Raw genomic sequence first — 227897 nt, 5'->3', positions numbered from 1 at the left:
GAAAAATTTAATAATCAGATTAAAAAAAGCATTTCAGAAGTTAACAGTAAAATTAATTTTCAAATAAATGATGTTAAATATTTATTAAATCTAAAAGATTTAAGTATAAATATTTCGACAAACAATTCCAAATTATCAATTGATGATAAACTGATTGATATAAAGAATGTTAAAACAAATATTTCAATAAAATCTTTTATCAACAATCAATATTTAATTAATGATTTAGAAATCTCAACTGCTGAAATAAAGATTAAAGACTTATTATTCTTTACTAGAGAAGTTCACAATTCTCCTCAATTATTTATTTTAAGTAAAATTATTAAGGATGGTTCAATTGAAGTTGATGCTAGTATAAACTTTGATACTAATGGTAAAATTAAAAATGACTATCAGATCAAAGGATCTATTAAAAATGCAAGATTGGATTTATTAAATCAGTCAACCATTAACGATTTAAACTTTTTATTTAATTTAAATAAAAATCAATATTCATTAAGTAAAATTAAAACTTCTTTTAATGAAATTAAATTTAATTCACCGCTGATTGAAATTAAAAAAAAAAAGATTTATATTTAATAGATGGAATATTTTTAACAAAAAATCAAAAATTAGATGGTGATGATTTAAATTTTATATCCAAAGGTTTAATTAATCTTAAAGATATAAATGAAATTGAATTTAGCTCTAACAACAAACTTTCATTTGAAATTAATAAGAAATTTAAGATTAATAAACTTGATATTGAAACTACACTTGACTTAGATAAGTTAATTTTTTCTAAAAAATTTATTGATTTAAGTGCGTATTTAAAAAACACAAAAGAAGAAATATTATTTGAAAAAAATAAAATTCAAATTAATTACAAAAAAGACAAACTGAAAGTGAAAGGAACTGGTAGTATTTTTTTTACTGATAAATCTGAACAAATAACTTATGAGATTATTAAGAATAATGATCAATTTTCATTTAATACTAAATTTAATATTAAAAATAATTCCTTCCAAATTGCTCCTCTAAATTATGAAAAAAAAGAAGATGTAAACTCTATAATTATAATAAATGGGGACTTCAAAAAAGGAAACTTACTTAAATTTAAAACTATCTCTTTAGAAGAAAACAAAAATAAAATTTTGATTAACAATTTAAAGCTAGATAAAAATTTTAAAGTTTTAGATATAGAAAAAGCTAATATCAATTATAAAAATAAAAATAAAATTCTTAATAAAATCAATTTAAGAAAAGATAGTTCCAATTTTATTGTTGAGGGAGATAACCTAGATTTATCAAAGCTAATTGATAATATCATGGACAGCGATGATGAAAATTCTTCTATTTTTGAAAATCTTAACAGTAGAGTCGATATAAATATTAAAAAAACTTATATTGATGAAATTAATCATCTCAATAATTTATCAGGATATGTAATTTTAAAAAATAATAAGATTAACAATCTAATACTTGATGCAGACTTTCCAAATGATAAAAAGATTTCACTTACAGTGTTAATTAATGATGCAAAGGAAACTACCACAAGTCTAATTACAGATTACCCAAAACCATTAATTAAGAGATATAAATTTATAAAAGGATTTGAAGAAGGAAATTTAAATTTTAAATCCATTAAAAAGGATGGTGTATCGAACTCAGTGTTAATTATTGATGACTTTAAAGTTCAAAAAGTTCCTATTTTTGCTAAACTTTTAAGCTTAGCTTCACTTCAGGGAATAGCAGATATTCTTACTGGTGAAGGAATAAGATTTACTGACCTCGAAATGAGATTTTCTAATAAAAAAGGCCTTACTAATATTGATGAAATGTATGCCATAGGGCCAGCTGTATCGATATTAATGGATGGTTATATAGAAAGTAAAAAATTAGTTAGTCTACGAGGAACGTTAGTGCCAGCAACAACAGTAAATAGATCCATTGCTTCGATACCATTTGTAGGTGATTTATTAATTGGAGATAAGGTTGGAGAGGGAGTATTTGGCGTTAGCTTTAAAATTAAAGGACCACCAGAAGACTTATCAACTACTGTTAATCCTGTTAAAACTTTAACACCAAGATTTATTACAAGAACTCTAGAAAAATTAAAAAAGAACTAAATTAATTCTACTTTTATATGTTTTTTTTTACCTAAAGAGAGCTTTATTAAATTATCCTTAAACAAAGTTTTAGAGATAAGCATTTTTTCATCAGAGATAGTTTGATTATTAATTTTAACGCCATTTCCTTTAATTAATCTTCTAATTTCACTTTTGGAATTCTCTAACTTCGACATAACTATTAGATCTATGATGTTAAGTTGATTGCCTAATTTTTTTTTCATAATTTGAATAGTTGGTAAATTGTCTCCCAGCACTCTACCCTCAAACGTTTGTTTTGCTGTTTCTTCAGATCTTTTTGCTTCTTCATCACCATGTAGCATAGCAGTAGTTTTATTTGCTAATAAAATTTTTAGTTCATTTATATTTTTATCTTTAACAGTTTCAATTTCTTCCAATGTAATATCTGTAAAAATTTTTAAAAACTTTAAAACATCACGATCATCAATATTTCTCCAAAATTGCCAATAATCATAACCAGAAAGAAATCTTTTATCTAACCAAACAGCACCAGATTCTGTTTTTCCCATCTTTGCTCCAGAGGCTAGAGTTATTAAAGGTGTAGTGAGGCCATAAACATGTTTATTTGAATATCGTTTAATTAATTCAACACCATTGACAATATTTCCCCATTGATCAGAACCACCAATTTGCAACATACAATTTTCTTTTTTATTTAGTTCAAGAAAATCATATGCTTGTAAAATCATATAATTAAATTCCATGTAACTCAAAGATTGCTCTCTTTCCAATCTAGTTTTAACACTATCAAAACTTAACATCTTATTTATTGTAAAATGTTTTCCAATATCTCTTAAAAAAGAAATGTAATTTAAGTTTTTTAGCCAAGAATAATTATTTACGAATATAGGTTTTGTTTTTGGGTTAGTATCAGTTAAAAAATTTTTTAATATTTTTTTAATATTCTTAATATTTTTTTCAATTTCTTCTTCTGATAAAATAGTTCTAGTTTTATCTTTTCCTGATGGATCTCCAATTCTAGTTGTCCCTCCACCCAGTAACACTATAGGTCGATGACCATGTTTTTGCAGCAATCTAAGACACATAATTTGAAGCAAGCTTCCAACATGAAGACTTTCAGCTGTACAATCAAAACCAATGTAAGCATTAATTTTTTCTTTATCAAGTAATTGAGATAGATTTTCTTCTCCGGTACATTGGTAAAAAAAACCTCTTTCTTTAAATTCTTTTAAAAAAATATTCATAAATATGCTATCAAGAATATACAATATTTATTTAAAAATTAAGAATGGAAAAATTTTACACCTCTTTAGGTTTAATGAGTGGAACTTCAATGGATGGGATTGATGCTTCAATTATTAGATCGGATGGGGAAAATGAATATGAGTCAACTTTTGATGAATTCTTTGAATATGATCAGGCTTTATATAAAGATTTAATAAATCTAAGAAACAAGATTAATTCTGCTGATGATATAATTGTTAATTCTGAATTAATAACTGAAATTGAGAGAAAAATCACTTTATATCATGCAGAAATTTGCAATAAGATTATTAATAAAAGTGATCATGAGGTGGATTTAATTGGTTTTCATGGTCAAACCATATTTCATGATGCAAGCCAAAAAATTTCAAAACAATTAGGTGATGGGTCATTATTATCTAATCTTTTAAAAAAAGATGTAATTTATAATTTTAGGGCTAATGATATAGCGAATGGCGGTCAAGGAGCCCCACTAGCACCAATTTTTCATAATTTAATAATAAATAAAAATAGAATTGAGTTACCAGTTTTTATTCTAAATATTGGAGGCATAGCAAATATTACTATCATAACATCAAATAAAAATGATGATCTGATAAGTTATGATATAGGGCCTGGTAATTGTTTATTAGATGAATGGGTTAGAAAGCATACTAGTTATAGATATGATTTAAATGGCAGGGTAGCAAGTATTGGAAAAATAGATGAAATCATCTTGAACCAAGCTACTGAAAATTTTGAAAATATAAACAAAAATAAAAATCTCTCATTTGATATAAAAGATTTTGATTTAAGTTTTGTTAGAGGTTTATCTTATGAAGATGGACTCTCAACCTTGACAAAATTTACCAGTGAAATTATTTGTGACTCAATAATTAAAAACGCAAAAAAAGATAAAACTAATAAGATTAATTTATTAGTTTGTGGTGGTGGAAGAAGAAACTTAACACTAATTGAAAATATCAGAAACAAACTACCAAATAATATTAATTTAGATTTAATTGACGATTATAATATTAATGGCGATTTTATAGAATCGCAGGCTTTTGCATATCTTGCAATAAGATCATTACTTAAAAAGGAAATTTCATTTGTTAAAACAACAAACGTTAAAAAATCTTGCACTGGTGGAATTTTAGTTAAGAATTATTAACTTTAAAATAAAGCAGACTCTTTTTTAATATATTTATCTAAATGTTTCATTAAAATATCTTCAGTCTTTGAAAAAAAATGATTAGCATCACTTATAACTTGAAAGTCAACTTTAATTCCTTTTTGAGCACTTAATCTTTTATCAAGTTCAGTAATATGTTCAACTGGAACTAGTTCATCTTTTTTTCCATAGATCATTAATCCAGAAGTTGGACAAGGAGATAAAAAAGAAAAATCATACACATTTGGCTGAGGAGATATTGCAATAAATCTATTTATTTCAGGTCTCCTCATTAATAATTGCATTGCAATTAATGAACCAAAAGAAAATCCAGAAATCCAACATTGAGAATTATCAAAGTTTTCTCTCTCAAGCCAATCTAGTGCGGCTGCTGCGTCAGCTAATTCTCCTTGGCCATTATCAAATTCACCATCACTTTTACCAACACCTCTAAAGTTAACTCTGCAAACTGAAAATTCATTTTCCATGAATGTATGAAATGTATCAACAACAACTTTATTGTTCATTGTTCCACCATATTGAGGATGTGGCTGAAGCACCAACGCTATTGGTGAAGTGCTTTTATTACTTTTATAATATTTTGCTTCTAATCTTCCAGCAGGCCCAGGTATGAAAACTTCTACTATTTTGTTATCCATAAATGATATTGATTATTATTCTCAAAAAAAAATACACTTATCATAACTAAGCGACAATATGTTATCTTTTTTTCATATTGGATACTTGACTAATTTGGTCAGGTTTATATAAAAAACCTTCTTAAATAAGGGTAAATATGAAATTAACATCGAAAGGTAGATATGCGGTAATGGCTTTAGCTGACCTTGCTAAGTTCAATAGCGTTAATCCAGTACCTTTGAGAGATATATCGTTAAGACAAGGAATTTCTTTGGATTTTTTAGAGCAAATTTTTTCTAAGTTAAAAAAATATAATATCGTAAAAAGCATTAGAGGGACTAATGGAGGTTATATCTTAAACAAAGAACCAGAAGAAATTAAATTAGCAAACATACTTAGTGCTGTAGATGAAGAAGTTAAAACTGTTCAATGCAAGAAGGAGTCTAAAAAGGGATGCAATAGTAAGACCACAAAATGCATCACTCATAATTTATGGGACGAACTTGAAATCCATATCAATCATTTTTTTGAACAAAAAAATTTAAAAGACCTTATAAGCAACTCATCAGAAAGTAGAAATTAAAATGGACGCTAGAGAAAAAGAAATAGAAAAATTAAAAGATTATAAATATGGATTTTCAACTGACATTGAAAGTATAACAGCGCCCAAAGGCTTAAATGAAGAAGTAATTAAATTTATTTCAAATATTAAAAAAGAACCTAAATGGATGCTTGATTTTAGATTAAAAGCATTTGAAAGATTTAAACAATTAAAAGAACCAGATTGGCAAAAACCCAAGTATCCAAAAATTGATTATCAAGATTTATATTATTATTCAGCACCAAAAAGTATGGATGATAAACCTAAAAGTTTAGACGAATTAGATCCAAAACTTTTAGAAACATATAAAAAACTTGGGATCCCACTTCAAGAACAGGCAAGATTAAATGGTATTGCAGTTGATGCAGTATTTGACTCGGTCTCAGTTGCCACAACTTTTAGAGAAGAACTGTCTAAGCTAGGAATTATATTTTGTCCTATATCGGAGGCTATTCAAAATCATCCTGAACTAGTTAAGAAATATCTAGGATCTGTAATTCCTACAACTGATCACTTTTTTGCAACTCTTAATTCTGCTGTTTTTACCGATGGTTCATTTGCATATATACCTGAAGGCGTAAGATGTCCGATGGAACTATCTACTTACTTTAGAATTAATGCCTCAAATACAGGTCAGTTTGAAAGAACCTTAATTGTTGCAGATAAAGGAAGTTATGTAAGTTATTTAGAAGGTTGCACAGCTCCTATGAGAGATGAAAATCAATTGCATGCTGCAAATGTAGAGTTGATAGCACTAGATGATGCTGAAATAAAATATTCTACAGTTCAAAACTGGTATCCTGGTGATAAAGATGGAAAAGGTGGAATATATAATTTTGTTACTAAACGAGGATTGTGCAAAGGTAAAAATTCTAAAATTTCATGGACACAAGTAGAAACAGGATCTGCTATTACCTGGAAATATCCAAGTTGTATTTTAAAAGGGGACAATTCAATTGGAGAGTTTTATTCAATTGCGATTACAAATAACCATCAAAAAGCTGACACGGGTACAAAAATGATCCATTTAGGTAAAAATACAAAGAGTAAAATTATTTCAAAAGGAATAAGCGCAGGATTTTCAGATATGACTTACAGAGGTCTAGTTGATATTTCCTCTAAAGCATCAAATTCTAGTAATTATACTCAATGTGACTCATTGTTAATGGGTAATAAGTGTGGAGCACATACAGTTCCGTATATCAAAAACAAAAACTCAGAATCAAATATTGCTCATGAGGCAACAACTTCAAAAATAAGTGAAGAACAACTTCATTATTGTCAGCAAAGAGGTTTGAGTCAAGAAGAAGCAATTGGATTAATAGTGAATGGATTTTGTAAAGAGGTATTGCAACAGTTACCGATGGAATTTGCTGTTGAAGCCCAAAAGTTAGTTGGCATTAGTTTGGAAGGAAGTGTTGGGTAATGTTAAAGATAAATAAATTAAATGCAAAGATAGATAGTAAAGAAATTTTAAAAGGACTTTCTCTTGAAATAAACCCAGGAGAAGTTCATGCTATAATGGGTCCAAATGGATCTGGAAAAAGTACATTATCAAATATTTTATCAGGTAAAAAGGGATATGAAGTTTCAGGAGAGGTTCTTTTTGAAAATAAAAATTTATTTGATTTAGAAACAGAGGAAAGAGCACACAAGGGTATCTTTTTAGCATTTCAGTATCCTTTAGAAATTCCTGGAGTTAATACAAATATATTTTTAAAAACTTCATTAAATGCAGTAAAAAAAGCAAGAGGTGAAAAGGAGCTTGATGCCATCGAGTTTTTAAAATTAGTAAAAGAAAAAGCAAAAGAACTTAAGTTTGATGAAGAAAAACTAAATAGACAATTAAATGTTGGTTTTTCTGGTGGAGAAAAAAAGAAAAATGAAATTTTGCAAATGTCATTGTTAGCACCAAAGTTATCAATCTTAGATGAAACCGACTCTGGATTAGATATTGATGCTTTAAAAATTGTTGCTGATGGGGTGAATACTTTAAGGGATAAGAAAAATTCTTTTCTAATAATTACCCATTACCAGAGGCTACTAGATTATATTAAACCTGATTTTGTGCATGTATTGAAAGATGGAAAGATTATTAAATCTGGTGGAGCAGAATTAGCTTTAGAACTAGAAAAAAAGGATATGAAAGTTTTTAATTTAATGAAAGAACAACTTCAAATAGATTTTGATAATATTATAAAAACTTCAAGTTTTACCAAAAGAGATATTGAACTTAAACAAAACTCTTTAAATGAATTTATAAAAACAGGTTTTCCAAATAGAAGAGATGAAAATTGGAAATTTTCTGATTTAAATCAAATAATTAAAAAAAATATTGGTGATCTAAGCTTTTATAATGATTATTCATTATCAAATAAGATTGATGCATCAGTATTTATTGATGGGCTAGAACATAACAAGATCGTTTTTGTAAATGGCAGAATTGAAAAAATTGATTTTGATTATGAAAAAAAAGATAAGATAAAAATAATTGATGAGCCAGAAATTGACAACAGGTCAAATAACTTTAACTCTTTAATTGATTTAAATAAGGCTTTTACCAATAAATCTTATAAAATCTTAATTAAAAAAGATTATCAACTAGAAAAACCTTTAATAATTTATCATTTAACGAATGATAAGATTAAGTCCAAAAACATAAATTTAAGCTTAGATTTTCAACTAGAAGAAAATAGCTCCTTGAGATTAATAGATTTATTTAATGATAATTCAGAAAAAAATTTTTTAAATATTTTTTATAATTTTGATTTAAAACAAAATGCAATTTTAAAAAATTATAAAATTGATAAAATAGAAAATACGAATGTAAAATATTCTTTTAATAATATTGAACAAGCTGCTAACAGTTTATCAGAAACGTTTATTTTATCATCTGGATCACATTTCTTTAAGAATGAGATTAATTGTAATTTAAATGGAAAATATTCATCAGCATTTATAAATGGTATTTTTTCACTTTCTAATAATAGACACCATGAAGTTAGAACTACCATAAATCACCTAACAGAAAATACTAAAAGCTATCAATTAATTAAAAGTGTCTTAAACGATAGTTCAAAAGCTGTATATCAGGGAAAAATATTTGTTAATTCAGAAGCACAAAAAACAGATGGATATCAACTAAGTAAAGCAATTTTATTAAATGAAGAATCTGAATTTAATGCAAAACCAGAATTAGAAATTTATGCAGATGATGTTAAATGTTCACATGGTTCAGCATCAGGTAGTTTAGATGAGGACTCTATATTTTATATAATGTCTAGGGGGTTAGATTATCAACAATCTAGAGAACTTTTAATTAATGGTTTTTTACTAGATGTAATAGAAAAAATAACTGACTCTGAAATAAAAAATTTAATAAAAAATATGATTGGACTTAAAGAATGAATATAGACAAGATAAAAAAAGAGTTTCCTATTTTTGATGAAAAAATTCAAAATAATGATTTAGTATATCTAGATAGTGCAAATTCTTCTCAAAAACCAAAAGTTGTAATAGATAGAATTAATGAATTTTATAGTAAAGAATTTTCTAATGTAGGCAGAAGTGTTCATTATCTTGCTGTTGCTGCCACTAATTTATATGAGAACACAAGAACTTCAGTTCAAAAGTTTATTAATGCTAAGGATAAAAATGAAATTGTTTTTACCAAAGGTGCAACAGAAGCACTTAATCTAGTTGCAAATATATTGGGTCAAAATTATTTACAAGATGGTGATGAAGTGCTTATCACTGAATTGGAGCACCATTCTAATTATGTACCTTGGCATTTTCTAAGAAAATCCAAAAATATAAAAATTAATTTTGCTGAAATTAATGATGATGGTGAAGTAACATTAGAAGAAATTGAAAAAAGAATTACTTCTAGAACAAAAGTAATTTCAATTACACATTTATCAAATGTTACAGGTGCTATTTTACCAATTAAAGAAATAACAGAGCTTGCTCATTCAAAAGGTATAATTGTTGTAGTTGATGGTTGTCAGGGTGCTCCTCATTTAAGATTAGATATGCAAGATCTTGATTGTGATTTTTATGCTATTTCTTGTCATAAAATGTATGGCCCTACTGGTTTAGGTGTTTTGTATGGTAAAAAAAAATGGTTAGAAGAATTGCCTCCATATCAAGGTGGTGGTGGAATGATCAATGAGGTTAAAAAAGATAGAATTTCTTATGGCGATCTTCCTAATAAATTTGAGGCAGGAACTATGGCTACAGCTCAAGTGATTGCATTTGATCAGTCTATTAAATTTTTAGAAAGAGTTGGTATAGATAATGTGGTGAAACATGAAGCTGACTTAGTTGAATATGGGCAGGAACTATTACAAAAAAATAATTCAGTTAGATTAATTGGTAATCCTAAAAATAAAGGTGGGGTTTTATCTTTTACTATTGAGGGTATTCACCCACATGATGTAGCAACTATCTTAGATGGAGATGGAGTTGCAATTCGAGCGGGTCATCATTGCTGTCAAATTCTACATGATAAATTAAATATACCTGCAAGTTCGCGAGCATCTGTTGGAATTTATAATACAAGAGAAGATTTAGATATACTTAATGATGCAATAAATAATTGTAAAAAAATATTTAACCAAAAATGAACTTAAAAGAATTATATCAAGAAATAATACTAGAGCATGGTAAAAATCCACGCAATCTTAGAAAAACTGAAAATTTTAATAAAGATGCTAAAGGACATAATCCTTTATGTGGTGATAATGTACATGTTTATTTAAAACTTAATGGACAAAAAATAGTAGAAGATATTTCTTTTGAAGGTAGTGGTTGTGCTATCTCAATGGCGTCAGCCTCAATTATGACAGACTTAATTAAAGGTAAGAATGAACATGAAGCTAAAGAAATTGTTGAAGATTTTTTAGGAATGATAAAAGAAAACCCTGAATTAAATTCAGAAAATTTAAAAGAGGATGAAAAAACCAAATTAATGTGCTTATCTGGAGTAAAAAAATATCCAATGAGAGTTAAATGTGCAACTTTATCATGGCATACTTTAGTTTCTGCAATTGACAATACTAAAGAAGAAATTAATACTGAAAGATTAGATTAAATTATGGACTTAAGAGAACAAGTAATAGCTGAAATTAGAAAAATATATGATCCTGAAATACCAGTTAATATTTATGAATTAGGTCTAATTTATGATGTTAAAGTAAAAGATGATAAGGCTAAAATTATAATGACATTGACCACTCCAAACTGTCCAGTTGCTGAAAGCTTACCTAAAGAAGTTAAAGACAGCGCTATGCAAGTAGAGGGTATAGAAGAAGTAGATCTTGATTTAGTGTTTGAGCCACCATGGGACAAATCAATGATGTCAGAAGCTGCTAAACTGGAGTTAAATTTATAATGAATCCTATAATTAGATTAAGCGATAATGCGGCTAATAGAATTAAAGAAATAATGTCAGATAAAGAATCAAATTCTATTGGTGTAAGAGTTGCAGTTAAATCTGGAGGTTGTGCTGGAATGTCTTATGTTATGGAGTATGCAAAAGAAATTAATCCTACAGACGAAATTATAGAAGATAAGGGTGTTAAAGTTTTTGTTGATGCGGCAGCTGTAATGTATTTATTGGGCACAGAAATGGACTATAAAAAGGAGGAATTTTCATCCTCTTTTGTCTTTAATAACCCCAATGAGTCTGAACGTTGTGGTTGTGGAGAGTCTTTTAAAATTTGATATTAATTATACGCATATCTGTATTGCAAATAACACATATCTAGTGTATTAATTGGATATGAATAAATTTGAATTTAAAAATCTTGTTAAATCACTGGAGAAGTCTTTAAAAGAAAGAACTTTTTTTAAAACTCTTAGAACAGAGGTAAATACTGGTGCTAATGGCACACAGGATTATGTTGTTAAAAAAGGAATTAACAAAGATACAATAGCAACAACTAGACAGTAATTATATTTAACTACTGTAATACATCTCAAACTCAACAGGATGAGGTGCATGTTCAAATTTATGTATCTCTTCAAATTTTAATGCAATGTAAGCATCAATTTGATCGTCAGTAAATACTCCACCTTCAGTTAAAAACTCTCTATCTTTATCTAGATTTTCCATTGCTTCTCTTAATGAACCACAAACAGTTGGAATATTTTTAACTTCTTCAGGAGGTAAATCATATAGATCTTGATCAAACGACTCACCTGGATGTATCTTATTTTTAATTCCATCAAGTCCAGCCATAAGCATTGCAGCAAAAGTAAGATAAGGATTACCTGAGGCATCAGGAAATCTTATTTCACATCTTGCTCCATTTTTGCTTAATGAAATTGGTATACGACAAGAAGCAGATCTGTTTCTTGCAGAATAAGCAAGTAGCACTGGAGCTTCAAAGCCAGGTATCAATCTTTTATAGCTATTAGTAGTAGAATTAGAAAATGCATTTATTGCTTTAGCATGTTTTAAAATTCCACCAATGTAATGAAGTGCAGTTTCTGATAATCCAGCGTATGCATCTCCAGAGAAAACTGGTTTATCATTTTTCCATATTGATTGGTGAATGTGCATTCCAGAACCGTTATCACCTGCAATTGGTTTTGGCATGAATGTTGCAGTTTTTCCAAAAGAATGAGTAACCATTTGAACTACATATTTATACAACTGAACATTATCAGCTTGATCAACCAGAGTACCAAAATACATTCCAAGTTCATGTTGACTTGGAGCTACTTCGTGGTGATGTTTTTCAACTTTAATCCCAACTTCTTTTAGACTTTTTAGATATTCGCTTCTCATATCTTGTTCACTATCTACTGGAGGAACAGGAAAGTAGCCACCTTTTACTGGAGGTCTATGTCCCATATTTCCATTTGCATATTCTGTCCCTGAATTATAAGGGCCTTCTTTACTGTCTATTTTAAAACCAGTATTGTTTGGATCATTGTTAATTCTTACATCATCAAAAACAAAAAATTCAGGCTCAGGACCAAAAAAAGCTTTATCACCAATACCAGATTTCTTTAAATACTCTTCAGCTTTTTTAGCTGTTCCTCTTGGATCTCTGTCATAAGGAGATCTCTTTACTGCATCGAGGATGTCACAAAAAAGTACTAACGTATTATGAGATGTAAATGGATCCATAATCATTCTTGAAGTATCAGGTTTTAAAATCATGTCTGACTCATTGATAGCTTTCCATCCGGCTATAGATGACCCATCAAAAAACACACCATCATTTAACATATCTTCATCTACAATTGTAGAATCCATAGTTAAATGTTGAAGTTTTCCTCTTGGATCAGTAAATCTTAAATCAACAAACTCTGCTTCTTTTTCTTTAATGAATTTTAGTACATTTTTGGCACTCATGATCTCTCCTTTTTAAATTTTGTTAAATTAAATTATCAAAAAATATCTTAATTATATTGCTTGATTAATTAATAACACCTATGCGTTTTTTACATATGAATTACATCATTATTTGTTAAATTATCAATCAATTGTTAGTTGAATTATGAGTTTATTAGACAAAGAGCCAGTTAAAAGAGCCGAGAAATCTCTGAAGAATTTTGATCAATCCTTAGAGGTTATTGTTTTAGATAAATCAGCAAGAACAGCTCAAGATGCGGCAACAGCATTAGGTTGTAATGTTGGAGCAATTGTTAAAAGTTTATTATTTAAAACAAATGATAGTTTTATACTTTGTTTGGTTGCAGGTGATAAGAGAGCCTCTTTGAATAAAATAAAAAAAATAATTAACAAAAAAGATGTTTCAATGGCAAATCCAGAGGACGTAAAATCTCAAACAGGATATACAATTGGTGGTGTATCACCCATTGGTCATTTAAAGCAAATCGAAATTATTATAGACAATTCCCTAGAAAGGTTTAAAGAGCTATTTGCAGCAGCAGGACATCCAAATTGTGTATTTAAAATAAATTTTACCAATATTCAAAAAATCACTAATGGAAAAGTTGAAAATATAATTGAATGAGACAACCTAAATTAATTGATTATATACTGTTAGTAATTCTAGCTTTAATTTGGGCTTCAGCTTTTTTTAATATTAAAATTGCAACAGAGTCTTTTGGCCCTGTTACAATTGCTTTTCTAAGAGTTTTTTTTGGATCTATTCCAGTACTATTGTTATGTTTTTACAAAAAGATAAGAGTGGAGGCATTCTCTAAAGATTGGTATTGGTTTGCTATAATAGGTTTTGTAAATTTAGTTTTACCTTTTTTTCTAATAGCTTACGGTGTTAAATCAGTACAAAGTAACTTGGCAGCAATATTAATGTCTACAACACCATTAAGCTCAACTGTATTAGGTCATTTTTACACAAAAAATGAAAAATTTAATGCACTTAAAACTTTTGGAATTTTAATTGGTTTCGCAGGAATTATTTATTTATTTTCTGACGACATACTGATTAATGATAACAATTTTATTTCTGCATTATTAATCTTACTTGGATCAACATGTTATGTTGTTGGCGGCGTTCTAACCCTTAAAATTAGTAAAAAGAAAAATGAAAACGTAACAGGATCTATATTAATTTGGGCTGTTTTAATTTTACTACCTTTAGTTTATTTTTTTGAAAAGCCTTGGAACTCAGTACCCAGTATAGAGTCCACAATATCAGTAGTTTATTTAGGAATGGTTTCAACAGGAGCTGCTTGGTTGTTAAGATTTAAAATTTTAAAAAATAATGGATTAATATTTCAATCCCAAGTCTCTTATTTGATACCTATTTTTGGAATTATTTTAAGCTACATATTTTTAGATGAATTAATTACCGATAAAGTTTTAGTATCATTATTTGCAGTACTAGTAGGACTTTATTTTGTAAAAAAAGCAGGATTAAATAAATCATGAATAAAGATGATAAAGGTAAAGTAGAAGAAGACTTTGAAGAAATTGATAATTTTTGTGAAGAATGTAAAAAAGAAGACGAAAGTGTTTCTCAAAATTTAATTTTAACAGGATTTAAAATTTGCAGTTCTTGTAAAACTTCTAAAACAATATTTCCAATTTAACTGATATTGCTTATAGGTAAACTATTCATTTTACTCATAACAAAAGATATTGAAAGAAAAGCAATTATTAAAAATGCTAAAAATACTATTCCAAATGATTTAAAATTGGACTTAAGATTTAAAACTTGTTTTGTTGAAATGATTAATCCTGCAAATATCCAAAACTGAGTTAGAAATATTATTGGGATCATTAAATCTGGAGTTACTGCAAAAAATCTTAAAAGCCCTGGTGCATGAGCATAGCCAACTGCTGTTAATACTTTTTTAAATGAAACTTTTGTCTCCTTATCTGGAAATAATTTTACACCGATCACATAAATAAATAATCCCCATACAAACCAAGTAAGAATGGCAGTTAAGCCAGACATTGCAACAGCAGTTTTAATAACAGTGTTTGCAGCAACTGCCCCAGCTAAACCATCCAATATCATGATAAGACCAGCAAAGTATACTGCTGCCTCACCAAAGTTTTTATTATCTTTGTAGAGAGATTTATCTAATTTAATAGACCTGACAACAATATTTAAAAATTGACCAAACATTATTTATTTTTTTTACTATTTTTCTGAGCTTTGTAAGAAACAAATAGTGGAAAGAGTATTAAAGCAATTACAATTATTATGCAAACTACGATTAGGAATGTTTTTGTCATTATTAGTGGGGGAGAATAAGTCTCCCCCAAATAATTAATTTAACCTTTAACGACTTCTCTAGTGTTTGCGTTATAAGATTCTGTAAATGGAATATCCACTACCACAGCATCAACTGGTGTTCCTGGTGCGTCAGAATATTTAGCAGGTAAATGAACTTTGTACTTAGTTCCAACTTTACCCTTAGGGAAACCATTAGCATTTAATGTTCCATCAAATGGCACATATCCCATTGCTATATTTTGACCTTTTTCAGGGTGATACCAAGGAGATGTGATAAATCCTACAGGATCTCCACCGCTTTCAGGTGACACTAACCAAAAGTCAGGAGCATATTCTTCAATTGGTTTTCCACCCAACTCAAGACCTACTAACTGAAGTTTGTAAGGTTTTTTACCAGCCTTAAGTTCTGCACCCATTTTCTCTAAAGCAGCTTTTCCAACATAGTCAGCTTTTTTATTCCACTCACCTTTACCTGAAAGTGACACTTGATAACCAAGGTTACACTGGTAAGGGTTATGTTGTTGATCCATATCTTGTCCCCAAGAAAGAATTCCAGCTTGAATTCTTCTGTGGTGAGCAGGAGCGATAACCATCAGGCTATGTTTTTTACCTGCAGCAAGAACAGCATTCCACATATCGTCAGCATATTTAGTGGCATCTCTTAAATAAATTTCATATCCAGCTTCACCTGAGAAACCAGATTGTGAAATTACACAACTTCTGCCACCAATTTTTGCTTCAGCTAAACCATAGAAAGGCATATTGTCAAAATCAACTTGATCTCCACAAAGGTCTTTCATTAAAGCTTTTGATTTAGGTCCTTGAATTTGTACCGGACAAACATCAATCTCATCAATAGTACAATTAAACCTTCCATCAGCATTGACACCTTGAAGATACATTCCAATATCAGAGTCTGATAATGAGAACCAAAATTCATCTTTAGAAATTCTAAGAAGAATAGGATCATTTAAAACACCACCATAAGCATTACATAAAATTACATATCTTGCTCTCATGGGTGAGATTTTAGTTGCATCTCTAGTTATAACGTAGTCAGTAAACTTTTCTGCATCTGGACCTTTAACTCTAATTTGTCTTTCAACAGCAACGTTCCACATTGTAACGTGATTTTTAATTGCTTCATATTCAACCATCGCTCCACCATCTTCAGGTTTTACATAACCTCTTGGGTGATAAATACGATTGTATACAGTTGCTCTCCAACAACCAGCTTGCATAGATAAATGCCAGTATGGAGATTTTCTTACTCTTGTTGAAATTAACATCTCAACTTTTGTAGGACCACTTTGTCTTAAGTTATATGGTACTTCACGATCTGATTGATCAACTGAAGTTACATGTTTTAGTTTAGTATAGTCAAATTCATTAGACATAACCATTCTCCTTCAACCACTTGTTAGTTTCCTTCAAGCCGCCGAATGTATAAATGTGGAAGTTACCTGTAAACTCTTTCACTTTCCCAATTAAATCATTAGGGTCTTTAGGTTTCAATAAATCTAATGCCTTACTAAAATTAGATCTAAGAAAATTTATGGAATTTTTCGCCCCAACTATATTAGCAAACTTAATTAAGCTGGATATTTTCATTGGCCCAGTAATTCCCACATGCACTGGTACTGACTGCTTAGAAATGAAATCTACAATGGGTTGACTATCTAGTAACCATTGAGTCACTATATAATCGGCGTAAGGTTTTTTATCCATCATAGCTTTTTCTAATTCTTTATCAGAAATATCAGGACTACCTTCCGGATGCCCTGCTATTCCTATTTTAATTCCTTCAAAAAATCCTGTTTCTAAAATTTGTATTGAACTATCAAATTTTCCAATTGGATCTCTACTACCACCTATTACTAAAGCTTGTTTTGTACCAACATCTTTACATCTTGTGATAAAATCTTTTAACTGCTGCTCATCTAAAATTGATCTTGCTGGAAAATGGGGAACTGGATTGAAACCTTTTTTAACTAAATCACCAGATTTTGCTGCGGTTTCTTTATAGTCTCCACCTGGTAGCATAGTCACATAAACATCTTTAACTGGTGGCAATGTTTCAAGATCAGTGTGAGGTCCAACCTCAAGAGAAAAATTCATTTTTTTTTGATCTTTATCTTTTTTGTAAAAGCTGTCAAAGAAATTCATCTTGTGGACAAAGATATTTGTTGCCAAAATAAATCTCAGTGATAATTTTTTTTATGTCCAAAAATACCAAATATTTTAAACTTTCAGAGATTTTAGATTTGGACAAAATCAGGGTTGTTGGAAACCCTATTGAAACAGCTCATGGCTTACCCAACGAGTGCTATATAAGTAAGGACTATTTATCATTTGAGAGAGAGGCTATTTTCATGAATAAATGGTCAGTAATTGGAGTGGCAAGCTCAGTACCCAATTCAGGAGATGCTCAACCCTATAGTTTGTTAGGCATTCCTCTTATTATTCTTAGAGATAAGGAAAAAAAAATAAGAGTATTTCATAATGTTTGTAGCCATAGAGGATTTAAGCTTATAGATGAGCCTTGTTCATTAAAAAATGTATTGAGATGCCCCTATCACTCATGGGCTTATGATTTTGATGGAAAATTAGTTGCAACACCTCATATTGGAGGTCTGGACATTCATGAAATAGAGAATTTTGACAAATCTTCTAGTAATTTAAAAGAAGTTAGAACTGAAGTATGGATGGATATAATTTTTGTTAATATAAATAATAATGAGCTAGAGTTTGAGGAATATATAAAGCCTCTTGAAGAAAGATGGTCAAAATTTATATCTAAAGAAGACCAAAATTTGATTAAATATTCGAAAGATCATGGGTATTTTAATCTTGATGTTAAATGTAATTGGAAATTCGCTATAGAAAACTACTGTGAAAGTTACCACTTGCCCTGGATACATCCAGAACTCAACAAAGTTTCAAATATAACTGATCATTACCACATACAAGGTCTACCCAATAGATTTGCTGGGCAAGGAACAAATAAATATGATCAACCGGTTAAAGGTGAAAAAAGTTTTAATAATTTTCCAAATTGGCCAGAAGATTTAAAAAAAAAAGCTGAATACATCGCTCTATTTCCTAATGTTATGATTGGTTTGCATATTGATCATTTTTATATTTTTTGGTTGGAGCCAAAATCTATTAGTGAAACAAGAGAGCACTTATTTATGTATTATATAGGTGATGAAAGTGCAAATGGAAGCAAATTAGCTGAAATGAGAAAAAAAAATTCTGAATTTTGGAAAGAAGTAATGAAAGAAGATATAAAAGCTATTGAAGGTATGCAAGAAGGAAGAAATTCTCCTACTTATAATGGTGGAAATTTTTCTCCAATAATGGATAATCCAACCCATCAATTTCATAAATGGGTAGCAGAAAATTTAATATAAAATGAAAATAATTTTAATAATGGGTCTACCGGGCTCAGGCAAGACAACTTTAGCAAATGAAATAGCACCAATGTTAAATGCTAAAAGATTGAATGCGGATGAGGTTAGAAAAGAAGCTAATGATTGGGATTTTTCAGAAGAAGGAAGAATAAGACAATCAAAGCGAATGGCAGATTTTGCAAAAAAATTGAAAGATGAGGGAAATTATGTTGTGGCAGATTTTGTTTGCCCAACTCCTGAGGCTAGAAACTTATTTCCAGCTGATTATATTATTTGGGTAAACACAATAAAAGAAGGACGTTTTGACGATACTAACAAAATGTTTGTAAAGCCTGAAAAATTTGATTGTCAGGTCACAACTCAAGATGCTAAATACTGGGCACCAATAATATTAAAGGAGATAAAATAGTGACTTACAAATGGGACAATAAAAAACCAACTGCACAAATGTTAGGAAGGTGGCAACCATTTCATGATGGTCATTATGCTTTATTTCAGGAAATTATTAAAAAAACTGGACAAGTTTGTATTCAAATTAGAGACGTTCAAGGAGTTGATGATAACCCATTTGATTTTGACACAGTGAAAAAGAATATTGAAGAAAGATTAAACCCAGAGTTTGAAGGTAGATTTAAGGTGATATTAGTGCCAAATATTACAAACATTTGTTACGGTAGAGGAGTTGGTTATAAAATTGAAGAAATAGTTTTGTCAGAGGAAATTCAACAAATATCGGCAACTAAAATTAGAGCTAAAATGAGAGAAGATGGCAAACTTAAGTAACATTAAAGTAAAATTTTCAAATAAAGATATTGCCTCAATCATCATTAATGAACCAAAAACATATAACGCACTTTCATTTAAAAATTTAAACGACCTAATCAAAGTTTTTAAAAGGTTAGATAATAATAACGATGTTAAAGTAATTATTATTGAAGGTGCTGGCAAAGGTTTTAGCGCAGGTCATAACTTAAAAGAAGTGAGTGGATTAAAAAAAAGAGAAAAGTATCAAAAACTTTTTAATCTTTGCTCAAAATTAATGCTTCAAATAGTTGAAGGAAAAAAACCAGTTATTGCAAAAGTTCATGGCGCAGCATTTGCAGCAGGTTGTCAGTTGGTTGCAAGCTGTGATCTTGCTTACAGTACTAATGATGCAATTTTTGCAACACCAGGAGTAAATATTGGTTTATTTTGTAGTACACCTATGGTTGCAGTTAGTAGAAAAGTTAATAGAAAAAAAATGATGCAAATGTTATTAACTGGTGAACCTATTAAAGCAAATTATGCAAAAGAAATTGGACTAATTAATAATCATTTTGCTAAAGCAAAATTAAATAATGAAGTATTAAAAATTGCAAAAACTATTGCTTCAAAATCAAGCCTTACAATTAAAATTGGAAAACAAACTTTTTATAATCAATTAGAAATGCCATTAAGAAAAGCTTATGCATATACGAGTAAAATGATGACTAAAAATATGATGGCAATGGATGCAAAAGAAGGGATCTCAGCATTTTTGCAAAAAAGAAAACCCAAGTGGAAACATAAGTAGTGAAAGACAAAATTAAAGAAATTCTTTCAAACTATAAAACTATAGCAATGGTGGGTGTCAGCAAAGATGAAAAGAAACCATCAACCATAGTGATGAAGTATATGCAAAAATATGGTTTTAAAGTTATTCCTGTTAACCCAAAAGCAAAAGATGAAAAAATTTTAGGGGAACAAGTTTATGGAAAACTTGAAGATATAAAAATACCTATAGAAATTGTTAATGTGTTTAGACCCTCAAAGGAAGCAATTAATTTTGCAAGAGATGCTGTGAAAATTGATGCAAAAGTTTTATGGTTACAATTGGGTATAAGATGTGAAGAAGCAAAAACTCTTGTTGAAAACAATCAAATCCAATATATTGAAAATCGTTGTACAAAAATGGAATACCAAAAAATTTTTCTAAATATTAATCCAGCATTTCCAGTGTTACAAAATTAAGTGAATATAATTAATTTTACTCCAATTTCTGCATTTCTGGGAGGATCTTTAATTGGTTTAGCAGTTATTATTTTTTTTGTATTTAATGGCCGATTAATTGGAATAAGTGGTATCGCTAGTAATTTTTTAACCTCCAAAGATAATAGGTTTGATAATCTTTTATTTTTAATTGGATTAATTATTGGACCTATTGTTTATAAAATATTTAGTCAGGAAGAGATTAATATTTCAATTTCAAACTCATTTTATTTGTTAGCATTTGCAGGTTTATTGGTTGGAGCTGGTACAAGAATAGGTGGTGGCTGCACTAGTGGACATGGCATCAGTGGCATTGGAAGATTTTCTTTAAGATCAATTGTAGCAACAGTAACGTTTATGATTGTTGGAATTTTAACAGTTTTAGTAAAAAATTTAATATGAATAAAATTATATCTTTAATTTGTGGAATGATATTTGGAATAGGTCTTACTGTTTCACAGATGATAAATCCTGAAAAAGTTTTAGGATTTTTAAATATTTTTGGAGACTGGGACCCATCATTAGCGTTTGTTATGATTGGAGCTTTAGTAATATCCTCACCTTTTTTTCATTTATTTAAGAATAATAAGAAACCAATTTTTGCTGAGAAATTTTCTTATTCAAATAATAAAGAGTTAAATAAAAAATTAATTATAGGTTCATCACTTTTTGGTGCGGGCTGGGGATTAGTAGGCTTATGTCCAGGACCTGCAATAGCATCATTAGCTCTACTAAACTTAAATTCTGTAAGTTTTGTAATCTTTATGTTTGCTGGGTTTTATTTGGTTAAATTATTAGATTTAACTACCCAAGCACGATGATAAAAATCATCTATATTTTTTTGAATTAAACTCTTGGCAAAATTATTTGCTTGGGTTTCTTCGAAGGGTCCAAATCTTTTCTCTGTTTCTTTAATGATTGTTTCAATTTTATTTGGGTCTTTATGGATACCAACAATAACGTAAAAATTTTTCATAGATTTTAAATTTTTCTGGTCTATACCATCTAAATTATGAAAAGAATATTTCTTTTATATGGTCATTACAATGAAAAGTCTTTTAATGCGGCTATTAGAGATACATTTATAGAAACTGCTGAAGCAAATGGTAATACAGTCGATTGTGTAGATTTGTACAAAGAAAAATTTAATCCAGTTTTTGCAGGTGAACAAGCAGGAGAGGATGTATTAGATCACAGAAGACGTATTGAAAAATGTGATACTATTGTTTTAATTGCTCCTATTTGGAATTTTAGAATGCCAGCTATTGTAGAAGGTTGGATAGATAAAGTTTTGTCACCACCATGGGCTTTCACATTTAAAAAATTAGTTGGAAATTACGGTTATCCAATGGGAAACTTAAAAGATAAAAAGGCTATAATCTTTTGTACTTATGGGTCTCCAAGATTAGCTATTACAACATTTTTTTTAAACCTGCCTATTAGAAGGTTAAAAAGAGGTGTGTTTCATATGTGTGGCATTTATAATATTGTATACAGAAGATATTTTGCAGTACCGTTTGTAACTGATGAAAAACGAAAAAAATTTCTTGAAGACGTTAAAAAGACGGCAAATAATATATAAGACCTTATTAATTTACTTTCTAAGTTTTACAATTTTACAAGCAGACTTAATAAAGCCCAATAGCAATATTGAGCCATACCAGGTTGTAGAAATTCAGTTAAAAAGTTTACAAAAAAACAATTCTCCGACTATAGATAATGGTATTGAACAAACATGGGAGTTTGCCCATCCTAGTAATAGAAAAAGCACAGGACCTTTGGATAGATTTAAGACCATGCTGAAAGGCAAATCATATAAAATATTATTAGATCATTTAGATCATGAAATTGTTCAAGAAAACCTTACCAATACAGTAGCTTTGTATGAAGTTAGTGTTCTTGGAAAAGACAAATCCTACTACAAATTTAAATGGCAGGTTGAAAAATATAAAAAAGATGGTCCCTTTAAAGACTGCTGGTTGACTACAATGGTGTCCGCTCCAATGCCCTTAGGATCTTCAATTTAATTTAGAGAGTAAACGAATTTTGTTTCGTTCGTAATGAAAATTTAGTAGGAATCGTTTTAATGAAATCTAAAGCTAAAGTTGTTGTAGTTGGTGGCGGCGTAGTAGGAGTTAGCGCCCTTTATCACCTTGCAAAAAAAGGTTGGTCGGATGTTGTTTTAATTGAGAGAAAAGAATTAACTTCTGGTTCCACTTGGCATGCTGCAGGATTACTACCTTTGTTTAATATGAGTTATTCAGTTGGTCAACTTCACAAATATGCTGTTAATCTTTATAAAAAATTAGAGGAAGAAACTGGAAAAAATGTAGGTTTTAGTGTTGTATCAAATATTCGTTTAGCAAGTACTAAAGATAGAATGGATGAGTATCATCAGTATGCAGGTGTTGCCCAAACAATTGGTGTTGACGTAAAATTTTTAACGCCCGATCAGGTAAAAGAAATTTGGCCTTTGTGTAATACAGAAGATTTAATTGGTGCAATCCAACACCCAGAAGATGGTTATATTCAGCCCGCTGACTTAACACAAGCAATGGCAACGGGGGCTAGAAATTTAGGTGCAGAAATTTATAGAAATACAGCTGTAGTTGGAATGAAACAAACTAAAGATGGCTGGATTGTTGAAACAGATAAAGGTGCAATAGAGTGTGAGCATGTAATTTCTTGCTCTGGAAATTTTGCAAGACAAACTGGAAAAATGGTTGGTTTAGATATTCCAGTAATACCAGTTGAACATCAATATATCGTAACAGAGCCTCATCCAGATATTGTAAAAAGAAAAAAAGATGGTTTACCTGAAATGGGAGTTTTAAGAGATAGTGATAGTAGATGGTATATGAGAGAGGAAGCAGGTGGATTAATATTAGGCCCATATGAAGATGGAGCACCGGCATGCTATGTAGATGGTCCATCAAAAGATTCTGAATATGAATTATTTCAAGAAGACTTAGATAGATTAGCACCACATATTGAAGGAGCTATTCACCGAGTACCTGCTTTTGGAGAAGTAGGAGTTAAGAAAGTTTATAATGGTGCAATTTGTTATACACCTGATGGAAACCCGATTGTTGGACCCGCATGGGGATTAAAGAATTTTTGGATTAACGAAGGACATAGTTTTGGAATAACGGCAGCAGGTGGAGCTGGATGGCAACTTGCAGAATGGATAGTTGATGGTGAACCAACAATAGATATGCTTGGTGTCGAACCAAGAAGGTTTGGTGATTATGTTTCAAAATCATATTTAAAAGAAAAAAATGAAGAAGCATACAATCATGTATTTAAAGTTCATTATCCTGACGAAGAAAGAGAGGCTGCTAGGGAATTAAGAACATCACCTTGTTATGATAGAATGAAAGCCCTTGGTGCAGTTTTTGGTCAAAAATTTGGATGGGAGAGACCTAATTTCTTTGCAGTTGATGGAATGGAACAAAAAGATGACTGGTCTTTTAGAAGATCTAAATGGTTTAAGGCGATAGAAAAAGAATGTAAAAATGTAAAAGAAAATGTTGGTCTTCTGGATATGACGGCATTTGCGAAATGTAGAATTAAAGGATCTGGTGCTGAAGAGTTTTTAGATTATTTAGTTGCAAACAAACTCCCAAAAAAAATTGGCAGAATTGGGCTGTGTCATGCTCTTAATACTAAGGGTGGAGTGCATTCTGAATTTACAATCATGAAAGAGGCAGAGGGAAGTTATTATTTAGTTTCTGCGGGAGCAAATCAAAGATTAGACCATGACTGGATTCAAAAATGGATGCCAACCGATGGTAGTGTTCAATTTGAAAACTTAACAAATAGTATTGGTGTTCTAGTTGTCTCTGGTCCTAAAGCTAGAGAGTTAATGACTAGAGTATCAAGAGATGATTTTTCAAATGAAAACTTTAAATGGTTAAGTGCAAAAACTGTTGATGTTGGAAATGCAGAGGTTAATGCTATGAGAGTAAACTTTGTAGGGGAACTAGGTTGGGAACTTCATCACCCAATTGAATACCAAAATCATATTTTCGATAAATTAATGGAAGCTGGAAAAGATTTAGGTCTTAAGCCTTACGGAATTAGAGCAATGAATAGTTTAAGACTTGAAAAATCTTATAAACTTGTTGGTACAGAATTATCAATCGAATACTCACCTTATGAATCTGGGTTAGATAGATTTATTCACCCAAATAAAGGAAAATTTATTGGATTAGAGGCTTTGAATAAATGGAGAGAAAAAGGATTTTCAAATCAATTGGTTACCTTAGAAGTTCACAACATAGAAGATGCAGATGTTTTAGGAAATAATCCAATTTATGATAATGGAAAAGTAATTGGACGTGCAACTGGTGGAGATTTTGGTTTTAGACTAGGTAAATCAATAGCATTAGGAATGGTTAAGCCAGAGATTGCGACACCAGGGCAAAAATTGAAAATTGATATTCTTGGTAAAATGTATGATTGTACAATTTTAGAGGAAAGTCCTTATGACCCAGAAAACAATTTACTAAGAGCATAATGAAAATATTAGTCGCCGTAAAAAGAGTTATTGATTACAACGTCCAAATAAGAGTTAAGGAGGATGGCACTGGTGTCGTCACAGACAACGTTAAAATGTCAACAAATCCACCTGATGATAATGCAATAGAAGAAGCTGTAAAAATTAAAGAAGCTGGAAAAGCCACGGAAATAGTAGCAGTAACTATTGGAGAAGAAAAGGCACAAGAAACAGTTCGCAAAGCATTAGCAGTTGGTGCAGACAGAGGAATTCATGTTAAAATAGATGGAATTGTTGAGCCTTTAGCTGTCGCTAAAATATTGCAAAAAATTGTAGATAAAGAAAAACCAGATTTAGTGTTTATGGGAAAACAAGCAATTGATGATGATTGTAATCAAACTGGGCAAATGCTTAGTGCATTATTAAACTGGCCTCAGGCAACTTTTGCATCAAAGATAGACATTAAAGATAATAAATTAGAAATCATAAGAGAAATTGATGAAGGTTTGGAGACAATTGAAGTTAATGTTCCAGCAGTGGTTACTTGTGATTTAAGATTAAATGAACCTCGATATGCTTCATTACCAAATATTATGAAAGCTAAAAAAAAACCAATCGATGAACTATCAGCAGCAGATTTAGGTGTTGATGCAGCACCAAGATTTCAACAAATTAAAGTTGAAGAGCCACCAAAAAGAAAAGCTGGAATAAAAGTGTCAAGTGTAGCTGAATTAGTACAAAAACTTAAAAATGAAGCGAAGGTTATATAATGTCTATTTTATTAATTGCTGAACATAATAATAAAGAATTAAGACCATTTACTCTTAATGCAATTACTGCAGCATCACAAATTGATAGTGATGTTCATGCATTATTAATAGGAAATAATTGCTCTGAAGTTGCAAAATCTTTATCAGAAATACCTTTGGTTAAAAAAGTAATACAAGCTGAAGCTTCTCATTATGAAAATTTTTTGCCTGAAAATTTTGCACCATTAGTTGTTAAGGCTTCTGAAAGTTATTCACATGTAGTTAGCTCTGCAAATACATTTGGTAAAAATTTAATGCCAAGAATAGCAGCGTTGCTAGATACTTCACAAGTAAGCGATATAATAAAAGTGATTTCTCCAGATACATTTATAAGACCTATTTATGCAGGCAATGCATTTGCAACTGTTAAAAGCAATGATACAAAAAAATGCATAACTATAAGACCAACCTCATTTGAACCATGTGAAACGTCAGGAGGATCTGCAACAGTTGAAAAAATGGATGCTGCAGATGAAGTTACTGTATCAAAATTTATTAAAAGAGAAGAAGTTAAATCAGACAGACCAGAGCTTGGAACTGCAAGAGTTGTGATTTCAGGTGGAAGAGGTATGCAAAGTGGAGATAATTTTAAATTGATTACAGATATAGCTGATAAATTAAATGCAGCAATAGGAGCCTCACGTGCAGCAGTGGATGCTGGGTATATAAGCAATGAACATCAAGTTGGTCAAACAGGTAAAGTTGTTGTACCAGATTTATATATTGCGGTTGGAATCTCTGGCGCAATTCAACATTTGGCTGGCATGAAAGAAAGTAAAATTATTGTTGCAATAAATAAAGATGGGGAAGCACCTATTTTTAGTGTTGCAGATTACGGTTTAGAAGCTGACTTGTTTGAAGCTCTTCCACAATTTCTAGAAGAATTGAATAAATTAAACACTATACAAAAATAGCAAATAATATAAAAAAATACCATATGCCTAGAGAAGCAATGGAATATGATGTGGTGATTGTTGGAGGTGGTCCCTCAGGATTATCAACTGCAATTAAATTAAAACAAATAAATCCAGAATTAAATGTTTGTCTATTAGAAAAAGCATCTGAGATCGGTGCTCATATTTTAAGTGGTAATGTTTTTGAAACCAGGGCCTTAGAGGAGTTATTGCCAAATTGGAAAGAACTAAATTCACCTATTAAAACCAAGGTTTCTAAGGAAAAATTTTTATTTTTAGGAAAATCCAAATCAATAAGTTGGCCTACTTGGTTGTTACCATCGGTTCAACAAAATCATAACAATTACATAATTAGTTTAGCTAATTTATGTAGATGGTTAGCAGAACAAGCGGAAGGTTTAGGAGTTGAAATATTTCCAGGCTTTCCAGCAAGTGAAATTTTATATAATGAAGATGGATCAGTCAAAGGAGTTGCAACTCAAGATATGGGAGTTGATAAAGAAGGAAACAAAAAAGATAGTTTTGAACCTGGCATAGAACTTTTAGGAAAAGTTACTGTTTTTGCTGAAGGATGTAGAGGACATCTTGGAAAACAATTAATTGAAAAATTTAATTTATCTGAAGGTAAAGACCCTCAACAATATGGAATTGGATTTAAAGAAATTTGGGAAATAACTGAAAAAAATCATCAAGAGGGAATGGTCATGCATACTGCGGGTTGGCCACTAGATAACAATACTTATGGTGGAAGCTTTATGTATCATGCAGAAAATAAACAAGTTTTTTTAGGTTATGTAATTGGTCTTGATTATAAAAACCCATATCTTTCCCCGTTTGATGAATTTCAAAGATTTAAAACTCATCCTGCAATTAAAAAAATAATTGAAGGTGGAAAACGTATTTCTTATGGTGCTCGTGCTTTAATTGAGGGTGGACTACAAAGTTTACCAAAAATGTTTATGCCAGGAGCTTTGCTTATTGGTTGTGATGCGGGAACTTTAAATATGCCAAAAATTAAAGGGTCACATACGGCAATGAAGAGTGGAATGATTGCAGCTGAAACTATCAATGAGCATTTAAAAGAAAATAAAGGTTTATCCATATATGAAGATAAGTTCAAAAAAAGCTGGGTCTATCAAGAATTACATGCGGCTCGTAATGTTAAACCAAGTTTTAGCTGGGGCTTAATTCTTGGAATAATATTCACTGGAATCGATCAAATATTGTTTAGAGGAAAATTACCTTTTACCTTAAAGCATAAACATGCTGACCACGAAACATTAAAGCCAGCAAATGAAATGCCAAAAATTGATTATCCAAAACCAGACAATGTAATTACTTTTGACAAAACAAGTTCTGTTTATTTAACAGGAACTAATCATGCTGACAATCAACCAGTGCACTTACAATTAAAAGATCCTAATTTACCAATAAATTATACTTTAGAAAAATTTGATGAACCTGCACAACGATATTGTCCAGCAGGTGTTTATGAAGTTCAAAATGAAAATGGGATAAATAAATTTGTGATAAATTCACAAAATTGTATTCATTGTAAAACCTGTGATATCAAAGAGCCTTCCCAAAATATTACTTGGGTGACGCCTGAAGGAAGTGGTGGTCCAAAGTATGGAAATATGTAATTAGAAAGATAAAATTAACCCAACAACAAAAACTAAACTAAGTCCAAGTCCGGCTAACACTAAGTTAGTTCTTGTTTCTTTTTCTTGAACTTTTCTTGCTCTATTTAAAAGTACATTTATATCAACTCGCTTCGATGAAACTTCCTCATTTTGAATAGGGGTCGTAAAATAAGGAAGTTCACTTTCCCCAGAGCTAATTTTTTTTTCAGAACTCATGACTTTAATAAATCATAGTTGGTAAATCTAAACAATTTTGCACTTGTTCATTTTGGGTTGACTTTAGAGTTAATTATGTTCATTTTGGGTTAAAATATAATTTATGTCTAAATTTTTACCTGAACTATCAAAACAAATTCATAGTGAGGTCATACGAGAAGTAATAGAAAAAAACTATGCTTCGATTATTCCTGTTTGGGCACCATTACAATTAACATGGGTTAATAGTGTTTATAGGACTTTTCATGATTATGAAAAATATATGATCGTCATGTATTTATTGAAGACCACATTTGAAACTCACGCCAAAAATCTTACGACGTTAAGTTATGTTGAGTATTTTAATCAATTTGAGTTTGAAATAGAAAAAATTAATGTAATGGAAATATCTAAATCCCTAAATATAGCAAAAGAAACAACTAGAAGAAAAATTAATGAATTAGAAAAAATGGGTGTAATAAAAAAAATAAATAAAAAGATTATAATTGACAGAAATACTTGGCCAAATATTAAACCTAATGATACGATAGAAAGAATAACAAGATTTTTATCCACTCTTTCAAAAATATGTGTTGCTGAAAAGAAAATATCTGAACCGTTCAGCAATGAAATTTTAACAAAAATATGTAAGGAATATTTTTCATTTGTTTGGATACTTTATTATGAAATGCAATTCCCTATGTTATTAGGTTCTAAAAAAGTTTTTGGTGACTTGGAAAGTTTTCATGTTAATGGCGTTTGTATAATCAATCAAGCTTTACACTCAAAAAAACATGATAATAGTGAAATGAGTAAAGAATTTTACTTAGAAAAGTATATGTGGGGTGACCAAAGAAGTGAAACAGGTGTTAACGCAATGTCTATTTCAGATATAACAGGGATACCAAGAGCTACAGTTATTAGAAAATTAAATAAACTACTAAAAGAAAAATTTTTAAAAGTTGATAACAAAAAACATTATAGTTCAACTGGTCATCATGCACAAAAATTATTAGAGGTACATAAAATAACCTTAGATCATTTATCTAAATTTACTGCACGTGTTTATAATTTATGCTTAACGAAAAATGATTAAATTTTAGCTGCTCTTTTTTACAATATAGACAAAAAACAAAGAAGTTGCCATCATCACTAATGCGTAAGCTGCTGTAGGTACGATATAAACCATCTCATCAAATAATTGGGTTGAAACAAATACAGCCAATGTTCCATTTTGTAAACCACACTCTAGAGATATACATCTTTGTTGCGCAACACCTGATGTAAAAAATTTTGCAACACAAAAACCTACAATCATCATTACAATATTAAGTATTAATGCAATCAAACCAGCCTGCTTTATAAAGCTTGCAATATTATCCCATTCTTCAATATAGATCGCGATAAATACCAAGACAAATAAAGCTATTGAAATTCTCTGAATTAATAAAACATTATTTAAAATTAAATTCTCAGCAAAATGACGAATAATCATTCCTATTAAAACTGGGATAGTAACAACAAAAAACATTTTTAAGGAAATACCAACCATAGAAAATTCTTTTGTAATATAATTGATATTTAATAAATCAATTGAAAGAAAAATAATAAAAGGAAAAGATATAATACTAACTAAGCTAATAATTGCTGTTAGCGTTATTGATAAAGCGACGTCTCCATCTGCAAATTTAGTGAGTACATTTGATGTTACACCCCCAGGAGCAGCTGCAATTATCATTACTCCCAATGCAAGCTCAAGCGGAGTGTTTAATAATTTAATAAGAGCGAATGCAATAATTGGAAGAACAAGCATCTGACAAATTAAACCAACTAAAAAATCTTTTGGAAACTTAACTACTCTTGTAAAATCCTTAATTGTTAGACTCATTCCAAGTCCCAACATTATTATAGCTAAACCTAACGGAGCAATTTTTGTGACAATTTCCATCTTTAAAACTTATTAGTTCAAAATGGGTTTAGCAAGTAAATGATTATAAATTTAAAATTTATTAAGATAAATCAATAGCATTCTTCTTTAAAGCTTCCATAGAAACAAGCTTTAAAGTTTTTTCATGTGTTCTTTTTAAATATACAGGACAACTTTTTCCAGCATCAACAGCTCTTGCATACCAACTGGCACAAACACACCAACCATCTCCATCTTTAAGTCCTGGAAAACCAAATTCAGGATGTGGTGTTATTAAATCATTACCAGCTTCTTTGCACCATTCTAAAAATTCAGTTGTAACTTTTGCACAAACAGTATGAACACCATGATCATTTTCATCAGTATTGCAGCAACCATCTCTATACCATCCTGTTAATGGGCTGTTAGAACATTCCTCTAGATCTTCACCTAGAACATTTTTTTGTTTGTCAGCCATTTAAATTTTTGTAGGGTTAGGTTGACCTTTATAGACAATCTCAGGGTCAAAAGATTTTTCTTTTTCTTCAAACTTCATCTCAATTTCTCTACCATTGTCGATCGGACCTAGTGGAATTGATCTATAAAAACATGATCTATAACCAACATGACAACTAGCACCATCACCAATATCAACTGTAATCCAAACTGAGTCTTGATCATCATCAATTCTGATTTCTGTTATTTTTTGGGTATACCCACTAGTTTTGCCTTTGTGCCAAATTTGCTGTCTTGATCTACTAAAATAATGAGCTTCTTTTGTTTCTATAGTCTTCTTTAAAGCTTCAACATTCATATATCCATGCATTAAGATATCTCTAGTTTTTGAACACATTGTAATAACTGGTATTAATCCATCATTATCGAACTTGGGAGATAGATATTTGCCTTCTTCAATTTCCAGGATATTTTCTCTTTTTTTAAACATAATTAGGTTATTATGTAGCATATTGCTCAATATATTAAATATTTTAAAAACAATGATTTACTGTATAAACTTGCGTTGTGAAATTAGTTGAAGACATAAATAATAAAGTTTTAGATACCAAGAAAGTTTCTGATAAGGAAGCTGAAGAAGCTTTTAAAACTATTTTAACTTGGATGGGTGAAGATCCTTCTAGAGAAGGTTTACTTGAAACACCCAAAAGAGTTGTTAAAGCATTTAAAGAATATTTTGGTGGATATGCCGAGGATGCAAATAAGATATTAGAAAAAACCTTTGGTGATGTTGAGGGTTATGACGACATGGTTGTTGAAAAAAATATTTCAGTAACTAGTCACTGTGAACATCATATGGCACCAATAGTTGGAACAGCACATGTTGCCTATATTCCAAATGAAAGAGTTGTAGGATTAAGTAAACTTGCAAGAGTTGTAGAAGTCTTTTCAAAAAGATTGCAAACTCAAGAGAGACTTACAATGCAAGTTGCACAAGCTTTAATGACTTCATTAGATGCAAAAGGAGTTGCAGTAACAATTGACGCTGCACATCAATGTATGACAATGAGGGGTATTAAAAAAGAAAATGCAACAACTGTTACAAATTATTTTTTAGGGGAATTTAAAAAAGATTTAAGTATTCAAAATAGATATCTAAGATTTATTAGTAAGTAACTTTCCCAAAGGAGGAAAAGTATGTCAGACAATTTCAAAGCATTAATTCTCAATCAAGAAGGTGAAAATTTAACTAGAGAAGTAAAGTCAATTGAGAAATCATTTTTAAAACACGGAGATGTACTTGTTCAAGTTGATTACTCAGATTTAAATTATAAAGATGCGCTTATTTTAAATAATGGTGCAAAATTAGTAAAAGAGTTTCCGCATATTCCCGGTATTGATTTTGCAGGTACTGTTATAGAAAGTGATAACTCAAAGTTTGTAAAAGGAGATGAGGTAATTCTAACAGGTTGGAGAGTAGGAGAAATTTATTTTGGTGGCTATTCTCAGCTTGCAAAAGTTAACGGTGATTATTTGGTTAAAAAACCAAAAGATGTAACATCTAAACAAGCAATGATTTTAGGCACAGCAGGTCTTACAGCTTTATTATGTTCTTTTGCAATCAAAGCTAGAGAAGAACTTTTATTGGGAGAAAAAGTGAAAGATGTTCTAGTAACTGGTGCATCTGGAGGCGTTGGAAGTATTGCGGTAATGATTTTAAATAAATTTGGTTATGATGTTACAGCTGTTACCGGAAAATCTGAAAATGAAGAATACTTAAGAACGTTAGGTGCAAAAAATATAATAAACAAAGCAGATCTAGATAAAGATCCAAGGCCATTAGACAAAGGTTTATGGGACGGTGTTGTTGATACCGTTGGTGGTAAAATACTTGCTAATGCATTAGCACAAACTAGAGATAATGGAATTGTTGCAGCTTGTGGAAATGCGTCTGATTATAAATTAAATACTACAGTTATGCCTTTTATTATAAGAGGCGTTAAACTTTGGGGAATAAACTCTGTTACAGCATCAATAAAGAGAAGAGAATTTGTTTGGAACGAAGTTAAAAATATTATTGATTTTAAACAATTAGAAAAATCAATAAAGACAATAAGTTTGGTGGATTTAATAGACATATATCCAAAAATGTTAAAAGGTGAAACATCCGGAAGATATATTGTTGATGTAAATAAATAATGGACTGGGATAAATTAAAAATTTTTCATGCAGTTGCAGAAGCTGGAAGCTTTACTAACGCAACAATAAACTTAAATCTTAGTCAGTCTGCAATAAGTAGACAAATTCAATCTTTAGAACAGGATCTAAAAGTACAGCTCTTTGAAAGACATGCAAGAGGATTAACTCTTACAGAAAATGGTGAGTATGTTTTTAAAACAGCTCATGATGTAATTAGTAAACTAAAAGAAGTTGAATCTACGTTAGGTGATCAAAAAAATAAACCAACTGGTAAACTAACAATTACAACTGTTAGAAGCTTCGGGACTCACTGGCTAACTCCAAGAATTCAAGAATTTATGACTTTAAATCCAGAAATTGAAATTGAATTAATCTTTGATGATAAGGAACTTGATCTAAGTACTAGACAAGCTGATATTGGAATTTTTATGAGAAGACCTAAGCAGCTTAATTATATTCAAAAAAAATTAGTTGATATTAAGTATTATATCTATGGTTCTTATAAATATTTAGAAAAACATGGGATGCCTAAAACAATTAATGATTTAAACAAACATAGATTTATTTCGTTTGGAAAAGGTGCTCCATCACCAGTATATAATCCTGATTGGGCATTAAAACTTGGTATTAAAGATGGAAAAAAAAGGAAATCTATAATGAAAGTAAATAGTGTTATGGGTCTATTACTTGCTGTCGAAACTGGAGTTGGACTAGCAGCTTTACCAGAATACTTAGTTACAAATTCGACAAATGTTATTAAAGTTCTTCCTAGCTCTGAAGGTCCAATTACCGAAGCACATTTTGTTTATCCGCAATCACTTAAAAATACAGCAAGAATTACAGCATTTAGAAATTTTCTGTTCAGTAAAATTGGTGATTGGAAGTCTTAATTAACTAGACTTATCGTTTACATATACAGAGACGCCTCTAGAATTAATATCTACATCAAATTTTTTATGTAACGGTGGAAAGGCTCTTTGTGAACAATCCAATCTATCACAAGTTCTGCAAGATACACCGATAGGAATTTCAGTAGTTTTATCACTAACATTAATATTTTCAGTGTACACAAAGTCTTTTGCATACTTTGCATCACAGCCAAGACCAATTGATAATATACTTTTTGATCGACCAAATCTTCCAACACCTTTTTCTACAGTTCTTGCGATACAAACATATTTTTCACCATTAGTCATTTTACTAACAGCTGCTTGAATTACACCAGGTCGAGTAAATGCAGAATAAACATTCCATCTAGGACATGCACCACCATATCTTGGTATATCAATTCCTGATAATGAAAATCTTTTTGAGATATTTCCTGCCATGTCAACTCTAAGCATGTGAAAAGGAATTCCAGGCAATTTTGGATCTTGTAAGCATGTTACACGGTGAGCAACTTGTTCAAAAGAAGTTGCAAATGTATTTTGTAATAGCTCTAAATCATATTTCAATTTTTTACATTCAGTATGAAAAGGTTTGTAAGGCATTAAAATTGCTGCACCACAATAATTTAATAAAGCAACTTTAGTCAATTCTTTTGATTCTTTTGAAGGAAAAGAAAATTTAGATAGATAATTATCAATATCTTTCATTGCACCTTCTTGCGCAATCTGAGCTGCTGCATGAAGTTTTTTTGTTTCCAAAGAACTATAATCACTTAATAAGAGTTCTTTTTTATTTTTATTATAAATTTTAGAAAAAGGCTTTCCCTCTTCTGGTAAAATATCTTTAACTGTAATTGAATATTCTTTATTTAAATATTCACATAAGGAAATATATCGAGTTCTGTTATTTTTTTGAATTTTATCAAAAACTTTATTTGCAAACTCTTCTAATTTTGGAAAATAGTTTTTATGTTCTTGAAGGAAATCAGATATTACCTCCCCTGGAAAAGAGTTTTTTCTATTATCAACTATCTTACCTGATATTTTTTCTATTTTATTAATTAGCTCATGATCTTTCTTTTTAAGAATATCTCCTAATCTCACAAGAGCTCTACCAATCTTAGGATTTGTTCCAACAAGGTCTTTAACTTCAGGACCAAGAATATCTAGGTCTTCAAACAATTTATCATCTAAAATTTCTGAAATAGTATTTTCTAAGTTAACATCTGATTTTGATGTTAAGTCTGAGAGCTGAATATTTAATTTTTCACAAACCTTAAGTAGCAAATCTCCATCTATTTTTCTTTTTCCACTTTCAATTAAATTTAAATAACTTGGAGAAATACCCAGATCTTCCGAAAGTTTATTAGCTTGTAGTCCTAACTGTCGTCTAAAAGCCTTTATTTTAGGACCAATTTTTAAATCAATTTGACTCATAATTTCTATTTGTAAATTTTGTAAATTTTAATTTACAATAAATTTCTTTGTTTTACAAGGTTTTTAACGATTTAATTAGATTTTGTAAATTTTGTAAATTATAAAGTTTACATGAACAATAAAAACACAAATAAAAAACAAGAAAATCAAAGAGAAATTAACGAAAACAACAATCAGAATCAGTTTAGTCAATCAGGTGTTTACCTAAGAGACGATCATTGTGATTGGGGTTCTAGTGGGATGAATGAATTCACTCAAGAATTTAGTGAAAAAAAGTAAATCCTATTACTGTTAATTTAGACACAATTTAATTTTCTTAATACATAATTTAGAAAGACTTACCTATGAGCTCAGAAGCTAAAGTTTCATACGATTTAAAAAGATTTTTAGGAATAAAAAGAGACTACACCCCAGAAGAAGTTGAGAGATTAAGAGGTTCAATTAAAATTGAATATTCTATGTGCAAACACCAATCTAAAAAATTATGGGATTTATTGAATTCAGAAAATTATATTAATACATTGGGTTCACTCTCTGGAAATCATGCTGTCCAACACGCTAAAGCTGGATTAAAAGCAATTTATTTAAGTGGATGGCAAGTAGCAGCTGATGCAAATACAGCTGGTGAAATGTATCCTGATCAGTCTTTATACCCATATGATAGTGCACCAAAATTAGTTGAGTCGATGAACAATGCTCTAATAAGAGCAGACCAAATTCAACATATGGAATTACAAGATGGTGACATGAAATCAAAAGATAGAACAGATTATATGCTACCAATTATTGCAGATGGTGAAGCAGGATTTGGTGGTCCATTAAATGTTTTTGAGTTAACAAAAAAATTCATTAAAGCAGGTGCAGCTGGTGTTCACTTTGAAGATCAATTAGCTAGTGAAAAAAAATGTGGCCATATGGGCGGAAAAGTTTTAGTTCCAACTGGTACTATGATTAAAAATTTAAAAGCTGCAAGACTAGCGGCGGATATTGCAGATGTACCATTAATAATTTTAGCAAGAACAGATGCAAATGCTGCAAAATTAATCACTAATGATTTTGATGAAAATGATAAACCATTTTTAACTGGTGAAAGGTCACCAGAAGGCTTTTATTATGTTAAACATGGAATTGATCAAGCAATCTCAAGGGGTTTAGCTTATGCTCCTTATTCAGATTTAATCTGGTGTGAAACTGCAACACCAAACTTAGAAGAAGCAAAAAAGTTTGCGGATGCAATTCATGAAAAGTTTCCTGGTAAATTGTTGGCTTACAACTGCTCTCCCTCGTTCAATTGGAAAAAACATTTATCAGATGCTGAGATTGCAACATTTCAGCAAAAAATTAGTGAGATGGGATATAAATTCCAGTTTATAACTCTTGCAGGATTTCATACTCAAAATATTGCAATTTTTGAACTTGCTGAAAAATATAAAACAGAAGGAATGACTGCTTATTCTAAAATCCAAGAGCTTGAATTTGCTAGAGAAAAAGATGGTTACACAAGTGTTAAACATCAAAGAGAAGTTGGAACATCTTATTTTGATGCAGTTTCAAATACTATAAGTAGTGGAAAAAGCTCTACAACAGCTATGGCAGGATCAACAGAATCTGAGCAATTTTAATTAGTCTTTAATAAGCTTTCTAAATATGATTATATATTTAGATGCTCATAAGTATTTTACTTTTAGTTATTCTTTATATTTCTCACAGATATATTGTTGCTTGGATAATATTCTACAATAGTACAGATGAACGTTTTGGTAGTTCTGTATGGCGTTGGTCATATGATTATCAGGTTATTGGAGAAAGAGATGTTTCTGATCTAGACGATAAACCATTTGTTAGAAAAAGAAGAATTAGAAATCGAATTGTATCAATTATGTATTTTAATTTTTTCCTTGGATTTTACGTATCAATGGCGTTTTTAAGCAACCTGCTTATCCTCATTTTAACTTAGAAAAGCATACAACTGTGACACTTATTGCGATTGATAATCATTCGCAATAGTGGTAATAATTCATTTATTCTCAACAAATTAATAAGGACAAATAAATAAAGCAATGAAGAAAATTATAATTATTGGATTTTTAATGACCTCACTTTTAAGTGCATGTTTTGCTAATGAGGTAAATGTATTTAGCTCAAGACACTATGAGTCTGACATTAAGTTATATAAAAAATTTACAGATCAAACTGGAATTAAAGTAAATGTTATCTCAGGAAAAGATGAGGCTTTACAAAAAAGAATATTAGAAGAAGGAAAATATTCTAAAGCTGATCTTTATATTACATCAGATGCTGGAAATATTGTCACTTTTGATAATAAAGGAATGTTTCAAAATTCTATGTCACCAATAATTGAAAAATTAGTACCTTCAAATTTTAGAGGCAAAAATTGGGTAAGTATAACTAAAAGGGCAAGAATATTATTTTATTCACCAGATAGGGTAACAAGAGATGATCTTATTAATTTAAGTTATGAAGATTTAGCAAATTCAAAATGGCAGGGTAGAATAGTTATAAGACAATCTAATAATATATATAATCAATCACTAGTTGCTTCCTTAATTTTTAATAATGGTGAAGAAGAAACAAGTAAATGGGCAAAAGGTGTTGTTAATAATATGTCTAGAGCACCCAAAGGAAACGATAGGGCTCAGATATTAGCAGTTGCAGCTGGGGAAGCTGATATAGCTATAGCTAATACATATTATTATGCGTTGATGCTTTCCGGTAATAAAGGCGCAGAACAAAAATTAGCAGCAAAAAAAGTTTTACCATTTTTTCCAAATCAAAATAATAGAGGAGCACATATGAATATAAGTGGTGGAGGAATATTAAAATATGCCCCTAATAAAGATAACGCCATTAAGTTAATAGAATTTTTATTAACAAAGGAAGCTCAACAACATTTAATTAACAACACATTTGAATATTCTATTATTGATGGTGTGGAACCTCATGAATTAATAAAAAATATGGGCTTAGATTTTAAGCAAGATTTAGAAACAGATATAGCAAGTTACGGTAAAAATCAAAGTGATGCATTAGAGATTATGTTGAATGCAAAATGGAAATAAGTGCTAATTCTTAACTTAAATAAAAATCAAATTAGAGATTAATAAAACTTATGGGAAATAAAATTAATTTTTGGTTTATCAGTTCATTATTAATATCAGTGCTAGTTGCTATCCCAATTATTACAGTACTTGGAAGTTTTTTTGAGCCAATTAGTGATTATTATAATATTTTAAAAAAAACTTTTTTAATTGATTATTTAACTAATTCTTTATTTCTATTAATAGGAGTGTTGTTTATAACGTTTGTTATAGGAGTTGGTTGTGCTTATTTAGTATCTTTTTATATTTTTCCTGCTGTTAACTTTTTTAAATGGGCTTTAATCCTATCTTTTGCAGTACCGGCTTATATTTATGCTTATTCACTAACAGCTTTTTTTGAAAACTATGGAACGGTTTTTGCAATATTAAACAATCTATTTGGAGAGGGTAATTACAACGTTTATATTCCTAAATTTGATGGACTTTTAGGTGCAATTATTGCTATTTCATTCTCTTTATTTGGATATGTTTATGTTTTAACCAGAGCATCATTTCATTATCAATCTCAAAATTTAGTAGAGCTTGGTAAAAATTTGGGCTTTTCTAAAAAAAAATCTTTTTTTAATATTATACTACCCTCTGCCAGACCAGCAATTGTTGCTGGATTATCATTAGTTGCAATGGAAACTTTATCAGATTTTGGTTCAGTTTCTTATTTTGGTGTCTCAACTTTAACGACTGGAATTTATAGCGCATGGATATCATTTGATGATTTAACTTTAGCAAATAGACTTTCGTCTTATTTGTTAATTTTTATTATTGGTTTATTTATTTTAGAAAATCTATCGAGAAAAAAAGCACAATTTCATACATCATCGAAAGGTGGCCATAGAACAAAAACATTAATAAAGCTTAATGGTTATAAATCCTTCTTGGCATTTATTTTTTGTTTTACTATTTTTTTAATCAGTTTTTTATTTCCAGTCACTCAAATGCTTTATTGGACAATTATTTTTCCACAACATCTTGAAAATCTAGATGTCTTTAAACTATTTTTAAACACTATTAATTTAGTAATTATATCTAGTTTTTTTTTAATTATACTAGCTTTTATATCTAACTATGGAAATAGAGTTTCTAAAAGTAAATTACTTCAAATTTTAAATACTATATCTATATCTGGATATGCAATCCCAGGAATTATACTGGCAGTAGCCTTTATCACTTTTATTTCATGGATGGATAACAACATTATTAATTATTTTGAAATGGGTTCAATTAAATCCTTTTTTATTGGATCTACTTTAGGATTAGTTTTAGTTTATTTTATTAGATTTTATTCTTTAGCAAATAATGGAATTAAATCTGGTTATGCTAAGATAAATTATTCTATTGATGAGGGAGCTTATTTATTAGGATATTCGAAATTTAAAACATTTAAAAATATTCATGTACCCTATTTAAAGAACTCAATTTTTTTGGTTTCAATTTTACTTACTATTGAAATTATTAAAGAATTACCAATTACACTTATTTTAAGACCATTTAACTTTGAAACTTTTGCAACTAAAGCCTATCTTTTTGCTTCCCAAGATTTATTGGAGGCTGCAGCTGCACCTTCTTTAATACTGATAATTATTGCAAGTTTTTTTATTTTAATTACATCTAGGTATATTCTTAAAGAATAAAAATATGAAAAAAAATTTTTTAGAAATTAATAATGTGACTTTTTCTGCAAGTTCTCAAAATAAAATTAATAATGTTTCGTTAACAATTGAAAATCAAGGAGACATTGTTTGTTTACTTGGTCCATCAGGTATTGGAAAAACAACAATACTTAGAACTATTGCAGGTCTTGAAAAAAATAATTCTGGCACAATTACTCTTAAGGACAGAATTCTTTCCTCGAAGGAAATCCAAGTTGAACCAGAAGATAGAAATATAGCAATGGCATTTCAGGATAATTCACTTTTTCCTCATTATAATGTTTTTGATAATATAAAATTTGGTGCAGAGAGAAATAAAAACAAGAAAAAAGGTTTAGAAATCAACGATATTATTAAGCTACTTCATATTGAAAATATAAAGGATAAGTATCCTCATCAAATTAGTTCTGGCGAAGCACAAAGAGCTTCGCTTGCTCGATCGTTATTGTCAAATCCCGACCTATTACTTCTAGATGAACCACTTTCAAATATCGATCAAAACTTTAAAGAAGAAATTCAAGTTAGGTTAAAACAAATTCTCACAGAACAAAAAATTACTACAATCATTGTAACACACGACTCTTACGAGGCTTTTTATTTGGGAAATAAGTGTGGAATTATATTAGATGGTCATTTAAAGCAATATGATGATCCTTATAATATTTACCATTTTCCCAATTCAATTGAAGTTGTTAATTTTTTAAATAGAGGAACTTTGATTGAAGCAAAAGTTACAGGAGAAAATAGTTTAGAAAGTAATGATTTAGGAAAAATTACTGGTGATTTTATAAAACATTATCCAAAAGGTTCTAATGTTAAACTTTTATTACAACCTGAGGATCTTGAGCACGATGACGCAAGTGATTTAAAATTAAAAGTTGTTGATAGAAAATTTAGAGGAACAAACTTTATTTACACACTTAAAACTAGCAGTGATAAGTTAATTTCTGTATTTGTTCATTCCCACCATATTCACCAACACGAAATTGAAGAAAAATTTGGTATTAAAAAACCTATACATATTGATCATATAGTCTGTTTCTAATACAAAATCCTAAATTAAAATGAATAATAGATTTAAAACATTATCTAAGGGGATTATCGATGTAAGTCCTTTAATGATACCCGTGGTTCCATTTGGAATTATATACGGTGTTATTGGTATGGAGTTGGGTTTGAGTGCGTATATGACATTCGGTATGTCTATTATAATTTTTGGTGGAGCTTCTCAAATTGTTTTATTACAATTATTTTCTGGCGGTGCATCATCATTCGTTACAATCACATCAGTTACTGCAGTAAACTCTAGACATTTACTATATGGTGCGGTTTTTTCTGAATACCTTTTTCACTTAAAACTTAGATGGAAAATTATACTATCCTATGTATTAATTGATCAAGCATTTGCTGTCTCAAACATTTATTTTAAAAAAAATAAAGAAAATAAATTTAAACACTACCATTTATTAGGAGCTGGTTTTACCTGTTGGACTATTTGGCAGATATCAACAATTTTAGGTATAGTTCTTGGATCAGTAGTACCTGAAGAGTTAGGTTTAAGTTTTACTATTTCTTTAACATTTTTGGCTTTGTTAATTAATGATTTTAGAAAGTATAAAAATATAATTGTAATGTTAGTGTCAGGAATTGTTGCAACTATTGGGTACAATACAATACCATTTCAAGCTTATATTATTGTAGCAACACTATCAGCCTTATCGGTTGCCACCATAATAACATTAATTGGACAGAAGAAAAAATAATGCATTGGACAACAATTATTTATTGTGGAATTTTGACTTACTTAACAAGATTTTCTATGATTTTTTTCTTAAAGAAAGACATCTTAAATGAAAAGACAAAAAAAGTTTTAACTTACGTTCCATCAGCCATTTTTCCAGCAATAATATTTCCTCCTATATTTCTTGATGCCACAGGATCTATAGATATTGATAGTAATCCTAAGATACTGGCAGCTATAATTGCGATAATTATTGGATATTTTAGTAAAAGTATTATTGCAACCATTCTAGTTGGGCTTGCCTTTTATTGGTTCTTGATTTTTGTTTATTACCAATAAAAAAGCATATAACTAGCGCTTAATGTTCTCAAAAATCAAAATGAATAATGAATTATTAGGCATATTTTATATGCTTTTATGCCAATTTTCTTTCGCAACTAATGATGCTTTTGTTAAGAATATTTATGAACACTACGATGAAATATTTGTTTTAAATCAAATTATTTTTATTAGGGGAATTTTTACATTGCTTTTTATTCTGTTATTTCTTTATTTAAAGAAGCAACTGAATTTAGGTCTAATTTTTAGCTCTAAAGAATTAACGATAAGAGGTTTACTAGAGGCCTTTGCAGCATTATTTTTTTTTATTGGAGTTGCTTTATTACCATTTGCTAAAGTTTATATTTTATTAAGTATGGCACCAATTTTACTTACAGCATTTGGTGCTATTTTTTTAAATGAAAGAGTTAGATGGAAGAGATGGAGTGCAGTCATCTTAGGTTTTATTGGCGTTGTTATTGTTATAAATCCTGGGAAATTAGAATTTGGATACTATTTTATTTTTCCAATACTAGCTGCAGTAATGCTTTCTATACGTGACATGTATACTAAACAATTTAAGAAAGATTATCATAGTCTACAAACTGCTTTCATGACTTGTTTTGTTGTTACAATTTTTTTTGGTCTTTTAAGTATTTATAAATTTTATGATTTTACTTTAAAAGATGTTTTTATATTATTTATTTCTGCTTTTTTTTTAGCAATGGGATATATTTTTTCAATAGCTACAATTAAAGTTGCACTTGTATCTGTTACATCAACTTTTAGATACTCAGTGATTATATGGGGCATAATTTATGGATATTTTTTATTTGATGAAATTCCATCTTCAAATAGCTATATTGGAGCATTCATAATAATAGTAAGTGGTTTAATTATAATTACTAGACAAAAACAAATTGGAGCTATTAAATAAAACAAATCTTGTTAATCAACTTTGCAAGATATATATTACAAATATGAAAAAAGTATTAATAATAATTTTTACCTTAATATCATTAAAAAGTTTTGCGGTTGATAACAACACAACATTTAACAATGATATTTTTCAAAAAGCACAATTGGAGGGAAAGATTGTAGTTGTTAATTCTTGGAATGAATTTTGTACTACTTGTAAAGCTCAAATAAAAATATTAGATGAAGCTGAAAAAGAATTTAAGAACATTATTTTTTTAAGTTTTGAGCAAGAAAAAGATAAAGCTATAGCTAAACAGCTTGGTATTGATTATTGGACTACAATTGTGATCTATCAAAACAACAAAGAAATCTACCGTAGCATCGGACAGACAAGCAAGGAAAAGATCTACCTTGCTATAAAATCTGCAAGCAACTCATAATAGCTTACAAAAAATACTCAATTTTTAATCATTTTATTATCTTGTAAATTCCTATTTTAGGAATAGATATGCGAACAATAGCCTGTGTTTAAGGTTAATTTACATTAAAAAATATGAAGAAAAAAACAACTAAGGATAATTATATCATTAGAACAAAGAAAAGAATTCTAAAGGATACTGCTGACTGTCAAAAAAAATATATTACAAATTTTAAAGATATTAGAAATTACTTTAAAATTTTCAATAAATCATTGTTCAAAAATGAATTAAACCCCTTTAATGATGTAAAGATTAAAAGAATAGTAAGAGGCTCAGGTCAATGTGTTGAATATATTTCATACAGAAAAGGGACAAATTTTTTTGTACTTGAGATGATGCCTAAGTATAAAAATAAAATGGAATTTCTAAATACTTTATCTCATGAAATGGTTCATTTGTGGCAACAAACGATAAAAAAAGATACTGGTAATCATAATAAATTATTTTTTAGTTTTCGAAATAAATTTAAAAGATTAAATTTGAAGTTGAGTTATTAATAATAATTTTATAATTCCAAACCCTCTTTTTTCCAATTTTTAAGCCCACCTATTAAGTGAAAGCAATTAGTAAATTGATAAGATTTAGATAGTTGAACAGCTAGTGTAGATCTGTGGCCATGAGCACAATAAAATAAAATTCTTTTATTCTTGAGTATATCTTTATTCTTATGAAGGTATTCATTTATTTCTGGAAAGCGAACTACTAAACTATTTTTAATCATACCTTCTTTATCAATTTCATTTTGCTCTCTAAGATCAATTAGAACGGACTGTTCATCTTTTTTTATTTCATTAAATTTTTCAGGTTCAATACCATTGTTTACTTTTTGTTTATTAAAATTTATTCCTAATTCTAAATTACTGGGAACTGCCACATCCATCATACTAGGATTAGGTAAATTTAAATTATTCATAATCTCAATATATTGATCAGCAGAACTTACTTGCAGTCTTGGATTGAACTTCTTTTCTTCGATTATAGTGCTGACCATTTCTCCTTTATAATCATGAGCTGGATAAACTAATGTTTCATCTGGAAGTTTTAAAAGCTTATTGAAAATTGAATTGTAAGAATCTCTTGGATTACCATTTTGAAAATCAGTTCTACCTGTGCCCCTAATTAATAAAGCATCACCAGTAAAGACTCTGTCATCCATTAAGAAGCTAAAACTTTCAATTGTGTGGCCAGGTGTGTAAATAGCTTGTAATTCCAAACCATCTATTTGAATTTTTTCTTCATCAGCTACCTGCATTGCAACAACATCAGCAGGAGTTTTGTCGCCCATTACGGTAACACAATTTGTTTTATCTCTTAGTTCTGCAATGCCTGAGATATGGTCAGCATGGATGTGGGTATCGATAACTTTTACTAACTTTAAATCGAGTTCATTAAGCAGTTTAATGTATTGTTCAACATTTTCTAGTACGGGATCAATAATAAGTGACTCTCTTCCTTTTGCAGAAGCTATCAGATACGTAAATGTGCTAGAGGCTTTATCAAATAGTTGTCTAAATAACATTGATTTATAATAGCATTTTATTGAAGCTAGTTGAATTTATTTCCCAGTACGAAATCTTAAATAAATTTTGTCTAGATAATAAAACAAAGATAAGGCCCTTAACACCATGAATAAACTTAAAGATATCCAGATACCGGTATTGCCCATTAACTTTGTTAAATATAAAGACATCAATAAATAAGAAAATACAGAGAAAATCATAGCATTTCTCAGCTCTTTTGTTTGTGAAGCACCAATAAATATTCCATCAAACTGATAACAAAATGAAGAAATTAAAGGCATAAGTATTAGCCATACAGCATAAGATGAACTTAGATTTCTAATACTTTCAATATCAGACATTAATGTAATGACATAATTGTTAATAAAAAAATAAATTATCGAAATAATTAATCCAGTAAGTGTACTTAAAATAAAAGAGTTTTTAACAATTTTTTTAAATAAGCTTATATCTTTTTTACCCAAAGAATATCCAACCATACCTTCAGTTGAAAATGCGTAAGCATCAAGAATGAAAGCAGACAAAAAGACTAGGTTAATCAAGATGGCATTTGCGGCAATATAGTCTTCACCAATTTGACTGCCAAGATAAGTGAACCAAAAAAATGAAAAGGTTAACAATATAGTTCTAATAAATATGTTTAGATTAATGTTAAAAATATTTTTAAGTTTATTAAGATCTATTAATTTATTAATGTTAACATTAATTTTAGACATTTTATTTAGATACCAAAATGTATAACCTAGAAAAGTTGTAGATATTAAAAGTGCTGAAAATAAAGTCCCATAAGCAACCCCTTTGATATTTAAATCAAATGCTGAAACTAAAATAATACTTAAAATTATATTTAGAATTGAAAAAAGACCAACAGCTAAACTCGAGGTTTTAGTCTTTTGTAATCCAACAAATAGACCAGTTATAATGTAAAGTGTTAATTCACCAGGTGCTGAATAAATTCTTATTTGAAAGTAATCCTGATAAAATTGTTTAGTAGTGTCTGATAAATTAAAAATACCTACACTTAGATTGAATATATAGCTTTGTAATAAAATTAAGATCAATGAAATAAGTAAAACAAAAACTAAATTTCGAACAACAATATTAAATATTTCTGAGTAATCTTCTTTACCATAAGCTTGTGAAACTAAACCAACAGTTCCCATTCTTAAAAAACCGAAGCTCCAAAAAATCATCGAAAATAAATTAGCAGCTACTGAAGTTGCTGATAAATATGACAAGTTACCAAGATTACCCATTAAACCAGTATCAATAATGCCAACAAGTGGAATAGCCAAGTTTGCAAAAAAAATTGGAATAGATAACTTTAAAATGTATTTAATTGAGGGGTTTTGCATCTAAGCAATAAATTTTAGTATAGATTTGACAGGATTTGTTTTTTTAATCCAATCTTGAGGAATACCTTTTAAGCCTTTGTAAGCTGCAAAATAAGCACCAACGAAATTGGCACGAGAACAATTACATCCACCAGCTTTAATTGTTTTTATCACTGCAGTTTTAAAATTTTTAGAAGTAATAATTGCATGTATTGAACCATTAAAAGTGCCTGGATAACTACATGCTTTACCAAATTTCTTTACAACAAAATTGTGCGGTTTTGACTTAATTCTTTTAACTTTTTTGATGTTTTCAATAACATTTTTAAAATATTTATTTTTTTTATTTTTTCTTAAAAAACTATTAACTGGATCCCTGTCTCCTTTATCAGCTAAATCAATAATCTTAAGTTTTGCTAAAGCAAATTGCTCACTGATTTTGCCATTAGCAACTGTTCTTATAATTTGTTTTGTTTTTTGGTCAGAATTGTTTGAAAAATAAAAGGGTAGACTTGCGCAATATCCATCTGACTCGTTAACTTTAGTCCCACCCGTGATTGTTTTTTTTAGTTTAATATTTTTGATAGTTTCTAAAATATTTTGATGGATCCATGGACCTTTCATGGCTGTTTTCCATTTAATCTTTTTATATTTTTTTCTTATGGATAAATTTTTCCAATATCTTGAGCCTGGCCCAAAATTTTTGACAATATTCTTCTTAAAAAGTTTAATGACCTCTTTGTGATTAGTAGTTTTTGTTAATGTTCTAAACATTACTTGACCTACATCGTTGTAACCAGAAACTTCTCCAGTTTTAATAGAATAGAATGGAGATCTATTTTGCTTAAAGAAGGCAATATTTTTTTTTCCTTTAATATAAGATTTCAGTTTTTTTTCATCATATACCCAATGCAAAGGTCGTGATGCTGCATCTGCGACAGTTGCGCCAAGAAATATATGTAACTTTTTAATCATCCGTAACTAATACTTTATTTAAATAAAAGTTAAAATGTTTTAAATTGAATGATGTTAAGGATTAAAAATTGGGACAACAAAACTTGGATTTCATCAGCTAAATATATTCAATCCTTTATTAATTTTTTATTAAAACAAAAGAAACTAACTAAACACTCAAAAATTCTAGATATTGGTTGTGGCCGGGGTAAGATAACGGGCTCATTGTCCTCTAAACTCAAATTAATAAACAAGCCCATTGGACTTGATATTGAAAATCACAAAGATTTTGACAAAAGAATTACTTTTAAAAAAACAAATGCAATTAAATACCTTAAAAATAGTAAAAAGAAATTTGATTTAATATTAATTAAACAAACTATTCATTTTTTTAATTTTAAGGATATTAAGAAAGTTTTAACTTACTCATACTCTAGTTTAAAAGTTGCAGGGATTATTGTGATTTTAACTTTAGATACAAAAAATAATGAAATACCTTCATTTTTTTTAATGAAACAAAAACTTAAGCAATCGTTTAAAAGAGATAATCTTATTTGGAAAAAACTACTTCAACTTGATATTAAAAAAAAGATCACCAAATTTAATTTTAAGGTTAATATTAAAAAAAGTATTTACTTAAAGATGATAAAACAACGTTATATATCAACTTTATTAAAGTTTAGCTCATTTCAAATTTCTAATGGCATTAAGGAAGTTGATCTTAAATATAAAAAAAATATTTCATTTAACGATAAACTCAAATGTATAATATTTTCAAAAGTTTAAAGAATTCTCTTTAAAATATTTTCTCTTAAAAAAAACTTATGAAACAATACTGCTAAAATATGAAGACTTATTAATCCAATTAGAATGTAGTTTGCCAATATATGAATTGAATAAAACTGCTCAGAAAGCTCATAATTATAAGTTAAATTTATTTCTTTAAAAAAAATAACTAAGCCCTCACCATTAAATAGTTTTTTTAAGATACCTGATATGGTTATTGTTAATAAAGCTAAGTATAAAAAAAAGTGGTTTAAGTTTGCTAAAATTTTTTGACCAGGAAAAGCATTATCATTAAAATTTGGTGAAGGTGATAATAGTTTAAAGGTCAGTCTTATCAGAGTTGTATAAAAAATAATTAATCCAAATAATATATGATAATTTTCTATATCAACTCTAGTTTGATCAAAGTCTAAATCTACTAAATAAAAGCCTAGTGGTATTTGAACTACTAATCCTGCGGCAGTTAGCCAATGGAATAATTTGCTGAGTAATCCATAATTTGATTTATTATTTAATAAAGACATGATTAAATTAAACATATTATGACAATAATTAAAAATACTTTATTTTTTATCTTTATATTATTTTATAGTTTTAATGCTTTTTCCGAACAAACTGTTGAAGAGATTATTAATGAAAGAAAATCTATTTTTAGTAAAAATTACAAAACTGCCAAAAGAGTCCAAGGTCTTGCATCTAATGGAAATTTAGATGAAGCAAAAAAACTAATGATTGAAATGAGTGACAATTATAAAAGATTATTAGATCTTTTTCCTGAAAATTCAAAAACAGGATTTAAAACAGAAGCTTTGCCTGCTATTTGGGAAAATAAAAATGAATTCAATTTATTAATGACAAAAGCATCAAGCAATATGATTGAGTTAACGTCTGTTATTGCTGGAGCAGAAGATGTGAAAGCAACCCTTGGAAAATATATGTGGGGTAGTTGTAAAGCTTGTCATTCTAAATTTAGAGCTGAGCATTAATTAAAATTATAACTTAAAAAATGCTATCGGATAAAATTAAAGCGTATTTAACTGAATATATAAGCCAAGAAGTCTATGTTCAAGTTGCCTTAGCCAAAGGTAAAAACAAAGTTTCAACGAAAGCTGCAATAGAAAAATATTTTGAAAGCAATCATTTTGCAGGACTTGCTCAAGGCAAACCTTACAATACTTTTTTAGAGGATCTTAAGGACAAGTGTCTAGGAAAATTAGTTAATTCACCAATGAAAGATAGTAAAACAGATGATAAAATTATAATCGAACTTCAAAATAAACTTAAGTCTTTAGATTCAGATGAATTAAAAGATACTTATTGGGAGATTGAAACTGGTGAATATTTAAGAGGAACAGATATTAAAGAAATTGAATTAGAGAGAGATAGTTTAATTAAATTTTTAACATCTAAAGAAGAGGCTCATGATACTGTAAGCACACTTTGTAAAAACTATGAAAAACTGTGTAAAGAGAAGTATCCAGAAGCACCATTACCTTTAGAAATTTTAGACAAGATAAACTAAGTTTATCTTTAAAAATTTGAATTATAGTTTATAAAAATCTTAAGGGGTGTCGTAACTGACTGAGAATAAACCCTAATAACCTGTCCGGTAATTCAGAAAGGGAGAACAATGGATAATACATATTTTATAAGTCAATCAACATCATTAACACTCGTCATAACTATAAGCTTAATCTTTACAATAGTTGGATTAATTTACTCTAAAAAATATCAAGGGATTAACAATTATCTAACTGCGAATAGAAACATTGGTTTCTTTTCACTAACTACAAGTCTAATTGCATCAGCACTTGGGGCTTGGATTTTATTTGGTCCAGCATCTGCTGCAACATGGGGTGGAATTGGAGCTGTGATTGGTTATGCATTAGGTACCGCTTTTCCAATGATCTTTTTAATTTCACTTGGAAAAAAAATACGAACTGACTTTCCAAAAGGTTCAACGTTAATTGAATTTTTAAGAAAAAGATTTGGTAAGAGTTTATTTAAACTTATTTTGCTTATGACAATATTTTATATGTTTGTTTTTTTATGTGCTGAAGTTACTGCAGTTGCAATATTGATAAATTATATTTCAGGAACTGAACTTTGGGTCACCTCTTTAATTATTCTAATCGCAACGCTTGCTTACACTTTATATGGTGGATTAAGAGCTTCAATTTTTACAGATAATATTCAAATGATAGTAATTGTAGCTTTATTATTAATTTCAGTATTTTATCTAACTTCATTTACAGGAGACCAGTTTTCTTTCTCATTTATTAAAGAAAAAAGTCCTCACTTATTAAGTGCGAGTTATATTCCAAACTATACCGCAGGATTAACTTTCTTTATTGCAGTTGCTGCAACCAATCTTTTTCATCAAGGAAATTGGCAAAGAGTTTATGCTGCAAAAAACAATGAAATCTTAAAGAAAAGTTTAATTGTTGCATTTATTGTAATTATTCCAATTGTTTTTTTTATGGGCTTTAGTGGTTTAGTTGCAGTATCAGCTAATCCAAAAGTTATTCCTGATCTTGGTTTCTTTTCTTTATTATTAAGTGAACAGACAGAATTTTTATCATTAATAATTGTAATTCTTGGTTTATCATTGACAATTAGTACTGTTGATACATTGGTCAATGCAATATCAAGCTTAATAGTGGTTGATGGTAAAGCGACTTTAAATTTAAATAAAAAAACTAATTATTTAACTCTTTCAAAATATTTTATAGTAGTGCTTTCAATTATAGCTTTTGCAATCGCTTCCAAAGGATTTAGTGTTTTATACTTATTTTTGCTTGCCGATTTATTTTGTTGTGCGTTTGTACTTACTGTTTTTTATAGTTTCTATAATAAGAAGTTGAATGAAAAAACAGCATACATCTCAATTATTATTGGATTAATTGGAGGGTTTCTTTTATTCCCAGCTCCTGATTTTTCAAAGAGTTTGTTAGTTGGTATAATTTTACCAGCAGATACTTTTCCAGCTTTTGTCTCTCAATCATTGTTGTTTTTATCTTTTATAATCGCAACTTTTTTGCCCGTAATATTTTGGAAAATAAAAGGATTTAAAAATTAGACCTAATAATTTGTAAAAGGTGTATAAGTAACTATATACACCCTAACAAATGTCTGAGATTCAAATATCCATTAACAACTTATCAAAAGTTTACGATAACGGCTTTAAAGCCCTTAATAATGTTAGCCTTAAAGTAAAACAAGGTGAAATTCTTGCAATGCTTGGACCAAATGGTGCAGGCAAAACTAGTTTAATCAGTATTATTTGTGGAATTGTTAAACCTACTTCAGGAACTGTCACAATTGATAATTATGATATTATAAAAGATTATAGAGAGACAAGATCAAGAATAGGACTGGTTCCTCAAGAATTAAATTTAGAATCTTTTGAAACAGTTTTTGATACTGTTTCTTATTCTAGAGGACTGTATGGAAAATCACCTAACCCAAAACATATTGAAAAAGTTTTAAAAGATTTAAGTTTGTGGGATAAAAAAGATCAAAGATTAAGACAATTATCAGGCGGAATGAAAAGAAGAGTTTTAATTGCAAAAGCTTTATCTCATGAACCTAAAATATTATTTCTTGATGAACCAACAGCCGGAGTTGATGTTGAACTTAGAAGAGATATGTGGATGGTTGTTGATGACCTTAGAAAAAAAGGGGTCACAATTATTTTAACTACTCATTACATTGAGGAGGCTGAGGCTATAGCGGACCGTGTAGCTGTAATTAATCAAGGTGAAATTATTGTAGTTGAGGATAAAAAAGAATTAATTAAGAAAATGGGACACAAAAAACTAACCATTGAATTGCAGAAAAAAATTACAGAAATTCCAGAAGATTTATCTAAGTATAATCTTGAAATAAGTGAAGAGCAGATGTCATTAATTTATACTTATAATGTTCAGGCTGAAAAAACGGGTATTACTGATTTATTGCAGGATATAAAAGATACTGGCTTAAAATTAAAAGATTTAAAAACAGAACAAAGTACATTAGAGAAAATATTTGTTGATTTAGTAAAGGAGAATAATGAAATTTAACTATTACGGCTTTAAAGCTATTTATGTTCATGAGATGAATAGATTTATAAGAACTATAGGTCAGTCTCTTCTCTCACCTGTAATATCTACATCATTATACTTTGTTGTTTTTGGTTCAGTTATTGGAAATTATATTCAAAAAATTGATGGGGTTAGTTATGGGTCTTACATTGTACCAGGTTTATTAATGTTAACACTCCTTACTCAATCAATAAGTAACACTTCGTTTGGAATCTTTTTTCCAAAATTTAATGGAACTATTAATGAAATTTTAGCAGCACCCATTTCAACACTTGAAACCGTTCTAGCTTTTGTAGGGGCAGGAGCCACTAAAACTTTAGTCGTTGGGGCTGTAATTTATGCAACCGCTTCTTTTTTTGCTGATGTGAGTGTTATGCATCCAATGTTAATGATATTTTTATTAGTATTAGTTTCTTTTACTTTTGCTTTATTTGGATTTTTAATTGGAGTGGTTAGTAAAAACTTTGAGCAGATGTCGATTATTCCATCATTAGTCATTACTCCAATGGTATTTTTAGGAGGAAGTTTATACTCTCTTGATATGCTGCCACCATTTTGGCAAACAATTTCATATTTTAATCCAGTAGTTTATCTAATTGATGGCTTAAGATTTTCTTTCTACGGCGTTTCTGATTTTGATATTTGGATTAGTATTAGCTCGATGGTTTTCTTTTTAATGGTTTGTATTACCCTTGTGTCCATCTTACTTAAAAAAGGCTATAATATTAAAAGTTAACTCGCTTTCATTTTAAGATTAATAACTATTAAAATTTTATAATTTTTTGATTTAATTTCATGATATAAAATTCTAATCTAAGTTTAGGAAATTTTTTATTTAATAGTTGTTTTAGTTTTTGATAGGAAGTTTTGTGAATTTCATCCTCATCTAAATCTTTTTTACCTTCGGCAATTTTAATCGCCCCACAGTCTTCATGATTTATAACAATGAGTTTGCTTATTTTGTGAAGCTCAATTGAAGCTGATAAATTATCAATAAAAGTTTGATGCCATTTTTTAAATTTATTATGAGTAACCCCGATGGCTCCACCTGCAATAGTAAATGAGCTATACTTTCCAGTTAAGTTTTTTTTTTTGGTAAATTTATATACTAGCGATTGGAACCTTGGATCCATACAAGAAAGAACCATTGCTTTATATTTTTTTTGCATAAAAATTAATTAATAAAATTAAAATACAAAAATTTTTTTTATTTGTCATTAGTTTGTTAATTTTTTGAAATGAATTGACTATTGAGAATAACCTTAAAGTCAGTTAGAATATAATTATTATGCTATCTTATATATTGCCTTTCATTGCTTTAATTGTTGTGGTGGTATTTATCCATGAATATGGACATTATTATTTCGCTAAACGATACGGTGTAGGAGTTACTGATTTTTCAATTGGTTTTGGTAAAGAAATGTTTGGTTGGAATGATAAATCGGGAACTCGTTGGAAGGTTTGTGTCATCCCTCTTGGGGGGTATGTTAAGTTTTTTGGTGATAGAAACGTTTATAGCCAAGCTGATAATGACAAAATTATAAAAGAATATAGTAAAGAAGATCAGGATAAATTATTTGTACTAAAGCCTTTATATCAACGAGCTTTAATTGTATTTGGTGGCCCTTTAGCTAATTTTTTATTAGCAATTTTGATATTTTTTTCAATATATACATTTGCTGGCAAAGACTTTACTCCTGCTGTGATTAATGAAGTTCAAAAAGATAGTCCTGCAATGGCAGCAGGTCTAAAAGATAATGATATTGTGATTTCAATTGATGGCAATGAGGTAAAGAGCATAATGGATGTCTCTAAATTTATCACCATGTCTACTGATGAATTTATAAGCTTTACTATAAAAAGATTTGATCAAGAACTAATTTTTAGAGTTAAGCCCAATTTAGTTAACAGCGAAGACAATCTTGGTAATAAAATCAATAAAAGAATGATTGGCATAAAACTTGGAGCTTACAATAATGAAGTAAACCATGTAAAACTTGGTCCCTCTAAAGCTATATATTATGCTGTTAATGAGGTTTATTATGTGACTACCTCATCACTTAAATACTTAGGTAGTATGATCGCTGGAAATGGTGATAGCTCACAATTAGGTGGCCCCATAAGAATTGCAAAAATAAGTGGACAGGTTGCAGAATTTGGTATTTTACCTTTTATTAGTTTAATGGCTTATATTTCTATAAGTTTAGGGCTAATCAATTTGTTTCCAATTCCAATGCTTGATGGTGGACATTTAATGTTTTATGGAATTGAAAAAATATTAGGTCGTCCTTTATCACAAAAAACACAAGAAGGTTTCTTTCGAATCGGTATGTTTTTATTGTTATCATTGATGTTTTTCACCACATTTAATGACCTAAAAGATGTTGGTTTATTTAAGTTTTTTAACAATTAAATTTCTTAAATAACCCTTTAAAATCAACGTTTATTTAATTAATCACAACATGTTGGGGTTTTTATTTTAAGAGACACTAATAAAAAGCTTGATTTATAAGGTTTAATGTAAATTATGTGAAAATAACCAATAAAACCGGAGCTAAATAAATGAACAAAAAACAACTAATCGCTAAACTTTCAGGTTCTTTAAACCTAAGTAAAGCTGATGCAGAGCGTACTTTTGATACGATAACAAACACTATTCTAGATGCTTTAAAAGGCGATGATTCAGTTAAGATCGCTGGATTTGGTACTTATAAAGTAGCAAAAAGAAAAGCTAGAGTTGGAAGAAATCCAAGAACTGGAGAGCAAATTCAAATCGGAGCTTCTCAAAAAGTTAAATTCTTACCAGCAAAAGCATTAAAAGAAGTATTCAATAAATAACACTTTTTTTTTAAACGGCCTAAATGTTCTAAGCATAAGCAATTAGGCCGTTTCTATATGCGAATACTGCATAGCTATTTTACCTAATCAGCGTTAGTTTTTGTAAGTCACTAAATTATAAGTCTCTTCATTAAACGGGAGGTCTTATGACTAAAATGATTAAACTAATAACAGCACCTTTATATTCATTAGTAATATTAATGGGCTTAACAAGTATCGGACATGCTGAGACAACAGTTTCAGCAGAAGTAGGGTTTATTTTTAATACTCTATTATTTTTAATTTGTGGTTTCCTTGTCATGTTCATGGCGGCGGGTTTTGCAATGCTAGAATCTGGGATGGTAACTTCAAAAAGTGTATCAGTAATTTGTGCAAAAAATATCGGTTTATTTTCAATAGCTGGAATAATGTTCTGGTTAGTAGGTTATAATTTAGCTTACGGCATACCAGAAGGTGGATATATAGGAACTATTATTCCTTGGTCTGATAGTAGTGCAATTGAAACAGGTTATTCAGATGGATCTGATTGGTATTTCCAGATGGTATTTTGTGCAACCGCAGTATCTATTGTATCAGGTGCAATGGCGGAAAGAATTAAATTATGGCCATTCTTTTTATTTGCAGCAATTTTAGCTGGAATTTTATATCCAATCGTAATGGGTTGGCAGTGGGGCGGAGGCTGGTTAGCAGAATTAGGTTTTTCTGATTTTGCTGGTTCAACTCTTGTGCACTCAACTGGTGGTGCTGCAGCTTTAGCAGGTGCAATAATAATTGGACCAAGACTTGGAAGATTTACAAAGTCAGGTGCGCCAGCTCCTATTAAGCCATTTGCTGCTTCATCAATTCCTTTAGTTACAGTTGGTGTATTTATTTTATGGTTAGGTTGGTTTGGTTTCAATGGTGGTTCACAACTAGCTATGGGAACTGCTGCTGATGCAATTGCTGTGTCAACAATCTTTATTAATACGTTCTTAGCTGGAGCTGGTGGTGTAATGGCTGCTGCAACAGTTACAAGATTAGGATTTGGAAAAACTGATGTTGTACAGATGCTTAATGGATGTATTGGTGGATTAGTTGCAATCACAGCTGAACCATTAATGCCATCTCCATTAGCTGCTATCTTAATTGGTGGTGTAGGGGGTGTAATTGTTGTCTACGGTACTAAATTATTATTTGCTTTACAAATTGATGATGTTGTAGGAGCTATCCCAGCTCACTTGTTTGCAGGTATCTGGGGAACATTAATTGTACCAGCAACTAACCCTGATGCTTCTTTTAGCGCTCAGTTAATTGGAGTACTAGCAGTTAATATATTTATCTTCGTTATTGCTTACATTGTGTGGTCGATTATGAAGGCAACTGTTGGTCTTAGATTAAGTAAAGAAGCTGAAACAAAAGGTACAGACGTTTCAGAAACAGGTGTAATTGCTTACGCAATTAGAGATTAAAAAATAACTATTGCTCTCTTATAGTTGAAAAGGGGCCCCTAATTGGGGCCTTTTTTATTTCTAAAGGTCTTTTAGGGTACTCAAGACTTCTTGTGCATGATCTTTAACTTTTACATTGTCCCAAATTTTTACAATTTTACCCTTAGGATCAATCAAAAATGTACTTCTAACTACACCCATAAACTCTTTACCCATAAATTTTTTTTAGCCCAAACTTTATAACTTTTTACAATTTTAATTTCTTCATCTACTAAAAGATCAAATTTAATATTATATTTTTCCTTAAATTTATGATGACTTTTAAGGTTATCTTTTGAAATGCCAAATACCTCACAATTAAGTTTTTTAAATTTAGATAATAATTTATTAAAGTCATTAGTCTCAAAAGTGCATCCCGGAGTATCATCTTTTGGATAAAAATATAGAACTACATATTTTCCAATAGAATTTTTTAATGAATACGAACCATTAGTAGAAACTAAATTAAAATTAGGAGCTTTAGAATTTATCTTAAGCATCAACTACTTCATTTGCATCCCATAGTTTTTTATAATCTATAAAAGGGGATAGACCATAACTGGAGTTTATGTTGGTTAAATGCAAAGATAAACTCTTTAAAGGTGATATACAAAATTCATCTTTATAAATATCATTTAAATATTTTTCAAAAGGATCATGTCTATCTAAACAAGTTTTATTAAAGTTTTCCCAATATTTATTAAGTAAATTTTTAGTTGTAAGAAAAGTACACAAGGTCTGATTAATTGTACGCCAATGTCGCTTATTACCAATTATAATATTACTCTTTTGATTATTCATATAAAGATAGGGATAATCAGCAGGACACATAAAAATATCTCTATTAACTTGGGAAGCAATTCTTTCATAAGATGCAATCATTTCTTCTAGCATTGACTCAAAATGCAAATAATCATCCTCTACAAAGTAAATTAAATCTTCACCATATTTTTTTCCTAATTCAAAACATTGAAGCAAGCTTGCCAAATTTGAAAAAGTTTGATGAGTTTTTTGTGGCTTAATTTTATTTTTATATTTTTCATGATCTACTGAAATAATATTAATATCTAGATTGCTTTCATTTACTAATTTTTCTATTTTTTCAAAGTTTTCTTTTTTAGACTTGTCATCTACAATTATCATTTTGAAATTTATATTAGTATATTTGTTTTTAGAAAATTTAATTGATTTAATAAGTGAATTTAAAGATCTTAATGAATATTCAATTTTTGGCTTTTCAAATAATCTTCTTTTATTTTGATCCCAAATCTCAATATCCGTATTAGTTCTAAAAATTAACAGTACAGATTTTACTTTTTTAGTAATTGGAACTTCGCCTAGTGGCAAAACAATAGATTTTTTGTTAATTGAAGAGAGATCATTACTTAATTCCTTATCAAGAGTGGGGGAGTAAAAATTTGCCTGATCAATAATCTGATATCCTAAAAATTTTGAAATTTTAATAAATAATTTTTTAAGGATGGTCTTTTTCATATAATTGTTTATGATTATATTTTACAGTATTATGACTATTAAATCATCACAAACTCTTGTTTCTGAGGCACTTAAAGAAATTAAAACTATTACTCCTGCAGAGGCTTTAAAGCTGTCCAATGAAGGAAAATGTAATTTAATTGATATTAGAGAAAAAGGTGAATTGGATAAAATGGGTAGAGTTGAAAACTCTAACCATATTCCTAGAGGAATGTTAGAATTTTGGTTAGATCCAAATAGTGCTTATTTCAAAGATGGTAAGCTGGACATGAATAAAGAAATGGTTTTATTTTGTGCGGGTGGCTTAAGATCTGCTCTTGCTGCAAAATCTTTAAAAGAAATGGGCTTTGAAAAGGTTTCACATATTGATGGTGGATTTGCTGCAATTAGTCAAAGTGATTTTGAAATAGTCTAACCTAACTATTGTATTCATCTAATGCATACTCTAATCGATCTTGACCCCAAAATATTTGATTATTAATCATAAAAGTTGGTGCACCAAATATTCCTTTTTCGTGAGCATCTTTAGTAGCCTCTTTTAATTTATCTTTAATCATTTGTTCTTTAATTGTTTCAAAAAATTGATCAGGATCAATTTTGCAATTTTTAAGAAGAGTAATTAATATCTTTTCATCAGTAATATCTAAATTGTTTTTCCAATATGCATCAAACATTGTATTTACATACTGGTCTTTAATGCTTGAATTCACTGAAAAATAACCACGCATGATATTTAATGAGTTTAGGGGAAATTTATCATTCCACTTAAAATTAAAATTAAATTTTTTTGCAACAAGATTGCAATCATTAATCATATTTTTTAATTTTGATTTTATAAACGCGGGAGCTGTTATTCCCTCTAAATTGTGAAGACCACCTAATAATATAGGCTTATAACTTGCTCTGATACTGCTTGGAAGTGACTGGATTTTTTTATGAGCTAGGTATGCATATGGACTTATAAAGTCAAAATAGAATTCTAATTCCTTAGTCATATAGACTTATTTTTTTTGAATAAAAAATTCTTATAAACCAATAAATAGTAATTCCTATTGGTCCAATAAAATAAGTTAATATGAGAGGTAAAGTTATCAATATCTTATTGATACCAAATTTTTGAGAGTCTTTAACAATCCATCCACCACAAAATAAATTTATAGCTAAAAAATGACACCAAAATAAAATTAAAAAAGATCTATCTGAAAATAGATTTAAAATTGAGTTTAACCCTAAATAAAGCTCAAAATTTCTTAGAAAATCATACCCATCATTAAACAATGAATATAACAAATATGAATAAACCAAGCTTATTATAGAAATAGGAAAGATTGACGTTATAAAAACCTTACATATTTGTGATTGTGGAAAAATTATTAACACTAGCCAGAATGGCAAAACACCTAAATTCAACCATAGAAAAATCATCTCAATAGTAAAATATGTATAAATTTGATCAATCATTTTTTAGTGTATTATATTACAAGATAGCATGATTCCCATAAGAAATAGAAAAAAAACACTAGAAGTTACCATGGAAGAAATGAGAAATTTTTCATTCGCTTACATAGAGAAATATGCTCCTTCAAAACAACAACTACGAACCTACTTATTAAAAAAATATTTAAAAGCAAATGTCCCTAATGTTAAAAAACAAGATATTACTGATTTGATAGATATTGTTTTAGTAGATCTTGAAAAAAGTAAATTTATTAGTGATAAATTTTATTCAGAAAGTAAATCAAGAAGCCTTATTCAAAGAGGTAGCTCAATTAATAAAATTAGAAACTACTTAATGGTAAAGGGCATTGATGACACCTACATCAAAGAAACTATTGATAAGATTAAAGAGGATAATTCTGATCAAGATTTTTTCTCAGGTATAAAGATATGTAAAAAAAAAAGAATTGGACCTGCTAGAGCAGAAGACAATAGACCTTTATTCTACAAAAAAGATATTTCTTTACTTGCTAGAAATGGTTTTGACTTTGAAACATCAAAAAGAATAATGGATATTGATCAAGCTGACTATTTAAAGATAATTAAACTACTTTGATTTTTTTTTATCTTCCTTAACTAATTGGTTGATAATATTTTTGATATAGTTTCTTACAAATACAAAAGTTACAAGACCAAATATTGAAACTGAAACTATTATAATCAATATTATTCTTAATTGTTCATCCATTACAGTATATTTTTACTTTTTAAAATTAAACTTGGGTTTTTAAAACTTGGTTTACCATAAAGTATTTCACGACCATTAAAATCTGTTATTTTACCTCCTGCATGTTCAAGTATTGCGTGCCCTGCAGCAATGTCCCACTCACAAGCTCTAGGCTCAGCAACATACATATCAAATTCACCAGCAGCAATTACACAAAATTTCAAGGAGCTTTTCATTTTTTGATATGACGTAATATTATTTTTTTTATGTATTTCTAAAATTTCTGGTTTTAATTCATTAGAGTAACTTACAGCTGTTATTGTATTATGATTTTTTTTTTTATTTATTAATTGAATTTCTTGAGTGTTAATCAACTCATAACTATGTGATAATCCATATGAGTAAAAAACTCTATTTTTTGCAGGAGCAGTTATAATTCCTATTGCTGGTTTTTTATCTAAGATTAATGATGCATTTAGAGTAAATTCATTTCTATTATTTATGTAATCCCTAGTTCCATCTATTGGATCTATTAACCAAAAATTATTTAAATCAATATCCTGCTTGTGATTTGCACTCTCTTCTGAAACAACTATAATATTAGGTGTAATCTCTTTTATTTTATTAGTAAGAAGTTTATTAACCTCAATATCTCCATTGCTTACAAGCGTATTGTCCGACTTAGTTTCTTTTGTTAATCCTGCTTCTCTAAGATCTAAAGCTACTTTTCCTGCGTTATTAAAAGTATCTAATAACGAAAGGGTTATTTTCTTTTTTTCTTCTAAATTCATTTATATAATTTTTTTAATTCTATTAGTTTAGAGTTGATTACTTTTTTTCCTACATTTTCAAAATTTACTGTAACTTTACCATTAATTATTGATTGAACTTGTCCAATACCCCATTCTTTGTTGTCAGGATTAGTTACTTTGTCACCAGGTTCAAAATCTAAAATCATTAATTTACTTATAGATAATATACTAATAAATATTATTAAATATGACAAAATTGAATTCAATTGGAATAGCCAAAGATCCAAAAGATACGTTAGTTGTTGTTGCTATGTCTGGAGGAGTTGACTCCTCTACAGTTGCAGCGATGATGAAAAACGAGGGCTATAACGTTATTGGAATAACACTAAAGCTCTACAATGATAATAAAGAAACCGCATCTTCAAAACAATGCTGTGCCGGACAAGATATTATGGATGCAAAAAGGGTAGCTGATAAATTAAAAATTGAACATAAAATTTTATATTATCAAAATAAATTTAAAGAGGGAGTTATTGATAACTTCATTGATAGCTATCTAAATGGAGAAACACCCATTCCTTGTGTTCAATGTAATAAAACAGTTAAGTTTACAGATTTGTTTAAAGAAGCAAAAAGATTAAAAGCTGATGCACTAGTTACAGGACACTACGTAAAAAGTATAACAGACTTTGATAATACTGATATGTACTGTGGAATTGACTCAAATAGAGATCAAAGTTATTTTCTATTCAATACGACAAAAGATCAATTAAATTTTCTAAGATTTCCACTTGGAAACTTACTAAAAGATGAAACTAGAAAAATAGCAAGAGATTTAGATCTTAATGTTGCAGATAAACCTGACAGTCAGGATATTTGTTTTGTTCCAAATGGTGATTATGCTTCTGTTATAGAAAAATTTAGACCTAATTCTTTTAGCAAAGGGAACATCAAGAATATTGATGGTGATGTAATAGGAGTACATGATGGCATAATTAACTATACAATTGGCCAAAGAAAAGGAATTGGTGTTTCCGATAAAAATCCTTTGTATGTAATAAAAATAATTGCTAATAAAAATGAAATAATCGTTGGCTCTAAAGAGCATCTTGTTAAAACAGAAATAAATTTAAAAGATTTAAATATTATTACTAATAATCATAAAGATTTCGAAAAAGAATTATTAGTCAAAGTTAGATCCACTGGAAGACTAATAAAAGCTAAAATTGATATAAACAGCACTACAGCTAATGTTCTTTTATTAGAAGAGGAGCATGGTATTGCTCCAGGTCAAGCGTGTGTTTTTTATTCAAAAAATAATAATGGGTATAAAGTTCTTGGGGGTGGGTGGATAACTAATTAATTTTTTTTTTCCACATCAAATAAGTTAATAGATAAAATGTTATTACGCCTATAAAATAATTCCACTCTAAACCATGTTTAAAAAATTTTACACTAAAACCTAAAAAATTATTACCTGGTAAACTAATTATAGGGACACTTATTACTGCTACAACAATTAAAATGCTTACAAGATATAATTTTAAAGTTAGATAAGTTTTATTAATATACTTAGATAGTTTATCTTTAAAAGAGTATAAAGTTGCAACTAGATATGCTTGGGCAACAATTTCAAAAATTATAAACATAAGCATAACAACACGTCTGAATAATTTATAAAAATCATTATCAAATTTTATTCCTAGGAAAATTGAGTGAACAGTTAAGGCTATTGCCGAAGCTATCCCAAAATAAACAAATTTATTAATATATTTATGATTTTTTTCAAATGAGGATGCAATAGCTTTATTGAATAGCCAATATTTAATTAATAGGAATGAGGTTAAAAACATTGCTGGTTTAAAAACAAGCCACGACGGATAAGGTCTTGCAGTTCTGCTGATGGAAGCTCCTCCATCAAAATAAGGTATTGTATTGTGGATGATATCCTCTTGATTAGGAAATAATTCTTGAAATTGTGTTATTAGTATTAAGCAAGTATTTACTGCAACAAACGGTACGATAAAAATCCATATACTTATGGACTTAACCTTGTTGATCTGCTCCATTGTAAACTATTTTTTTTTATTTTTTCTTTTGGCTCTTCTTTTTTTAGAACCCTGTTTTCTTCGACCTCTATGTTTTTTTGGGTAACCCATACTATCCTATAATTAATTTTATTGACGTAATTCGAGGGATATAGCATTCTCCTATGAACTTATCAAATTTTTTATGACTAAATCTTTTAAGACATTCATTAAACATACAGCTAAAGATTACCATAATCAGTCAGTCAACCCTCCAATTGTTCGAGCATCAACTATTATCTTCAAATCCATGCAAGATATTAGAAAAATGCAAGAGAAAAGCAAAAAAGATCCAACAGGTGGACATTTTGATTATGGAAGACAAGGTACATCAACAACACATATTTTATCACAAATTCTTAAAGAAATTGAAGAGGCTTATCATGTTTTTTTAACACCAACAGGATTTGGTGCAGTTTTTTTGTCAATCTTTAGTGTTACCCGACCGGGTGATGAAATTATTGTGGCTGATCCCACATATTCACCAACAAGAATTTTAACAGAAAATTTTTTAAGTGAGTTTAATATAAAATCAATTTTTTATAACCCTCATGATCTGAAAACTTTAGAAAAAGCAATTACAAAAAAAACTAAATTAATTTTTGTTGAAAATCCAGGAAGTAACACATTTGATTTTCAAGATTTAGGTAAAATAGTTTCAATTGCAAAAAAGAATAAAGTTTTAACTGCAATTGATAATACTTGGGCAACCCCATATTTTTTAAAACCTATGAACTTAGGATTTGATATGTCTATAGTATCAGCTACTAAATATTATTCAGGACACTCAGATGTAATGGGTGGAACTTTAGCTGTTAATAAAAAAGTTTTTAAACAAGTTGAAAAAACAAATAAAATTACTGGTCTAAGACTTGGACCAGATGATGCGTATTTAATAACAAGGGGTCTTAGGACTTTAGATGTTAGGTTAGACAGACATCAAAAAAATGCAAAATTAGTTGCAGAATTTTTGTCTAATTACAAAAATATAAAACTTTTATATCCCCACAAAAAAGATTCATTTAATTTTAGAATGTGGAAAAAATATTATTCTGGTGCCTCAGGATTAATGGGTCTTAAAATAAAATCTAAAAATAAGAATTCTGTGATCAAATTTGTAAATTCTCTTAAGTTATTTGGCTATGGTTATAGTTGGGGTGGGTTTGAAAGTTTGGCTTTATATCAAGACAAAAGAGAACAGGGCAATAGAAAATATTTAAAATTAGCAAAAGATGAACATTTAGTTAGATTACATATTGGTTTAGAGGATCCAAAAGATCTCATTGATGATTTAAAAAGATCTATTAAACACGTTAAATGAGTTCAGAAAAATTTATTCAAAATAGAACAGCTTTAATAACGCTGATTGCAGCATGTATTGTAGTTTTAATTTCTCTTGGAGTTAGACAAACTTTTGGTTTGTTTTTTATGGATTTTAAAAATGATCTGGATATTTCAATAACTCAATCTGGATTAGCAATTGGCATTCAAATGTTAATGTGGGGTTTAACTGGTCCTATATTTGGAGCTATTGCAGATAAATATGGTGGACATAAAGCGATTTGTTTAGCTTTTGTTTTTTATATTTTAGGAATTTATTTTTTATATGCTGGTCCAAATACTGGAATTTTTTTTCAAATAGATTTAGGACTTCTAGTTGGTATTGGTTTGGGAGGAACTGCAATTAGTATTCCAATGTCCATTGTTGGTAAACATTTTCCACTATCAAACAGAACTATAGCAATGAGTATAGTGACAGCCGTTGGTTCTTTAGGATATTTTATCTCTCCGCTTTATACGAGTTATTCGTTAATTAAAAATGGATGGTTGGACACACTTTTTGTATTCACGATATTCTTATTTATTGGACTTATAGTGGCTTTCTTTGTTAGATCTCCTTCTTTAGCTCAATCCATTGAAAAACCAAACAATCAAAGCGCCATAGAGGCATTAAAGGAAGCTTTCAAAAACAAAAGTTATATACTTTTAGTCTCAGGGTTTTTTGTATGTGGTTTTCATATAACTTTAGTTGGAACACACGTCCCAAAATACGTAATAGATAGAGGTCTAGAAAGCTGGACGGCTGCTGCAATATTGTCATTAATTGGATTATTTAATATATTTGGTTCTTTATTAAGTGGATATCTATCTACAAAAATTAGTAAAAAAATTATCTTAAGTTCTATTTATGCATTGAGAGGAATTTCAATTATATTATTCATATTTTTACCCGCAAGCAACATTAATGCATTTATCTTTGGTGCAAGTTTTGGTTTTTTATGGCTTTCAACAGTTCCTGCTACAAGTGGAATAGTTGCTCATATTTTTGGAACAAAATATCTTGGTATTCTTTATGGAATAGTTTTTTTAAGTCATCAAGTAGGCTCATTTTTTGGAGCATTTCTTGGAGGACTATTTCATGATTTATATGGCTCTTATGATTATGCTTGGTATTTAGCAATTGCTTTATCTGTTTTTGCAGCAATAATACATTTACCAATTAAAGAAGAAGCAGTTCTAAGACTAAAAACAGAATAGAAATTGAATAAGAAAAACTACTTACTGGATTTAAATAATTCAAAGAAACCCTTTATAATCTATAAATCAGATAAAGGGTTTGATCTTTATACAGACTTTTCGAAAAAAATCATTTTAAACAATAATAATATTGAAAAATTTATTAACAAAAATAATAGATTAAGATCCCCCCATAAAGAAACAGATCTGTTTATTGGTTTTTTTGGTTATGAAATATTAAATAATTTAATTGAGGTGAAAATTAAAAACCAAAAAACAATAAATTTCCCTAAAGGAATATTTTACAAACCTGAAACAAAAATAAAACTTTCAAACAATCTTGAGTATAACAAAGCAAGATCATTAAATGCTAATGATTTATTTAAGATAAATATTAATAAAGAATCCTATAAAAAAATATTTGATAAATTTAAAAAAAAGATAAAATCTGGAGAAACATACCAGATTAAAATTTGTACTAAATATAGTAATAAATCAGAAATTGATGCTTTAGACTTCTTTTGTAGACTTGTAAAAAGTAATATGGCGCCCGAAGCTTTTATGATTAAGGATAAAAATTATTCAATAATAAGCTGTTCACCTGAAAATTTGATAACAAAAAAAAATAATTTTATAACAACAAAGCCTATAGCAGGCACCTTAAAGAAAACTAAAAAATTAAATAAAAATAAAGCCCTTTCTTTTTTTAGAAAAAACTTAAAAGAATCCAAAGAACACAATATGATTGTTGATATGGAAAGAAACGACTTATCTAAAATTTGTAAACCAGGCTCAGTAAAAATTTTAAAGAAGAAGATAGTTGAAGAATATAAGGATCTTTATCATTATGTGAGTTTAATTGGAGGGCAACTAAAAAATAAAGTTACCTCATTAGAGATTATAAAAGCAATGATGCCAGGGGGTTCTGTAATAGGATGTCCTAAAATTAGTACATTAAATTTGTTAAACAAACAGGAAAAACAAAGTAGAAATATTTATACAGGTAGTTTTGGTTACTTAAAGTTCAATGGTGATATGAGATTTAATATCATTATTAGATCAATATTAAATTTCAAAGGTAAATCAGAAATTTCTGTGGCTTCAGGAGTGGTAATTGACAGCAATGCAGCTCATGAATTTAATGAAAACTATATTAAGGCAAAATCATTAATGGATCTTTACAAATGATATACATTATCGATCATCATGACTCTTTTACTCAAAACGTAGTACATCAATTTCAAAATTTTGATGAAGTGGTTTGCACTAATTTTAATAAAATAAATCAAAGTAAATTAAAAAAAGCAGATATTATTGTCTTTTCACCAGGTCCAGGTGCTCCAAAAAACTATCCAATTAGTTCTGAGATTTATAAAAAATTTAAAGGTAAAAAAAAAATTATTGGAATTTGTCTTGGGTTTCAACAAATTCTTCATTGTGAAAATGGAAAAATAATTGAACAAAAAAAGATTTACCATGGTTTCCAATCTAAAATAAAAGTAACTAGCAAAAACTCATTATTTAAAAGAAATAGTCAATTCACTGTAGGTAGATATCACTCTCTAAAATTAAAAGAGCCGTTTACTGCCAAAAATTTTGAAATTACAATGAGGTGTGCTATTTCAAATACAGCAATGACAATAGAAAATAATAAAGAGAAAATATATGGCTTTCAATTTCACCCTGAATCTTTTTTAACTGAAAATGGTAACTTACTTATTAAAAAAATCTTATCAGCTTAAAACCAACCAAGAAATTAATTTTAATGATCTTTGGGGGGACAAGGGTGTGTTTACAACAATGTGGATTTTTGGAAAACCAGCAAAGATACTTTTTTTTAAAAAACATATTAAAAATTTAATTAAATCTTTAAAGGTTTATAAATTAAATACTCCTAATCTTGAAAAAAATATTCTTAAATTAATAAAATTAAATATTAATAGAAAAAAATCTTATAATCATCTTCTTAGGGTTGCTGTAAATAAAAAGATGATATCAATTTCATTAAGAAAAAGAAAAACACCCAAATTAAATTTTAATTTAAAACTCATAAATCATAAAAGATTTGATCCTAAATATAAAAATCTTAAATATAAGTTTATACTTAAGCATTTATCAAAAATGAATAATACCACCTCGGATGTGGGACTTTGTTACAAAAATACTATCTTAGAAAGCGGAACTTCAAATATGCTATTTATTAAAAATGATAAAGTGTATTCTCCACTTAATAATATTTACAAAGGTATAACTTATAGGTTTTTTAAAAAAAAATTAGGAAAAATTATTAGTAAAGATATTTCGATTAAAAATTTATCTGAGTATGATGAAATCCTTCTTATTGGCTCTGGCAAAGGTGTTGCATCAATTAAAAACATTAATGAAATTAATTGGAAGAGAAAAAGTTTAAAATTTTATAAAATATTTTCTAGTTTTTACAAAAGTGAAGTTAACAAATGTTCTATCTATAAATAATATTTATGTTTGACCCAAACAATCCCTGTCTATTCTGCAATTCTAAACAAAGTGGTTTGGCCGCAGAAAATGAGTTTGCTTATGCTAGTTATGACACATATCCCGTGTCTGAATTTCATTGTTTAATTATTCCAAAACGTCATGTTAGGGATTATTTTGATTTAAATGATGATGAGGTGATTGCTTGCAATAATTTAATCAAGCAAATTAAAGAAGAAATAATGTTAAAAGATCCTGCAGTTAAAGGGTTTAATATTGGAACAAATGCTGGAGCTGTTGCTGGACAGTCCATCTTGCATTGTCATATTCATTTAATTCCTCGTAGAGAAGGTGATGTTGATAACCCACAAGGAGGAGTTCGGTCGGTTATACCAAAGCAACAACACTACAAGCGCAAGGTGTAAAACCTTATATGATAAAATAACCCATATAAAACGGTTGATCTATTATTTCAACTGTACTAAAAAATCACAAGCAATATAGAATCTAAATTAAGGTACTACTAATTATGATGTCAATTAACCCTTTTTCAGTTTTGGCTGAAACTATATCTCCAGCAGCAATACAATTTTTTGTATTAGCAATGATTGCTCTTATTATTATTGGAACAATTATTCAGATGATCCATCATAAAAATGTTACTTATTTTTTTAATAACGCAAAAAAAGCAAAATTGTCAGCTGATAGAGAATTGGGTGCAGCTGAAAAAACATCAGTAATTTTAAAAACTGTAGTACATGACATTGCAACAACAGCAGAACTTGGAGCTGGAAAAAGAAGAGTTGCGCATGTACTAGGTATGTACGGCACTATTTTATTTTGGGTAGCCTCAGTTGTAATGGTTTTTTGTTATACTGGGAAAGAAATAATGACACCTACAATATGGCCAATGATTTGGCATATTGGAGCAATTATGACTTGTGTGGGTGGATATTGGTTTTGGTTATTTTTAAGAGTTGATGTATTAGCCGAAGCTCATCCTTGGTATAGAATTATTAAAGCAGACTTATTTGTTTTAGCATTATTAGCGTGTGCAACTACTGGACTTGCATGGTCTTATTTTCAATCATCAAATTCAATGGGACTTAGTTATTTATTTTTAATTTTATTTATTACCTCAAACATTGTTTTATTTGGGGGAGTTTATTGGTCAAAATTTGCACACATGTTTTATAAACCTGGTGCAGCTATCCAAAAAAACTTAGCTGAAGCAGATGGTTCAAGAGATAATCTTCCTCCACTTGCAGATGCACCAAAACAATTTGGATTAGGCATTAAAAGAGAACAACCAAAGCACTATTAATAGAGAGAGGTAAAATAATATGTCAACTTTTGTATACATGACGAGATGTGATGGATGTGGTCACTGCGTAGATATTTGTCCTTCAGATATCATGCACATTGATGAAAATATTAGAAGAGCAGTAAATATTGAACCTAACTTTTGTTGGGAATGTTATTCATGTGTAAAAGCGTGCCCTAATCATGCAATAGATGTTCGTGGTTATGCAGACTTTGCACCAATGGGTCACAGTGTTAGAGTTAGACGTGAAGAAGAAAAAGGAACCATATCTTGGAAAATTAAATTTAGAAATGGAACTACAAAGGATTTTGTGTCTCCAATTACAACAAAGCCTTGGGGAAAATTTATACCAAAATTAGCTGAAATTGATAAACCTAATCAAGGTGAAATTAATTCACAAAGACTTTACACTGAACCAAAAGGTTTAAATATTGATGGAGATTTACCGTCAGTTCCAAAAGACTCATTTAAAAAAGGAGTTTACTACTAATGGCTAAGCATAAGACACATTTTGAAGATTGTGATGTTTTAGTAGTTGGTGGAGGTATGGCTGGAACAGGAGCTACATTTGAAGCTAGACACTGGGGCAGAGATATGAAAATTATCTGTGTTGAAAAAGCTAATATTGATAGAAGTGGAGCGGTTGCTCAAGGTCTTTATGCTATCAACTGTTATATGGGTATGCAGTGGGGAGAAAACCAACCTGAAGATCATGTACGATATGCTCGAAATGATTTAATGGGAATGGTTAGAGAAGATTTAGGATATGATATGGCTCGTCACGTAGATTCAACTGTTCATATGTTTGATGAGTGGGGATTGCCAATGATGAAGAATGAAAAAACTGGCCGTTACCTTAGAGAAGGTAAATGGCAGATCATGATTCATGGAGAAAGCTACAAGCCAATTGTTGCTGAAGCTGCCAAAAAATCTGCTGATAAAATTTATAATAGAATAATGATTACTCATCTTTTAATGGATGAGACTCAAGAAAATAGAGTAGGTGGTGCTGTAGGATTCAACATGAGAACTGGTGATTTTCATGTATTTAGATCAAAGACTGTAATCGTTGCGGCAGGTGGAGCCTCTCATATTTTCAAACCAAGAGCTGTTGGCGAAGGAATGGGAAGAACCTGGTATGCACCATGGAGTAATGGTTCTGCTTATGCATTACCAATTGCAGCTGGTGCTAAAATGACACAAATGGAAAATAGAATTGTGTTATGTAGATTTAAAGATGGTTATGGTCCAGTTGGAGCATATTTTTTACATCTTAAAACTTATACTCAAAATGCGAATGGAGAAAACTACGAGAAGAAATGGTACGACCAAACTAAAGAATTAGTTGGTGAATACATTGACCATCATCCAACTCCAACATGTTTAAGAAATCATGCATTTATTCAAGAGACAATGGCAGGTGGTGGACCAATTCATATGGTTACTACTGAAGCATTCCAAGATCCACATTTAGAGACTGTTGGCTGGGAAAATTTCCTTGGTATGACAGTTGGTCAAGCTGTTGTTTGGGCATCACAAAATATTGACCCTAAGTACACAAATCCAGAACTAACAACATCTGAGCCTTACGTTATGGGTTCTCATGCAACTTGTTCAGGAGCTTGGGTAAGCGGACCAGAAGACTTATCTCCACCAGAATACTTTTGGGGATACAACAGAATGTTAACTATTGATGGACTTTTTGGTGCTGGAGATACAGTTGGTGGAAGTGCGCATAAATTTTCATCTGGATCTTTCACAGAAGGACGTTTAGCTGCAAAAGCTGCTGTAAAATATATTGAAGATAAAAAAGCTGAAGGAATTAAAGTTTCTGATAAACAATGTGAAGATTTTAAATCTACAGTTTATAAACCTCTGGAAAACTACACTGTAGGTCAAAACGAAATTACTGGTGGAACCGTTTCACCAAGCTACATTTCACCTATTCAAGGACTACAACGTCTACAAAGAATTATGGACGAATATGTCGGAGGAATTGCAACTAACTATATGACCAATGGTAATATGCTTAAAAGAGGCTTAGAATTATTGGCTTGGTTAGAGGAAGATTTAGAAAACGTTGGTGCTAAAGATTACCACGAACTGATGAGAGCTTGGGAATTAAAGCATAGAGCTTTAACTTCACAGTGTGTTACAGAACATACTATGTTTCGTGAGGAAACACGTTGGCCTGGTTACTATTACAGAGGTGATCACATGAAACTTGACGATGATAATTGGCATTGTTTAACAGTTTCTAGACGTGATCCTAAAACTGGTAAATTTTCACTTGAGAAAGTTCCAGTTTATCACATAGTTGACGAGAACGAGAAGAAAAAAGCTTCTTAAAATAGTAAAACTTAAATTATGAATTTATTAGAGAAATCTGATGATGAGATTATAGCAATTGCTAATCCTATTTGGGACAATCTTGTTAAAACTTCAAATATGAAAGATTATGGTGGTTTCACTAAAGATTTTGGTACTCAAATGTTGTTTGGTGCGAATGAAGTTGAGCTTGGAAAGCAGTGGGCTAATAATAAGCTTTTAACAAGCTTAAAAGAAGACTACCAGGCATTTGGTTGTCTAAGACGAGGCCAAAACATTACAGTTTTATTCAAACAGAAGAGTAAAGAAATTGAAGGTGAGTTCCTTGGAAGACTGGTGCTTGGTGTTGAAGGGGATGAAGTCAAAGTTTTTGGAGCGACCATCTACTAATAAAAAAAATCATTTTAGATAAACTATTTATTTGACAAATAATTAACTGGGTGTATTGACGGTTGTAATGTCAATTTTCAACATAAAAATAATAAATAAACTTTCAAATTTTAAAGCAACTTTAATAAAAACAGGGATCCTCGTTAGTCTAGCTGCTTATTGGGGTGTTATTTTAATTGGAACTTTTATCACATTTAATTAGGTTGTTTTTTAACAACTATTAATTTTTTATGGATGTATTTTTACCAATAGCACAAGTATTTGTTAACCCCATTGAAATACTTTTATTAAGTGCAATCGTTGGAGTGCTCTCAGGTTTATTTGGTGTTGGGGGTGGTTTTTTAATGACACCATTTTTAATTTTTTTAGGTGTACCTCCTGCATATGCAGTTGCAAATGAAGCTAACAATATTCTTGCAACATCGGTATCAGGGTCAACAACTCATTATTTAAAGAATACTTTAGATTATAAGATGGGTTTTATGATTGTGATTGGTGGAACAATTGGAACTGCTTTAGGTATTTACACTTTTACATATTTTAAAGGTATTGGAAAAATTGATACAGTTATTTCTTTAGCTTACATGTATATACTCGCAATAATTGGTACATTGATGTTAGTCGAAAGTCTTAAAGAAATAGATAGAGCAAAAAGAAACCTTGTAGTTAAAAAAAAACTACATGTACATTATTGGATACACGGTCTTCCATTAAGAATGAGATTTCCAAAATCAAAATTATATGAAAGTATATTTACTCCAATTATAATTGGTTTGCTCGTAGGGTTTATTGCTGCAATCATGGGGATAGGTGGTGCTTTTATATTAGTACCTGCAATGATTTATATAATTAAAATGCCCACAAAATTAGTTCCAGGAACTTCTTTGTTTGTGACAATCTTTGTCAGTGTCATAGTTACTTTTTTACATTCATTTAATTTTGGATCAATAGACTTGATGTTGGTTACAATGTTAGTTGTTGGATCAATCATAGGAGTTCAAATAGGACAAAAACTTGGTGAAAAAATTGATAGCTCTGGGTTAAAAGCATTATTAGCAATTTTATTACTAGTAGTTGGAATAGCTATTGCTTATGAAACATTTTTTGCTGAGCAAGTAGATAAAGAAACAATACAAGTGTTAGTTTCAGATTTAAATTTTTTCTCATTATTTATCTTAGAATTTTCTGAAGATATGCCATTTTTCTATGGACTATTTTCAATTATGTTTGCAATTACTTTAGGGGTAGGTGCTGCACTTATTAGGCGTGTTATTTCTAATTTCAAAAAAAAGATGTTACTAAAAAAGTCTTAGTTTAAAAAATTAATATAAAATTCTATAGTCAAAATACTAACCAAACCTACAGTGGCCATCCCTATAAATCCCACGACAAAAGGCTTGTAACCCATACTCTTAAGATCTTTGAGGTTAGTTGATAAACCAATAGCCGCCATCGCCATTGTTAAAAAAACTTTTGATGATGATTTAATTATTTTGACTGTATCTAGCCATAATTCATTATAAGGCGTTAAGAAAAATAGATCTCCAACATTTCTTAAAATTATCATAGCTACAAAACCTATTACAAAATAAGGAAAAATTGCAATTATTGAATAGTTTTTTTTAACAACATTATTTCTATTATAAAGAAATGCAAATAGAGGAATCATTATTACCAGAAATGTATTTCTTATTAATTTTGTTACCGTTGCAACATTCAGTGTTTCGGGACTATTAAATTGTTGATCATAAATAAGTCCAGCAGCAGCTACTTGAGATGTTTCATGAATTGATGTCCCCAAAAATAAACCAACAAACATTGGCTCAGCATCAAAATAATGGTTTGCAAAATAAGGGTATAAGAGCATTGATAAAATTCCAAACAATGTGATGTTAGCGATTGCATAAGATACTTCATTTTTTTTTGCACCTATTACAGGAGCAGTCGCCATAATTGCTGTTGTCCCACATACGGTGCTGCCAATAGAAATCAAATAGGCCATTCTAGTAGGGATTTTGAGTTTTTTAATTAATAACTTTATAACTATCAGTACAGTTGCAATACAAATTATGATTAAAGGTATTGCTATTGCACCAAATTCCAAAAACTCAAAAGGTTTTAACTGAATTCCCAAACAAATTATTCCAAGTTTGAGTATATATGACTGAGTAAATTCTAAACCTCTTACGAAGTTGTTTCTCATTTGATATATGTTTCCAAAAACCATTCCAAGTAAAATAGCAATCATTGCTGTAGATATTGGACTTTTTTCATAGCCTAACATTTCAATTCCAATGATATTATTAAAACCCTGAGATAAACTGTAGAGAACAAATGCTAAAATAATACCTGGTACAACGACCAGGTATTTTTTAAATATCATGAATATTTATTAGATTTTATTATTAAGCACTTCTGTAAAGTTTAGTCATAACAAACTCTTTATGACCTAAAGCTTCTGCGCAAGTCAATCTGCCATTAGCAACTCTAATCATCGATTTAATTAATTCATCACCTGCTTCAGACATGTTCATCTCACGTGATAATATTTTTGATACATCACAATCAATATGTTCACCCATGCCTTTTACAGTTAATGGGTTGGCAGTTAATTTTACAACTGGTTCAATAGGGTTACCTACAATATTACCTTGACCTGTTGGGAATAAATGAATGTTAAATCCAGCAGCTGCTTGAAGGGTAATACACTCTGCTGCAGCAGATGAAGTATCCATAAAGTATAATCCTTTTCCTTTAGTAGGTTCTTCAGCTGGCTCTAAAACATCGATAAACTTACAATTTCCAATTTTTTGGAAATTTCCAAACGCTTTTTCTTCAATTGTAGTTAATCCACCTGCAATATTTCCTGCAGTTGGTTGACTTTCAGAAAGGTCATCTGTTGCTTCTTTTAAAATAAAATCGTTGTAATCACTCCACGTTTTCATGAATTTTTTTGAAGCTTCTGGAGTTGCACCACGTGTAGCGCAAACTTTTTCAGCACCAGTTAACTCTGATGTTTCACCAAAACATAAATGAACTCCTAATGGCTCTAATTTGTCCATCAAGTTTCCAACAGTTGGGTTAGCAGCAAGACCTGATGTTGTATCAGATTCACCACATTTAACCGAAATCCATAAATCGCTTAAAGGACATTCTTCTCTTTGTTTTTCAGAAGCCCACATTGCAAATTCTTGAGCTTTTTTAGAAGCTTTCATAATTGTTCCAATATCACCAGTTCTTTCAATATGAAATCCTTCAACAGGTTTTCCAGTTTTAGCAATTTCATCAACGATTCTTTTTGTCCACTTAGGTTCAATTCCAATAACAATTACAGCAGCAACGTTAGGGTTTTTTCCAGTCCCAATCATTGTTCTAAAGTGTAAATCTAAATCAGCACCAAATTGAAGTCTTCCATAAGAGTGAGGAAGGGCAATTGTTCCTTTAATGTTGTTTGCTACAGCTTCAGCACAAGCGTTTGAAATATCATCCACAGGCAAGATGATCACATGGTTTCTAGTACCAACTCTGCCATTTTCTCTTTTATAACCTAAAAAACTTTTTGGAATTTCCATATTTTTTACCACTTCTTAGTTTTTACATTATGAACATGAACATGCTCACCTTTTTTGATTGATTTAACTACTTTTCCAATATCATGACCATATTTCAAAATAGTGTCACCTTCGTTAAGATCAACCATTGCAATTTTATGTCCTAATTGAATTTCGTCAACAGATTGAATTTGAACTGTTTTATCATTCTCCATAATCCAGCATGCACAATCTTGTTTTGGAGTGATTTTATCAATAACAACTACTCCTACGTTGTCTTTCTCATCATGTATTATAATATCTGTGGCCATAATTGGGTCGATTTGTTTGTTTGAAATTTTTAAATTCTTATATATTAATCTTAAAAATTAACAAATTATTTATAGATTTTTTTAACAAACTTAAGCAGGAAGGCCTAATTATTATGACTAAAATGACAACTGAAGAAGCTTTTGTAAAGGTTTTACAAATGCATGGTATTGAACACGCATTCGGAATTATTGGTTCTGCATTTATGCCTATTTCAGATATTTTTCCTGATGCTGGAATTACTTTTTGGGATGTTGCTCATGAAACAAACGGTGGATTAATTGCTGATGGTTACACAAGATCTACTGGCAAAATGTCAATGGTTATTGCTCAAAATGGTCCTGGAATTACCGGTCTTGTTACTCCTATTAAAACTGCATACTGGAACCACACACCATTATTATTGGTAACACCTCAAGCTGCCAATAAAACTATGGGCCAAGGTGGTTTCCAAGAAGTAGAACAAATGAATTTATTTAAAGATATGGTTTGTTATCAAGAAGAAGTTAGAGACCCTTCAAGAATGGCAGAAGTATTAAATAGAGTAATTGAAAAAGCGATCAGAGGATCAGCTCCTGCACAAATAAATGTACCAAGAGATTATTGGACACAAGTTATTGATATTGATCTTCCTCCAATTGTTAGACTTGAAAGACAAGCAGGTGGAGTTGATGCAATTAAAAAAGCAGCTGACTTATTATCAAACGCAAAGTTTCCAGTAATACTATCTGGTGCAGGTGTTGTAATTGGTGGAGCGATTGAAGATTGTAAAAAATTAGCTGAGAAATTAGATGCTCCAGTTTGTTCAGGGTATCAACATAATGATAGTTTTCCAGGAAGCCACCCATTAGCTGCAGGACCGTTAGGTTATAATGGATCAAAAGCTGGAATGGAATTAATTAAAAAAGCTGATGTAGTTCTTGCACTTGGTACAAGATTAAATCCTTTCTCAACTTTGCCAGGTTATGGAATGGATTACTGGCCTAAAGATGCAAGTATTATCCAAGTTGATATGAATTCAGATAGAATTGGTTTAACTAAAAAAGTTACAGTTGGTATTTGTGGAGATGCAAAATTAGTATCACAACAAATTTTAGCTCAACTTTCTCCAACAGCAGGAGATACTAATAGAGAAGAGAGAAAAAACATAATCCACCAAACTAAATCTGCTTGGTTGCAAGAGCTATCAAGCTTAGATCATGAAGACGATGATAAAGGAACAGTTTGGAATGCTGAAGCTAGGAAAAGAGACTCTGATAGAATGTCTCCTAGACAAGCATGGAGAGCAATTCAAGCAGGTATGCCTGATGATGTAATTATTTCAAGCGACATTGGAAACAATTGTGCTATTGGAAATGCATACCCTACATTTGAAAAACCAAGAAAATATTTAGCGCCAGGATTATTTGGTCCATGTGGATATGGTTTTCCAGCAATTCTTGGAGCAAAAATTGGATGCCCTGATACACCAGTAATTGGTTTTGCAGGTGATGGTGCGTTTGGTATTAGTATGAATGAGATGAGTTCATGTGCTAGAAAAGAATGGCCAGCAATTACGATGGTGATTTTTAGAAATTACCAATGGGGTGCTGAAAAAAGAAATACTACTTTATGGTTTGATGATAATTTTGTTGGCACTGAACTTGATCCAGAATTAAGTTATGCAAAAGTAGCTGATGCTTGTGGTTTAAAAGGTGTTACAGTCCGTACAATGGAAGAGACTACAGTTGCTCTTAAACAATCATGTGAAGATCAAAAGAAAGGGATTACAACATTTATTGAAGTAATTCTTAACCAAGAACTGGGAGAGCCTTTCAGAAGAGATGCTATGAAAAAACCAGTTAAAGTTGCAGGGATCAAAAAAGAAGACATGATCAAGCAACCATCATTGGTATCTTAAGATCTTTTAAAAATATCTTATCTGTCATAATCTAACTGCATGAATGTAGTTAATGATACTGGTTGTAGTTGGATTAATGATCTTGCTAGAAGGTCTAATATAAAAGTTTTAGATAAAGATAAATCCTGTGATTGGTTAATAGTAGGTGCTGGTTATACAGGCTTGTCTGCTGCTAGAAAATTATCAGAACTACACCCAAATCAAAAAATTATTATTGTTGATGCCCAATTAGCAGGTGAAGGTGCAAGTGGAAGAAACTCAGGATATTTAGTCGATACAACCCTTAACGATGGTTTTACTTCAAATAAAGAACTTTCTAATTATAAAAAGAAAACAGACATTTATAAATTAGGAATTGATGTTGTAAAAAAGTTTATCAAAGAGCATCAGGTAGATTGTGATTGGAATGAAAGTGGAAAGTATTTTGCCTCATCAAATGAAAAAGACAGAAAGATATTAGAAAATTTTAGTAAAACTTTATTAAAATTAAATTTTGAGCATGATATTTTAGATAAAGATGATTTAAGTAAAAGATTGGGTACGAATTTTTATAATTTAGCACTTTATACTAAGGGAGGAATTTTACTACATCCTGGAAAATTAGTCAGAGCTATGATTGACACTTTACCAGATAATGTTGAGCTATTAGAAAATACTCAATTAGATGAATGGTCAAAACATATTGATACTATTATTTGTAAATTTAATAATCATAAAATAATTACTAAAAAAATTATTTTTTGTACTAATGGTTTTTTAAAATCACTTGGTATAAAAAATAATTATAATTTCCCATTAACTTTGACCGCAAGTATGACAAGACCATTAACTGATACAGAGTATAAGTCCATTGGTGAGCCCAGGGAGTGGGGAGTATTACCTGTAAGACCAATGGGTGCAACTATTAGAATGACAAAAGATAAAAGGATCTTAATTAGAAATACTGCAGAAGTTCATAATCCTTTTAAAATGTCTAAATCAGAGCTGGATAAAAGATCTTTAAATCAAAAACTTGGAATAAAAAAAAGATTTCCAAGTTTAACAGATGACATTATTGTATCTAGTTGGTCTGGGGTTGTATCCAGAACTAGAAATAGTTCACAAATTTTTGAAAAAATAGAAGATAATGTTTTTGTAGCAGGTTGCTATAATGGTTCTGGTATTGGAGTTGGAACTTTATTTGGTGAACAGATAGCAATTAAAGCAAGTAATGAAAATAGTGATGAAATTAATATAATAGAATCTAGAAGTAAGCCTACATGGCTTCCACCACAACCATTTTTAAATATAGGAGTTAAAACAAGATTGATATTTGAGAGATTTAGATCTCGATCTGATATTTAAATATGATTACTATTAAGAAGTCTTCTTTTAACTTCCTTTAGAGTTTGAACCTAACTAGAATCTGAATACCTATAGTACTACTAAATCCAACTTTTGTTTTCCTAATCTTTCGTTACCATTCTCGGTCACTAAATAAGTTTCCCCTAAATTCATAGCAAGTTTATTTTCTGAGTCCATTAAGATCATATGCATAAAGAAAACGTTGCCTGGTGTGATGATATATGGATTACCTGTATATAACATTGGCCAGTCCATCCAATTTGGTGAGAAGGTTGTCCCTAATGAATAACCACAAGCATTCATTCTGGCTTTATTGTATCCAAGATCATCAAAAGTTTTAGCGTGTATATCAAATACATCTCCAGCAGTTTTTCCTGGTATTAAAGTCTTTGCACAATTAGTTAAAGCCTCAATACAAGCTTCGTGCATTTTAATATGTTTGAGGTCAGCTTTACCAATCGGAATGGTTCTAAACATAGCAGAGTGATAATGTTTATAAGTTCCAGCCCATTCAATAGTTAACTGATCAGTATCAGATAAAATTCTTTTCTCAGATTGATATCTGCATAACAATGCGTTGTGTCCTGATCCAATTATATATTCATTTGCTGGGTAGTCACCGCCACCCTCTAAAACTACTCTTTGCATTTCAGCTAAAATCTTTGCTTCACTAGCACCAGCTTTTGTATACTTCCATGCTTCATCAAGTGCTTGATCAGCAAGTTCTGCAGCTTTTTTTACATAAACAATCTCCTCTTGAGATTTAACAACCCTATGTTTGGTAATTAATTCTGATTGATCTTCTACTTCACAATAACCTTTCAGTGACTTATTAAGTCTTAAAGCATTACGACCTGTCATACCGTAAGCTTCATACTCAATACCAATTTTTTTATCTTTTAAATTTAGTTCATTTAAGATGATTTTAAGATCATCTGTTGGATTAGACTGGTCTTTATCTATCCAAATTCTTATATCTTCAATATTCGAAGTGTTTTGAGCCTGTCTTAAATCTGGAGCTCTTGTTAAAAGAATAATATTTCCTTTATGGTCTAATATTAAAGTTTGAAAAAAAACATAGCCAAAGGTGTCATAACCTGTGAGCCAAAACATAGATTCTTGTCTGAACATTAAAAGAGCATCAAGATTTTGCTCTTTCATAGACTTTAATGTTGCTAGTTTTCTTTTTTCAAATTCTTGTTTACTAAAGTGTAACGCCATTAATAAATTTTTTAAAAATTAATGAATAATTGCTTTGGCAGATCCAAGTTGATCTACTTTTCCAGTGTAAAGACCTTTACCTAAAATTGGCACAACCCCAACAGTTGATCCAGTGAATACATAAAAATCTTTATCAAGATTTACTTTATCTTTTTTTAATTCATTCAAAACAAATCTAAGTGAATTAAGTGGATTTATATAAACAGTATTTGTATTTCCATTAACACTTTGCCCAATTTTTTTATTAGTAATATTTGTCTTTAAGTTTCCAATTTTTATTCTTTTGTATTTCTTCTTTTGACCAATCAAAAATTTAACGTTAGCACCAAAATCACTACATAAATCACCAAAGCTAGTTATGCCTTTTTTCTTTTGTCTATAACCTATAACCTCAATACAAGGAGCCATATATGAAATGTACTTTGTTACGTTTTTCATAGTAATTGATCTCTTAGATGAGAAAAAATTTTTTTTAATTAAGTAGCAAACCTCAAGCTCTATACCTAAAGTAGATTTGTTAATTTTCACTTTTTTTCCACTTTTGATAAAATTCTTTTTAAAGATTGCAGCGTAGAAAGGTTTCTTTTCTTTAAGTTTTTTCATTACAGGTATTCCAGTACCCGCAGCTTTAAATCCAATTATTGGATCTTTAATTTTACTCTCACATAATTTTCTTAGTTTTTGAGCTTCACCTAATTTTTTTGTAAATTTTGCTGGAAGAGGAGCAATTATTTTATTGTTTACAAAGGCATTAACTAATTTATCTGCTGATTTTTCTAATAAGGTTTTTTTCATTATTGAATGTTTAATATAGTTGCAGGATCTAGTCTAGTACCAAACCAATTAAGTCTTACATCGAGATGAGGTCCAGTTGATCTACCAGAGGAACCAACAGTTGCGATGATGTCTCCTTTTTTAACGTGATCACCTACATTTACAAAAATTTCATCCATATGCATGTAGAGAGTTGAAACACCATGGCCGTGATCAAAAATTAAAGTAGCACCAGTATAAAACAAGTCTTTTTCAGCCAAAGTAACTATACCGTTATTCATTGCTTTAATAGGAGTACCTTTTTTTTGAGCAAAATCTAAACCATAGTGTGGCCATTTGGGTATACCATTTAAAATTCTTTGACTACCATAAACACCGGTAATTATTGCATCATCAACTGGAATAATAAATTTTTCCTTAAAAAACTGTAAGTCACTTTCTATTTCTCTTGCATCAGCAATTAATTTATTTTCTCTTTTTATTCTTTCATAGAATTCTTTAGGAGGAGTAACTTTTTTTTTAGGCAGACCTTCTATTTTTTGAATATTATATTTCCTCTTTTGAATCTTTTTTATGATATCTTTATTGTTTTCAGTAATTATGATGTCAAATTTTCTATCTTTTTCAATTCCAAATGCAAAATAACCATCTTTTGAGACTTTAACTTTTTTCTTATCTACTAAAATTAAAGTACCAGGTTCAGTTTTTCCAATAATGTAATGTCCTTGAATGAATTTTCCCTGAAATTCTAACGCAAAAGATTGGGTTGTAAAAAAAATTGCTATTAATATTAGCAATCTAGACATTATTGAGCAGTCCAACCACCATCTATTATTATAGATGTTCCTGTAATCATAGATGAAGCAGATGAAGCTAAAAAACAAACACTTGTTGCAATATCACTTTCTGTTGCTGCTCTGCCTATTGGGATATTTCCTAAAGCAAGTTTTTTAAATGCTTTATTTTTAAAAAATCTTTTAACCATTGGTGTTTCTACAAAAGTAGGGGCCACCGTATTTACTCTAATATTATTTTTTGCAAGCTCAACACCCATCCCTTTAGTTAAACCCTCAATACCAAATTTTGTCATATTATAAATATTTCTACCAGCCATTCCAACATGACCAAGTTGAGAGGACATATTAATAATTGACCCACCTCTTTTTTTATTCTTTAGCATTTTTTTAACAACTAATTGAGCAACATTAAAAGCAGCTTTTAGATTTAAATCTACTAAGTAATGCATGCTTTCTTGTTTAATTTTTTCAAAAGGTTCTGGAATATTTGTCCCAGCATTATTAACCAAAACATCTATGATTTTAATTTTATCTAGATTTTCTTTTAATTCTTTGTAATTCATTACGTCACAATTAACTTTGATAACTTTACCTTTTAACTTTTTTATTTCTTTTTCAAGCTTATCAAGATCCGATTGTGTTCTGCTTAATGCAATTATTGTAGCTCCAGCTTCAGCAAGAGCGATAGAGCAGGCTCTTCCCAATCCTTTACCAGCACCTGTAACTAATGCATATTTGTTTTTAAGGTTTATTTTTTGTAAGTACATTTAAATAAATAATTTTAAATCAGTATAAATTAATTCGATTGCAACAACCAGTATAGCAATTAAACCAATCCAGGCTATCCATTTATATTCATTAATCCATCTTGAAATTACAGTGGCAGCTGTTGCCATAAGAATTATTGATAAAGCTAAACCAAATACTAATAATACATAGTGATCACCTGCAGCACCAGCTACACCTAAAACATTATCCAAACTCATTGTAAAATCAGCAAGTAAAACAGTCCATATAGCTTTCATAAAGCTTGAATTATCTACTTTAATATCTTCATCACTTGACTGACCTTTGATTACGTCTGTGTAGAGTTTGTAGACTATGTAAAGAAGAAGTAATCCTCCTATCAATCTTAATCCTGTTATTTGCAATAAATAAGCTGTTAACATGGTTAAGATTATTCTTAAAATTACCGCACCACCTATTCCCCAAAAAATTACTTTTTTTCTTTGTTCGGGTGGAAATTTAGAAGCAACCATTCCAATAATAATGGCATTGTCTCCTGCTAAAACTAAATCAATAAAAATAATTTGAGTTAAAATAACTAGCTGTTCTGGACTTATCAATTCAGCAAACATCAATTGTTTAGTATCATATCGGCACCTTTTTCTGCAATCATTATTGTAGGTGCGTTAGTATTTCCAGAAGTAATGTTGGGCATGATTGAAGCATCAATTACTCTTAAATTATTAATACCATGAACCTTTAATTGATCTGTAACTACTGCACTATCATCATTTCCCATTTTACAAGTACCAACTGGGTGAAATATTGTTTGTGCATAGTCTGCTGCAGCTTTTAAAATTTCTTCATCCTCATTTAAATGAATTCCAGGCCTATATTCTTCTGGGTGATATTTTTTAAATGTTTCTGATTCTAAAACAATTTTTCTAGTCAATTTAAGACCAGCTGCTGCAATCCTTCTGTCTTCATCAGTTGATAGATAGTTCATTTTTATTTTTGCGTAAGTTCGAGAGTCTTTATCTACAATACTTATATGTCCTCTACTAGTTGGTCTTATATTGGAAACAGTAGGAGTGAATGCATGGAAATCGTGATTTTTAGTTGCACCTAAAGTATCCATGCTCATAGGTTGAACATGCCATTGCAAATCAGGTAATTCTATTGAAGGATCACTTTTAGCAAACATCCCAAGTTGACTGGCTCCTATAGTCATTGGACCGCTTCTATTAAAAACATATTCTAACCCAATTAATAAATTTCCAAAAAGACTATTAATCTTTTTATTAAGAGATTTTAAATTTTGAATTTTATAAATAGGTCTAAACATTAAATGATCCTGTAAATTTTCACCAACACCCTTCAATTCATGAACTATTTCAATACCTAATTTTTTAAGTTTATTTGAGTCTCCAATACCAGAAACTTGTAAAAGTTGTGGAGATCCAATTGCCCCTGATGATAAGATAATTTCTTTATCAGCACCGACAGTAAATAACTTATTATCAACCCAGTACTCAACTTCTTTAGCAATTTTATTTTCAAAATTTATTTTTTTTATATGTGCATTTATAATTATTTTTAAATTAGATCTTTTTTTAATTGGATTTAAATATCCAACGGCTGTACTACATCTAAATCCATCTTTTTCTGTAACTTGATAATAACCACAACCATGATTGTTGCCTGTATTAAAATCATCTGTTTTTGGAATTCCAAACTCTTCTGCTGCATTTCTAAATTCATTTAATAAAGGTAAACTCATTCTTTGATTTGAAATTGAAAGAGGTCCCCCAACACCATGATATTCATTTTTACCTCTTTCTTGATTTTCAGCTTTAATAAAATAAGGCAAAACATCATTCCAACTCCAACCCTTATTTCCTAACTGTCTCCAAATATCATAATCTCTGTGCTGTCCTCTTATATAAAGCAAACCATTAATAGATGAACTGCCACCCAAAGTTTTACCTCTTGGATATCTAATAGATCTATTGTTCATAGTTTCATCCGGCTCAGTGTTGTAACACCAATCCACATTTGGATTGTGCATAGTTTTAAAATAACCAACTGGTATATGAATCCATGGATAATTATCTTTGCCACCAGCTTCAATTAAAAGAACTTTATGATGAGGATTTTCAGACAATCTGTTTGCTAGTACACAACCTGCTGAACCAGCTCCAAGTATGATAAAATCGAATTTGTCCATGACTTAGGTCTTATAATATCTAAAAAAATAAAATACTAGCGTTAGCAATGAAAATAACTTAGTTTTTTTTTATATTAGCACTTGTTTCTAATTAAATTTTTTGAGAAGGTCCCGTACATAAAAAAACACAATAAGAAGGAAATATTAATATGAAAAAAATAATATCTTTGTTCGTTGGATCACTTCTACTTACTGTAATGACAGTAACAGGTGCATCCGCACAAACTCTTAAGTGTCAAACAGTAATTAGTTCAAAAGCTGATGAAGTGGTAATGTTAAAAGATTTCACTGACACAGTAACAGAATTAACTGGTGGATCACTTAAGTTCGAAATTATGCCAGCAGGCGCTGTAGTAGGTGTAAAAGAAACTTTAGATGCAGTTGATAAAGGATTAATCGATTGTGGTTTTGCTTGGACTCACTACTGGTCAGGTGATCACCCAGCAGCTATGTTATTTGGTTCGCCAGTAGCAGGTGCAGGTGTTGGTATCGATAACATCGCATTTTTATCTTGGTTCCAATACGGTGGTGGTAAAGAACTTTACGACCAACTATGGTCTGAGATGGGAAGAGACATCAAAGGATTTATGTTACAACCAGTAGGCCCTGAAGCTTTAGGTTGGTTCAAAGAGCCAATTAATAGCATGGCTGACTTTAGAAAGTATAAGTTCAGAACTCCTCCGGGAATTCCAGGACAAACTTATAAAGATATCGGTGTAGCTTCTGTTGCAATGGGTGGTGGAGATATTCTTCCAGCTCTTGAAGCAGGAACAATTGATGCTGCTGAATGGTGTTGTCCAAAACCTGACATGACATTCGGTTTCCAGAAAGTTCTAAAACATTACTACCTACAAGGTCTTCACCAAGTAGTAGTAAATGCTGACTTCTATATTACAGGCTCTAAATACAAAAAGATGTCTGCTTTAGAGAAAAAAGCTTTAGAAGTTGCTGCGAATGCATCTTTATCAAAATCAATGAGTTACAGAATATATGAAAACGGAAAAGCTCTAGCTGAGTTGACTGGAAAACACGGTGTGATTTTACATGATACCCCAGCTGATTATTTCCCAGCATATATGGCTGCTGCAAAAGCAAGTTTAGAAAAAAATGCTAATGAGAACAAATTCTTTAAAAAAGTTTGGGACTCTCAAAAAGCATTTGCTGATATTGCAGTGCCTTTCTGGTCTGGATCTCAAATGTCTAACGCTAAGCTAGGAATGGCTCACGCTGAAACATTAAAGTAGTATTTAAAAAAAAATAAATATAACTAAAGCGGATTTAACGATCCGCTTTAGTTTTTTTTTAGAGAATTTATTATGGCAAACGAACCTACCAAATTAGATATATCTGATGAAATGATAGCTGAAAGGCGAGGTGGTTCAGGATCAATGCCTGACGATATGCCAAAATGGATGGCATTAACTATTACAAAAATTGATTTAGCAAGTAAGTGGATTGGTAATGTGGTTTGTTGGATCACCATCCCTTTAATATTTGCGATGGTTTATGAGGTTTTAGCAAGAAAACTTTTTAATGCTCCTACAATGTGGGCGTATGACATGAGTAGATTTATGTATGGAGCTCTATTCATGCTTGGTGCTGGTTATGCTTTATCAAAAGGTGTTCATATAAGAGCTGATTTTTTATACAGAAATTTTAAAACTAAAAACCAAGGTAGAATAGATTTCTGGTTATACCTTATATTTTATTTTCCTGGATTAAGCGTATTTTTGTATATGTCGACTGGGTTTTTACAAGAATCTATAATGAGAGGTGAAAAAGGGATGGACACTGCTTGGATGCCATATATGTGGCCAATTAAAGCATGTTTATTTTTAGGAATTATATTTTTATTAGTTCAAGGTGTATCTGAATTATTAAAAAGCTATTGGGCCGCAACTAAAGGTAAGTGGCCAGGAGAACAAAAATAATGTTAGCTGAATTTATGGATCCAGCTGTCTTAGGTTTCATTTTAATAGGAGTAATGTTGTTCTCTATTTTTGTAGGTTTTCCAATTTCATTTACTTTAATATTCCTTGGATTTGTTTTTGGATACCTTGGATTTGGTAAATTAGTATTTTATTTAATGACCCTGCAGTTTTCTATGGTCATGACAGAGCAAACTTTGGCTGCTGTTCCCCTCTTTGTTTTTATGGGAATTATGATGGAGCAGGCTGGTTTGATGGAGAGATTATTTTCAGCATTTCAGCTAATGCTTTCTAAAGTAAGAGGCTCTTTATATTATGCTGTTCTTTTTGTATCAGTTGTTTTTGCAGCTGCCACAGGAATTGTTGGTGCATCTGTAACTATACTTGGAATAATGGCAGCCAAATCTATGAATAAATCAGGTTATAATGTGAGATTGGCCGCTGGAACAATTACAGCTGGTGGTACACTGGGTATTCTAATACCACCAAGCATTATGTTAGTTGTGATGGGTCCAATAATGGAAATTCCAGTAACAGACCTCTTTGCTGCAGCAATTATTCCTGGAATATTATTAGCAACCTTATATGCGGCTTACACAACAATTAGATGTTGGATTGACCCAAGTCTTGGACCGGTTTTACCAGTTGAGTTGAGAGCTACTAGCATGAAAGCAGTTTGGATAGAATTCTTTCTAGGACTAGTTCCACCAGCTGCCTTAGTCTTCGCTGCGCTAGGAAGTATTTTATTTGGTTTTGCAACTCCAACTGAAGCTGCAGGCTGTGGTGCAATGGGATCCTTGCTTTTAGCGGTCGCTTATAGAAAATTAACTTTTAAAAAGTTACAAGAGGCTTTAGTTAAAACTCTAGAAATTTCAGCTTTGATAATGGTATTGGTTGCAGCATCAAATTTTTTTGGAGCAGTGTTTTCTAGATTAGGAACACCGATGCTTTTAACTGAATTTTTACTAAGTTTAGAAATGAATAGATATTTAATCCTTGGTATGATTATGGTTATAATTTTCTTATTAGGTTGGCCTTTAGAATGGGTACCAATAGTAATGATTATAGTTCCAATAATTATACCATTAGTTGAAGCTCTAGGATTTAATTTAACTTGGTTTGCAATACTTGTTGCAGTTAATCTACAGACCGCATGGCTCTCACCACCTGTAGCTCTATCTGCTTATTTCTTAAAAGGTGTAGTTCCAGAATGGGATCTTAAAGATATTTATTATGGAATGATGCAATTTATGGTGATTCAAGTTATTGGACTTATTTTAATAATAGTATTTCCACAAATTGCTTTATGGCTACCAACCTATCTATATGGACAGTAGTATTTATTAGTTTATTATAAAACTAGTGAATCAAATCAAATCAAACAATGCTTTAATAAACTGGGAGTTAGTTAGTGTTAATCCCAATGACAAAAATTGGACTTGGAAAGAGTTATTTTATTTTTGGGGATGTAATATTCAAAGTGTAATTGCTTTTTCTTTAATTGCTTCTCTTTATTTAGTTTATGAACTTAATATATTTGTAGTTTTATTTGGTAGTTTAATTGCATCTATAATTGTTTATTTTTTTGCAAATTTAATCGGTAAACCCTCCCAAAAATATGGATTACCGTTTCCAGTAATTTTAAGAAGCGCTCTTGGAATTAATGGAGCTAAATATTTTGCTTTAATAAGAGGAATTGTTGGCATCTTTATGTTCGGCATTCAAACTTATTTTTTATCAAAACTTTTTAGTTACCTGATTAGGATTTCAATTTTTTCTATTGATAGCTCTTTTCTTGATGAAGATATTTTTTTAATTTTTATTTTAGGATTAAATTTAATCGATTGGATTGCTTTTATTTTTACAATTAGTTTGCAGCTTTTTTTATTTAGCAAAAGCCATCAATTTAATAGAAGTATAATAAAATTTTCAGCAATTACTGTTTATAGTGGGATGTTAATATTTTTTTTAGTTGTATTGCTCTATGACGTTAAAGTTATAAGTTCAGCTTTTGTTGATATTTTTTCTATAAATAATCTATTTGATAAAACCAATATAGCTCCATTAATTGCTGTGGTTGGAACAGTTTTTGCATATTTTTCTGTTATAATTGTAAATTATGGAGACTTTAGCAGATATGTTAAAGACGAAAAGGAATTAAAAAAAGGCAACTTAAGCCTATTATTAAATTTATTATTATTTTCTTTTTTTACAGTTTTTATTGTCATTGGGGTAGATATTTTTCTAAATAAAAATTTGGAACTTATGGAAAGAATTTTAACAAACCCAACTGATATAGTGGGTAAGATCGATAATATACAATTAACTGTGATTGTTTTATTTTTTATTATTTTTTCATCTGCTTCAACTAATTTAATTGCAAATTATATTCCAACTCAAAATTCACTAATAAATTTTATTCCAAGTGTTCTAAATTTAAGAAGTTCAGCAATCATAATTGGTTGCATTGGTTTTATAATTGGTATTTTTTGGTTACCTTTATTAAGTCAGATTGGCATTTTAGCATTTATTGATACTCTAAGCTCTTTTTTTGGACCAATATTTGGACTTATAATTATTGACTATTACTTTGTTAAAGAAACTAATTTAGACAATAGACAAATTTTTTCATCAAATACCGATGGGCTATATTTTTATTCAAATGGTTGGAATTTAAGAGGTCTTTATTCTTTGTTTTTAGGCTTTATCTTTTCTGCTTCTACAATTTGGAATGAAAGCTTAATGATCTTTCATTCTTATTCTTGGATAATTGGCACTTTTATCTCTTCTTTAACTTATTATCTTATCGCTAGTAAAAAATCTTAATGCATCAATTTGATCTTAAAAATAGAACTGCAATAATTACTGGTGGCGCCCAAGGTTTCGGTCTAGATATTGCAAAGAGATTTTTAAATTCTGGCGTAAAAACTATAATCTGGGATATTGATGAAAAAGAATTACAAAAAGCTGTAAAAGAAATAAACAATCCAAACCTTGCATATAATGTAGTGGATGTATCTAATTTTAGTAATGTTAAAAATACCGTAGACCAAATAACAAAAATATCTAATATTGACATTTTAATTAATAATGCTGGTATTACTGGCTCAACCTCATCTCTGTGGGACTACGATGTTGATGAATGGAATAAGATAGTTCAGATTAATTTAATGGGCACTTTTAATTGCTGCAAATGCATTGTTCCCAATATGATCAAGAATAACTATGGAAGGATTGTTAACGTTGCTTCAGTTGCTGGCAAAGATGGGAATGCAAATGCGAGCGCTTATAGTTCAGCAAAAGCAGGGGCTATTGGTCTAACTAAATCACTAGGCAAAGAATTAGCTGATAAAAATATTGCTGTTAATGCAATAACGCCAGCTGGTGCAAAAACTAGAATCTTAGACCAAATGTCAAAGGAACACGTTGCTAGGATGTTATCAAAAGTTCCAAGAGGTAGATTTCTAGAAATTGAAGAGTTTACTTCATTAGTTTGCTGGTTATCCTCTGAAGAAAATTCATTTTCTACAGCAGCAGTATTTGATATTAGTGGTGGTAGATCTACTTATTAAGCTTATTTAGGGTTATTTTGGTCTCAGTCTTGTAAATTTTTTGTTCTTTAGAAATGACAGGTGCCAGCAGTATTACCGACCAATAGACTAAAAGGAAAAATATAGAAATTATTTTCATATCATTAGAATTAATACCTAAAGTTGATTTTTAAATGTTTAAATTTTGTTCAAATATTGTTTTTTGAAATACAATAGCTATATAGACTGCAATGATAAAAAATTTTTTAATTTTATTTCTAACATTAATTCTATTTTCAACCAGTACTGTTGCTGAAAATATTAGGGTATTTGAATTTACGGATGAAGAGTTCAAGAATCTACAAGTAAAAAAGGTCAAAGGAGAAACCAAATGGACACTTGGGTCTAATGAGAATGGTGCTTATATCAAAGCTGAAGCTGAAGGGGTAGGCTCAGGACTTGGTAAGGAAATAGAAATAGATTTAAATAAAACACCATTTATTAATATTACTTGGAAAGTTGAAAAAGATCTTTCAGGGATAATTGAAAACAGTAAAAAAGGTCATGATTATGCAGCACGTGTTTTTGTAATTAAAAAAACAGGAGCAACACCCCTGTCAAATAGAGCAATTAACTACGTATTTTCAAGCAATAATATAATTGATCAAAATTGGCCTAGTCCGTACACAAAAAAATCTATTGACTATGTTTTGTCAACTACAATCGATAAACCTAATACATGGGTTACAGTTAAAGCCAATGTTAAAGAAGATTTTATGAAGTTACATGGTTTAGATGTTGATAATATTTCAGGTGTAGCAATAATGACTGATACCGATAATTCAAAACTAAAAGCAATATCGTATTATCAAAATATTTATTTTTCAGATAAATAAATTTGATTTAAAGTTTTTTTTTAAGAAACATACTCATTAACGACAAAAGTACAGCAACAACCACATCTTCTAATGGTGTTGCTCCTGGCACCATGAAATTCCAAGCTATAACGGCAGTTAGCCAAATTATATAAACTTTCATTATCATTATTATATCTTACTTTGATGTTAAAAATCATTTTTTTTGTTAGTATAATTACATGCATGAAAATTTTTTTTATGATTTAAAAGTTTATTATGAAGACACAGATGCGGGGGGTGTAGTTTATTATGCAAATTATCTAAAATTTCTTGAAAGAGCTAGAACTGAAGCCTTAGTCGAACTTGGTTTCAGTAATAAAAAGATAAAAGAAAAATTTGGAGCTTTAATAATAGTAAAGTCATGCAATATAGAATACATAAAACCCTCATATCTTGAGGATCAACTTAAAGTGAGATCTTTTATAAAGTCAGTTACAAAAACCTCGTTTTTTATGAATCAATTTATTAGTAGGGATGAAGATTTGATAACAAAAGCTAAAGTTCATTTGGTCTTTGTTAATGAAGAAGGAAAACCTATGAAAATTCCAGGAAGTTTATTTGAAGATTTAAAACCTTATTTTTGTGACAGTATTAAAGTTTAAATAATTTTTTAGCTTTTCTTAATAATGAAATCATTTTTTTTGTATTAATAACTTTAGTATTTACATTTCTTGGACTCGGATGATAGCTTGCAATTAAAGTCCTCCCATCTGGCAGCTTATATTTTGCTCCATGCTTGAATTTTAATTTTTTTTCAAATTTATAACTTTTATTATAAAATTTAATGCAATTATCAAAAGCTATCTTTCCTAGAGTTAAAATTACCTTCAATTTTTTTAAATTTTTAATTTCATAATCAAAATAACTTGAACAATTATCCAACTCACTTTTTAAGGGCTTATCTTCTGGGGGAACACACTTAAGTATGTTTGTGATGTAAGTATTTTTTAATTTTAAACCATCATTGATGTTTGTAGATTTAGGTTGATTTGAAATTTGAACTTTATAGAGACAATTAAATAAAAAATCACCCGACTTATCCCCAGTAAAAGCCCTACCTGTTCTTGTTCCTCCATGTGCTGCAGGAGCAAGTCCAATAATCATTAATTTGCCATTAATGTCACCAAACCCGGGCACAGGTTTTCCCCAATAAATTTCATTAATATTTTGCTTTCTTTTGTCTTTTGAAATTTTTTTACTATAACTAATTAAGCGAGGACATTTTTTACATTTAATTATTGAATTATTTATTTTTTCGAACTTAATAGTCATTCATGAAACTTATTAAAATTTTAATATTTTTACTTATATCTTTCAATCTACCATTTAAAACTTATTCTAACACAAACATTGAAAATATTTTAAAGGATGGGGGAAAATTAATATTTGTGAGACATGCTTATGCCCCTGGAGGAGGAGATCCTAGCAATTTTGATGTAACCGATTGTTCCACCCAACGGAATTTAAATAAAGAGGGCATCGTTCAATCTATAAATTTAGGAATTTTTTTTACAAAAAATCAAATAAAGGTTGATAAAGTTTTATCTAGTGAATGGTGTAGATGCAAACAAACAGCTGAATATGCTTTTAAAAAATTTGAAACAAAAAGCTTTTTAAATTCTTTTTTTAGTGAAAAATTTTCAAAAAATAAAACCAAACAAATCAAAGAACTAAAAGAATATGTTAATGAATGGAATAGTAGTAAAAATTTAGTTTTAATTACCCATTATGTTACAATCTTAGAAGTTACGAATACTGCCGTTTCATCTGGTGAAATGGTAATTACTGATAAAAATTTTAACGTTTTACAAAGACAAAAAATTTCGATTAATTAAAGTTTATTTTATTAGGAATAAATATAGAATAAAATAATGTCATCAAAAAAAGCAATGAAGTTAGCTCAAAAACAAGCATTTGCTAAACATAGAAGTAATATTACAAGCAATAGACCCATTCCAAAAAAAACTAATTTTATAAGTAAGTTAAATAAAAAAAATAAAAAATCTTAACTTTCTTTAACAAATACCTCAACTTTTTTGCAAGTAGATATTTTTGATATACCTTCTTCTCCGTTAATTACTGTTTTGATATTTATTATTGGACTATCTTTTTTAAACATAAGTTGAGTGTAGAACTGTGGATAGCCAACTTTATCAGTATAAATTAGATCTGATTCTTCATAAATAAATCTTTCTACTGAACCTTCTTGTTTTACACTTAGATCAGTAGACTTATATTTTTTAAATGTCTTATTGTCATATATATAATTTCTAATCATTAATGATTTTTCAAAGTTTAAAATATATTCATTTTTAATAAATCCATCTTTTAGGTTTTTGCAACCAGTCAAATGCATTATTTCTGAAATAGATACTGATTGAATGCCAATAAAAAAAAATAAAAAATAAATTATTTTAGTTTGTAAACTATTTTTTTTCATACTTATCAGCATGGAGTAGAGCAACAAGCAGAATAGCTGTCCAACCAATACCAATGAAAGCTTTGGGTCCTGTTTCCGCACTCCATAAATCTAGCACTAAAGCACCAAATATAAGTCCTGCTATATAAATTATAATAGCTAATGTTGATTTACTCATTATTTAAAACCTTTTTATATAAAGAAATACCATTCTCTATTTTATGCTTGTATGAATCTTTAAAGCTCTCAAGCTGCCAACCGTTAAGTCTTTGTTCAATGTTAATTAAATTATCTTGTTTCCATTGATTAGTAGTACTGTCTAATTTCCACATTTTTTTTTCTTCGTTGTTTCTACCGCAACCGTAACAATACCCTGTTTGGGGATCGGTTTTGCATATACTAATGCAGGGTGAAATTATCATTTTTATAAATTATTACTAAATCACATGATTATTAATATATTTTATAATTATTGTCATTGGACAAATGATATCAATAATATATAAAACCCCACAAGATTGTGGGCGAATGGCGGAATTGGTAGACGCGCTGGTCTTAGGAACCAGTATCGCAAGATGTGAAGGTTCGAGTCCTTTTTCGCCTACCAAAAAGTTATAAAATTATGAAAGTAACAGTAGAGAATATAAAAGGTTTAAATAAGGACATTAAAGTTTTCATAGATAAAAAAACTATGAGCACTTATATGGACGCAAAGTATGAAGAAATCAAAGGGACTGTTAATTTAAAAGGCTTTAGACCAGGAAAAGTTCCCAAAGAAATTCTTAAAAGACAATTTGGCCAAGCAATTTTTAGTGAGGTTTTAGACAAGGTTTTAAAAGAAACATCCACCAAGGCATTAGAGGATAATAAAATAAAACCAGCAGGCCAACCAAAACTTGATTTAAAAACCTATGGAGAAGATAAGGATTTAGAATATGTGATTTCTGTAACAGAACTTCCAAAAGTTGAACTTAAGTCTGTTGAAAATATAAAATTTGATGAATATTCAGTTAAAATTGATAATTCAGAAACAGATAAGAGAATTAATGAAATCGCCAAAAGTCAGAATAACTTTAAAGATGTTGCTGATGAAGCAAAAGCTTTAAAAGAAAATTTGGTTATTTTTGATTATAAAGCAACAATTGACGGTAAAGAATTTACTGGTGGTGAAGGTAAAAATACTCAATTAATACTTGGAAAAGATTTATTTATTAAAGGATTTGATGACCAATTAATTGGTGTCAAAAAAAACGACGAAAAAGTTGTAGAGGCTACACTACCTGAAAATTACCCTCATAAAGAATTTGCTAATAAAAAAGCTAGTTTTACATGCAAGATTATAACTGTAAGAAAATCTGAAGAGGTAAAAATAAATGACGAATTTGCAAAAAATTTAGGAGCTAAAGACTTAGCTGATTTAAAAATTTTAGTATCTAAGCAAATTAATGATGAATATAAAAATTCTTTAGGTAGGTTGGCTAAAACACAAATTCTTAAAGAAATTGAAAATTTTAAAGTCGACGAAATTCCTGAAAATCTTTTAGAAGAAGAGGTTAAAATCTTATCACAAGGCATGAATGAGGAAGACTCTAAAAAAAGTAGAAAAAAATTTGAAGAAATAGCTAAAAAAAGAATTAAAGTTGGATTAATCTTGAATGAGTTTGGTGAACAAAACAAAATTAAAGTTACAGAGCAAGAAATACAAGCCGAGGTACAAAAACAACTTAGAATGATGCCAGGTCAAGAAAAAATGGTTATGGAATTTTATCAAAAAAATCCATCAGCTTTGGCTAGCTTAAGAGGAACAGTATATGAAGAAAAAATAATTGATGTAATTAAATCAAAAGCAAAACCTAATAAAAAAGAAATAAGCAAAGATGAAGCTGAAAAAATACTAAAAGAACATCAAAAACAAGAGCATGATCATAATCACGATCATGATCAGGAAGACTCACAAAAAAAAGCAGCACCCAAAAAAGCTGCACTCAAAAAAGCTGCACCAAAAAAAGCAGCAACTAAGCCCACAAAAACAAAAAAAGCTGCACCAAAAAAAGTTAGCAAAAAGTAATCACAAGTTGTATAACTGATAAGAATCAACTTATGACAACAAATTTTTCTGATCAAATGAATACATTAGTCCCTATGGTTGTGGAACAATCTAACAAGGGTGAAAGAGCTTATGATATTTATTCTAGACTTTTAAAAGAAAGAATAATTTTTTTAGTTGGACCAATTAACGATAACGTAGCGTCTCTTGTTACTGCGCAACTTTTATTTTTAGAATCTGAGGATCCAAAAAAAGAAATTAATTTATATATTAATAGTCCAGGTGGTCTTGTAACTGCTGGCCTAGGTATTTATGATACTATGCAATACATCAAACCAGATGTTTCAACTTTATGCATTGGGCAGGCTGCCTCAATGGGATCTTTTCTTTTAGCTGCTGGAAAAAAAGGTAAAAGGTTTTCTCTACCTAATTCTAGAATTATGGTTCACCAACCATCTGCTGGTTTTCAAGGTCAAGCTACAGATATTGAAATTCATGCAAATGAAGTCTTGGCACTTAAAAAAAGACTTAATGAAATTTACTCAAAGCACACTGGCAAATCAGTAGATGATATTAAAAAAGCTCTTGAAAGAGATAATTTTATGACCTCTGATATTGCTAAAGACTTTGGTTTAATAGATGAAGTAGTAGAGAACAGATCTTAAACCACAATATCTTGAAAATTATTAAGTACATACTTGATTAGTATGAGTCATCTATATTAAAGTAACAACATTGATTCGTTTATAAATTATGAGCACAAATAATAAAAATATTCTTTACTGTTCTTTCTGTGGCAAGAGCCAACATGAAGTTAGAAAATTAATTGCTGGTCCAACAGTTTTTATCTGTGATGAGTGTGTTGAACTTTGTATGGATATTATAAAAGAAGAAAGCAAAGACTCATTTGTAAAACATCAAGATGGATTACCATCGCCAAAAGAAATTTGTGCAGTATTAGATGATTATGTAATTGGACAGCCTCATGCAAAAAAAGTTTTGTCTGTAGCGGTGCATAATCACTACAAAAGATTAAACTATGAAAGCAAGACTAGTAAAACTGTTGAACTTTCAAAATCCAACATTCTACTAGTTGGTCCTACAGGTTGTGGTAAAACTTTATTAGCACAAACTTTGGCTAGAATACTTGATGTTCCTTTCACAATGGCTGATGCAACCACTCTTACAGAAGCTGGTTATGTTGGTGAAGATGTTGAAAACATTATTTTAAAATTATTACAAGCAGCTGATTATAATGTAGAAAAAGCACAACGTGGAATTGTCTACATTGATGAAGTAGATAAGATTAGCAGAAAATCTGAGAACCCTTCAATTACAAGAGATGTTTCTGGTGAAGGTGTTCAACAAGCTCTTTTGAAGATTATGGAAGGAACAGTTGCGAGTGTTCCACCTCAAGGAGGAAGAAAGCACCCTCAACAAGAATTTTTACAAGTTGATACTACAAATATACTATTTATTTGTGGTGGTGCATTTGCTGGTTTAGATAAAATTATTTCACAAAGAGACAAGGGAACTTCTATTGGTTTTGGTGCAAATGTTAAAAAAACTGATGATAAAAAAACTGGTGAGTGGATGAAAACCTTAGAACCTGAAGATTTATTGAAATATGGTTTGATACCAGAGTTTATTGGAAGATTACCAATGATAGCTACACTAGAAGATTTAGATGAGAAATCTTTAATCAAAATATTACAAGAACCAAAAAATTCTTTAATCAAACAATATCAAGAATTATTTAAATTAGATGGTGCCAAATTAAATTTTAAAGAAAATGCAGTGAAAGAAATTGCACAAAAAGCAATCACAAAAAAAACTGGTGCCAGAGGACTAAGATCGATATTAGAAAATATTTTATTAAAGACTATGTATGATTTGCCAAGTCAGGATAATGTCGAAGAAGTGATAGTAGATGCTAGTGCGGCTAAAGGTCTATCGCAACCCATCATTGTTCATTCAAAAAATAATACGAAAACAAAGACGGACAAAACGTCTGCCGCTTAATTCAACGTTAATAACTAATAAATAGCTATTGCAAATTTATTTTTAATATCCATATTTAGATAATGGATGTTAAAATAGAACGACCTTTGTTACCTCTAAGAGATATAGTGGTGTTTCCAAATATGGTAATCCCTTTATTTGTTGGAAGAGACAAATCAATTGCAGCCCTAAATGAAGTGATGAAAAAGGATAAAAAGATTATCCTTGTTACTCAAAAAAATTCAGAAATAGATGATCCTAAGAAGACAGACGTATTTATGCATGGCTGTGAAGGTAATATACTTCAATTATTAAAATTACCCGATGGAACAGTTAAAGTTTTAGTTGAGGGAAGTAAAAGAGTTAAGATATTAGATTTTAAAGATAATGAAAAATTCATAATTTGTGAGTACGCTCATCAGCATGATGTAGCATCTAAAGATGAAGATTTGATACCTTTAGCTATGACTGCAGTAAGAAGATTGGAAAAACTTACTTCAATTAATAAAAAGGTTTCAACAGAGACAATCAATAATATAAAAAAATTAACTGATGCATCTCATATTGCTGACAACATTGCCTCACACTTAACAGCTACCATTTTAGAAAAACAACAAATTTTTGAGACTGCAGATGTCAAGAAGAGATTAAATTCCATTATCAAAATTATGGAAAATGAAACTAGTATTATAGGAGTTGAAAAGAGAATTAGAGGTAGAGTTAAAACTCAAATGGAGAAAACTCAAAGAGAATATTATTTGAATGAGCAACTTAAGGCAATTCAAAAAGAGTTAGGTGAAATTGAAGATGGTAAAGATGAAACATCTAGTCTGAACAAATCTATTATTAAGGCAAAAATGCCTAAAGATGTAGAAAAAAAATGTTTGGCAGAGTTAAAAAAATTAAAAAATATGAGCCCGATGTCTGCTGAAGCAACCGTTATTAGAAATTATCTTGATTGGATGATAGAGCTTCCATGGTATAAAAAAAGTGAAGTTGATATTGATCTTAAAAAAGCATTATCAGTATTGGATGCTGATCACTTTGGTCTAGAAAAAGTAAAAGAAAGAATTATAGAGTTCTTAGCAGTCCAAAAAAGAATGGATAAAATTAAAGGACCTATATTATGTTTAGTTGGGCCTCCAGGTGTTGGAAAAACTTCTTTAGGAAAATCAATTGCAAAAGCAACTAATAGAGAATTTGTAAGAGTATCTGTTGGAGGAATGCGTGATGAGGCTGAAATTAGAGGGCATAGAAGAACTTATATTGGTTCTTTACCCGGAAAAATTATTCAAATGATGAAGAAGGCAGGAACTAAAAACCCTTTAATTCTTTTAGATGAAATTGATAAAATTGGTAATGACTATAGAGGCGACCCTTCATCAGCATTATTAGAAGCATTGGACCCTGAACAAAACTCAACATTTAATGATCATTATTTAGAAGTTGATTATGATTTATCTGATGTAATGTTTGTTACAACAGCAAACACACTAAATATATTACCGCCATTACTAGATAGAATGGAAGTTATAAGGTTGGCTGGATACACAGAAGATGAAAAAATTAATATAGCAAACAATTACCTTTTACCAAAACAGATAAAAGACAATGGTGTTAAAGAAAATGAAATGACCTTATCTGATGATATAATTAAAGAAATTATCAGAAGTTATACCAAAGAGTCGGGTGTTAGAAACTTAGAAAGAGAAATTTCAAAAGTTGCACGTAAGGTTGTAAAAAAAGTTGTTTCTGGTGAAGAAAAGCAGGTTAAAGTAGATTTAAAAAATCTTCATGATTTCCTTGGAATACAAAAATTTAAATTCGGTGAGCTTGAGTACAAAGATAAAATTGGTGTTGTAACAGGTTTAGCTTGGACTGAATATGGTGGAGAGATACTTAAGATTGAAACTGTTGTTATGCCTGGAAAGGGTAGAATGCAAATTACTGGAAAACTAGGAGATGTAATGCAAGAGTCAATCAAAGCTGCTAAATCATTTATAAGATCTAAGAGTTTAGATTATGGAATTATTCCTCCATTATTTGAAAAAAAAGATTTTCATATTCACGTTCCTGAAGGAGCAACTCCTAAAGATGGCCCTTCTGCAGGTATAGGTATGGTTACTTCAATTGTTTCAGCAATTACAAAAATTCCTGTTAGAAGAGATGTTGCAATGACTGGAGAAGTTACTTTAACAGGACAAGTTTTACCTATCGGTGGACTTAAAGAAAAACTATTAGCTGCTCATAGAGCTGGAATCAAACAAGTCGTTATTCCTAAAGAGAATGAAAAAGATTTAGTAGATATGCCAAAGAAGATTATTGATGATATAAAAATTATTCCAGTGGAATATGCAGATGAGGTATTAAAAATAGCTTTAACTAAAGAATTGAAAAGAGTTGAGTGGGTTGAAGTTGAACAAATTTCTAAATCTGACGATAAATCTCAAGCCAGTATTCAATAATTACCAATTTACATTATCTATTCGTTGATGTATTAGTAGCGCTTGTTTTGGGCGGTTAGCTCAGTTGGTAGAGCATCTCGTTTACACCGAGGGGGTCAAAGGTTCGAGTCCTTTACTGCCCACCAAAACAACTAAAGTGGGGGTGTAGCTCAGTTGGTTAGAGCGATCGCCTGTCACGCGATAGGTCGAGGGTTCGAGTCCCTTCACTCCCGCCACTTTTCTTGATATTGACTGTTAATAGTGTCAAAATTGCTCCTTATGTACACTTCAAGAAGTTAAAAAAACTGCTATATAGATTTCATGCTTTCAGAGTTTTTAAAAGATTATCTGCCTATTATAATATTTCTGGTTATTGCACTTGGTCTAAGTGGGGCTTTTGTAGTTGTTAATTTGATACTTTCTCCAAAACATCCAGACCCTGAAAAGTTATCGGCTTACGAATGTGGTTTTGAACCCTTTGAAGACTCAAGAATGAAATTTGATGTTAGATTTTATTTAGTTGCAATTTTATTTATTATTTTTGACTTAGAAATCGCTTTTCTTTTCCCATGGGCAATTAGTCTTGGGGCTATTGGGGGCTTGGGTTTTACTTCCATGATGATCTTCTTATTCATTTTAACAGTTGGATTTATTTATGAATGGAAAAAAGGTGCGTTAGATTGGGAATAATAATTTAGATTATGGATTTAAGTAAAAAAAATAATGAAATTCCTGAAGAGTTTAAAAAGCTCTCTGAGGATTTTAGTAAAAATGGTTTTATAACCACATCTCTAGATAATCTTATCAATTGGTCAAGAGCTGGATCATTACATTGGATGACTTTTGGTCTAGCATGTTGTGCGGTCGAAATGATGCAAACAGCCATGCCTAGATATGATTTAGAAAGATTTGGTGCAGCACCAAGAGGATCACCAAGACAATCTGACGTCATGATTGTAGCTGGTACATTAACAAACAAAATGGCACCAGCGTTAAGAAAGGTTTATGATCAAATGCCAGAACCAAGATATGTTATATCAATGGGAAGCTGCGCAAATGGAGGAGGTTACTATCATTATTCTTATTCTGTAGTTAGAGGTTGTGATAAAATTGTACCTGTTGATATTTATGTTCCAGGATGCCCACCATCTGCAGAGGCATTATTATATGGAATTATGCAATTACAGAAAAAAATTAGAAACAAAGGCTCTTTCGAAAGATAATATTTATGAAAAGCTGTATAGATCTAGAAAAAAAAATTAATTCAGAACTTACCACTAAAATAAAAAAAACTGAAATTAGACACGATCAACTTTATATAAATATTGAAAGTGAAGATTTATTAAATGTAGCTTTATTTATAAAAAATAATGAAAATACTAAATTCCGACAATTAATAGATTTAACGGTTGTTGACTATCCAGAAAACTCTCAACGTTTTAAAGTTGTTTATTTATTTTTAAGTCATGAGTTTAATCAAAGAATTATATTAAGTTATTTAATTAATGAAAATGAAGTGATTCCTTCATTAACATCAATATTTCCTGCTGCAAACTGGATGGAGCGTGAAGTTTTTGACATGTATGGTGTTAAGTTTAAAGATCATCCAGATCTAAGAAGAATTCTTACAGATTATGGGTTTGAAGGTCATCCGCTTAGAAAAGATTTTCCTCTGACTGGGCATACAGAGGTTAGATATAGTGAAGATCAAAAAAAAGTTATTAGTGAACCAGTTAAATTAGAACAAAACTATAGAAATTTTGATTATGAGAGTCCATGGGAAGGAACAAAGTATATTAAGAAACAGACGGATCAAGAAAATGACAAAAAAAACTAAAACATTAAATCTTAACTTTGGTCCTCAGCATCCTGCTGCTCATGGTGTCTTAAGGTTAATTTTGGAATTAGATGGCGAAGTGGTTGAGAAAGCAGATCCTCACATTGGATTATTACATCGTGGAACAGAAAAATTAATAGAAAACAAGACTTATATGCAAGCTGTACCTTATTTTGATAGGTTGGATTATGTCGCCCCTATGAATCAAGAACACGCATTTGCTTTGGCAATTGAAAAAATCTTAAGTATTGATGTTCCAATTAGGGCTCAATTTATAAGAGTAATGTTTTGTGAAATTGGAAGAATTTTAAGTCATATATTAAATGTAACTACACAAGCTTTAGATGTAGGGGCATTAACACCATCGTTGTGGGGATTTGAAGAACGTGAAACACTTATGACTTTTTATGAAAGAGCATCTGGATCAAGGTTGCATGCTAATTATTTTAGAGCAGGCGGTGTTCATCAAGATCTACCAATGGGACTTGAAGACGATATTGCAAAATTTTGTGAAACCTTTCCAAAAATAATTGATGATCTTGAAACTCTATTAACTGATAATAGAATATTTAAACAAAGAAATGTAGACATAGGAATTGTTACTAAAGAAGACGCGTTAGATTATTCTTTTAGTGGTGTGATGATAAGAGGATCTGGTGTGCCGTGGGATTTAAGGAAATCACAACCTTACGATTGTTATGATCAAATTGAATTTAAAATACCAGTTGGAAAAAATGGCGATTGTTATGATAGGTATCTATGTAGAATTGAAGAGATGAGAGAAAGTGTATCTATAATAAAACAATGTTTAGCAAAAATGACAAGAGGAGCAATTAAATCCTTAGATGGAAAAATTAGTCCTCCACCAAAAAAAGATATAAAAGAATCCATGGAGGCTTTAATTCATCACTTTAAACTTTTTACAGAGGGTTATCGTGTAACAAATGATGAAATTTATACTGCAGTTGAAGCACCAAAAGGAGAATTTGGTGTTTATTTAATTTCTGACGGTTCAAGTAAACCTTATAAATGCAAAATTAGAGCCCCTGGTTTTTCTCATTTACAAGCGATGGATTATTTAATTAAAGGTCATATGTTAGCTGATGTACCAGCAGTATTAGGCTCTTTAGATATAGTTTTTGGTGAGGTAGACAGATAATGAGTTTAAGAAAACCTGCTAAAGATCAACCAGAGAGTTTTGAATTCAATCAAGATAGCTTAGCTGCTGCAAAAGAAATTATTTCTAACTATCCCGATGGTAAGCAGCAAAGTGCAGTAATGGCATTATTATATATTGCTCAAAAACAAAATGAAAATTGGATTCCATTAGCTGCTATGAAATATATAGGTAAATTTTTAGACATGCCTTATATAAAGGTTTATGAAGTTGCTACATTTTATACAATGTATAATCTTTCTCCTGTAGGTAAACATTTTGTACAAGTTTGCACTACAACACCATGTATGATTAGAGGAGCATATAAATTAGTTGAAGCTTGTAAGGAAAAAATCTCTGAAAATGAAAATGAATTGTCTCAAAATAAAATGTGTTCTTGGATGGAAGTTGAATGTTTGGGAGCTTGTGTTAACGCACCAATGATGCAAATTAATGATGATTATTATGAAGATCTTGATAAAGAAAAAACCTTAAAAATTCTGGATGATATATTAAATGACAAAACACCAAAACCAGGTTCTTATAGAGGTAGAATTAATAATGAACCAGAAAATAATAGAAAAACACTTTTAGATTTAAAAAATGCTTAAAGACGAAGATAGAATATTTCAGAATTTATATAACGATAGAGGATCTGATTACGATTCTTCAAAAAAAAGAGGTGATTGGGTAGGTACTGCAGATTTAATAAAAAAAGGAAGAGAATGGATTATTAATGAAGTTAAAACTTCAGAACTGAGAGGAAGAGGAGGCGCTGGATTTCCAACTGGTTTAAAGTGGTCTTTTGCTCCAAAAGAGTTAGGTTCCAGACCACATTATTTGGTAATTAATGGTGACGAGTCTGAACCAGGTACGTGCAAAGATAGAGATATTTTAAGATTTGAACCTCACAAGTTAATAGAGGGTTGCTTGATTGCAGCATATGCTGTCCAGGCACACGTTTGTTATATTTATATTAGAGGCGAGTATTTTGTAGATGGTCAAAAACTTCAAATAGCAATTAATGAAGCTTATGAAAAAAATTTAATTGGCAAAAATGCAGCTGGTACTGGTTGGGATTTGGACATTTATATTCACTACGGAGCTGGTGCTTACATTTGTGGTGAAGAAACTGCATTACTTGAGAGTATTGAAGGTAAAAAGGGCCAACCAAGATTGAAACCACCTTTTCCAGCTCTTATAGGTCTATATGGTTGTCCGACAATAATTAATAATGTTGAAACAATAGCAGTTGTTCCAACAATTTTAAAAAGAGGAGGAAAATGGTTTTCATCTCTAGGCAAAGCTAAAAATACAGGAACTAAAATTTTTTGTATTTCAGGTAATGTTAATAAACCATGTAATGTAGAAGAGGAAATGAGTATCCCTCTAAAAGAATTAATCGAAGTTCATGCAGGAGGAGTAGTTGGAGGATGGGATAATTTATTAGCAGTAATACCTGGTGGATCTTCAATGCCATTGATACCTCAAAAAACTTGTGAAACTTTAACAATGGATTTTGACTCTTTAGTTGCTGAAAAAAGCGGCTTAGGTACTGCTGGTATAGTTGTTATAAATAAAGATCAAGATATCATTAAATGCATGGCAAGAATTGCTAGATTTTATAAACATGAAAGCTGTGGTCAATGTACACCTTGCAGAGAAGGTTCTGGATGGATGTGGAGAATGCTTGAAAGAATGGCAATTGGTGAAGCTTCAAGAGAAGAGGTTGATATGTTGGGAGATGTTACTAACCAAATAGCAGGTCACACAATATGTGCTTTTGGTGAGGGTTCTTCATGGCCAGTGCAAGGATTATTGCGACATTTTAAAAAAGAAATAGAGCAAAGAAATAATTTTGATCCCTCAATTAAAAAGAAAAAAGATATTCCATATTTGGTAGATCAACATTTAATGGATAAAAAAAATGCTTAAATTAAAAGTTAATAATATTGATGTTGAGGTTGAAGAAGGTTTAACAGTTTTACAGGCTTGTGAGAAAGCTGGAGTTGAAATTCCAAGATTTTGTTATCACGAAAAATTATCAATCGCTGGAAATTGCAGAATGTGTCTTGTTGAAATGGAAAAATCACCTAAACCAGTTGCGTCTTGCGCAATGCCAGCAGCAGAAGGAATGAATATTAAAACCAACACCGCTTTTGTAGAAAAAGCTAGAAAAGGTGTTATGGAGTTTTTATTAGCTAACCATCCTTTAGATTGTCCAGTTTGTGATCAAGGTGGAGAATGCGATCTTCAAGATCAATCAATGTTCTACGGAGTAGACAAGTCAAGATTTAACGAAAATAAAAGACAAGTTCCAGAAAAAAATATGGGACCATTAATCAAGACACAAATGACTAGATGTATTCATTGCACTAGATGTGTTCGATTTGCAACTGAAATTGCAGGAGTACCAGAATTAGGAGCAATAGGCAGAGGAGAAGATATGCAAATTACAACCTATCTCGAAAAATCTATGCAATCTGAGCTGTCAGCTAATGTTGTTGATTTATGTCCTGTTGGTGCACTTACATCAAAACCCTATGTTTTTGAAGCTCGTCCTTGGGAATTAAAGAAAACAGAGTCCATAGATGTAATGGATGCAATTGGCTCCAATATTAGAGTTGATACTTATGGATGGGAAGTAAAAAGAATTCTTCCAAGAATTAATGAAAACATTAATGAAGAGTGGATATCTGATAAAAGTAGATATGCTTGTGATGGTTTATTAAATCAGCGCTTAGATACACCTTATGTAAAGTATAATAATAAATTTGAAAAAGCATCTTGGGATGAAGTTTTTAATATAATTAAATCAAAATTTAATAATACAGATAAAAATAAAATTTGTGGCTTAACAGGTGATTTAGTAAATATGGAAACACTATATATATTTAAAGAGTTCTTTAATAAGACACTTGGTTCACAAAATGTTGAGTCTAGAAATGACTATACTTATTTAAATGTAGAGAAAAGAGAAAATTATTTATTCAATTCATCAATAAATGGGATAGAGGAATCAGATTTTATTTTTCTGATTGGAACTAATCCTAGATATGAAGCTACCATTCTAAATGCACGTATAAGAAAATCTTATGTCCAAAATAAAACAAAAATTATTTCTTTAAATAATGTTGGAGATCTTACATACCCTTACGAGTTTCTTGATGGTAAAATTAATAATATTAAAGAAATATCAGAGGATAGTCATAAAGTTTCAAAGTTAATAAAAGAAGCTAAAAAACCTTTAATTGTATTTGGCCAATCTGCTTTTAAATCAAAATCTGCAAAATATATATTCGAGACTATGAAGAATTTTTTAAATAAGAATAATAAGATTTCTGATGAATGGAATTCGCTTAATGTTATTTCGGATAATGCCTCAACAGTTGGAAGTTTAGATTTAGGATTATATAAAACTACTGATGGTTCAAACAAAGTTTTAGAAGATCTAAATAACAATAAATTTGAAATTGTTTATTTATTAGGTCTAGATAGTTTTCAATTTAAAAAAAAAAATGAGTTTATTATTTATCAAGGTAGTCATGGTGACAAAGGTGCAGAAATTGCTGATATTATACTGCCAGGTGCCGCTTATACAGAGCAAAATGGTTATTTTACAAACTTAGAGGGAAAACTACAAAAAGCCTATAAGGCCTCTTATCCACCTGAAGAAGCAAAAGAAGATTGGTTAATAATTAATGAGTTAGCTGAAGCTATGAATCATAGAAAATTATTCAATGATAAAGATGAACTTGATAGTAGCATGCTTAATTATCTAAATCTTTACATGGAAAAAGATAATTTAGTTGTTTCAACTGAATTTAAAGATTTAATATTTGAAAATGAAATTTTAAAGATTGCTAATGAAGACTACTATTATTCTAATGTTATAGCTAGAGCATCCAAGACCATGTTTGAATGCAAATCTGCTAAAACTAATTTCAGATCTACAGGAACAGAAGGATAAACATGGAATATTTAAATATAATTCTTTCTGAAACTTATAAAATATTATTTTTATTAGTTCCGGTCTTAGTTTCTGTAGCTATGATAGTTTGGTTAGATCGTCGTATATGGGCTTTTGTTCAAAAAAGACAAGGACCAAATGTTGTGGGACCTTTTGGTTTATTACAGTCTTTAGCTGATGCGTTAAAGTACATTTTTAAAGAAGTTATTATTCCTTCAAGCTCTAATAAAGTAATTTTTATTTTAGCCCCGATCGTAACTATGACATTAGCATTAATTTCATGGGCTGTTATACCTTTTAGTGCAACACAAGTTTTAGCAGATATCAATGTTGGAATTTTATATCTCTTTGCTGTTTCATCTTTAGGTGTCTATGGAATTATTATGGGAGGATGGGCTTCTAATTCAAAATATCCTTTTTTGGGAGCGATTAGATCAGCAGCACAAATGGTTTCATACGAGGTTTCTATTGGTGTTATTATTATAAATGTTTTGTTATGTGTTGGCTCGTTAAACTTAAACGATATTGTAATAGCTCAAGAAAATCTATGGTTTGTAATACCTTTGTTTCCAATGTTTGTAATTTTCTTTATTTCAGCATTAGCAGAAACAAATAGACCACCTTTTGACTTACCTGAGGCAGAAGCAGAATTGGTTGCCGGATATCAAACAGAATACTCGGGAATGATGTATGCAATGTTTTGGCTTGGAGAGTACGCAAATATTCTTTTAATGTGTGCTATGGGTTCTATTCTTTTTTTAGGAGGATGGCTGTCTCCAATTGAGCTTTATCCATTTAACTTAATTCCAGGTGCAATTTGGTTGATAATAAAAATTTTGTTACTATTTATTTTATTTGCATTGGTAAAAGCTATTGTGCCTAGATATAGATATGATCAATTAATGCGTTTAGGATGGAAAGTATTTCTTCCAATGTCACTAACTTGGGTGGTTTTAACTGCTAGCTATTTATTTTACTTCAATTTATTACCAATAAACTAATTATGAAAATATCTAGAATATTTAAAACAATTTTTTTATTAGACTTCTTAGGAGGGTTAAAAATTGCTTTAAAAGAAATTTTTAAATCAAAAAAAACAATTAATTATCCTTTTGAAAAAGGAAAAATTTCTCCTCGTTATAGAGGTGAGCACGCTTTAAGAAGATATCCCAATGGTGAAGAAAGATGTATAGCTTGTAAATTATGCGAGGCTGTTTGTCCTGCTCAAGCTATTACGATCGAATCTTCTGAAAGAGAAGATGGTAGCAGAAAAACTACTCGATATGACATTGATATGATGAAATGTATTTATTGTGGTCTTTGTGAAGAGTCTTGTCCTGTAGATGCAATCGTTCAAGGCCCAAACTTTGAATTTTCTACAGAAACAAGAGAAGAACTTTATTACAACAAAGAAAAATTATTAGATAATGGAGACAGGTGGGAGAATATTTTAGCAGCAAATATTAAGGCTGATAATCCCTATAGATAATTATGTTAGCGCACGCAATTTTTTTTTATATATTTGCATTTATAGCAATAGTTTCGGCCATCATGGTAACCGTTTCTAAGAATACTGTTCATTCTGTTTTTTTTCTAATTTTAGATTTTATAAGTATTTCATGTTTATTTATCATGATAGGTGCAGAATTTTTAGGCATGATTATGCTAATTGTTTATGTTGGTGCCGTTGCTGTTCTATTTTTATTTGTTGTTATGATGCTCAATGTTGCTCAACAAAAAAATCAATGGTTTTCTGCTAAAGAAAGCTCAAAACATATCCCAATAGGGTTGATAGTAAGTGTCATTATATTTTTTGAATTAATTATAGTTATAGGTGGCTGGAAGTATAAACCAGATGTTGTTTCTGCAATGTCCTTACCTATAGATCAAGATATCAGCAATACACACTCTATAGGTTATGTACTTTATACTGACTATATACATATATTTCAACTTAGTGGCATGATTTTGCTTGTAGCAATGATTGGTGCAATAGTTTTAACTTATAGAAGAAGATCTGGTGTTAAAAGGCAAGGATATTTTAATCAAATTACTAGAGAAAGATCAGATAGTGTTGAGATAATTGATGTCAAAATAAATGAAGGAGTAAAGGCAGATGATTAGTATTGGATTGGGTCATTATTTAACCTTGGCTGCAATAATATTTACCATTGGCATAGTTGGATTATTTTTAAATAGAAAAAATATTATTGTAATATTGATGAGTATTGAGCTGATATTGCTATCAGTAAATATAAACCTTGTTTCATTTTCTATATTTTTAAATGACATATCTGGACAAATTTTTACATTATTTATTTTAACAGTAGCAGCTGCTGAAGCAGCAATAGGTTTGGCAATAATTGTTGTTTATTATCGAAACTCTTCAACTATAGATGTTGAAAATATTGATAGCCTAAAAGGATAAAATGGAAATTGCATTATTACTTCTTCCTTTACTAGCATCAATTATTTCAGGTTTTTTTGGTAAATATTTGGGTGACAGGAATTCTGAAATTATCACAAGTGTTTTTGTTTCAATTTCTGCAATAATCGCTTTACTGATATTTTATAATGTCATTGTTAATGACTATGAAAATAACGTTGTCGTTGTCACATGGATTAACTCTGGAAGTTTAGATGTTAACTGGTCCATAAAAGTAGATGCTTTATCTTCCGTAATGTTAGTTGTTGTGACTTTAGTTTCTGCTTTGGTGCATATTTATTCGATAGGATATATGTCTCATGATCCACACAAACCTAGATTTATGGCATACTTATCACTATTTACTTTTTCAATGCTTACGTTGGTTACTTCAGATAATTTTCTTCAGCTATTTTTTGGTTGGGAGGGAGTAGGTCTTTGCTCTTATTTTTTAATTGGTTTTTGGTTTAAAAAAGACTCTGCTAATTCGGCAGCAATCAAAGCTTTTGTTGTAAATAGAGTAGGTGATTTTGGTTTCGCTTTAGGAATATTTTTGATTTTCTATTTATTTGGCACGGTAAATTATAATGAAGTATTTAATCAAATTCCCCAAGTTGTGGATAAAGAATTATTTTTTTTGGGTATGAATATAGACGCTGTTGATCTTATTTGTATTCTTTTATTTATTGGTGCAATGGGTAAGTCAGCACAAATATTTCTACATACATGGTTGCCTGATGCGATGGAGGGACCGACGCCTGTATCAGCTTTAATACATGCTGCAACTATGGTTACAGCTGGAGTTTTTTTAGTAGTTAGATGTTCTCCAATTTTTGAATATTCACCTTTAACACTTAATATAATTACAGTAGTGGGAATGACTACAGCATTTTTTGCTGCAACTATTGCTTTAGTTCAAACTGATATTAAAAAAATCATTGCTTACTCTACGTGTAGTCAATTAGGCTATATGTTTTTTGCTGCTGGTGTGGGCGCATATAATGTTGCAATGTTTCACCTTTTCACTCATGCCTTTTTTAAAGCATTACTTTTTTTAGGTTCAGGCTCAGTTATTCATTCATTCCAAGATGAACAAGATATCAACCAAATGGGTGCTGTATATAAAAAGTTACCTTACACATATATCTTTATGATTATTGGCACTTTAGCACTTACAGGATTTCCTTTTTTGTCAGGCTTTTACTCAAAAGATGCAATTATAGAATTTGCATATCTTAAAGGTAACACGACAGGATATTATGCAGCTGGAATTGGTATTTTTACTGCTGTTTTAACCTCAATTTATTCTTGGAGATTAATTTTTAAAACATTTCATGGTGAATACAATAATAGAAAAATTGATATTAATGAAATGCACGAGTCACCTTTGGTAATGCTTATACCTTTATTTGTGCTTGCAATTGGTGCAATATTTGCTGGTTTTTTGTTTAAAGATTTATTCATTGGTAATGGTGAGCAAAATGTTTTTTGGGGAAATTCGATAAAATTTTTAAATCCTTTGAGCATAGAGCATCCACCTTTATGGTTTCTTTTAACCACCCCAATTTTAGTATTGATATCTATACCACTTGCTTATTACTTGTTTGTTAAGAATAAAGATATACCAAATCGTATCGTTCAATCCAATAAACCCCTATATAATTTTTTAATAAATAAATGGTATTTTGATGAGCTTTATAATGTTTTGTTTATTCAATCTTCAAAAAAAATTGGTTTATTTTTTTGGAAAATAATTGATGTTAAGGTGATCGATAAATTTGGTCCAGATGGAGTTTCTTTATTGATTAAAAATTTATCATTACGAGCTAGTAAATTTCAAAGTGGATTTATTTATCAGTATGCTTTCATCATATTGTTAGGATTTTCTGCATTATTAACTTTTTTAATTTTAAACTAATGAATTTTCCAATTCTATCATCGTTAATTTTACTTCCAGTAATTGGTTCTTTGTTTTTACTTTTTTCAAAAGATAAAAATTCAAATACAGGAAAGTATGTTGCTTTATTTACATCTTTTGTTAATTTTTTAATTTCAATTTATCTTTGGTATCAATTTGATCCAACTACATCGAGCTTTCAATTTGTCGAAGATAGAGAGTGGTTAAAAGGTTTCATTAATTATAAAATAGGTGTTGATGGTATATCTATATTGTTTGTTGTTTTAACTTCATTCATAACTCCTCTTTGCATTATATCAGTCAACAATTCTGTTAAATATAGATTAAGAGATTTTTTGATTGCAATTTTGGTGATGGAAAGTTTAATGATTGGTGTTTTTTGTTCATTAGATCTAGTAATATTTTATTTATTTTTTGAAGCTGGTTTAATCCCTATGTTTTTAATAATTGGAATTTGGGGTGGCACAAGAAGAGTTTATTCAGCATTCAAATTTTTCTTATACACACTTCTTGGTTCTGTATTAATGTTAATAGCTATAATTTCAATTTACTGGATATCTGGAACAACTGATATTACTCAACTTTATGAACTTGGAATAGATAGCAAATATCAAAATTTATTATGGCTTGCCTTCTTTTGTTCATTTGCTGTTAAAACACCAATGTGGCCAGTACATACTTGGCTACCAGATGCCCACGTAGAAGCTCCAACAGCAGGATCTGTTTTACTTGCTGCTATATTACTAAAAATGGCTGGATATGGTTTTATAAGATTTTCTTTAGGACTTTTTCCTATAGCTTCTGAATTATTTACACCTCTAGTTTATATTTTAAGTTTAATTGCTATTGTCTACACATCTTTAGTTGCATTAATGCAAGAAGATATGAAGAAATTAATAGCATATTCTTCTGTTGCTCATATGGGTTTTGTTACTTTAGGTATATTTACAATTACTCAGCAAGGTATCGAAGGAAGTATATTTCAAATGATTAGTCATGGACTAGTTTCTGCAGCATTATTTTTATGTGTCGGAATTATTTATGACCGTATGCATTCAAGATTAATAGCAACTTATGGTGGATTAGTATCTGTTATACCAAAGTATTCAATATTATTTATGCTTTTTACTTTAGCAGCTTTAGGTTTGCCTGGTACAAGTGGTTTTATTGGAGAGTTCTTAATACTAATGGGAGCCTTTAAAGACAATTTTTTAGTTGCAGTTATAGCTAGCTTGGGTGTTATTTTTGGTGCAGCCTATATGCTCTGGTTATATAGAAGGGTTGTTTTTGGTACAATTGTAAACAAAGATCTTTTAAAAATGACTGACCTTGATAATTCAGAAAAGCTAATATTATGGTCTTTAGCAATTCCAGTATTGTTCTTTGGGTTTTATCCAGAGCCAATTATCAATACAATAGAAGTTTCAGTAAAAGATTTAATTGAGATGTATAATTTTAATTTAAATAATAATATTGCAGCGGTAAATAATTAATGAACAATATAGCTTCCATTTTACCAGAAATTTTTATTTCACTTTCAATAATGTTTTTACTTCTTCTTGGAGTATTTAAAAAGAATAGTTCAATTATTGTACATTATTGTGCTTTAGCTTCTTTATTAATTACTGGTGTGTTGATTTTTAATGAGTCATTAAATCAAAATATTATGTTGTTTAATGACAGTTATGTTGTCGATAAACTTTCATCATATATGAAAATTCTTACAATTATTGCCACAGCATTTGTTTTATCTATATCAACTAGATATCTAAAAATATTTAAGATTTTTTTAATAGAATACCCAATTTTAATACTATCCTCAGTACTAGGAATGATGGTGATGATTAGTTCTAATGATCTTATGGTGTTTTATATTGGTCTAGAACTTCAGTCATTAGCTTTATATGTTTTAGCTTCATTCAATAGAGATCAATTAAAATCATCAGAGTCTGGACTTAAATACTTTGTTCTAAGTGCCTTATCATCAGGTTTATTGCTTTATGGATGCTCTCTAATTTATGGCTTCTCAGGGTCTACAAATTTTGAAATTATAAATAACTCAATGAACTCAGATAATTATGGATTAACTTTTGGAATTGTTTTTATTTTAGTTGGGTTAGCTTTTAAGATATCAGCAGTCCCATTCCATATGTGGGCTCCTGATGTGTATGAAGGTTCTCCTACAGCAGTAACATTATTTTTTGCACTAGTACCAAAAGTTGCTGCACTTACAGTATTTATAAGATTTTTATATGTACCTTTTGTAAGCATGATTGAACAATGGCAACCTATATTAATTTTTTTATCTATTGCCTCTATGATTTTTGGAGCCATTGCAGCGATAGGTCAAAGTAATCTTAAAAGGCTTATTGCCTATAGTTCAATTGGTCATATGGGATATGCTCTTGCAGGATTATCAGTAGGTTCTAACGAAGGAATTCAAAGTTCAATTGTTTATATAAGTATTTATTTAGTTATGAATTTAGCATTTTTTAGCTGTCTATTAATGCTTAAGCGAAACGATGAATATTTTGAAACCATTGATGATTTATCTGGTTTATCAAAAAATCATCCAATCTTATCATTATCTTTACTTATCATATTATTTTCATTAGCAGGCATTCCGCCATTGGCAGGCTTTTTTGCAAAATTTTATATATTTAAAGCTGTAATAGAACAATCAATGTATTTTTTAGCAATCGTTGGATTGTTATCTACTGTAATAGCGGCGTTCTATTATCTTAAAATAATTAAAGTTATTTATTTTGATCATGAAAAAGACAAATATGATGATGATCATAATATTTGGTTAAAAGCATCACTAACTTTATCAACATTGTTAATTCTTTTATATTTTATCTTTCCAGGTCAAATAGTTGAGGTAGTCTCAAGAATTAATATTCTTTGATGAAGCTAAAAAAATTCAATTTTAAAATAGTAAATAGCACAAATAATTTAGCGCATAAAATAATACTACACTCAAAAAATAAGTTTGGGATTGTTTCAGCAGAAAAGCAAGTTAAAGGTAGAGGGCAATATGGTAAAACTTGGGTATCTCCAAAAGGCAATCTGTATGTAAGTATTTTTTTTCCAATAGACAATAAACACTTTGATTTAAAGAAATTTACTTTCATAAATTGTTTATTAGTTAAAAAAACAATCTCTTCATTCTATAAAGGAACTATAAAAATTAAAAAACCAAATGATTTACTAATTGATAATAAAAAAGTCTCAGGAATATTACAAGAAACTCTATTAAAACTTGATCAAAAATTCATAATTATTGGAATAGGTATAAATTTGATTAAAAATCCAAATTTAACAAATTATCCTACCGCCAATCTTTTAGATTTAACAAATAGCAAAATAACAGTTAATAATGTTCGAAGAAACTTAATAAAAATTTATGAAAAATATATTCCGATGATACAAAAAAATAATATTAAAAAAATATATAGTATTTTGAAATGATAATAGTTGGAGATATAGGAAACACAGAGACAAAGGTTTGTTTAATTGACAAATCAAACAAGATTATTAAAAAAATAATAATCAAAACTAAAGATATTAATAATAATTCTCTATCATTGCTATTGACTAAATTAAAGTTGAGCAAAATAAATATTAAAAAAGTTTTATTTTGTAGCGTTGTACCTAAAGCTTTTAATCAAATTAAAAAAATTTTTTATCAAAATCTTAAGATTAAAATTTACGAACTTAAAGATTTAGATCTAAAAAAAATGATTAATATCAAGGTTAATTATAAACAAATTGGATCTGATAGATTGGCTAATGCTTTAAGTGTTATTGGTGAAAAAAAGAATTATATTATTTTAGATTTTGGTACAGCAACAACTTTTGATGTATTAGTTAAAAAAAATTATTATGGTGGTGTAATAGCCCCCGGTGTTAAACTGTCTTTAAAAACATTATCTGATAGAGCTAGTTTAATACCCAATATAAACCTAAAAAAGCCAAAAAAAGTTATTGGCCAAAATACCATAAATGCAGTTAGGTCTGGTTTTTTTTGGGGATATGCAGGTTTAATTGACAATATTGTTAATTTAATTAAGAAAGAGACAAAGAAGTCCTTTGTAATAATAATTACTGGAGGATTTTCTAATTTGTTTAAAAAATCAATCAAAGCGAAAGTTACATTAAATAAAGATATTACTATTAATGGCTTAATCAAAGCCTCAATTCTAATTAAATAAATATGAAAGATGAATTATTATTTTGCCCTTTAGGTGGCTCTGGTGAAATTGGAATGAATATGAATTTGTTTGCTTATGGAAAACCGGGTGAACATAAATGGATTATGGTAGATATTGGTGTAACATTTGCTGACGATACCATTCCAGGTGTTGATCTAATATATCCAGATCCAGGTTTTATTGTTGATAAAAAAGAAGATCTGCTAGGAATTATTTTAACACATGCGCACGAAGATCATATTGGTGCAATAGCTTTGCTATGGCCACAGCTTAAGTGTAAAATTTTTGCAACACCATTTACTGCTGTTTTAATTAAAGAAAAATTTAAAGAAAAAAATATAGATATAACTAATTATTTAAAGATTGTTCAACTTAATGGTACAGTAAATCTAGAACCATTTAAGATAGAATATATAACATTAACCCACTCTATACTTGAACCTAATGGACTAAGAATTGAAACACCGGCTGGTATAATTTTACATACTGGAGATTGGAAGATCGATCCAGAACCTTTAATTGGTGAAAAAACTAATTCAAACAGACTAAAAGAAGTTGGTAAAGAAGGTGTTCTGGCAATGATATGTGACTCAACAAACGTATTCAGCATGGGTAAAGCAGGCTCAGAGTTAGATGTTAGAAAGAGCCTATTAAATATTATGGGTAGTCTAAAAAAAAGAATTGTCATGGCATCTTTTGCATCAAATGTTGCACGAATGGAGACAGCTTTTTATTGTGCAGAAAAAACTGGCAGACAAATTTCTTTAGTTGGTCGATCAATGCATAGAATTTTTAAAGCTGCTAGACAATGTGGTTATTTAAAAAATGTAATTGAACCAATAGATGCTAGAGAAGCAAAAAAAATATCTAGAGAAAAAATTGTTTATTTATGCACAGGTAGTCAGGGTGAGCCAATGGCAGCTTTGATGCGAATTGCCAGCTACACACATCCTGATGTTTTTATTGAGAAAGATGATACAGTTATTTTTTCATCTAAAATTATTCCAGGAAATGAAAAAAAATTGTTTAAATTGCAAAATCAATTAGTCAAAGATGGCATCGAAGTTATTTCAGAAGAAAGTGAATTTGTACATGTTTCTGGTCACCCTAATCGAGACGACTTAAGAGAAATGTATGATTGGGTGAAGCCTAATTGTGTAATACCAGTGCATGGAGAGCATCGTCATATGATTGAACATATGAAATTTGCTCATGAAATGAAGGTGCCACATCCAGTACAAGTACAAAATGGTGATATTGTAAAATTATTTCCAGGAAAACCTCATGTATTTGATAAAGCACCTAGTGGTAGACTTTATCTTGATGGAAATATGAGTGTTGAAGAAGACTCACAGTCGATAAAAGATAGAAAAAATTTAAGTGCAAATGGATATATGGAAGTTACAATTTTAATTTCTCAAAAAGGAAATATACATAAAAGACCAGTATTAACTTTTAGAGGTATTCCAGTTTATGATGTAGATGAATTTATTTATGGATTAGAGGAAGCTATTGAAGGTACAATAAAAACCTTTTCTTTAGGTAATAAAAAACAAGAGTATAACTTAATCGATGCATTAAAGATCACTTGTAAAAAATATACTAAAGAAATGACAGGAAAAAAACCTTTTACAAATATCAATTTAGTAAAAATTTAGATGAGCGCAACAGGACTAGCAATTATTTATATCATAATATGGTGGATAGTGTTTTTTGCAATTTTACCAATAGATGTTAATAGAAATAAGACTATTAAGATTGAAGGTGAGGATGCGGGATCTCCTGAAAATCCAAAGATGTTAAAAAAATTTTTTTATTGTACTGGTATTACATCCTTAATTTTTATGATAATTTATATTTTAATTAAATATGAATACTTAAATTTAAGAAATATAATTAGTTAAATATGCATATATCAAAATCATTTATACCCATATTAAAAAATAACCCTTCTGAAGCTAAAATAAAATCACACCAATTGATGTTAAGGGTCGGTATGATAAAACAATCCTCGGCGGGTATTTACTCTTGGTTACCTTTAGGATTTAAGGTGATGAAAAAAATTGAACAAATTGTAAGAGAAGAACAAAACAAAATTGGTGCTCAAGAAATTTTAATGCCTACTATTCAATCTAGTGAAATTTGGAAAGAAAGTGGACGCTATGACGATTACGGAGAAGAAATGTTAAGGATAAATGATCGCCAGAATAGAGAAATGTTATATGGTCCAACAAATGAGGAGTTAGTCACTGATATATTTAGATCTAGTATTAAATCATATAAATCATTGCCACAATTATTATATCATATTCAATGGAAATTTAGAGACGAAGTAAGACCAAGATTTGGAATAATGAGATGTAGAGAATTCTATATGAAAGATGCTTACTCGTTTGATGTGAATGATGAAGAGGCTGTATTTTCTTACAATAAATTCTTCTTATCGTATTTAAAAACTTTTAAAAGACTTGAGTTAACTGCAATTCCTATGGCTGCCGATACAGGTCCAATTGGAGGAAATCTTTCACATGAATTTATTATTCTTGCTGACACAGGTGAAAGTAAAATTTTTACAGACAAAAGAATTTTTGACTTGAATAGCGATGGTTCAATAATAGAAAAAAATTCTTTAGAAAATTTAAGAAAAAAATTTGAACAATATTATTCTGTTACAGATGAAAAATTTAAAAAAGAAGAATTTGAAAAAGAAGTTTCTGTTGAAAATAGATTGATAACAAAAGGAATTGAAGTTGGGCATATATTTTATTTTGGAGATAAGTACTCTAAACCATTAAATGCATCAGTAGATTTACCTGAGGGTAAGAAGGATTTTGTTAAAATGGGATCTTATGGAATCGGTGTGTCCAGGTTAGTCGGTGCAATTATTGAAGCTAAGTATGATGATAAAGAAGAAATCATGAAATGGCCATTTGCTATTGCTCCATTTGAACTAGCAATATTACCAATGATGAACAAAAATGATAATTCAACTTTAGAAAAAGCAAATAAAATTTTTGAATTTTTTAATGTCAATGGTATTGATGCAATAATTGATGATATGGATGAAAACCTATCAGCTAAAATTAAAAAATTTAATTTAATTGGCGTTCCTTTTCAAATTATTATTGGAAAAAAGTCAGATGGTGATTTGCTAGAATTTAAAGAAATCGGCAAAGATCCTCAAAATTTAACTTTAGATCAAATATTAAAAATTTTAATTAAACAAAAAGAAAAAAATTGATTTCTACTTTAGAAAAAGAGATTACATTTAGATATCTAAAAACTAGAAAAAAAGATGGTTTTTTAAATATAATTTCAATATTTTCTTTTATTGGAATAAGTCTGGGTGTTGCTGTTTTAATTATCGTTATGTCGGTAATGAATGGTTTTAGAACAGAACTTATAAACAAAATTGTTGGTTTTAATCCTCATATTACTATTAAGCCTTACGAAAATTCTATCTCTGTAGATAAACTTAAAAATAAAGAGTTAAAAAAGATTTCTGAAGAATTGCTATATAGTAATTCGGGTGAAGCAATTATTATTAGTCAAGATTTTACCAAAGGTATTGTTTTAAGAGGGTACAGTCAAAAAGATTTCTCAAAGCTTAACGTGGTAAATAAAGGTCGATTTTCTGGCAATTCGAAGAAACTTTATAAAAACAATATTTCAATCGGTAAGGAATTAAGTTTTGATTTAGAACTTAAGATCGGAGATAAATTATCAATTATTTCTCCATCTGGGATAGAAACTATTATTGGTAATTTACCCAAACAAGAAGTTTTTACGGTTAGCTCAATCTTTGAAAGTGGATTAGCTGACTTTGATAGAAATATAGCTTTTATAAATATAGATACATTAGACAATTTTTTTGATTTTAATAAAGATAATAGAAATTTAGAAATTTATCTTAAAAATCCTTCAGACATAGTTATTGCAAAAAATAAAGTTAAAGAAATATTTAAAGATGAATTTATTTATACATGGGCTGATATGAATAGCTCGTTATTTTCAGCATTAAAAGTTGAGAGAAATGTAATGTTTATAATTTTGTCTTTAATAATATTAGTAGCAGCATTTAATATAATTTCAGGTCTTACAATATTAGTGAAAAATAAAACTAGAGATATTGCAATTCTTAAATCAATAGGTGTTTTAAATAAATCAATTACTAAAATTTTTTTCTTAGTAGGAGTTACAATTGGGACGACAGCTACAATATTTGGTATTTTATTAGGTGTATTATTTTCACTTTATATTGAAAATATTAGACAGTTTTTGAGTTATACTTTTAATATAAGTTTGTTTCCTGAAGAAATTTATTTTTTAAGTAAAATGCCAACAGAAATAAACCTTGTTTCTATATTGATAATCTCCGTTTGTTCGATTTTAATAACTATAATTGTTTCAATATATCCTGCTATAAAAGCCTCTAAGCTTGATCCAGTAAAAGGTTTGAAATATGAATAATCTTATAAATTTAAAGAATATCTCTAAATCATTTTATAATAATAAAAAAATTTCAGTATTAAAAAAAATAAATTATTCATTTACGAAGGGTAAAATTTACTCTTTAGTAGGACCATCTGGTTCTGGGAAATCAACTTTGCTTAATATTTTATCAATGATTGATAGGCCGACTAGTGGAAATTTATCTATCAGTAATAAAGTGGTGAATTTTTCTGAAACTTTAGACAATGATAAAATAAGATCAGAAAAAATTGGCATTATTTATCAACAAAATAATTTATTGACTGACTTTACCGCTTTAGAAAATGTTTACATGGCCCATTTAGCTTTAACTAATAATAAAATAGAGGCAAAACATAAGGCTCAAATAATTTTAAAAAAAATGGGTTTAAAATCTAGAGAAGATCATTATCCATCTGAATTATCTGGTGGTGAAATGCAGAGAATAGCAATTGCTAGAGCACTGATTAATGAACCTGATGTAATATTAGCAGACGAACCAACTGGAAGTTTAGATCAAAGTACCGCTAAAGAAATTTTTGATATTCTTTATAAATTAAAGGACAAGAATAGATTAATTATATATGCAACTCATAATAGATATTTTGCCAATATGGCAGATTGCAAATTAGAAATGATTGATGGTAATATAAAAACTATCAATGCAAAATTCAAACAATAAACATTTTAATCACTTCAAAGTTCATACTCAGTACTCCATTTGTGAAGGTGCTATCAAAATTGAGAGTTTAAAAGATTTTTGTAAAGAAAATAAATTAGTTTCTGTTGGAATTTGTGACACCGAAAATTTATGTGGTGCATTAGAATTTTCTGAAAATATCTCTAAAGTAGGCACTCAACCTATTATTGGAACTCAAATTAATTTTAAATATGAAGACACAACAGGTTTACTTCCCTTAATCGCTCTCAATGAAAATGGTTACAAAAAAATTATTGAATTATCTTCAAAATCATATTTAGAAAATGACGTTTTATCAAAACCACATTTGGATATCAAAGAATTATTAGATAACATTAGTGATGTTATTCTTTTATCAGGGACAAATAATGGCTTATTTGGCAAGTTATTTGAAAAAGGAAGATTTGATGAAATACAAAAAATCTACAAAGATTTACTAAAAAATTTTAAAGATAATTTTTATTTAGAAATTCAAAGACATGGTGATCAAAATGAAATATCCTTTGAAAAGTTTAATTTAGAACAATCTTTTAAATTAAAAATTCCAATTATTGCATCAAATGAAGTCTATTATTTAACCAAAGACATGCATGAAGCCCATGATGCTCTTACTTGCATTGGTGAAAAAACATATCTTAATGATAAAAATAGAATTAAATATAGCGATCAACACTATTTTAAGTCTTCAGAAGAAATGTGTGCTCTATTTTCTGATTTACCCGAAGCTTTAGAAAATAATTTTAATTTACCATTCAGGTGTAGTTTTAGACCTCAGTTTTCCAAACCTGTTCTTCCTAATATAAGCACAGAAAAAGATGGAAGTGCTGATGAGATATTGAAAAAGGAATCATTAAATGGATTGAAAGAAAAGTTTTTTAAAGTTTTTAAAATTGAAGAAAAAAACCTCATTAATGACGAAAAATTTTTATTTTATAAGGATCGTTTAGATCATGAATTAAGAATTATAATTGAAATGAAATATCCAAGTTATTTTTTAATAGTTTCTGATTATATTAAATGGGCTAAGAAAAATGATATTCCAGTAGGACCCGGTAGAGGTTCTGGTGCTGGTTCCTTAGTAGCATGGTGTTTGTCAATTACTGATGTTGACCCAATAAAGTTCAATCTAATTTTTGAAAGATTTTTAAACCCAGATAGAATATCTATGCCTGACTTTGATATAGATTTTTGTGAAGAAAAAAGAGATCTTGTATTTGAATATTTAACTACAAAATACAAAGACAGCGTTGCTCATATAATTACTTTTGGAAAATTAAAAGCAAGAATGGTTATAAGAGATGTTGGTAGAGTTTTAGGTTTACCATATGGTTTTGTAGATAGCATTTCTAAGATGATACCATTTGATCCTTCACGTCCACAAAGTTTAATTGAATGCATAAATAGTGAGCCAAGACTTCAAAAATTAGTAAATGAAGATCCTCGAGTTAAAAAACTTACTGATTTATCACTAAAGTTAGAGGGACTAAATCGGAATGTTGCAACTCATGCTGCTGGTGTTGTTATAGCCGACAGAAAATTAACTGAAATAGTTCCTTTATATAAAGACGCCTCTGCAGATCTTTTATTACCATCAACTCAATTTGATATGTATTCTGCTGAAAATGCGGGTTTAATAAAATTTGATTTTTTAGGTCTAAAAACTTTAACAGTCATTAATAGAACTCAAAAACTAATTAAAAAGAAAAATAAAGATTTTAATATCGAAGACATAAATTTTGAAGATCAAAAAGTTTTTGAATTACTTTCATCGGGCAATACAGTTGGTTTATTTCAGGTGGAGAGTGCTGGAATGCGTGAAGCATTAATGCAAATGAAACCAAATCATATTGAAGATATTATTGCATTAGTTGCTTTATATAGACCAGGACCTATGAGTAATATTCCTGTATATAACGATTGTAAGCATGGAAGACAAACGCCTGATTATTTACACCCTCTTTTAGAAGATATCCTCAAACCAACATATGGTGTCATAATCTATCAAGAACAAGTAATGCAAATAGCTCAAAAATTATCAGGTTTTACGGCAGGTGAAGCTGATATTTTAAGAAGGGCAATGGGTAAAAAGAAAAGAGCTGAACTCGAAAAGCAAAAACAAGGATTTATCGCTGGAGCGCTAAAAAATGGTATTAGCAAAGATGTTGCGGCAAGTATTTTTTTAAAGATTGAACCATTTGCAGAGTACGGTTTTAACAAAAGTCATGCTGCAGCATATGCAATAATTTCTTATCAAACAGCATTTTTGAAAACTTATTATCCAAAAGAGTTTTTTGCTGCATCAATGACAATGGATATTTCAAATCAAAATAAATTAAGTGAATTTCATGAGGAACTTAAAAGAATAAATATTAATGTTGTAAGACCAGATATTAATAAATGTTATGCTGATTTTAAATTTGATGAAGAAAACTTTTATTATGCTTTGGGTGGAATTAAAAGTGTTGGGTTTGACGCCATATCTAATGTAGTTAAAGAAAGACTAACAAATGGTGAATTTAAATCCATTAATGATTTTTTAAATAGAGTAAATCCAAAGGATATTAATAAACTTCAATTAGAAGGGTTAGTTAAAGCAGGAGCCTTTGACAATATTGAAAAGAATAGACAAGCATTGTTTAATTCAATTCCAAACTTCATTCTCAAAACTAAAAACATTCATGAAAACAAAGCAGCTAATCAAATAGACTTGTTTGGTGTTGATGAAGAACAGGATAATGAAATTATTCTTAATATGGAGGATTGGAAATTTGAGGATAGACTTTCAAGAGAATTTGAAGCTGTTGGTTTTTTTATATCGGACCATCCTTTAAATCAGTTTAAAGAAATTTTTGATGATTATAAAATTGTAGATTATATAAAGTTTAATTCTGATGATAATATTAAAGATGCAAACATAGCAGCTACTTTATTAAAAATTTCTGAACGTAAAACAGCCAAAGGAAACTCTTATGGAGTTATTAAATTTACAGACTTAACTAGTGTATTTGAACTTTTTATCTTTTCGGACATTCTTGAGCTTAATAGAGAAATTTTAATTGAGGGAAATTCATTAATTATTACTTTAATTAAAACAATTTCAAATGATGAAAATAAATTAAAAAGAATAAATGTTCAAAAAATTGCCTCTCTTAAAGACTTATTTAATAAACCAGTTAGTGAAATTGCTTTTAATATTAAGACTGTTGATGATATTGAAAAAATATCCAAATTATTAAATGAAGAGGGGACAACAGAGGTAAAAATTAATTTAGAGACTAACGACAACAATATTAGTTTTAAACTTAAGAACAGACGTTTAATCGATAGAAAAGCTATAAATTTACTAAGAAAAGACGATATTTCAGTAATAATACAATAAAAAAGACTTGTTTGTTTCATTAAATATTTGTAAATACCTGGTAAATTAAATTAACACGCACACAGTTTGTGGTTTTATACCTCCGGTCCTTAAATGGAAATTACTGTGGTGGCTTAACCGGGAATAAATATGAAAATACCAAGTTTAACTATCCAACAACTATTAGAAGCAGGAGTACACTTAGGTCACAAGACTCTAAGATGGAACCCAAAAATGAAAAAGTACATTTTTGGAAAAAGAGACTCAATACATATTATTGATTTAACTCAAACACTAGAACTTACCAATGTAGCTTTAGAAAAAGTTTACAATACAATTGCTAATAACGGAAAAATACTTTTTGTATCAACAAAAAAGCAAGCATCAGAAGCTATAGCTGAAGTTGCTAAAGAAACTGGCCAATACTTTGTAAATTATAGATGGTTAGGTGGAATGCTAACTAACTGGGGAACTATCTCAGGTTCAATTAAGAAAATGAAAAAATATGAGGCAGATCTTGTTGCTGAAAATAGAGGTTTCACAAAAAAAGAATTATTAAAAATGAGTGTCAAAAAAGACAAATTGGAACGAGCTCTAGGAGGAATTGCTGAGATGAAAAAAGTTCCAGATTTAGTTTTTATAATTGATACTAATTATGAATCTTTAGCAATAGCTGAGGCATCTAAATTGGGCATTCCAATTTGTGCTATTTTGGATAGTAATTCAAACCCTGATGGAATAGATTTTCCAATACCGGGAAATGATGATGCTAGAAGAGCAATTGATCTTTATTGTAATTTAGTAAAAGAAACTATCGAAAACGCAAAAAAAGCTGCTCCAGCAAAAGTAGATGACAAACCAGAAGCAGATGAAGTCAAATCAAAAAAAGCATCTACTAAAACAGTTCAAGAAATTGATAGAGAAAAACTTGATGCCAAATTTGCTAAAAAGGATAAAAAAAAATTAAACTAATGAGTGATATAGAAAAAGTTAAACAATTACGTGAAGCAACTGGTGCTGGTTTTAAAGATTGTAATCTTGCAATTAAAGAGTCTGGTGGAGATTTAGATAAAGCTGTTGAGATTTTAAGAGTTAAAGGCATATCTAAAGCTTCTAAGAAAATGTCAAGAGATGCTAAAGAAGGTGTAATTGCAACTTCTGGTGATGAAAATAAAATTTCTATTATTGAAGTTAACTGTGAAACAGATTTTGTTGCCAAAAACGATGATTTTGTATTATTTGCTAAAGAATTGAGTGAACTTAATAATCAAGCAGAATCTAATATTGAAAAGCTAAGCGAAACTAAAATGTCAAATGGCGAAACTGTTAAAGATAGTTTAGTTGCACTTATAGCTAAAATGGGTGAAAAAATAACAATAGGTAGAGCAAAAACTTTTAATTACTCAGGTTCTAAAAATTTCAACTACCTACATACAGTTGTTAAAGATAATTTGTCTAAACTTTCTGTTATTGTGTCGCTTGAAGTTAAAGATGTTTCAGATCAAGTCAAAACTTTTGGAAAACAATTGGCAATGCACATTGCAGCGTCTAGTCCCTTGTCTTTAAATGCAGACTCAATTGACAAAGATCTTATACAAAAAGAACTAGAATTAGTCACAGAAGAACTTAAAAGCTCAGGCAAACCAGATGAAATTGTTCAAAAAATTAGTTTAGGTAGAATGAATAAATTTAAAGAGGAAAATGCATTATTAACTCAAGCTTGGGTTATGGAACCAAAAAAGAAAGTTCAAGATATTGTTAAAGAACTTAATATTTCTGGTTTAAAGATTAATGATTTTTATAGATTAAAAATTGGTGAATAAATGTTTAACGACAAAACATATAATCAAAAAATGGATAAAACCATTGAGGTTTTTTCTAAAGAACTAACATCTTTAAGAACAGGTCGTGCAAATGCTGCAATGCTAGATCTTGTTAAAGTTGATGTGTACGGCCAAGCTATGCCAATAAATCAAGTTGCTAGTATTACAACACCTGAACCAAGAATGATAAATATTCAAGTTTGGGATGCCAACAATGTTTCATTAGTAGATTCAGCTATAAAAAAATCTGAATTGGGTTTAAATCCTCAGATAGATGGTCAATTAATAAGATTACCTGTTCCAGATTTAAGTGAAGAAAGAAGAGTGGAGATTAAAAAAGTTATTAAATCAATGGGTGAAAAGTGCAAAGTATCAATTCGAAACATTAGAAGAGAAGCTAATGATGAGTTAAAGAATTTACTTAAATCTAAAGAAATTAGTGAAGATGATGAAAAGAAATATGAAAAGATAGTACAAACGTTTACTGACAATCATATTAAAACGATTGATCAAAAAGTTGAGATTAAAGAAAAAGAAATCATGACTATATGAACCCAATTAAACATGTTGCCATTATTATGGATGGAAACGGTAGATGGGGCATTAAACACAAAAACTCTAGAAATGCTGGTCATAGAGCTGGCTTAAACAGTGTAGAAAATATTATTAACGAATGTTTAAAAATAAACATTAAATACTTAACACTTTACACTTTCTCTACTGAAAATTGGAAAAGACCAAAAAAAGAAATAAATTTTTTATTTAATTTATTAGAAAATTTTCTTACTAACAAAATTGATAATTTAATAAAAAAAAACATCAAATTAAAATTCATTGGTGAAATCAATAAATTACCAAAAAAATTAAAAGCACTTATAAAGAAATCTGAATTCAAGACATCTAAAAATCTATCTTTACAGGTTAATGTTGCCTTAAACTATGGTTCAAAAAATGAAATTGTTCAATCTATAAAGAATATTAAAAAAAAAGAATCATTATTAATAAAGAAAACATAGATAAAAATTTATTTACAAAGAATATAATCGATCCAGATATCTTAATCAGAACCGGAAACACACAAAGGTTAAGTAATTTTATGCTTTGGCAGTTAGCGTATACAGAAATTTTTTTTGAAAAAAAATTATGGCCAGATTTTAACGTTAGTGATTTTAAAAAAATATTAAATAGATTTAAAATTATAAAAAGAAATTATGGTTCAATATAATGTCTTCTGAATTAAAAAAAAGAATACTAACATCTATTTTGTTATTCTCATTACTTTCTGCAATGTATCTTTACTCATTTATAATGATTGGCTCATTATTAATTATGGCAATAATTGTATGGATTGAATTCTATGCAATGGTTTCTAAAATTATAAAAAAAAATAAATTCAAAGATAGATTGTTAAGATTTATGCTTAAGTCAGGTTCCTTATTATATTTATCATTATTCGTTTATTTTGTATTTCTTATTGAATCTCACTTAACGGATTTAAAAATATATTTATTATATTCAGTTTTAATAGCTATTTCGTCAGACATTGGAGGACTTATATTTGGAAAAACCTTTAAGGGTAAAAAACTAACTAAAATAAGTCCTAATAAAACGATATCGGGCTCAATTGGATCTTTTGTATTATCAATTTTTTTAATACCAATATTCTACAATAATTTAATTATATACGATTTTCTAACTTTATTAATATTAACAATTGCAATTTCTCTAACTTCTCAATTAGGTGATTTATTTATTTCTTATTTAAAAAGAAAAGCGAAAGTTAAAGATACGAGCGATCTTTTACCTGGCCACGGTGGTTTACTTGATAGAGTAGATGGTATAATTTTTGCTGCACCATTAGGTGTTTTTTTATTAAATCTTTTAAACTAAAATGAAAAAAAAAATTGCACTTTTAGGCTCAACTGGTTCTATTGGTAAATCATTTTTAAATATTTTAAAAAAAGATGCTAATAATTGTGAAATTTTATTATTATCAGTTAATAGTAATATTAAAGAATTACTTAAACAATTAAAAATTTTTACAGTTAAAAATATCATTGTTACAAACAAGAAAAGTTATTTAGAAATAAAAAAAAAACTTAAAAATAAAAAAATTAATATTTATAATAATTATGATTTATTAAATAAAATTTTTAAGAAGCAAAAAGCTGACTATATTCTAAATGCAATTTCTGGTTTAGAAGGTTTAAATCCCACTTTAAAAACTATTAAGTTTACAAAAAATATAGCCATTGCAAATAAGGAATCTATTATTTGTGGCTGGACATTAATTCAAAAGGAGTTAAAAAAATTTAAAGTTAAATTTATACCTGTAGATTCTGAGCATTTTTCCATATGGTCTTTAATTGATAATGCGAAAAATACAGATGTAGAAAAAGTATTTATCACAGCTTCAGGTGGTCCATTTAATAGATTTCCATTAAATAAATTTAATGAAATTACTATAAAGAAAGCTCTAAAACACCCTAATTGGAAAATGGGAAAAAAAATATCTATAGACTCAGCCACATTGATGAATAAAGTTTTTGAAATTATAGAAGCTAAAAAAATTTTTAATTATAAATATAGTCAATTAAAAATTCTTATTCATCCAAATTCATATGTTCATGCAATTGTTAAATTCAACAATGGTTTAATTAAAATGTTGATGCACGATACTAATATGAGAATACCTATATTTAATTCTTTTTATAGGAATTATGAAAAAAAAATATCAACAAAAAATATTGATTTTGATATATTAAATAATCTTAATTTTTCCAATGTAGACTTGATTAAATTTCCAGTTGTAAATATTCTAAAGAAAATGCCTAATAAGGACTCTTTATTTGAAACAGTTCTAGTAAGTGCAAATGATAAGTTAGTCGATTTATTTCTAAATAAAAAAATAACCTTCAATCAAATCTCAACCCTTTTATTCAAAATAATCAAAATGAAAGAATTTTCAAAATTTAAGAAATTAAAGGCAAAAAACATTGATGAAATCATCAAATTGAACGATTATGTAAGTTTGAAAATTGAGAATTTAACTATATAAATCCTTATGTTTAAAGCAGTTCTAAAAATTAATTTTATTTTATTCTTTATTTCTTCTCTTACTTTTGCGCAAAGTTTTAAAGATATTAAAGTCGATGGAAATAAAAGAATTTCTAAAGAATCTATAATAGTTTTTGGCGATATTGATTTTGATAAAGATTATAATGATGAAGATTTAAATACAGTACTTAAAAACATCTATGATACTAATTTTTTTAAAGAAATTAAATTAAAGATTAATAATTCAATTTTAGAAATTTCCGTCATTGAAAACCCCATAATTGAAGATGTTCAAATTAATGGCATTAAAAGTAAAAATTTAACTGAGCTGTTATTTGATAAGATTAAATTAAAAAATAGAAGCTCATATGTGGAATCTTTATTTTTATCTGATTTAAATTTGATTAAAAATATTTTAAAAAGTAGTGGATACTATTTTACAGAAATTAAAACCACCTCTTCTTTAAATGAAGAACAGAATTCATTAAGATTAATTTATGAAGTCAATCTTGGTAAAAGAGCCAAAATTGAAGAAATTCAATTTATTGGAGATAAAAAAATAAAAAATAGAAAATTAAAAAATATCATTACATCTGAAGAAAGAAAATTTTGGAAGTTTATCTCCCAATCTGTTTATCTTAATTATGAAAGAATAGAATTAGATAAAAGATTATTATCTAACTTTTATAAAAATAATGGTTATTACAATGTAAGAATAACAAATTCTTTTGTGGAATTTAATAATAATAATTCTTTTAAATTGATTTTTAACATTGAGGCAGGTGAAAAATTCAAATTCAATGATTTATCTTTAAAGTTAGCTGATGATTATGATCCTAAATATTTTACCAAAATTAATGAATTTTTAGTAAAATTAAAGGATACAGAATATTCACTAGATAAAGTAGAAAAAATCTTAAGGGAGGTAGATAAAATAGCTCTTACAAAACAATACCAATTTATTGATGCATCACTAGAAGAAACTATAGTTGATAACAATAAATTAGATATTTCCTTTACACTTAAAGATAATGAAAAATTTTATGTTGAAAAGATCAATATACAAGGAAACAGTTATACTATTGAAGAAGTTATCAGAAATGCTCTAATAGTAGATGAGGGTGACCCTTATAATGAAATTTTATTTAATAAATCTGTAAACAACATTAAAGCAAAAAATATTTTTTCTAAAGTAGAAGCAGAAATTGTTTCTGGATCTAGTGAAGGACTTAAAGTCGTAAATCTAACTGTTGAAGAAAAACCTACTGGTGAAATTTCTTTAGGTGCTGGTGTTGGAACATCTGGAGGACAAATAGGAGGCGGAATAAAAGAAAATAATTTTTTAGGTAGGGGTATTAAGTTAAATTCAAATTTACAAATTTCAGACAATGCTATAAAGGGACAATTTATATATGAAAAACCTAATTTTAATTATTCAGATAATTCTCTATTTACCTCTATAAGAAGTACATCTACGGATAATATAAAGGACTTTGGTTATAAGACATCTGATCTAGGTCTATCCCTAGGTACTGCCTTTGAACAGTTTGAAAACTTATATTTTAGACCTGAATTTGATGTTTCTTATGAAAAACTAGAAACCACTAGTGCAGCTTCAGCATCCCTTAAAAAACAAGAAGGTGATTATTTTGATAATTACTTTAATTACTCTTTAGATTACGATTTGAGAAACAAAAGATTTCGTCCAGATGAAGGATTTAGAAATATATTTAGACAAGAATTACCATTAGTATCTGATAATTATGAAATAGTTAACTCGTTTGAGACTACTAGATATCAAAAAATATCAGAAATGGTTACTAAAGTTAGTTTTTATGGTAAAGCTGTAAACGCATTAAGTAATGAAGATGTGAGAATTTCCAAAAGATTGTTTATGCCTAGCAGTAAACTTAGGGGTTTTGAGGCAGGAAAAATTGGACCGATCGATAATAATGACTATGTAGGTGGTAATTATATTTCTGCTTTAAACTTTAGTGCTACGTTGCCTACATTGTTGCCATCATTTCAAAATATGGACTTTTCAATATTTGTTGATGCTGCAAATGTATGGGGTGTTGATTATGATAGTGCAATTGATGATAATAACAAAATTAGAAGCTCAACCGGTGTGGCTATGGATATATTAACACCAATAGGACCACTTAATTTTTCATTATCTCAACCTATTACAAAAAACTCTACCGATAAGACTGAAAGCTTTAGATTTAATCTAGGTACTACATTTTAATGAAATTTATAAAATACTTAAGATATTTTTTGATAATAATCCCAATGCTGTATCCAAATATGGCCCTATCAAATAATAATATTTATTTCATAGATATTGATTTTGTAATGAATAATTCTTTAGCTGGAAAATTAATCATTAAAGAACTTGGTGAAATAAATAAATCTAGTCAAAATAAATTTAAAAAAATTGAAAAAAACCTTCTAGATGAAGAAAAAAAAATAATTTCAAAAAAGAATATTTTAAGTGAACAAGAATATTTAAAAGAAGCTGAATTATTTAAAAAAAAAGTTGAAGATTACAAGTTATCAAGAAATAAAAAAATTAATGATATTTCTAAAATGAAAAATAATTCTCAAAAAAAACTTATAGAGGCACTAACACCCATACTAGCTGAATACTCACAAAAAAATTCTATCTCATATATAATTCCAAAACAAAGTATTATAATTGGTAAATCTGAGCTAGATCTTACAAAAACTATCATTGAAATTTTAAATTCAAAAATTAAAAAGATAAAATTACAATAGATATGTCTATAAGTTTAAATAAAAAACAAATAATTGATTTATTACCCCATAGAGAGCCAATGCTTCTCATTGATGAATTGATCAATATAAAGAAACTTTTTTCTGCAACAGCCATTGTTAACGTGACAAAAGAAAGTTTTTTTGTACAGGGACATTTTCCTGGTAACCCAGTTATGCCTGGTGTTTTGATAGTTGAAGCTTTTGGTCAAGCTGCAGCAGCTCTTACTGCCCATGGCATAGATAAAGAGACATATGAAAATAAATTAGTTTTTCTTATGGGAATTGAAAAAGCAAGATTTAGAAATCCCGTTATACCAGACTGCAAACTAGAACTTAATATTGAAGCAATAAGATCCCATGGAAGAGTTTGGAAATATAAAGGTGAGGCCTTTGTAGAGGGTAAAAAAATGGCTGATGCTATATGGTCAGCAACAATTGTTGATAGAAAATAATTAGTAATAATTATTGATAAACAAATCTTTAAAATTTTGGTAGTAAAGTTTATTAATGATTAATCCATTTTTTGAAAATAGAGGTCCTATAAAAATTGATGATATTTTAACCTCTATAAATGTTATTAATAATTCTAATTATAAAGATACAAAAATCTTTGATATAAAAGATATCAGTTCTGCGACTGATAAAGATATTACTTTTTTTCATTCAAAAAAATATGAGACTGTAGCAGCATTAACAAAAGCATCTTATTGTTTAACTACTAAACAATTATCAAATATTTTACCTAATAATTGCAAACCTATTGTTGTTGAAAATGTTTTGATTTCTACGGCAATGATTACTAAACTTTTCTATCCAAATGCTATTACAGATGACTTTGATCCATTAACATTGAATATTGAAAAGACACCTTTTTATAAAAAATTAAGACATGGTAATAACGTATTAATAGGAAAAAATGTAAAAATTGGAAAAAATTGCTCAATAGGACATAACTCGATAATTGAAAGTAATGTTACAATTGGAGATAATTGTTCAATAGGATCTAATGTGATTATTAGAAACACATTAATTAAAAATAATATTTCTATTTTAGATGGGTGTGTAATTGGAAAAAAAGGCTTTGGTTTTTTTCCAAATAATGAAGGAAATATTAGATATCCACATATTGGCATTGTTATAATTGAAGATAATTGTGAAATAGGTTGTGGATCTACAATAGACAGAGGCTCTTTGTCTAATACTGTAATTGGCAAAAATACCTTTATTGATAATCAAGTTCATATTGCTCACAATAATAAGATAGGAGAAAATTGTATCATTGCAGGACAAGTAGGTTTTGCTGGTAGTTCTATAATTGGAAATAATGTGATGATTGGTGGTCAAGCAGGTATATCTGGACACTTAAAAATTGGTAACAATGTACAAATAGGAGGTGGATCTGGTGTTATAAAGAATATTCCTGATAATAGTAAACAAATGGGTTACCCTGCTAAAGATTTAAAAAAATTTATCAAAGATAATAAATGATCCATAAAACAGCAATAATAGATCCTAAAGCAAAAATAGCTTCAAATGTTGAGATTGGTCCATATTGTGTAATTGGTCCAAATGTAGAAATTGGTGAAAATACCATCATTCATTCTCATGTAAATATTTCTGTAAGTGCTAAAATTGGAAAGGGAAATAAGATTTATCCTTTTGTTTCAATTAATGATCCACAGGACTTGAAATACAATGGTGAACTTACAAATTTAATAATTGGTGATAATAACAAAATTAGAGAGTATGTAACAATAAACCCTGGTACAGTTAGTGGTGGGGGCAAAACAGTTATTGGAAATAATTGTTTATTTATGATTTCATCACATATTGCTCATGACTGTTATGTTGGTAATAATGTAATAATTGCAAATAATGTACCTTTAGGTGGTCATGCAATTATTGAGGACAATGTTGTTATTGGTGGCAATTCCGCTGTTCAACAATTCACTAGGATTGGAAAAATGGCAATGATTGGTGGAATGACTGGTGTATTACATGATGTAATACCTTATGGATTGTCTACCGGAAATAGAAATTCATTACAAGGATTGAACTTAATAGGGTTGAGAAGAGCTAAGTATGAAAATAAGGATATCTTAGGCTTAAGTGATGCTTATAAAGAAATTTTTGCTACAAAAAACATTAATGAAAATATAAGTAAATTGAATGGCTCTTTTCAAGAAAATCCGTTAGTCAAAGATGTAATCAAATTTATAACAAAAGATAAAAAAAGATCTATTTGCACACCATTTTCATAAGATGATAGGATTAATTTTTGGTGATACTGATTTTCCAAAGGAAATTCTAAAAACAATTAAAAAAAATAAAATAAAATATTTGATAATTGATTTATCAAAATCAAAGAAATTTAAAAAAGATAAAAATTCTTTTGCTGTATCTATGGGTCAATTCGGTAAAATTATTAATATTCTTAGGGAAAATAACTGTAAAAAAGTCTTATTTGCTGGAAAAGTAAATAAACCAAACTTTTCTAAATTGAAATTAGATTTAAAAGGAATTTATTATATCCCTAGAATAATCAAAGCTTCAAAGCTTGGAGATGCAGCGATACTTAAAGAAATTATTAAGATATTGGCACAAAACAAGATAAAAACAGAAAATTCACTTAAATTTAATCCCGAATTATCCTTAACGAAAGGCAATTATTCAAAGATAAAACCAAACAAACAAGATCAATTAGATATTAAAAAAGCAATTAAAACATTAAATAATTTAAGACAATATAATTTTAGCCAAGCTGTTGTAGTTAGAAACAAAAAAGTGATTTCTATAGAAGGAAAAGGTGGGACTAAAAAAATGCTTGAAAAAAGCAAAAGCAAAATATTTAGAAATCACGGAGTATTAGTTAAGTTTCCCAAAAAAAAACAAGACTTAAGAGTAGATCTGCCAACGATAGGATTAAAAACTATCAAACAAAGTAAGACTGCTGGATTAAAGGGTATTGTTATAAAAAGCAAACAACATGTTTTTTTAGATAAAATCAAATGCATAAAATTTGCAAATAGAAATAAGATGTTTATCTCGGTAAAATGAAAAAAATCTTTATATTAACTGGTGAACCTTCTGGAGATAAACTTGCTTCTAAAGTTATATCTAAAGTCCAAAAAAATAATCCTAATATTCAATATGCTTGTGTCGGTGGAACACATTTAAATTCGCTAGGGATAAAATCTATTTTTAACCTAAAAGAAATTACTCACATCGGCTTTACAAGTGTTTTATTAAATATTTTTAAAATAAAGAATAAAATAAATAGAACAGTAGAAGAGATAATAAGATTTAATCCAGATATTTTGTTTAGTGTAGATAGTCCTGATTTTACATTAAGAGTTGCAGAAAAAGTTAAAAAATTAAATAATGATATAAAAACTATTCATTATGTAGCACCACAAGTATGGGTATGGCGAGAGGGCAGAGTAAAAAAATTTAAAAAGTTTTTAGATCATGTTTTATTATTATTTGATTTTGAAAAAAAATACTTTGATAAAGAAAATATTCCAAATACTTTTGTCGGTCATCCGTTGCTTGAAGAAGAGTCAAAAAACAAAATAGATCTAACTAACATTATATCCAATGATAAAAAAATTATTTCTCTTTTTTCTGGAAGTAGATCATCTGAAGTGAATTTACTTTTGCCTATCTTGATAGATTTTATTAATATGATGAATAGAAAATTTAATAATTTTACTTTTATTTTTCATACTACTGAGGATAATAAAAATTTAATTAGTGAAAAAATTCAAAATATAAATTTAAAAAATGTTGAAGTTATTTCTGAAGAAAATATTAAAAAACAAATTTTAAATAAATCTATTTTCGCAGTTTCTAAATCTGGAACTGTTTCTCTTGAAATTTGCAATGCAAGAGTTCCTTCTATAATTATTTATAAAATGAATTTTTTGAATTTTTTAATTGTTAAAATGTTGGTGAAAACAAAATTTGCTAATATCATCAATATTATTAACAACAAAGAGATAATTCCTGAATTAATACAAAAAGAATGTAATGCTAAAGAGATTTACAATTCTGTTGTTTATTTTTTAAAAAACCCAGAATTAATGAAAAAACAAATCAATGAGTGTGATGAAACTTTAACTAAAATTAGATCAAAAACCTCATCTTCTGATGAAGCTTCTTCCGTGTTAACTAAGTTTCTTATTAGTTAATCTTTTTATAACTTCCTCTTTTCCAAGTGAAATAATTATATCATATATGCCAGGTCCAAATTTTGAACCTGTTAAAACTATTCTTAAAGGCTGACCAACTCCTTTAAAATTTGTATTATTTGATTTAATTAGTTCATTTACTATTGGCTCTAACGTTTCTTTGCTAAGCTTATCAATGGTAGCAAATTGTTCACTGAAAGCAGAAATGATTTTTTTTGCTTTATCATCAATGATCTTAATGTCATCCTGATTAAAATTTACTTCATTTACAATAATATATTGACCATTATTAAATATATCTTCTAATGTCTTTGCTTTATTTTTTAAGAAAGTTAAAGATTTTTTGATCTTATCTTTTTTATCTGACTTAATTTCATTTTTATATAATTTGCAGTATTCTATTAGTTGATTAAATAAATCATTTTCATCAATATTTTTAATATAATGCTCGTTCATTGATAGAATTCTGCTCATATCTAGTTTAGATGGTGATTTTCCTATACCTTCTAAGTTAAAGTACTTAATACTCTCATCTAGAGTAAATATTTCTTTATCTTCAAAAGACCAACCCAATCTCAGTAAATAATTCCTTAATGCATCAGGCATTATTCCTATTTTAGAGTAGTCATCTAAAGTTGATGCATTATCTCTTTTTGATAATTTTTTACCTTCTATTGTATGAATAAGAGGTATATGTGCAAATTGAGGAACTTCCCATTTCATTGCTGAGTAAATTTGCATTTGTTTGAATGTATTAATCTTATGATCATCGCCTCTAATGATATGGGTCATATTCATTTGATGATCATCAACGGTTGCAGATAAATTATATGTTGGCGTTCCATCATTTCTTAAAATTATAAAATCTTCAATTGTATTATTGTCAATTTCTACATCACCTTGAACTAAATCTTTTAGTACAGTAGATCCTTCAATTTTACTTTTAAATCGAATTACAGGTTTAATATCTTTAGGAGAATCTGTTTGTGATAGATCTCTACATTTTCTATTATAGATATAAGGAAGCTTTTTTTGTCTGGCTCTTTTTTTTTGTTCTTCAATCTCTTCACTTGAACAGTAGCATTTATATGCATTACCACTTTTAAGCAGATCATTAGCAACTTTTATATGATCATCAATTTTAGTTGATTGTATATATTCTTCACCATCGTGCTCTATACCAATCCATTTTAAAGATTTGATAATTTGAACTTTATGTTCATCTTTAGATCTTTCTTTATCAGTATCTTCAATTCTAAGATGAAATTTTCCTTTTTGGTTTTTAGAAAATAGCCAATTAAATAAAGCTGTTCTAACTCCACCAATATGAAGCGCTCCAGTAGGTGAGGGAGCAAATCTTGTTGCTACTTTTGACATTAGGGATTTTTAAACTATTTTATTAGAAGTTTCTATATAAAGATACTAAAACACCCTGAACTTTTACTCTATCTGGGCCAAATATTTTGGTTTCATAATTTCTATTTGCACTCTCAAGTGCTACAGTTTTACCTTTTCTTCTAATTCTTTTAAGCATTGCCTCATGTTCATCTATTAAAGCCACAACAATTTTTCCATTATCAGCTGTATCAGTTCTTTTTATGATTACTGTGTCTCCTTCATTGATACCTGCTTCGATCATAGAGTCTCCTTGAACTTTAAGTCCAAAATATTGGCCATTCTTTTCTAAATTACTTGGAAGCGGTATTCTAGCAACCTCATTTTGAATTGCTTCTACTGGAGTTCCAGCAGCAATCTTGCCTAGAACAGGTATTTCAATTTCATCTCCATTACTTATATCATTGTCTAATCCACCCTTAATAACACTAGGTGAAAAGCTATTGTAAATATCATTTGCTGAAGCTGTCTCAGGTAGCTTTATAACCTCCAGAGCTCTTGCTTTGTGAGCTAACCTTCTAATAAAACCTCTTTCCTCTAAAGCACTTATTAATCTATGAATTCCTGACTTAGATTTTAAATTTAAAGAATCTTTCATCTCCTCGTATGAAGGTGATACGCCCGAAGCTCTCAACTTTTTGTTGATAAATAAAAGCAAGTTTTTTTGTTTTTTTGTAAGCATAAGAACAAATATCGTACAAACAATGTTCTATAAAAGTTCTTATTAATTAACAATAGCTTAATAAGTAAGTAAAATAAGGGTTAATTTGACTTTAAAACTGAAAATATAGAATTTTCTGACAAATTTTTTAAAAGTGATTCTCCAATTAAAAAAGTTTTAATAGAGGTTTTATTTTTCAAATCTAAAAGTTCATCTTTTGTTTTAATTCCACTTTCAGAAATTAAAGGTCCTTGGTGTTTAGCAAGTACATTATAAATATCGTAGGTTGTATTAATATCAGTCTTTAGCGTTTTTAAGTTTCTATTATTAATTCCAATTAAAGCATTTTTAAAATTCAAAGATTTTTCAGCTTCTTCTACAGTGTGCACTTCAACAATAACTGACATATTATATTTTAATGCTTCTTCATATAATTCATGAGCCAAATCATCTGATACACCTGCAAGAATAATTAAAATTGCATCAGCCCCATAACTTTTAGCCAATGGTATTTGAAATTTATCAATAAAAAAATCTTTACATAAAATTGGTAAATTAAATTGTTGTTTAATTTTACTAATATGAATTAAATTTCCTAAAAAAAAATCTTCTTCTGTAAGAACTGATAAGCAAGTTACTTTATTTTCATAATAAATTTTTGCAATTTCAACTGGATTGTAATCATTTATAATTACACCTGCAGATGGGCTAGCTTTTTTAATTTCAGCTATTATTGAAATTTTGTCACATATTGTATTATTTTCAATTTTTTCTTTAAAATTAATATAAGAGTTATTTTTATCTATAATTTCATTTAAAGAATCTAAGCTAGTTGATTTTTTTAATAAATCTATTCTTTCTATTTTTTTTTTAATTATATTATTCAATACATTTTCAGACATTTCGAATTTTTTCTAAATGAGAGTAGGGTTTGCCAGATAAAATAAATTCTCTTGAAAAATTATAAGCATCTAGGAAGTTTGTAAATTTTTCACTAACTATTAATCCAGCAGCTGCATTTAAACAAACAGCTTTTGAAAAATCATTATCTTTACCTTTAAAAATTTCAATCATTTTATTAGCATTAAAATTAGCATCATCACCAATTAAATTATCGAATTTATCTGCATTAACATTAAGAGCCTTTGGATCAATTGTAATTTCAGATATCTCCCCATTTTTTAATTGAATTACATTTGTATTTGCATAAGGGGATATCTCATCCAAACCATCTTCACTGTTTACAATCCATGCAAATTTAATATTCAAATTTCGAAGTCCTTCTGCAAATATCTTTAGTAATTTTTTATCAAAAACACCAACAACTTGTCTATCAACTAAAGCTGGGTTGCTTAATGGACCGATCATATTAAAAATAGTTCTTTTGCCAATTTTCTTTCTTACAGGACCAACAAATCTCATTGCACTGTGATAATTGGGAGCAAACATAAAACCAAAGTTATTATTATTGATCTCTTTTTCTATATCATTTGGCTCAAGATCTATTTTAATTTTAAGAGCCTCTAAAACATCACCAGAACCACATTTTGATGATACGGCTTTATTACCGTGTTTAGCTACTTTTGTACCCATACTGGCCAACAGTAAAGCAGAAGCAGTTGAAATATTTAGAGTATTCATGCCGTCTCCACCAGTTCCACAGGTATCAACACAATCGGCAACGTTTACTCTTTTTGATTTTTCTCTAAGGACATAAACACCTCCTGCTATTTCATCTGAAACTTCACCTTTTTCAGAGAGCAGGGTTAAAAAGTTATAAATCTCTTCTTCATTAGCTTTTCCAGTCATTAATAATTCAAAGGCAGATTTACTTTCTGAAAAAGTTAAATCTTGTTTTTTTCTTAATTTCTCTAGAATTTGTTTCATAGATTAATAATTAATAAAGTTTTTTAATATTTTTATTCCTAATTTAGTTTTAATACTTTCTGGATGAAATTGAACACCATGAATGTTGTATTCTTTATGCATAATAGCCATAATAATCCCATCATTAGTTTCAGCAGTGATTTTAAGTTGATTAGATAGAGTTTTTTTATCAATAATTAAACTATGATATCTAGTCGCCTCAAAATTTAAGGGTAGGTTTTTTAAAATTCCAATTTGATTGGATTTTATTCTACTAGTTTTGCCATGCATTACTTTTTTTGCTTGAATTATTTTTGAACCAAAGACTTGGCCAATTATTTGATGTCCCAAACACACACCCAAAATTGGTACTTGTTTATAAAGTGATTTAACAATATTAATACAATTACCAGATTGATTTGGGTTACCTGGTCCAGGAGAAATTACAATCCTATCATATTTTTTTTTGATAATTTCTTTAACATTAATTTTATCATTTCTAACAACATCAACATTTACCTTTAATGATGAAAGATAATGATAGAGATTAAATGTAAAGCTATCATAGTTATCTATTAGTAAAAGTTTCATTATCTTAATGCGCTTAGTAATGCTTTCGCTTTGTTTATAGTTTCTTCATATTCTTTTATTGGATTACTATCAGCAACTATACCAGCACCAGCTTGCACATAAAATTTATCATTCTTTGCTATAGCTGTTCGAAGAGCAATGCAGGTGTCAAATTCCCCATTCGAAGAAAAGTAGCCGATGCCTCCAGCATAAACTTTTCGTTTTGATGTTTCTAATTCATCAATAATTTCCATTGCTCTTATTTTAGGCGCTCCAGAAACAGTACCAGCTGGAAAACCAGCAAGTAAGGTTTTAAATTTACTGAATTTTTTATTATATATTCCAATTACATTTGAAACTATATGCATAACGTGGGAATATTTTTCAATTATAAAACTTTCTGTAACTTTAATTGAATTAATTTTAGAGACTTTACCCGCATCATTTCTTCCAAGATCTAATAACATTAGATGTTCTGAAAGTTCCTTTTTATCATTTAATAAATCTTTTGCTAAAAAGTTATCTTCTTTTACATCTTTGCCTCTTGGTCTAGTGCCAGCTATTGGTCTGACAGTTATCTTATTATCTCTAAGTCTAACCAAGATTTCAGGACTCGCACCAACTATTTGAAAATCTGTAAAATTAAAAAAATACATAAATGGAGAAGGGTTTGTATTTCTTAATTTTTTATAAATATCTAATGGACTTTTAGATAATTTTGCCTCAAATCTTTGACTTAAGACAACCTGAAATATATCTCCAAGCTTAATATACTTCTTAGCCCTTGTAATCATGGCTAGAAACTTGTTTTTTGAAGTATTAGATTTAACTTTAAAATTAGAAAATGATGTTCTTTGTGGTGAAGTCTTTTTAAAGGAAGACTCCATTAATAATCTTTCAATATCTTCTTTAATCCTTAAATATACTTTTTTATAGTTTGATATTTTTTTATCTTTAAAGACATTCACTATGTAGAAAATCTTTTTTTTTAGATTATCATGAATAATTACAGTTTGAGGCCTTAACAATCTAACATCTGGCAATTTTAAATCATCCTTACATTTGTTAGGTATTTTTTCTATATATCTAATTGAGTCATAAGAAAAATAACCAGAAATTAAAGAACAAATAGGAGGAAGGCTGGTGGGTGTTTTAAAATTAAAACTTTCAATTATTTTTTCTATTATTTTATCTGGCGAACCTTTAATTCTTTTTTTAGATTTATCTTCAATTAGATAAGATCTATCATTATTAAATTCCCAAATTTTATCAGGATTTTTACCAAATATTGTATATCTTCCTTTTATTTTTCCTTTTTCAACTGACTCAAAAATAAAGCTATTTTTTTCAACAAGAAAATTTTCAATTAAATTTAAAATTTCAGTGTCATCATTTATCTTTCTAGAGACAAAAAGTACTTGATTTATTTTTTTTTGGTGCTGGCGCTTAAATTCAGAAAGGCTTTTATTGAGCATTATTTAAAATAATTTTTAACTCGGTCAACAGCTGAGTCATTTACAACAACATCATATTTAGTATTTAAAAAGAAATCATATGATTTTAAGATACTATTTTTGTTTTGAGCACTTTCTTCAATAGATGCATTGGCAAACTCTTTTGACTTGAAATCAACATTGTTTATATCGAAACCTAGTGTTTGAGCTAAATATATATTGTTTTTGCTGTCTGCAACTAAAGTAAAAGTTTTAAGCGGCAAAGAATATAAAACTTTAATTGAATTGATTTCAAATTTTTTATCATCTTTTATTGAATTTAATTTAATTTTTTCAATCTTATTAGAACCTAATTTTAAAAAGGAATTTTGATCAAATTCTTTTTTGTTAATTTTATCTAAAATATTTTTATTGAATTCATATTTTTCTTTTTCAAATAAAAGATTTGTGATTTGTTTTCTAAATTTTTCATCTTTGTTGTCTGGTAATTTTGAATTTAATTCAGATATATTATATAATGTGTAATTATCATTATATTCAATAATATCTATTTTATTTTTTCTTGAATTATAAATTAGATTTTTTATATCCTCTTTGTTATCTAAATTAATATAGTCAACCACGTTATTAGCTTTTAAATTAAACTCTTTTATAATTTGTGAAAAATTAATATTTTTTGAAACTTGATTTTCAATGGCATCAATTTTATCAAAAAAAGCTTGATTGAATTCACTTAATCCAGTCAAATTTTTAGGATTTAGATCCACATACTCAAAATTAATGTAATCTTGTAAAAGCTTATCTGAGTTTTCAGTAATAAAATCATTTATATCAATATCAGTAAATGCATCTTTTTTTTTATAAAATAAATTTAAATCGATAAAATCAATCTCTAATTTACTATTTTGTTCTTTATAAAATTTATCTATTAAAAAATTAGGTGTCTTGGTGCCTCCACTAATATAAGTAAAAAGTTGTTTTTGTAATTCATTATTTTTTAATTTGCTTTCAAAAGCTGGAGCAGATGAATTGTTTGTTAGTAAAAATTTTTCATATAAGGTTCTTTGAAAATTACCATCATCATCCATAAAATTTTTGTTGGATTTAATTTTTTCTACAATGATCTGTTTGGAGACAGAAAGACTCAAATCATTTATCTCTAGATCCAATAATGTAGTTGAGACCAATGTGGACAAAAGTTCCTCAATAATACCGTTATCAATATTGTTTTTTATTACTTGATTGCTTAATCCAGATTGGTTTAAATAATCAACATAGTTTTGTGTAGAAATTTTAGTACTATTAATCTTAGCAATATTATTTTGATTGCTGGTGTTAAAACCACCACCAAATCCTCCAAAGCCAAATGCAATAATAATGACAATTATTAATACTAAGCCACCAATTTTTTTCTTTGTAAGATTTTTAAAAGTACTAATCATTGCTTTATATATTTATTGAACTAAAATAAATCTATAGATTAATTCTTTCATTATGACAAATAAATATATGTATTTTGTAGCAAACTGGAAAATGTATGGAAGCCTATCTTCGCTAAATTCATTGAATAAAGTTATTAAATTTTCAAAATCAAAAGACATCAAGAAAGGTAGATTGATTTATTGTCCTCCATTTACTTTGATTGACGCATTTTCAAAAAAATTCAAAAATTGTCAAATAGGTATTGGCGGTCAAAATTGTCATGAAGATGATGATTATGGACCTTATACAGGCTCTATCAATTCACGTATGTTAAAAAATATTGGTGCACAATTTGTAATCATTGGTCATTCCGAAAATAGAGCTGAGGGTGAGACTGATAAAGTTATTAATGTTAAAATTAAAAGTGCTCTTAAATCAAAATTAAAAGTCATTTTTTGTATTGGTGAAACTTTAAATGAAAAAAAACAAAAAAAAACAAAATCAACTTTATCTAAACAAATTCATTTTGGATTAAAAAATATTAAAAACAAATCAAACATATTTATTGCTTATGAACCCATTTGGTCTATAGGAAGTGGAGTCATTCCAACTCACAAGGATCTTTTTGAGACAATTAAGTTTATTAAGAATAAATTTAGAGATAAGCCCCAAAGAGTTTTATATGGAGGCTCTGTAAATCCTAAGAATATTATTAATCTTAAAAAAGTTAATAATCTTGATGGTTTTTTAGTTGGTGGAGCATCACAAAGTGCTAAAAAATTTATTGATATAGTTAAAAAAATGTATAGTTAAATGCAATGGAAAATATTCTTCTAGTAGTAAATCTTATACTAGCTTTTATTTTGGTTCTTTTAATACTTACTCAAAAATCAGAGGGTGGAGCTTTAGGTATTGGAATGTCTCAAGATAATTTTATGCTTTCAAGATCTGCAGGTAATTTCATGAGCAAAGCAACAGCAATTGTTGCGACTCTTTTTATAGTTTGTAGCCTCTTACTTACTATTATATCTCGGAGTGAGCTTACTCCAACTTCTTCTGTACTAGATGTAATTGAGGAAAAATCTGACGATACACCGTCGATTCCAGAAAATAACAATTAAGTCTTTTCAATTAATCAAATAATCGCTATAAGATAATTCCATGGCGCGATTTATATTTGTCACTGGCGGCGTGGTTTCCTCTCTTGGTAAAGGTCTCTCTTCTGCATCTCTTGCTTATTTATTACAATCTAGAGGTTACAAAGTTCGTTTAAGAAAATTAGACCCATATCTAAATGTAGATCCAGGAACAATGAGTCCGTTTCAACATGGGGAAGTGTTTGTAACAGATGATGGTGCTGAAACTGATTTAGATTTAGGTCATTATGAGAGATTTTCTGGAGTAACTGCAAAGAAAACAGACAATATTACAACTGGAAAAATTTATAGCGATGTTCTTAAAAAGGAAAGAAAAGGACAGTATCTTGGAAAAACTGTTCAGGTTATTCCCCACATCACTGATAGAATTAAAGAGTTTATTAAATATGACACTACCAAAGAAGATTTTGTAATTTGCGAAATAGGAGGCATAGTAGGTGATATTGAAAGCCTTCCATTTGTAGAAGCTATAAGACAATTTTCTAACGATGTTGGAAAGAAAAATTCATTATTTATTCATTTAACACTAGTACCTTATTTAAAAGCATCAGACGAAATTAAAACAAAACCAACTCAACACTCTGTCAAAGAACTAAGAAGTATTGGTATTCAACCTGATATTATAATTTGCAGATCAGAAAGACCTATCCCTTTAGAACACAGAAAAAAGATATCCTTGTTCTGTAATGTTGATATTAGAAATGTAATTGAAACCGTTGATGTAAAAACAATTTATGAAGCACCAATTAGTTTTGCAAAAGAAAAATTAGATGTTCAGGTTTTAAATCATTTTAAACTAAAATCTAAAAGATCTAATAACTTAGTACCATGGAAAAAAATAACCAAAGTTACCCTAAATACAAAGAGACAAGTTGATATTGCAATTATTGGAAAATATGTTGAATTAAAAGATGCTTATAAATCTTTAGATGAAGCACTTACTCATGGAGGTATTACTAATAATCTTAAAGTTAATTTAGTAAGAATTGATTCTGAAAAACTAAAAGTTTCACAAATTAAAGATAAACTAAAAGATGTTTCAGGAATTTTAATTCCAGGAGGTTTTGGTAAAAGAGGAACAGAGGGAAAAATTGAGGCCATTAAATATGCAAGGATAAATAAAATTCCTTTTCTTGGAATTTGTTATGGCATGCAAATGGCAATTATAGAGTTTGCAAGGAATCAATTAAAGATTAAAAAAGCAACCTCTTCTGAATTTGACAAAAAAGGAGTTCACTTAATTGGCTTAATGCATGAGTGGGAAAAAAGTGGAGGAAAAGTTAAAGGCACAGATAAAGATCTTGGTGGAACTATGAGGCTTGGTTCTTACGATGCAATTTTAAAAGAGAAATCTAAAATTAGAGATATCTATAAATCTAGATTAATCAAAGAAAGACATAGACATAGATACGAAGTGGATATTTCATATAAAGAAAAATTTGAGAAGAAAGGGTTAATATTTTCAGGTTTATCCCCAGATAAAAAGCTTCCAGAGATTATCGAACTCAAAAATCACCCTTGGTTTATAGGAGTTCAGTTTCATCCTGAATTTAAATCTAGACCTTTAGATCCTCATCCTTTATTCTCTTCATTTATTAGAGCTGCAAAAAAATATAAATGAAAAATATAAAAGTTAATTGTGGAAATATTGAAATTGCTAATAATAATAAGATTTGTATTATAGCTGGACCTTGCCAACTTGAGACAGAGCAACATGCCATGGATATGGCTGGAAAAATTAAAGAGATTACCTCTAAATTTAAGATGGGTTTTATTTATAAAACCTCTTTTGATAAAGCAAATAGAACAAGCTTAAAAGGAAAGAGAGGAGCGGGTCTTGAACAATCTTTACCAATTTTTGACAAAATTAAAAAAGAATTAGATGTACCAATTTTAACTGATATTCATAATATTGAACAATGTTCAGTTGTTGCAAGCCATGCGGATATATTGCAAATTCCAGCTTTTTTATGCAGACAAACGGATTTGTTGGTTGCCGCAGCAAAAACCGGAAAGATTATAAATGTTAAAAAAGGTCAATTTCTTGCACCCTGGGACATGGTTAATGTAACCAAAAAAATATCAGACTCAGGAAATGAAAATATTCTGGTAACTGAAAGAGGTGCGAGTTTTGGATACAACACACTTGTTTCTGATATGAGATCTTTACCTATAATGGCAAAAAATGGTTATCCAGTTATTTTTGATGCTACACATTCAGTGCAACAACCTGGAGGGTTAGGAGAAACTAGTGGTGGTCAAAGAGAATTTGTTGAATATCTTGCAAGGGCTGCAGTTGCAGTAGGTGTTGCTGGAGTATTTATTGAAACTCATCAAGATCCAGACAACGCACCGTCTGACGGACCAAATATGGTACCTTTAGATAAATTAGAAAATCTATTATCCCAACTATTTGAAATTGATAATTTAATTAAAAAATAGATGAGTAAGATTTTAAAGATAAGAGCTCGTCAAGTATTTGACAGTCGTGGTAATCCTACTATTGAAGCTGAAGTTTATTCTAAGAATCAAAGTGCATCAGCTATTTGTCCTTCAGGTGCCTCTACTGGAACGTATGAAGCATTTGAAAAAAGAGACAAAAATAACAAAAGATATCTTGGTAAAAGTGTTTTTAATGCAATTGATATAATTAATACTAAAATTTCTAAAAAGCTAAAAGGTATTAATATTCATGATCAAATTCGTATAGATACAATATTAATTAATCTTGATGGCACAAGACAAAAAACAAATTTAGGAGCTAACGCTATACTTGCTGTATCAATGGCTGCAAAAAAACTATCAGCAAAAATTAAAAAAAAACCTTTATTTAAAACTTTTTTAGTTAAGAATAATTTTAGTTTACCTTATCCACTAATGAATATTATTAATGGTGGGGCTCATGCAAACAATGGTTTGAGAATCCAAGAATTTATGATCAGACCAGATAAAGCCAAAAATTTTTCTGAAGCAATGAGAATTTGTTTTTTAGTAATAAGCAGTTTAAGAAAACTTATTAAAAAAAAGAAGCTGTCAACATCTGTTGGCGATGAAGGTGGTTTTGCACCTATGATTGATAGTAATGAAAAAGCTTTAGACTTAATTGTATCAGCAATAAAAGCTGCAGGCTTTAAAAATGGTAAAGATGTTTCAATTTGTTTAGATGTTGCGGCTAATGAGCTATTTAAAAGTAAAAAATATTCAATTCATTCAAAAAAATTAGTTTCAGTAGATCAAACAATTAATAAATATCTAAAAATTATAAATAAATATAAGATAAAATCAATTGAAGATCCTTTCGCTGAAAATGATTGGACTTCATGGAGCAATTTAATGAAATCTACAAAAAATGTTCAAATTGTAGGTGATGATCTTTATGTTACAAATTTAGAGAGACTTAAAAAAGGTTTTTTAAATAATTCATCAAATTCAATTCTTATTAAGTTAAACCAAATTGGCACAGTTTCTGAAACACTCGAGGTTATAAAATTTGCTCAAATCATTGGCTACAAAACAATTATATCTCATCGATCTGGAGATAGTGAAGATACTTTTATAGCCGACCTTGCTGTTGGAACCAATTCCAATCAAATTAAAACTGGTTCTCTTGCAAGATCTGAAAGAGTTGCAAAATATAACCAACTATTACGTATAGAAGAACAGCTTGGTAAAAAAGTAAAAATGAATAAGATTCATTAATGTTGAGTAAAATTAAAAAAAATTATTTTTTATTAATCTCTACTTTCTTAATACTTTATTTCTTTTTTAACTTACTCGATGGTGAAAGAGGTCTTTTTTCATACTTTAAAAAAAAAGAAATTTTATTAAATTTAACAAAGGAAGAAGCAGATTTAAGAAATAAAATTAAAGATTTAGAGTTCAAGAATTCTTTATTAAGTGAAAATCTTGATTTAGATTATGTTGAAACACTATTACGTGAAAAGTTTTTATTTGGAAAAGAAGGTGAGACACTCTATATAATTAAAAAGAATGACAATTAAACCAAGACACCCAGAAAAAGTTAACAAACCAGTAAATCCAATTAAAAAAAAACCTGATTGGATAAGGTCTAAATTAACTAACAGCAAAGAATTCTTCTTAACCAAGACTATTGTTAATCAAAATAATTTAGTAACAGTTTGTCAGGAAGCTAATTGTCCAAATATTACAGAATGTTGGAGTAAGCGTCATGCTACATTTATGATTATGGGTGATACTTGCACTCGAGCTTGTGCTTTCTGTGATGTTAAAACAGGAAAGCCGGAAAACTTAGATCCATTTGAGGCTTACAAAATTTCAAATGCAGTCCACAAACTTAATCTTAAGCATGTTGTAATAACTTCTGTTGATAGAGACGATTTAGAGGATGGAGGTTCCAATCATTTTTTTGATGTAATTACAGCTATAAGAAAAAAAAATCCAAATACTTCAATTGAAGTTTTAACCCCAGATTTTTTAAGAAAAGGGGATGCTTATAAAAAAATTTTAGAAGCAGACTTAGATGTTTTCAATCATAACATTGAAACAGTTCCAAGACTTTATTTAAAAGTTAGACCAGGTGCTAGATATTTTGGATCATTGGAACTTTTAAAGAATGTAAAAAAGATTAATAAAAAAATTTTTACTAAATCAGGTTTAATGGTTGGTTTAGGAGAGAGCAAAGATGAATTAATTCAGGTAATGGATGACTTAAGGTCTGCTGATGTAGACTTTTTAACAATTGGGCAATATTTACAACCTTCTGTTAAACATCATCCGCTTGAGAGATATTATCATCCTGATGAATTTAAGGATTTAGAAAATATTGCAAAGTCTAAAGGTTTTTTATTAGTCTCTTCTTCACCACTAACACGATCTTCTTATCATGCTGATGAAGACTTTGCTAAACTTCAACAAAATAGATTAAACAAACATTAATGCCTAAAGCCTCAGTAACCAGGCAGATAGCTCGCGAAAAACAAAAATTAATTGATTTTGTTTTAGACATTGAAAAATATCCAGAGTTTATACCTTTTTGTATAGATTCAAAAGTATATGAAAAAGAAGATAAACAAGACGAGGTATTAATTATTGCAGATCTTACTATTGGTAGAAAACCTTTTGTAGATACTTATAAAAGTGATGTTCGTTATGACAAAAAAAATGATTCAATACATGTAACTAATATTGGTGGTCCTTTAAATCATCTTGAAAATAACTGGAAATTTATACAAAAAGAAAACTACACTGAAGTTCAATTTGATGTTGATTTTGAAATAAAGAATAAGTTTTTAAATTTAATTATGGAAAAATCTTTCCAATTTGGCTTAAACAAAATAGCTGATGCATTTCAAAAAAAGGCAGAAAATCTCTAAATCAGTGATTTTATAATCTTAAAAGTTTTCTTAATTGTAGATTTTTGGATTGCTTTTCTACTTTTTTCTTTAAATACATTTTTAGTAATAAATATTTTATTATTTTTTTTTACTCCAATATAAACTAGTCCAACAGGTTTTTTCTTAGTACCACCATTTGGACCTGCAATTCCTGTAATTGAAACATTAATTTGTGCTTTAGAAATTTTTGATAAATTTTTAACCATAGCCTCACAACATTGAGGGCTAACAGCTCCATATTTTTGAATAATGCTTTTATTTACTTTTAAAACAGTTATTTTTGCTTGATTTGAATAAGTGACAAGACCTAAACCAAATACTTTCGAGGCTCCACTTATGGATGTTATCTCTGATGCAAGCATTCCACCCGTACAAGACTCAGCTAAAGCAATCTTTAATTTTTTTTTAGTTAATATTTTTACCAAATTTTTCATTACAAAACATAACTTTTAATAATCATAAAACACACAAGTGTTAATACAACATAAAATCCAGCACAAACATCATCCATAATTACACCAAAACTATTCTTAAAGTTTTTATCAAAAAAGCTTACGGGAAATGGTTTCATGACATCAAAATATCTAAAAAGAATAAAAAATAGAGTATAATAAACGATAGCTTCTCCACCATCTTTTGTTGTTCCATGTGATATCTCATAAAGGTATATAGGAATTGATTGACCTAAAAATTCATCAATAATAATTTCACCTGGATCCTTATTTTCACTATTTTCTATATGACTTGAAACAGCATAAAATGAGTAAATAAATATTATTATCAATCCAAATAAAATTATATTTGGTGAAATATTTAGAGTGTGGAATAAATAATAAAGAATAATTACAGTCGCCAGTGACCCAAATGTTCCTGGCATATATCTAATTTTACCAAGACCAAAAATAGTAACGAATAATGAGTTGAAAGATTTAATCATTTTTAATAACAGAAGCTATTACTTCACAAGCTATAGCTTTTTCTTTACCAATTACACCTAACTTTTCAGTTGTTTTACCTTTTATATTAATTTGACTACGGGAGATATTACAAATTTTTGAAATACAGTTTAGTATTTGTTTTTTATATTTTTGAATTTTAGGTTTTTGAGTAATTATATTTATATCAAGATTATTGATTAGGTAGCCTTTTTTTACAGTTTGCTTAATTATTTCACTTAATAGAATGGTAGATCTAATATTTTTAAATTTCTTATTCTTATCTGAAAATTTTTCACCGATATCACCCATAGAACAAGCACCAAGAATTGCATCAGTTATTGCATGTAACACAGGATCTCCATCTGAATGACCTAATGTACCAACAGATGAGGGTATTTTAATTCCACCTAAGTAAAGTTTTTTATTAGGAACTAATCTGTGAACATCAAAACCAAGTCCAAATTTTACTAAATTGTTTAATTTAATATCTTTGTTTATTGTAATTTTATTATTGGTAAGCTCGCCTTTAATAATCTTTATTTTTTTACCAGCTCTTACAAATAAGTTGGCATCATCAGTAACTTCCTCACTTTTATTATTTTGAAGTTCAAAAAGTTTTTTGTAGTTAAATGCTTGAGGGGTTTGTATTAAATAAATATCCTCTCTTTTTAAGTTTTTAACAATATTTGAAGTTTTTTCCTTAATCGAATCTGTTGTTTGAATAGCAGGAATTACGCAATCATTTTTTTTTAATTCATCTATTAGTTTCTTTAAAAGTTTTAGAGAAAAATTTGGTCTTGCTGCATCATGAATTATTACGTGTTTAAAATTATTTTTTTTAATATTTTTTAAGGCCATATAAGCAGACTCTGCTCTAGTTTTACCACCATTAATAATTTTGATATTTTTGATATTAAGTTTTTTGATATAATTTTTATGTTTTTTATTTATTACAAGAATAATTTTATTAAACTTATTAAATACTTTAGCTTTATCAATTGAATGCAATAATAAAGGCTTACCTTTATAATCTACGTATGGTTTTGGAATATTTGAATTAAATCTTTTACTTTCGCCTCCAGCAAGTATTATAAAGCAAGTATTCATGATAAAAATATATAACACATTATTTTGTTCACAATGATTGATTTTATAAAAAAAAATATATTTATCATTGTGATATTTTTAATAACTTTATTTGTAGGTTTTGTAACCTTTTTAACGTTTATTGATAAAAGTTTTTTAAAATTATCTGATGATAATCTCCAGCTATTATTAATTGGAAATATTATATTGTTAATACTTCTTTTCTTTATGATTTTTTCAGAAGTAAAAAATTCTTTAAAGATAGATGTTGATGTAAGTGGCTCTAAAGCCAACAGAAAATATATAACATTTTTTGCATTATTTACTTTAATTCCTTCAATTTTAATTTCTTTATTTTCATTATTCCTGCTTTCTTTTGCTCTTGACAAATATTTGGATAAGAAAATTACAACAGCAGTTAATAACTCTTATGAAATTGCAAAAAGTTATACAGAGGAAGTTAGAACTAAAACTCAATCAGAGATAATTTTAATAGCATTTGATTTAAACAAGAGTATTAATTTTTTAAACACAAATATTAATCAATTTAAAAGTTTTCTAAATACTCAAAAATTAATTAGAGATATGGATGAGGTTCATATTATTGACGGTAATGGAAACTTATATCTATCAACTTTAGAAGATAACACTTTGTATTCACCACCTTTAAATGATGCTTTAGAAATGGTCCAAAATGATAAAAGACCACTTAAGATTATTAATGCTTTTAAAAATCAAACAGCATCCATTATAAAACTTGAAAACTTTGATGGAAAGTATTTGTATATAGTTAAATATTTAGATAAAAAAATTTCTCAATATTTACTTGAATCTCAAGAAGCTCTTAATTTTTATTACACAGTTTTAAACAAACAAACAGGAATTAAGATATCATTTGTATTTATTTATCTTGTTATAGTCTCATTATTATTATTTTTATCAATATCAATTGCTATAAGATTTTCATCAAGATTCTTTAGATCTATTAATAATTTGATTATTGCATCTTCTAATATCGGAAAAGGTAATCTTGATATTAAAGTACCAGAAATTAAAACTGATAAAGACATGGAATTATTAAATCAAAATTTTAATTTAATGATAGATCAATTAAAATCACAACAAGAAAAACTTATAATTAAAGAAAGACATGAAGCTTGGGAAAACCTAGCTAGAAAATTGGCTCATGAAATTAAAAACCCTCTTACACCTATTCAATTAACCATTGATAGATTAAAAAGTAAATATTCAGAAAAAGTAGCTGATCATGAAAAAGAAGATTTTTCTAAAAGTTTATTGATTATTGTAAAACAAATTAATCAAATAGAAAATTTAGTTAATGAATTTTCAGATTTTGCAAGAATGCCAAAACCAATTCTTAAAGATAACAACCTAGTGTCTTTGATAAAAGATAATATCAAACTAATAAATGAATTGGATGACAAAATTATTATAGATTTTAAGGCAAGCAAATCTGATATATTATTAAATTCTGATAATGAACAATTAAGTAGAGTATTCTTTAATTTGATTAAAAACTCTATAGAAAGTATTCAGGAAAAAAAGGTTAATAATATTAATTTGATTGGAAAAATTGACATTTTTTTAAATGATAATTCAGAAAAAATTAATTTTAGTATTATTGATAATGGATTAGGGTTTGGAATGTTTGCAAACAATATAAATGATATTTTAAATCCTTACTTTACAACAAAGAAAAAAGGTACTGGCTTAGGTTTGTCTATTGTTAATAAAATAATAAATGATCATAATGGCAAAATAAATTTTATATCACTTGAAAATGGTGCAAAAATTGAAATTATATTTAAAAAATAATGAGTACTGAAATATTAATTATTGATGATAATGCGGATATTAGAAACATTATTAATGATCTAATTATAGAAGCTGGTTATAAAACAAGATTGGCTGCAAACTATAATCAAGCATTAAATGAGATTGATAAAAAACTCCCAGATGTTGCAATTATAGATGTTAAGTTAGATAAGGGTGATAATGATGGTTTAGAACTTTTATCACATATTAAAACGAAGGATAAAAATATTCCAGTTATAATAATTACAGGGCATGCAAATGTTGAAATGGCGATCAAAGCTTTAAAAGCAGGTGCTTTTGAATTTATTGAAAAACCTTTTAATCAAGATAGATTATTAAATTTTATTAATAGAGCTGTTGAAAATTTAAATCTTAGAAATAAGAATAAAGAATTTGAAAGTAAACTTTTTTATTCCTATGAATTAATTGGTGTTAGCAACAATATTAAAAAAATAAAAGATCAAATAAATAAAATATCAGTTTCTGAAAGTAGAATTTTCATTAATGGACCTACTGGCTCTGGTAAAGAGTTGATTGCAAGAAAAATACATAAAGAATCCAAAAGACAGAAGGGTCCTTTCGTTATTCTGAATGGAGCATTACTTGATATTAAAAAATATGAATTAGAATTATTTGGCGAAGAAAAAGATAATGGTTCTATAACTTATGGTGCTTTAGAGAAATCATCAAAGGGTATACTTTTAATAGATGAAATTTCTGAAATCCCACTTGATACTCAATCTAAAATTTTAAGAGTTTTAATAGATCAAAAATTTAAGAGAATTAATGGCAATCATGATATTAATGTAGATGTGAGAATTATATGCTCATCGAGCAAAGATATAAAAAAAGAAATACAAAATGGTAATTTTAGAGAAGATTTATATCATCGACTAAATGTATTTGAAATTAATATCGATTCTTTAAAAGACAGAGTTTCCGACATACCTTTGTTGGTTGAGTATTTCTCTGAAAAAATCTCAACAAATTATAATTTAAAAAAACTAAGTATTGATACGAATAATAACTATTTACTTAATTATGATTGGCCAGGGAATGTCAGAGAATTAAGAAATTTAATAGAGAGAATAGCAATACTTTCACCAGATAGTACTGATAAAATTTCAAATATCATAAAAGAATCCTTAAAAACACCTGATATTAAGAATGTACCATCAGAAAACTCTTTATCTATACCATTAAAAGAAGCTAGAGAAAATTTTGAAAAAGAGTATTTAACTACACAATTAAAAAAATTTAATGGCAATATATCAAAAACCGCCGATTTTATTGGAATGGAAAGATCTGCCCTGCATAGAAAACTTAAAGGCTTGGGGATCAAGGAATTAAACTAAATGAATATTATAATTTGTGGAGCTGGTAGAGTAGGCTTTACCATAGCAAAAATTTTAAGTGAGCAAGGTCACTCAATAACGATCATAGATCAGTCTAGTGAAGATATCCAAAAAATTGATGATTTGTTAGATGTAAAATCTATAGTTGGAAAAGGAACATACCCATCGATTTTAGAAAAAGCGAATGCATCAGAAGCTGACATGATCATAGCTGTAACGCGTAATGATGAAATAAACATGTTGATATGTCAGATTGCTTTTTCTATTTTTAATGTACAAAAAAAAATTGCAAGAATTAGATCTCAAGATTATTTAAATCCAAAGTTTACCAGAGTTTATAATAAAGAAAATTTACCAATCGATGTTATCATTTCACCAGAAATTGAAATTGCAAAATCTATACAAAGAAAACTTGAGGCCCCGGGAGCATTGGACAATGTGCCTTTTGCAGATAATAAAATTAGGTTACTAGAAATTTTGATTAACGACAAATGCCCAATTATTAATATCAAACTTAATGATCTTACAAAAAAATTTCCAAAATTAGATGCTAATATTATGGGGGTTGTTAGAGATGATAAATTTATTATTCTTAAGAAAACAGACAAAATAATCAAAGGTGATAAAGCTTACGTGGTAATAAACGCATCTCAAATGAAAGAAACACTTATAGCGTTTGGTCATAATGAAAAAATATCAAATAAAATATTAATCATTGGAGGTGGAAATATTGGATTTAATCTTGCCAAAAACCTTGAGGAAAGCTTTGATTCAGCAAGAGTAAAAATTATTGAGAAAAATAAAGAAAGAGCAGAATTTATTGCAAGTGAACTCAATAATACAATTGTCATAAATGGTGATGCTTTAGATGAAGAAGTTCTAATGGAGGCTAATTTAGAAGAGGTGCAGACCGTTTTGGCTCTTACAAATGATGATGAAGATAATTTAATGGTTAGTGTATTAGTTGAAAAATTTACTAATGATAAAAGTGATATTAATGAAAAAAGAACAATGGCATTAATTAACAAACCTAATTATGCTTTATTACAATCTTCTTTAAAAATAGATGATTTTATAGATCCACGAATGAATACAGTTTCAAGCATATTAAAACATGTTCATAAAGGAACTGTTGAAAATGCCTACAGTATCTTAAATGGTGAATATGAAGTTATAGAGGCAGAAATTATTGAAAGTTCAGAGTTAGTTAATAAAGAATTAAAAAACGCTAATTTGCCTGATGAAATAAGAATTGGAGCAGTCTTAAGAGAAAAAGAAGTAATTATACCAAGATCCAATTTTGTATTTAAAAAAGAAGATATAATCGTATTGCTAGCAAAAAAAGATTTTTTACATGTTGTTGAAAACATGTTTCGTATAAGCTCTATTTAACCAAATGAATTATATTAAACTCATTTATTTGAGTGTCTTTTGTGGACTAATAGCAATCCTTTCTTTTTTTAATATAATTTATTCTTATTATTTGAATCTTTATCTTAATTTAAACACCTATGTTTACACTTTTATAATATCAGGTTTCTTGGCAATAATTTTTTCTTTAATTGATAAAAATAATGAAAATAAAATAACAATTTACTCTAAAATAATAACAATAATCTTTGGATATTTTTTATTACCATTAATTATTTCTATTCCATTTTATTTTAGCAATTATAACTTAACATTCATTGATTCTTATTTTGAGTCAATTTCTGGTTTTACTTCTACTGGTTTTACAATTTTTGATAATATTAAACATATTGACCAAGGGCTAATTTTATGGCGATCTTCTTCACAATGGGTAGGAGGTTTGTACTTCTTATTTTCTATTATACTTTTAATAGATATTTTTGATCATAGTTTTAAAAAGACATTAACTAATTTTCTATCTTTTAATAAAGCAGAAACATTAAAACAATCTTTAAAAATTTTTCTATTATATTCACTAATCACTTTGATGATATTTGTTATTCTTAATTTATCTGGAGTTAGGTTATTTAATTCATTAAACTTAGCAATGACAATTATTTCATCTGGTGGTTTTCTACCTACTACTTACCTATCAAGTATTTTGCTTAATGATTTTCAAATAATTATAACATCAATTTTAATGCTAACTTCATTTTTTAGTATCTTTTTAATTTATAATCTAACTTTTACAAAAAATCATAATATGAACTTTTTTAATGAAGATATTCATTTATTTTTTTATTTTGGAATATTAACAACAATATTTTTTGTTTTTTTAAATTTTGAAAATAATTTTATTGAATTATTTCTTTCTTTAACCAGTAGCGTTTCAAATATAGGTCTTTCTTTTGATAATAATTCATCAAACTTATCATTTTTATTTTTAATTTTAGTTATTATTGGGGGTTCTTTTTTTTCAACAAGTTCAGGAATTAGATTTTTGAAAATTTATTCATTATTTAAATATTCTATCAACGAAATTCTTTCCTACAGTAGACCAAAAAATATTTATATAAATAAGCATTTATTTTCTAAAGAGTTTTTTCAACTAGATGAGATTTATAAATACTTTTTGTCAATTATAATCTTTATTTTGTCTTTATTATTTTTGACTTTTTTATTAGCTGCAAGCAATATTGAATTTGAAAATTCTTTTAAGTTATCAATATTAACATTAATGAATACTGTTAACTCTTCGATGTATGGTTTAGCTGATTTCAGCTTTTATGATCTTCATTTTTTAACCAAATATTATCTAATATTTTTCATGGTTATTGGTAGATTAGAGTTATTAACTTTATTGATAATTTGTAAAAAATTCCTTTTTAAAAATTAAATTCGTATTATAAGTATGTTTATTAGAGTATTTTTGCGCCCTTAGCTCAGCTGGATAGAGCATCGGTTTTCTAAACCGAGGGTCGCACGTTCGAGTCGTGCAGGGCGCACCATAAGCTACTTTTATCCACAATTAGTTGAACATTTATTTTTTATAATACCAGATATAGGGGTTGTTATTTGTTGTACCAAATGGTTAATTGCATCAATTCAATTTTATTGAATTATTTGTTAACAAATAAATAAAACAGAGGAATAATAATGTTTAAATATGTAAAACAATTAACTTCTTTGGTTGCCGTATTTGCTGTTCTAGTTGCTTTTTCAACTGAAACAATGGCAGCTAAGAAATCGAAAACTCTTAAAAACACTCAGAAAAAAGGTTTTGTAAGATGTGGTGTATCTCAAGGTCTACCAGGATTTTCAAATGCTGATGCAGCTGGAAATTGGACTGGTGTTGACGTTGACGTATGTAGAGCGGTTGCTGCTGCAGTATTAGGTGACGCGAACAAAGTTAAGTTCACTCCACTAAGTGCTAAAGAAAGATTTACAGCTCTAACTTCTGGTGAGATTGATATCTTATCAAGAAACACAACTTGGACACTTTCTAGAGATGCTGACATTGGTCTAACATTTGTTGGAGTAAACTTCTACGATGGCCAAGGTTTCATGGTAAGAAAAGACTCTGGAATTACTTCTACGAGCCAATTCAAAAATGGAATCTCAGCATGTACTAACATCGGAACTACAACTGAACTTAATATGAGAGACTTCTTTAATTCAAAAGGAATTTCATATGAGCCAGTAGCTTTCGAAAAAGCTGATGAAGTTGTTGCAGCTTATGACTCAGGAAGATGTGATACTTACACAACTGACAAGTCTGGTTTAGCAGCACAAAGAACAAAAATGACTAACCCTGATGATCACATCGTGTTACCAGAGACTATTTCTAAAGAGCCTCTAGGACCTGTTGTACGTCAAGGTGATGCAGTTTGGGAAGACATCGTAAGATGGTCTCTAAACGTAATGATCGAAGCTGAAGAATACGGTATTACATCTTCAAACGCTGACATGATGAAAACTTCTGATAACCCACAAATCAAAAGACTTGTTGGTTCTGAAGGTGAAATGGGTGCAGCATTTGGTTTAGATAACGATTGGAGCTTAAGAATTATCAAACAAGTTGGTAATTACGGTGAAAGCTACAAGAGAAATATCGCTGATACTGGTATTTTACCTGATAGAGGTCCAAACCAATTATGGACTAAAGGTGGAATATTATACGTACCACCAGCAAGATAATTAATATCTAATAAAACACATAAAGGGCTAGATTTATCTAGCCCTTTTTTTATAATACCCTTCAAATGAAATTAAAAAAATTCTTACCTCAACTATTAACGTTATTATTTATAGTTTTAGTATTTGGTTTCTTTACCATGAATGCCCAAGAGAACATGGACACAAGAGGTATCGAATTTGGTTTTGGTTTTTTAACTCAAGAAGCTTCATTTGATATACAATTTTCTTTAATTGATTATGATGGATCACATTCTTATGCTAGAGCATATCTTGTTGGTTTGCTTAACACTTTATTAGTTGCCTTCATCGGAATTATTCTTGCGACAATACTAGGTATAATTGTTGGGGTTGCTAGATTGTCGCCAAATTATTTGATTAGAAAAACTTCTTCTTTTTACATAGAATTTTTTAGAAATGTTCCATTATTATTACAGATTTTCTTTTGGTATTTTGCCGCTCTAAGAGCACTGCCAATGCCTCAAGATGCAACAATGATATTAGGGTCCTCTTTCATGAGCATCAAAGGTTTATATACACCAGCACCAATATGGACAAATTTTGATGTTTTTTTAACAACATTAGTTGTTGCGCTTTTTTTAGTATTCTTTTTTGTAAAATTTGCAAAAAAGAAACAAGAACAAGAAGGTAAGCAGTTACCAGTTTTAATAATTTCATTACTTATTTTTATAGGACTGCCGCTTTTAACATTTTTAGTTGGTGGTGTTGATTTATCTTTCAGCTTTCCAGAGCTAAGAAAAATGTCTCAATCTTCTTATACATTTGATGGGGGTATGGGTATACCACCAGAGCTAATTGCATTAACTTTAGCTTTAACACTCTATACGGCAACATTTATAGCAGAAAATGTTAGAGCAGGTATTCAAGGTATTGGTAAAGGGCAAAAAGAAGCTGCTGCATCAATTGGCTTAACACCAAGTCAAGTTTTGAAATTAGTAATTATGCCTCAAGCATTAAGAATAATTATACCTCCAACTACTAATCAATACTTAAATTTAACTAAAAATTCTTCTTTAGCTGCTGCAATTGCATATCCAGATCTAGTTTTGGTTTTTGCGGGTACTGCGATGATGCAAACAGGAAAAGCAATTGAAATTGTTGGTATTACAATGGCCACATATTTAACTATTAGTATAGCAATTTCATTATTAATGAATTGGTACAACCAAAGAATAGCGATTAAGGAAAAATAATGAATTCAAAAAATATTGATTTACCAAAATCTAAAATCCAATTAAGTAGAAACACATCTCTAATTGTTGGAGCTTTATTTTTTTTCTTAGGTATTTTTGATTTTTGTTTAAATAATTTCTTAGGTACAAATATTACCTCTTTCTTACCCAGGTTTATTAATTTTTTTACCCCTTTAATCTTTGGGGTCATTGGTCTTCATTTTATTAGAATTGAATTTTCAGGTATTAAAGTTTTAGATAGCCTAAATAAGAATATTAACCCAAGTAATTTCAATGCTGCCTTGAGTTTGTGTATTATTTTTCTTATAATATTTTCACTTCCTCCATTATTAAATTGGTTCATTTTTGATGCTAATATTTCAGGGGACACAAAAGAAGCGTGTACAGGCGGTGGCGCTTGCTGGGTTTATATTAAAGTTTGGTTTAATAGATTTATGTATGGAATGTATCCTAATGCTGAACAATGGAGAATTAATGCAACATTTGTTGCTGTATTAGCTTTTATGGCAGCTGGATTTTTTGTACCTGCTAAATTTAGAAATTATCTTTCTCTTTATTACACCCTTATATTACCAATTATTTCCTTTATCCTAATTTATTATTTAATTTCTGGAGGTTCTTTTGGACTTGAGTGGGTTGAAACAGGTGCGTGGGGTGGCTTATCTTTAACCTTTATTGTTTCTTTCTTCTCTTTAATTTTTTGCTTCCCAATAGGGATGATGTTGGCTCTTGGTAGAAGATCTGATTTACCCATTGTTAAATATTCATCTCTTTCATTCATTGAATTTTGGAGGGGCGTACCTTTAATAACAGTTTTATTTATGTCAGCTGTAATGTTTCCAATGTTTTTGCCTGATGGAACATATGTAGATAAACTTATTAGAGTAGTTGTAGCGATTACTTTATTTGAAGCAGCTTATACAGCAGAAGTTATTAGGGGTGGTCTACAAGCACTTCCAAGAGGCCAGTATGATGCTGCTAAGTCACTTGGTATGGGTTATTGGAAACTTCATATATTTGTTATTCTTCCACAAGCATTAAAATTAGTAATCCCAGGAATAGCCAATACATTCTTAGCACTTGTAAAAGATACACCACTAATTTTTGTAGTAGGTCTTTTAGAGGTTGTTGGCATGTTGAATTTAGCTAAAACAAATCCAAAATGGCTAGGATTTTCAATGGAAGGATATGTATTTGCTGGAATAATATTCTGGATTATTTGTTATAGTATGAGTAAATATAGTCAAAAATTAGAATTAAAATATAAAACAGATAGATAAATTATGTCAGATTCAATTATTCAAATTACAAATGTAAATAAGTGGTTTGGTGATTTTCAAGTCTTAAAAGATATAAATCTTGAAGTAAAACCAAAACAAAAAATTGTTGTTTGTGGTCCATCTGGCTCTGGAAAATCTACATTAATCAGATGTATTAATAGATTAGAAGAACATCAAAAAGGATCAATCATTGTAGATGGAACTGAAATTTCTGAAGACACTAAGAATATTGAACAGGTAAGAGCTGAAGTTGGAATGGTATTCCAGCAATTTAATCTTTTTCCTCATTTATCAATTTTAGATAATTGCACACTTGCTCCCATTTGGGTAAAAAAAATGCCCAAAAAAGAGGCTGAAGAGTTAGCATTAAAGCACTTAGAAAGAGTTCAAATTTTAGATCAAGCTCAAAAATTTCCAGGACAACTTTCTGGTGGTCAACAACAAAGAGTAGCAATTGCTAGAGCACTTTGTATGGAGCCTAAAATTATGTTGTTTGACGAACCAACTTCAGCTTTAGATCCTGAAATGATTAAAGAAGTATTAGATGTAATGGTTAATTTAGCTAAACAAGGTATGACAATGATAGTTGTTACGCATGAAATGGGTTTTGCTAAAGAAGTTGCTGACCAAATGATTTTTATGGATGAGGGAATGATTGTAGAAAAAGCATCCACTAAAGATTTTTTTGCAAATCCAAAAAGCGAACGAACAAAATTATTTTTAAGTCAAATTTTATAGCTCAATTTTTGTCTAATTATCAACAAGAATTTTGATAAATTCATTTTTTATATTCTTGACACTCATTCCATATATCACTTAAATTTATACAAAATAATAAATTTTTTTATTGCGCTATTTAGTAAAAATCTGTTCAATATAAATTTATAAAACAAATTTAAGAGGGGTCTTAATGGAAGATAATTTTAACAAACATTTGGGTAACAAACTAAAGCTTAGAAGATTAGCTTTAGGTTTAACTCAAACTAAGGTGGCAAAAGCAATCAACGTTACATTTCAACAAATTCAAAAATATGAAAAAGGAACTAATGGAGTTAGCTCTATAAGGTTACTTCAATTAGCAAATTATCTAAAAGTTCCTGTTAATTATTTTTTTGAAGATTTTTCAGAATATTTGATCAATCTTGAAAGATCTAATGAAAACCATATGACTGTAAATTATAATTTTTTAGTTAAGCTTTATTCAGAATTAAATAATGATCAAAAATTAAAGTTTAGTAAATCTTTACAGGCTTCTAACGCAGGTATTTCCAAAGTTGGATAAATAAATAATACAAGACCCTAAAACAGATCTATAAATAAAATTTTTATTGAATTGGCTCCTCGGGCAGGACTCGAACCTGCGACCAATTGATTAACAGTCAACTGCTCTACCAACTGAGCTACCGAGGAATATTAAAAACTCAACTTACTTTTTTTTCAAAGTAAAACAAGATTTTTTTTGGAGGCAACGCCCAGAATCGAACTGGGATACAAGGATTTGCAATCCTCTGCGTAACCATTCCGCCACGTTGCCATCGTATCTATATTTTAAGCAAAACAGAACCTTTTATATATTAAATATATAAAATTAGTCTACCAAATAAGCCTTCAAAAATGATTATTGTTAATTCATATTATTAAATTATAAACTTATAATCATCTATGAGTAACGATAAATACATACATACTGACGTTGAAGACAAAATTTATTCTTATTGGGAAAAAAATAATTTATTTAAACCAGTAAAACATAAAAAACAATTCTCTGTTGTTATACCTCCACCAAATGTAACAGGCAGCCTCCACATGGGTCATGCTTTGAATAATTCTATTCAAGATCTTTTAGTTAGATATCACCGCATGAATAATTATGAAACTTTATGGCAGCCAGGAACAGATCATGCTGGTATTGCCACTCAAGCTTTAGTTGAGAGAAAACTAACAGCTGAAAAGATTGATAAAAATGAAATTGGTAGAGAAAAATTTATTGAAAAAGTTTGGGAATGGAAAGAACAATATGGTGACATTATTATTAATCAATTAAAAAAACTTGGATGTTCTTGTGATTGGTCACGTAATGCCTTCACAATGGATGAAAATCTATCTAAATCGGTAATTAAGGTTTTTGTGGATCTTTATAATAAAGATTTAATTTACAAAGATAAGAAACTAGTGAACTGGGACACTGTTTTAAAAACTGCAATTTCTGATCTTGAAGTTGATCAAAGAGAGGTTAATTCTAAAATTTATTACATTAGATACCCAATAGACGGGACTGATGAGTTTATAACAATAGCAACTACTAGACCTGAGACAATGTTGGGAGATACTGCGATTGCTGTAAATCCAAAAGATGAAAGATTTAAAGATTTTATTGGCAAAGTAGTAACGATACCAATTGTTGGCAGAAAGATTAAGATTATAGAAGATGATTATGCAGATCCTGAACAGGGAACAGGAGCGTTAAAGATTACTCCAGCTCATGATTTTAATGACTATGATGTTGGACAAAGAAACAATCTTGAGATTATTAATATTTTTACAGAAGCTGGTAAAATTAATGAAAATGCTCCCAAAGAATATATTGGATTAGATAGATTTGAGGCAAGAAAGAGAATTTTAAAAGAACTTAAAGAAAAAGAATTTTTTGTAAAAGAAGAAAATATTAAGAATAAAGTTCCATATGGGGATAGATCAAATTCAATAATAGAACCATTTTTAACCGAACAATGGTTTGTAGATGCAGAAAAATTATCTGTTAAAGCTAAAGAAGTTGTTAGCTCAAAAAAGACAAATTTCTTTCCTGAAAATTGGTCAAAGACTTATTTTCAATGGATGAACAATATTGAGCCATGGTGTATCTCAAGACAACTTTGGTGGGGTCACCAAATACCAGCTTGGTACAGTCCAGATAAAAAAATCTTTGTAGCTTACAATGAAGAAGGAGCAAAAAAATTAGCTTATAATCATTATGGTAAAGATGTTGAGTTAATAAGAGATGCAGATGTTTTGGATACTTGGTTTTCATCTGGTCTTTGGCCATTTGCAACTTTAGGCTGGCCTGAGGATAAAAATTATGTTGAAAAATTTTACCCAACATCTGTTCTAGTTACAGGTTTTGATATTATCTTTTTTTGGGTTGCAAGAATGATTATGTTTGGCACAGAATTTTTAAATAAAGAACCTTTTAAAGATATTTATGTTCATGCATTAGTAAGAGATGAGAAGGGACAAAAAATGTCAAAATCAAAAGGAAATGTAATTGATCCTTTAGATTTAATTGAAAAATATAGTGCTGATGCATTAAGATTTACTCTACTTTCAATGGCATCTCCAGGCACAGATGTAAAACTTTCTGAAGATAGGGTTAAAGGATATAGAAATTTCCTTAATAAACTTTGGAATGCTAATAATTTTTTAATAACAAATAAATGTGATTTTACCAATATCGATAAAATTCCAAATTTATCAGTTAATATTAACAAATGGATTTATGCAGAACTTATTGAAGCAAAGTCAAAAATTGAGAAAAATTTAAAAGACTACAGATTTGATGAGGCAGCAAAAAATGCTTATCAATTTGCTTGGCACTCTTATTGTGACTGGTATTTAGAATTATCAAAGACAATACTGTTTTCAGATAATGAAGGGGCAAAATCTGAAGTTAAAAAAGTTTCAAGTTATGTATTCAGGCAAATTTTGATTTTATTGCATCCCTTCATTCCTTTTATTACTGAAGAAATTTGGCTTAAAAATAAGTTTGATAATTCTAGTAAAAATTTTTTAATGCATGCTAATTGGCCAACTGGAAAGATCAATAAAGACAATAATACTGAACAAGTTGAGAATATTATAAACATCATATCTGAAATTAGATCATTTAAAAATGAGCTAAATGTAAGCCCTGGTTCATTTATAGATATGTCCATAAATAATATTAATGACGATCAAAAAGATTTTATTAATAATAATGAAATTATCCTTAAAAAATTAGGAAGAATAAATAATATTCTTAGTGATGATTTGGATAAACCAGCTGCAACTTTGGTCGTTTTAGGCGATTTATTTAAAATTTATTTTGACAAAGATGTTGATTTAAAACTTATAAAAGAAAATTTAACTAGCAAACAAAATAGAATTCAAGACGAAATGAACAAGATATCTCAAAGATTAGAAAATAAAAGTTTTGTAGATAGAGCACCAAAAGAGATTGTTGAACAGGAAAAAACTAATTATAATAATTTAAAGAATGATATTGATAAAATATCAGTAACAATTAAGGGTATATAATGGCAAAATTTAACAAAAAGAAACTTCCAAGTAGACATACATCTTTAGGTGCAGATAGGGCTCCTCATAGATCATTTTATTATGCAATGGGTGAAACTGAAAAAGATGTAGCAAAACCATTTGTAGGAGTTGTCTCTACATGGAATGAAGCGGCGCCTTGTAATATTGCCCTAATGAGACAAGCTCAATCTGTTAAAAAAGGTGTTAGAGCTAATGGTGGTACACCTAGAGAATTTTGTACAATTACTGTTACAGATGGAATTGCAATGGGTCATGAAGGAATGAAATCTTCTTTAATTTCAAGAGAGGTAATAGCAGATTCTGCCGAACTTACTGTAAGAGGCCATTGTTATGATGCATTAGTTGGTATCGCTGGATGTGATAAATCTTTACCAGCATTGATGATGTCAATGGTTAGATTAAATGTACCAAGTGTGTTTATATATGGAGGCTCAATTCTTCCAGGAAGATACAAAGGAAAAGATGTAACAGTTGTTGATGTATTTGAGGCTGTTGGAAAACATTCATCTGGTCAAATGTCATCAGCAGAACTTAGAAAATTAGAATTAGTTGCATGTCCAAGTGCTGGAGCATGTGGAGGGCAATTTACTGCAAATACTATGGCATGTGTATCTGAAGCTATAGGACTTGCTTTACCATATTCTGCAGGAACTCCTGCTCCATATGAGGAAAGAGATAAGTATGCCAAAGCTAGTGGTAAAACTGTCATGAATCTTTTAAAGAAAAAAATTAAACCTAGAAATATTGTAACAAAAAAAGCTTTAGAAAATGCTGCAACCATAGTTGCTGCAACTGGTGGATCCACTAATGCTGCATTACATTTACCAGCAATTGCTAATGAAGCTGGAATTAAATTTGATTTAATGGATGTTGCTAAAATATTTAAAAAAACTCCTTACCTTGCTGATTTAAAACCAGGAGGAAGATATGTTGCAAAAGATATGTGGTTAGCAGGTGGTGTTCCTATGTTGTTAAAGACACTGCATGATGGAGGTTTTATTCATGGTGATTGTTTGACGGTTACTGGAAAAACTATGAAGGAAAATTTAAAAAATATTAAATTTAATCCTAAGCAAAAAGTTTTAAGAAAATATGATAATCCATTATCTCCAGATGGTGGTGTAGTTGGTTTAAAAGGAAATTTAGCACCGGATGGCGGTATTGTTAAAATTGCTGGACTTAAAAAATTACAATTTACTGGTAAAGCTAGATGTTTTGATAATGAAGAAGATGCAATGTCAGCTGTTCAAAACAGAAAGTACAAAGAAGGGGATGTTATCATCATTCGTTATGAAGGTCCTGTTGGAGGCCCAGGTATGAGAGAGATGCTATCAACTACTGGTGCAATTTACGGTCAAGGCATGGGTGAGAAAGTTGCCCTTATAACTGATGGAAGGTTCTCAGGAGCTACGAGAGGGTTTTGTGTTGGTCATGTAGGCCCTGAGGCGGCTCTAGGAGGCCCTTTAGCACTACTACGTAATGGAGACATAATTGATATTGATGCTAAAAAAGGTTCAATTAATGTCAGACTATCTAAAAAAGAATTAGCTTCAAGAAAAAGAAAATGGAAACCAAGAAAATCAGATTTTGGTTCTGGCACACTGTGGAAATATGCGCAAACAGTAGGACCCGCTTATTTAGGTGCTCCAACTCATCCTGGTAAGAAAAAAGAAGTTAAGGATTATTCAGAAATTTAATGAAAATTCGTCCAGTCATTTTATGTGGTGGTGCTGGAACTCGACTTTGGCCTAACTCAAAAAGTCATCAAGCAAAACAATTTATTGATTTTGGTAATTGGACTTTATTAGGCAAAACTTTAGAAAGAACTAAAGCGTCCATTTATGACTCACCAATTATAAGCACTAATAAAAAATATTTAAAACAAGTTAAACAACATCTTAAAAAAAATAAGATTAAGAAATTTAAAATTGTATTAGAACCAGCAAAAAGAAATACAGCTCCAGCTATTTTAAGCACAGCTCTAATTAAAGATATTCCTGATGATCAACCGTTAATGTTTTTTACAGCCGATCATTTGATTGAAAAGATGAGTATTTTTAATAAAGCAATTAATAGAAATAAATCAAATTTAACTGATCAAAATATTTTTATATTTGGAATAAAACCAACATCTCCATCAAGTGAATATGGATATTTTGTAACTAAAAAAATTAAAGGAAATGTTAATAAAGTAATTAAATTTATTGAAAAACCAAAAGAAGCTAAAGCTAAACAGGTTATAAAACAAAAAGGTTATTGGAATTCAGGAATGTTTTTCCTTAGAAAAGATTCAATAATAAATAATTTTAAAAAACACCAGCCAATTATTTATAAAAATTGTGTTAACTCTATTAAAAAAGCAAAACTTAAAAATAATACTTATTATTTAAATAAAGCGTCATTTATTAAAGCAACTGCTAAATCTTTTGATTATGCAATTTTAGAAAAAACAAAAAAAATTAATGGTATTAAATTAGATATACCTTGGTCTGATCTTGGAAGTTGGAAAGAGATTTTAAAAATGTATGACAAAAACAAAAATAAATATGCTAAGAAAAAAAATGTTTATTATCGACCCTGGGGTAGGTATACTAATTTGTTTGAAGGAAAAGAATTCTTAATTAAAGAATTATTCGTTAAACCTAAAGGTATTTTAAGCCTTCAAAAACATCATCATAGATCCGAACATTGGTTAGTTACACAAGGAAATCCAAAAATAACTTTAAATAAAAATAAGTTCATAAAAAAGCCTAATGAACATGTATTTATTCCATTGCAGGCTATTCATAGAATTCAAAACCCTGGAAAGAAACCAGTCAAAATTATGGAAGCACAAATAGGATCAATTCTTAAAGAAACAGATATTGTTAGATATCAAGATATATACGGCCGTATTAAATAATACTTTCAGCTATTATGCTTCTAGCTATGTTACCTGTACAAACGAATAAGATATTTTTCTTTATAAAATAATTTTATAAATTCCAATTAAGAATAGTGGTATTTGTAAACCAAAATTAGTTAGTATTGCTCTATCTTTTGATAAAAATCCTGCAACAGTCCACCCAACCACACCTAAACCATGAAAGTAAATATTGATAGGATAGATATTTAAATTAGTTAATAATATTCCAGTTAACACTAAAGCAGTACTGATCCATTTAAGGTATTTTTTAATAAACATAATCTCCTCTATATGTAAGTTTTATGAGAATTTTATTACAATTATAACAGATACAAAAATCTTTATTAGCAGGGTATTGACAAAAAAAAATGTTATGTTATAACATCACATAGTGAATAATAATGATATAGTTTTTGATATAATTAAGAAATCGAAGAAGCATTTAACTGCCTATGAAATACTAGATAAATTTCAAAAATTTAAAAAGATACAACCAATGGCTGTTTACAGATCTTTAAAAAAACTAATTGAAGAAGACAAGATACATAAATCCAATCAGAATAAAACGTATGTATTGTGCAGTCATGAGCATGTTAAACATAATCCATCTATAGCTATTTGTAGAGATTGTGGAGACACAGAAGAGCTTAAATCAGAATTATTTGAAACAATATTTAAAAAAAACCCAATTAAAAATTATGACTTCAGTAATTTTCAGCTTGAAGTTTCAACAATATGTAGGAGATGTAACTAATGGAACACGCGCACGAATTACCAGAATTTCTTCATTTTTTAGAAGAACTTATAGAAGAATACGAAATATTAAGAGGATTTATATTTGGTTTTGTGCATACTTTAATTCCATTAATTGGTTTTTATTCAGGTTGGAGTATAAACCGTTTTTTAAAATTAATTTCTAATGGTGCAATTGCTGGAATAATTGGAATAGTTTTAGCTCATATTATAGCAGACTTTATAGCGGCCTTACTTGATCCTGATTTAAAAAGTGCAGCTATTGGTATTGTGCTTGGAGGTTTTTTACCTCTTTTATCCGTACCTTTTTTAGAAAAATATGTAACAAAAAGTCAGTATCACACTGTTGTAGGTGATCATGAAGATCTAAAAAAAGATTTGAAAACCAAGCATAAATAAAATATCTAATAGGGAAATGAGTACAGTTTCCCTTACATTAAATGAAATTTTTGATTTAGCAAAAAAAACATTATTAGCTAATGGTTGTGATGAAGAGAATGCTAGTATTTTAGCTGACACAATTATGAGAGCTGAAAGAGACGGCTCTGTGTCTCATGGTTTGTTTAGATTACCTGCTTATGTTGCGGGCTTAAAAAGTAAAAAGATTAATGGTAAAGCAAGACCTGAATTAGAAAATGTTGCTCCAAGTATTATTAAAGTATTAGGTAATAATGCAGTTGCTCCTATGGTTTTAAGTTTAGGACTACCCGCTGTTATTGAATTAGCAAAAAAAAATGGCGTAGCAGTTCTAGCTATAAAAAATTCACATCACATGGCAGCCCTTTGGCCTGAAACTGAAGCTATTGCCGAAGCTGGCCTAGTCGGTATCGCTTGTACGTCTTATAAGCCTGCTGTTGCTCCAGCTGGTGCTACGAAACCTTTATATGGCACAAACCCAATTTCTTTTGCTTGGCCTAGACCAGGTAAAACTCCAGTTGTCTATGATATGGCCACTGCCTCAATGGCAATGGGTGAAGTTCAGATTGCAAAAAGAGAAGGACACAAAGTTCCCCTTGGAACAGGCTTAACTAAAGAAGGCAAAGAAACAACTGATCCTGGAGAAATTGCCGATGGTGGAGTTATACTTCCATTTGGTGGTTATAAAGGGTCTAGTATAGCAATGATGGTTGAGTTATTAGCTGGAGCATTAATTGGAGAAAATTTTAGTTTTGAAACTGCTGCTAAAGATAATAACGATGGTGGTCCGCCAAGTGGTGGTGAATTTATTATAGCAATCTCACCAGATAAAATTTCCGATAAAGGTTGGGATAAACATGCTGATAAATTTTTTAGTAAAATGTCAGCTATGGATGGGGTTAGACTTCCAGGTGAAAGAAGGCATAAAAATAGATTAGATAAAGGACCAAGAAATATTAATGAAGAACTTGTTAATAAAATTAAATCTTTAAGCTAATTCAATTTCAATAGGGGTGTGATCTGAAGGTTTTTCTTTTCCTCTGGGGTCTTTGTTAATATTAACATTCTTAACTATATTTAATAAAGAATTTGATACTAAGAAGTGATCAATTCTTAATCCATTATTTTTTTGCCAAGCACCTCTCATATAATCCCAATAAGTATATCCTTCTGTTCCACCATGAATATGACGGTAAGCATCATGAAATCCTAAATTAATTATTTCTCTAAATTTTTTTCTTATCTCAAGTCGGTATAAAGCATCATCTTCAAACCCTTTAATATTATAAGCATCTTCTGCTGAAGGAAGAATATTAAAATCACCTGCTAAAATAATATTTTCATTTTTTTTTGAAAGAGACTTTAGTTGTTTAATCAAACTATCTAACCACATTTTTTTATAAGAATATTTTTCTGTATCAACTGGATTGCCATTTGGCGTATAAATATTAATTATTTGTATATTTTTTTTCTTATATTTTAATTCTGCTGAAATAATTCTAGATTGTTTCAATTTGTCTTTAATCAAATCTATTCTAACATTTTCTAGTTTATGCTTAGATATAATAGCAACACCGTTATAACTTTTTTGACCAAATACAAAACTTTCATAATCTAATGCTGAAAAATCATCATAGGGAAAAGTCTCATCTTGTGTTTTAATTTCTTGCATCATAACAACATCAGGAGAAAATTTTTGAAGGTATTCTTTAATATTTTCAATTCTTGCTCTAACAGAATTAACATTCCAAGATGTGATAACCATTATATAGAAAATGAAACACCACAACCGCAAGAAGATTTGCTTTGTGGGTTAGAAATTTTAAATTGATCACCAATTAGTTCTGAAACATAGTCTACTTCAGATCCTTTTAATAAATCAGCTGAAGTTTTATCTATTAGAATTTTTTCATAATTTAGATCATCATTAGATATCTCATTATCAAAAGTAAATTCATATTGAAAACCAGAACATCCACCACCTTTAATAGCGATTCTAAAAAAAGAACCAGGAGATTTTTTGGAGAGCAAATTATTAATCTGTTTTATAGCTTTATCTGTAAATTTAATTTCTTTAAACATAACACAACACTGATATTACTATTATAATATCAATTTATTGAATTTAAAGCATGAATAATTACTCTCATTTAGCTCTTTCTAAAAGTATAGGTCGTTTACATAAAGAAAACAGTTCAGTTTATAGAACGTCTTTTCAAAGAGATAGAGATAGAATTATACATAGTGCTTCCTTTAGAAGACTTAAACATAAAACACAAGTTTTCGTTAATACAGAGGGTGATCATTACAGAACTAGAATTACTCATTCAATAGAAGTTGCACAAATAGCCAGATCTATTGCTAAATATTTAGGTTTGAATGATGATCTTTCAGAAACTTTAAGCCTTGCTCATGATCTGGGTCACACTCCATTTGGTCATGCAGGTGAAGATGCTCTTAATGATTGCATGATAAATTACGGAGGATTTGATCATAACCTTCAAACTTTAAGAATTGTTATGTTTTTAGAACACAAGTATCTAAAATTTAAAGGACTAAATTTAACAATAGAAACACTAGATGGATTGTTAAAGCATAATGGTCCTGTTAATGACCTATCTACTGTTAACAGATTAATTGGATTAAAAAATTTTAATAAAAAAATGAAATATAAGAATTCAGGATCACTTGAAGCACAAATTTCAACAATTTCTGATGATATTGCTTATAACAATCATGATATTCAAGATGGAATAAAAGCTAAATTATTTGATTTAAATGACTTAATTGAAATTAATTTTTTTAGAGATATTTATAAATCACATAAAAAAAATATTAAAAAAAATAACAAAGATATTTTGATATATCAAATTATAAGAGACTCGATTGATTTAATGGTTAGAGATTTGATTGCTAATACAAAGTACAATTTAAAGATTAATAAAATTGAAACTATAAAAGATGTTTATAATTTTGATAATAGTATTGTTTGCTTTTCAAATAAGTTTTTATCAATTGAAAAAGAAATTAGACTTTTTTTAAGAACTAAAATGTATAATAATAAAAATGTATTATTAAAAAATAATCAAGGTAAGAAAATTATCAGTAAATTATTTTTTAAGATAAAAAAAAACCCATCGAAGTATATATCGAAGGACCAATTAAAAGCAGACTCTAATAGAGCAATAGCTGATTTTATTTCTGGTATGACTGACAGGTATGCAATTAATTTAAATAAAATTATTTAATGAACATTTTTGATTTATACTTAGACAAGATATTAATATTAATTAAAAAACTAAATAAAGATAAATTAATTGTTTTGCCAGAATCTTTAAATGGAATTAATGTTGATATTCCACCTGCTAACTTTGATTGTGATATTTCAACAAATGTAGCAATGTTCTTATCAAAAATTAACAAACAATCCCCAATTGACTTAGCTAATTTTTTAATTAAAGAAATAAAGAAACAAGATGTGTTAATTGACTCAATAAATGTAGTAAAACCAGGTTTTATCAACATTAAATTTAAATCAGAATATTGGAATAATTTTATAAAGAATGTAAATGACAATCACATAAATTATGGAACCAATATTAAAGAAAAGAAAAAAAAATATTTAATTGAATTTGTATCCGCCAACCCCACAGGTCCGTTACATGTGGGTCATTGTAGGGGGGCAATTTTGGGTGATGTTATATCTAATCTATTGATATTTAATAAACATGATGTTTCAAAAGAATATTATGTAAATGATTACGGTAATCAAATTATAAATTTTACTAAGTCTGTTTATTATCGAATTAGAGAAATAATTTATAATGAAAACTTTCCAAAAGATAATACAGATCTTTATCCAGGTGACTATTTAATAGATATAGCTAACAATATTATAAAGATCAAAAATGATTATAAATTTGACAATTTTGAGCATATAGCTAAAGAATTAACACTTCTTTCTGTTTCCGAATCTTTAAAATTGATTAAGGGAAATTTAGCAAATCTTGGAATAATTCACGATAAGTTTACTAGTGAAACTACTATTGTCCAAAATAATGAAGTTGAAAAAGTAATTGAAAATCTTAGACAAAAAAAATTGATCTATCAGGGAAAAATCAAAGCTCCTAAAGGAGATAATGATAGAGGATGGATAGAAAGAGAGCAGCTTTTATTTAGATCTACAGATTTTGGTGATGATAAAGATAGAGCTTTACAAAAATCAGACAAAACATGGACATATTTTGCAAGCGATGTTGCTTACCATCATAACAAATTAGAGAGAAATTATGATGTTTTAATTAATATTTTGGGCGCAGATCATGCCGGCTATATTAAAAGAATTACCTCGGTTGTTGAAGCGTTATCAGGATCTAAGAATAAGTTAGTTTGTAAAGTTAGCCAACTTGTAAAACTTATTAAAGAAGGGAAACCTTTTAAAATGTCTAAAAGAAAAGGAGACTATATAACTGTTGAAGACTTAATTTCTGAAGTTGGAAAGGATGCTACAAGATTTATTATGTTAAATAGAAGTAGTGATGTTGAGCTTGATTTTGATTTTAGCAAAGTCAAAGAAAAATCTAAAGAAAATCCTCTTTATTATGTTCAATACTGTTTTGCTAGAATTTCATCTGTCTTTAGACATGTGGGATTAGATATTAATAAGGATTTAAAAATGAAAGAATATAACTTTAATTATTCTAAAGATGAAATAAATATATTAAAAAAAATTGCTGAATGGCCAAAATGCATAGAAACTGCAAGTTCAAGGCTTGAGCCTCATAGAATACCTATTTACCTTTATGAACTTTCATCTGAATTTCATTCATACTGGAATATGGGCAAAGAAGATAAGAGCAAAAGATTCATAAATGACAATAAAAAAATTCCTAATGATAAATTAGTTTTTTTAAAAATAATATCTAATGTAATTAAAAGTGGTATGTCTATTGTAGGAGTTAGCACTCCTGAAAAAATGTAATGTTTAAAGAGTTAAAATATCTTTTTTTTATATTATTTATAATATTAACAATTTTTTTGGCTGTTGATTATTATTTTTCAGATAATAATAAAAAGAAATCCTACAGAGCAGTACAAGAAATTAATGAAATGATTATTTCTTATTCAGAAAAACTAATTTTGTTAAATAACGACACCGATAATGTTGTAAAATATGTTGAAAAAAATTTAGATAATAAAAAAAAAAGTCATAGTTTTTGGAAATTGATAAACAGTGATGATTAATAGAAGAAGTTTTATAATAGGAATTAAATCAACAATATTGAATAAAAAAGAAATATTCTTTTTAAAAAAATATAAACCCTGGGGAATAATTCTTTTTAAGCGCAATATTAAGACAATTAAACAAACAAAAAAATTAACCAATCACATTAAAAAGATATTCAATGATACAAAATACCCTATTTTATTAGATCAAGAAGGAGGTAGAGTTAACAGGCTTACAAATTTTCTAAATAATGATTTATCAACTAGTGAATTTTTTGGAAATTTATATTCTAAAGATAGAAAAATTTTTAATGTTAAATATAATGAATTTATTACAGAAACAGCTAATCATCTTAAGTTAATAGGTGTAAATCTCAATACTGTCCCTGTTCTTGATTTAAGATTAAAAGGTTCAAGCTCCATCATAGGTGATAGATCTTTTTCCCATGATCCCAAAGTAGTTTCAAGAATTGGTGATATTTGCATAGAAAATTTTCATAAAAATAAAATAGGAACCATTATGAAGCATATTCCAGGGCATGGTTTAGCAAAAGTAGATAGCCATAAATTAACACCTACAATCAAACAAAATCTTAAATATTTGTCAAAAAAGGATTTTATACCATTTAAGAACAAGAGATGTCTTTTTGGGATGACGGCACATATTGTCTATTCTCATATTGATAAAGTTTATACAGCCACTCATTCAAAAAAAGTAATAGATATAATTCGTAAAAAAATTAAATTTCAAAATATTTTGTTGTCAGATGATATTTCGATGAAAAGTTTAAAATTTAGTATAAAAGATAATACGATAAAAGCATTCAGTGCTGGATGTGATTTGGTTTTACACTGCAATGGAAATCTTAAGGAAATGAAAGCTGTGGCTATTAATTCTCCATTTTTAAACAAATTTATAATTAAAAAAACATCACAATTTTACAAAATTATAAGCTAATATTTAGAATGTCGATTAATGATTCTAAAAACTTCAATGTTGATCTTGATAATTATCAAGGACCTCTTGATATATTATTAGATTTAGCAAAAGCTCAAAAGGTTAATCTCGAAGATATTTCAATAACTTTATTAGCCGACCAATTTCATAATTATATAAAAAGTCAATCTAATTTGAATTTAGAAGTTGCCTCAGAATATTTATTAATGGCAACTTGGCTTACATATTTAAAATCTAAATTATTATTACCCGGTAATCCTGAAGAAGAATTTAAAGTTTTAGAAGTTGCTGAAAAATTAAAATTACAATTAAAAAAATTGGAATTAATTCGTTTACTTTCTGATCAAATGTTAAAAAGAAAAAGATTAGGTAGAGAAATTAGACTTAGAGGAATCAAAGGTAATATAAGATCAATTTATAGCACGGAATATAAATTAAACTTATACGAATTACTTAAATCTTATTCATCTATTATTATGACAAAAGATTTTCAAAGAATGAATATCCCCAAACTACCTGTTTTCACCACAGAAGATGGCATTAAAAGAATTAAAGAATTTTTTGGTAAACTCATAGATTGGAAAAATATAAATGACTTGATACCCAGTACGTTTAAGAGTGGTCTTAAATATAAACGTACTGGAAAAGCAGGAATTTTCGCTGGATCCCTTGAACTTGTTAAAGAAGGCAATCTTACAATCAAACAAGATAATTTATTTGATGAAATTTATGTTAAGGAAATTAAATGAACAAGGTTAAAAAGAATTTGAAAAATAATATTTTTGAATTTCCAAAAAAAATAAATGTTGGAGAAAAAGAAGTTGAAGCTATAGTTTTTGCAGCAGCAGAACCTTTGGATATTGAAACAATTGAGTCAAAAATTTCAAAAAAAATTAATGTTTTAAAAACTTTAGAAAAACTTCAAACAGATTATTCGTCAAGAGGCATTAATTTAGTTTGTATTTCTAACAAATGGTCATTTAGAACTTCTGAAACTTTATCAAATTTAATGTCACAGGAAAAAACAGTTGAAAAAAAACTTTCAAGAGCTGCAATAGAAACATTGGCAATTATTGTTTATCACCAGCCAGTAACTAGAGCTGAAATTGAGGAAATTAGAGGTGTAGCATTTGGTACAAATACATTGGAAATACTTATGGAGTTAAACTGGGTCAAACCCCAAGGAAGAAAAGATGTTCCTGGTAAACCAATTCAATATGCAACTACTGATGACTTTTTAAGTCATTTCAGTCTTCAAAAATTGTCTGACTTACCTACAGTTGATGAATTGGGATCTGCTGGTTTAATTGATAGTTCAAATATTGATAATGCAATTTTTGGTACTGGTAAGTTTTACAAGGAGAAACAGGAAGAAAAAAAGGAAGATATCTATGAAAATATAGATGAGATGTTAAGCAGCACATTGAATTCCAATGAAGACAAATAAAAAGTTTCTTTAAAATACTATTTAAAAGATGTATAAAACCTTATGAGCATTGGAATTTGGCAAATAGCAATCGTTGTAATTTTAGTTGTCCTACTATTTGGTAGAGGTAAGATTTCTAGTCTAATGGGTGATGTAGCCAAGGGTATTAAAAGTTTTAAAAAAGGAATGGCTTCAGACATTACCGATGAACCAGAGCCAAAAAATATTTCTGAAGATAATCAAGACAGTAAAGACAAAGAGTAAGTCAAATGCCCACTATAGGCTGGTTTGAGATTTTATTAATAGTAGCAGTAGCTATTATTGTAATTGGCCCTAAAGATTTTCCATTTATGTTAAAAAAAGTAGGTTCATGGATTGGTACAACAAAGAGATATATTAACAATATTCAAAGTGAAGTTGCAGATTTAGATATTGAAGCTAATGAAATAAAAAAATCAAAAGAAGAGAATAAAAATAAAGATAAAGATAATGACAAAATCTGATAATGACGGAGGCTTCATAAGTCACTTAGCTGAATTAAGAAAAAGATTAATCCATTCATTTATTTTTTTATTCATATTTTTTATAGGATGTTATTTTTTTTCTGAGAGTTTATATGGTTTTTTGGTAGAACCTTTTGCTAAAGCAGTAAAAGAAACTGGTACAGATAGAAGATTGATTTTTACTGCACTACAAGAAACTTTTTTAACTTATTTAAAAGTTTCTTTTTTTGCTGCTTTCTTTGTAACCTGTCCATATATATTAATGCAAATCTGGAAATTTATCGCTCCTGGATTGTATAAGCATGAAAAAGTTGCAATAATTCCATACTTAGTTTTAACACCTATATTATTTTTTTTAGGAGGAATGCTTGTTTATTATCTGATAATGCCTCTTGCAATTAAATTTTTTTTATCATTTGAAAGCTCAGGAGCCGCAACTGGTTTACCTATTCAGCTAGAGGCTAAAGTAAATGAATATTTATCCTTAGTAATGAAGTTAATTTTTGCATTTGGGATTAGTTTTCAGTTACCAGTTGTCTTAAGTTTACTTGCTAGAGTAGGAATTGTTGATGCTCAATTTCTAAGAGAAAGAAGAAAGTATGTTGTTGTAATAATTTTTGCTGCTGCTGCATTATTGACACCACCAGATCCAATAACACAAATTGGTTTAGCCATACCTTTATTGATTTTATATGAATTATCTATATTTTCAGTAAATATTATTGAAAAAAAGAATAAATTAGATGCATAATATTAAAGATATTAGAAGTGATATTTCATTATTTAAAGATGGTCTTAAAAAAAGATTTATTGATGTCGATTTTGAAAAAATTTTATTATTAGATGAAAATAATAGAAAATTTATACAAGAAAAAGAAAATTTAGAAAAAGAAAAAAAAGAAATATCTAAATCAAAAGATAAATCTTTATTTGAAAAATCAAAAGAAATTTCAAAAAAAATTGAAGAAATTGCATCATCTCAAAGTAAAATAAAAAATGAATTAGACAATATTTTAGCATCATTACCGAATTTACCGTATAATGATGTTCCGATAGGTAAAGATGAAAACTCTAATATTGAAATTTTAAAATCAGGAAAAATACCAAATTTTACTTTCAAGCCCAAGTCTCATTATGAGCTAGGTGAAAATCTAAATATGCTTGATTTTGATCTTGCGACAAAAACCACAGGATCTAGATTTGTCTTTGTTAAAGATAAACTTGCTTTACTAGAAAGAGCGATTTCTAATTTTATGCTTGATACTCATATTAATTTAAATGGTTATAAAGAAGTATCACCTCCATTAATTGCAACCGACTCTACAATGTTTGGAACAGGTCAATTACCAAAATTTGATAATGATCAGTTTGAACTCAAACTTGATGATTCAAATGATAGAAAGTTTTTAATACCAACTGCTGAGGTGATATTAACCAATATGGTTAAAGATCAGATTATTGATAAAGAAATTCTTCCAATAAGAATGGTTGCATCAACACCATGCTTTAGAAAAGAAGCTGGCAGCTATGGAAAGGACACTAAGGGAATGATTAGGCAACATCAGTTCTACAAAGTTGAAATGGTTAGTATTGTAGAGCCAAACCAATGTTTAGCTGAATTAGATAGAATGACTAACTGTGCAACAAAAATTCTAGACTTGTTAAAACTACCTTACAGAAAGATTATATTATGCTCAGGTGATATGGGTTTTAGTGCAGAAAAAACTTTTGATATTGAAGTTTGGTTACCATCTGAAAATAAATATAGAGAAATTTCAAGCTGTTCCTCTTGTGGTTCTTTTCAAGCCAGAAGAATGAAAGCTAGATATAAAAATAGTAAAAAAGAGACAGTATTTGTTGGAACTCTTAATGGAAGTGGTTTGGCTGTTGGCAGAACAATAGTAGCAATACTTGAAAATTATCAACAAGAGGATGGTTCAATTCTTATTCCAGAGGCTTTAAAACCATACATGAATAATATTGATAAAATCAATAAGATTTAAAGTTGTTTTAATCACTCATTTGTTATAAGTATTCATTTTAATCTAGGAGAAATATGGATCAAGGAATAGGTCAATTTATACCATTAATTTTAATTTTTGTTATTTTTTACTTTTTTTTAATAAGACCTCAACAAAAGAAAGTTAAAGAGCATAAAGCCATGGTTGAGAACTTAACAAGAGGAGACAAAGTTGTTACCTCTGCTGGAATTATTGGAACCATTGAAAGAGTTATTGATAACGAAAAAGTTGAGGTTTTAATTTCTGAAAATGTTAAAGTTGAGATTATTAAATCTACAGGTATTCAAGGTTTACTAAATACACCTGAAGTTAAAAAATAATATCAAGTTGAAGTGTTATATTTTTCAAAATTAAGAATTATTATAATATCTATAATAACTATATTTTTTTTATTTATATCGTTATCAAATTTTTTAAATACTGAAGATAAATTTTTTTCAAACAAAATAAATCTTGGTTTAGATCTACAGGGTGGATCTTATCTTTTACTCGAAATTGATAATGATCCTGTGGAACTTCAAAAATTACAGAACACAGCAACCGATATTAGAAATTTTCTAAACAAGGAAAATATTAAATTTATAGATTTAAGAATATCCAATAAATCTATAATTTTTAATGTAGATCCAACCTTAAAAGAAAAGATAGAGTCTTTTTTTATGGATAAAGATAGTGAGATAAATCCTTATTATCCGCAATACAAATCTCACCAGTTTGACTTAATATTTTCAAATAATGAATTTCAACTAAAGCTTTCAGATTATGGGTTAGTTGAAATTAAAACATCATCACAGGATCAGGCAATTGAAATAGTTAGAAGAAGAGTTGATGAAGTAGGTACAAATGAACCAAATATTCTAAAAAGAGGAAATGATAGAATTTTAGTTGAATTACCAGGTTTAGATGATCCTATGAGGATAAAATCTTTATTAGGAAAAACTGCCAATTTAAGTTTTCGTTTTATAACACAAAATGACAATGATACTTTTGGTGCAGAAATTCTTAAGTACGATGATGAAATAAACGAAGCCTTGGTAAGTAAAAGAATAATTTTGAGTGGTGAAAACCTACTTGATGCACAACCTAATATGAATACTCAAACCAACGAAACAGTTGTGTCTTTCAATCTTGATAGAGTAGGTGCTAAAAGATTTGGTAAAGCTACTACAGAAGGAATTGGCAAACAACTAGCTATAGTTCTTGATGGTAAAATTGTTAGTGCACCTGTAATAAGAGATGCCATAGTAAGTGGATCTGGACAAATTAGTGGAAACTTTACATTTCAATCAGCTACTGATCTAGCTTTACTTCTTAGATCTGGAGCATTGCCAGCCCCACTTAACATAATAGAAGAGCGTACAGTTGGGCCAGATCTTGGACAAGATTCGATAAATGCTGGTATAATTTCACTATGTATTGGATTTGCTTTGGTTATAATTTTTATGATTTATAAGTATAAAGTATTTGGTTTCATTGCAAATATCACTTTGATTGTAAATTTATTTTTTCTGATTGGTATACTGACATTATTTGGAGCAACTTTAACGTTACCTGGAATTGCTGGAATAATATTAACTGTTGGTATGGCTGTTGACGCAAATGTTTTAATTTTTGAGAGAATTAAAGAAGAATTAAGAGAAGAAAAAAATAATATTATAGCATTCGACTCAGGTTATGTTAAATCCAAAACAGCAATCATTGATGCCAATGTAACAACTTTAATTGCAGCAATTATATTATTTTTTATGGGTTCAGGACCAGTTAAAGGGTTTTCTGTAACATTAGCTGTAGGAATATTTACAACATTATTTTCGGTTTATTTTATTGCAAGATTATTAACAAGTTTTTATGTGGTCAAAAATAAAGAAAAACCTAAACTTATTTAGATGATAAATTTTAATAAATTTTATAAATCATTCAGTATAGTCTCAACATTGTTAGTTGCTATTTCAATTATACTTTTATCTTTTAAAGGTCTAAATTTTGGTATTGACTTTAAAGGGGGCACATTAATTGAATTAAGAACACAATATAACCAAACTAATGTAGCAACTCTTCGTGGTGTATTCAGTAAAATGAATTTAGGGGATGTTAATATCAAAAAATTTGGTCAAGATAGTGATTATTTGATTAAAATTGAAAAAAAAGACACAAGTTCAAATATTATTGAATTAATTAAAGAAGATCTTACCAATTCAATTGGAGAAAATTTTACCTTTAGAAGAGTTGAAAATGTTGGCCCCAAGGTAAGTTCTGAACTCTTAAAGTCTGGTATAACTGCAATACTTTTGTCGTTAGCAGCAATGTTATTTTATATTTGGATAAGATTTGAATGGCAGTTTAGTTTAGGTGCAATTATAGCTTTGTTTCATGATGTTCTAATAACACTTGGTTTATTCTCTCTATTAAATTTAGAAATTAATTTATCGATAGTAGCCGCAGTTTTAACAATAGTTGGCTATTCGATGAATGATACTGTTGTAATTTTTGATCGTGTAAGAGAAAATCTCAGAAAATATTCTGATATTAAAATCTTTGACCTAACTAATAAGTCGATAAATGAAACTCTATCTAGAACTCTAATTACCTCAATAACCACATTACTTGCTTTAGTTTCAATATATTTATTCGGTGGAGAGATACTTAAAGGTTTTTCACTCGCTATGATATTTGGGGTTATTTTTGGAACTTATTCTTCAATCTATATTGCCAATCCAATATTAGTTAAATTAAGAGTATCACAAAAAACTATTATAAAAGAAGAAGCAGAAAAAAATTAATATAAATTTTGTGCCGCTACCATTGAAAGTAACATTGGTAGAGAAAGAAGTGTATTTGTTCTTGAAAACAGCATAGCTGTTCTTGCTGATTTTGCTTTAACATCAGGTTCACACTCAACCATGCCTAAAGCTCTTTTTTGATTTGGCCAAATTATAAACCAAACATTAAATGCCATATATAAACCAAGCCACATACCAATACCTATAGCTGTATATTTTCCTCCACCACCTAAAGTCATAGCATCGTGTAAATAACCATTTAAATAAGCTAAAATTAATCCAGATAGAACTGTTAGTAATGCAGCGTATCTAAAATAAAATAATGCGGCTGGAGCAATAACTTTGCCTATAGCGGGCTTTTGTTCATCAGGGATCTTTGGCATATTTGGAATTTGTACAAAGTTAAAATACCAAAGAAGCCCAATCCACATTATAGCAACCGTTACATGAATAAATCTTGTTAACCAACTCCAAAAAATTGTATCAAAATCAAAACCACCATTACCATAAAATAACACTAGAAAAAAAATTACAGCTAAAGCTAATGATGCGTGAATAGTTTTTGGAAGTGATGATAGTAAATTACCCATAATTAGAATCAATTATACACTAAATTTTTAAATCTTTAACCCCTTTTTAAATTTTTCTTCGAGCATGGGTTTTAAGAATTCACCAGTATAACTACCTTTTATTTTGATAATATCCTCAGGTTTGCCCTCTGCGATAATATTTCCACCTTTGACACCACCTTCAGGTCCCATATCGACAATATAGTCTGCTGTTTTAATTACATCTAGATTATGTTCAATAACAACAACTGTATTTCCTAGAGCTACAAATGTGTGCAATATTTCTAATAGTTTTTTAATATCATGTTGATGAAGACCTGTTGTAGGCTCATCTAATATGTACATAGTTCTTCCTGTAGATCTTTTTGAAAGTTCCTTAGCTAATTTAATACGTTGAGCCTCACCACCAGATAGAGTTGTAGCTTGTTGTCCAATTTTTATATAACCAAGACCTACCTTCTTTAATGTTAATAATTTAGTTTTAATATTTGAAATATTTTCAAAATATTCACACCCTTCATCTACAGACATGTCTAAAACATCTGCAATACTTTTTCCTTTAAATTTAATCTCTAAGGTTTCTCTGTTATACCTAGTTCCTTTACATTCATCACATTGTATATAAACATCAGGCAAGAAATGCATTTCATAAGTAATTACACCATCCCCCTCGCATGCTTCGCAACGACCACCTTTAACATTAAATGAAAATCTTCCAGGTTTATAACCACGAGTTTTTGACTCAGGAAGCGCTGTAAACCAATCTCTAATAGGACCAAAAGCACCAGTATAAGTAGCTGGATTTGATCTAGGTGTTCTTCCAATTGGAGACTGGTCGATATCTATAATTTTATCAATAAGTTCAACTCCCTTATATCCTTTAAATGCTTTTGGTACTTTTCGAGCCTTATTATTTAAGGTTAAATTAAGCGCATGATATAAGGTCTGCAGTATCAACGTGGACTTACCACTTCCAGAAACTCCTGTTACACAAGTAAAACTACCAATTGGTATTTTTAGATTTACATTATTTAAATTATTTCCACATGCACCATTAATTTCTACAAATCTACCATTTTTAGCAAGCCTTCTTATTTTTGGTATTTCGATATATTTTTTGTGAGATAAGTATTGTCCGGTTATGCTATTTTTGTTTTTTAAGATTTCATTATAAGTTCCCTGAGCTATAATTTCTCCACCCTTAGTTCCAGCTTCAGGACCCAAATCAATTATATGATCTGCATTTTCCATAGTTTCTGTATCATGCTCAACAACTATTACAGTGTTTCCTAAATCTCTAAGTCTTTTGAGTGCATCAATTAGTTTAACATTGTCTTTTTGATGTAATCCAATAGATGGCTCATCTAGAACATAAAGAACTCCAGTTAATCCAGAGCCAATCTGAGACGCTAATCTTATTCGTTGAGCCTCTCCACCTGATAAAGTTCCAGACTCACGAGAGAGAGTTAGATAATCCAAACCAACATTTAAAAGAAAATTTAATCTTTCATTAATTTCTTTTAAAATATGTTCAGCTATTTTAAATTGTCTTTTATCTAATTTAACTTCTAATTCTTTAAACCACTTAGAGGCATCTAAAATTGATTTTTTTGTAACTTCGCTTATGTTTAGATTATCTATCTTTACACATAAAGCCTCTTCTTTAAGTCTGTTTCCATTACATCCTTCACAGGCTGAATCTGATTGATACTCGGCTATTGCCTCTCTCTTCCATTCACTATCAGATTCCAAAAATCTTCTTTCTAAATTATTGATAACACCCTCAAAAGTTTTCTTGTGTGAATATTTTTCATATCCATCATCATAATTAAATTTTATTTCTTCTTCATTTGAACCAAATAAAATTACATCCTTAATTTTTTTTGGTAATTTTTTCCACTTTTCATCCAATGAGAATCCGTAATGTTTTGCTATTGAAGCTAGTGTTTGTGCATAATATAGCGTTGTAGATTTGGCCCATGGTTCAATTGCTCCATCAGCGATACTTTTTCTATCATCGGGTATTACTAAATTTGGATCTACATTTAGTTTTATGCCAATACCCTCACATTCTGCACAGGCACCGTACGGACTATTAAAAGAAAATAGTCTTGGTTCAATCTCTTCAATAGTAAATCCACTCTCAGGACATGCAAATTTAGTTGAGTAAATTAATTTTTCAATTTTTCTAAACTTTTGAGGTAAGGTTTCATCTTCATATTCAACAAAAACCAAGCCATTTGATAGATTTACAGCCGCTTCTATACTTTCAGCCAACCTATTTCCAAGAGATGAATTAATAACAATTCTATCTACAAGAACCGATATATCGTGTTTGATTTTTTTATCTAAATCAGGAGCTTTTTCAATATCATATAAAACTTCATCTATCTTAATTTTTCTAAAACCTCTTCTTTTATAACTAAGAATGTCTTTTTTATATTCACCCTTACGACCTCTTACTACTGGAGCGTAAATATAAATTGTAGATTTTTTTGGTAATTTTTTTATTAAATCTACAATTTGAGTAATTGTTTGTGATGTTATAGGTTTGCCAGTAAATGGAGAGAATGGTATTCCAGCTCTTGCATAAAGTACTCTCATGTAGTCATATATTTCTGTTACAGTAGCAACTGTTGATCTTGGATTTTTTGAAGTATTTTTTTGTTCTATAGCTATAGCAGGACTTAAACCTTCAATAAGATCAACATTTGGTTTTTTCATTTTATCTAAAAATTGACGTGCATAGGCAGATAAACTTTCAACATAACGTCTTTGACCCTCAGCATAAATTGTATCGAAAGCAAGAGAGGACTTTCCTGAACCTGAAAGTCCAGTAATGACTACAAATTGATCTTTAGGAATTTCAACTGAAACATTCTTTAAATTATGTTCTTTTGCACCCTTGATAACTATCTTTTTGATCATAATTTTAGTTGCTTTAAATTAATAAAATTAATATTCAGGTTATATTGTGATATAAAAACTAAATAAATAAATAAACATTTTAAAATATTATGGCTGGAAGTTTAAATAAAGTATTATTAATTGGGCGTTTAGGCGCAGACCCTGAGATTAAACAAATGGTAAATGGAAAAAGTGTTGCAAGATTAAGTTTAGCAACAAGCCAAACCTGGAAAGACAAAACTTCTGGTGAAAAAAAAGAAAAGACTGAATGGCACCGTATAGTTGTATTTAATGATGGTTTAGTAAATGTAGTGCAGCAATATCTAAAAAAAGGTGCTCAAATTTATGTTGAAGGTCAAATTGTAACAAGAAAATGGAAAGATGAGCAGTCTGGACAAGATAAATATTCAACTGAAATTGTAATACAAGGGTACAATTCTTCTCTTACAATGCTTGGTGGCGGCAACACAGGTGGTGGAATTCAAAATGATAATAATCAAGTATCAAATAATAATTTTGAAGACTCGCCACAAACATCAAACGATATGGATGACGAAATTCCATTTTAGTTTTTTATGCCTAACACAGAAATTCCTAAAGATAAAAATATCAAGTTAATTTCGATGCATGACGAGATGAGCTCGTCTTATCTATCTTATGCGATGAGTGTAATTGTAAGTAGGGCACTCCCAGATGTAAGAGATGGCTTAAAACCTGTTCATAGAAGAATATTATTTGCAATGTATAAAGGTGGCTATGATTGGTCTAAACAATTTAGAAAATCTGCAAGAATAGTTGGAGATGTAATTGGTAAATATCACCCACATGGCGATCAATCTGTTTATGACGCTTTAGTTAGAATGGTTCAAGATTTTTCTATGAGCTTACCTTTAGTTGAAGGCCAAGGTAACTTTGGTTCTATAGACGGAGATCCGGCAGCAGCTATGAGGTACACCGAGACAAGATTGGCTAAAGTTTCACAGTATTTAATTGATGATATTGAAAAAAATACTATTGAATATAAAAGCAATTATGATGAAACTGAAAAAGAACCTTCGGTTTTGCCCGCGCAATATCCAAATCTGCTAGTTAATGGAGCTGGTGGTATAGCGGTTGGTATGGCTACAAGTATACCACCACATAATCTTGGTGAAATAATTGATGGAACATTAGCTTTAATTGAAAATAAAGACATTAAGATTAAAGATTTAATGAAACATATACCAGGTCCAGATTTTCCAACTGGGGGCGTGATCATTGGTAAGTCAATTATTAAAGATGGATACAATATTGGACGTGGATCTTTTAAAATAAGAGGTGAAATATCTGTTGAAGCACAAAAAAATGGAAGAGAAAGACTTGTTATTACCTCAGTACCTTATCAAGTGAACAAATCAGTACTAAACGAACGTATTGCACAGCTTGTTAGAGAAAAAAAAATTGAAGGTATTAAAGATATTAGAGATGAGTCAAATAGAGAAGGCATAAGAGTTGCTATTGATTTAAGAAATGGTGTTGAGCCTGAGACGATTAAGAGACAACTTTATAAAAATACATCTATAGAAAGTTCTTTTGGTTTTAATACTTTAGCTATAGTTGATGGAAAACCAAAAATATGTAACCTTAAAGAGTTTTTATCTCATTTCTTATCATTTAGAGAAGATGTTGTAATTAAGAAGACTAAATTTGATTTAAAAAAAGCTGAAGATAGAGCACACATATTAATTGGCCTTTCTGTTTCTGTAGAAAACCTAGATAAGATTATTAAGATTATTCGTTCATCAAAAACACCAGATGATGCAAAAAAATCTTTATTAAATACTAAATGGAAAATAAATAAATCTTTAAAATTAATATCCTTAATAGTGGATAAAAAGAGTAAAAATCTTTATTCTCTTTCAGAACCCCAAGTAATTGCAATTTTAGAATTGAGACTACAAAAGTTAACCGCTTTAGGCATCAATGAAATTGAAGTAGAGATTAAAAAATTAGCAGATTTAATAAAAGGATATAAAAAGATAATTAATTCAAAAAAAGAGCTTTTAAAGGTAATTAGTGAAGAGCTTAAAACTATCAAAGAAAAATTTGCTGTACCAAGAAGAACTAAAATTATTGATGCAATTTTGAATTACGATATTGAAGAAACTATTCAAAAAGAGTCAGTAATCATAACAGTTACTTTACAAGGTTATATTAAACGTGGTGCATTAAGTAACGTTAAACAGCAAAAAAGAGGTGGTAAAGGAAAATCTGGTATTGTTACAAGAGATGAAGACTCTGTTGTTAAAACATTATCTGTTAATACGCACACATCATTACTCTTTTTTTCAACTGAAGGTCTTGTTTATAAAATTAAAGCTTGGAAAATTCCCGAAGGATCAACTGCATCTAAAGGAAAATCATTATTCAATATTTTACCTTTAAAAAGTCACCAATCAATTAGCTCTATAATGCCATTTCCTGAAAATGATTGGAAAAATTTGCAAATAGTTTTTGCAACTGCCAAAGGTAAGATTAGAAAAAACAGTCTTGAAGATTTTTCATCTATTAATTCAGCTGGAAAAATTGCAATGAAACTTGATCCAAATGATAAAATTGTTGGGGTTGAAATCTGTAAAGATGATCAAAATATAATGCTAAGTACAAAAAATGGAAAATGTATAAGATTCGAGTCGAAAAAATTAAGAATTTTTAAAGGAAGATCTTCTAAAGGAATAAAAGGTTTAGAATTAGCACCGAATGATGAAATTGTTTCATTATCTATTATTGATCACGTAAAGAATAAAAAAGACTCAAAAACAGAAGAGAGATTTATTTTATCTATAACTGAAAATGGTTATGGTAAAAAAACATTGCATAATGATTACAGGGTAACAAATAGAGGTGGAAAGGGAATTATAGGGATTGTTAATTCTCCAAGAAATGGAAATATATCCTCGAGCTTTCCAGTTTTAGAGGGTGATGAAGTTATGATCTCGACAAATAAAGGTAGAGTTATTAGAGTTGCTGTAAAAGAAATTAGAACAGCGGGAAGAAATACTCAAGGAGTACGTATTATTAAATTATCGGGTGATGAAAAAGTAGTTTCAGCAATAAAAATTGATGATAACTTAGTGTAATGAAAAAAGTTGCTGTGTATCCAGGTACGTTTGATCCTATTACATATGGCCACATAGATGTTATTAAAAAATCCTTAAAATTATTTGAAAGAATTGTCATTGCAGTTTCAGATGGTGCAAATAAAAATTACTTGTTTAATTCTGATGAGAGAATAGAAATCATTAAAAAGGCACTTTTCAAAGACCAAAAATTAAATAAGAGTAAAATTGAGATCATTTCGTTTCAGTCATTAACTACTGATATTTGTAAAAAATATAAATCAAACATAATTTTAAGAGGCCTTAGGGCTGTTTCTGATTTCGAATATGAATTTCAATTAGCGGGCATGAATAGAAAATTAAATAACAATATTGAAACGATTTTTTTAATGTCAGATGTAGAAAACCAGATTATTTCTTCTAGATTTGTAAAAGAAATTATCAAATTAAAAGGTGATATTAGAAAATTTACTACAAAAAGCACAATAAAGTCTTTAAAAGAAAAATATGAATAAATTTATAATCAAAATTTTACTTTTAATCTTTTTAACAACTAATAATGCAACTGCAGAGGAGAACATAATGATTTTAAAACTTAAAGATGGTGATGTAAAAATAGAACTTTTTGAGGACGTGGCACCTAATCATGTAAAAAGGATAAAACAACTCGCTGAAGAAGGTAAATATGATGGTGTAGTTTTTCACAGAGTAATTGATGGTTTCATGGCACAAACTGGTGATGTTAAGTTTGGAAGTTCTACAAGTGACGAGTTTGATCTAAGACGAGCTGGTATGGGTGGTTCAGATCTTCCAGATCTTAAGGAGGAGTTCAGTAATTTACCTCATGAAAGAGGAACGCTATCAATGGCTCGTTCACAAGATCCAAATAGTGCTAATAGTCAATTTTTTATCTGTTTCAAAGAGGCTTCATTTTTAGATAGACAATATACGGTCTTTGGTAAAGTTATTGAAGGAATGGAATTTGTAGATAAGATTAAAAGAGGTGACCAAAATAATAACGGCTCAGTAACTAATCCAGATAAGATTATTAGTTTTAAATAATCATTTAAAACAATTAATGACGTTAAAAAAATTTAATTTTAATGTCTTGGGAAATGATAACTTTGCCAGAGCCGGTGTAATTGAAACTCATAGAGGAAATATTCAAACTCCAGCTTTCATGCCAGTTGGAACACAGGCAACTGTTAAGGCCTGCTTAATTGATGATGTTATAAAAACAGGTTCAGAAATTATTCTTTGTAACACTTATCATTTAATGATTAGACCTGGAGTTGAAAGAATTATTAGTGCTGGTGGTCTTCATAAATTTATGAATTGCAAACTTCCTATTCTTACAGACTCTGGAGGATTTCAAGTAATGTCTTTATCCAAACTAAATAAAGTAGATAGAGAAAAAGGTGCGATTTTTAATTCACATGTTGATGGAAAAAAATTTATTTTAAGCCCTGAAGAAAGTATCCGTATTCAAAAAGGATTAGACTCAGACATTGTAATGATCATGGACGAATGTCCAAAAAAAACTAGTGATTACAACATCATTAATAAATCAATGGAACTTTCAATTTATTGGGCCGAGAGATCAAAAATAGCATTTGGCTCAAATCCCCATAAAGCTCTTTTTGGTATTGTTCAAGGAGGATTATTCAAGGATCTTAGATTAAAGTCGCTTAATGCCTTAACTAAAATTGACTTTGATGGTTATGCAATTGGAGGACTTGCAGTAGGTGAGACGCAAAAAGAAATGTTTAATGTTTTAGATGATATCAAAGAACATATGCTGAGTGATAAACCTCGCTATTTAATGGGCGTTGGAACACCTACAGATATTCTTGGTGCTGTTAAAAGAGGTGTTGATATGTTTGATTGCGTTATGCCAACAAGAGCAGGAAGGACAGGTCTAGCTTTTACTTGGAATGGACGTTTGAACATTAAAAATAATAAATATAAAAATGACAATGAGCCATTAGATATTAATTGTTCTAATTTAAGTCTTAATAAATATTCTAAAAATTATTTAAACCATTTATTTAATACAAATGAAATTTTAGGCTCTACTCTTTTAACTCTACATAATATCAACTTTTATCAAGAATTAATGTCTGCCATAAGAGATAATATTAAAAATGGTACATTTAACAAGTTTCACGATGAATACATTGGTAGGTTGTAATAAAAATATTTGCAATTTAACAAGTTATCGAATAAATAATTGTTTTTTGGTAATAAAATTTATTTAAGTTTAGATATTTTTTTATTGTTTAAATTTTTAAGTGTAAAGAAATTTAAAAATTTTAAAGAAGGCTTCACCAAAAGTTTTTTTTTAAAATATGATAAAAAAAAACATAATCTCAACTTTTTTAAATTTTATGTGGGCCCTTAGCTCAGTTGGTAGAGCAATTCCCTTTTAAGGAATGGGTCGATGGTTCGAGTCCATCAGGGCTCACCAATAAAATAAAATTAACTGATATTAATTGGTGGATAGTCAAGTATCACACTGTTTTCCCATTCTGAAAGATCTTTTATTCTCTTAGAAGAAGAGGGATGGGTGCTCATAAACTGAGGTGGTTCTTTCCCTTTATTGGACTCTTTCATTCGTTCCCACAATTTTTTTGTTTCTCTAATATCAAATCCAGATAATGAAGCAAAAATCATTCCTAAATAATCAGCTTCACTTTCTTGAGTTCTAGAGAAGGGATTCATTATTCCTATTTGAGATAACAAACCAACAGTATTCATACCAGTTACTCTATTAACTTGTGATAATTTACCTCCTGAAAAAATATCAATAAGTTGAGTACTTGTATTTAATAAAACACTTCTACTAGCTCTTTCAACAGAATGCTTTGCAACAGCATGGGCTATCTCATGACCCATCACTGAAGCTAAACCATTAGTATTCTTGGTAACCTCAAGAATTCCTGTATAGACAGCAATTTTACCACCCGGCATACACCAGGCATTTTTGATCTTTTTGTTATCAATTAATATATACTCCCAATCAAAATTTACTGTTGGGTCATCTAGTCCTGCTCTATAAAAATATTCCGATATTGAATCTTCCATCCGTTTTCCAATATCTTTAATTTCATTAAGTGTTTTTTTATCATCACTCATTTTTTCTTTTTCTTTTACTTTTTCATAAATTTGAGCTGCCTGAGCGTTTAATTTAGCCTCAGGTATAATTTTGAATTGTCTACGATCTGTAATAGGCGTTGTAGAGCAAGCATTAATCAGTAGACCTGAACATCCACATCCCATTACATTTAAAAATTTTCTTCTATTCATTTTTTATAAAATTTGATAATTATATAATCATTATCATATATGAATTTAAACAACAAAATATTATTAGTTCTTTTCATTATTACGATTTCATTTGTAATTTATTCTAGCTACAATTAATACAAAATGTCAAAAAAGAAAAAATCATTAACCTTGAAATTAAGAAATTATTTTTTCACTGGGGTAATTGTACTTGTTCCAATTGGATTTACACTTTATTTAAGTAAATTTTTAATTAATTTTTCAACAAAATTAGTTCCAGCTGGACTAAATCCAAATACTTATCTTCCTTATTCAATTCCTGGAATTGAAATAATTTTGACAATTATATTTATTACAATCGTAGGGGGTCTCTCATTATCTTTTATTGGGAAAAAATTTTTACAATTAGTTGATGATCTTTTTAAGAGAATACCTATTTTGAGAACAATATATTCGGCTATAGGTCAGATGACAGATTCATTTAGAGAGCAGGAAGGAAATAAAAAAAGTGTTGTTTTGGTTGAGTATCCAAGAAAAGGCTCATGGGCGGTTGGTTTTGCTACCAAAGAAAATACTGGCGAAATTAAAACTAAAACTAAATTAAATCTTGTAAACGTTTTTGTTCCAACAACACCAAACCCAACAAGTGGTTTTTTACTGATGATACCTAAAGAAGAGCTAGTTTATCTGGACATGACATTTGAAGAAGCATCAAAATTTATTGTTTCTGCAGGAACCTCAAATCCAAAAAATTAAACTATATCATTAATAATATCAGCTTGATCATATAATTTTAGTAAAGGTCTATACTTTTCTATATTAATATTTTCTTGTTCAATTTTTTGAATTTGTTTTTCTGCCAAGATAAATAAATCTTCATTTTGTATAGGATCAGCTAACCTAAAATTTTTAGCACCACTTTGTTTAAATCCTAATAAGTCGCCAAATCCTCTAAGCCTCATATCTTCTTCTGATATTTCAAAGCCATCACTAGAATTTTTCAATATATTAATCCTTTTTTTTGCATTGACACTTAAATTAGATTTAAACATTAGAATACAGCTTGCTTGTTTGTTGCCTCTACCAACGCGACCTCTTAATTGATGGAGTTGTGACAATCCAAATTTATTAGCATTTTCAATTATAATTACATTGGCATTCGGAAAATCTATCCCAACTTCAATTATTGTTGTTGAAACCAATATTGAATATTTTTTATTAAGAAACTTATAAAGAATTTCCTCCTTTTCATCATTTTCAATTTTCCCATGAATTAAGGCTACTTTATTTGGAAAGATTTTATTTAAATACTCATATTTATTTACAGAGGATTGATGATCTAATTTTTTAGACTCTTCAATTAAAGGACATACCCAGAAAACTTGATTGCCTCCTGTAATTTCTCTTTTAACAAATTTGATAACATCGTCCATTTTAGTCTCTAGTTTACTATAGGTTTTAACTTCTTTACGATTATTAGGTTTTTCTCTAATTATTGATACATCCATGTCACCATAAACAGACATAGTTAAAGTTCTTGGTATAGGCGTTGCAGACATCAAAAGTACATCACAATTATCTCCACCTTTGTCAGATAATAATTTTCTTTGCCTAACACCAAATTTATGTTGCTCATCAATAATTATATAGCCCAATTTATTAAATAATATTTTCTTTTGAAATATTGCATGGGTTCCAAAAATCATTTTAATTTTATTATTTTTTAATTCTTTGATAATTCTTTTCTTATCCATGTTTTCACTTTTACTTGAAAGCAATTCTATAGATATATTTTCAGGAAATAGTTTTTTAGCTAAGGAGTAATGTTGTCTAGCTAATATTTCTGTGGGCGCCATTAGAGCTACTTGGAAATTTGAATTTATAACACTTAATGCAGAAACTAATGCTACAATAGTTTTTCCACTACCTACGTCACCTTGTAAAAGTCTAAACATTTTACTGTTTGAGCTTAAGTCTTTATTGATTTCGGATAATGATTTTTTTTGATCATTTGTTAATTTAAAATTAAGTTTATTAATTATTTGGTTATATGAGTTATCTGTAATTTTTTTTGAAGTCTTTTTAATTTTCTTAATTTTTTTTCGAATTTCTGAATTTACAAGAAATGATGCAAATATTTCATCGTAAGCTAGCCTTTGATAAAAGTTTGCTTTGTAATTTTGGATATTTTCTGGGTCATGTAATTTGATAATTGACTCATTCCAACTTTCATTTTTAAATCTTTCTAATATTTCTTTGTCATGCCATTCATTTAAAATAGGTAAATTTTCTAATATTTGTTTAATAATTTTATTATAATTTTTTTCAGTAATACCTTCGGTAAGAGAATATTTATTATGAACCGTCTCTATTAATGAACTGTCCTGTGAAACATATGTTGGATTTGTTATTTGATATTTGCCCTTAAAAGATGTGATTTTACCACTAATAGTAACTTCTTGATTAAGTGGCAAAATTTTTCTTACATATCCTTCATAACTATGAAAAAAAATACAATCAATTTTGCCAGTCTCATCTGAGCAATTCACTCTATTTGGTAAGTTTCTTACTCTAGGAAATTGATATTTTGCCGGTATTATTCTAATTGTTTGAACTTTATTAATTTGAAGGTCAGAAATTTTAGTGACTAATGATCTATCTGTATAAGATTTCGGTAGCCTCCACAATAAATCAAAAATTGTATTAACTTTTTTTTTCTTCAAAATATCCATGGTTTTTTTTCCAACACCATTTAGTTTTGTAAGATCTGATAATAAATAATCGTAATTATTCTTATTTTTCATGATAGATAGAATATAATAGTAATTACAATGATTAATATAAAGGATTTAAAAAATAAAATAATTTACCGTGCTACTTATAGAGGTACAAAGGAAATGGATAAACTTTTAACTTCTTTTACTAAAAAATATATAAATAAACTTAATGAAAATGATCTCATACTTTTAAGCAATCTATTGGATAACGATGATGAAGATCTCTATAAGCTAAATCACAATATACAAACAGACAAATTTTTTGAAAATAACAAAGTTATTGAATTATTTAAAAATTATGAATACAGATCAGATTAATGGCGGAGAGACTGAGATTCGAACTCAGGAAAGAGTTGCCCCTTTGCCGGTTTTCAAGACCGGTGCATTCAACCACTCTGCCATCTCTCCGTAACAACGTTTTATTATCATAATTTTTTAATTCAACAATAAAATAGATAAATTGAATAAATAATGAGCTAATATTTGAAATATTTATAATGAAAAATAATAAATTCAATAAAGGTATTATTTTAACAGCCCTAGGATCTTTTTGGTGGGGAGTAATTGGTATAATCTATTTTAAGTTTATTTCCTACACTGGATCTATAGAAGTGGTAATTCATAGATGCGTATGGACAGCGGTAATGCTGATAATAACTACTTTTTATTTTTCAAAATGGAGTATTTTTTTTGAAATAATATCTAGTATTAGAAATATAACACTATTATTTTTTTCAAGTGTATTAATATTTCTCAATTGGGCGACCTGGATCTATGCTGTAGGAAATGAAAAAATTATAGATGCTAGTTTTGGTTATTTTATTATGCCAATTTTGAGTGTTTTTTTAGGATATATTTTTTATGATGAAAAAATAAATCAAAAAAGAGGTCTGTCAATTATTTTGGTATTGATTTCAATAATTTTCTTATTGTTTAAAAACTTTGACTCAATACCTTGGGTGGGAATAATTGTAGGTGTAAGCTGGGGGCTTTATAATCTGATAAGAAAAAAGGTTAATGTAGATACAGATATTGGTCTATTAATAGAAAGCTTATTTATTTTACCATTTGCCTTGTTAGGATTTTATCTTTTATATCAAAATGGTCAAAATTATTTCAGTTTTAACAATATACCATTAATGTTTATATTAATGTTGGCTGGTCCAATGACAGTGATTCCTTTATTTTTATATGTAAGAGGTGTTGAACTGTCAGGATTAGGACCAACTGGAATGATTTTTTATATAACTCCTACATTTCAGTTTTTACTGGGTTTTTTTTACTATAATGAAACTTTTTCTCTCGATAAATCATTAAGTTTCATTTTAATTTGGATTGCTGTAATTATTTATTTAAAAGATTTATATGAAAATAATTAGATATTTATCGATAATATTTTTTATATTTTTTGCCAGCAACTTAATGGCAGATGAAAATGATTTTTCTAAATGGTTAAAAAATTTTAAAATTTATGCTTTAAAACAAGGTGTTTCTGAAAGAACTTTTGACCTTGCAATGTCTGATGTTGTGTTTTTACCAAAGGTAATAAAGTATGACCGTTTTCAGCCTGAATTTTATGAGGATACAAAATTATACATATCCAAAAGAACTTCAGATCAGAAATTAAAGAAGGGGAGTGATATTTATAGGTCGAATAAAGATTTTATAAATCTCATTGATGATAAATTTTCTGTTGAAAAAGAATTGCTTTTAGCACTAATGGGTATTGAAACTAATTTTGGAACTTATGTCGGCAAGATGGATATTTTATCATCTCTTGCAACATTGAGTTTTGATGAAAGAAGATCTGAGTTTTTCACAAAAGAACTTATTACAATACTTAAATTGATAGATAGTAAAAAAATTAATCATGACATCCTATATGGTTCTTGGGCAGGGGCTTTTGGATATTTTCAATTTATGCCTTCTACTATGGAGCGTTATGCTATTGATTTTGATCAGAATAATATTATTGAATTAAAGTCAACAAAAGATGCTTTTGCTTCAGCTGCAAACTATATAAACAAAATAGGTTGGAAAAAAAATCAACCTTGTTTTATTAGAGTAAAATTAGATAAAAATGTACCCCAAAATATATTAAATACATCAGCAAGAAATTTGCACAGCAAGCAAAAATTTAAGACTTTAAAAAAATATATAATTAAAAATGATAATTTTACAAATATTGACAACAATATGATAGCCTCAATTATTACCCCAGATAAAGATATTATTCCTGAAGCACAAAATTTAGAACCTGCTTATATTGTTTTTGAAAATTATGAAAAAATTCTCCAATGGAATAGATCATTACGTTTTGCTCTAGCTGTTTGTACTTTAAAAGAAAAATTTGAAAATGCTCTATAAAAAGATATTTCTTTTTTTATTTATAATATTTATAAGTAACTGTGCTAGCATCAATCAAACAAAAATTAAGTCGTCTCAATTTTTAGAAGATCCTTTTATTAACAAAGGGTTTGCACTTATATATAATGAAAATCTTTTAAAGGAAAAAATAATTTCTAGAAAAATAGACGAAAGGAGTCTTATAATTTTTCAAAAAAATTTAAAAAAAAATACAAAAGTTAAAATTACTAATATAAAAAATGAAAAATCAATAATAGCAACTGTTGGAAATAAAGCTAACTATCCCTCTTTTAATAATTCTGTTTTATCAATTCGTATAGCAGATGAAATAAATTTAGATAAAGAAGAGCCATATGTAGAGATTTTAGAAATCCTAGAAAACTCAGTTTTTGTTGCAAAAAGAGCTAAAACTTTTGAAGAAGAAAAAGAAGTTGTCACTAAAGCACCAGTTAACGATATTAGTATTAGTGATTTAAATAATACAAAAATTGAAAGTTTAACTAAAACTACAAATAAATTTTTATATAAAATTAAAATAGCTGATTTCTACTTTAAAGATACAGCTTTGCTATTAACTAATAGAATCAGCAATGAAACAAATGTTACAGACGTTAAAATTGAGAAAATTATGAAAAATAAATATAGAGTTTACTTAGGTCCATTCTACAACATTAATGCTCTACAAAAATCCTTTAATGATATAAACATATTAGAATTTGAAAACATTGAAATTATAAAATGATTAAAACAAAATTTTTCTTAGTACTATTTACACTTTTATCATTTACATTTAGTGTAAAAGCTTCATTTGATATTAAGGCAAGAACAGCTATCCTACAAGACTACCTGTCTGGTGAAATTTTATTTGAAAAAGAACCTGATAAATCAATTTATCCTGCTTCTATGACAAAAATCATGACTGCTATAATTGCTTTTGATTTGATAAAAAAAGGTGACTTAAGTCTAGATGAAAAATTTACAGTATCTGAAAATGCATGGCGATTATCATCAGCTGGTTATTCATCAATGTTTATTATGGTTGGAGACGAAGTTACTGTAGAAAATTTGCTCAAAGGGATAATAGTTGCTTCTGGTAATGATGCTTGTGTAGCTCTAGCCGAGGGCATTGCTGGTACAGAAGATGAATTTGCAATCATGATGACTGCCAAAGCAAAAGAAATTGGTATGGAAAATACTAATTTTGCTAATTCGTCAGGAATAAATAACACAAAAAATGTATCTACTGTAAGAGACATAATGATTATGTCAAACTACCTTATAAAAAATTTTCCTGAAGAATATAAAATTTTTGCTGAAAAAGAATTTACTTGGGATAGAACTGGAGGTGACCCAATAACACAAGGAAATAGAAATCCACTATTATATTCCTCAATTGGTGCAGACGGTATTAAAACTGGTTACCTGGCGGTCGAAAAATATTCTTTAGCCTCTTCTGTTGATAGAAATGGTAGAAGGTTAATTGCAGTTGGAAGTGGTTTTGATACAAAAAGTGATAGATCTCGTGAAAGCTCTAAACTTATAAAATGGGGATTGACGAATTTTGATTTGGTTAAAGTTACACAAAGTGACACTCCTATTGAAGATGTTGAAGTATGGCTGGGTAAAAAAAACACTGTAAAGACCTATGTTAATAAAGATATTTATAAAGTAATTAACAAAGGAAGAAAAAGTTTATTAAAAGTTACATTAAAGTATAATGGTCCAATACATGCTCCTATTAAGAAAGATGATGTAATTGGTAAATTAAACCTAAGTTATAAAGGTGAATTTATTGAAGAATATGACTTATTAGCATTCGAAGATGTTAAAAAATTAAATATTTTCTCTAGATTAATGAAATCTATTAATTTTTTAATATGGGGCGATGTCTAAAAAACCAATTATTGTCTTTGAGGGTATAGAAGGGACTGGCAAATCTCATCATATCAAAAAAGTTTCTTTTTTTTTAAAAAAAAAAATATTGCTTTTATAAAAATCAGAGAACCTGGTGGAAGTGTTAATTCAGAAAGAATTAGAAAACTTATTTTAGATAATAAATCTAACTTTAATAAAGAAACTGATCTGCTTTTATATTTATCTGCAAGAAGTGAAAATATTGAACTTATTAAAAAAAATAAAGGTAAAAAAATTATATTAATAGATCGTTTCTCTGATTCTACAATTGCATATCAGCATTATGGGATGGGTGTAAATCGTAAATTAATAGAAAATATTAATAATCATTTACTAAAAGATATAAAAATTGATTTTACTTTTTTAAATATAGTCAATAATTATAATATGAAAAAAAGACTTGGCCAGAGAAAGAGACTTAATAGATACGATAAGTTCGATACTAAATTTTATAATAAAGTTCAAAATGGCTTTATAAAACTATTAAAATTAAAACCAAAAAAATATATTAAGATTAATTCTAATATGAATATAAAGATTAATGAAAAGATTATATTGGATAAAATCAAAAGTTTAATTTAAGGATATGAATTTAGAACCTTCAGAAAATACATCAATTTATGGCTATAAATATTTTTTTAATGAAATTATTCAACTTTATAATAATAGAAAAATGCCTAATAAGATTTTATTATCGGGCAAAAAAGGTTCAGGTAAATCCACTTTTGCTTATCATTTAGTCAATTTTTTTTTATCAAAAGATGAAGAATTAAAATATGATTTAATTGAAAATAAGATTAATTCTGAAAATAAATCTTTCAAGTTATTACAGAATAACTCTCATCCAAATTTTTATTTGATTGATTTACTGGCTGAGAAAAAAAATATAGATGTTGCTCAGATAAGAGGAATGATCTCTTATACAAATAAATCTACTTTTAATAATCAAGATCGATTTATAATGATTGATAATGTTGAGTATCTTAACAAAAATTCTATTAATGCTTTACTTAAAATCATAGAAGAGCCTAATGAAAATATTTATTTTATCTTAATAAATAATAGTGAAAAAAATATGTTACCCACTCTAAAATCTAGATGTATAACATTTAAAATTCATTTTTCTTTTGATGAAACTGTCAATATATGCAATCAAATACTTAATCAAAATATTTTAAATGATTTAAATCATGATTTGATTAATTATTATTGTACCCCTGGTGAAATTATTAAATTGGTTCAATTTGCAGAAGAAAAACAAATTAATCTTAAGGACCATGATGTCTCTTCTATAATAAGTTTAATTATTGAAAATACATATTATAAAAAAAATATATTTATTAAAAATTTGTTAATTAATTTTATCGAATTATTTTTATTAAAAAGATATAAAACATCAAATAATAAAAATTTTTTACTAAATTTTTATCAAAGTTTTATTCAAAAAATTAATAATACTGAAAAATTCAACCTTGATGAAGAGAGTTTATTTTTAGAATTTAAATCAAAAATATTATAAATGAATAAAAATTTTTATATCACTACACCAATTTATTATCCTTCAGCAAAGCCACATATGGGGCACGCATACTCAAGTATAACAGCTGATTTTTTTGCTAGATTTAAACGTATTGATGGTTTTAAAGTACATTTTTTAACTGGTACAGACGAACATGGCTTAAAGATTCAAAGAGCAGCTGAAAGTAAAAATATAGATCCTCAAATTTTTTGTGATGAGATAAGTCAAACTTTTAGAAATTTGTCTAATACATTAAACTTATCAAATACTGATTTTATTAGAACTACTGAAGATAGGCATAAAAAAACAGTTCAATATTTATGGGCTCAACTTGAGAAAAATGATGATATCTACTTATCTAAATATTCAGGTTGGTATTCTGTTTCAGACGAAGCTTTTTATACAGAAGAAGAGATTTCCGAAAAAGAAAATATTAAGATAGCTACTTCATCTGGATCCCCTGTTGAATGGATTGAAGAAGAATCTTATTTTTTTCGTTTATCTAAATGGCAGGATAAGTTGCTTGAATATTATAAAGATAACCCAGATTTTATTTCACCAAAATCTAGAAAAAATGAAGTCATCAGTTTTGTAAAAAGTGGTTTAAAGGATTTATCAATAAGTCGTAAAGCTTTTTCTTGGGGGATTAAAGTTCCAAATAACCCAAAACATGTTATCTATGTTTGGTTAGATGCATTAACTAACTATATTAGTGCTTTAAATTATCCAAATACAGATGATGATTTGTTTAAAAATTTTTGGCCTGCCTCAGTTCACTTAATAGGCAAAGATATATTAAGATTTCATGCTGTTTATTGGCCAGCTTTTTTAATGGCAGCAAAAATTACATTACCAAATAAAGTTTATGGTCATGGTTGGATTTTGTCTGGCGACGAAAAAATGTCAAAATCAAAAGGTAATATACTTGACCCTCTTGATATTATTGAAACTTATGGCCTTGACCCCTTGAGATATTATTTAATTAAAGAGGTTTCTTTTGGTAATGATGGTAATATTTCTCAAGACAGGTTAGAAGACTGTATTAATAGTGATCTTGCAAATAATTATGGCAATTTATGCCAAAGAGTTACAGCATTTGCTGAAAAAAATTGTCAATCCAAAGTTCCTGATATCAAAAATTTTATTGAGGAGGATTTATTAATGTTAAATAAATTTTCAGATAATATGCCTTTAATACGTAAAGAAATTGATAATCAGAACATAAATTACTATATTAACTTTATTATTAATGCACTATTTGAAGCAAATAAATACTTTAATGATCAAGAACCTTGGAAAAAAAAAGATGACCCACAAAGACTTGCTACAATAATATATACATCTCTTGAAATGATTAGAAAAATTACTTTCATGCTTTATCCTATTATTCCAGAGTCAGCCATCAAAGCTCTAAATATATTTGGTCTTAAAGAAGAAGACATTGACTTTAATTCTATAGGAGAAAATAATTTTCTTAAGTCGGGAGAGATAATTAATAAAATTGATATTTTGTTTAAAAAGATTGAAAAAAATGATTGATTCACATTGTCACTTAGATCATGAACCGCTTTTAGAAAATTTAGACGAAGTTATTAAAAGGTCTAAAGATGTGGGCATAACTAAATTATTAACAATATGCACTACATTAGATAGTTTTAATAGAATTAAAGAAATTATAAAAAAAGATCCAATTATATATGGAACATTTGGAATCCATCCTCATGAAACTAACGAAAATTTATCAGTAGATAAAAATTTCATAATCAAAGAAGTTAACCAAAATGACAAGATAATTGGAGTGGGAGAAACAGGATTAGATTTTTTTTATGACCATAGTGATAGAAAAAAGCAAATAAGTTGTTTTAAGGCACATATTGATGCTGCAATAGCCCTAGATAAGCCCATTATTATTCATTCAAGAGAGGCTGAAGAGGAAACTTACCAAATTCTAAAATCTTACAAATCACAAGGATTAAAAATTTTAATGCATTGTTTTACGGGCTCTGCAACTTTTGCCAATAAATTATTAGATTTAGATGCATTTTTTTCTGCAAGTGGAATAATCACATTTAAGAATAGCCTTGAATTACAAGATACATTTAAAACTATTCCATTAAATAGACTTCTTGTAGAAACTGATAGTCCTTTCTTAGCTCCTATACCTATGAGAGGAAAAAAAAATGAACCTAGCTTTGTTAAATATACACTCGAAAAATTATCTTTAATTAAAAATCAAACTATTAAAGATATGTCAAATTTGACAACTGATAATTTTAATAGACTTTTTGGTTTTTAATGTCAGTTAAATTTGTCATACTCGGTAGTGGGAGTTCAATGGGAGTACCTAGAGCTGATGGTTACTCTGGTAATTGCGATCTAAGAAATAAAAAAAACTTTAGAACACGATGTTCCGCCTTGATTAAATTTGATAATCAAAACATCTTAATTGATACCTCTCCTGATTTAAGAACACAACTTTTACAAAATAAAATTAAAAAAATTAGCAGAGTTTTTTATACACATCTACATGCCGATCAAACTCATGGTATTAATGATTTAAGACCTTTTTTTCTGATTAATAAAAAACAAATTCCTGTATATGCAGATAATCTTACAACTAAATATTTGCTATCAACTTTCGGTTATTGTTTTAAATCTTCACATGGATATCCATCAACACTAAAGATTAACCCTCTTAAGAATAAGCATATGTTCATTAATAAGAATAAAAAAATTTTAATTGAATCTATACCAGTTGAACATGGTAAAATTAAAAGTGTTTGTTATATAATTAATAAAAAATTGGCATATGCTAGTGATATAAGTTTATTTTTTAAAAAAGATTATACAAAATTAAAAAAAATTGATTACTTAATTATAGATTGCTTGTGGTATAGAGATCATTCTGCTCATTTTAATCTTGATCAAGTCTTAGAACTGGTTAGAGATCTTTCACCAAAAAAAACAATTTTGACAAATATGCACAGTGATCTTGATTATGATAAGTTAAAAGAAAAATTACCAAAAAAAATTATTCCTGGTTTTGATGGACTTACAGTAAATTTATAATACCGACTCTATCTTATTAATAATTTTTCCTGACATGGGTGTTACAAAAGAATTAAAAGTGTCTTCTATTTTACCCTGTTTATTAATCAATATTTTATGAAAATTCCATTTTGGAACTGTAGAGGTACCATAATTTTTCTTTGCCCATTTATATATTTCGTGAGCATTGTCTCCTTTAACATCAAACTTATCTGTCAATGGAAAAGTAATATTAAAATTAGTTTCACAAAAATCTTTAATTTCTGCATTAGATCCTGGTTCTTGACCTCCAAATTGATTTGATGGCACTCCTATAACATAAAAACCTTTATCTCTATATTTTTCGAATAGTTCCTGTAGTCCAGTATATTGTTTTGTAAAACCACACTTACTAGCTACGTTTACTAGTAAAATAGTTTTTCCTTTGTATTGATTTAAATCAATAACTTCATTGTTTATATTTTTGATAGTATGATCAAAAAATATTTTTTCATATTTTGCATCGACCTTGTTAAAAAAAGAGAACATTAATATTGTTAATATAATTATGAAATATTTACTATTATACATGATCTATTTTTTAGAGGCATATAATAAAATAAAATAGCCAAATATAGTTGATAAAAGAGAACCAGAAAGAACACCAATTTTTACACCATCCATATACTGAGTATTTTCAACAAATGCTAAATTTCCAACAAACAAACTCATAGTAAAACCAATACCAGTTAATATTGAAACACCATATAAACTTAACCAGTTAGACTTATCGGGCATTTGTGCTGCTCCTAATTTTACTGCAAGATATGATATAACCATCACGCCAACTTGCTTACCAACAAATAATCCTAATAATATACCCAATGGAACGGGGGCCAACAAACTAGAAAATGATAATCCTGTTAAATTCACACCAGCATTTGCAAAAGCAAATATAGGCATAATGATGAAGGCTACATAAGGGCTTATTGCGTGCTCAAGTTTAATTAATAAAGAAAAGTCTTTTTCTTTAGCTCTATGAGGTATTGTTGATGCAAGTAAAACACCTGCAATAGTTGCATGAATGCCAGATTTGTAAGTAAAAAACCACATAAAGGATCCAATTATCAAATAAGGAATAAATTTCTTAATGCCAAACTTATTTAATATTAGTAACAAAATATAAGAAATCAAAATTAAACTTAAATAACTAATACTTAGATCTCCTGAATAGAAAAAAGCAATAATTAATATAGCACCAAGATCATCAATAATTGCCAGAGCAGTTAAAAAAATCTTTAATGAAATTGGAACTCTTGATCCTAATAAAGATAATATACCTAAAGAGAAAGCAATATCTGTTGCTGAGGGTATAGCCCAACCATTTAATGTTTCTGAATTACCAAGATTTATTGAAACATAAACTAGCGCAGGAATTACCATCCCTCCAACCGCACCTATGATTGGAAGTAGTGCTTTTTTTAAATTAGAAAGCTCACCTTGTATAAATTCTCTTTTAATTTCTAAAGTAACGAAAAAGAAAAAAACAGCCATTAGCAAGTCGTTAATCCAATGATGAACAGAAAGTTTTAGGCCAAAATTATTTACACCAATAAATAAATATTGTTCAAGCGTATTAAAATATAATTCACTTAGATTTGAATTACTTATTACAAGAGCGATTATTGCAGCAATCAATAAAACTAATCCACTTGCTGCCTCCAATTGAAAAAACCATTTAAAGGGCTTTGATAAAGTTTTGATCATAAATTAGAATAAATCACGAATAAATAGACCTATATCCCTAAATGTTTCATACAAATTATAAAGTAAAAGTTCAGTATCTGGGACAATTTTTCCTAAAGGTGTTTTAAAAGTATCTATAATAATAATAAAAGCAGCAAAAGATATTATTGAGACAACTAATATATTTAATATTCTATAATTTTTTTTATCAGGCAGGGGTTCAATAATTCTTTCTTCTTTAACATTTTTTATTTCATCATTTGAGGATTTTTCAGAAGAATTTACATGATCCTCTTTTGGAGATATAGTCTCTTCTTCTTTATTATTTTGAATTTCAAGTTTAGTTAATTCTTGAGGTGTCTCTATTTTTTTTTTGAAAAACCATGTATTGTTACAAGCACTACACTGTAACAGACGACCTTCTTCTGGAATTAGATTGGCGTCTAAATTAAACTTTTTATGACAATTGTTACATTGAACGATCATATAGTCTGTATATACGATTCTTCTTAAAAAGCCTTATTTTTGATGTTCTTTATTCTTTGAAATTATGAATATCTAATGTATTAGTACCTCAATCGGGGCGTAGCGCAGCCTGGTAGCGCATCTGGTTTGGGACCAGAGGGTCGCAGGTTCAAATCCTGCCGCCCCGACCATTTTATGAAAAAAGCAATAATTTATATTCCAACAAAAAACTCAATGCAGTCTGGACTTGGTAAATCTGATAAATGGCTTATTAGATTTGAAACAAATGACTCGGGATTAAATCCTTTAATGGGATGGGAATCTAGTTCAGATACATTATCAGAATTAAATTTAGAATTTTCTACAAAAGAGTTAGCCATTGAATATGCAAAAAAAAATAAAATAGATTTTGAAATTATCGAACCTCAAAAAAGAAAAACTATTAAAAAGTCATACGCAGATAATTTTTTAAAATAAAATATGTTTAGATTTTTTAAATTAAGAAAATGGTTTTTGTGGTCGTGGGTTGGGTCATTTACAATTTTATTATCATTATGGGTACAAGTTATAATTGATGTAAAAATTAATGAGTGGTTTGGTGTTTTTTACGACATGATTCAAAAAGCTCTTGCTACACCTAATGCAATAACTATTGAAGAATATTGGGCTACTTTAGTATCGTTTATTTCACTCGCAGGTATTTATATTGCTCTTTATGTTGTCATTATTTTTTTTACTTCGCACTTTTTATTTAGATGGAGAGCTTCAATGGTTGAGTGGTACCATACGGTCTACGACAAAGCTGGTAAAATTGAAGGTGCATCACAGAGAGTACAAGAAGACACAATTAAATTTACTCGTTATATGGAAGATCTTGGCACTTCATTTATAGAGTCAGTAATGCTTTTAATCCAATTTATTCCAATATTATTAGGGTTATCAATTGGTATACCAATTTTCTTTTTTGGGGATTGGCAATATGGATTAATTACGGGTGCTCTTTTGTGGACTATTGGTGGGACTATATTTTTAATAGGTTTAGGCTGGCTATTAAGACTTGTTGGTGTCGAATATGATGTACAAAAAAAAGAAGCTGCATATAGAAAAATATTAGTAATAGCCGAAGATGATGGCAGCATAAGACCAAAAACAATTAATGAATTATTTGAAGATGTTCGTTCAATCCATTATTTAAAATATTTACGTTATCTTTATTTTAATATTGGGAGAATGGCTTATTTGCAGGCTAATGTATTGTCTGCTTATGTTTTTTTAGCCCCAGCTATTGTTGCAGGTGTAGTAACACTAGGAGTTATGCAGCAGATTATTAGAGCCTTTGGTAGAGTTGAAGGTTCAATGCAGTACCTTATAAAAGCATGGCCAACTATTATAGAATTAGCAAGTGTTTATAAAAGGTTGAGAGAATTTGAAACTAAAATTAATTTATCAAAAACAGTTGAAGAAAAATTTTAATGTCATTAGACAAAAAGTATATTGAACACTTTGTAAATGTTTCATCTAGAGCAGCATTGGCTTCATCTTATTTAGTTGGAAAAAAAGATAAGATTGCAGCTGATCAAGCCGCTGTGGATGCTATGAGAATTGAGCTTAATAAAATAGATATGAATGGCACTATTGTTATAGGTGAAGGAGCATTAGATGAGGCACCACTTTTATATACAGGAGAAAAATTAGGAAACAAAAAAGGACCCGAGTTTGATATTGCGGTAGATCCCCTCGAAGGAACAAATTTTGCAGCAAATAATTTACCTGGTGCGATATCTGTTATTGCTGTTTCTGAAAAGGGAAATCTTTTTAATGCACCAGAAACATATATGGATAAAATTGCTACCGGTAATATAGAAAAGGGTTTAATTGATCTTGATTTTTCAATAAAGAAAAATATTTCTAATTTAGCAGAATTTTTAAATAAAGACATTTCATCTATTACAGCTTGTGTAATGGATAGGCCAAGACATAAAAAAATTATTGAAGAACTAAAACAGCTTAATGTTAAAATTAAACTTATTACTGATGGAGATGTTTTAGGTGCTTTATATGTTTCAAATCCCAAATATAATGTGGATATATTTTTAGGTATTGGTGGTGGTCCAGAAGGCGTCCTGGCAGCTTCTGCTCTTGATGCTTTTAATTGTCATTTTCAAGGAAGATTTATTTTTGATAATGACAAAGATATTAATGAAGCAAAAATAATGGGCATTAAAGATTTAGATAAAAAATATGAATTAAAGGAAATTGTTAAGGGAGATTCGATTTTCTGTGCAACAGGAATAACTTCTAGCGAGGTATTATCCGGTATTCACATACAAGGTAATAGGTATAATTCAGAAACTTTAGTTACACATAAAAATACTAATTTTAGGGAAATATTAAAAAGATCCAATATTCTTGAAGAATGATTTCAGTTTCGGGTAAAAACTGGGAAGAAATAAAAATTAATCAAAATTCAGTAGATAAGTTAAAACAAGATTATGGTTTTAATGATACTTTATCCAGATTAATTATTTCAAGAAAATTTAATGAAGAAGAAATCGCTTCAATAAATAACAATCTTAATCTTAATAATGTTTTTCTTAATACAGATGATTTTAAAAGATCAGTTCAACTAGTTTTAGAGTCTATAAAAAAAAAGAAAAAATATGCATTTTAGGAGACTACGATGTAGATGGGTCGGCTGCAACATCATTATTTGTTAAATTTCTTGATGATATAAAACACCCATATTTTTATTATATACCCGACAGACAAAAAGATGGCTACGGTGCAACTAAAAAACTTTTTCAAAAATTAATATTGAGAAATCCAAAACTAGTTATCATGGTTGACTGTGGCTCAACATCTAATGAGGCTATTGATTTTTTAAATGAAAAAAAAATAAAGTCTCTAATAATTGATCACCATGAAATTAATAAACCGTTTCCTGATGCTAACTCAATTATAAATCCAAAAAAAAATAATGGTTATAATGAATATGATTATTTATGTGCAACAACACTTTCTTATTTTTTCCTAGATCTATTAATTAAGGAAATCAAGTGTAACACTATAATTAAAGATTATTTGATTTATGTTTTATTAGCTACAGTATGTGATGTAATGCCTATAAGAAAACTCAATAGATTGATTGCAATAAATGCGCTTAATAATTTTGATATTGAAAAAAATCTTCTAATTAAAACATTATTTGAATTAAATAATAAGAAAAACAAAATTAGTATTAATGATCTTGGCTATTTAATTGGACCAATATTGAATGCTGGTGGAAGATTGGGCAAATCTGAATATGCTACGGAGGTACTATCATCACCGAATGATAAAATCATAAATGATAAGTGTATAGATTTAATAAAATTGAATGAAAAAAGAAAACATATTGAAGGTTTGATATTAAATGAGATTAATTTTAAAAAAATCGAAGAGAATAACAAAGATGTAATCATCTACTATAGTCCAAATATTAATGAGGGTTTGATTGGAATTATTGCAGCAAGATTGAAAGAATTTTTTAACAAACCATCTATTGTTATCACTTCATCAAATGATTTATTAAAAGGATCTGCAAGATCTGTTTATAATTATAATATTGGACGAGTTATTAAGAATTTGTTAGATGAAAATATAATAATTGGAGGAGGAGGTCATAATATGGCCGCTGGATTTACTTTGAGTAAAGAAAATCTTAAAATATTTACTGATTATATATTGGAAGATTTTCAAAAAAATATAAATTTGAGAAATAATACTTTTTATTACGACTCAGAAATTTCATCTCATTCTTTAAAGAAAGAATTTTATGAAAATTTAAAAAAAATAGAACCTTTTGGAACTGGAAACACGTTACCGACATTTTTAATAAAAGATTTAACAATTCTAAAATCCAAAATATTGAATAACAGCCACATATCATTGATATTAAAGTCAAAAACAGGATTTTCTATTAAATGTATATCCTTTAATTCTATTAATACTAAAATGGCTGATTTTTTAATAGGGTATAAAAAAAATATTAATGTTATAGGACAAATAAGTGAAAGCATATGGAATAATAAAAAAACTCTACAATTAACTATAAGAGACATTGTGCTATAGTTTATTGCGCTTGATAAATAATGACTTTTAAAATAAAAGATCACAACGTGGTCCCTTCGTCTATCGGTTAGGACAGCTGGTTTTCATCCTGCAAAGGGGGGTTCGATTCCCCCAGGGACCGCCATAATCCTTATGTATTATTTTACATATATGCTTAAATCTATCACTCCAGGGACTAAAAAGAGTTATGTTGGATATACTATAGATATTGATAAAAGATTAAATAAACACAATTCCAACAAAGGCGCAAAATCTACTAAAGGTTACAAGTGGAAATTAATTTATAAAAAAAAATTTAAAAGTAAAAATGAAGCAATGTCATTTGAATATAAACTAAAACACAATAAAGTATTAAGAAAAGAGATTTTAGAAAAATATAACAAATGACAATTTCTGTATTATTACCTTATAAAGAAAATTTTTCACCTCAATATGCAGGTGCTGTATCATTATTTGTAAACGATATTACAAAAATCAGTTCTTTTAACAAAGATATTCTTATTTTTGGTAACACCCAATCAAAAAATAAATTATCCAAAAATTATGTAAACTTAGAGTTAAATAGAAAAATATTTAAAAGTACTAGTAAAATTTATGTTGAAACTTTTCTTGAAGCACAAAAGAAATTAAATACAGAACTTATAGAGGTTCACAATAGGCCAAATTATATAAAAATGATTAAACAAAAATATATAAATAAATTGTTTTTATATTTTCACAATGATCCTCTATCAATGAATGGTTCGAAATTAATTAATGAGCGTATCTATTTATTAAATAATTTAGATAAGATTATATTTAATAGTAAATGGTCACAAAAACGTTTTTTTATTGGTTTATCAAGCCAAAAAAATTTACTTAATAAAACATCTGTTTGTTTTCAGTCATCATCAAAAACTAAGATTAATTTTAAAAATAAAAAAAATATTATATCTTTTGTTGGAAAATTAAATAAAGCTAAGGGATATGATATATTTGGTCAGGCTATAATTAGAATATTAAATAAATATCCTAATTGGTCTGCTAAAGTTTTTGGAGATGAACCGAGAGAGAAATTATCATTTAAACACAAAAATTTAAAAATATTAGGTTTTAAGAATAATGAATATATATTAGATAATCTAAAAGAAATTAGTATTTCTGTGGTGTGTTCTAGGTGGGAGGAACCTTTTGGCAGAACAAGCTTAGAAGCTGCTAGCAGAGGTTCAGCCGTTATAATTAGTGGAAGAGGAGGCTTACCTGAAACAAGTAATTCAGCAATAATTTTAAAAAAATTAAATCACATTAGTTTATTTAATAGTATTGATAGTCTTATTAAAAATAAAAAAAAATTGTTAAAAACTCAAAAAGAAAATTACAATAATTTTATTTACACTCACAAATATGTTTCTGATATTATTGATAACTTAAGAAAAGTTTTCATATCTAAAGAAATAAAAAATTTTTATATCAAAAAAAAATATCCACTAAAAATTATTCATATAACAAATTTCAACCAACGTTTTAATGGTCGTTTACATTACAATACAGGAAAAAGATTGCAAAATGGATTTGTTAGATTGGGTCATAATGTTTTAGCTATAAGTGATAGAGATATAATTAATAAAAATAAATCTTTACAAGATATTAGTGGAAAAAAAAGTTTACAAAATTCAATTATTAAAACATATAAAAATTTTAAAGCTGATTGTATTATTTTAGGTCACGCAGACTCTGTTGAAAATAATACCTTACAAGAATTAAAAGATTCAAATAAAAACTTAAAAATATGCCAATGGTTTTTAGACCCTGTAGTAAAAAATGGACCAGATTATATTAAAAATAATGAAAGAATTAATAATAAAGTAAAATATTTAGATGCAACATTTTTGACATCTGACCCAAAAATATTAAGAAATAAAATTAAAAATTCTTTTTTCATTCCAAATCCTTCAGATCATTCTTTTGAAACATTAAAAAATTATGAAAAAAATTGTAATAACGATATTTTCTTTGCAATGAGTCATGGAGTACATCGAGGTTCGTTAAAAATAGGCAAGAATGATGATAGGGAATTCTTTATAAATAAACTTATTAATAAAAACAAACTTATCAAATTTGATTTATATGGCATGAACAATGTGCAGCCAGTCTGGGGAGACGAATTTTTATCAAGAATATCCAATTCTTCAATGGGGCTTAATTTAAGCAGAGGGCCGGCTGCTAAATATTATAGTAGTGATCGTGTGGCGCAACTATTTGGTAATGGACTACTTACATTTGTTAATAAAATAACTCAATTTGATGATTTTTTACCAAAAAATACCTTTATAAATTACCAAGACATTGATGACCTTAGTTTTAAAATTAATAAATATAAGAAAAACGACAAAGAAAGAAAAAAAATAGCAAAAAATGGTAGGGATTTTTATTTAACATATATAAATTCAACTTTAGTTGCTGATTTTATTTTATCTAAAACATTAGATATAAAAAGTAAAAATAGTTTTGTATGGGAAAGATAATAATTTAATGAAGGTTATTAAAAATAGATTTAAAGATTTGCTCGTTATAGAAGGTGAATTACATAAAGATAAAAGGGGATATTTACGAGAACTTTATTTAGAAAAAATTATAAAGAAAAAATTTAGATTTCAAATTATTTCCAAATCTAAAAAAAATGTTTTAAGAGGTCTACATATTCAAACTATAAATTCTCAAGGAAAATACCTATCTGTAATAAAAGGTAAAATTTTTGATGTTATGGTTGACTTAAGAGTTAAATCAAAAACATTTGGACAATATTATTCTTTAATACTTAGCAATAAAAACTGTAAAAGCATTTATATTCCTGAAGGCTTTGCACACGGTTTTCTTGCTTTAGAAAAAGAAAATATAATCTCTTACAACTGCACGAACTATAGAAATGCAAAATCTGAAATAACCTTAAATTGGAACGATGTTGATATTGGTATCAAGTGGCCTAAAATAAAACCTATTCTATCAAATAAAGATGCTAATGGTTTATCTTTTAAGAATTTTATTACTAAAATTAAAAATAATTAATGAAGATAGAAGAACGTCTTAAAGAAAAGTATTTGTATAAAAAAGGATTTAATTTTTTTAAAATATTTTATTTTATCTATCAATATTTTAAAACTAGAAAAATTCTTAAACAAAATACTTTTTATTCGAATTGGGGCCTAGATATGTTGGCTGATGATTTTTTCAAAAAAAAAGAGTATGGCGTATATATTGATATTGGCTGTCACCAACCTTTATTAAATAATAATACTTATAGACTTTATAAAAGAGGTTGGACTGGAATTAATATTGATTTAGATTTTAATAGTATTGATTTATTTAATTTTTTTAGAAAAAAAGATTTTAATGTAAATGCTGCAATTTCAGATAAAAATGAGGATACAGATTTATATTTTTTTCATAATAGATCAGCTATTAATACTTTATCAAAAGAAACTGGGGCAAAAGCTAAAGAAATTAGAAAAATAAGAACTCGTACATTAAATGATATTATTGAAAATAGCCCATACAGAAATCAAAAGATAAACTATTTAAGTATAGATGTGGAGGGTCATGAAATGAATGTATTAAATGGTTTCGACATAAATAAATATAAACCTGAATTAGTTGTTTTAGAATTTATAGATATTAAAATTAAAGAATATTACATGAATAAAATTGATAACATTATATCTTCAGAAATTTATAATTTTATGACAAAACACAATTATAAATTAATTAACTGGGTTCATGACGATTTGGTTTTTGTACCAAACAGTACAAATTAATAATGATATCTATAATAATTCCTACTTTTAATAATTTAGATTATCTAAAACTTGCTATAGAAAGTATTCAAAAAAATTCAAAATTAACAAATGAAATAATTCTACATGTTAATGAGGGAAATGATGGGACTCTTGATTATGTAAAAAAGAATAACTATAAATTTTCTTATTCCAAAATCAATGATGGTATCTGCGTAGGTTGCAATAAAGCTGCATCAATTAGTATTTATGATTTAATACTTTATGCTCATGATGATATGTATTTTTGTCCTAATTGGGATCAATATCTGATTGATGAAGTTAACAAGTTAAATACTAAACTTTTTTATTTGTCAGGAACGATGATCAATGGTGATCCAAAACTTAATGGTCATTTAAATTTCTATGCTGGTGAAACTGCTAAAACCTTTGATGAGTTAAGATTATTGAAAAATTATATGAGTCTTAATTGTGATGATTTCCAAGGTTCTACTTGGGCACCACATCTTATTCATAAAGAGGTTTGGAATAAAGTAGGAGGCTTTAGCGTTGAATTTTCACCTGGCACTGGTTCGGATCCTGATTTAAATATGAAATTATGGAAGCTAGGAGTTAGAATATTTAAGGGTGTTAGTAAATCTAGAGTTTATCATTTTGGTTCAGTTGTTACACGTCAAAAAGAAAAAAATTTTTTTTCAATCACTGATACTGGAAATAAAGGAAACAAAATCTTTTTAAAAAAGTGGGGGATAAGTATTAGATTTTTTAAAAAACACTATTTAAGATCTGACACTAAGTTTGAGGGTTTGTTAAAAGAACCAAGCAAAAACATAAATTATTATTTAGATTTATTAAAAGTTAAATTAACACTATTTTACATCAAACTATTTAGCTAAATGAATATTTTATTTTATTGTCCTTTTAATTTTGACTTAAAATCAAAATCCTTAAACCATCTTGGTGGTATCGAAACATTAAACTTAGGCTTATCCAGATTGCTTGCTGATAAAGGATATAAAATTTTTTTATCAACCAATTGCAAGAAAATAATAAAAAGAAAAAACTTAACAAACTTACCTATAGATAAAGTTTTAACAAAAAATAACAAAATCAAGTTTGATTATATTATTTCTTCAAATGATACACAAATATTTGATTTTTATAAATTCTCAAAAAAAATTTTTTGGATGCATAATACATTGGCTATTGAAAAAGCTATTAGAAAAAAAAAATTATTAACATTAATAAGAAATAAAATTACTGCTGTATTTGTTAGTAAATATCTAAAGAATGTTACTTCTAAAATTTATCTATTTAACAATAAGATAGTTATACCTAATTTTTTATCTAAAGAATTCAATAAAGTCAGAATTAATTATAAACGAAAAAAGATAATTATTTGGTCTGTTCAAAGAAAGAGGGGTCTTCAAGAGACATTAGATATGTGGATTAAATCTGTTTATCCAACAAATAAAGATGCAATGTTTTATGTTTTTGGGGTTAATAAAAATAATTATTCACAAAAAATAAGTTTTTACAAAAATCATAATATTTTTTTTTTTGGCAGAGTTTCTAAAATTAAACTGAGAAATATCTATTCTAATTCAATCGGCATGATTTGCTTAGGTTATGATGAAACTTTTTGTTTAAATGCACTTGAAGGTAATTCTTGTGGATTGCCTATTTTCACTTTTGGAAAAACAGCTTTAAATGAATTAATTCATGATAATAATAATGGTATTATTTCAAACGATTTTAGTCAACTTGCATTGCGTTTAAATAAATTTTTGAATTCAAATTTTACTATTAGAAAGCGATATATCAAAAATTCATATAATTATTCAAAAAAATATACTTTAGACAAAATTATTAATCACTGGATTAAGTTGTTGAAATAGTTGAATATTCGAAATTTAAAATATTCTAACTTAGCTATTTTTCTTCTATTTAGAAATCCTTCAGATAATTCGTTTTTTAAAGAATCAACATCTGAATGTATACTGTAAACTATATTTCTATTAGTTTTAATTTTAAATTCCTCACTCAAATCTTCAATTTTGTTATTTTTAATAAATTGCAAATACAGTGAAATCCATAAATCATCGTTTAAAAATAAATTTTTATTATTCGAAACATATTTTTGGTAAAATTTATCAATTTTGTCTAAATCTTTTGTATTTATTAGTATACCATCCGCACCTTGTCCCATATTTAATTTAAAAACTTTTTGAACGTAATAGCTGTAATTTTTTTTATTTTTTATGAACCCATTAATTAATATTTCAAACATTTTCTCATGATAAATATGATCATCATCTAAAATTATTACACAATCATATTTTTTGATGTGTCTTAAAGAACCCATCAGTTTTGTGGAGGGTCCATAATCGTTACATCGATTTATATTAAGATTATACTTGTCCAAATCTTTTAATTGTTTTTCTGTAAACGCATAATCTTTAAATCTTTTAAATTTATAAGGTAGATTTAAAAAAACACCATTTGCTTTAAGTGTTTGGGAATCTATTGACTCGATAGTTCTTTTAATATTTTCTATTCTTGACGGTAGTGTTGTTAAGGATACACAGAAATTTATCATAACTTAATTTTATTCAATGCGTTATTTTTAAATAAATTTGCTTCTTTAATGTACCTTCTAACCATTTCTGTTGATTTATGTCCTGTCATAGCCATTATACTTCTCTCTTCTGCTCCAGACTCTGCAGCTGATGTCGCAAAACCTGATCTTAAACTATGTCCAGAGTAATTTCTGCTATCTATACCTGCTAATTTTAAATACTCTTTTATTAGTAAAGCAACTGTTTGGTCAGTTAATCTATTTTCTGATATTTTTGATCCCTTAACAAACCTTCTAAATAACGCTCCAGATTTTATCTTTGATGTTTCAATCCATTTTTGAATTGAAATAACTGGGCAATATTGTGCTTTTTCAAAGTAGGGTAGTCCTTTTACTGATCCTTCACCAAATTGGTCCGTTTTAGATCTTCTAAGGTTAATCTTGAGACCTTCTTGCACAAAATCTAGATCTTCAAAGTCTAATGAAACAATCTCATTTCTTCTAAAACCTCCAGAAAATCCAATTAGGATAATAGACCTATCTCTTAATTTCTTTATTTCCTCTTTCTTTTGATTATCTATTACATTAATAATTTGTTTTAAATTATTGATTAATAATGGTTTTTTACCTCTTTGAATGCTTCCTTTTCTTCTCTTAATACCCATAATATTTTCAATAATTGAAGGATGTTTAGTATCTAAATAATGACCTTTAATTTTATGTATGACACCTATTGATACTAATCTTCTCTTTAAAGTGCTCATTTTAACGTTTTTAGTTGATAAATGTGTCAAATATAATGAAACTATTTTTGGTTCTGATGGAAGAGATTTAAATCCATTTTGAGCACAGAACAATCCAAAGTCATTAAAATCAGATTTATAAGCTCTAACAGTATTGATTGCTTTTGAATTTTGAAGGTTTAATAAAGTTTCTTCCTGTAATGCTTTTATATCTGTTATTATTTCATTCATATATATTACTATTGATAACCATTAATTATCGTTAGTAATATATCAAGTGATTTTATAAGTCAATAGTTTAATTTAAAAAAATGATTAGAAAATTTAATAAAGATGATTTCAAAAGATGGTCAAATTTATATCAAGCATATGCAAGTTTTTATAATGTTCCAATGAATATGGATATTTTAGAAACTCTTTGGGAGTGGATTAATGATGAGAATCATACTGTTAATGGCATTTGCTTTGAATTAGAAGGTAAAATCGTTGGTATTGCTCATTATAGAACAATGCCAAGACCAATTAAGGGTCAATATATCGGGTTTTTAGACGATTTGTTCGTAGAGCCAGAATTTAGAGGTCAAAAAATAGCTCAAAAACTTATTAGTCATCTAAAATCCTTATCTAAGGCCAATAATTGGCAAGGAATTCGTTGGATCACTCACTCTTCCAATGAAAATGCAAAGAAATTATACGATAAAATAGCCAATAACACAGGTTTTGAACTATATGAACTTAAAGGGGACTAAGTTTCAGCTAAAAGTCTGGAATTACTTAAAGAAAATACCCAAGGGCAAAGTTAAGACCTACTTGGAAGTTGCTAAAGCTATTGGAAAACCTAAGGCATTCAGAGCTGTTGCTAATGCAGTGGGTAAAAACCCTTATCCACCCAAAATACCCTGTCATAGGGTGATAAGATCAGACGGAAGTCTTGGTGGCTACTCAGGAAAAGGTGGAATTAAGCTAAAACGTCAATTATTAAGGTCTGAGAAGGTCTTCATCAAATAGAGATTTTAACCTATTAAAAGCATCTAAAAGTCAATAAAATCAATATTTATAGAGCTTTTTTATAACAATAACTAAAAATGTTGTAATGCACCCTTTAGTTGTACCAGATATGAGATCATGCTAAAATTAAGGTGCTCTATGGGCGTTTAAATGGCATATTCTGATAGTGCATTGCTCTAGTTTTCAACAATACCAACAGTTTTTTAGTTGTCCAAAAAAGCTCAATTTTAAAGGGTTTTTGACCCCCACTTCATATCTGGGTAACATATCATTATATTTTATAGACCTAGGATTGGATATAAACGTTGATATACAATGCTTTTTTATTGATTTGAATAATTTTTAAAAAATTTAGCTTTAATTAAATATCATACCTTTAATTTAAAAAAGTATTTATAAATTTTTAACTACAAATATGCTATTTATTCTTATTTTGATAATTATTAATTATAATAAAATCTAATGATTACAGTAGTATAAATTGTAAACTTAATGTATTATATTAAGTATTAGTAAATATAAGTTACTTATATTAAATTCTTTTAACCACTACTTCTCTTCTAGAAATATAAATACCACTTAGCACAATTATAAAGAGACCTAAAAATGTCCAATTATCAGGGAAATCACCAAAGAAATAGTAGCCAATAATCACATTAGGAATTATCTCAGTATAGCCTAAAGGAGCTAATTTAGATGCATCAGCATATTTAAGCGACAGTATAAGGAATAAGTGGCCAATGCATGCAAAGACCCCTATTCCAGCCATAATAGACCACTGATTAAGAGTAGGTTTAACCCAAATAAAAGGAATTATCATAGATATTATGATCGCCCCTACTAAACCTGTTAATAAAAGCGTTAATAATGGATTGTCTGAAGTACTTAGCTTTCTTGTAATAATCAAATAAAAACCATACATAACACCTGTTCCTAGGGCAGCAAAACTTGCTAGATTTAATTCTAAAAAACCTGGCCTAATTACTACTAAGGAACCTACAAATCCAATTATTACAGCTGTCCATCTTCTTAAACCCACCTTCTCACCTAATAAAATGGGTGAAAATGCTGTAACGATTAATGGAGCAATAAAAGCTAATGTTAAAGCTTTAGCTAATGAGATTACAGATATTGAATAAAAAAAACATACATTCGCAGAAAGTAAAATCAAACCTCTAAGTATTTGTAGTTTTGGTTTATCAGACCAGACTAAGTGTTTTTTATAAAAGAAAAACATTATTGGAAGAGTAAATACAACTGTGAAAAAATACCTAGCCCAAGTTATTTGTAGTACTGGTAAATCTGTACTTAAATATTTTGCAAATCCATCCATTACTGGAAGAAACATCCAACCTAATAAGCTAAAAATAATGGCTTTCATAAGCCAATAGATACAGTTTAATTGAAGTACTTTAAAGCAAAGAATACTACTATTGGAATAGTAATAAAAGACATCAATGTTGATGTTACAATTGTACTAGCGATACTATCAACAATTTTTTTAGGTGAATACATCGATCCAACAAGATAATTTAACACAGCACTTGGCATTGCACTTTGTATTAATAAGACACCAGCTGCAAAACCATTCAAATCGAGTTTATTTATTATAAGAATACATATGAGTGGACCCAAAATAACACGTCCTAAGGCTAATATAATTGAATCTTTTAAAGAAAACTTAAACCTTGTTAAGGCTATACCAAGGGACATTAAAACTAAAAATATTGTTGCATATGTTAAAAGAAAAGTGGTGTTTTCAAGAAATACTGGGACATCTAAGTTAAAATAAAGAAATAATATTGATATTATTATTGCATAAACAGGAGGACTTTTAAGAACCACATCAAAAGAAAATTTTTTTTTAGCAAGAAAAACACCCAACGTAAAATGAAACAAAATTATAACAGAGGCTATAGCAGAAGCTACACCAAGCCCTTCAGTGCCGTAAGCAAAAAGACAAATTGGTATACCCATATTACCAGTATTTGGTAAAATCATCGGCGGTAGCTCCATACTTAGATCTCTTTTTAAAATAAAAAGAAGTATTAAACCAACTATGGAAAAGCCTCCAATCATAACTAAAGCATAGAAGAAGTAGGAGGTAAAAACTGCTAAAGTTATACCTGTGGTAGTTACAGTATAAAAAATCATTGCAGGCGTTCCTATATTACCTGCAAAATTAGTTATGAAATTAGTATCTATTTTTGGATTTTTATTCCCCAAGTAATAACCAATACCGATAACAAAAAAAACAGGAAATAAGACTTCAAAAATTTTGGAATATAATTCCATTAATTATAAATTCTAATTAATGTAGGATATTTAAGAATATCTTTATCTTTTTTAAATTTTGCAAGACAGTTATTTGAATTAAGTTCACTTGTTTTGTGAGTAATAATAACAACAGTAGCTTTATTATTTTTTTTATCTGGTGTTTGAATCATTCTTTTTACAGAAATTTTGTATTGAGCTAACCTGTTAGTAATTCTTGACAGAACACCAGGTTTATCTTTAACTTCAAATCTCAAATATAAAGAATTAGTATAATTATTGACATTATAACATTTTATGGACTTACGCTTGTTGTTAGGCATACCAAAGGGTTTTTTAATATCCCCTTTCAAAATTGAAAGTAAATCAGATAGTAATGATGAAGACGTAGGTCCAGGACCAGCACCCTCTCCTTGTAATATACTTTCACCAACAGGTTTACCCTCAAGTATGACGGCATTCATCACACCAGAAACATTACCAATATAAGAATTTTTACTTACAAGACATGGGTGGACAGTTTCAAATAAACAACCATTAATAATTTCAGAAATACCAAGTAACTTAATACGTAAATTTAATTGGCTAGCTATTTCAATATCTTTTAATTCAATTTTTTCAATTCCTTCCATTAAACATTTATATTTTGAAATCTTAGTATTAAATGCAAGAGCAGACAAAATTCTTACTTTAGCAAAAGCATCAAAACCATTAAGATCTAATTTAGGGTTACCTGGTTCAGCATATCCTAATTTTTGAGCCTTTTTTAAAACATTGGCAAAACTATCTTTAGAATTTCTCATTTCTGATAGAATATAATTGGAAGTTCCATTCAAAATTCCATAAACTTTAGTAATTTTGTTAGTTGCTAGACCCTCTTTAATAGTTCTTAATATTGGAATACCACCAGCAACAGATGCTTCAAATTCAAGATTAACATTATTATCTTCAGCTAATTTAGCAAGATAATCTCCATGTTTTGATATTAGGGCTTTATTTGGTGTAATAACGTGAATTTCATTTCTTAAAGCAGTTTCAACTACTTTTTTAGAAATACCATCAGACATTCCTATTGCTTCAAATAAAATATCAACTTTATTTAATTTAAAAATATCTAAAGGATTTTTAAAAAAGATATCTTTATTAACTTTAAATTTTCTCTTCTTTTTTATGTTTTTTGCAGAAACAGCTACAATATTAATTCTTTTACCTGTAATTAATTCAATTTCTTTTTTTTTTGTATTTAATTCATTTAGTAAATAATTACCTACTTGACCCAATCCAACTACAGCAATATTTAAATTCATTTTCATTTACTTGTTTATATCAGGATAGTCTGAGTTTTTTGAATATTCTTTAAGAAATAAATCAAATTCATCAAATGACATTAGTTTAAAATCTCCATTTTTTTCTAACATTTTAGTATATTTTTTTTTTTCAATATTTTTTTTGATAGAATCTTTGTTCCAGTAAGCAGAATCCTTATCTAAAGAACAAGACAATAAAAATAGAAATAAAAATACTAAGAAATATTTCATATTAAGCCCTCAGTCTTTTTAAATCCAAATCTAATGTTCATATTTTGTATAGCTTGTCCTGCGCCACCTTTAATTAGATTGTCTATTGATGACAAGATAATCACTTTATCTTTATACCTAGTTTTAGAAATTGATATATGGCAGTTATTTGTATTAATTATATCATTTGTACTTATTAAAGAGTTAGTTTTTAGAATTTTTACAAATTCATTATTGGGATAATGATTAATCAACACTTTTTCTAATTTTTTAATTGTAGATCCTTTATTTAGCTCTACATAAATAGTGCTTAATATTCCTCTAAACATTGGGGTTAAATGTGGTGTAAAAGTAAAATTTACTTTCTTTTTTGTAAAAAAATTAAACTCTTGTTGTATTTCAGAATTGTGACGATGAGAACCAACGCCGTAGGCACTTAAAGATTCATAAAGGTTTTTATTTTTATATTTGTCATGTACTCCTCTTCCAGCTCCGGAATATCCCGATTTAGAGTCTATAATTATATTATTAACTTTAATTAAATTTTTTTTAATCAATGGAATTAACGGTAACAATATTGATGTTGGATAACAACCCGGGCAAGCAATAATATTAAAATTTTTAACTTTTTCACCTGTAATTTCAGGTAATGAATATATAGATTTTTTAATATTTGAAATTGATCTGTGTTTTTGTTTATACCATTTTAGATATAAGGATGCATTATTAAGTCTAAAATCTGCTGCCAAATCAATCAACACATTATGTTTTAATAAACTATTTGATATAGATTGAGCTTCACCATTTGGTAATGCGGTAAATACCAAATCAACTTCTTTTAAAAATGATTTATTAAATTTAGTAATCTTGGGTAAATTTTTTGATTTTAATGATTTTTCATAACTAGTAATTTTCTTACCCACAGATGAGCTACCACACAAATATTTTATATTAATATTTTTGTGTTTAACTAATAACTTTATTAATTGAACACCAATATAACCAGTTGAACCAGCAACTAAAACATTAAGCTTAGGCATTGTTTATTATAACTATTTTGAAATAAAAAAGAATTATCTTTTCGAGAATTGGAAGCTTCTTCTAGCTTTTTTACGACCAGGTTTTTTTCTTTCAACAGATCTTGAGTCTCTGGTGTTAAGTTTCTCTGTTTTTAGTGTACTTCTTAGTTCTGAGTCAAATAATATTAAGGCTTTTGCAATACCGTGAACCATTGCTCCTGCCTGTCCAGTGTGACCGCCTCCAGCGACACTACATCTAACATCATAAGCTGTTGCTTGATTAATAATTTCAAAAGGTCTAGTAATTTGCATTTTATGACTACCACTAGTGAAGTATTCATCCATTGTTCGACCATTAACATAAATTTTACCGGTCCCTTTTTTTAACCAAATTTTAGCAATTGATTTTTTTCTTCTGCCAGTAGCGTATTTGCTATCTTTAAAATCTAACTTGATCTTAGGTTTTTTTGATATTATTTGTGCTGTTTGTTCCATATTAATTTCTAATTAAATTTTTGCTATTTAATTTTCCTAAATCTAAAAGTTTTGGATTTTGAGCTGCATGAGGATGCTCTTCACCAGCATAAATTTTAACTTTAGTTAGTTGTTTTCTACCAAGAACACCTCCTGGTAACATTCTCTTAACCGCTAATTTTAAAGTCTCACCTGGTTTATTCTTTTCTAATAGTTTTTCAGGAGTTATTTCTTTAATTCCACCAGGGTGGCCCGTATGTCTATAGTATTTTTTGTCTTTAAATTTTTTTCCAGTAAATTTTGCATGTTCTATATTTTTAACAACTACAAAGTCACCATCATCCATGTGAGGTGTATAAGTAGTTTTGTTTTTTCCTCTAACAATCATTGCTATTATAGATGCTAGTCTTCCAACAACTGCTCCTTTAGCATCAATTTCAAACCAATTACTTGTTAATTCGCTACTTTTTAAAAATTTAGTCATAGAGCGTGGATTAATACTATTAATAATTATAAAGTCAATTTTATATTTCTCTTGCAATATAGCCATTTAATGGTAATTTTTGTTTGCCGATTTGTTCCTATTGCAGGCTAATAATTGCTAAAAAGGATTTTTTACCCACATTTTCGGTAGGCGCATTTGAACTGTATTGTATGCCTTGCATAAAGCAAAAATACTAAAAAAGGAGTATTAAGATGAGTACAAAAAGACAAAACCCAGAAACTATCGCATTGCATGGTGGTGATTATAGAAGTGATCCAACTACAAAAGCTGTAGCTGTCCCAATTTATAGAACAACTTCATATCTATTTGATAGCACTGAGCATGCGGCCAATTTATTTGGTCTAAAAGAGTTTGGAAATATCTACACAAGAATTATGAATCCAACCAATGATGTTCTTGAAAAAAGACTGGCTGCCTTAGATGGTGGATTAGCAAGTTTAACTGTCTCTTCTGGGCAAACAGCTTCAACCTTTGCTATCTTAAATGTTGCTCAGGCTGGGGATAACATTGTTAGTTCTACAGATCTTTATGGTGGAACTGTTTCATTGTTTACTCATACATTGAGTAAGCTTGGTATTGAAGTTAGATATGCTGATCCAGCAGATCCTAACAACTTTGAAAAAGCAATAGATGATAAAACTAGAGCTTTTTATGGGGAAACATTGCCCAATCCTTATTTAAGAGTATTTCCTATTAAGGAAGTTTCTGATATTGGAAAAAAATATAATATTCCATTAATAGTTGATAACACCGCCGCCCCTATCATCTGTAAGCCAATAGAGCATGGAGCTGCAATAGTGGTTTACTCACTTACAAAATATATAGGTGGACATGGTACAGTTGTGGGTGGAGCACTAATTGATGGTGGAAATTTTGATTGGACAGCCAATCCAAAAAGACAACCCTTGTTTAATGAACCTGATGCAAGTTATGGTGGCGTAGTATGGGGTAAGGCAGTTCCTGAATTAACTGGCGCCAATGTATCCTTTGCTGTTAGAGCAAGAGTTACTCTTTTGAGAGATCTTGGAGCTGCATTAGCTCCTGATAATGCTTTTGGAATAATTCAAGGACTTGAGACAGTAGCCTTGAGGATGAAACAACATTGCTCTAATGCGGAAAAAACAGTGGATCATTTATCTAATCATAAAAAAGTTTCTAGAGTGATTTACCCAACCAAATATGAAGGAGATATTGGTAAAAGAGCAAAAAAATATCTTGATGGAGGAAATGGTGCTTTAATAGGAATAGAACTAAAAGGTGGCATTGAGTCTGGTAAGAAATTTATAGAAGCTTTAAAAATGTTTTATCATGTAGCAAATATAGGAGATGCTAGAAGCTTAGCTATACATCCGGCAACGACAACTCATAGCCAACTCACGGAGCAAGAATTAAGTGCTGCAGGAGTTACTCCTGGATATATAAGACTGTGTATAGGATTAGAACATATTGACGATATAATAGATGATCTTGATCAAGCACTTAGTGCTTCATAACAATTCTTTATCATTTTAAAAAACCGCTTGAGTTTTTATAAATGAGTAAAATATAGGTTGTTAATACAAAAATAGAACCTAACTGGTGTAGTGATGCATACTTTATCTCTACACCAGATATTAATGTAATGATTCCTAATAATATTTGAATAAGTAAAGCTATGTCAAAAAGAATTACATTCTTTATGGCAACTCCTTCTTTAATAAATAAATAGTTAATAATCATAACAAGGATCACAAGCAGATAGGCTGTTGATCTATGTAAAAATTGAATAATAGAAGTATTATAAAATGACTCAGAGGTAAAAAGATCTAAAAATAAAACATCATTTGGAAAAAAAGTACCATTCATATCTGGCCAAGTATTATAAATTAAACCTCCATTTAAACCTGAAAGAAAAGCGCCCAATATAATTTGAATAATAATTAATAAAAAAATAAATAACAATAATGATTGTGGAATTTTATAATCTATTTTTTGAATATCAAAAAAATCCAAAATATACCAAAAAATTAAACATAAGATAAAAAGTGCAAGTGATAAATGAATTGCTAATCTAAAATGACTAACATCATTATTTTGTGTTAATCCACTAGTAACCATAAACCAGCCTAAAAATCCCTGCAAACATATAAGAAAAAATATAAAAAAATATTTATTAGAATAAAAATTAGAATCTCTATATTTAATCCATAAAATAATTAAAGGGATTAATGTAAACAAGCCAACAATACGTGCTAATAATCTATGTGCATACTCCCAATAAAAAATTACTTTAAATTCGTTTAAAGACATTCCATAGTTAATATTTTTATACTCTGGAATTTTTTTATATTCTTCAAAATACATATTCCAATCATTTGAATTAAGTGGTGGCAATATACCTGAAAAAAGCTCCCATGCTGTAATGGATAAGCCTGAGTCAGTTAATCTAGTTAAGCCACCTACAGCAACCATAAGAACAATTAGCAAAAATAGTCCTATTAACCATATCTTTAAATATTTTATATAGTTGTCGCTATTTACAAACATAAATTATACTTATAATAATTATTTTAATAACCAATTGATTAAATGTCGCCTACTAATAAAAAAAAACTTACCCAATTAAGAATAAAACTTGATAAATTAGATAATGATCTGCTTAAACTAATCAAAAAAAGATCGCTTTTAGTAA

Annotated in this window: 252 protein-coding genes, 10 tRNA genes, 2 pseudogenes and 1 riboswitch (2 of these 265 cut by a window edge); of the genes and pseudogenes, 190 read left to right on the top strand and 74 right to left on the bottom strand. The window is 28.8% G+C overall.

Annotation, left to right across the window (positions count from 1 at the left end; translation table 11 throughout):
* Positions 1 to 579 carry the 3' portion of a hypothetical protein gene (locus tag AC5SLO_RS04150; protein ID WP_494572725.1) on the top strand. The gene continues 90 nt to the left of window position 1, outside the view, so only the last 579 of its 669 coding nucleotides appear in the window; its start codon lies off the left edge, out of view; the stop codon is at positions 577 to 579.
* Positions 580 to 604: 25 nt separating this feature from the next.
* Here the strand turns inward: AC5SLO_RS04150 and AC5SLO_RS04145 are convergent, their stop codons facing one another.
* Complete coding sequence (locus AC5SLO_RS04145; RefSeq protein ID WP_494572724.1) at positions 605 to 820, bottom strand: hypothetical protein; 216 nt, start codon at positions 818 to 820, stop codon at positions 605 to 607.
* A 64-nt stretch (positions 821 to 884) separates the two neighbouring features.
* Between AC5SLO_RS04145 and AC5SLO_RS04140 the strand changes: the two genes are divergently transcribed.
* Positions 885 to 2108, top strand: a complete 1224-nt coding sequence (locus AC5SLO_RS04140) for a hypothetical protein (RefSeq protein ID WP_494572723.1) — start codon at positions 885 to 887, stop codon at positions 2106 to 2108.
* Here AC5SLO_RS04140 and tyrS read toward each other — a convergent pair.
* Positions 2105 to 3334 carry a tyrosine--tRNA ligase gene (gene tyrS, locus AC5SLO_RS04135; RefSeq protein ID WP_494572722.1) on the bottom strand — a complete coding sequence of 410 codons (1230 nt, stop codon included), beginning with the start codon at positions 3332 to 3334 and terminating at the stop codon, positions 2105 to 2107. The two genes, AC5SLO_RS04140 and tyrS, sit on opposite strands and share 4 nt — an antisense overlap.
* Positions 3335 to 3378: 44 nt before the next feature.
* On the opposite strand from tyrS, the gene AC5SLO_RS04130 reads away from it, so the two are divergent.
* Positions 3379 to 4506: an anhydro-N-acetylmuramic acid kinase gene (locus AC5SLO_RS04130; protein WP_494572721.1), complete on the top strand. Its 1128-nt coding sequence runs from the start codon at positions 3379 to 3381 to the stop codon at positions 4504 to 4506.
* A gap of 2 nt (positions 4507 to 4508) precedes the next feature.
* Here AC5SLO_RS04130 and AC5SLO_RS04125 read toward each other — a convergent pair whose 3' ends face one another.
* The gene (locus AC5SLO_RS04125; RefSeq protein WP_494573783.1) at positions 4509 to 5153 is read right to left on the bottom strand and encodes an alpha/beta hydrolase; all 645 of its coding nucleotides are present in this window, start codon (positions 5151 to 5153) and stop codon (positions 4509 to 4511) included.
* Between the two features lie 149 nt (positions 5154 to 5302).
* Here AC5SLO_RS04125 and AC5SLO_RS04120 point away from each other — a divergent pair, with 149 nt between their 5' ends.
* The 9 genes and pseudogenes from AC5SLO_RS04120 to AC5SLO_RS04080 all read left to right on the top strand — a co-directional run bounded on the left by AC5SLO_RS04120 (position 5303) and on the right by AC5SLO_RS04080 (position 11699).
* Positions 5303 to 5728, top strand: a complete 426-nt coding sequence (locus AC5SLO_RS04120) for an RrF2 family transcriptional regulator (protein ID WP_494572720.1) — start codon at positions 5303 to 5305, stop codon at positions 5726 to 5728.
* 1 nt (position 5729) lies between these two features.
* A complete protein-coding gene (sufB, locus tag AC5SLO_RS04115) occupies positions 5730 to 7172 on the top strand; it encodes a Fe-S cluster assembly protein SufB (RefSeq protein WP_494572719.1) in 1443 nt (480 codons plus the stop codon).
* A pseudogene (sufC, locus tag AC5SLO_RS04110) lies at positions 7172 to 7885 on the top strand (Fe-S cluster assembly ATPase SufC); the annotation flags it as partial. The gene sufB and the pseudogene sufC, both read left to right, overlap by 1 nt.
* A 3-nt stretch (positions 7886 to 7888) precedes the next feature.
* On the top strand, positions 7889 to 9154 hold the full coding sequence (sufD, locus tag AC5SLO_RS04105; protein ID WP_494573782.1) for a Fe-S cluster assembly protein SufD: 1266 nt from the start codon (positions 7889 to 7891) through the stop codon (positions 9152 to 9154).
* Complete coding sequence (locus tag AC5SLO_RS04100) at positions 9151 to 10371, top strand: aminotransferase class V-fold PLP-dependent enzyme (RefSeq protein WP_494572718.1); 1221 nt, start codon at positions 9151 to 9153, stop codon at positions 10369 to 10371. The genes sufD and AC5SLO_RS04100 overlap by 4 nt, the downstream gene beginning before the upstream one ends.
* Positions 10368 to 10838 (top strand): Fe-S cluster assembly sulfur transfer protein SufU, encoded by a 471-nt coding sequence (gene sufU / locus AC5SLO_RS04095; RefSeq protein WP_494572717.1) that lies wholly within the window; start codon positions 10368 to 10370, stop codon positions 10836 to 10838. The genes AC5SLO_RS04100 and sufU overlap by 4 nt, the downstream gene beginning before the upstream one ends.
* Positions 10839 to 10841: 3 nt before the next feature.
* Positions 10842 to 11138, top strand: a complete 297-nt coding sequence (locus tag AC5SLO_RS04090; protein WP_481968292.1) for an iron-sulfur cluster assembly protein — start codon at positions 10842 to 10844, stop codon at positions 11136 to 11138.
* Positions 11138 to 11470 carry a HesB/IscA family protein gene (locus AC5SLO_RS04085; protein WP_494572716.1) on the top strand — a complete coding sequence of 111 codons (333 nt, stop codon included), beginning with the start codon at positions 11138 to 11140 and terminating at the stop codon, positions 11468 to 11470. Before AC5SLO_RS04090 ends, AC5SLO_RS04085 begins: the two co-directional genes overlap by 1 nt.
* A 58-nt stretch (positions 11471 to 11528) precedes the next feature.
* Complete coding sequence (locus AC5SLO_RS04080) at positions 11529 to 11699, top strand: hypothetical protein (protein ID WP_271480643.1); 171 nt, start codon at positions 11529 to 11531, stop codon at positions 11697 to 11699.
* A gap of 6 nt (positions 11700 to 11705) precedes the next feature.
* Here the strand turns inward: AC5SLO_RS04080 and glnA are convergent, their stop codons facing one another.
* A complete protein-coding gene (glnA, locus tag AC5SLO_RS04075; RefSeq protein ID WP_494572715.1) occupies positions 11706 to 13112 on the bottom strand; it encodes a type I glutamate--ammonia ligase in 1407 nt (468 codons plus the stop codon).
* 145 nt (positions 13113 to 13257) lie between these two features.
* Between glnA and AC5SLO_RS04070 the strand changes: the two genes are divergently transcribed.
* Genes AC5SLO_RS04070 through AC5SLO_RS04060 form a run of 3 tightly spaced genes read left to right on the top strand, consistent with a single transcriptional unit; the run spans position 13258 to position 14779 of the window.
* Entirely contained in the window at positions 13258 to 13737 is a 480-nt protein-coding gene (locus tag AC5SLO_RS04070; RefSeq protein WP_494572714.1) for a YbaK/EbsC family protein, read from the top strand.
* On the top strand, positions 13734 to 14618 hold the full coding sequence (locus tag AC5SLO_RS04065) for a DMT family transporter (RefSeq protein ID WP_494572713.1): 885 nt from the start codon (positions 13734 to 13736) through the stop codon (positions 14616 to 14618). Before AC5SLO_RS04070 ends, AC5SLO_RS04065 begins: the two co-directional genes overlap by 4 nt.
* A complete protein-coding gene (locus AC5SLO_RS04060; protein WP_494572712.1) occupies positions 14615 to 14779 on the top strand; it encodes a hypothetical protein in 165 nt (54 codons plus the stop codon). The genes AC5SLO_RS04065 and AC5SLO_RS04060 overlap by 4 nt, the downstream gene beginning before the upstream one ends.
* Here the strand turns inward: AC5SLO_RS04060 and AC5SLO_RS04055 are convergent.
* The 3 genes from AC5SLO_RS04055 to AC5SLO_RS04045 all read right to left on the bottom strand — a co-directional run bounded on the left by AC5SLO_RS04055 (position 14776) and on the right by AC5SLO_RS04045 (position 17598).
* Positions 14776 to 15321: a hypothetical protein gene (locus tag AC5SLO_RS04055; protein WP_494572711.1), complete on the bottom strand. Its 546-nt coding sequence runs from the start codon at positions 15319 to 15321 to the stop codon at positions 14776 to 14778. The genes AC5SLO_RS04060 and AC5SLO_RS04055 overlap by 4 nt on opposite strands.
* Before the next feature lie 149 nt (positions 15322 to 15470).
* Positions 15471 to 16829 (bottom strand): glycine cleavage T C-terminal barrel domain-containing protein, encoded by a 1359-nt coding sequence (locus tag AC5SLO_RS04050; RefSeq protein ID WP_494572710.1) that lies wholly within the window; start codon positions 16827 to 16829, stop codon positions 15471 to 15473.
* Positions 16822 to 17598: a methylenetetrahydrofolate reductase gene (locus tag AC5SLO_RS04045; protein WP_494572709.1), complete on the bottom strand. Its 777-nt coding sequence runs from the start codon at positions 17596 to 17598 to the stop codon at positions 16822 to 16824. Before AC5SLO_RS04045 ends, AC5SLO_RS04050 begins: the two co-directional genes overlap by 8 nt.
* A gap of 53 nt (positions 17599 to 17651) precedes the next feature.
* Between AC5SLO_RS04045 and AC5SLO_RS04040 the strand changes: the two genes are divergently transcribed.
* From AC5SLO_RS04040 to AC5SLO_RS04010, 7 genes are read left to right on the top strand one after another with little or no spacing between them, the layout of a single operon-like run.
* Positions 17652 to 18845 (top strand): aromatic ring-hydroxylating oxygenase subunit alpha, encoded by a 1194-nt coding sequence (locus AC5SLO_RS04040; protein ID WP_494572708.1) that lies wholly within the window; start codon positions 17652 to 17654, stop codon positions 18843 to 18845.
* 1 nt (position 18846) lies between these two features.
* Entirely contained in the window at positions 18847 to 19254 is a 408-nt protein-coding gene (locus AC5SLO_RS04035) for a P-loop nucleotide/nucleoside kinase family protein (protein WP_494572707.1), read from the top strand.
* Positions 19254 to 19628 (top strand): cytidyltransferase, encoded by a 375-nt coding sequence (locus AC5SLO_RS04030; protein WP_494572706.1) that lies wholly within the window; start codon positions 19254 to 19256, stop codon positions 19626 to 19628. The genes AC5SLO_RS04035 and AC5SLO_RS04030 overlap by 1 nt, the downstream gene beginning before the upstream one ends.
* A complete protein-coding gene (locus AC5SLO_RS04025) occupies positions 19612 to 20397 on the top strand; it encodes an enoyl-CoA hydratase (RefSeq protein WP_494572705.1) in 786 nt (261 codons plus the stop codon). The genes AC5SLO_RS04030 and AC5SLO_RS04025 overlap by 17 nt, the downstream gene beginning before the upstream one ends.
* Positions 20397 to 20834 carry a CoA-binding protein gene (locus tag AC5SLO_RS04020; protein ID WP_494572704.1) on the top strand — a complete coding sequence of 146 codons (438 nt, stop codon included), beginning with the start codon at positions 20397 to 20399 and terminating at the stop codon, positions 20832 to 20834. The genes AC5SLO_RS04025 and AC5SLO_RS04020 overlap by 1 nt, the downstream gene beginning before the upstream one ends.
* Positions 20835 to 21254, top strand: a complete 420-nt coding sequence (locus tag AC5SLO_RS04015; protein WP_494572703.1) for a YeeE/YedE family protein — start codon at positions 20835 to 20837, stop codon at positions 21252 to 21254.
* Positions 21251 to 21673, top strand: coding sequence for a DUF6691 family protein (locus AC5SLO_RS04010; RefSeq protein ID WP_494572702.1), 423 nt, complete (start codon positions 21251 to 21253; stop codon positions 21671 to 21673). Before AC5SLO_RS04015 ends, AC5SLO_RS04010 begins: the two co-directional genes overlap by 4 nt.
* Here AC5SLO_RS04010 and AC5SLO_RS04005 read toward each other — a convergent pair.
* Positions 21631 to 21828, bottom strand: coding sequence for a DUF4170 domain-containing protein (locus AC5SLO_RS04005; protein ID WP_494572701.1), 198 nt, complete (start codon positions 21826 to 21828; stop codon positions 21631 to 21633). The two genes, AC5SLO_RS04010 and AC5SLO_RS04005, sit on opposite strands and share 43 nt — an antisense overlap.
* A gap of 36 nt (positions 21829 to 21864) precedes the next feature.
* Between AC5SLO_RS04005 and AC5SLO_RS04000 the strand changes: the two genes are divergently transcribed.
* The 6 genes from AC5SLO_RS04000 to AC5SLO_RS03975 are packed head-to-tail and all read left to right on the top strand — an operon-like array spanning position 21865 to position 28716.
* Positions 21865 to 22434, top strand: a complete 570-nt coding sequence (locus AC5SLO_RS04000; RefSeq protein ID WP_494572700.1) for an NAD(P)H-dependent oxidoreductase — start codon at positions 21865 to 21867, stop codon at positions 22432 to 22434.
* Complete coding sequence (locus AC5SLO_RS03995) at positions 22379 to 22879, top strand: hypothetical protein (RefSeq protein ID WP_494572699.1); 501 nt, start codon at positions 22379 to 22381, stop codon at positions 22877 to 22879. The genes AC5SLO_RS04000 and AC5SLO_RS03995 overlap by 56 nt, the downstream gene beginning before the upstream one ends.
* Before the next feature lie 59 nt (positions 22880 to 22938).
* Positions 22939 to 25371 (top strand): GcvT family protein, encoded by a 2433-nt coding sequence (locus AC5SLO_RS03990; RefSeq protein WP_494572698.1) that lies wholly within the window; start codon positions 22939 to 22941, stop codon positions 25369 to 25371.
* On the top strand, positions 25371 to 26120 hold the full coding sequence (locus AC5SLO_RS03985) for an electron transfer flavoprotein subunit beta/FixA family protein (RefSeq protein WP_494572697.1): 750 nt from the start codon (positions 25371 to 25373) through the stop codon (positions 26118 to 26120). The genes AC5SLO_RS03990 and AC5SLO_RS03985 overlap by 1 nt, the downstream gene beginning before the upstream one ends.
* A complete protein-coding gene (locus tag AC5SLO_RS03980; protein ID WP_494572696.1) occupies positions 26120 to 27073 on the top strand; it encodes an electron transfer flavoprotein subunit alpha/FixB family protein in 954 nt (317 codons plus the stop codon). The genes AC5SLO_RS03985 and AC5SLO_RS03980 overlap by 1 nt, the downstream gene beginning before the upstream one ends.
* A gap of 23 nt (positions 27074 to 27096) precedes the next feature.
* Positions 27097 to 28716 carry an electron transfer flavoprotein-ubiquinone oxidoreductase gene (locus AC5SLO_RS03975; protein ID WP_494572695.1) on the top strand — a complete coding sequence of 540 codons (1620 nt, stop codon included), beginning with the start codon at positions 27097 to 27099 and terminating at the stop codon, positions 28714 to 28716.
* Here the strand turns inward: AC5SLO_RS03975 and AC5SLO_RS03970 are convergent, their stop codons facing one another.
* On the bottom strand, positions 28717 to 28932 hold the full coding sequence (locus tag AC5SLO_RS03970) for a hypothetical protein (protein WP_494572694.1): 216 nt from the start codon (positions 28930 to 28932) through the stop codon (positions 28717 to 28719).
* 103 nt (positions 28933 to 29035) lie between these two features.
* Here AC5SLO_RS03970 and AC5SLO_RS03965 point away from each other — a divergent pair, with 103 nt between their 5' ends.
* Entirely contained in the window at positions 29036 to 30007 is a 972-nt protein-coding gene (locus tag AC5SLO_RS03965) for a DeoR family transcriptional regulator (RefSeq protein WP_494572693.1), read from the top strand.
* 3 nt (positions 30008 to 30010) lie between these two features.
* On the opposite strand, the gene AC5SLO_RS03960 is transcribed toward AC5SLO_RS03965, so the two are convergent.
* From AC5SLO_RS03960 to hisI, 3 genes are all read right to left on the bottom strand, one after another.
* Positions 30011 to 30859: a bile acid:sodium symporter family protein gene (locus AC5SLO_RS03960; protein WP_494572692.1), complete on the bottom strand. Its 849-nt coding sequence runs from the start codon at positions 30857 to 30859 to the stop codon at positions 30011 to 30013.
* 61 nt (positions 30860 to 30920) lie between these two features.
* The gene (locus AC5SLO_RS03955; protein WP_271516878.1) at positions 30921 to 31295 is read right to left on the bottom strand and encodes a DUF2237 domain-containing protein; all 375 of its coding nucleotides are present in this window, start codon (positions 31293 to 31295) and stop codon (positions 30921 to 30923) included.
* Positions 31296 to 31763 (bottom strand): phosphoribosyl-AMP cyclohydrolase, encoded by a 468-nt coding sequence (gene hisI, locus AC5SLO_RS03950; protein WP_271516876.1) that lies wholly within the window; start codon positions 31761 to 31763, stop codon positions 31296 to 31298.
* A gap of 77 nt (positions 31764 to 31840) precedes the next feature.
* Between hisI and folE the strand changes: the two genes are divergently transcribed.
* From folE to AC5SLO_RS03935, 3 genes are read left to right on the top strand one after another with little or no spacing between them, the layout of a single operon-like run.
* Positions 31841 to 32449: a GTP cyclohydrolase I FolE gene (folE, locus tag AC5SLO_RS03945; RefSeq protein ID WP_271516874.1), complete on the top strand. Its 609-nt coding sequence runs from the start codon at positions 31841 to 31843 to the stop codon at positions 32447 to 32449.
* Positions 32450 to 32470: 21 nt separating this feature from the next.
* Entirely contained in the window at positions 32471 to 33472 is a 1002-nt protein-coding gene (locus AC5SLO_RS03940) for an oxidoreductase (RefSeq protein WP_494572691.1), read from the top strand.
* Positions 33472 to 34362 carry a LysR family transcriptional regulator gene (locus AC5SLO_RS03935; protein ID WP_271516865.1) on the top strand — a complete coding sequence of 297 codons (891 nt, stop codon included), beginning with the start codon at positions 33472 to 33474 and terminating at the stop codon, positions 34360 to 34362. The genes AC5SLO_RS03940 and AC5SLO_RS03935 overlap by 1 nt, the downstream gene beginning before the upstream one ends.
* Here the strand turns inward: AC5SLO_RS03935 and AC5SLO_RS03930 are convergent, their stop codons facing one another.
* Entirely contained in the window at positions 34363 to 35796 is a 1434-nt protein-coding gene (locus AC5SLO_RS03930; RefSeq protein ID WP_494572690.1) for a helix-turn-helix domain-containing protein, read from the bottom strand.
* Between the two features lie 111 nt (positions 35797 to 35907).
* Between AC5SLO_RS03930 and AC5SLO_RS03925 the strand changes: the two genes are divergently transcribed.
* From AC5SLO_RS03925 to AC5SLO_RS03880, 10 genes are all read left to right on the top strand, one after another.
* Positions 35908 to 36075: a hypothetical protein gene (locus tag AC5SLO_RS03925; RefSeq protein ID WP_494572689.1), complete on the top strand. Its 168-nt coding sequence runs from the start codon at positions 35908 to 35910 to the stop codon at positions 36073 to 36075.
* A gap of 65 nt (positions 36076 to 36140) precedes the next feature.
* Positions 36141 to 37418: an isocitrate lyase gene (gene aceA / locus AC5SLO_RS03920; protein WP_271517041.1), complete on the top strand. Its 1278-nt coding sequence runs from the start codon at positions 36141 to 36143 to the stop codon at positions 37416 to 37418.
* Between the two features lie 438 nt (positions 37419 to 37856).
* Entirely contained in the window at positions 37857 to 38876 is a 1020-nt protein-coding gene (locus tag AC5SLO_RS03915) for an extracellular solute-binding protein (protein ID WP_494572688.1), read from the top strand.
* A gap of 50 nt (positions 38877 to 38926) precedes the next feature.
* The gene (locus tag AC5SLO_RS03910; RefSeq protein WP_494572687.1) at positions 38927 to 40543 is read left to right on the top strand and encodes an ABC transporter permease; all 1617 of its coding nucleotides are present in this window, start codon (positions 38927 to 38929) and stop codon (positions 40541 to 40543) included.
* A 4-nt stretch (positions 40544 to 40547) separates the two neighbouring features.
* Positions 40548 to 41606, top strand: a complete 1059-nt coding sequence (locus AC5SLO_RS03905) for an ABC transporter ATP-binding protein (protein WP_494572686.1) — start codon at positions 40548 to 40550, stop codon at positions 41604 to 41606.
* A gap of 19 nt (positions 41607 to 41625) precedes the next feature.
* Positions 41626 to 42324: an AzlC family ABC transporter permease gene (locus AC5SLO_RS03900; protein WP_271517055.1), complete on the top strand. Its 699-nt coding sequence runs from the start codon at positions 41626 to 41628 to the stop codon at positions 42322 to 42324.
* The gene (locus AC5SLO_RS03895; protein ID WP_271517057.1) at positions 42324 to 42641 is read left to right on the top strand and encodes an AzlD domain-containing protein; all 318 of its coding nucleotides are present in this window, start codon (positions 42324 to 42326) and stop codon (positions 42639 to 42641) included. Before AC5SLO_RS03900 ends, AC5SLO_RS03895 begins: the two co-directional genes overlap by 1 nt.
* A gap of 22 nt (positions 42642 to 42663) precedes the next feature.
* Positions 42664 to 43557: a DMT family transporter gene (locus AC5SLO_RS03890; RefSeq protein WP_271517060.1), complete on the top strand. Its 894-nt coding sequence runs from the start codon at positions 42664 to 42666 to the stop codon at positions 43555 to 43557.
* A gap of 43 nt (positions 43558 to 43600) precedes the next feature.
* Positions 43601 to 43978: a TlpA family protein disulfide reductase gene (locus AC5SLO_RS03885; protein ID WP_494572685.1), complete on the top strand. Its 378-nt coding sequence runs from the start codon at positions 43601 to 43603 to the stop codon at positions 43976 to 43978.
* Between the two features lie 113 nt (positions 43979 to 44091).
* Positions 44092 to 44514 (top strand): SprT-like family protein, encoded by a 423-nt coding sequence (locus tag AC5SLO_RS03880; protein ID WP_494572684.1) that lies wholly within the window; start codon positions 44092 to 44094, stop codon positions 44512 to 44514.
* A gap of 8 nt (positions 44515 to 44522) precedes the next feature.
* On the opposite strand, the gene AC5SLO_RS03875 is transcribed toward AC5SLO_RS03880, so the two are convergent.
* From AC5SLO_RS03875 to AC5SLO_RS03865, 3 genes are read right to left on the bottom strand one after another with little or no spacing between them, the layout of a single operon-like run.
* Positions 44523 to 45536 (bottom strand): MBL fold metallo-hydrolase, encoded by a 1014-nt coding sequence (locus AC5SLO_RS03875; RefSeq protein ID WP_494572683.1) that lies wholly within the window; start codon positions 45534 to 45536, stop codon positions 44523 to 44525.
* A 36-nt stretch (positions 45537 to 45572) separates the two neighbouring features.
* Positions 45573 to 46892: an MATE family efflux transporter gene (locus AC5SLO_RS03870; RefSeq protein ID WP_494572682.1), complete on the bottom strand. Its 1320-nt coding sequence runs from the start codon at positions 46890 to 46892 to the stop codon at positions 45573 to 45575.
* Positions 46893 to 47846 carry an ADP-ribosylglycohydrolase family protein gene (locus AC5SLO_RS03865; protein WP_494572681.1) on the bottom strand — a complete coding sequence of 318 codons (954 nt, stop codon included), beginning with the start codon at positions 47844 to 47846 and terminating at the stop codon, positions 46893 to 46895. It lies immediately after the preceding gene.
* Between the two features lie 51 nt (positions 47847 to 47897).
* Between AC5SLO_RS03865 and AC5SLO_RS03860 the strand changes: the two genes are divergently transcribed.
* On the top strand, positions 47898 to 48611 hold the full coding sequence (locus tag AC5SLO_RS03860) for a class I SAM-dependent methyltransferase (RefSeq protein WP_494572680.1): 714 nt from the start codon (positions 47898 to 47900) through the stop codon (positions 48609 to 48611).
* Here the strand turns inward: AC5SLO_RS03860 and AC5SLO_RS03855 are convergent.
* The gene (locus AC5SLO_RS03855; RefSeq protein ID WP_494572679.1) at positions 48608 to 49150 is read right to left on the bottom strand and encodes a cytochrome b; all 543 of its coding nucleotides are present in this window, start codon (positions 49148 to 49150) and stop codon (positions 48608 to 48610) included. The genes AC5SLO_RS03860 and AC5SLO_RS03855 overlap by 4 nt on opposite strands.
* 3 nt (positions 49151 to 49153) lie before the next feature.
* On the opposite strand from AC5SLO_RS03855, the gene AC5SLO_RS03850 reads away from it, so the two are divergent.
* The 5 genes from AC5SLO_RS03850 (at position 49154) to AC5SLO_RS03830 (ending at position 53432) form a co-directional block, all read left to right on the top strand.
* A complete protein-coding gene (locus AC5SLO_RS03850) occupies positions 49154 to 49597 on the top strand; it encodes a cytochrome c (RefSeq protein ID WP_494572678.1) in 444 nt (147 codons plus the stop codon).
* Between the two features lie 20 nt (positions 49598 to 49617).
* Entirely contained in the window at positions 49618 to 50133 is a 516-nt protein-coding gene (locus AC5SLO_RS03845) for a hypothetical protein (RefSeq protein ID WP_494572677.1), read from the top strand.
* Positions 50134 to 50241: 108 nt separating this feature from the next.
* Positions 50242 to 51690, top strand: a complete 1449-nt coding sequence (locus AC5SLO_RS03840; protein WP_494572676.1) for a sodium:solute symporter family transporter — start codon at positions 50242 to 50244, stop codon at positions 51688 to 51690.
* Between the two features lie 49 nt (positions 51691 to 51739).
* Positions 51740 to 52675 carry an ABC transporter ATP-binding protein gene (locus tag AC5SLO_RS03835; protein WP_494572675.1) on the top strand — a complete coding sequence of 312 codons (936 nt, stop codon included), beginning with the start codon at positions 51740 to 51742 and terminating at the stop codon, positions 52673 to 52675.
* On the top strand, positions 52665 to 53432 hold the full coding sequence (locus AC5SLO_RS03830) for an ABC transporter permease (protein WP_020169293.1): 768 nt from the start codon (positions 52665 to 52667) through the stop codon (positions 53430 to 53432). Before AC5SLO_RS03835 ends, AC5SLO_RS03830 begins: the two co-directional genes overlap by 11 nt.
* A gap of 28 nt (positions 53433 to 53460) precedes the next feature.
* On the opposite strand, the gene AC5SLO_RS03825 is transcribed toward AC5SLO_RS03830, so the two are convergent.
* Entirely contained in the window at positions 53461 to 53865 is a 405-nt protein-coding gene (locus AC5SLO_RS03825; protein WP_494572674.1) for a carbonic anhydrase, read from the bottom strand.
* Positions 53866 to 53984: 119 nt separating this feature from the next.
* Here AC5SLO_RS03825 and rseP point away from each other — a divergent pair, with 119 nt between their 5' ends.
* The 3 genes from rseP to AC5SLO_RS03810 all read left to right on the top strand — a co-directional run bounded on the left by rseP (position 53985) and on the right by AC5SLO_RS03810 (position 56982).
* Positions 53985 to 55109, top strand: a complete 1125-nt coding sequence (rseP, locus tag AC5SLO_RS03820) for an RIP metalloprotease RseP (protein WP_494572673.1) — start codon at positions 53985 to 53987, stop codon at positions 55107 to 55109.
* Between the two features lie 149 nt (positions 55110 to 55258).
* Positions 55259 to 55534 carry an HU family DNA-binding protein gene (locus AC5SLO_RS03815; RefSeq protein WP_271495401.1) on the top strand — a complete coding sequence of 92 codons (276 nt, stop codon included), beginning with the start codon at positions 55259 to 55261 and terminating at the stop codon, positions 55532 to 55534.
* Between the two features lie 146 nt (positions 55535 to 55680).
* Complete coding sequence (locus tag AC5SLO_RS03810; RefSeq protein ID WP_494572672.1) at positions 55681 to 56982, top strand: ammonium transporter family protein; 1302 nt, start codon at positions 55681 to 55683, stop codon at positions 56980 to 56982.
* 60 nt (positions 56983 to 57042) lie between these two features.
* Here the strand turns inward: AC5SLO_RS03810 and AC5SLO_RS03805 are convergent.
* A pseudogene (locus AC5SLO_RS03805) lies at positions 57043 to 57500 on the bottom strand (peroxiredoxin).
* Complete coding sequence (locus AC5SLO_RS03800; protein ID WP_494572671.1) at positions 57493 to 58494, bottom strand: glycosyltransferase family 2 protein; 1002 nt, start codon at positions 58492 to 58494, stop codon at positions 57493 to 57495. The pseudogene AC5SLO_RS03805 and the gene AC5SLO_RS03800 overlap by 8 nt, the downstream one beginning before the upstream one ends.
* A gap of 31 nt (positions 58495 to 58525) precedes the next feature.
* On the opposite strand from AC5SLO_RS03800, the gene AC5SLO_RS03795 reads away from it, so the two are divergent.
* Entirely contained in the window at positions 58526 to 58909 is a 384-nt protein-coding gene (locus AC5SLO_RS03795) for a rhodanese-like domain-containing protein (protein WP_494572670.1), read from the top strand.
* A 1-nt stretch (position 58910) separates the two neighbouring features.
* Here the strand turns inward: AC5SLO_RS03795 and AC5SLO_RS03790 are convergent, their stop codons facing one another.
* Both AC5SLO_RS03790 and AC5SLO_RS03785 read right to left on the bottom strand, forming a co-directional pair.
* Positions 58911 to 59489, bottom strand: coding sequence for a 2-hydroxychromene-2-carboxylate isomerase (locus AC5SLO_RS03790; RefSeq protein ID WP_494572669.1), 579 nt, complete (start codon positions 59487 to 59489; stop codon positions 58911 to 58913).
* Positions 59482 to 59955 carry an ABA4-like family protein gene (locus AC5SLO_RS03785; RefSeq protein WP_494572668.1) on the bottom strand — a complete coding sequence of 158 codons (474 nt, stop codon included), beginning with the start codon at positions 59953 to 59955 and terminating at the stop codon, positions 59482 to 59484. The genes AC5SLO_RS03790 and AC5SLO_RS03785 overlap by 8 nt, the downstream gene beginning before the upstream one ends.
* Positions 59956 to 59983: 28 nt before the next feature.
* On the opposite strand from AC5SLO_RS03785, the gene AC5SLO_RS03780 reads away from it, so the two are divergent.
* Positions 59984 to 60547: a regulatory protein RecX gene (locus AC5SLO_RS03780; RefSeq protein WP_494572667.1), complete on the top strand. Its 564-nt coding sequence runs from the start codon at positions 59984 to 59986 to the stop codon at positions 60545 to 60547.
* On the opposite strand, the gene AC5SLO_RS03775 is transcribed toward AC5SLO_RS03780, so the two are convergent.
* Genes AC5SLO_RS03775 through AC5SLO_RS03765 form a run of 3 tightly spaced genes read right to left on the bottom strand, consistent with a single transcriptional unit; the run spans position 60539 to position 61616 of the window.
* Positions 60539 to 60679: a hypothetical protein gene (locus tag AC5SLO_RS03775; protein ID WP_494572666.1), complete on the bottom strand. Its 141-nt coding sequence runs from the start codon at positions 60677 to 60679 to the stop codon at positions 60539 to 60541. The genes AC5SLO_RS03780 and AC5SLO_RS03775 overlap by 9 nt on opposite strands.
* Entirely contained in the window at positions 60679 to 61449 is a 771-nt protein-coding gene (locus AC5SLO_RS03770) for a 3'(2'),5'-bisphosphate nucleotidase CysQ family protein (RefSeq protein WP_494572665.1), read from the bottom strand. The genes AC5SLO_RS03775 and AC5SLO_RS03770 overlap by 1 nt, the downstream gene beginning before the upstream one ends.
* A complete protein-coding gene (locus AC5SLO_RS03765) occupies positions 61446 to 61616 on the bottom strand; it encodes a DUF3553 domain-containing protein (protein WP_494572664.1) in 171 nt (56 codons plus the stop codon). Before AC5SLO_RS03765 ends, AC5SLO_RS03770 begins: the two co-directional genes overlap by 4 nt.
* Before the next feature lie 41 nt (positions 61617 to 61657).
* Here AC5SLO_RS03765 and mnmA point away from each other — a divergent pair, with 41 nt between their 5' ends.
* Positions 61658 to 62773 carry a tRNA 2-thiouridine(34) synthase MnmA gene (mnmA, locus tag AC5SLO_RS03760; RefSeq protein ID WP_494572663.1) on the top strand — a complete coding sequence of 372 codons (1116 nt, stop codon included), beginning with the start codon at positions 61658 to 61660 and terminating at the stop codon, positions 62771 to 62773.
* Here the strand turns inward: mnmA and AC5SLO_RS03755 are convergent.
* Positions 62766 to 63479 carry a hypothetical protein gene (locus AC5SLO_RS03755; protein WP_494572662.1) on the bottom strand — a complete coding sequence of 238 codons (714 nt, stop codon included), beginning with the start codon at positions 63477 to 63479 and terminating at the stop codon, positions 62766 to 62768. The two genes, mnmA and AC5SLO_RS03755, sit on opposite strands and share 8 nt — an antisense overlap.
* A gap of 163 nt (positions 63480 to 63642) precedes the next feature.
* Between AC5SLO_RS03755 and AC5SLO_RS03750 the strand changes: the two genes are divergently transcribed.
* The 11 genes from AC5SLO_RS03750 to AC5SLO_RS03700 all read left to right on the top strand — a co-directional run bounded on the left by AC5SLO_RS03750 (position 63643) and on the right by AC5SLO_RS03700 (position 73823).
* Positions 63643 to 64818 carry a trans-sulfuration enzyme family protein gene (locus AC5SLO_RS03750; protein ID WP_494572661.1) on the top strand — a complete coding sequence of 392 codons (1176 nt, stop codon included), beginning with the start codon at positions 63643 to 63645 and terminating at the stop codon, positions 64816 to 64818.
* The gene (locus tag AC5SLO_RS03745; protein ID WP_494572660.1) at positions 64815 to 66035 is read left to right on the top strand and encodes an MFS transporter; all 1221 of its coding nucleotides are present in this window, start codon (positions 64815 to 64817) and stop codon (positions 66033 to 66035) included. The genes AC5SLO_RS03750 and AC5SLO_RS03745 overlap by 4 nt, the downstream gene beginning before the upstream one ends.
* A gap of 3 nt (positions 66036 to 66038) precedes the next feature.
* Positions 66039 to 67202: a chorismate-binding protein gene (locus AC5SLO_RS03740; RefSeq protein WP_494572659.1), complete on the top strand. Its 1164-nt coding sequence runs from the start codon at positions 66039 to 66041 to the stop codon at positions 67200 to 67202.
* Complete coding sequence (locus AC5SLO_RS03735; RefSeq protein ID WP_494572658.1) at positions 67199 to 67756, top strand: aminodeoxychorismate/anthranilate synthase component II; 558 nt, start codon at positions 67199 to 67201, stop codon at positions 67754 to 67756. The genes AC5SLO_RS03740 and AC5SLO_RS03735 overlap by 4 nt, the downstream gene beginning before the upstream one ends.
* On the top strand, positions 67719 to 68489 hold the full coding sequence (locus AC5SLO_RS03730; protein WP_494572657.1) for an aminotransferase class IV: 771 nt from the start codon (positions 67719 to 67721) through the stop codon (positions 68487 to 68489). The genes AC5SLO_RS03735 and AC5SLO_RS03730 overlap by 38 nt, the downstream gene beginning before the upstream one ends.
* A 5-nt stretch (positions 68490 to 68494) precedes the next feature.
* A complete protein-coding gene (locus tag AC5SLO_RS03725; protein WP_494572656.1) occupies positions 68495 to 68893 on the top strand; it encodes an HIT family protein in 399 nt (132 codons plus the stop codon).
* Positions 68894 to 68997: 104 nt separating this feature from the next.
* Entirely contained in the window at positions 68998 to 69792 is a 795-nt protein-coding gene (locus AC5SLO_RS03720; protein ID WP_494572655.1) for an adenylyl-sulfate reductase, read from the top strand.
* Between the two features lie 19 nt (positions 69793 to 69811).
* Positions 69812 to 70282: an adenylyl-sulfate reductase subunit beta gene (gene aprB, locus AC5SLO_RS03715; RefSeq protein ID WP_494572654.1), complete on the top strand. Its 471-nt coding sequence runs from the start codon at positions 69812 to 69814 to the stop codon at positions 70280 to 70282.
* Entirely contained in the window at positions 70282 to 72141 is a 1860-nt protein-coding gene (aprA, locus tag AC5SLO_RS03710; RefSeq protein WP_494572653.1) for an adenylyl-sulfate reductase subunit alpha, read from the top strand. The genes aprB and aprA overlap by 1 nt, the downstream gene beginning before the upstream one ends.
* An 18-nt stretch (positions 72142 to 72159) precedes the next feature.
* A complete protein-coding gene (locus AC5SLO_RS03705; RefSeq protein ID WP_494572652.1) occupies positions 72160 to 72510 on the top strand; it encodes a hypothetical protein in 351 nt (116 codons plus the stop codon).
* A 230-nt stretch (positions 72511 to 72740) separates the two neighbouring features.
* Entirely contained in the window at positions 72741 to 73823 is a 1083-nt protein-coding gene (locus tag AC5SLO_RS03700; RefSeq protein WP_494572651.1) for a sulfite exporter TauE/SafE family protein, read from the top strand.
* On the opposite strand, the gene AC5SLO_RS03695 is transcribed toward AC5SLO_RS03700, so the two are convergent.
* The 3 genes from AC5SLO_RS03695 to AC5SLO_RS03685 are packed head-to-tail and all read right to left on the bottom strand — an operon-like array spanning position 73820 to position 76372.
* On the bottom strand, positions 73820 to 74893 hold the full coding sequence (locus AC5SLO_RS03695) for a YeiH family protein (RefSeq protein WP_494572650.1): 1074 nt from the start codon (positions 74891 to 74893) through the stop codon (positions 73820 to 73822). The genes AC5SLO_RS03700 and AC5SLO_RS03695 overlap by 4 nt on opposite strands.
* 22 nt (positions 74894 to 74915) lie before the next feature.
* The gene (locus tag AC5SLO_RS03690; RefSeq protein WP_494572649.1) at positions 74916 to 76082 is read right to left on the bottom strand and encodes a UxaA family hydrolase; all 1167 of its coding nucleotides are present in this window, start codon (positions 76080 to 76082) and stop codon (positions 74916 to 74918) included.
* A 5-nt stretch (positions 76083 to 76087) separates the two neighbouring features.
* Complete coding sequence (locus AC5SLO_RS03685; protein ID WP_006997074.1) at positions 76088 to 76372, bottom strand: UxaA family hydrolase; 285 nt, start codon at positions 76370 to 76372, stop codon at positions 76088 to 76090.
* 113 nt (positions 76373 to 76485) lie between these two features.
* On the opposite strand from AC5SLO_RS03685, the gene xsc reads away from it, so the two are divergent.
* Both xsc and AC5SLO_RS03675 read left to right on the top strand, forming a co-directional pair.
* Complete coding sequence (xsc, locus tag AC5SLO_RS03680) at positions 76486 to 78270, top strand: sulfoacetaldehyde acetyltransferase (RefSeq protein WP_494572648.1); 1785 nt, start codon at positions 76486 to 76488, stop codon at positions 78268 to 78270.
* Positions 78271 to 78309: 39 nt separating this feature from the next.
* Complete coding sequence (locus AC5SLO_RS03675) at positions 78310 to 79614, top strand: NAD(P)/FAD-dependent oxidoreductase (RefSeq protein ID WP_494572647.1); 1305 nt, start codon at positions 78310 to 78312, stop codon at positions 79612 to 79614.
* A 69-nt stretch (positions 79615 to 79683) separates the two neighbouring features.
* Here the strand turns inward: AC5SLO_RS03675 and AC5SLO_RS03670 are convergent, their stop codons facing one another.
* From AC5SLO_RS03670 to AC5SLO_RS03645, 6 genes are read right to left on the bottom strand one after another with little or no spacing between them, the layout of a single operon-like run.
* A complete protein-coding gene (locus tag AC5SLO_RS03670) occupies positions 79684 to 80835 on the bottom strand; it encodes a M24 family metallopeptidase (RefSeq protein ID WP_494572646.1) in 1152 nt (383 codons plus the stop codon).
* An 18-nt stretch (positions 80836 to 80853) separates the two neighbouring features.
* A complete protein-coding gene (locus tag AC5SLO_RS03665) occupies positions 80854 to 81630 on the bottom strand; it encodes a fumarylacetoacetate hydrolase (protein ID WP_494572645.1) in 777 nt (258 codons plus the stop codon).
* Complete coding sequence (locus AC5SLO_RS03660) at positions 81630 to 82415, bottom strand: M23 family metallopeptidase (protein WP_494572644.1); 786 nt, start codon at positions 82413 to 82415, stop codon at positions 81630 to 81632. The genes AC5SLO_RS03665 and AC5SLO_RS03660 overlap by 1 nt, the downstream gene beginning before the upstream one ends.
* Positions 82415 to 83173, bottom strand: coding sequence for an SDR family NAD(P)-dependent oxidoreductase (locus AC5SLO_RS03655; protein ID WP_494572643.1), 759 nt, complete (start codon positions 83171 to 83173; stop codon positions 82415 to 82417). Before AC5SLO_RS03655 ends, AC5SLO_RS03660 begins: the two co-directional genes overlap by 1 nt.
* Positions 83174 to 83764, bottom strand: a complete 591-nt coding sequence (locus AC5SLO_RS03650; RefSeq protein ID WP_494572642.1) for a TerC family protein — start codon at positions 83762 to 83764, stop codon at positions 83174 to 83176. It abuts the gene before it with no gap.
* Entirely contained in the window at positions 83764 to 85359 is a 1596-nt protein-coding gene (locus AC5SLO_RS03645) for a GMC family oxidoreductase (protein WP_494572641.1), read from the bottom strand. The genes AC5SLO_RS03650 and AC5SLO_RS03645 overlap by 1 nt, the downstream gene beginning before the upstream one ends.
* Positions 85360 to 85508: 149 nt before the next feature.
* Between AC5SLO_RS03645 and AC5SLO_RS03640 the strand changes: the two genes are divergently transcribed.
* The 6 genes from AC5SLO_RS03640 to AC5SLO_RS03615 all read left to right on the top strand — a co-directional run bounded on the left by AC5SLO_RS03640 (position 85509) and on the right by AC5SLO_RS03615 (position 91713).
* The gene (locus tag AC5SLO_RS03640; protein WP_494572640.1) at positions 85509 to 86603 is read left to right on the top strand and encodes a TRAP transporter substrate-binding protein; all 1095 of its coding nucleotides are present in this window, start codon (positions 85509 to 85511) and stop codon (positions 86601 to 86603) included.
* A gap of 72 nt (positions 86604 to 86675) precedes the next feature.
* Positions 86676 to 87290, top strand: coding sequence for a TRAP transporter small permease subunit (locus AC5SLO_RS03635; protein ID WP_494572639.1), 615 nt, complete (start codon positions 86676 to 86678; stop codon positions 87288 to 87290).
* The gene (locus AC5SLO_RS03630; RefSeq protein WP_494572638.1) at positions 87290 to 88624 is read left to right on the top strand and encodes a TRAP transporter large permease; all 1335 of its coding nucleotides are present in this window, start codon (positions 87290 to 87292) and stop codon (positions 88622 to 88624) included. The genes AC5SLO_RS03635 and AC5SLO_RS03630 overlap by 1 nt, the downstream gene beginning before the upstream one ends.
* Positions 88625 to 88649: 25 nt before the next feature.
* Entirely contained in the window at positions 88650 to 90113 is a 1464-nt protein-coding gene (locus AC5SLO_RS03625) for a cytosine permease (protein WP_494572637.1), read from the top strand.
* On the top strand, positions 90113 to 90859 hold the full coding sequence (locus tag AC5SLO_RS03620; protein WP_494572636.1) for an SDR family NAD(P)-dependent oxidoreductase: 747 nt from the start codon (positions 90113 to 90115) through the stop codon (positions 90857 to 90859). The genes AC5SLO_RS03625 and AC5SLO_RS03620 overlap by 1 nt, the downstream gene beginning before the upstream one ends.
* 209 nt (positions 90860 to 91068) lie before the next feature.
* Positions 91069 to 91713 (top strand): DUF3047 domain-containing protein, encoded by a 645-nt coding sequence (locus AC5SLO_RS03615; RefSeq protein WP_494572635.1) that lies wholly within the window; start codon positions 91069 to 91071, stop codon positions 91711 to 91713.
* A gap of 7 nt (positions 91714 to 91720) precedes the next feature.
* Here AC5SLO_RS03615 and AC5SLO_RS03610 read toward each other — a convergent pair whose 3' ends face one another.
* Entirely contained in the window at positions 91721 to 91855 is a 135-nt protein-coding gene (locus AC5SLO_RS03610) for a hypothetical protein (RefSeq protein ID WP_494572634.1), read from the bottom strand.
* Between the two features lie 58 nt (positions 91856 to 91913).
* On the opposite strand from AC5SLO_RS03610, the gene AC5SLO_RS03605 reads away from it, so the two are divergent.
* A complete protein-coding gene (locus AC5SLO_RS03605) occupies positions 91914 to 92336 on the top strand; it encodes a YbgC/FadM family acyl-CoA thioesterase (RefSeq protein ID WP_494572633.1) in 423 nt (140 codons plus the stop codon).
* Here the strand turns inward: AC5SLO_RS03605 and AC5SLO_RS03600 are convergent.
* Positions 92326 to 93006 (bottom strand): uracil-DNA glycosylase, encoded by a 681-nt coding sequence (locus AC5SLO_RS03600; RefSeq protein ID WP_494572632.1) that lies wholly within the window; start codon positions 93004 to 93006, stop codon positions 92326 to 92328. The two genes, AC5SLO_RS03605 and AC5SLO_RS03600, sit on opposite strands and share 11 nt — an antisense overlap.
* Before the next feature lie 2 nt (positions 93007 to 93008).
* Here AC5SLO_RS03600 and AC5SLO_RS03595 point away from each other — a divergent pair, with 2 nt between their 5' ends.
* Positions 93009 to 93569 carry a histidine phosphatase family protein gene (locus tag AC5SLO_RS03595; protein ID WP_494572631.1) on the top strand — a complete coding sequence of 187 codons (561 nt, stop codon included), beginning with the start codon at positions 93009 to 93011 and terminating at the stop codon, positions 93567 to 93569.
* 36 nt (positions 93570 to 93605) lie between these two features.
* Positions 93606 to 93743 (top strand): hypothetical protein, encoded by a 138-nt coding sequence (locus tag AC5SLO_RS03590; RefSeq protein ID WP_494572630.1) that lies wholly within the window; start codon positions 93606 to 93608, stop codon positions 93741 to 93743.
* Here AC5SLO_RS03590 and AC5SLO_RS03585 read toward each other — a convergent pair.
* The 3 genes from AC5SLO_RS03585 to AC5SLO_RS03575 are packed head-to-tail and all read right to left on the bottom strand — an operon-like array spanning position 93740 to position 94575.
* The gene (locus AC5SLO_RS03585) at positions 93740 to 94174 is read right to left on the bottom strand and encodes a hypothetical protein (RefSeq protein ID WP_494572629.1); all 435 of its coding nucleotides are present in this window, start codon (positions 94172 to 94174) and stop codon (positions 93740 to 93742) included. The genes AC5SLO_RS03590 and AC5SLO_RS03585 overlap by 4 nt on opposite strands.
* Complete coding sequence (locus AC5SLO_RS03580; protein ID WP_494572628.1) at positions 94161 to 94331, bottom strand: hypothetical protein; 171 nt, start codon at positions 94329 to 94331, stop codon at positions 94161 to 94163. The genes AC5SLO_RS03585 and AC5SLO_RS03580 overlap by 14 nt, the downstream gene beginning before the upstream one ends.
* Positions 94324 to 94575 (bottom strand): DUF1289 domain-containing protein, encoded by a 252-nt coding sequence (locus AC5SLO_RS03575; protein WP_494572627.1) that lies wholly within the window; start codon positions 94573 to 94575, stop codon positions 94324 to 94326. Before AC5SLO_RS03575 ends, AC5SLO_RS03580 begins: the two co-directional genes overlap by 8 nt.
* Before the next feature lie 100 nt (positions 94576 to 94675).
* Here AC5SLO_RS03575 and AC5SLO_RS03570 point away from each other — a divergent pair.
* The 43 genes from AC5SLO_RS03570 to lpxB all read left to right on the top strand — a co-directional run bounded on the left by AC5SLO_RS03570 (position 94676) and on the right by lpxB (position 136541).
* Positions 94676 to 94760 (top strand) — tRNA-Leu (locus AC5SLO_RS03570).
* Between the two features lie 15 nt (positions 94761 to 94775).
* A complete protein-coding gene (gene tig, locus AC5SLO_RS03565) occupies positions 94776 to 96221 on the top strand; it encodes a trigger factor (RefSeq protein WP_494572626.1) in 1446 nt (481 codons plus the stop codon).
* 32 nt (positions 96222 to 96253) lie between these two features.
* Positions 96254 to 96865, top strand: a complete 612-nt coding sequence (gene clpP / locus AC5SLO_RS03560) for an ATP-dependent Clp endopeptidase proteolytic subunit ClpP (protein ID WP_494572625.1) — start codon at positions 96254 to 96256, stop codon at positions 96863 to 96865.
* A gap of 88 nt (positions 96866 to 96953) precedes the next feature.
* Positions 96954 to 98222: an ATP-dependent Clp protease ATP-binding subunit ClpX gene (gene clpX, locus AC5SLO_RS03555; RefSeq protein ID WP_494572624.1), complete on the top strand. Its 1269-nt coding sequence runs from the start codon at positions 96954 to 96956 to the stop codon at positions 98220 to 98222.
* Between the two features lie 62 nt (positions 98223 to 98284).
* A complete protein-coding gene (gene lon, locus AC5SLO_RS03550) occupies positions 98285 to 100666 on the top strand; it encodes an endopeptidase La (protein ID WP_494572623.1) in 2382 nt (793 codons plus the stop codon).
* Positions 100667 to 100715: 49 nt separating this feature from the next.
* Positions 100716 to 100791, top strand: a tRNA-Val gene (locus tag AC5SLO_RS03545).
* A gap of 13 nt (positions 100792 to 100804) precedes the next feature.
* Positions 100805 to 100881 (top strand) — tRNA-Asp (locus AC5SLO_RS03540).
* An 85-nt stretch (positions 100882 to 100966) separates the two neighbouring features.
* The gene (locus AC5SLO_RS03535) at positions 100967 to 101335 is read left to right on the top strand and encodes an NADH-quinone oxidoreductase subunit A (protein WP_494572622.1); all 369 of its coding nucleotides are present in this window, start codon (positions 100967 to 100969) and stop codon (positions 101333 to 101335) included.
* A gap of 11 nt (positions 101336 to 101346) precedes the next feature.
* Complete coding sequence (locus AC5SLO_RS03530) at positions 101347 to 101868, top strand: NuoB/complex I 20 kDa subunit family protein (RefSeq protein ID WP_494572621.1); 522 nt, start codon at positions 101347 to 101349, stop codon at positions 101866 to 101868.
* A gap of 5 nt (positions 101869 to 101873) precedes the next feature.
* The gene (locus AC5SLO_RS03525; protein WP_494572620.1) at positions 101874 to 102482 is read left to right on the top strand and encodes an NADH-quinone oxidoreductase subunit C; all 609 of its coding nucleotides are present in this window, start codon (positions 101874 to 101876) and stop codon (positions 102480 to 102482) included.
* Positions 102466 to 103641, top strand: a complete 1176-nt coding sequence (locus AC5SLO_RS03520; RefSeq protein ID WP_494572619.1) for an NADH-quinone oxidoreductase subunit D — start codon at positions 102466 to 102468, stop codon at positions 103639 to 103641. Before AC5SLO_RS03525 ends, AC5SLO_RS03520 begins: the two co-directional genes overlap by 17 nt.
* Positions 103641 to 104249 (top strand): NADH-quinone oxidoreductase subunit NuoE, encoded by a 609-nt coding sequence (gene nuoE, locus AC5SLO_RS03515; RefSeq protein ID WP_494572618.1) that lies wholly within the window; start codon positions 103641 to 103643, stop codon positions 104247 to 104249. The genes AC5SLO_RS03520 and nuoE overlap by 1 nt, the downstream gene beginning before the upstream one ends.
* Positions 104242 to 105573 (top strand): NADH-quinone oxidoreductase subunit NuoF, encoded by a 1332-nt coding sequence (gene nuoF, locus AC5SLO_RS03510; RefSeq protein ID WP_494572617.1) that lies wholly within the window; start codon positions 104242 to 104244, stop codon positions 105571 to 105573. The genes nuoE and nuoF overlap by 8 nt, the downstream gene beginning before the upstream one ends.
* Positions 105566 to 107608 (top strand): NADH-quinone oxidoreductase subunit NuoG, encoded by a 2043-nt coding sequence (gene nuoG, locus AC5SLO_RS03505; RefSeq protein WP_494572616.1) that lies wholly within the window; start codon positions 105566 to 105568, stop codon positions 107606 to 107608. The genes nuoF and nuoG overlap by 8 nt, the downstream gene beginning before the upstream one ends.
* 2 nt (positions 107609 to 107610) lie before the next feature.
* Entirely contained in the window at positions 107611 to 108609 is a 999-nt protein-coding gene (gene nuoH / locus AC5SLO_RS03500; protein WP_494572615.1) for an NADH-quinone oxidoreductase subunit NuoH, read from the top strand.
* A gap of 2 nt (positions 108610 to 108611) precedes the next feature.
* Positions 108612 to 109097 (top strand): NADH-quinone oxidoreductase subunit NuoI, encoded by a 486-nt coding sequence (gene nuoI, locus AC5SLO_RS03495; RefSeq protein WP_494572614.1) that lies wholly within the window; start codon positions 108612 to 108614, stop codon positions 109095 to 109097.
* Positions 109098 to 109099: 2 nt separating this feature from the next.
* A complete protein-coding gene (locus AC5SLO_RS03490) occupies positions 109100 to 109732 on the top strand; it encodes an NADH-quinone oxidoreductase subunit J (protein WP_494572613.1) in 633 nt (210 codons plus the stop codon).
* Positions 109725 to 110036 (top strand): NADH-quinone oxidoreductase subunit NuoK, encoded by a 312-nt coding sequence (nuoK, locus tag AC5SLO_RS03485; RefSeq protein WP_494572612.1) that lies wholly within the window; start codon positions 109725 to 109727, stop codon positions 110034 to 110036. The genes AC5SLO_RS03490 and nuoK overlap by 8 nt, the downstream gene beginning before the upstream one ends.
* Before the next feature lies 1 nt (position 110037).
* The gene (gene nuoL, locus AC5SLO_RS03480; RefSeq protein ID WP_494572611.1) at positions 110038 to 111951 is read left to right on the top strand and encodes an NADH-quinone oxidoreductase subunit L; all 1914 of its coding nucleotides are present in this window, start codon (positions 110038 to 110040) and stop codon (positions 111949 to 111951) included.
* Positions 111951 to 113444, top strand: a complete 1494-nt coding sequence (locus tag AC5SLO_RS03475) for an NADH-quinone oxidoreductase subunit M (protein ID WP_494572610.1) — start codon at positions 111951 to 111953, stop codon at positions 113442 to 113444. Before nuoL ends, AC5SLO_RS03475 begins: the two co-directional genes overlap by 1 nt.
* Positions 113444 to 114859 carry an NADH-quinone oxidoreductase subunit NuoN gene (nuoN, locus tag AC5SLO_RS03470; RefSeq protein ID WP_494572609.1) on the top strand — a complete coding sequence of 472 codons (1416 nt, stop codon included), beginning with the start codon at positions 113444 to 113446 and terminating at the stop codon, positions 114857 to 114859. The genes AC5SLO_RS03475 and nuoN overlap by 1 nt, the downstream gene beginning before the upstream one ends.
* The gene (locus AC5SLO_RS03465; protein ID WP_494572608.1) at positions 114859 to 115422 is read left to right on the top strand and encodes a biotin--[acetyl-CoA-carboxylase] ligase; all 564 of its coding nucleotides are present in this window, start codon (positions 114859 to 114861) and stop codon (positions 115420 to 115422) included. Before nuoN ends, AC5SLO_RS03465 begins: the two co-directional genes overlap by 1 nt.
* Entirely contained in the window at positions 115419 to 116165 is a 747-nt protein-coding gene (locus AC5SLO_RS03460) for a type III pantothenate kinase (protein ID WP_494572607.1), read from the top strand. The genes AC5SLO_RS03465 and AC5SLO_RS03460 overlap by 4 nt, the downstream gene beginning before the upstream one ends.
* Positions 116166 to 116167: 2 nt before the next feature.
* Complete coding sequence (locus AC5SLO_RS03455; protein WP_494572606.1) at positions 116168 to 117823, top strand: ribonuclease J; 1656 nt, start codon at positions 116168 to 116170, stop codon at positions 117821 to 117823.
* A complete protein-coding gene (locus AC5SLO_RS03450) occupies positions 117824 to 118069 on the top strand; it encodes a DUF1467 family protein (RefSeq protein WP_494572605.1) in 246 nt (81 codons plus the stop codon).
* 2 nt (positions 118070 to 118071) lie between these two features.
* Positions 118072 to 119406, top strand: a complete 1335-nt coding sequence (gene proS, locus AC5SLO_RS03445) for a proline--tRNA ligase (protein WP_494572604.1) — start codon at positions 118072 to 118074, stop codon at positions 119404 to 119406.
* Positions 119403 to 120635 carry a lipoprotein-releasing ABC transporter permease subunit gene (locus AC5SLO_RS03440; RefSeq protein ID WP_494572603.1) on the top strand — a complete coding sequence of 411 codons (1233 nt, stop codon included), beginning with the start codon at positions 119403 to 119405 and terminating at the stop codon, positions 120633 to 120635. Before proS ends, AC5SLO_RS03440 begins: the two co-directional genes overlap by 4 nt.
* Positions 120628 to 121317 carry an ABC transporter ATP-binding protein gene (locus AC5SLO_RS03435; RefSeq protein WP_494572602.1) on the top strand — a complete coding sequence of 230 codons (690 nt, stop codon included), beginning with the start codon at positions 120628 to 120630 and terminating at the stop codon, positions 121315 to 121317. The genes AC5SLO_RS03440 and AC5SLO_RS03435 overlap by 8 nt, the downstream gene beginning before the upstream one ends.
* Entirely contained in the window at positions 121298 to 124714 is a 3417-nt protein-coding gene (gene dnaE, locus AC5SLO_RS03430; RefSeq protein WP_494572601.1) for a DNA polymerase III subunit alpha, read from the top strand. The genes AC5SLO_RS03435 and dnaE overlap by 20 nt, the downstream gene beginning before the upstream one ends.
* Before the next feature lie 129 nt (positions 124715 to 124843).
* A complete protein-coding gene (gene rpsB / locus AC5SLO_RS03425; protein ID WP_494572600.1) occupies positions 124844 to 125665 on the top strand; it encodes a 30S ribosomal protein S2 in 822 nt (273 codons plus the stop codon).
* The gene (gene tsf / locus AC5SLO_RS03420) at positions 125665 to 126516 is read left to right on the top strand and encodes a translation elongation factor Ts (protein ID WP_494572599.1); all 852 of its coding nucleotides are present in this window, start codon (positions 125665 to 125667) and stop codon (positions 126514 to 126516) included. Before rpsB ends, tsf begins: the two co-directional genes overlap by 1 nt.
* On the top strand, positions 126517 to 127068 hold the full coding sequence (gene frr / locus AC5SLO_RS03415; protein WP_494572598.1) for a ribosome recycling factor: 552 nt from the start codon (positions 126517 to 126519) through the stop codon (positions 127066 to 127068). It abuts the gene before it with no gap.
* Positions 127065 to 127532 carry a polyprenyl diphosphate synthase gene (gene uppS / locus AC5SLO_RS03410; RefSeq protein WP_494572597.1) on the top strand — a complete coding sequence of 156 codons (468 nt, stop codon included), beginning with the start codon at positions 127065 to 127067 and terminating at the stop codon, positions 127530 to 127532. The genes frr and uppS overlap by 4 nt, the downstream gene beginning before the upstream one ends.
* The gene (locus tag AC5SLO_RS03405; protein ID WP_494573781.1) at positions 127508 to 127741 is read left to right on the top strand and encodes an undecaprenyl diphosphate synthase family protein; all 234 of its coding nucleotides are present in this window, start codon (positions 127508 to 127510) and stop codon (positions 127739 to 127741) included. Before uppS ends, AC5SLO_RS03405 begins: the two co-directional genes overlap by 25 nt.
* The gene (locus AC5SLO_RS03400) at positions 127741 to 128406 is read left to right on the top strand and encodes a phosphatidate cytidylyltransferase (protein ID WP_494572596.1); all 666 of its coding nucleotides are present in this window, start codon (positions 127741 to 127743) and stop codon (positions 128404 to 128406) included. The genes AC5SLO_RS03405 and AC5SLO_RS03400 overlap by 1 nt, the downstream gene beginning before the upstream one ends.
* A gap of 1 nt (position 128407) precedes the next feature.
* A complete protein-coding gene (locus AC5SLO_RS03395; protein ID WP_494572595.1) occupies positions 128408 to 129574 on the top strand; it encodes a 1-deoxy-D-xylulose-5-phosphate reductoisomerase in 1167 nt (388 codons plus the stop codon).
* Between the two features lie 6 nt (positions 129575 to 129580).
* Positions 129581 to 131821, top strand: a complete 2241-nt coding sequence (gene bamA / locus AC5SLO_RS03390) for an outer membrane protein assembly factor BamA (RefSeq protein ID WP_494573767.1) — start codon at positions 129581 to 129583, stop codon at positions 131819 to 131821.
* A complete protein-coding gene (locus AC5SLO_RS03385) occupies positions 131821 to 132351 on the top strand; it encodes an OmpH/Skp family outer membrane protein (protein ID WP_494573766.1) in 531 nt (176 codons plus the stop codon). Before bamA ends, AC5SLO_RS03385 begins: the two co-directional genes overlap by 1 nt.
* Before the next feature lie 2 nt (positions 132352 to 132353).
* The gene (gene fabZ / locus AC5SLO_RS03380; protein ID WP_271516720.1) at positions 132354 to 132803 is read left to right on the top strand and encodes a 3-hydroxyacyl-ACP dehydratase FabZ; all 450 of its coding nucleotides are present in this window, start codon (positions 132354 to 132356) and stop codon (positions 132801 to 132803) included.
* Between the two features lie 55 nt (positions 132804 to 132858).
* Positions 132859 to 133839, top strand: a complete 981-nt coding sequence (gene lpxD, locus AC5SLO_RS03375; protein WP_494573765.1) for a UDP-3-O-(3-hydroxymyristoyl)glucosamine N-acyltransferase — start codon at positions 132859 to 132861, stop codon at positions 133837 to 133839.
* Positions 133836 to 134612, top strand: a complete 777-nt coding sequence (gene lpxA, locus AC5SLO_RS03370; RefSeq protein WP_494573764.1) for an acyl-ACP--UDP-N-acetylglucosamine O-acyltransferase — start codon at positions 133836 to 133838, stop codon at positions 134610 to 134612. The genes lpxD and lpxA overlap by 4 nt, the downstream gene beginning before the upstream one ends.
* A gap of 1 nt (position 134613) precedes the next feature.
* Positions 134614 to 135408 carry an LpxI family protein gene (locus AC5SLO_RS03365; protein ID WP_494573763.1) on the top strand — a complete coding sequence of 265 codons (795 nt, stop codon included), beginning with the start codon at positions 134614 to 134616 and terminating at the stop codon, positions 135406 to 135408.
* The gene (gene lpxB, locus AC5SLO_RS03360) at positions 135405 to 136541 is read left to right on the top strand and encodes a lipid-A-disaccharide synthase (protein ID WP_494573762.1); all 1137 of its coding nucleotides are present in this window, start codon (positions 135405 to 135407) and stop codon (positions 136539 to 136541) included. Before AC5SLO_RS03365 ends, lpxB begins: the two co-directional genes overlap by 4 nt.
* Here the strand turns inward: lpxB and gltX are convergent.
* The 7 genes from gltX to AC5SLO_RS03325 all read right to left on the bottom strand — a co-directional run bounded on the left by gltX (position 136518) and on the right by AC5SLO_RS03325 (position 143929).
* Positions 136518 to 137918: a glutamate--tRNA ligase gene (gene gltX, locus AC5SLO_RS03355; RefSeq protein WP_494573761.1), complete on the bottom strand. Its 1401-nt coding sequence runs from the start codon at positions 137916 to 137918 to the stop codon at positions 136518 to 136520. The two genes, lpxB and gltX, sit on opposite strands and share 24 nt — an antisense overlap.
* A gap of 22 nt (positions 137919 to 137940) precedes the next feature.
* Complete coding sequence (gene lexA, locus AC5SLO_RS03350) at positions 137941 to 138618, bottom strand: transcriptional repressor LexA (RefSeq protein WP_271516705.1); 678 nt, start codon at positions 138616 to 138618, stop codon at positions 137941 to 137943.
* An 80-nt stretch (positions 138619 to 138698) separates the two neighbouring features.
* Positions 138699 to 139499, bottom strand: coding sequence for an indole-3-glycerol phosphate synthase TrpC (locus tag AC5SLO_RS03345; RefSeq protein WP_494573760.1), 801 nt, complete (start codon positions 139497 to 139499; stop codon positions 138699 to 138701).
* Positions 139492 to 140484, bottom strand: coding sequence for an anthranilate phosphoribosyltransferase (trpD, locus tag AC5SLO_RS03340; protein WP_494573759.1), 993 nt, complete (start codon positions 140482 to 140484; stop codon positions 139492 to 139494). The genes AC5SLO_RS03345 and trpD overlap by 8 nt, the downstream gene beginning before the upstream one ends.
* A gap of 3 nt (positions 140485 to 140487) precedes the next feature.
* A complete protein-coding gene (locus AC5SLO_RS03335; RefSeq protein WP_271516697.1) occupies positions 140488 to 141054 on the bottom strand; it encodes an aminodeoxychorismate/anthranilate synthase component II in 567 nt (188 codons plus the stop codon).
* Entirely contained in the window at positions 141054 to 142508 is a 1455-nt protein-coding gene (trpE, locus tag AC5SLO_RS03330; RefSeq protein WP_494573758.1) for an anthranilate synthase component I, read from the bottom strand. Before trpE ends, AC5SLO_RS03335 begins: the two co-directional genes overlap by 1 nt.
* On the bottom strand, positions 142508 to 143929 hold the full coding sequence (locus tag AC5SLO_RS03325) for a SurA N-terminal domain-containing protein (protein ID WP_494573757.1): 1422 nt from the start codon (positions 143927 to 143929) through the stop codon (positions 142508 to 142510). The genes trpE and AC5SLO_RS03325 overlap by 1 nt, the downstream gene beginning before the upstream one ends.
* Before the next feature lie 52 nt (positions 143930 to 143981).
* On the opposite strand from AC5SLO_RS03325, the gene AC5SLO_RS03320 reads away from it, so the two are divergent.
* From AC5SLO_RS03320 to AC5SLO_RS03285, 8 genes are read left to right on the top strand one after another with little or no spacing between them, the layout of a single operon-like run.
* Positions 143982 to 144722 (top strand): triose-phosphate isomerase, encoded by a 741-nt coding sequence (locus tag AC5SLO_RS03320; RefSeq protein ID WP_494573756.1) that lies wholly within the window; start codon positions 143982 to 143984, stop codon positions 144720 to 144722.
* Between the two features lie 5 nt (positions 144723 to 144727).
* The gene (gene secG, locus AC5SLO_RS03315) at positions 144728 to 145030 is read left to right on the top strand and encodes a preprotein translocase subunit SecG (RefSeq protein WP_271516690.1); all 303 of its coding nucleotides are present in this window, start codon (positions 144728 to 144730) and stop codon (positions 145028 to 145030) included.
* 40 nt (positions 145031 to 145070) lie between these two features.
* Positions 145071 to 146687 carry a CTP synthase gene (gene pyrG / locus AC5SLO_RS03310; RefSeq protein WP_271516687.1) on the top strand — a complete coding sequence of 539 codons (1617 nt, stop codon included), beginning with the start codon at positions 145071 to 145073 and terminating at the stop codon, positions 146685 to 146687.
* Positions 146684 to 147508 carry a 3-deoxy-8-phosphooctulonate synthase gene (gene kdsA / locus AC5SLO_RS03305; RefSeq protein ID WP_271516684.1) on the top strand — a complete coding sequence of 275 codons (825 nt, stop codon included), beginning with the start codon at positions 146684 to 146686 and terminating at the stop codon, positions 147506 to 147508. Before pyrG ends, kdsA begins: the two co-directional genes overlap by 4 nt.
* Positions 147509 to 148765: a phosphopyruvate hydratase gene (eno, locus tag AC5SLO_RS03300; RefSeq protein WP_494573755.1), complete on the top strand. Its 1257-nt coding sequence runs from the start codon at positions 147509 to 147511 to the stop codon at positions 148763 to 148765.
* On the top strand, positions 148765 to 149067 hold the full coding sequence (locus AC5SLO_RS03295) for an FtsB family cell division protein (RefSeq protein WP_271516680.1): 303 nt from the start codon (positions 148765 to 148767) through the stop codon (positions 149065 to 149067). The genes eno and AC5SLO_RS03295 overlap by 1 nt, the downstream gene beginning before the upstream one ends.
* Positions 149057 to 149983: a lipoyl synthase gene (lipA, locus tag AC5SLO_RS03290; RefSeq protein WP_494573754.1), complete on the top strand. Its 927-nt coding sequence runs from the start codon at positions 149057 to 149059 to the stop codon at positions 149981 to 149983. The genes AC5SLO_RS03295 and lipA overlap by 11 nt, the downstream gene beginning before the upstream one ends.
* Positions 149983 to 150420 (top strand): type II toxin-antitoxin system RatA family toxin, encoded by a 438-nt coding sequence (locus AC5SLO_RS03285; protein WP_494573753.1) that lies wholly within the window; start codon positions 149983 to 149985, stop codon positions 150418 to 150420. Before lipA ends, AC5SLO_RS03285 begins: the two co-directional genes overlap by 1 nt.
* Here the strand turns inward: AC5SLO_RS03285 and AC5SLO_RS03280 are convergent.
* Genes AC5SLO_RS03280 through ispD form a run of 3 tightly spaced genes read right to left on the bottom strand, consistent with a single transcriptional unit; the run spans position 150417 to position 152486 of the window.
* Positions 150417 to 150875, bottom strand: a complete 459-nt coding sequence (locus AC5SLO_RS03280; protein WP_494573752.1) for a CinA family protein — start codon at positions 150873 to 150875, stop codon at positions 150417 to 150419. The genes AC5SLO_RS03285 and AC5SLO_RS03280 overlap by 4 nt on opposite strands.
* A complete protein-coding gene (locus tag AC5SLO_RS03275) occupies positions 150875 to 151378 on the bottom strand; it encodes a phosphatidylglycerophosphatase A family protein (RefSeq protein WP_494573751.1) in 504 nt (167 codons plus the stop codon). Before AC5SLO_RS03275 ends, AC5SLO_RS03280 begins: the two co-directional genes overlap by 1 nt.
* Positions 151371 to 152486: a 2-C-methyl-D-erythritol 4-phosphate cytidylyltransferase gene (gene ispD / locus AC5SLO_RS03270; RefSeq protein WP_494573750.1), complete on the bottom strand. Its 1116-nt coding sequence runs from the start codon at positions 152484 to 152486 to the stop codon at positions 151371 to 151373. Before ispD ends, AC5SLO_RS03275 begins: the two co-directional genes overlap by 8 nt.
* Before the next feature lie 33 nt (positions 152487 to 152519).
* On the opposite strand from ispD, the gene AC5SLO_RS03265 reads away from it, so the two are divergent.
* The 10 genes from AC5SLO_RS03265 (at position 152520) to AC5SLO_RS03220 (ending at position 163536) form a co-directional block, all read left to right on the top strand.
* The gene (locus tag AC5SLO_RS03265) at positions 152520 to 154301 is read left to right on the top strand and encodes a sensor histidine kinase (RefSeq protein WP_494573749.1); all 1782 of its coding nucleotides are present in this window, start codon (positions 152520 to 152522) and stop codon (positions 154299 to 154301) included.
* Positions 154301 to 155656 carry a sigma-54-dependent transcriptional regulator gene (locus tag AC5SLO_RS03260; protein ID WP_494573748.1) on the top strand — a complete coding sequence of 452 codons (1356 nt, stop codon included), beginning with the start codon at positions 154301 to 154303 and terminating at the stop codon, positions 155654 to 155656. Before AC5SLO_RS03265 ends, AC5SLO_RS03260 begins: the two co-directional genes overlap by 1 nt.
* Complete coding sequence (gene trkA, locus AC5SLO_RS03255; RefSeq protein ID WP_494573747.1) at positions 155657 to 157048, top strand: Trk system potassium transporter TrkA; 1392 nt, start codon at positions 155657 to 155659, stop codon at positions 157046 to 157048.
* 148 nt (positions 157049 to 157196) lie between these two features.
* The gene (locus AC5SLO_RS03250; RefSeq protein ID WP_494573746.1) at positions 157197 to 158462 is read left to right on the top strand and encodes a TrkH family potassium uptake protein; all 1266 of its coding nucleotides are present in this window, start codon (positions 157197 to 157199) and stop codon (positions 158460 to 158462) included.
* Between the two features lie 35 nt (positions 158463 to 158497).
* Positions 158498 to 158574, top strand: a tRNA-Arg gene (locus AC5SLO_RS03245).
* A 148-nt stretch (positions 158575 to 158722) separates the two neighbouring features.
* Positions 158723 to 159763 carry an amino acid ABC transporter substrate-binding protein gene (locus tag AC5SLO_RS03240; protein WP_494573745.1) on the top strand — a complete coding sequence of 347 codons (1041 nt, stop codon included), beginning with the start codon at positions 158723 to 158725 and terminating at the stop codon, positions 159761 to 159763.
* Positions 159764 to 159828: 65 nt separating this feature from the next.
* Complete coding sequence (locus AC5SLO_RS03235) at positions 159829 to 160974, top strand: amino acid ABC transporter permease (RefSeq protein WP_494573744.1); 1146 nt, start codon at positions 159829 to 159831, stop codon at positions 160972 to 160974.
* Positions 160974 to 162254 carry an amino acid ABC transporter permease gene (locus AC5SLO_RS03230; RefSeq protein ID WP_494573743.1) on the top strand — a complete coding sequence of 427 codons (1281 nt, stop codon included), beginning with the start codon at positions 160974 to 160976 and terminating at the stop codon, positions 162252 to 162254. The genes AC5SLO_RS03235 and AC5SLO_RS03230 overlap by 1 nt, the downstream gene beginning before the upstream one ends.
* Positions 162255 to 162257: 3 nt before the next feature.
* Positions 162258 to 162992 carry an amino acid ABC transporter ATP-binding protein gene (locus AC5SLO_RS03225; RefSeq protein ID WP_494573742.1) on the top strand — a complete coding sequence of 245 codons (735 nt, stop codon included), beginning with the start codon at positions 162258 to 162260 and terminating at the stop codon, positions 162990 to 162992.
* 172 nt (positions 162993 to 163164) lie between these two features.
* The gene (locus tag AC5SLO_RS03220) at positions 163165 to 163536 is read left to right on the top strand and encodes a helix-turn-helix domain-containing protein (RefSeq protein ID WP_494573741.1); all 372 of its coding nucleotides are present in this window, start codon (positions 163165 to 163167) and stop codon (positions 163534 to 163536) included.
* A 52-nt stretch (positions 163537 to 163588) separates the two neighbouring features.
* Here the strand turns inward: AC5SLO_RS03220 and AC5SLO_RS03215 are convergent.
* Together AC5SLO_RS03215 and AC5SLO_RS03210 are read right to left on the bottom strand one after the other, a co-directional pair.
* Positions 163589 to 163664: transfer RNA gene (locus AC5SLO_RS03215), tRNA-Asn, on the bottom strand.
* A gap of 50 nt (positions 163665 to 163714) precedes the next feature.
* Positions 163715 to 163788, bottom strand: a tRNA-Cys gene (locus AC5SLO_RS03210).
* A 128-nt stretch (positions 163789 to 163916) separates the two neighbouring features.
* On the opposite strand from AC5SLO_RS03210, the gene AC5SLO_RS03205 reads away from it, so the two are divergent.
* From AC5SLO_RS03205 to AC5SLO_RS03195, 3 genes are read left to right on the top strand one after another with little or no spacing between them, the layout of a single operon-like run.
* Complete coding sequence (locus tag AC5SLO_RS03205) at positions 163917 to 166544, top strand: valine--tRNA ligase (RefSeq protein ID WP_494573740.1); 2628 nt, start codon at positions 163917 to 163919, stop codon at positions 166542 to 166544.
* On the top strand, positions 166544 to 168262 hold the full coding sequence (ilvD, locus tag AC5SLO_RS03200; RefSeq protein WP_494573739.1) for a dihydroxy-acid dehydratase: 1719 nt from the start codon (positions 166544 to 166546) through the stop codon (positions 168260 to 168262). The genes AC5SLO_RS03205 and ilvD overlap by 1 nt, the downstream gene beginning before the upstream one ends.
* Positions 168262 to 169467: a sugar phosphate nucleotidyltransferase gene (locus AC5SLO_RS03195; protein ID WP_494573738.1), complete on the top strand. Its 1206-nt coding sequence runs from the start codon at positions 168262 to 168264 to the stop codon at positions 169465 to 169467. The genes ilvD and AC5SLO_RS03195 overlap by 1 nt, the downstream gene beginning before the upstream one ends.
* Here AC5SLO_RS03195 and AC5SLO_RS03190 read toward each other — a convergent pair.
* Positions 169460 to 169531, bottom strand: a complete 72-nt coding sequence (locus AC5SLO_RS03190; protein ID WP_494573780.1) for an arsenate reductase/protein-tyrosine-phosphatase family protein — start codon at positions 169529 to 169531, stop codon at positions 169460 to 169462. The two genes, AC5SLO_RS03195 and AC5SLO_RS03190, sit on opposite strands and share 8 nt — an antisense overlap.
* A complete protein-coding gene (locus tag AC5SLO_RS03185; protein ID WP_494573737.1) occupies positions 169528 to 169749 on the bottom strand; it encodes a DUF6552 family protein in 222 nt (73 codons plus the stop codon). The genes AC5SLO_RS03190 and AC5SLO_RS03185 overlap by 4 nt, the downstream gene beginning before the upstream one ends.
* Before the next feature lie 112 nt (positions 169750 to 169861).
* Here AC5SLO_RS03185 and AC5SLO_RS03180 point away from each other — a divergent pair, with 112 nt between their 5' ends.
* Genes AC5SLO_RS03180 through AC5SLO_RS03170 form a run of 3 tightly spaced genes read left to right on the top strand, consistent with a single transcriptional unit; the run spans position 169862 to position 171637 of the window.
* Positions 169862 to 170224 carry a Fur family transcriptional regulator gene (locus tag AC5SLO_RS03180; protein ID WP_494573736.1) on the top strand — a complete coding sequence of 121 codons (363 nt, stop codon included), beginning with the start codon at positions 169862 to 169864 and terminating at the stop codon, positions 170222 to 170224.
* Positions 170224 to 170622 carry a hypothetical protein gene (locus AC5SLO_RS03175; protein WP_494573735.1) on the top strand — a complete coding sequence of 133 codons (399 nt, stop codon included), beginning with the start codon at positions 170224 to 170226 and terminating at the stop codon, positions 170620 to 170622. Before AC5SLO_RS03180 ends, AC5SLO_RS03175 begins: the two co-directional genes overlap by 1 nt.
* Before the next feature lie 16 nt (positions 170623 to 170638).
* Complete coding sequence (locus tag AC5SLO_RS03170; protein WP_494573734.1) at positions 170639 to 171637, top strand: Ldh family oxidoreductase; 999 nt, start codon at positions 170639 to 170641, stop codon at positions 171635 to 171637.
* Here the strand turns inward: AC5SLO_RS03170 and xth are convergent.
* Positions 171629 to 172405 (bottom strand): exodeoxyribonuclease III, encoded by a 777-nt coding sequence (gene xth, locus AC5SLO_RS03165; RefSeq protein ID WP_494573733.1) that lies wholly within the window; start codon positions 172403 to 172405, stop codon positions 171629 to 171631. The two genes, AC5SLO_RS03170 and xth, sit on opposite strands and share 9 nt — an antisense overlap.
* Positions 172405 to 172722: a HesB/IscA family protein gene (locus AC5SLO_RS03160; protein ID WP_494573732.1), complete on the bottom strand. Its 318-nt coding sequence runs from the start codon at positions 172720 to 172722 to the stop codon at positions 172405 to 172407. The genes xth and AC5SLO_RS03160 overlap by 1 nt, the downstream gene beginning before the upstream one ends.
* Positions 172723 to 172772: 50 nt before the next feature.
* Here AC5SLO_RS03160 and AC5SLO_RS03155 point away from each other — a divergent pair, with 50 nt between their 5' ends.
* From AC5SLO_RS03155 to secF, 13 genes are read left to right on the top strand one after another with little or no spacing between them, the layout of a single operon-like run.
* A complete protein-coding gene (locus AC5SLO_RS03155; protein WP_494573731.1) occupies positions 172773 to 173888 on the top strand; it encodes a deoxyguanosinetriphosphate triphosphohydrolase in 1116 nt (371 codons plus the stop codon).
* A complete protein-coding gene (gene argS / locus AC5SLO_RS03150; protein WP_494573730.1) occupies positions 173888 to 175621 on the top strand; it encodes an arginine--tRNA ligase in 1734 nt (577 codons plus the stop codon). Before AC5SLO_RS03155 ends, argS begins: the two co-directional genes overlap by 1 nt.
* The gene (locus AC5SLO_RS03145; RefSeq protein ID WP_494573729.1) at positions 175621 to 175884 is read left to right on the top strand and encodes a hypothetical protein; all 264 of its coding nucleotides are present in this window, start codon (positions 175621 to 175623) and stop codon (positions 175882 to 175884) included. Before argS ends, AC5SLO_RS03145 begins: the two co-directional genes overlap by 1 nt.
* Positions 175877 to 176824: a glycoside hydrolase family 3 N-terminal domain-containing protein gene (locus tag AC5SLO_RS03140; RefSeq protein ID WP_494573728.1), complete on the top strand. Its 948-nt coding sequence runs from the start codon at positions 175877 to 175879 to the stop codon at positions 176822 to 176824. The genes AC5SLO_RS03145 and AC5SLO_RS03140 overlap by 8 nt, the downstream gene beginning before the upstream one ends.
* Positions 176825 to 176832: 8 nt before the next feature.
* Positions 176833 to 177573, top strand: a complete 741-nt coding sequence (locus tag AC5SLO_RS03135) for a segregation and condensation protein A (protein ID WP_494573727.1) — start codon at positions 176833 to 176835, stop codon at positions 177571 to 177573.
* Positions 177570 to 178271 (top strand): SMC-Scp complex subunit ScpB, encoded by a 702-nt coding sequence (gene scpB, locus AC5SLO_RS03130; RefSeq protein WP_494573726.1) that lies wholly within the window; start codon positions 177570 to 177572, stop codon positions 178269 to 178271. Before AC5SLO_RS03135 ends, scpB begins: the two co-directional genes overlap by 4 nt.
* Positions 178272 to 178313: 42 nt before the next feature.
* A complete protein-coding gene (tatA, locus tag AC5SLO_RS03125; RefSeq protein WP_494573725.1) occupies positions 178314 to 178514 on the top strand; it encodes a twin-arginine translocase TatA/TatE family subunit in 201 nt (66 codons plus the stop codon).
* Between the two features lie 5 nt (positions 178515 to 178519).
* Positions 178520 to 178753 (top strand): Sec-independent protein translocase protein TatB, encoded by a 234-nt coding sequence (tatB, locus tag AC5SLO_RS03120; RefSeq protein WP_494573724.1) that lies wholly within the window; start codon positions 178520 to 178522, stop codon positions 178751 to 178753.
* Positions 178740 to 179504 (top strand): twin-arginine translocase subunit TatC, encoded by a 765-nt coding sequence (gene tatC / locus AC5SLO_RS03115; RefSeq protein ID WP_494573723.1) that lies wholly within the window; start codon positions 178740 to 178742, stop codon positions 179502 to 179504. The genes tatB and tatC overlap by 14 nt, the downstream gene beginning before the upstream one ends.
* The gene (gene serS, locus AC5SLO_RS03110; protein ID WP_494573722.1) at positions 179497 to 180756 is read left to right on the top strand and encodes a serine--tRNA ligase; all 1260 of its coding nucleotides are present in this window, start codon (positions 179497 to 179499) and stop codon (positions 180754 to 180756) included. Before tatC ends, serS begins: the two co-directional genes overlap by 8 nt.
* Positions 180757 to 180809: 53 nt before the next feature.
* A complete protein-coding gene (gene yajC, locus AC5SLO_RS03105; RefSeq protein ID WP_494573721.1) occupies positions 180810 to 181094 on the top strand; it encodes a preprotein translocase subunit YajC in 285 nt (94 codons plus the stop codon).
* Positions 181095 to 181106: 12 nt separating this feature from the next.
* Positions 181107 to 182660, top strand: coding sequence for a protein translocase subunit SecD (secD, locus tag AC5SLO_RS03100; RefSeq protein WP_494573720.1), 1554 nt, complete (start codon positions 181107 to 181109; stop codon positions 182658 to 182660).
* Positions 182661 to 183554 (top strand): protein translocase subunit SecF, encoded by an 894-nt coding sequence (gene secF, locus AC5SLO_RS03095; RefSeq protein ID WP_494573719.1) that lies wholly within the window; start codon positions 182661 to 182663, stop codon positions 183552 to 183554.
* Here the strand turns inward: secF and AC5SLO_RS03090 are convergent.
* Together AC5SLO_RS03090 and uvrA are read right to left on the bottom strand one after the other, a co-directional pair.
* Positions 183551 to 184144: a urate hydroxylase PuuD gene (locus AC5SLO_RS03090; RefSeq protein ID WP_494573718.1), complete on the bottom strand. Its 594-nt coding sequence runs from the start codon at positions 184142 to 184144 to the stop codon at positions 183551 to 183553. The two genes, secF and AC5SLO_RS03090, sit on opposite strands and share 4 nt — an antisense overlap.
* A gap of 27 nt (positions 184145 to 184171) precedes the next feature.
* A complete protein-coding gene (uvrA, locus tag AC5SLO_RS03085; protein ID WP_494573717.1) occupies positions 184172 to 187051 on the bottom strand; it encodes an excinuclease ABC subunit UvrA in 2880 nt (959 codons plus the stop codon).
* Between the two features lie 89 nt (positions 187052 to 187140).
* Here uvrA and ssb point away from each other — a divergent pair, with 89 nt between their 5' ends.
* The 6 genes from ssb (at position 187141) to AC5SLO_RS03055 (ending at position 192595) form a co-directional block, all read left to right on the top strand.
* Positions 187141 to 187599, top strand: coding sequence for a single-stranded DNA-binding protein (gene ssb, locus AC5SLO_RS03080; protein WP_494573716.1), 459 nt, complete (start codon positions 187141 to 187143; stop codon positions 187597 to 187599).
* A gap of 6 nt (positions 187600 to 187605) precedes the next feature.
* The gene (gene gyrA, locus AC5SLO_RS03075) at positions 187606 to 190149 is read left to right on the top strand and encodes a DNA gyrase subunit A (protein WP_494573715.1); all 2544 of its coding nucleotides are present in this window, start codon (positions 187606 to 187608) and stop codon (positions 190147 to 190149) included.
* A complete protein-coding gene (gene coaD, locus AC5SLO_RS03070; protein ID WP_494573714.1) occupies positions 190149 to 190643 on the top strand; it encodes a pantetheine-phosphate adenylyltransferase in 495 nt (164 codons plus the stop codon). The genes gyrA and coaD overlap by 1 nt, the downstream gene beginning before the upstream one ends.
* Complete coding sequence (locus AC5SLO_RS03065) at positions 190636 to 191190, top strand: peptidylprolyl isomerase (protein WP_494573713.1); 555 nt, start codon at positions 190636 to 190638, stop codon at positions 191188 to 191190. The genes coaD and AC5SLO_RS03065 overlap by 8 nt, the downstream gene beginning before the upstream one ends.
* A gap of 16 nt (positions 191191 to 191206) precedes the next feature.
* The gene (tgt, locus tag AC5SLO_RS03060; protein ID WP_494573712.1) at positions 191207 to 192319 is read left to right on the top strand and encodes a tRNA guanosine(34) transglycosylase Tgt; all 1113 of its coding nucleotides are present in this window, start codon (positions 191207 to 191209) and stop codon (positions 192317 to 192319) included.
* A gap of 200 nt (positions 192320 to 192519) precedes the next feature.
* Positions 192520 to 192595: transfer RNA gene (locus tag AC5SLO_RS03055), tRNA-Lys, on the top strand.
* A gap of 11 nt (positions 192596 to 192606) precedes the next feature.
* Here AC5SLO_RS03055 and AC5SLO_RS03050 read toward each other — a convergent pair.
* On the bottom strand, positions 192607 to 193434 hold the full coding sequence (locus AC5SLO_RS03050; protein ID WP_494573711.1) for a M48 family metallopeptidase: 828 nt from the start codon (positions 193432 to 193434) through the stop codon (positions 192607 to 192609).
* A gap of 123 nt (positions 193435 to 193557) precedes the next feature.
* On the opposite strand from AC5SLO_RS03050, the gene AC5SLO_RS03045 reads away from it, so the two are divergent.
* A complete protein-coding gene (locus tag AC5SLO_RS03045; RefSeq protein WP_494573710.1) occupies positions 193558 to 194169 on the top strand; it encodes a DUF502 domain-containing protein in 612 nt (203 codons plus the stop codon).
* Here AC5SLO_RS03045 and recG read toward each other — a convergent pair.
* Positions 194166 to 196217: an ATP-dependent DNA helicase RecG gene (recG, locus tag AC5SLO_RS03040; protein ID WP_494573709.1), complete on the bottom strand. Its 2052-nt coding sequence runs from the start codon at positions 196215 to 196217 to the stop codon at positions 194166 to 194168. The two genes, AC5SLO_RS03045 and recG, sit on opposite strands and share 4 nt — an antisense overlap.
* A 27-nt stretch (positions 196218 to 196244) precedes the next feature.
* On the opposite strand from recG, the gene AC5SLO_RS03035 reads away from it, so the two are divergent.
* A complete protein-coding gene (locus tag AC5SLO_RS03035; RefSeq protein ID WP_494573708.1) occupies positions 196245 to 196508 on the top strand; it encodes a succinate dehydrogenase assembly factor 2 in 264 nt (87 codons plus the stop codon).
* Here the strand turns inward: AC5SLO_RS03035 and AC5SLO_RS03030 are convergent.
* Positions 196509 to 196598, bottom strand: a tRNA-Ser gene (locus tag AC5SLO_RS03030).
* A gap of 89 nt (positions 196599 to 196687) precedes the next feature.
* Here AC5SLO_RS03030 and rarD point away from each other — a divergent pair.
* The 9 genes from rarD to AC5SLO_RS02985 are packed head-to-tail and all read left to right on the top strand — an operon-like array spanning position 196688 to position 205059.
* Complete coding sequence (gene rarD / locus AC5SLO_RS03025) at positions 196688 to 197569, top strand: EamA family transporter RarD (protein WP_494573707.1); 882 nt, start codon at positions 196688 to 196690, stop codon at positions 197567 to 197569.
* Positions 197556 to 198557 (top strand): lytic murein transglycosylase, encoded by a 1002-nt coding sequence (locus AC5SLO_RS03020; protein WP_494573706.1) that lies wholly within the window; start codon positions 197556 to 197558, stop codon positions 198555 to 198557. The genes rarD and AC5SLO_RS03020 overlap by 14 nt, the downstream gene beginning before the upstream one ends.
* Positions 198547 to 199299 (top strand): hypothetical protein, encoded by a 753-nt coding sequence (locus AC5SLO_RS03015; protein ID WP_494573705.1) that lies wholly within the window; start codon positions 198547 to 198549, stop codon positions 199297 to 199299. Before AC5SLO_RS03020 ends, AC5SLO_RS03015 begins: the two co-directional genes overlap by 11 nt.
* Complete coding sequence (locus tag AC5SLO_RS03010) at positions 199296 to 200450, top strand: D-alanyl-D-alanine carboxypeptidase family protein (protein WP_494573704.1); 1155 nt, start codon at positions 199296 to 199298, stop codon at positions 200448 to 200450. The genes AC5SLO_RS03015 and AC5SLO_RS03010 overlap by 4 nt, the downstream gene beginning before the upstream one ends.
* Before the next feature lie 42 nt (positions 200451 to 200492).
* A complete protein-coding gene (gene tmk, locus AC5SLO_RS03005) occupies positions 200493 to 201053 on the top strand; it encodes a dTMP kinase (protein WP_494573779.1) in 561 nt (186 codons plus the stop codon).
* A gap of 4 nt (positions 201054 to 201057) precedes the next feature.
* Positions 201058 to 201990, top strand: coding sequence for a DNA polymerase III delta subunit-related protein (locus AC5SLO_RS03000; RefSeq protein ID WP_494573703.1), 933 nt, complete (start codon positions 201058 to 201060; stop codon positions 201988 to 201990).
* The gene (gene metG, locus AC5SLO_RS02995; RefSeq protein WP_494573702.1) at positions 201991 to 203529 is read left to right on the top strand and encodes a methionine--tRNA ligase; all 1539 of its coding nucleotides are present in this window, start codon (positions 201991 to 201993) and stop codon (positions 203527 to 203529) included.
* Complete coding sequence (locus tag AC5SLO_RS02990) at positions 203522 to 204286, top strand: TatD family hydrolase (protein ID WP_494573701.1); 765 nt, start codon at positions 203522 to 203524, stop codon at positions 204284 to 204286. The genes metG and AC5SLO_RS02990 overlap by 8 nt, the downstream gene beginning before the upstream one ends.
* Positions 204286 to 205059 carry an MBL fold metallo-hydrolase gene (locus tag AC5SLO_RS02985; protein ID WP_494573700.1) on the top strand — a complete coding sequence of 258 codons (774 nt, stop codon included), beginning with the start codon at positions 204286 to 204288 and terminating at the stop codon, positions 205057 to 205059. Before AC5SLO_RS02990 ends, AC5SLO_RS02985 begins: the two co-directional genes overlap by 1 nt.
* On the opposite strand, the gene AC5SLO_RS02980 is transcribed toward AC5SLO_RS02985, so the two are convergent.
* From AC5SLO_RS02980 to AC5SLO_RS02970, 3 genes are read right to left on the bottom strand one after another with little or no spacing between them, the layout of a single operon-like run.
* The gene (locus tag AC5SLO_RS02980; protein ID WP_494573699.1) at positions 205054 to 205566 is read right to left on the bottom strand and encodes a glutathione peroxidase; all 513 of its coding nucleotides are present in this window, start codon (positions 205564 to 205566) and stop codon (positions 205054 to 205056) included. The two genes, AC5SLO_RS02985 and AC5SLO_RS02980, sit on opposite strands and share 6 nt — an antisense overlap.
* A 45-nt stretch (positions 205567 to 205611) precedes the next feature.
* Positions 205612 to 206784, bottom strand: coding sequence for a Na+/H+ antiporter NhaA (gene nhaA / locus AC5SLO_RS02975; protein WP_494573698.1), 1173 nt, complete (start codon positions 206782 to 206784; stop codon positions 205612 to 205614).
* Positions 206785 to 206787: 3 nt separating this feature from the next.
* The gene (locus AC5SLO_RS02970) at positions 206788 to 207249 is read right to left on the bottom strand and encodes a zinc-ribbon domain-containing protein (RefSeq protein WP_494573697.1); all 462 of its coding nucleotides are present in this window, start codon (positions 207247 to 207249) and stop codon (positions 206788 to 206790) included.
* Between the two features lie 93 nt (positions 207250 to 207342).
* Between AC5SLO_RS02970 and AC5SLO_RS02965 the strand changes: the two genes are divergently transcribed.
* From AC5SLO_RS02965 to AC5SLO_RS02905, 13 genes are all read left to right on the top strand, one after another.
* A tRNA-Pro gene (locus AC5SLO_RS02965) sits at positions 207343 to 207419 on the top strand.
* Positions 207420 to 207423: 4 nt separating this feature from the next.
* A complete protein-coding gene (locus AC5SLO_RS02960; protein ID WP_494573696.1) occupies positions 207424 to 207705 on the top strand; it encodes an ETC complex I subunit in 282 nt (93 codons plus the stop codon).
* 3 nt (positions 207706 to 207708) lie between these two features.
* The gene (locus tag AC5SLO_RS02955) at positions 207709 to 208701 is read left to right on the top strand and encodes a putative transporter (protein WP_494573695.1); all 993 of its coding nucleotides are present in this window, start codon (positions 207709 to 207711) and stop codon (positions 208699 to 208701) included.
* A complete protein-coding gene (gene glpX / locus AC5SLO_RS02950) occupies positions 208701 to 209648 on the top strand; it encodes a class II fructose-bisphosphatase (RefSeq protein ID WP_494573694.1) in 948 nt (315 codons plus the stop codon). The genes AC5SLO_RS02955 and glpX overlap by 1 nt, the downstream gene beginning before the upstream one ends.
* Positions 209645 to 209899, top strand: coding sequence for a hypothetical protein (locus AC5SLO_RS02945; protein WP_494573693.1), 255 nt, complete (start codon positions 209645 to 209647; stop codon positions 209897 to 209899). The genes glpX and AC5SLO_RS02945 overlap by 4 nt, the downstream gene beginning before the upstream one ends.
* Positions 209845 to 211338, top strand: coding sequence for a single-stranded-DNA-specific exonuclease RecJ (gene recJ, locus AC5SLO_RS02940; RefSeq protein WP_494573778.1), 1494 nt, complete (start codon positions 209845 to 209847; stop codon positions 211336 to 211338). The genes AC5SLO_RS02945 and recJ overlap by 55 nt, the downstream gene beginning before the upstream one ends.
* Positions 211339 to 211387: 49 nt before the next feature.
* Positions 211388 to 211462 (top strand) — tRNA-Glu (locus tag AC5SLO_RS02935).
* A gap of 8 nt (positions 211463 to 211470) precedes the next feature.
* Entirely contained in the window at positions 211471 to 211725 is a 255-nt protein-coding gene (locus AC5SLO_RS02930; protein WP_494573692.1) for a GIY-YIG nuclease family protein, read from the top strand.
* A complete protein-coding gene (locus AC5SLO_RS02925; RefSeq protein WP_494573691.1) occupies positions 211722 to 213842 on the top strand; it encodes a glycosyltransferase in 2121 nt (706 codons plus the stop codon). Before AC5SLO_RS02930 ends, AC5SLO_RS02925 begins: the two co-directional genes overlap by 4 nt.
* 7 nt (positions 213843 to 213849) lie before the next feature.
* Positions 213850 to 214383 carry a dTDP-4-dehydrorhamnose 3,5-epimerase gene (gene rfbC, locus AC5SLO_RS02920; RefSeq protein ID WP_494573690.1) on the top strand — a complete coding sequence of 178 codons (534 nt, stop codon included), beginning with the start codon at positions 213850 to 213852 and terminating at the stop codon, positions 214381 to 214383.
* Positions 214383 to 215129, top strand: a complete 747-nt coding sequence (locus AC5SLO_RS02915; RefSeq protein ID WP_494573689.1) for an FkbM family methyltransferase — start codon at positions 214383 to 214385, stop codon at positions 215127 to 215129. The genes rfbC and AC5SLO_RS02915 overlap by 1 nt, the downstream gene beginning before the upstream one ends.
* 2 nt (positions 215130 to 215131) lie before the next feature.
* Positions 215132 to 216004, top strand: coding sequence for a glycosyltransferase family 2 protein (locus AC5SLO_RS02910; RefSeq protein WP_494573688.1), 873 nt, complete (start codon positions 215132 to 215134; stop codon positions 216002 to 216004).
* A complete protein-coding gene (locus AC5SLO_RS02905; protein ID WP_494573687.1) occupies positions 216005 to 217006 on the top strand; it encodes a glycosyltransferase family 4 protein in 1002 nt (333 codons plus the stop codon).
* On the opposite strand, the gene AC5SLO_RS02900 is transcribed toward AC5SLO_RS02905, so the two are convergent.
* Complete coding sequence (locus AC5SLO_RS02900; protein ID WP_494573686.1) at positions 216982 to 217707, bottom strand: hypothetical protein; 726 nt, start codon at positions 217705 to 217707, stop codon at positions 216982 to 216984. The genes AC5SLO_RS02905 and AC5SLO_RS02900 overlap by 25 nt on opposite strands.
* Positions 217704 to 218660 (bottom strand): site-specific integrase, encoded by a 957-nt coding sequence (locus AC5SLO_RS02895; RefSeq protein WP_494573685.1) that lies wholly within the window; start codon positions 218658 to 218660, stop codon positions 217704 to 217706. The genes AC5SLO_RS02900 and AC5SLO_RS02895 overlap by 4 nt, the downstream gene beginning before the upstream one ends.
* An 80-nt stretch (positions 218661 to 218740) precedes the next feature.
* On the opposite strand from AC5SLO_RS02895, the gene AC5SLO_RS02890 reads away from it, so the two are divergent.
* Both AC5SLO_RS02890 and AC5SLO_RS02885 read left to right on the top strand, forming a co-directional pair.
* Positions 218741 to 219178, top strand: a complete 438-nt coding sequence (locus tag AC5SLO_RS02890; RefSeq protein WP_494573684.1) for a GNAT family N-acetyltransferase — start codon at positions 218741 to 218743, stop codon at positions 219176 to 219178.
* On the top strand, positions 219159 to 219437 hold the full coding sequence (locus tag AC5SLO_RS02885; RefSeq protein WP_494573683.1) for a methylated-DNA--[protein]-cysteine S-methyltransferase: 279 nt from the start codon (positions 219159 to 219161) through the stop codon (positions 219435 to 219437). Before AC5SLO_RS02890 ends, AC5SLO_RS02885 begins: the two co-directional genes overlap by 20 nt.
* 532 nt (positions 219438 to 219969) lie before the next feature.
* Here AC5SLO_RS02885 and AC5SLO_RS02880 read toward each other — a convergent pair.
* From AC5SLO_RS02880 to rplM, 7 genes are read right to left on the bottom strand one after another with little or no spacing between them, the layout of a single operon-like run.
* On the bottom strand, positions 219970 to 220818 hold the full coding sequence (locus tag AC5SLO_RS02880; RefSeq protein WP_494573682.1) for a DMT family transporter: 849 nt from the start codon (positions 220816 to 220818) through the stop codon (positions 219970 to 219972).
* 17 nt (positions 220819 to 220835) lie between these two features.
* Positions 220836 to 221732: an AEC family transporter gene (locus AC5SLO_RS02875; protein ID WP_494573681.1), complete on the bottom strand. Its 897-nt coding sequence runs from the start codon at positions 221730 to 221732 to the stop codon at positions 220836 to 220838.
* Positions 221732 to 223024, bottom strand: a complete 1293-nt coding sequence (locus tag AC5SLO_RS02870; protein WP_494573680.1) for a homoserine dehydrogenase — start codon at positions 223022 to 223024, stop codon at positions 221732 to 221734. Before AC5SLO_RS02870 ends, AC5SLO_RS02875 begins: the two co-directional genes overlap by 1 nt.
* Positions 223025 to 223249: a hypothetical protein gene (locus tag AC5SLO_RS02865; protein WP_494573679.1), complete on the bottom strand. Its 225-nt coding sequence runs from the start codon at positions 223247 to 223249 to the stop codon at positions 223025 to 223027.
* Positions 223246 to 224268: an N-acetyl-gamma-glutamyl-phosphate reductase gene (gene argC / locus AC5SLO_RS02860; RefSeq protein ID WP_494573678.1), complete on the bottom strand. Its 1023-nt coding sequence runs from the start codon at positions 224266 to 224268 to the stop codon at positions 223246 to 223248. The genes AC5SLO_RS02865 and argC overlap by 4 nt, the downstream gene beginning before the upstream one ends.
* A gap of 33 nt (positions 224269 to 224301) precedes the next feature.
* Positions 224302 to 224742: a 30S ribosomal protein S9 gene (gene rpsI / locus AC5SLO_RS02855; protein ID WP_494573677.1), complete on the bottom strand. Its 441-nt coding sequence runs from the start codon at positions 224740 to 224742 to the stop codon at positions 224302 to 224304.
* Position 224743: 1 nt separating this feature from the next.
* Positions 224744 to 225205, bottom strand: coding sequence for a 50S ribosomal protein L13 (gene rplM / locus AC5SLO_RS02850; protein ID WP_494573777.1), 462 nt, complete (start codon positions 225203 to 225205; stop codon positions 224744 to 224746).
* Positions 225206 to 225344: 139 nt separating this feature from the next.
* A riboswitch (SAM riboswitch) is annotated at positions 225345 to 225413 on the top strand.
* Positions 225414 to 225417: 4 nt separating this feature from the next.
* On the opposite strand from rplM, the gene AC5SLO_RS02845 reads away from it, so the two are divergent.
* Positions 225418 to 226719 carry an O-acetylhomoserine aminocarboxypropyltransferase/cysteine synthase family protein gene (locus tag AC5SLO_RS02845; protein ID WP_494573676.1) on the top strand — a complete coding sequence of 434 codons (1302 nt, stop codon included), beginning with the start codon at positions 225418 to 225420 and terminating at the stop codon, positions 226717 to 226719.
* A 10-nt stretch (positions 226720 to 226729) separates the two neighbouring features.
* On the opposite strand, the gene AC5SLO_RS02840 is transcribed toward AC5SLO_RS02845, so the two are convergent.
* Positions 226730 to 227752 carry a COX15/CtaA family protein gene (locus AC5SLO_RS02840; RefSeq protein WP_494573675.1) on the bottom strand — a complete coding sequence of 341 codons (1023 nt, stop codon included), beginning with the start codon at positions 227750 to 227752 and terminating at the stop codon, positions 226730 to 226732.
* Positions 227753 to 227794: 42 nt separating this feature from the next.
* Here AC5SLO_RS02840 and AC5SLO_RS02835 point away from each other — a divergent pair, with 42 nt between their 5' ends.
* A protein-coding gene (locus tag AC5SLO_RS02835) for a chorismate mutase (protein WP_494573674.1) crosses the window boundary here: on the top strand, positions 227795 to 227897 show its 5' end (the start). The gene runs 188 nt beyond the window's last position; 103 of the gene's 291 nt are visible here — the first part of the coding sequence; the start codon lies at positions 227795 to 227797; its stop codon lies beyond the right edge, outside the window.

The organism is Candidatus Pelagibacter sp. PS_44 (assembly GCF_059417735.1).
The sequence above is the reverse complement of the archived record's forward strand: the minus strand, read 5'-3'. Positions and strand labels throughout refer to the sequence as shown.

Excerpts from the sequence above, each read along its gene's own strand:
- tyrS (WP_494572722.1), bottom strand. The coding sequence starts at position 3,334 with ATGAATATTTTTTTAAAAGAATTTAAAGAAAGAGGTTTTTTTTACCAA.
- AC5SLO_RS04130 (WP_494572721.1), top strand. The coding sequence starts at position 3,379 with ATGGAAAAATTTTACACCTCTTTAGGTTTAATGAGTGGAACTTCAATG.
- AC5SLO_RS04120 (WP_494572720.1), top strand. The coding sequence starts at position 5,303 with ATGAAATTAACATCGAAAGGTAGATATGCGGTAATGGCTTTAGCTGAC.
- sufB (WP_494572719.1), top strand. The coding sequence starts at position 5,730 with ATGGACGCTAGAGAAAAAGAAATAGAAAAATTAAAAGATTATAAATAT.
- sufD (WP_494573782.1), top strand. The coding sequence starts at position 7,889 with ATGAAAGTTTTTAATTTAATGAAAGAACAACTTCAAATAGATTTTGAT.
- AC5SLO_RS04100 (WP_494572718.1), top strand. The coding sequence starts at position 9,151 with ATGAATATAGACAAGATAAAAAAAGAGTTTCCTATTTTTGATGAAAAA.
- sufU (WP_494572717.1), top strand. The coding sequence starts at position 10,368 with ATGAACTTAAAAGAATTATATCAAGAAATAATACTAGAGCATGGTAAA.
- AC5SLO_RS04090 (WP_481968292.1), top strand. The coding sequence starts at position 10,842 with ATGGACTTAAGAGAACAAGTAATAGCTGAAATTAGAAAAATATATGAT.
- AC5SLO_RS04085 (WP_494572716.1), top strand. The coding sequence starts at position 11,138 with ATGAATCCTATAATTAGATTAAGCGATAATGCGGCTAATAGAATTAAA.
- AC5SLO_RS04080 (WP_271480643.1), top strand. The coding sequence starts at position 11,529 with ATGAATAAATTTGAATTTAAAAATCTTGTTAAATCACTGGAGAAGTCT.
- glnA (WP_494572715.1), bottom strand. The coding sequence starts at position 13,112 with ATGAGTGCCAAAAATGTACTAAAATTCATTAAAGAAAAAGAAGCAGAG.
- AC5SLO_RS04070 (WP_494572714.1), top strand. The coding sequence starts at position 13,258 with ATGAGTTTATTAGACAAAGAGCCAGTTAAAAGAGCCGAGAAATCTCTG.
- AC5SLO_RS04065 (WP_494572713.1), top strand. The coding sequence starts at position 13,734 with ATGAGACAACCTAAATTAATTGATTATATACTGTTAGTAATTCTAGCT.
- AC5SLO_RS04060 (WP_494572712.1), top strand. The coding sequence starts at position 14,615 with ATGAATAAAGATGATAAAGGTAAAGTAGAAGAAGACTTTGAAGAAATT.
- AC5SLO_RS04055 (WP_494572711.1), bottom strand. The coding sequence starts at position 15,321 with ATGTTTGGTCAATTTTTAAATATTGTTGTCAGGTCTATTAAATTAGAT.
- AC5SLO_RS04050 (WP_494572710.1), bottom strand. The coding sequence starts at position 16,829 with ATGTCTAATGAATTTGACTATACTAAACTAAAACATGTAACTTCAGTT.
- AC5SLO_RS04045 (WP_494572709.1), bottom strand. The coding sequence starts at position 17,598 with ATGAATTTCTTTGACAGCTTTTACAAAAAAGATAAAGATCAAAAAAAA.
- AC5SLO_RS04040 (WP_494572708.1), top strand. The coding sequence starts at position 17,652 with ATGTCCAAAAATACCAAATATTTTAAACTTTCAGAGATTTTAGATTTG.
- AC5SLO_RS04035 (WP_494572707.1), top strand. The coding sequence starts at position 18,847 with ATGAAAATAATTTTAATAATGGGTCTACCGGGCTCAGGCAAGACAACT.
- AC5SLO_RS04025 (WP_494572705.1), top strand. The coding sequence starts at position 19,612 with ATGGCAAACTTAAGTAACATTAAAGTAAAATTTTCAAATAAAGATATT.
- AC5SLO_RS04010 (WP_494572702.1), top strand. The coding sequence starts at position 21,251 with ATGAATAAAATTATATCTTTAATTTGTGGAATGATATTTGGAATAGGT.
- AC5SLO_RS04005 (WP_494572701.1), bottom strand. The coding sequence starts at position 21,828 with ATGAAAAATTTTTACGTTATTGTTGGTATCCATAAAGACCCAAATAAA.
- AC5SLO_RS04000 (WP_494572700.1), top strand. The coding sequence starts at position 21,865 with ATGAAAAGAATATTTCTTTTATATGGTCATTACAATGAAAAGTCTTTT.
- AC5SLO_RS03995 (WP_494572699.1), top strand. The coding sequence starts at position 22,379 with ATGAAAAACGAAAAAAATTTCTTGAAGACGTTAAAAAGACGGCAAATA.
- AC5SLO_RS03990 (WP_494572698.1), top strand. The coding sequence starts at position 22,939 with ATGAAATCTAAAGCTAAAGTTGTTGTAGTTGGTGGCGGCGTAGTAGGA.
- AC5SLO_RS03985 (WP_494572697.1), top strand. The coding sequence starts at position 25,371 with ATGAAAATATTAGTCGCCGTAAAAAGAGTTATTGATTACAACGTCCAA.
- AC5SLO_RS03980 (WP_494572696.1), top strand. The coding sequence starts at position 26,120 with ATGTCTATTTTATTAATTGCTGAACATAATAATAAAGAATTAAGACCA.
- AC5SLO_RS03975 (WP_494572695.1), top strand. The coding sequence starts at position 27,097 with ATGCCTAGAGAAGCAATGGAATATGATGTGGTGATTGTTGGAGGTGGT.
- AC5SLO_RS03970 (WP_494572694.1), bottom strand. The coding sequence starts at position 28,932 with ATGAGTTCTGAAAAAAAAATTAGCTCTGGGGAAAGTGAACTTCCTTAT.
- AC5SLO_RS03965 (WP_494572693.1), top strand. The coding sequence starts at position 29,036 with ATGTCTAAATTTTTACCTGAACTATCAAAACAAATTCATAGTGAGGTC.
- AC5SLO_RS03960 (WP_494572692.1), bottom strand. The coding sequence starts at position 30,859 with ATGGAAATTGTCACAAAAATTGCTCCGTTAGGTTTAGCTATAATAATG.
- AC5SLO_RS03955 (WP_271516878.1), bottom strand. The coding sequence starts at position 31,295 with ATGGCTGACAAACAAAAAAATGTTCTAGGTGAAGATCTAGAGGAATGT.
- hisI (WP_271516876.1), bottom strand. The coding sequence starts at position 31,763 with ATGTTTAAAAAAAGAGAAAATATCCTGGAAATTGAAGAAGGCAAATAT.
- AC5SLO_RS03940 (WP_494572691.1), top strand. The coding sequence starts at position 32,471 with ATGTCAGACAATTTCAAAGCATTAATTCTCAATCAAGAAGGTGAAAAT.
- AC5SLO_RS03935 (WP_271516865.1), top strand. The coding sequence starts at position 33,472 with ATGGACTGGGATAAATTAAAAATTTTTCATGCAGTTGCAGAAGCTGGA.
- AC5SLO_RS03930 (WP_494572690.1), bottom strand. The coding sequence starts at position 35,796 with ATGAGTCAAATTGATTTAAAAATTGGTCCTAAAATAAAGGCTTTTAGA.
- AC5SLO_RS03925 (WP_494572689.1), top strand. The coding sequence starts at position 35,908 with ATGAACAATAAAAACACAAATAAAAAACAAGAAAATCAAAGAGAAATT.
- aceA (WP_271517041.1), top strand. The coding sequence starts at position 36,141 with ATGAGCTCAGAAGCTAAAGTTTCATACGATTTAAAAAGATTTTTAGGA.
- AC5SLO_RS03915 (WP_494572688.1), top strand. The coding sequence starts at position 37,857 with ATGAAGAAAATTATAATTATTGGATTTTTAATGACCTCACTTTTAAGT.
- AC5SLO_RS03910 (WP_494572687.1), top strand. The coding sequence starts at position 38,927 with ATGGGAAATAAAATTAATTTTTGGTTTATCAGTTCATTATTAATATCA.
- AC5SLO_RS03905 (WP_494572686.1), top strand. The coding sequence starts at position 40,548 with ATGAAAAAAAATTTTTTAGAAATTAATAATGTGACTTTTTCTGCAAGT.
- AC5SLO_RS03900 (WP_271517055.1), top strand. The coding sequence starts at position 41,626 with ATGAATAATAGATTTAAAACATTATCTAAGGGGATTATCGATGTAAGT.
- AC5SLO_RS03895 (WP_271517057.1), top strand. The coding sequence starts at position 42,324 with ATGCATTGGACAACAATTATTTATTGTGGAATTTTGACTTACTTAACA.
- AC5SLO_RS03890 (WP_271517060.1), top strand. The coding sequence starts at position 42,664 with ATGTTCTCAAAAATCAAAATGAATAATGAATTATTAGGCATATTTTAT.
- AC5SLO_RS03885 (WP_494572685.1), top strand. The coding sequence starts at position 43,601 with ATGAAAAAAGTATTAATAATAATTTTTACCTTAATATCATTAAAAAGT.
- AC5SLO_RS03880 (WP_494572684.1), top strand. The coding sequence starts at position 44,092 with ATGAAGAAAAAAACAACTAAGGATAATTATATCATTAGAACAAAGAAA.
- AC5SLO_RS03875 (WP_494572683.1), bottom strand. The coding sequence starts at position 45,536 with ATGTTATTTAGACAACTATTTGATAAAGCCTCTAGCACATTTACGTAT.
- AC5SLO_RS03870 (WP_494572682.1), bottom strand. The coding sequence starts at position 46,892 with ATGCAAAACCCCTCAATTAAATACATTTTAAAGTTATCTATTCCAATT.
- AC5SLO_RS03865 (WP_494572681.1), bottom strand. The coding sequence starts at position 47,846 with ATGATTAAAAAGTTACATATATTTCTTGGCGCAACTGTCGCAGATGCA.
- AC5SLO_RS03860 (WP_494572680.1), top strand. The coding sequence starts at position 47,898 with ATGTTAAGGATTAAAAATTGGGACAACAAAACTTGGATTTCATCAGCT.
- AC5SLO_RS03855 (WP_494572679.1), bottom strand. The coding sequence starts at position 49,150 with ATGTTTAATTTAATCATGTCTTTATTAAATAATAAATCAAATTATGGA.
- AC5SLO_RS03850 (WP_494572678.1), top strand. The coding sequence starts at position 49,154 with ATGACAATAATTAAAAATACTTTATTTTTTATCTTTATATTATTTTAT.
- AC5SLO_RS03845 (WP_494572677.1), top strand. The coding sequence starts at position 49,618 with ATGCTATCGGATAAAATTAAAGCGTATTTAACTGAATATATAAGCCAA.
- AC5SLO_RS03840 (WP_494572676.1), top strand. The coding sequence starts at position 50,242 with ATGGATAATACATATTTTATAAGTCAATCAACATCATTAACACTCGTC.
- AC5SLO_RS03835 (WP_494572675.1), top strand. The coding sequence starts at position 51,740 with ATGTCTGAGATTCAAATATCCATTAACAACTTATCAAAAGTTTACGAT.
- AC5SLO_RS03830 (WP_020169293.1), top strand. The coding sequence starts at position 52,665 with ATGAAATTTAACTATTACGGCTTTAAAGCTATTTATGTTCATGAGATG.
- AC5SLO_RS03825 (WP_494572674.1), bottom strand. The coding sequence starts at position 53,865 with ATGCAAAAAAAATATAAAGCAATGGTTCTTTCTTGTATGGATCCAAGG.
- rseP (WP_494572673.1), top strand. The coding sequence starts at position 53,985 with ATGCTATCTTATATATTGCCTTTCATTGCTTTAATTGTTGTGGTGGTA.
- AC5SLO_RS03815 (WP_271495401.1), top strand. The coding sequence starts at position 55,259 with ATGAACAAAAAACAACTAATCGCTAAACTTTCAGGTTCTTTAAACCTA.
- AC5SLO_RS03810 (WP_494572672.1), top strand. The coding sequence starts at position 55,681 with ATGACTAAAATGATTAAACTAATAACAGCACCTTTATATTCATTAGTA.
- AC5SLO_RS03800 (WP_494572671.1), bottom strand. The coding sequence starts at position 58,494 with ATGAAAAAGACCATCCTTAAAAAATTATTTATTAAAATTTCAAAATTT.
- AC5SLO_RS03795 (WP_494572670.1), top strand. The coding sequence starts at position 58,526 with ATGACTATTAAATCATCACAAACTCTTGTTTCTGAGGCACTTAAAGAA.
- AC5SLO_RS03790 (WP_494572669.1), bottom strand. The coding sequence starts at position 59,489 with ATGACTAAGGAATTAGAATTCTATTTTGACTTTATAAGTCCATATGCA.
- AC5SLO_RS03785 (WP_494572668.1), bottom strand. The coding sequence starts at position 59,955 with ATGATTGATCAAATTTATACATATTTTACTATTGAGATGATTTTTCTA.
- AC5SLO_RS03780 (WP_494572667.1), top strand. The coding sequence starts at position 59,984 with ATGATTCCCATAAGAAATAGAAAAAAAACACTAGAAGTTACCATGGAA.
- AC5SLO_RS03775 (WP_494572666.1), bottom strand. The coding sequence starts at position 60,679 with ATGGATGAACAATTAAGAATAATATTGATTATAATAGTTTCAGTTTCA.
- AC5SLO_RS03770 (WP_494572665.1), bottom strand. The coding sequence starts at position 61,449 with ATGAATTTAGAAGAAAAAAAGAAAATAACCCTTTCGTTATTAGATACT.
- AC5SLO_RS03765 (WP_494572664.1), bottom strand. The coding sequence starts at position 61,616 with ATGATTTTAGATTTTGAACCTGGTGACAAAGTAACTAATCCTGACAAC.
- mnmA (WP_494572663.1), top strand. The coding sequence starts at position 61,658 with ATGACAAAATTGAATTCAATTGGAATAGCCAAAGATCCAAAAGATACG.
- AC5SLO_RS03755 (WP_494572662.1), bottom strand. The coding sequence starts at position 63,479 with ATGGAGCAGATCAACAAGGTTAAGTCCATAAGTATATGGATTTTTATC.
- AC5SLO_RS03750 (WP_494572661.1), top strand. The coding sequence starts at position 63,643 with ATGACTAAATCTTTTAAGACATTCATTAAACATACAGCTAAAGATTAC.
- AC5SLO_RS03745 (WP_494572660.1), top strand. The coding sequence starts at position 64,815 with ATGAGTTCAGAAAAATTTATTCAAAATAGAACAGCTTTAATAACGCTG.
- AC5SLO_RS03735 (WP_494572658.1), top strand. The coding sequence starts at position 67,199 with ATGATATACATTATCGATCATCATGACTCTTTTACTCAAAACGTAGTA.
- AC5SLO_RS03730 (WP_494572657.1), top strand. The coding sequence starts at position 67,719 with ATGGTAACTTACTTATTAAAAAAATCTTATCAGCTTAAAACCAACCAA.
- AC5SLO_RS03725 (WP_494572656.1), top strand. The coding sequence starts at position 68,495 with ATGTTTGACCCAAACAATCCCTGTCTATTCTGCAATTCTAAACAAAGT.
- AC5SLO_RS03720 (WP_494572655.1), top strand. The coding sequence starts at position 68,998 with ATGATGTCAATTAACCCTTTTTCAGTTTTGGCTGAAACTATATCTCCA.
- aprB (WP_494572654.1), top strand. The coding sequence starts at position 69,812 with ATGTCAACTTTTGTATACATGACGAGATGTGATGGATGTGGTCACTGC.
- aprA (WP_494572653.1), top strand. The coding sequence starts at position 70,282 with ATGGCTAAGCATAAGACACATTTTGAAGATTGTGATGTTTTAGTAGTT.
- AC5SLO_RS03705 (WP_494572652.1), top strand. The coding sequence starts at position 72,160 with ATGAATTTATTAGAGAAATCTGATGATGAGATTATAGCAATTGCTAAT.
- AC5SLO_RS03700 (WP_494572651.1), top strand. The coding sequence starts at position 72,741 with ATGGATGTATTTTTACCAATAGCACAAGTATTTGTTAACCCCATTGAA.
- AC5SLO_RS03695 (WP_494572650.1), bottom strand. The coding sequence starts at position 74,893 with ATGATATTTAAAAAATACCTGGTCGTTGTACCAGGTATTATTTTAGCA.
- AC5SLO_RS03690 (WP_494572649.1), bottom strand. The coding sequence starts at position 76,082 with ATGGAAATTCCAAAAAGTTTTTTAGGTTATAAAAGAGAAAATGGCAGA.
- AC5SLO_RS03685 (WP_006997074.1), bottom strand. The coding sequence starts at position 76,372 with ATGGCCACAGATATTATAATACATGATGAGAAAGACAACGTAGGAGTA.
- xsc (WP_494572648.1), top strand. The coding sequence starts at position 76,486 with ATGACTAAAATGACAACTGAAGAAGCTTTTGTAAAGGTTTTACAAATG.
- AC5SLO_RS03675 (WP_494572647.1), top strand. The coding sequence starts at position 78,310 with ATGAATGTAGTTAATGATACTGGTTGTAGTTGGATTAATGATCTTGCT.
- AC5SLO_RS03670 (WP_494572646.1), bottom strand. The coding sequence starts at position 80,835 with ATGGCGTTACACTTTAGTAAACAAGAATTTGAAAAAAGAAAACTAGCA.
- AC5SLO_RS03665 (WP_494572645.1), bottom strand. The coding sequence starts at position 81,630 with ATGAAAAAAACCTTATTAGAAAAATCAGCAGATAAATTAGTTAATGCC.
- AC5SLO_RS03660 (WP_494572644.1), bottom strand. The coding sequence starts at position 82,415 with ATGTCTAGATTGCTAATATTAATAGCAATTTTTTTTACAACCCAATCT.
- AC5SLO_RS03655 (WP_494572643.1), bottom strand. The coding sequence starts at position 83,173 with ATGTACTTACAAAAAATAAACCTTAAAAACAAATATGCATTAGTTACA.
- AC5SLO_RS03650 (WP_494572642.1), bottom strand. The coding sequence starts at position 83,764 with ATGTTTGCTGAATTGATAAGTCCAGAACAGCTAGTTATTTTAACTCAA.
- AC5SLO_RS03645 (WP_494572641.1), bottom strand. The coding sequence starts at position 85,359 with ATGGACAAATTCGATTTTATCATACTTGGAGCTGGTTCAGCAGGTTGT.
- AC5SLO_RS03640 (WP_494572640.1), top strand. The coding sequence starts at position 85,509 with ATGAAAAAAATAATATCTTTGTTCGTTGGATCACTTCTACTTACTGTA.
- AC5SLO_RS03635 (WP_494572639.1), top strand. The coding sequence starts at position 86,676 with ATGGCAAACGAACCTACCAAATTAGATATATCTGATGAAATGATAGCT.
- AC5SLO_RS03630 (WP_494572638.1), top strand. The coding sequence starts at position 87,290 with ATGTTAGCTGAATTTATGGATCCAGCTGTCTTAGGTTTCATTTTAATA.
- AC5SLO_RS03620 (WP_494572636.1), top strand. The coding sequence starts at position 90,113 with ATGCATCAATTTGATCTTAAAAATAGAACTGCAATAATTACTGGTGGC.
- AC5SLO_RS03615 (WP_494572635.1), top strand. The coding sequence starts at position 91,069 with ATGATAAAAAATTTTTTAATTTTATTTCTAACATTAATTCTATTTTCA.
- AC5SLO_RS03610 (WP_494572634.1), bottom strand. The coding sequence starts at position 91,855 with ATGAAAGTTTATATAATTTGGCTAACTGCCGTTATAGCTTGGAATTTC.
- AC5SLO_RS03605 (WP_494572633.1), top strand. The coding sequence starts at position 91,914 with ATGCATGAAAATTTTTTTTATGATTTAAAAGTTTATTATGAAGACACA.
- AC5SLO_RS03600 (WP_494572632.1), bottom strand. The coding sequence starts at position 93,006 with ATGACTATTAAGTTCGAAAAAATAAATAATTCAATAATTAAATGTAAA.
- AC5SLO_RS03595 (WP_494572631.1), top strand. The coding sequence starts at position 93,009 with ATGAAACTTATTAAAATTTTAATATTTTTACTTATATCTTTCAATCTA.
- AC5SLO_RS03590 (WP_494572630.1), top strand. The coding sequence starts at position 93,606 with ATGTCATCAAAAAAAGCAATGAAGTTAGCTCAAAAACAAGCATTTGCT.
- AC5SLO_RS03585 (WP_494572629.1), bottom strand. The coding sequence starts at position 94,174 with ATGAAAAAAAATAGTTTACAAACTAAAATAATTTATTTTTTATTTTTT.
- AC5SLO_RS03580 (WP_494572628.1), bottom strand. The coding sequence starts at position 94,331 with ATGAGTAAATCAACATTAGCTATTATAATTTATATAGCAGGACTTATA.
- AC5SLO_RS03575 (WP_494572627.1), bottom strand. The coding sequence starts at position 94,575 with ATGATAATTTCACCCTGCATTAGTATATGCAAAACCGATCCCCAAACA.
- tig (WP_494572626.1), top strand. The coding sequence starts at position 94,776 with ATGAAAGTAACAGTAGAGAATATAAAAGGTTTAAATAAGGACATTAAA.
- clpP (WP_494572625.1), top strand. The coding sequence starts at position 96,254 with ATGACAACAAATTTTTCTGATCAAATGAATACATTAGTCCCTATGGTT.
- clpX (WP_494572624.1), top strand. The coding sequence starts at position 96,954 with ATGAGCACAAATAATAAAAATATTCTTTACTGTTCTTTCTGTGGCAAG.
- lon (WP_494572623.1), top strand. The coding sequence starts at position 98,285 with ATGGATGTTAAAATAGAACGACCTTTGTTACCTCTAAGAGATATAGTG.
- AC5SLO_RS03535 (WP_494572622.1), top strand. The coding sequence starts at position 100,967 with ATGCTTTCAGAGTTTTTAAAAGATTATCTGCCTATTATAATATTTCTG.
- AC5SLO_RS03530 (WP_494572621.1), top strand. The coding sequence starts at position 101,347 with ATGGATTTAAGTAAAAAAAATAATGAAATTCCTGAAGAGTTTAAAAAG.
- AC5SLO_RS03525 (WP_494572620.1), top strand. The coding sequence starts at position 101,874 with ATGAAAAGCTGTATAGATCTAGAAAAAAAAATTAATTCAGAACTTACC.
- AC5SLO_RS03520 (WP_494572619.1), top strand. The coding sequence starts at position 102,466 with ATGACAAAAAAAACTAAAACATTAAATCTTAACTTTGGTCCTCAGCAT.
- nuoE (WP_494572618.1), top strand. The coding sequence starts at position 103,641 with ATGAGTTTAAGAAAACCTGCTAAAGATCAACCAGAGAGTTTTGAATTC.
- nuoF (WP_494572617.1), top strand. The coding sequence starts at position 104,242 with ATGCTTAAAGACGAAGATAGAATATTTCAGAATTTATATAACGATAGA.
- nuoG (WP_494572616.1), top strand. The coding sequence starts at position 105,566 with ATGCTTAAATTAAAAGTTAATAATATTGATGTTGAGGTTGAAGAAGGT.
- nuoH (WP_494572615.1), top strand. The coding sequence starts at position 107,611 with ATGGAATATTTAAATATAATTCTTTCTGAAACTTATAAAATATTATTT.
- nuoI (WP_494572614.1), top strand. The coding sequence starts at position 108,612 with ATGAAAATATCTAGAATATTTAAAACAATTTTTTTATTAGACTTCTTA.
- AC5SLO_RS03490 (WP_494572613.1), top strand. The coding sequence starts at position 109,100 with ATGTTAGCGCACGCAATTTTTTTTTATATATTTGCATTTATAGCAATA.
- nuoK (WP_494572612.1), top strand. The coding sequence starts at position 109,725 with ATGATTAGTATTGGATTGGGTCATTATTTAACCTTGGCTGCAATAATA.
- nuoL (WP_494572611.1), top strand. The coding sequence starts at position 110,038 with ATGGAAATTGCATTATTACTTCTTCCTTTACTAGCATCAATTATTTCA.
- AC5SLO_RS03475 (WP_494572610.1), top strand. The coding sequence starts at position 111,951 with ATGAATTTTCCAATTCTATCATCGTTAATTTTACTTCCAGTAATTGGT.
- nuoN (WP_494572609.1), top strand. The coding sequence starts at position 113,444 with ATGAACAATATAGCTTCCATTTTACCAGAAATTTTTATTTCACTTTCA.
- AC5SLO_RS03465 (WP_494572608.1), top strand. The coding sequence starts at position 114,859 with ATGAAGCTAAAAAAATTCAATTTTAAAATAGTAAATAGCACAAATAAT.
- AC5SLO_RS03460 (WP_494572607.1), top strand. The coding sequence starts at position 115,419 with ATGATAATAGTTGGAGATATAGGAAACACAGAGACAAAGGTTTGTTTA.
- AC5SLO_RS03455 (WP_494572606.1), top strand. The coding sequence starts at position 116,168 with ATGAAAGATGAATTATTATTTTGCCCTTTAGGTGGCTCTGGTGAAATT.
- AC5SLO_RS03450 (WP_494572605.1), top strand. The coding sequence starts at position 117,824 with ATGAGCGCAACAGGACTAGCAATTATTTATATCATAATATGGTGGATA.
- proS (WP_494572604.1), top strand. The coding sequence starts at position 118,072 with ATGCATATATCAAAATCATTTATACCCATATTAAAAAATAACCCTTCT.
- AC5SLO_RS03435 (WP_494572602.1), top strand. The coding sequence starts at position 120,628 with ATGAATAATCTTATAAATTTAAAGAATATCTCTAAATCATTTTATAAT.
- dnaE (WP_494572601.1), top strand. The coding sequence starts at position 121,298 with ATGCAAAATTCAAACAATAAACATTTTAATCACTTCAAAGTTCATACT.
- rpsB (WP_494572600.1), top strand. The coding sequence starts at position 124,844 with ATGAAAATACCAAGTTTAACTATCCAACAACTATTAGAAGCAGGAGTA.
- tsf (WP_494572599.1), top strand. The coding sequence starts at position 125,665 with ATGAGTGATATAGAAAAAGTTAAACAATTACGTGAAGCAACTGGTGCT.
- frr (WP_494572598.1), top strand. The coding sequence starts at position 126,517 with ATGTTTAACGACAAAACATATAATCAAAAAATGGATAAAACCATTGAG.
- uppS (WP_494572597.1), top strand. The coding sequence starts at position 127,065 with ATGAACCCAATTAAACATGTTGCCATTATTATGGATGGAAACGGTAGA.
- AC5SLO_RS03400 (WP_494572596.1), top strand. The coding sequence starts at position 127,741 with ATGTCTTCTGAATTAAAAAAAAGAATACTAACATCTATTTTGTTATTC.
- AC5SLO_RS03395 (WP_494572595.1), top strand. The coding sequence starts at position 128,408 with ATGAAAAAAAAAATTGCACTTTTAGGCTCAACTGGTTCTATTGGTAAA.
- bamA (WP_494573767.1), top strand. The coding sequence starts at position 129,581 with ATGTTTAAAGCAGTTCTAAAAATTAATTTTATTTTATTCTTTATTTCT.
- AC5SLO_RS03385 (WP_494573766.1), top strand. The coding sequence starts at position 131,821 with ATGAAATTTATAAAATACTTAAGATATTTTTTGATAATAATCCCAATG.
- fabZ (WP_271516720.1), top strand. The coding sequence starts at position 132,354 with ATGTCTATAAGTTTAAATAAAAAACAAATAATTGATTTATTACCCCAT.
- lpxD (WP_494573765.1), top strand. The coding sequence starts at position 132,859 with ATGATTAATCCATTTTTTGAAAATAGAGGTCCTATAAAAATTGATGAT.
- lpxA (WP_494573764.1), top strand. The coding sequence starts at position 133,836 with ATGATCCATAAAACAGCAATAATAGATCCTAAAGCAAAAATAGCTTCA.
- AC5SLO_RS03365 (WP_494573763.1), top strand. The coding sequence starts at position 134,614 with ATGATAGGATTAATTTTTGGTGATACTGATTTTCCAAAGGAAATTCTA.
- lpxB (WP_494573762.1), top strand. The coding sequence starts at position 135,405 with ATGAAAAAAATCTTTATATTAACTGGTGAACCTTCTGGAGATAAACTT.
- gltX (WP_494573761.1), bottom strand. The coding sequence starts at position 137,918 with ATGTCAAAAGTAGCAACAAGATTTGCTCCCTCACCTACTGGAGCGCTT.
- lexA (WP_271516705.1), bottom strand. The coding sequence starts at position 138,618 with ATGCTTACAAAAAAACAAAAAAACTTGCTTTTATTTATCAACAAAAAG.
- AC5SLO_RS03345 (WP_494573760.1), bottom strand. The coding sequence starts at position 139,499 with ATGTCTGAAAATGTATTGAATAATATAATTAAAAAAAAAATAGAAAGA.
- trpD (WP_494573759.1), bottom strand. The coding sequence starts at position 140,484 with ATGAAACAAATTCTAGAGAAATTAAGAAAAAAACAAGATTTAACTTTT.
- AC5SLO_RS03335 (WP_271516697.1), bottom strand. The coding sequence starts at position 141,054 with ATGAAACTTTTACTAATAGATAACTATGATAGCTTTACATTTAATCTC.
- trpE (WP_494573758.1), bottom strand. The coding sequence starts at position 142,508 with ATGCTCAATAAAAGCCTTTCTGAATTTAAGCGCCAGCACCAAAAAAAA.
- AC5SLO_RS03325 (WP_494573757.1), bottom strand. The coding sequence starts at position 143,929 with ATGATTAGTACTTTTAAAAATCTTACAAAGAAAAAAATTGGTGGCTTA.
- AC5SLO_RS03320 (WP_494573756.1), top strand. The coding sequence starts at position 143,982 with ATGACAAATAAATATATGTATTTTGTAGCAAACTGGAAAATGTATGGA.
- secG (WP_271516690.1), top strand. The coding sequence starts at position 144,728 with ATGGAAAATATTCTTCTAGTAGTAAATCTTATACTAGCTTTTATTTTG.
- pyrG (WP_271516687.1), top strand. The coding sequence starts at position 145,071 with ATGGCGCGATTTATATTTGTCACTGGCGGCGTGGTTTCCTCTCTTGGT.
- kdsA (WP_271516684.1), top strand. The coding sequence starts at position 146,684 with ATGAAAAATATAAAAGTTAATTGTGGAAATATTGAAATTGCTAATAAT.
- eno (WP_494573755.1), top strand. The coding sequence starts at position 147,509 with ATGAGTAAGATTTTAAAGATAAGAGCTCGTCAAGTATTTGACAGTCGT.
- AC5SLO_RS03295 (WP_271516680.1), top strand. The coding sequence starts at position 148,765 with ATGTTGAGTAAAATTAAAAAAAATTATTTTTTATTAATCTCTACTTTC.
- lipA (WP_494573754.1), top strand. The coding sequence starts at position 149,057 with ATGACAATTAAACCAAGACACCCAGAAAAAGTTAACAAACCAGTAAAT.
- AC5SLO_RS03285 (WP_494573753.1), top strand. The coding sequence starts at position 149,983 with ATGCCTAAAGCCTCAGTAACCAGGCAGATAGCTCGCGAAAAACAAAAA.
- AC5SLO_RS03280 (WP_494573752.1), bottom strand. The coding sequence starts at position 150,875 with ATGAAAAATTTGGTAAAAATATTAACTAAAAAAAAATTAAAGATTGCT.
- AC5SLO_RS03275 (WP_494573751.1), bottom strand. The coding sequence starts at position 151,378 with ATGATTAAATCTTTCAACTCATTATTCGTTACTATTTTTGGTCTTGGT.
- ispD (WP_494573750.1), bottom strand. The coding sequence starts at position 152,486 with ATGAATACTTGCTTTATAATACTTGCTGGAGGCGAAAGTAAAAGATTT.
- AC5SLO_RS03265 (WP_494573749.1), top strand. The coding sequence starts at position 152,520 with ATGATTGATTTTATAAAAAAAAATATATTTATCATTGTGATATTTTTA.
- AC5SLO_RS03260 (WP_494573748.1), top strand. The coding sequence starts at position 154,301 with ATGAGTACTGAAATATTAATTATTGATGATAATGCGGATATTAGAAAC.
- trkA (WP_494573747.1), top strand. The coding sequence starts at position 155,657 with ATGAATATTATAATTTGTGGAGCTGGTAGAGTAGGCTTTACCATAGCA.
- AC5SLO_RS03240 (WP_494573745.1), top strand. The coding sequence starts at position 158,723 with ATGTTTAAATATGTAAAACAATTAACTTCTTTGGTTGCCGTATTTGCT.
- AC5SLO_RS03235 (WP_494573744.1), top strand. The coding sequence starts at position 159,829 with ATGAAATTAAAAAAATTCTTACCTCAACTATTAACGTTATTATTTATA.
- AC5SLO_RS03230 (WP_494573743.1), top strand. The coding sequence starts at position 160,974 with ATGAATTCAAAAAATATTGATTTACCAAAATCTAAAATCCAATTAAGT.
- AC5SLO_RS03225 (WP_494573742.1), top strand. The coding sequence starts at position 162,258 with ATGTCAGATTCAATTATTCAAATTACAAATGTAAATAAGTGGTTTGGT.
- AC5SLO_RS03220 (WP_494573741.1), top strand. The coding sequence starts at position 163,165 with ATGGAAGATAATTTTAACAAACATTTGGGTAACAAACTAAAGCTTAGA.
- AC5SLO_RS03205 (WP_494573740.1), top strand. The coding sequence starts at position 163,917 with ATGAGTAACGATAAATACATACATACTGACGTTGAAGACAAAATTTAT.
- ilvD (WP_494573739.1), top strand. The coding sequence starts at position 166,544 with ATGGCAAAATTTAACAAAAAGAAACTTCCAAGTAGACATACATCTTTA.
- AC5SLO_RS03195 (WP_494573738.1), top strand. The coding sequence starts at position 168,262 with ATGAAAATTCGTCCAGTCATTTTATGTGGTGGTGCTGGAACTCGACTT.
- AC5SLO_RS03185 (WP_494573737.1), bottom strand. The coding sequence starts at position 169,749 with ATGTTTATTAAAAAATACCTTAAATGGATCAGTACTGCTTTAGTGTTA.
- AC5SLO_RS03175 (WP_494573735.1), top strand. The coding sequence starts at position 170,224 with ATGGAACACGCGCACGAATTACCAGAATTTCTTCATTTTTTAGAAGAA.
- AC5SLO_RS03170 (WP_494573734.1), top strand. The coding sequence starts at position 170,639 with ATGAGTACAGTTTCCCTTACATTAAATGAAATTTTTGATTTAGCAAAA.
- xth (WP_494573733.1), bottom strand. The coding sequence starts at position 172,405 with ATGGTTATCACATCTTGGAATGTTAATTCTGTTAGAGCAAGAATTGAA.
- AC5SLO_RS03160 (WP_494573732.1), bottom strand. The coding sequence starts at position 172,722 with ATGTTTAAAGAAATTAAATTTACAGATAAAGCTATAAAACAGATTAAT.
- AC5SLO_RS03155 (WP_494573731.1), top strand. The coding sequence starts at position 172,773 with ATGAATAATTACTCTCATTTAGCTCTTTCTAAAAGTATAGGTCGTTTA.
- argS (WP_494573730.1), top strand. The coding sequence starts at position 173,888 with ATGAACATTTTTGATTTATACTTAGACAAGATATTAATATTAATTAAA.
- AC5SLO_RS03145 (WP_494573729.1), top strand. The coding sequence starts at position 175,621 with ATGTTTAAAGAGTTAAAATATCTTTTTTTTATATTATTTATAATATTA.
- AC5SLO_RS03140 (WP_494573728.1), top strand. The coding sequence starts at position 175,877 with ATGATTAATAGAAGAAGTTTTATAATAGGAATTAAATCAACAATATTG.
- AC5SLO_RS03135 (WP_494573727.1), top strand. The coding sequence starts at position 176,833 with ATGTCGATTAATGATTCTAAAAACTTCAATGTTGATCTTGATAATTAT.
- scpB (WP_494573726.1), top strand. The coding sequence starts at position 177,570 with ATGAACAAGGTTAAAAAGAATTTGAAAAATAATATTTTTGAATTTCCA.
- tatA (WP_494573725.1), top strand. The coding sequence starts at position 178,314 with ATGAGCATTGGAATTTGGCAAATAGCAATCGTTGTAATTTTAGTTGTC.
- tatB (WP_494573724.1), top strand. The coding sequence starts at position 178,520 with ATGCCCACTATAGGCTGGTTTGAGATTTTATTAATAGTAGCAGTAGCT.
- tatC (WP_494573723.1), top strand. The coding sequence starts at position 178,740 with ATGACAAAATCTGATAATGACGGAGGCTTCATAAGTCACTTAGCTGAA.
- serS (WP_494573722.1), top strand. The coding sequence starts at position 179,497 with ATGCATAATATTAAAGATATTAGAAGTGATATTTCATTATTTAAAGAT.
- yajC (WP_494573721.1), top strand. The coding sequence starts at position 180,810 with ATGGATCAAGGAATAGGTCAATTTATACCATTAATTTTAATTTTTGTT.
- secF (WP_494573719.1), top strand. The coding sequence starts at position 182,661 with ATGATAAATTTTAATAAATTTTATAAATCATTCAGTATAGTCTCAACA.
- AC5SLO_RS03090 (WP_494573718.1), bottom strand. The coding sequence starts at position 184,144 with ATGGGTAATTTACTATCATCACTTCCAAAAACTATTCACGCATCATTA.
- uvrA (WP_494573717.1), bottom strand. The coding sequence starts at position 187,051 with ATGATCAAAAAGATAGTTATCAAGGGTGCAAAAGAACATAATTTAAAG.
- ssb (WP_494573716.1), top strand. The coding sequence starts at position 187,141 with ATGGCTGGAAGTTTAAATAAAGTATTATTAATTGGGCGTTTAGGCGCA.
- gyrA (WP_494573715.1), top strand. The coding sequence starts at position 187,606 with ATGCCTAACACAGAAATTCCTAAAGATAAAAATATCAAGTTAATTTCG.
- coaD (WP_494573714.1), top strand. The coding sequence starts at position 190,149 with ATGAAAAAAGTTGCTGTGTATCCAGGTACGTTTGATCCTATTACATAT.
- AC5SLO_RS03065 (WP_494573713.1), top strand. The coding sequence starts at position 190,636 with ATGAATAAATTTATAATCAAAATTTTACTTTTAATCTTTTTAACAACT.
- tgt (WP_494573712.1), top strand. The coding sequence starts at position 191,207 with ATGACGTTAAAAAAATTTAATTTTAATGTCTTGGGAAATGATAACTTT.
- AC5SLO_RS03050 (WP_494573711.1), bottom strand. The coding sequence starts at position 193,434 with ATGAATAGAAGAAAATTTTTAAATGTAATGGGATGTGGATGTTCAGGT.
- AC5SLO_RS03045 (WP_494573710.1), top strand. The coding sequence starts at position 193,558 with ATGTCAAAAAAGAAAAAATCATTAACCTTGAAATTAAGAAATTATTTT.
- recG (WP_494573709.1), bottom strand. The coding sequence starts at position 196,217 with ATGAAAAATAAGAATAATTACGATTATTTATTATCAGATCTTACAAAA.
- AC5SLO_RS03035 (WP_494573708.1), top strand. The coding sequence starts at position 196,245 with ATGATTAATATAAAGGATTTAAAAAATAAAATAATTTACCGTGCTACT.
- rarD (WP_494573707.1), top strand. The coding sequence starts at position 196,688 with ATGAAAAATAATAAATTCAATAAAGGTATTATTTTAACAGCCCTAGGA.
- AC5SLO_RS03020 (WP_494573706.1), top strand. The coding sequence starts at position 197,556 with ATGAAAATAATTAGATATTTATCGATAATATTTTTTATATTTTTTGCC.
- AC5SLO_RS03015 (WP_494573705.1), top strand. The coding sequence starts at position 198,547 with ATGCTCTATAAAAAGATATTTCTTTTTTTATTTATAATATTTATAAGT.
- AC5SLO_RS03010 (WP_494573704.1), top strand. The coding sequence starts at position 199,296 with ATGATTAAAACAAAATTTTTCTTAGTACTATTTACACTTTTATCATTT.
- AC5SLO_RS03000 (WP_494573703.1), top strand. The coding sequence starts at position 201,058 with ATGAATTTAGAACCTTCAGAAAATACATCAATTTATGGCTATAAATAT.
- metG (WP_494573702.1), top strand. The coding sequence starts at position 201,991 with ATGAATAAAAATTTTTATATCACTACACCAATTTATTATCCTTCAGCA.
- AC5SLO_RS02990 (WP_494573701.1), top strand. The coding sequence starts at position 203,522 with ATGATTGATTCACATTGTCACTTAGATCATGAACCGCTTTTAGAAAAT.
- AC5SLO_RS02985 (WP_494573700.1), top strand. The coding sequence starts at position 204,286 with ATGTCAGTTAAATTTGTCATACTCGGTAGTGGGAGTTCAATGGGAGTA.
- AC5SLO_RS02980 (WP_494573699.1), bottom strand. The coding sequence starts at position 205,566 with ATGTTCTCTTTTTTTAACAAGGTCGATGCAAAATATGAAAAAATATTT.
- nhaA (WP_494573698.1), bottom strand. The coding sequence starts at position 206,784 with ATGATCAAAACTTTATCAAAGCCCTTTAAATGGTTTTTTCAATTGGAG.
- AC5SLO_RS02970 (WP_494573697.1), bottom strand. The coding sequence starts at position 207,249 with ATGATCGTTCAATGTAACAATTGTCATAAAAAGTTTAATTTAGACGCC.
- AC5SLO_RS02960 (WP_494573696.1), top strand. The coding sequence starts at position 207,424 with ATGAAAAAAGCAATAATTTATATTCCAACAAAAAACTCAATGCAGTCT.
- AC5SLO_RS02955 (WP_494573695.1), top strand. The coding sequence starts at position 207,709 with ATGTTTAGATTTTTTAAATTAAGAAAATGGTTTTTGTGGTCGTGGGTT.
- glpX (WP_494573694.1), top strand. The coding sequence starts at position 208,701 with ATGTCATTAGACAAAAAGTATATTGAACACTTTGTAAATGTTTCATCT.
- AC5SLO_RS02945 (WP_494573693.1), top strand. The coding sequence starts at position 209,645 with ATGATTTCAGTTTCGGGTAAAAACTGGGAAGAAATAAAAATTAATCAA.
- AC5SLO_RS02930 (WP_494573692.1), top strand. The coding sequence starts at position 211,471 with ATGTATTATTTTACATATATGCTTAAATCTATCACTCCAGGGACTAAA.
- AC5SLO_RS02925 (WP_494573691.1), top strand. The coding sequence starts at position 211,722 with ATGACAATTTCTGTATTATTACCTTATAAAGAAAATTTTTCACCTCAA.
- rfbC (WP_494573690.1), top strand. The coding sequence starts at position 213,850 with ATGAAGGTTATTAAAAATAGATTTAAAGATTTGCTCGTTATAGAAGGT.
- AC5SLO_RS02915 (WP_494573689.1), top strand. The coding sequence starts at position 214,383 with ATGAAGATAGAAGAACGTCTTAAAGAAAAGTATTTGTATAAAAAAGGA.
- AC5SLO_RS02910 (WP_494573688.1), top strand. The coding sequence starts at position 215,132 with ATGATATCTATAATAATTCCTACTTTTAATAATTTAGATTATCTAAAA.
- AC5SLO_RS02905 (WP_494573687.1), top strand. The coding sequence starts at position 216,005 with ATGAATATTTTATTTTATTGTCCTTTTAATTTTGACTTAAAATCAAAA.
- AC5SLO_RS02900 (WP_494573686.1), bottom strand. The coding sequence starts at position 217,707 with ATGATAAATTTCTGTGTATCCTTAACAACACTACCGTCAAGAATAGAA.
- AC5SLO_RS02895 (WP_494573685.1), bottom strand. The coding sequence starts at position 218,660 with ATGAATGAAATAATAACAGATATAAAAGCATTACAGGAAGAAACTTTA.
- AC5SLO_RS02890 (WP_494573684.1), top strand. The coding sequence starts at position 218,741 with ATGATTAGAAAATTTAATAAAGATGATTTCAAAAGATGGTCAAATTTA.
- AC5SLO_RS02885 (WP_494573683.1), top strand. The coding sequence starts at position 219,159 with ATGAACTTAAAGGGGACTAAGTTTCAGCTAAAAGTCTGGAATTACTTA.
- AC5SLO_RS02880 (WP_494573682.1), bottom strand. The coding sequence starts at position 220,818 with ATGAAAGCCATTATTTTTAGCTTATTAGGTTGGATGTTTCTTCCAGTA.
- AC5SLO_RS02875 (WP_494573681.1), bottom strand. The coding sequence starts at position 221,732 with ATGGAATTATATTCCAAAATTTTTGAAGTCTTATTTCCTGTTTTTTTT.
- AC5SLO_RS02870 (WP_494573680.1), bottom strand. The coding sequence starts at position 223,024 with ATGAAAATGAATTTAAATATTGCTGTAGTTGGATTGGGTCAAGTAGGT.
- AC5SLO_RS02865 (WP_494573679.1), bottom strand. The coding sequence starts at position 223,249 with ATGAAATATTTCTTAGTATTTTTATTTCTATTTTTATTGTCTTGTTCT.
- argC (WP_494573678.1), bottom strand. The coding sequence starts at position 224,268 with ATGCCTAAGCTTAATGTTTTAGTTGCTGGTTCAACTGGTTATATTGGT.
- rpsI (WP_494573677.1), bottom strand. The coding sequence starts at position 224,742 with ATGGAACAAACAGCACAAATAATATCAAAAAAACCTAAGATCAAGTTA.
- rplM (WP_494573777.1), bottom strand. The coding sequence starts at position 225,205 with ATGACTAAATTTTTAAAAAGTAGCGAATTAACAAGTAATTGGTTTGAA.
- AC5SLO_RS02845 (WP_494573676.1), top strand. The coding sequence starts at position 225,418 with ATGAGTACAAAAAGACAAAACCCAGAAACTATCGCATTGCATGGTGGT.
- AC5SLO_RS02840 (WP_494573675.1), bottom strand. The coding sequence starts at position 227,752 with ATGTTTGTAAATAGCGACAACTATATAAAATATTTAAAGATATGGTTA.